This is a genomic window from Pseudoalteromonas sp. OANN1 (genome assembly GCF_024124685.1).
Lineage (GTDB): Bacteria > Pseudomonadota > Gammaproteobacteria > Enterobacterales > Alteromonadaceae > Pseudoalteromonas > Pseudoalteromonas piscicida.
Genome location: NZ_JAMXSE010000004.1, coordinates 57,672 through 266,188, shown reverse-complemented (window position 1 = coordinate 266,188; position 208,517 = coordinate 57,672). Strand labels below are relative to the sequence as shown.

Below are 208,517 nucleotides of genomic sequence, written 5' to 3'. Positions count from 1 at the left end.
ACCTTTGAACCCTCGGCTTTTGCTAGCAACTCAAGCATAGGTTCGCGTTTCATTGGCTTATTAAACTTGAGTTTATTGCCTTTCAGCTGCGCTACTTGGAAAATGTTTTTTGCCAAGTCGATAGCAACTAAATTAGACTGTGTCATGTATGGACTCCTTATTTGGTAAAAGTGTTTTGCAATATCTTTATACCGTACTCTCCCGTTAAGGGGGAGGAGTCCATACATCTCCCACCTAATATTGCTGCACGCTTAACACAAGTTACTCTAATAGCTCAGCAGCACCGCTAGATCGCGACTAAAACTGGTAGATTGTGATTTATCGCGACATCAGATTTTAGAAGGAACGACACACCAAAAAATCGCGGGGTGAACCCGCTCCTAACTAATGTTGATGCGCGTTTAGCGTTAGGGGTAACCGGCTAACACACAAAAACTATTGGTGCTGGCTCACATCCCACAATTGCTTTAACTCTTCTATAATGGCGGGGTCGTCAATGGTAGATGGCACGACAATGTCTTCTCCGTCTACCAGCTGGCGTAGGTTCTTTCTAAGAATTTTACCTGAACGGGTTTTGGGTAAACGCTCAACCACTTTAATGGTTTTAAGACAGGCAATCGCGCCGATTTTTTCGCGGATCAGGCTTCTTATTTCCTCGGCAATGGCCGTTTCAGTGGTGTTTACGCCATCTTTCAGTACCACCATGGCAATAGGCACTTGGCCTTTTAGCTCGTCTTTACCGCCAAACACGGCGCATTCTGCAATTGCATTGTGACCTGCGACGATTTCTTCCATTTCACCGGTTGACAGTCTATGCCCGGCTACGTTTATTACGTCATCGGTGCGGCCCATAATAAACAAATAGCCGTCTCCATCAAAATAGCCGCCGTCACCAGAGAGATAATAACCGGGGTATTGTGATAAGTAACTGCCTTTAAAGCGTGCTGTATTATTCCAAATGGTGGTTAAACAACCAGGGGGAAGTGGCAATTTAACCGCAACAACACCTTGTTGATTGGCTTCACATGGACTGCCGTCCACATCAAGGATCTCAACTTGATAGCCCGGTGTAGGAACTGTGGCACTGCCCGCCTTTGTAGGCATCAATTCAATTCCAACTGGGTTAGATGCAATTGCCCAGCCCGTTTCCGTTTGCCACCAGTGGTCGATCACCGGCAGCTTTGTGGTGGACTGTAGCCAGTCGTAGGTAGCAGGGTCGAGTCGTTCACCAGCTAAAAATAGTGCTTTTAGACTGCTGGTGTTGTAGTTAGCCAAGAGGGCTGCGCTCGGGCCTTCTTTTTTTATGGCACGAAATGCTGTCGGAGCACTAAAAAGTGCAACCACTTGGTATTCTTCGACCACTCGCCAAAACGCCCCTGCATCTGGAGTTTTAATCGGTTTTCCTTCGTATAATACGCTGGTGCAACCATAAATCAGCGGGCCATAAACAATATAAGAATGCCCCACAACCCAGCCAATGTCAGATGCAGCCCAAAACACTTCACCGGGCTCCATGCCGTAAACGGTTTTCATACTGTAGTTTAATGCCACAGCGTGACCACCGTGCTCTCGCACCACTCCTTTGGGTGTGCCTGTGGTGCCGGAGGTATATAAAATATAGAGCGGATGCGTGCTTGGTAACGGCACGGCATCAAAGGATTCTGGCGTATTTTCCACCACCGTCCAGTCTAAGTCTCTTGGCGACGAAATCTGCGCTTGGTACTCCTCACGCTGTAACACAATGCAATGCTCTACTTGATGCTTTGCCAACGAGAGCGCTTCATCCAGCATAGGTTTGTATTCAATGATGCGGTCTATTTCAATTCCGCAAGAAGCGCTGATCACTAGCTTTGGTTTCGCATCATCTATTCTCACCGCAAGCTCATGAGGCGCAAAGCCGCCAAACACAACCGAATGTATAGCCCCCACGCGCGCACAAGCAAGCATAGCAACGACCGCCTCAGGCACCATGGGCATATAAATAACCACCCTATCACCTACACTTACACCAAGCTGATTTAAGCCAGCCGCAAAATGGCTCACTTGAGAGAGCAACTCACGATAGCTAATTGTGCGTTTGGTATTCGTCACCGGCGAGTCATAAATTAGCGCGGCTTGCTCGCCTCGGCCTTGGTGTACATGATGGTCGAGTGCCAAATAACTGGTATTCATCAAGCCATCACTAAACCAATGACTCAGCCCCTCTTGGTCTTGGGTATGTCCGATTTTTGGTGGCGTGTGCCAATCAAGCCGTGCCGCTTCTTTAAGCCAAAATGCCTCTGGGTCTTGGGTAAATGTGTGGTATACCTGTTGATAGGATGTTGTTGTCATATTAAGTTACTCAGTTTCGCTGGAACTTAGTAAAGATAGATAAAAAACCGCCAAGTTTTGATGAGACTTTAGTCTTGCGGGATGATGTGGATCAATGTTGGGGGCGTTAGATATGATTATGTTTGGGTAAGGAGCTGTCTCTAGTACGGGTGTTAATAAGCACTTGTTCTTCTAATTAGATATAAATGTAATCACAGCGTCCTGAACAATAGCCATGAGAATAGATATGACTATTATTCAGAAATCCACTAGGGCCAATACAACCAAATTTACCTACTGCTCGCTTTCAAGCTTTAGCAGCAGCGCTTTGATATCATCTTTTGCGCCAGTAATATGTTTTTTCAAAAAGTCACAGGCCCCTCTGGTATTTTTATCGCGGCATAGCTCTAATAGCTGGCGGTGTTCCTCTGGTGCGGTTTTAATGCCGCCAGCGAGTAGAATGTGCATGCGCACGTAGCGCTCCGAGTTTTTACTGTACACATCCACCAACTCACGGGTTTGTGGGCGCTGTGCTTTGCTGTAGAGTTTACTGTGAAATTCGGCATTAAGCTTACCAGTTGCCAGTTGTGTATCGCCAGCGGCGGTGGCTTCTTCAAGCTCGGCTAAAATGGCTTCGGCTTCTAGCAGATCGCGTGCGGTTAAGTGGTCGATTGAGTGACGTAACAGCTCAGCTTCCAACAATGCGCGTAGATCAAATATTTCATCGATTTGTTCAGCACTTAAGCGCGTGACCGTCGCACCTTTGTGCGCTTCAAAGTTAACTAAGCCTTCGGCTTCTAGTTGCAGGAGTGCTTCTCTAACGGGAATACGGCTTACATTTAACTCATCTGCCAGCGCGGCTTGCCTCAGCGGCTCGCCCGCTTTGATTTCGCCAGTGAGGATTTTTTCACGAATTGCTTCAGCAACTAATTGAGTTCGAGTTTTATGTACAATTGCCATAGTATTTAGTAATTATTGTTTTATGAACTCATTATAAACGTATCTGAGTTCAAATTGCATGTTTGTCGAGTATATAAGTTTGATGTGCGAATTATGTCTGAATAAAAAAGCCCATAGCAGTACTATGGGCTTGGTTTGCTTAACTTTGTATACAAATTGGTCTTACGAATCGTTTGAGCGCTTCTAACCCTACCGATGTTGAACGTACATCGGTTGATGACGGAAACGGCCCGCCATGGTTCATGGTGGCACACACTTCAACGCCCGTTGGCATTTGCCCATAAATCAATCGACCTACGCGGTATTGTAACGCCTCTATGATGTCTTCGGCTTGATGTAAGTCAGAATCAGTGCCATGAATACTGGCGGTGAGCTGCCCATCTAAGTCTGCGATTAAGTCCTCAAGCTGCGCTAAGTCGTCATAGCTCACCACTAAAGCACTTGGCCCAAAGACTTCTTCTTTAAGCCTCTCGTCAGATACAAAACTTTTGCTATCCGTTAGGAACAAGTGGGCGCTTGCGTGAAACGGCTGTGCTTGCTCACCAGCGCTCAACAACGTTACTTGAGGGTGTGCTTTTAGCGCCGTAGTGCTGTTTTGATAAGCTTTTAAAATGCCAGGGGTTAATAAGGTATCGGAAGGTGCTGCGCTAATATTTTGCTTAGCTGTCTCGATAAATGTTTGTGAATGATTGCTTGGCACCAACCAAATACCGGGGCTAGTACAAAATTGACCATTGCCCATAAGTAAAGACTGGACAAATTGTGCACCAAGCTCTGCGCCTTGCGACTGTATTTTTTCAGGTAAGACAATTTGCGGGTTTACGCTGCCAAGCTCACCATAAAGCGGGATAGGTTCATTGCGCTTCGCGATGGTGTCTTGCAATGCCTTTGCAACGTCAAAGGAGCCTGTAAATCCAACCGCTTTGATAGGCTCGGCTTTCACCAGCCAATGCGCGACATCGTATGCTTTCGCTTGCAGCATTGAAAACACCCCGCTTGGCATATCGCACTTGCTTATTGCTGTGGCGATGGCTTTGGTCATTAGCTCACACGTTGCCGGATGTGCTGGGTGACCTTTATATACCACAGGGCAGCCAGCGGCTAACGCAGCTGCGGTATCGCCCCCGAGCGTAGAGAAGGCATACGGGAAGTTTGACGCGCCAAACACCGCAACAACGCCAATAGGAATATGCTTAAGCTGTGTTTTTGGCTTAGGCAGCGGCGTGCGATTTGGGTCCGCTTGCTCTTCCTTTGCAAGGCAAAGCTCAGCTAGGTTATCTCTCAGCGCTGCGGCAAATGCGTTTAATTGGTTTACCGTGCGGCCACGCTCGCCCTCGAGTCTTGGCCTTGGCAGGTTAGTTTCTGCCATTGTGGTAGTTATTAGCTCGTCACCTAAGGCAAGAACTTCTTGCGCTATGGTCTCTAAAAACTCTGCTCGAGCAGTCATCGACGTTTTACGATAAGCCTTAAAAGCCTGCTCTGCTGCATTAACGGCTTCCTCTACTTGTGCTTCACTAGCGTTAAAAAATGGTTGCGTTAACGCTTCATTGGTTTCCGGGCAAAACGCGTAAAACGTTGTTGCCGTTTGTGCGGCTTGCCACGCACCGTTGATGTAGCTCTTTCCTGATAAATTCATTGTTAGCTCCTGTTTTCTTTCAGTCTTAATGGCTAGAGCACCTGAAAACCAAATGCATACGGATCTTCGTCATCTACAGTGATACAATTACTTCCCGTTTGACGTGCCCAACCTTGAATACTTGGCAGAATTGCGGCTTTTCCCGCGACTTCAGTTGTGCCTTCGACCTTACCGATAAATTGGCTGCCTATGATGCTCTCGTGAACAAAAGTATCGCCATCTTTTAGCAGTCCTTTTGCAAACAACTGTGCCATTCGTGCACTTGTGCCGGTACCACAAGGCGACCTATCAATCGCTTTATCGCCATAAAATACCGCGTTGGCCGCATGACTATCTGGATGTTGTGGCTTGCCTGTCCATAACACATGGGAGGCGCCGCACACGGTAGAGTCTTCGGGATGAATAGGGTTTATTTGCGCATTAACTGCCGCGCGCACTTTGGGGCTCCACGCCAGTAATTCGGCGGCGCAACTTTGATCCACACCAGCAAATAGACTTTGAGGCTCAACAATAATGTAAAAGTTACCGCCATAGGCAATATCAACGATGAGCTCCCCTAGCCCATCAACATGGACAGGCACCGCTTGGTAAGCCAAAAATGCCGGCACATTGTAGAGCCTTACCCAAGTCACTTTACCTGCTTTCATCTCATAATAAGCATTCACGCGCCCCGCTGGGGTGTCAAGCTTGAGTACCCCCTGCTCCTTTGGAGTAATAAGGCCGCTTTCAAGGCCAAAAGTGACTGTCCCGATAGTGCCATGCCCACACATAGGCAAGCACCCAGAGGTTTCGATAAATAGGATTGCCACATCCCCATCAGCAGTGGTCGGTGGATATAAAAAGGCACCCGACATCATGTCATGGCCTCTGGGCTCAAACATCAGTGCGCGCCTTATCCAATCGTAGTCACGTAAAAAATGTTGGCGCTTTTCACTCATGCTCTCGCCCAAAAGCGTTGGATGACCGCTTGTGACCAAGCGCACGGGATTGCCACAGGTGTGGCCATCTATACAATAGTAGGTGCCTAAAATCATACGCTTAGTCCAAGTTATATTGGCTTAAGTCAATTCGATTTGCCATCGCTTCATCGTACAAACGACTCACGTAAGCCTTTTGTTCTTGGGTGAGTGGCAATCTTGGAGAACGAGTCACTTCACTACCACGTCCAGCCAAATGTTCTGCATATTTGATGCACTGCACCAGTGTCGGAATAGTATCTAAGCGTAGCAAAGGTAAAAACCAACGCCACAGCGCGCGCGCTTCCTCATAGCGACCTTGTTCAGCAAGCTTATAAATAGCCACTGACTCGCGTGGGAATACATTGGTCAATCCCGAGATCCAACCTGTCGCGCCAAGCATTAGGCTTTCCAGTGCGATATCATCAACACCACCAAATACAACGTAGCGATCGCCAAATGCGCTAAACAGCTCACTAATACGGCGGGTATCTTCCGTCGCCTCTTTTACAGAAACAATATTGGGCTCTTCAGCTAAGGTTTTCATGCCCTCAATAGACACATCGACACCGTAGGTCACCGGATTGTTGTATATCATAATAGGTAATGCTGTGCTTCGCGCTACCTGTTGGTAATGATGAATCGCTTCGCGCTCGGTTGAGCGGTAGACCATCCCCGGCAATACCATTAGTCCATCTATGCCGAGCGCTTCTGCATCCTTGGCAAACTCGACAGCCAGTGCAGTTGTGGTTTCAGCCACACCACTAAGTAGTGGCACTCTATCGCCTACCACTTCTGTTGCGGCTTTTAAAACTTGGCGTTTCTCGTCAGCCGTGAGTGAGCAGTTTTCACCGACGGTGCCTAATACTATGATGCCATGAACCCCTTCGTTAATCAGGTTATCTATCATCTCTTTGGTAGTATCAAAGTTGATGCTTTCATCATCATGGAATTGAGTGGTTACTGCTGGATATACACCCTGCCAATTTACGTTCATGGTTCTCGCCTTTCATTAGGTTGTTTAGTTATTGTGCTTGCCATCATAGGTATATTGTATACAATAATCAATATTCAAAAGAGAGATTTTTTAGCCATCAACTCAAATGACTGGCCTAAACGTCTGTAATCTTATGATTTATAAGTGGTAATTTTTTCTTTTTGGTATTTAAACGAGGCCTGAGTGATGTCTATGTGGAAATACAATTTAGGATGGTGAGGTGAATTGTGGAAAGTAATAATAAAATTGCAGTGATCGGCGCAGGGATCATTGGGATCACCACCGCGCTGCAATTAGCTCAACGAGGCCACGCTGTTACCTTGTTCGATAAAAACCGGCCCGCGGAGGGATGCTCTAAGGGTAACGCTGGGCATTTTGCCACAGAACAGGTATTCCCCATGGCTGATGCAGCTTTACTAACAAAAGTGCCTGCCATGTTAGTCAATCCGGTGGGGCCTTTGCGAATAGAGACCACCTCTTTGCTCAAAAATATTCCTTGGTTTCTACGATTCTTAAAGCAAATGAAAAGTAGCTGTTTCCACAAAGGTACAATCGCACTTAGAAGTTTAAATGAACGCGCACTACCCGCATACCAGCGTTTACTTGGTGATAAATATCATACACTTATATCTAGCAACGGCAGTTTACTGGTATTTGAAAGTGACGAAAGCTCTGCGCGTCAAAGCTATAAAAAATATGCAGAACAAGACATCTCAGTGAGCTTACTTACAGGTGATCAAGCCCGAGAAATGGAGCCGAGCCTATCAAGTACCATTACCTCGGCACTGTATTTTGATAAAGTCGCGCATAGCACAGATCCCTACGCTCTCTGTTTGACGTTATATGAGCAGTTTATGGAGCTAGGGGGAGCATTCCAACAAGGCTCGATCGACAATATTACCCACACAGAGCATGGCTACACACTCAACTCGAATAACCACAAGATGGCCTTTAACAAAGTCGTTGTGGCAACGGGTGCTGCAAGTAAAACGCTCTGTGCGTCTTTAGGTTACTCACTGCCCATGATTGCCGAGCGCGGTTATCACAACATGTTGGCAGTGAATAATACGCTTACACGACCTGTCGCATCAAGTGAGCGAGGGTTTATCATGACGCCCATGTCACCAGGTTTGCGACTGGCCGGAACGGTAGAATTTGCTGCACTGGAGAGTAAACCCAACTACAGCCGTGCTCGCGTATTATTACATCACGCAAGTATTCTATTAAGGCAACCTCTGCCACAACATAGTGAAGCGCTTTGGGTTGGCTGCCGTCCCTCACTCCCAGATTATTTACCTGTCATCGGACAAGCGCCAAATCATCACAACCTGTATTTTGCACTGGGTCATCAGCATTTAGGACTGACCCAAGCCGCAATTTCAAGTGAATGTATCGCAGATCTTATTGACAACAAGCCCAACGACATCGATCTTACTCCCTTTAGTATTGCTCGATTTAATTAGTAATAGCAATTTGCTTGATTAAGAGGTCTATTTGAAGCAAGAAAGTTTTACCGATAGCAAGGCAAAAATTTTGTGATTTAGTTACGCTAAATAAGAAATTTTTAACGCAGTTAGCGTAAAATTTACTCCTTCAAATTGAGCAAGTATCAAGTCAAATTGATATATAGGATCACAAAAATGAAAGGTATTGCATACCAGAGCGCGCAACAGGCGCTAGATAACTTAGAAGATATGACCAAAGGCGTAGCGCCAATTGGCGAAAGCGAGTATTTAGCAAGAATAGAGAAAGCTCAACAATATATGCAGCAGAACAACATTGATGCACTCTATTTAAATGCTGGTACAAATTTAAAATACTTTACTGGTTTGCAGTGGTACGCCAGTGAGCGTTTGGTCGGTGCTATTTTACCCGCCAATGGACAAGTTCAGTTTATCGTCCCATTTTTCGAGATCGGCTCAATCAAGGATTATTGGCTGATTGAAGGTCCTATTCATGCTTGGCAAGAAGAAGAATCTCCTTACCAGCTCGTCGCAAACGTACTTAACACACTCAATATTGATAGCACAGGCACACTCGCCATTGACGAAAGCACTGCGTTTTTTGTTGCTGATGGGATCAGACTCGCGGCACCTGAGCTTTCGCTTATCAATGCAAAGGCAGTAACCGCGCATTGTAGAATGCATAAATCGGCCAATGAAATTGCCCTTATTCAACGTGCAATGGACATGACACTTGCCGTACATAAAGCAACGGCATCTATGCTGTATGAAGGGATCACGACAACCGAAGTTGAAGCCTTTATTAATGAAGCGCACAAAAAAGTGGGGGCGCCGGGCAATTATTTTTGTATTGTGCTATTTGGTGTGGCGTCGTCATTCCCACATGGTGTAAAAAATCCACAAACGCTGAAAAAAGGCGATGTGGTTCTCGTCGACACTGGCTGTAAGTTACACGGCTACCTTAGTGATATTACCCGTACTTATGTTTTTGGCGACCCCAGTGAAAAGCAAAAGTCCGTTTGGCAAATCGAGAAGCAAGCGCAAATTGCAGCATTTAATGCAGCCAAAATTGGTGCGCCCTGTGGCGCTGTTGATAAGGCCGCGAGAGAATATATTGCCAGCAATGGGCTTGGTCCTGATTATCAACTACCAGGTTGCCCGCATCGCACTGGGCATGGCATCGGCTTAGATATCCACGAATGGCCTTATTTAGTCAAAGACAACCCAGAACCGCTTGCAGCCGGAATGTGTTTTTCAAACGAACCTATGCTGGTTATTCCTGATGAATTTGGCATTCGCTTGGAAGACCATTTCTATATGACCGACGAAGGTCCACGTTGGTTTACTGAACCTGCACATAGCATAGAAAATCCTTTTGGGGTTGAATAACCCTAGCGATAGCTACATGGTGAGATGCTCTGATAAGCAATTCACCATTTATCGTGATTGATTTAAGCAGGGGTTAATTGGTATAAACTTAACACCTGCAATTTACTGCGTCACAACTTATGATAGCAACTACTCCTCCACCACCCTATTACGCTGTAATTTTTACCAATATTAAAAATAAAGACGATGAAGGCTATGCGCAAACCGCTTCGCGAATGGTCGAGCTTGCACAGCTACAACCCGGGTTTTTAGGGTTAGAATCTGCGGTTGAAGAGGTTGGGATCACCGTTTCTTATTGGCGCGACCTAGAATCAATCAAAGCATGGAAAGCCAATGCTGAGCATATTGAGGCACAAAAAAACGGCAACAAAAAATGGTATCAAAGCTATACGACTCGTATTGCTAAGGTAGAGCGAGAATACAGTCTTTGAACTAGCGCTTAGTTATAGTCGCTTGTGCTTTGTTTACTCGCGACTTTAATCGTGATAGAACTTGAGGCGTTACGCCCAAATAATTAGCAAGATCATAATTTGCTAAACTATTAACCCAATGCGGACGTTCGTCACGCAAAAAACAATATCTTTGCTCCAGCGTATTAAGTAATAGAAAAGCTTCTTTTGCTTCTTTAAATAGCAACTGCTGTTCTAATAATTTTAATTTAAGTGCACGAAGATTAGCTTGTTCTAATTCGACTAACGGAACGAGTACTATCTTCGCATCATCCAACGCAGAGATTTGATAGAAACTAGGAGATTTTTGGATCCATTCAGCAAATAAAATACAAAGTTCGCCAGCAAAATAAAACTCCTTATGTCTTAGCTCCCCTGTTTCATTTACAACCGATGAGACAAGCTTGCCAGAGTGGATAAAGAAGCCATGACGTTGTACCTGCCCTTGTTGCAATAATATTTCATTACGGCTGCAGCGCTTAGTGTCGAACGTTGGGTTTTGCTTGATAAGTGTTAATAATTCATTTCTTGTGACTTCACAAAGCTGACCGAGTTTATGAAAAGGCATAATCCCCTCATGCAATTGGTATAGCGAGATCAAAAAAGGCTCCTTGAGGAGCCTTTTTAACGTGTGGTATTAACTTACCAACCCGCTTTCTCTTTTAGTGCAGAACCGATTTCTGCAAGAGAGCGAACTGTTTTAACACCCGCTGCTTCAAGTGCTGCGAATTTCTCGTCAGCTGTACCTTTACCGCCTGCGATAATTGCACCAGCGTGACCCATACGCTTACCTGGAGGAGCTGTAACACCTGCGATGTAAGAAACAACAGGCTTAGTTACGTTGTGCTTGATGTACTCAGCCGCTTCTTCTTCAGCTGTACCGCCGATCTCACCGATCATTACGATAGCTTCAGTTTGCGGATCGTTTTGGAACATCTCTAGTACGTCGATGAAGTTAGTGCCTGGGATTGGATCACCACCGATACCAACACAAGTAGATTGACCGAAGCCAGCGTCAGTTGTTTGCTTAACTGCTTCATAAGTCAAAGTACCAGAACGTGACACGATACCTACTTTACCAGGCAAGTGGATATGACCTGGCATGATACCGATCTTAGTTTCACCTGGAGTGATAACACCTGGGCAGTTAGGACCAATCATGCGAACGCCAGTTTCTTCTAGCTTCACTTTAACATCAACCATATCTAGTGTAGGGATGCCTTCAGTGATACATACGATTAGTTCGATACCTGCGCTGATCGCTTCAAGGATAGCGTCTTTACAGAATGCAGCTGGTACGTAGATAACAGATGCAGTTGCACCAGTTGACTCTACCGCTTCACGTACTGTGTTAAATACAGGTAGACCTAGGTGAGTTGTGCCGCCTTTACCAGGAGAAACACCACCAACCATTTGTGTACCGTACTGGATAGCTTGCTCAGAGTGGAAAGTACCCTGACCACCAGTGAAACCTTGACAGATTACTTTAGTATCTTTGTTAATTAGTACAGACATTATTTGCCCTCCGCAGCAGCAACTACTTTCTCAGCAGCGTCAGTTAGTGACTCAGCTGCAATGATGTCAAGGCCAGAGTTAGCTAGTACTTCACGACCAGCTTCAGCGTTAGTACCTTCAAGACGTACAACTACTGGTACGTTTACGCCAACTTCCTTAACCGCACCGATAATACCTTCAGCGATCATGTCACAACGTACGATACCACCGAAGATGTTAACTAGTACTGCTTTAACATTGTCGTCAGAAAGGATGATCTTGAATGCTTCAGATACACGCTCTTTAGTCGCACCACCACCAACGTCTAAGAAGTTAGCTGGCTTGCCGCCGTGTAGGTTTACGATGTCCATAGTACCCATCGCAAGGCCTGCACCGTTAACCATACAACCAACGTTACCGTCTAGTGCTACATAGTTAAGTTCAAAGCTTGCTGCGTGTGCTTCACGAGCGTCTTCTTGTGAAGGATCGTGGAATTCACGGATCTTAGGCTGGCGGAACAATGCGTTGCCGTCTACACCGATTTTGCCGTCTAGGCAGTGTAGGTTACCAGCGTCTGTGATCACTAGAGGGTTGATTTCTAGTAGAGCAAAGTCGTGGTTGATAAACATTTGCGCTAGACCCATGAAGATCTTAGTGAATTGCTTAACTTGAGTTGGGTTCAAACCTAGTTTGAACGCTAGCTCACGACCTTGGTAAGCTTGAGGACCTACTAGTGGGTCGATCTCAGCTTTATGAATTAGTTCAGGCGTTTCTTCTGCAACTTGTTCAATTTCTACACCACCTTCAGTTGATGCCATGAACACGATTTTACGTGAGCCACGGTCAACAACAGCACCTAGGTATAGTTCATTTGCAATATCAGTGCAGCTTTCTACTAAGATTTTAGCAACAGGCTGACCTTTCTCGTCTGTTTGGTAAGTAACTAGGTTTTTACCTAACCAGTTTTCAGCGAATGCGCGGATTTCGTCTTTGCTGTCTGCAAGTTTAACACCGCCAGCTTTACCACGGCCGCCAGCGTGTACTTGACACTTAACAACCCACTTGTCTCCACCGATTTTACCAGCAGCTTCAACTGCTTCTTGAGGTGTATCACAAGCAAAGCCTTCTGATACAGGTAAACCATATTCGGCAAAAAGTTGTTTTGCCTGATACTCATGCAAATTCATGATGCTTTATCCAATTTTTTATACTAAAAAAGCTGAATATTTATGCAAATAGTCAGCTATCCCAAATTGCGCACATAGTATAGATCCCAAGGCTTCTGATGAAAACCCCACTTAGACCAAAGGCGCAAAAAAAAAGCTGTATGCGAGCATACAGCTTATTCTTTAAACAAATATTAAACGTCTAGTAGTAGACGTGTTGGATCTTCAAGCAACTCTTTAATTGTTACTAGGAAACCAACTGACTCTTTACCATCGATTTGACGGTGGTCATAAGATAGTGCTAGGTACATCATAGGTAAAATTTCAACTTTACCGTTTACTGCCATAGGACGCTCTTGGATTTTGTGCATGCCCAAGATTGAAGACTGTGGCAAGTTGATGATAGGCGTAGATAGTAGTGAACCGAATACACCACCATTGGTAATAGTGAAGTTACCGCCAGTCATATCGTCAACAGTTAGTTTGCCATCACGACCTTTGATAGCCAATTCACGAATATTCTTCTCGATTTCAGCAACAGAAAGCTTATCGCAATCACGTAGTACTGGAGTCACTAGACCACGAGGTGTTGATACCGCGATGCTGATGTCAAAGTAGTTGTGGTAAACGATATCGTCACCGTCGATTGACGCGTTAACTTCAGGGAAACGCTTAAGTGCTTCAGTTACCGCTTTCACGTAGAAAGACATGAAACCTAAACGAATACCGTGACGCTTCTCAAATACCTCTTGGTACTGCTTACGAAGGTCCATGATTGGCTTCATGTTTACTTCGTTGAACGTTGTAAGCATTGCTGTTGAGTTTTTCGCTTCTAATAAGCGGTTAGCGATTGTCTTACGTAGACGAGTCATAGGTACACGTTTCTGAGTGCGCTCACCTACCGGGGCAGCTGGTGCAGAAGCTGCAGCCTTAGACTCTGATTTTGCTGGTGCTTTAAGGAAAGCATCCACATCTTCTTTAGTAATGCGACCGCCTTTACCAGAACCTTTGATCTTAGAAGCATCAAGGCCTTTCTCCGCGATAAGACGACGAACAGATGGTGTTAGTACATCTGAGTTTTCGTCAGAAGCAGCAGCTGGTGCTTCTTCTTTCTTCGCACTTGATGATGCAGCTGGTGCGCCACCGGCAACGATTTTACCGATAACTTGATCACCTAGTACTGTCTCACCTTCAGCGTGGATGTGCTCACCCATCACACCGTCTTCAGGTGCAACAACTTCAAGAACCACTTTATCTGTTTCAATATCAACTAGATTCTGGTCGCGGCTAACCGCTTCACCTGGTTGAACGTGCCAAGTTGCGATAGTAGCGTCTGCTACTGACTCAGGAAGTACAGGTACTTTAATGTCCACTTCTTTACCTTCTGCTGCTGGCGCCGATTCTGACGCTGCTGGTTTTTCATTTGATTGAGCAGGCGCTGCTGCTTCATCAGCAGCACCTAGTTGTGCAATAACTTGTTCGCCAAGAACGGTTGCGCCTTCCTCTTCAGAAATTGCAACGATAACACCATCTTCTGGCGCTACAACTTCTAAAACGACCTTATCCGTTTCGATGTCAACTAAGTTTTGATCACGAGTCACTTTATCGCCAACGCTTACATGCCATGTAGCAACCGTTGCATCGGCAACAGACTCAGGAAGAACAGGCACCTTAATTTCGGTTGTCATCTCTTATTCCTTATTTCTTAATTGTTAAAGCGTCAGCAATTAACGCGTTTTGTTCTTTAGTATGTGTAGACATGTATCCACATGCTGGTGCAGCTGAAGCCTTACGGCCTGCATAAGTCAGATTTGCGCCAGCTGGGATAGCTTCCCAGAAATGATGCTGTGAACAGTACCAAGCACCTTGGTTTTGTGGTTCTTCTTGACACCAAACAAAATCTTTTACGTGCTGATAGCGAGCCATGATCTCATCCATCTCTTTGTGAGGGAATGGATATAGCTGTTCAACACGAACGATAGCGACGTTGTTAAGCTCTTGCTTACGACGTTCTTGCAGTAGTTCGTAATAAACCTTACCGCTACAGAACACTACACGCTCAACGTTTTCAGGATTGATATCATCAATCTCATCGATCATGTTATTGAATACGCCTTCAGATAGCTCTTCTAGGCTAGAAACAGCTAATGGATGACGTAATAGCGACTTAGGCGTCATTACAATCAGAGGACGACGCAGCGGACGAACCGATTGACGACGCAGCATTGCGTATACTTGCGCTGGTGTTGACGGCACACATACTTGCATATTGTGGTCAGCACAAAGCTGTAAATAACGCTCTAAACGCGAAGAACTGTGCTCTGGACCTTGACCTTCATAGCCGTGAGGAAGTAGTAGTGTTAGACCACACAAACGGCCCCACTTCTGCTCACCTGAACTTAAGAATTGGTCAAATACGACTTGCGCACCGTTAGCGAAGTCACCAAATTGCGCTTCCCATAATACCAATGACGTTGGCTCTGCTGTCGCGTAACCATATTCGAATGCAAGTACCGCTTCTTCCGATAGTACTGAATCGTACACTTCGAACAAGCCTTGACCTTCACGAATGTTTTGCAGCGGAAGATAAGTAGACGCGTCTTTTTGGTTATGAACTACGGCATGGCGGTGGAAGAATGTACCACGACCAGAATCCTGACCAGTAAGACGAATATCAGTGCCTTCATCAACCAAGGTCGCGTAAGCCAATGTCTCAGCCATACCCCAATCAAGCATTTTCTCACCTTGCGCCATAAGTTTACGATCATCGTAAATCTTTTTAACGCGTGATTGTGCTTTATGAGCCTCTGGGTAGCTCGCAATCTTTTCACCAAGCGCTTTGAGTTTATCTAGCGCAACTTTTGGCTCATACGGCGTGTCCCAATCGTGACCAACATACTTAGACCAATCTGATGAGTGTTTGGTTTCTTTTTGAATTTCTTCTACAACACAAACGCCTTTATCAAGACCATTTCGGTAATCATCAGCAATTTGTTTCGCATCGTCTTCAGAAATCACACCTTCGCGTACAAGTTGATCAGCATACAATTGGCGAGGTACTGGGTGCTTTTTGATCTTCTGATACATCAGCGGTTGCGTTGCATTTGGCTCATCCGCTTCGTTGTGACCGTGACGACGGTAACATACTAAGTCAATCACCACATCACGTTTAAACTTGTTACGGAAATCAAGTGCAACTTGTGTAACAAAAGCAACGGCTTCAGGATCATCTGCGTTCACGTGGAAGATAGGTGCCTGAACCATTTTAGCGATATCAGTACAGTATTCAGTCGAACGAGTGTCTTCGCGTTTTGACGTAGTGAAACCAACTTGGTTATTAACTACGATACGGATCGAACCGCCAACGCCGTATGCACGTGTTTGCGATAAGTTAAACGTTTCTTGAACGACACCTTGACCTGCGATTGCAGAGTCACCATGAATTGTGATTGGTAATGCTTTAGAACCACTTTGGCAATTCAAACGGTCAAGACGAGCACGTACCGACCCCATTACTACTGGGTTTACGATTTCAAGGTGAGATGGGTTAAATGCCAATGCCATATGAACATTGCCGCCCTTCGTACCGAAGTCAGAAGAGAAACCCATGTGGTATTTAACGTCACCAGAACCTGCGTGCTCGCCATATTTACCAGCGAACTCGTCAAATAGTTCTTGTGGGTTTTTACCCAATACGTTCACTAGTACATTTAGACGACCACGGTGGGCCATACCAATTACGGCTTCTTGCTGACCGCTTTCACCTGCACGGTGAATAAGCTCTTTCAGCATAGGCACAAGTGAGTCACCGCCTTCTAGAGAGAAACGCTTAGCGCCTGGGAATTTTGCGCCCAAGTACTTTTCTAAGCCGTCTGCAGCAGTTAGACCCTTGTAGATTCTTAGTTTGGTTTCTTTGTCGAATTGTGGCTTCGAGAAGGACGATTCCAAACGCTGTTGTAACCAACGTTTTTCTTCGGTAGAGGTGATGTGCATGTACTCAGCACCGATAGAGCCACAGTATGTCGCTTTAAGCGCAGCGTACAAGTCTTTGAGTTTCATTGTCTCTTTGCCACAAGCAAAAGAGCCAACGTTAAATTCTTTATCTAAGTCTGCATCGGTTAAATCATGAAAAGCAGGGTCAAGATCGCGAACACGTTCTCTATCCCAAATCCCTAACGGATCTAGGTTTGCGTTCTGATGACCTCTGAAACGGAATGCATTAATTAACTGCAGAACTTTAACTTGCTTGGCATCAGCAGAACCCTCTGCGGAAACCACGACTTCTCTGTGTTTGTTTTTAGCAAGCTCCGCAAATTGCGCTCTTACTTCTGAATGTTTAGTGTCAACATCCACTCCATCAACTTTAGGTAGTTGATCAAACACCTCTCGCCACTCTTCTGGCACTGAAGCTGCATCATCTAGATACGCCTCATATAGATCTTCTACGTACGCAACGTTACCGCCGTACAAATGCGAAGATTCTAGCCATGCCTTCATCACACCTTCGTGCATCTATTAGCCCTTTTATCTAGCGCAGAAACTCAAACGAAAACAAGATGGCAAGCTTTTGCTTGCCATCTTAGCTAGTAGTATGTGTTATACCGAACGGTTTAACAACATTGATTTAATTTGTCCAATTGCCTTAGTTGGATTAAGGCCTTTTGGACATACGCTAACACAGTTCATAATACTGTGACAGCGGAATACGCTGAACGCGTCATCAAGACCAGCAAGACGTTCTTCTGTCGCTGTATCACGGCTATCAGCCAAGAAACGATAAGCATGTAGAAGACCCGCAGGACCGATGAACTTGTCTGGGTTCCACCAGAAAGAAGGACAAGACGTTGAACAACATGCACAAAGAATACACTCGTACAGGCCATCTAGCTTTTCACGTTCTTCAATTGACTGAAGACGCTCTTCACCACCAGTTGGTTTGTCGTTGATCAAGAATGGCTTAACCTTCTCGTATTGCGTATAGAACTGGCTCATGTCAATTACCAAGTCACGGATCACCGGAAGACCTGGTAATGGACGAATGACGATCTTGCCTTTACCACCATTCTGCAAAGCAGAAATTGGAGTAATACATGCAAGGCCGTTTTTACCATTCATATTAATACCGTCAGAACCACATACCCCTTCACGGCATGAACGACGGAAAGATAAAGATGGATCTTGCTCTTTTAACTGCATAAGAGCATCTAATACCATCATGTCACGACCTTCCTCTACTTCTAGAGAATAGTCTTGCATGCGTGGTGCCGCATCTTCATCAGGATTATAACGATAAACAGATAATTCTAAAGTTGCCATCGCTTAGCTCCTAGTATGTACGTGCTTTCGGTGGGAATGCTTCACGAGTCTTAGGCGCGTAGTTAACTTCACGCTTACTCATAGACTCAGACTCTGGGTTGTAAATCGAGTGACACAACCAGTTTTCATCATCACGCTCTGGGTAGTCGAAGCGAGAGTGTGCACCACGACTTTCCGTACGGAAGTTCGCAGCAACCGCTGTCGAATACGCTGTTTCCATCAAGTTATCTAACTCTAGACACTCAATACGTTGCGTGTTGAATTCAGCAGACTTATCGTCAAGACGTGCGTACTGTAGACGCTCACGAATTTCTTTAAGTTCTTTAAGACCTCCAGCCATTGCATCACCTTCACGGAATACCGAGAAGTTAAGCTGCATACAACGTTGTAGATCTTTCTTGATTTGTACAGGATCTTCGCCCTGACCTTTCGCAGAAGTTTCCCAACGATTAGTACGCGCAAGTGCTGCGTCTACGTTATCGTTGCTTGCTTCTTTGGCGATTTCAGCATCTTTCAAGTAAGTACCAAGGAAGTTACCCGCCGCACGACCGAATACGACAAGGTCAAGCAGTGAGTTACCACCTAGACGGTTTGCACCGTGTACAGATACACACGCAATCTCACCTACTGCAAATAGACCTTCAACGATCTTTTCATTACCTTGACCGTCTACGTTTAGCACTTGACCGTTTACGTTAGTTGGTACACCACCCATCATGTAGTGACAAGTTGGGATTACTGGAATTGGCTCTTCTGCTGGGTCTACGTGTGCGAATGTCTTCGCTAGATCACAAACGCCAGGAAGACGTAAGTTAAGTGTCTCAGCACCTAGGTGGTCAAGCTTCAGCTTGATGTGCGGACCCCAAGGACCATCACAGCCACGACCTTCACGGATCTCAGTCATCATTGAACGTGCAACAACGTCACGTGACGCTAGGTCTTTCGCGTTTGGCGCATAACGCTCCATGAAGCGCTCGCCATCTTTATTAAGAAGGTAACCACCTTCACCACGACAACCTTCCGTTACTAGTACACCCGCACCTGCGATACCTGTCGGGTGGAACTGCCACATTTCCATGTCTTGCATTGAAATGCCAGCGCGTACCGCCATACCAACGCCGTCACCCGTGTTGATGTGCGCGTTCGTTGTTGATGCGAAAATACGACCCGCACCACCAGTTGCAAGGACAACTGCTTTTGATTTGAAATAAGTGATTTCACCTGACTCGATGTCGATTGCGGTGACACCCACTACATCGCCATTGTCATTTTTTACTAGGTCTAGTGCATACCACTCAGAGAAAACGTTTGTTTTGTTTTTAACGTTTTGCTGATATAGGCAGTGTAGCAACGCGTGACCAGTACGGTCCGCTGCGGCTGCTGTACGTGCAGCTTGCTCGCCACCAAAGTTTTTCGACTGACCACCGAAAGGACGCTGATATACGCGACCGTTCTCAAAACGAGAAAAAGGTAGACCCATGTTCTCAAGTTCAGTGATAGCTTCTGGACCTGTTTTACACATGTACTCGATAGCGTCTTGGTCACCGATGTAATCAGAACCTTTAACCGTATCGTACATGTGCCATTCCCAGTTGTCCTCGTGAGAGTTACCTAGCGCAACGGTGATACCGCCTTGTGCTGATACTGTATGAGAACGAGTTGGGAAAACTTTTGAAATAAGAGCACAAGTTTTGCCTGATTCCGAGATAGCAAGTGCCGCGCGCATACCCGCACCGCCTGCACCGACTACAACTGCGTCAAATTCACGTACGTTATATTTCACTTAAACACCCCACAGAACAAACAGACCAATAGCTACGTAAGCTAAAGCCATAAGGTTTAATACAAAGCCAAGAATAGTGCGAGTTGTTGAGTTCTTAACGTAGTCAGTTAGAACCTGCCACAAACCGATGCGTGTATGTACCATGATGCATACTAGTGTGATCATCGTTGCTGCTTTGACAGCTAAGTTTGAGAACAACCCTGACCAAGCTTCATAAGTCAGTTCAGGAGTAATTAGAAGATAGCCTACGATGAATACCGCGTAAGCTAGGATAATTAACGCAGTTGTACGTAGTGACACGTAGTCTTGTACGCCATCACGCTTTAGAGTCGCTTGATTTAAGACCATATCCATACTCCAGCCAAAATTGCTACGATAACCCAAAGTGCTAGTGCAATCTTCGCGCTATTGTTGCCTGATTCTAATTCTTCCCAATGTCCCATATCCTGGATCATGTGACGGATACCACCGATGATGTGGTAAGACAATACAGTTAGGGTGCCCCACGCGATGAATTTCGCGATAAAGCCAGACATCAGTTCTTTTACAAACTCGAAGCCTTCAGGAGAAGAAAGGGATTCAGACCAAGCCCAAATCACAAAGGTCAAAGCGAAGAAGAAAGCGACACCGGTGACACGGTGAAGAATCGACGCTTTAGCCGTTGGCGGCATAGATATAGTCGTAAGATCTAGATTTACAGGTCTTTGCTTTTTCACAGTTACTTGCCCATCTTTGCCCACAAAGGAGCTCATCTACTTGTTTTTATGAAACCCACCTACATATTGCAAATGTAAGTGGCACACTCTAGATAAACCAATTAGGACACCAAAAAGTTCACTCGAGTGTAAAAATTGATGTAAAAATAGGTTTACCCACAGACGATACGGTATAAAACCGTTGACAGTATATAAGGCTATGCGCCCTTTTACAATTCTTGTTTAGATAGAGACGCTTGCGAATTAGCGAATGGTCTAATATTTAATCGTCGTAGAATATTTATTATACATTTATGCATAAATCACAGAAAAATTGACTTTTAACCTAGGTTATAAGTTAGAATGATCTGAATTTGCTTAACATTAGTATCACAACATAACAATCAGAATATTGTTATTAAATAGGAGACAAATAGATGGCAGATAAAAAAGCCACAGTCCATATTGATGGTCACGATCCGATTGAGTTACCAATTTACGAAGGTACAGCTGGACAAGACGTAGTTGACGTTCGTTCTTTAGGTGCTCACGGCCTATTTACGTATGACCCAGGATTTATGTCGACTGCCTCTTGTGACTCGTCTATCACTTACATTGACGGTGCCAAAGGTGTACTGCTTCACCGCGGTTATCCAATTGAGCAACTTGCTGAAAATTCTAACTATATTGAACTTTGCTACCTACTATTAAATGGTGAATTACCAAGCGAAGAGCAACTAGCTGAGTTCTCAGATGAGATCACTCGCAACACAATGATGCACGAGAAAATTGCAGCGTTTTTCCAAGGCTTCCGTGTCGATGCACACCCTATGGCAATGCTATGTGGTGTAGTTGGAGCGTTATCTTCGTTCTACCACTCAGATTTGGATATTTCTGATGAAGATCAGCGCATGCGTTGTGCAATCAAATTAGTAGCTAAGCTACCAACAATTGCTGCAATGGCGTACAAGTATAATGTTGGCCAACCGTTCGTATACCCACGTAATGACTTGAGCTACGCAGAAAACTTCCTTCACATGATGTTCTCTGTGCCAGCTGAAGACTATAACGTTAGCCCAGTACTTGCTAAAGCAATGGATCGTATTTTCATGCTTCACGCAGATCACGAGCAAAACGCGTCAACTTCAACAGTTCGTCTTGCTGGCTCTTCAGGTGCAAACCCTTACGCGTGTATCGCGGCAGGTATTGCATCACTTTGGGGTCCTGCACACGGTGGCGCAAACGAAGCATGTTTGACTATGCTTGAAGAAATCGGCTCTGTTGATCGTATTGACGAGTATGTTGCAAAAGCAAAAGACAAGAACGATCCGTTCCGTCTAATGGGCTTTGGACACCGCGTTTATAAGAACTTTGACCCACGTGCGACAGTAATGCGTCAAACGTGTCACGAGGTGCTTAAAGAGCTAAACATTCAAGATCCACTGCTTGACGTTGCAATGAAACTTGAACAGATCGCCCTAGAAGACCCTTACTTCATCGAGAAGAAACTATACCCGAATGTAGACTTCTATTCTGGTATCATTCTTAAAGCAATCGGTATTCCAACAAGCATGTTTACGGTTATCTTCGCGATGTCTCGTACTGTGGGCTGGATTTCACACTGGAACGAAATGCTTTCTCAACCAGGACACAAAATTGGTCGTCCGCGTCAGCTTTACAAAGGCTACACGTCTCGCGACTACAAAACACAAAACGACAGATAATCTCGTTATTGTGTTTGAAAAGGCCGCTTAATGCGGCCTTTTTTGTTTTAATATCGCCGCGTATTCGTTAGAATCGCGCTGCTCAATTAACTCAGGTACGTTATGACTGACATCCAATCTCTGCGCAACGACTTTCCAATTTTGAACAAACAACTCGATGGGCAGCCGCTTTGCTATCTTGACTCTGCTGCAACTGCGCAAAAACCGAACAAAGTCATCGATGTCATAAAAACTTTTTATCAAAATGAGAATTCAAACGTACATAGAGGTTTACACACGCTTAGTGAAAACGCCACGGTTCGCTACGAAAGTGCCCGAGAAACAATTGCCAATTTTTTAAATGTAGAAACACGAGAAATCGTATGGACCAGCGGCGCAACTGAATCACTCAACTTGTTGGCTCATGGCCTGAGTGCACGCTTCAATTCAGACAGCGTCATTGCCATCAGTCCCTTTGAACATCACGCTAACATAGTGCCTTGGCAAGAAGCTTGTCAGCGTACCGGCGCAACTTTACTGGTGTTACCTATGTTAGACGGCGTCCTCGATGAGCAAGGCGCTATTGCGCTGTTAAAGCAGCATAAACCTGATGTGTTAGCCATGGGCCATGTTTCAAACGCACTTGGGAATATTCATCCAGTTGAGTCGCTCATTTCAGTTTGCAACGCCTTAGGTACCATCACGGTTATCGACGGCGCACAGTCTTTACTGCATTTGAGACCTGATCTGAAGGCACTGGATTGCGACTTTTATGTTTTTTCAGCTCATAAAGCGCTTGGACCAACAGGTGTCGGTGGACTTTATGGTAAATACCAGCAACTAAATGCGCTCCCCGTATACAAAACCGGCGGCGAAATGATAAAAGAAGTGAACTTCGAGCGTTCCAGCTATAGAGAGGCACCTGGCAAGTTTGAGCCCGGCACTCCCAATATTTCTGGCGTTATCGGATTTGCCGCAGCGATAGATTATGTAAACGAGATTGATCCCAGTGCACTTCAACGATACGAGCAAGCGCTCTACCACTCCCTTTTAGAGAAGCTAAGACAGATTAAAGGCATCACGGTTTATGGCGATACACAAAACAATGTTGGCGTCGTCAGTTTTAACTATAAAAACGAACACCACTACGATCTTGCCACACTACTCAATACATACGGCGTAGCAGTGAGAAGCGGACACCATTGTACTCAGCCGCTAATGAAAATGCTCAAGGTTAATGGGACTGTACGTGCAAGTTTGGCTTTTTATAATAACCAAGGCGATATTGAGCATTTTATTAATGCGTTAAATGCCACAATAGATTTATTAGATTAAACTTATGAATATTGAACATATCACAAAAAAATTATCCGAAAGTCACGGCTGGCAAGCCAAATACCGTGAAATTATGCTGCTAGGAAAACAACTTCCTGAGCTTCCTGATGCACTGAAAGTCGACTCAGCGTTAGTGTCTGGCTGTGATAGTAAAGTGTGGCTCTATGTTGACTTAGATGAAAGTGCGCAGCAACTCGTACTTATTGCCGACTCAGATACGCGTATTGTTAAAGGCTTACTTGCAATCATCATTGCAGCGTACGCAGGTAAAACGCCAGAGCAAGCAAGCCAGTTTAATGCTTATGAACTATTCGAGTCGCTTGGATTAATTGCTCACCTAAGCCCTTCTAGAGGTAATGGTATCCGTGCGATTGTTGAACAGATCCAAGTGCAGGCGGAGATATTAAAATAAAGTGATATAAGGTGCTCAAACGAGCACACTTATTCACTGCTTTTGCTTTGTTTATCTAGGTACTTACGTATTGCTTTGGACGCCGCAAAAAAACCAAAACTCCCGGTTACCATAGTGGCAGAGCCAAACCCTGTGGCGCAGTCCATATTTTTCCCGCCTTCAGCTTGTTGCTTTGCTTTGCACACGGTGCCGTCGGTACTTGGGTAAACTAGTTGCTCTGTGGAATACACGCAATCCACGCCAAATTTACGTTTTGGATTATCACTAAAGTTATATTGTTTTCTGAGAATATAGCGTACTTTTGCCAGCAGCGGATCATGGGTCGTCTTTGCCACATCCCCATACTGGATCTGGCTCGGATCGGTTTGACCACCTGCACCACCTGTAGTGATCACCGGTATTTTATTTCGCTTACAATGCGCGATTAGCGCCGCTTTCTCTTTAACCGCGTCGATACAGTCAATAACATAATCAAAGCCCTGAATGTAGTTTCTAATGTTATCTAACATCAAAAAATCATCGAGCAGGGTAACTTCACAATCAGGGTTAATCGCAAGACAGCGATCTCGCATTGCCTCAATTTTTTGCATCCCGATACTTTCGCTATGAGCATGTAACTGGCGGTTAATGTTGGTTACACAAATATCGTCCATATCGATAAGCGTTATTTTACCTATACCCGTTCTCACTAGCGCTTCTACAGCCCAACTGCCAACGCCACCAATACCAATGACACAAAAGTGTGCTTTACTTAATGCTTCCAACTCGGCGCTACCGTATAACCGACCAATACCGCCAAATCTTAGTTCTCTTCTATTCGAATCCGTCATGTTACCACTCTAATTGACTTGGATTTTGCCAACTTGCAAAGATTTCATGTGCCAATAAATGGCCAAATGCACCATCACCTTCAGGCGCCGCTTGATAGTGTTGATGGTTACCTTGCCACTCAAATTCAAGGCAAAATGCGTGAAGATACGTTCTATCTGCAGGCTCTCCACTATAGGCTAAATCGCCTAAAATTGGCGCACCGATGCTTTTTAGTGCCACCCGAATTTGGTGTGTTTTGCCGCTAAACGGTTTAACGATACAAGCGCGTAGGTTGGTCGCAACAGAGCATGAATAAAATCGAGTTACTGCAGGGTTTAGCTTAGTTTTAACCAGTTTATAGGTGCCTCTACGCGACTTCGCCATATCACCTTTTATCCAGCCTTGCTTTTTCTTCGGTTTAGCACTAACTAACGCCAGGTAAAATTTGTCTATTTTCCGAGCGGAAAACAGGCTCGTCAGCTGCTTTGCAGCCTCGCTAGACTTGGCTAAAAGGATGAGTCCCGATGTGACTTTATCGAGGCGGTGAACCGCAAATAAGGGATAGCCTAGTTGCTCCGTCAGTAAGGCGACAAAACCTGCACCGTCCTCACTATGGAAGCTCGTACCTTGTGGTTTGTATGCAACCACATAGTCTATCTCGTCCGCAATGAGCTTAAACTTTTCCATTCAGTATCTCTTGAACCCGTGCCAAATCTTCGGGAGTATCCACTCCAGCATGCACCGGCTTAGCCGCTTTAGCGACCTTAATTGTGTATCCATGATACAACACACGTAGCTGCTCTAGTGACTCTTGCACCTCTAGCGGTGAAACACTTAGCGATAAATAGGTTTGAATAAAGCCCGCACGATATGCATATATGCCAACATGACGTTTAAAATGGCTCACTGGAATGCTATTTTTGTCGAGCGTTAACATACTGTCACGCTGAAACGGAATAGACGAGCGAGAGAAATACAGTGCGTTGTCTTGAATATCAGACACCACTTTCACCGCATTCGGATTTAACACCTCTTCTACATCTTCCACATCAACGCACAAAGTCGCCATCGGTGCATCAGAATGATGCAGTAGTGCTGCCACTTGTGCGATGTTATCAGGCTCTAGCAGTGGCTCATCACCTTGTACATTGACCACCAAGGTTTGTTCGTTCAGTCCCAGTTGTTCAACAACTTCGGCGAGTCGCTCAGTACCAGATTGATGATCTTCACGAGTCATGAGCACATTATCAGTGAAGTTTTGCGCTGCCTCAAATACCGCACTGTGATCGGTAGCAATATAAACCGCTGCAGCGCCAGATTGAATAGCCTGTTCGTAAACACGCTGGATCATTGGTTTACCGCCGATATCAGCAAGTGGTTTACCAGGCAGCCGGCTTGAAGCATAACGCGCCGGAATAACGACTACGAATTCCACTGCTCAACCTCATCGCTGCTCAGTTCGCGCGCTTCGTTTTCCAATAACACAGGAATATCATCTTTAATTGGATACGCTAGCTTCGCTGCAGTGCTAATTAACTCTTTGTTTTCTTTGTCATATCTTAATTTTCCTTTACATACTGGGCAGGCAATTATTTCTAGTAATTTGGTATCAAAGGCCATGATAAATCTCTTTCTTTTTAAGTAAATTTAATACCGCTTTTTCAAGCGCTGATGTAGGTTTGGCATCTACTTTGAGGTAATACCAATTATCTTTTGCAAATGTGCGACACTTTACAGCATCTTTCTCTGTCATAAAAATAGCGCCGTTTTCAATTTGCGAGAAGTCGGACGCTTGATATGGATGATGATCCGCAAAATGTAGACTTTCACTCAGAACAATCCCTCTATCTCGTAGCGTATTTTCAAACCGCGCGGGATTACCGATAGCGCAGACTGAAGCGCCAGCCATTTCAATATTGGATGCTGGACTATCATCTGTAACACGAAAAAAACCAACGGTCTCTAGCGTGTAGGAATAACTCTCGCATCCACCATTGTATACGGCAAGATCGACACTCTGGATACGCTTAGGTAATTCTCTAAGGGGCCCTGCCGGCATCCATAAGCCATTACCAAAGCGTCGCACAGCATCAACAATACAGAATTCAATATCTCGGGCCAATTTATAGTGCTGTAGCCCGTCGTCGCTGACGATGATGTTTACATCGCTATTATCCAATAATTTTTCAATACTGGCTTGTCTGTCAGCACCAATCATCACTGGGCATTTCAATCGTTTGGCGAGTAAACAAGGTTCATCACCGCCCTCTTCCGTTGAGGTCGCTGCAGTGACCAAAAACGGGGTTGAGCTAGGTTTCGCACCGTAGCCTCGACTGATCACCCCAACCTTAAAACCAAGCTTTTCAAGAAAAGGGACTAACCAAAGCACAAATGGCGTTTTGCCATTACCGCCCACACTGATGTTACCGACAATAATAACCGGAACAGGCGAGCGGTACACGGGGCAAAAACCGAGTTGATAAAACCCCTTTCTCACCGAGCTAATAAGTCCGAATAACAGGCTTAACGGAAGCAGTAATAGTGTTAGTAGTCCCGGTTTTTTATACCAACTTTGCTCTATTTTTGATGCCATTTATTGCTCACCAAACTGCATTTTGCAAAGTGCATGATAAACCCCTTCCTGCGCGACTAATTCAGCATGCTTGCCTTGTTCGATTATCTTGCCTTTATCTAGCACATAGATGCAGTCGCAACGCTCGATTGTCGATAACCGATGGGCAATTACTATGGTTGTTTTGTCGGCCATCAGCTCTTCTAACGCTTGTTGGATCAAACGCTCAGATTCTGTGTCTAATGCTGATGTTGCTTCATCTAAAATAAGGATAGGTGCATCTTTTACAATAGCACGCGCGATGGCGATACGTTGTCGTTGTCCGCCAGAAAGCATCACGCCATTTTCACCAACAACAGTATTTAGGCCCTCAGGAAGATCTTTAACAAATTCCCAAACATGGGCTTGTTTTACGACTTTTTCTAACGCTTCTTGCGATAACGGTTGCTTTAGCGAGTACATAATATTATTTGCAATGGTGTCATTAAACAACACCACTTGCTGCGACACGATAGAAAACTGCGCGCGTAGATCTGCAAGCTGGTAGTCATTTATATTCGTGCCATCTAACTCAATACTGCCCGCTTCAATATCATAGTAACGTGGTAATAGATTAGAAATAGTTGATTTTCCTGAGCCACTTCTACCTACCAATGCAATACTCTGCCCGGCTTTGATTTCAAGGTTTAATGACTCAATCACCGGATCGTTTTTAGAAGGATAAGTAAAGGTTAAGTCTTTGACTTGTAGGTTACCTTGAGCACGAGATAAAGACTGAGTGCCAGTGTCCTTTTCTTTTTCAAGATCAATCACCGCAAACACACTTTTCGCCGCAGAGATCCCGCGTTGCAGGTCACTATTTACATTGGCAAGTTGTTTTAAAGGACGCAGCATCATCATCATAGAGGTGATCAAAGTGACAAAGGTGCCCGATGAAATTTTATCTACCATAGAAGGCATCGCGACAATCGCGAGTATCACCGCCATTGCGCTCGCCGCTATGATTTGGATGATAGATACGCTCAGCGCTTTAGTCGCATCCATTTTTACGCGTTGCTGACGATTATGATTATTAACTTTAGCAAAGTGAGAGATAGTTTTATCTTGACCACCAAAGCCATGGATGACTTTATGACCCGCCATCATTTGCTCAGAGCTTTTCGTCACTTCTCCCATCGCATCTTGAATATTCTTGGAGATTTTCTTAAAACGCTTAGACACCACAGTAACTATCACCGCCACGATTGGTACCACAACTAAGAAAATGAGTGATAGCTGCCAACTTGCATAAAACATCGTGATAAGTAAGAAAAACACAAATGCACCTTCACGGATCAGCACTTGAAGCGCCTTAGTGACGGCTTGCTGTACCTGCTCTGTATCAAAAGTGATTTTTGATATCAATTCTCCATTAGAATGTTGATCATGAAATGAAACTGGTAGATACAACATATGTTCAAATAGTTGCTGTCGCAAAGCACGCACAACCTGAGACCCAACATAAGACAAGCAATATGATGCCATATAGTTAAAGATACCGCGTCCGATAACTAACGCGATAACAACAAAGGGAGCCAATTTTAATACATCGCGATTGCCTGCAGTGAGGCCCTCATCGATAAACGGATCCATTAACGCAACGAACGAAGCGTCCATCGCAGCGTACCCTATCATGCCAATTACTGAAAATATGGCCGCGAGTTTAAAGTCTTTTACATAGCTAAATAATCTAGCGTAAATCTGCTTGTCGGTTGGTTGCATTGCCAGCCTCTACTTTTCTATATGGCATTATTGTAACTTTCAAATCGTTAAAACTGAATGGATTATCTGAGAAACCAGTAATTTTCCACTTCCCGAGCTCGTTCGACGGTAATTTCTTGAGCATAAATTGAGATCTTTATATGGCCATCTAAGGCGGTATCCAATAGTGTGCTCCCTACTCTTTGGTATCTTTCAATCACTTTCTCATTGGGAATTTTCCAAGGCGAGTAAAAGGCACGAGAAAATATCGCAATATCCGGGTCAACAGCTTGAATAAACTGCTCGCTTGAAGAGCTGCCACTGCCATGGTGTGGAACCAGTAAAATGTCGGCTTTGAGTGCTTCTTTTTCTAGAGTAAGTAACTTAGCTTCAATGACTTTCTCAATATCTCCTGGTAATAAAAGCGTAAACTGTCCATCAGAGATACGAACCACACAAGAATTATTGTTGTCATTGTTCGACATTTCTTGAGGCCAGATCACAGATACGTCTAGTCCTTGAAATTGATGTTTTCCGAGCTCACAGCTATCAGCAGCACTGGCTGGGTGAAAGCGCTGCAAGGATTTCCCCCCGTCATAGGTAATAAGGTCGTCAACACCACCATTATGGTCACCATCGTTATGGCTAATGATGGTATCTTGTAGCGTAATTCGATTATTCAAAAGATAGGGTTTTATCACAAACTCAAACATCGAAAAATAGCCAAAATACTTGGCCCCCACATCATAGAGCAGCCCTTTGTTATTACGAGAAACTAACACTGCCGTTCCGTGACCGACATCAAAGACATCGATTTGCCATAGCGGAGAAACCCGAAACTGATATTGAACAAAGAAAAACAATATGGGTAATAAACCAAAATAATTTCTGAACAAAAGCAGCAGCAAAACACTTAAGTAGCTGGTTATGAGAAACACGGACGAAACGCTGGGTATATCTACCCAACTTACTGGAGAGTTTTGCAACAGCTCAAATAGAACCAGTAGTCCATTATCAACTAAATGAAGTGGAAATTGCCAACCAATAGCGTGCAGCGCAGTAACATGAAGCAGGAGTAGCGGAAATACCACAACAGAAATCAACGGGATCACCATGATGTTCGCAACCAATGAAATGATACTCGCACCTGAAAAAAAATACAGATTAAGCGGTAATAAGCAAATAAATAACGCAAACTGCAACTTGATTAAGGCAAGCAGCTTTGCACCTAAACCTCGGCCGACTTTTGTCACTAATGTTACGATTATCGCAACCGCAAAAAAGGAATAATATAAACCAGGGTTGAGTAGTGAAAATGGATCTACCATCAAGACGATTGCCAACGCAACCGTTAGCACCTGAAGCGCTTTAAGTCGCACAGCAAAGAGGTAACAAGCAACCCACACCATTGCCATGATCAAAGCTCGAGTCGCCGATACGCTATAGCCACAAAGAACGACATAACCAAAACACAACAGTAACGCAAAAACTAAACACCACTGATGCAAGTTGGCTGCCTGGGAGATTATTACCGGGATACAATGCAGCACGACTTTTATTAGCAAAAATGCGATGGCAAATACCATCCCGATATGAAGCCCTGAAATCGCTAACAGATGGCTCAAGCCAAGACTTCTAAATTGTGTTTTGTTTTCGAAATCGACTTTGCTTGTATCGCCGGTTAACAAAATATAATACAGCCAAGCATATCTGAGTCCATTGAGCTTTGTATCTATGAATAAGCGGTAATTATCTCGCCACGTAGTGTCCTTCACTACCGAATTGATTGTTTTGATACTGCCCTTGAAATACATATGCTTTCTAAACGCGTGCAATTCAGCGTTAAAAAGTCCGATATTAACTCGGCTACGATAACGCTTAAGTTTTACCGTAAATTCAATGTGGTCACCGACACGCAACATAGGCGTTAATGAATCACGATAAAGCTTTGCGTTAACGGTACACCAACGCGCAAACTGATAGCCATCAACTTGCTCTAGCTGTACCGTTAACGCTTCACCAATCACAGAATTATCAACCTCAATAACTTTACCCGAAGCAGTAACAAGTTGCGATTGCCACATATCTGGTATTTTTAGTTGATAAAAAACAAAGTAATGACTTAGAACAATAGAAATCCCTAAAATAAATCCTGCCAATATAGGACAAAAAAGCTTAGAATAGCGGCCCATGAAGTAGAGGAATATGCTTATTGCGGCTAATCGCCAATTGTCGAGAAGAAATACCGCACTGAAGCAACCCAGAATTATTCCAAAACATATCAGAATCCAAGTAGATGGCAGCTGCAAATGGCGAAAAAAACGATTCAACGCTTTTTACCTGATCATAATAAAATCAAACAACAGAAATCATTAAAAATCTTTGGTAAGTTACTGCATGATGCCAACCTCTGGCATTTAAACCGGCGCTCAGCTCGTGGCGCATTCTCGGTGGGGTTATTTTTCGCATTCATCCCTGTTCCTTTTCAGATGGTACTGGCAGCAGCACTTGCGATTCCATTTCGCGTCAACTTGCCTTTGTCTATTGCACTCGTGTGGATCACCAATCCACTCACGATGCCGCCGATATTTTATTGCTCATACTTAGTTGGTGTATTTGCGCTTGGTCAAGAACAACAACCATTCCATTTTGAGGCGAGTTGGGAATGGCTTGCACAAAGCCTAACAACGATTGGGCCTGCATTTATCGTCGGCTCTTTGATCTGCGCAACACTTGCCGCCATTATCGGCTTTTTCGGTATCGACTACCTATGGCGACGTTCAGTGAATAAAGCGTGGCAAAGCCGCGGCCAAGGCTAATACCAGTATAGTTAAGATTTGTACCGGTTGAGTTAAATATCGAATTGAATTTGCGAATATTTCTTTTCAAACACAAAAAAAGCCCTTCAGGGCTTTTTTATCGTCTAAATTGTACTTTAGGCTTTACGACGTCTTCTCAGCGCCACTAGTGGTAACGCGAGTAAACTAAGCCAAGACCAGCTTGCAGATTGACGCTCATATGTTTCTGCTTCAGGTGGTGTACAGTTTTCTGGTTCACCAGAAATTGGCGTAAGTAGAACAGGTAAGCTTACCGACTCATACTCAGTCTCGCCCTTACTGTCCTTCTCAATTTCACCTAACGTATTGCGTCTTTCAACCGTTTTGGTCGCAATCGCATAGATCTTGTTGTCATCAGTGATCTTCACAGCTTCTGCAATAGTGTATGGGAAAGAATCATTCTTACAAGGAAGAAGTGAGTTTATATTAACGAGTTTTTCTGCACCAATTTCATATAAAAACGCTTCGCGACGACGGTTAGAACCACTCTTTTCTGTAACACCTTGGCCTACAACAAAGCCATTATTGTTAATATCTGTGATTGCTGTCGCCGACCCCTCGAAGTATGCAGGCATTTCTTTGAACTCTGCGGTATTCGCATTAAAATAAAAACCTGTTGAGTCATAATCTCTTGAGCCACCAGTAAAACGTCCAAACACACCAACAATCGTGCCATTGTCGTTCACATCTACCGCTTGACTATATTCGATAAAGCTCTCAACCTCTTTAATGCGTTTAATTTCATTGTTAGTAAAGTACACAGCTTGTTCGTAAGGTAGAAGATCATCGTTACTTTGACGACGTGCACGAGAATAACCAACTGTTAATCCCGTCCCATTAGTTGCCACAGCCATGCTTGAATAGGCTCGTTCATCATCTTCATCTGGTGTAAAACCAAGTCCTAGTTCGGTTGCACTAACTAAGTTAAAATCATTATCAAATGTCCACTTGTAGGCTCTAGTATGATATGGCGAGGTCAACCTTTGAATACACACATCGACTGGCTCATCTACACCATCACAACTGTCTTCTATATTTTCTGTGGCTCTTTGCGATAACGAAGTCGAACTTTGTCCCACAACAATATAGCCGCCATCAGCAGTTTGTTTGATATCAGTGGCAAGAGAAAGACCGCCGTATTCTGTAAAGGCAGGCTCTAACCTAATTTTCTCTCCAGCTGGTGTAACTAAAATACCTTTATTTCGCCAATCACGTACAAAATAAGTTTCTTCTTCTGTTTCACCCTCGGGAGTAAAAGTTATCTTTTTAAAAGGTGCAGAACCCCAGCCCACTATTGTCCCGTCTTCTGCGATGCTTGTAAGATAGTTAGTGACAGAGCGCGTTAGTCCTTCGTAATCAGGAGATTGCTCGTCAAATACCACAAACTCTTCTGCGGTATTGTTGTTATATGTCAAAGAAATTGCTCTTTCAATTCTTTGATACTCTTGGCTAACTACTCTACTTGAATTCATAACATAAGACAGCATAAAAGCGTGAGCTTGAGCATTCGTATTAGCTGCATCATTATTTTGAATATCTTCAAGTGTGAAGGTGATTTCTTCTTCGATCAGCTCGTACTGCTTTTTTGTACTGTCGTAATAATTTTTGAGTGTTGAATCATCGAAGTCGATATACGACACATCAATCTTTACACCAAATAAATTGGAAGCGTGACCAATCACATCCCCAGCTTCGTTGGCATCCGACACGTAGCTATACTTACTATTATCATGTCTTGGTAATTCAGTTAACTGATAGGTGGCAGCGGCCGCCTGTTGTGAAAGGGCTACGGCGACACTCGCGGCTAAAAGTTTAAATTTCATTTTAATCCTTACTGCTGATTCTGTAATGCTTCTAGTTCTTCCCAGCGTTCAAACGCGGCTTCCAGCTTCGACTCTAGCTCAGTCAAATGGTTCAATGCCTTGTGGGTCGTTTCTTGATCTTGTTTAAAGAAGTCTGGATCGCTGACCAGTGCTTGTTGTTTGTTCACTGCCTCTTCAAGTTCCTCTACTTTACTGGGCAACGACTCTAATTCAAGTTTTAATTTGTAACTCAGCTTATTTGAACGAGCAGGCGCAGCTGTCTTTTTAGTCTCGGCTTGTTGCTGCTTTTCTTGGTGAACCTTTTGTGCTTCTTTCTTTTGCTGCTCTCGTCTTTGCTGATACAGCTCAAAGTCACTATAGCCGCCAACAATTTCTGTCACCAGACCTTCGCCCTCAAACGCCCAAACACTACCACAGGTATTATCGATAAACTCTCGGTCGTGGCTGACGACCAGCACGGTGCCTTGGTATTGGTTTAAGATTTCTTCAAGTAACTCAAGCGTCTCAATATCCAAGTCATTGGTCGGCTCGTCCAGCACAATAATATTTGAAGGCTTAAGGAAGAGCTTTGCTAGCAATAAGCGGTTTTTTTCACCGCCTGATAATGCCTTTACAGGGGTTCGAGCTCTTGCAGGCGGAAATAAAAAGTCTTGCAGATAGCCAAGCACATGACGCGAGCGACCGCCCATCATCACTTCTTGCTTACCTTCTGCGACATTATCCTGCACGGTAGCTTCTTCATCCAATTTTTCACGGTATTGGTCGAAGTACGCAACTTCCAGATTCACGCCTTGTTTTACACTGCCTGCGTCAGGTTTAATATCACCAAAAAGCATTTTTAACAGCGTAGTTTTACCCGCGCCATTTGGACCGACCAAGCCAATACGGTCGCCACGCATCACCAGCGTTGAAAAGTCCTTCACAATACATTTTTCTTGGAATGCTTTGTCTAAATGTTTCGCTTCAAAGACCAGCTTACCGGAACGATCCGCCGTCTCGATGTTAAAGTCTGTCTTACCTTGTTGCTCGATGCGTTGCTTGCGCTCAACACGAAGCGCTTTTAGTGCTCGCACACGACCTTCGTTACGGGTTCTACGGGCCTTGATCCCCTGCCTTATCCAAGTTTCTTCTTCGGCAAGCTTTTTATCAAACAAGGCATTCTGTTGCTCTTCCACTTTTAAATCATGGGCTTTTTGTTCTAGATATTGCGCATAATCTCCAGGGTATGAAACCAACTTGCCACGGTCTAAATCTAAAATTCGAGTCGCCATTGCGCGTATAAAGGCACGGTCGTGAGAGATAAACACGATCCCCCCTTTAAACTCTTTTAGGAATTGCTCAAGCCAGATAACACTTTGCATATCAAGGTGGTTAGTCGGCTCGTCGAGTAACAGTAAGTCTGGGTCGCTCACCAACGCTTTGGCCAGCGCGACTTTGCGTAGCCAGCCACCGGAAAGCTCTTCTAGGCGCATATTCGCATCTAATTGCAACTGGCTTAGCACTTGCTTGATCCTTGACTCAAAGCGCCACGCATCTTCGCTTTCCAATCGCTGAGTCAGGCGCTCAAGCGAGGTCATCAGTTTATCTGACTGGCTGGTTTGTAGTTTTTCACTGACTTCATGAAATTCAATGAGCAGCTCAGCGACATCAGGCAAACCGTTCGCAACATAATCAAAGACTGACCCATTTGCGCCCTTTGGTGGGTCTTGTTCTAGCCTTGAAACTTTTAATCCACCAACACGGTTGATTTCACCATCATCAAGTTGAACTTGATCATCAAGCACTTTCAGTAACGTTGATTTACCGGCACCGTTTCGGCCCACAATACAAACGCGCTCGCCTGATTCAATAACGGCATCAGCTTGGTCAAGTATAGGGTGTGAACCAAAAGCCAGTTGGGCTTTAGCAATTCGAATGAGATCCATATTATTCTATAAATTCTTGTAGTTGTTGTTGAGTAAAAGGCCAGCCAAGTTCCTGACCTGTCTCGCCTTTTTTAATCACTGGAATTCTATATTGATATTCCGTCATCGTCTCTTCACTATCGACGATATCAACGAGTTCAATTTCGGCTTCAGGCAAAAATTGAATTAACATCGCCAATGCTTCTTCACAAAGATGACAACCATCGGTGTGGAATAAGGTACATTTAATCATGACGGACCAACCAGCTGTTGTGAATTTGCTTGTTACGTTTAAAGTCCAAAGACAAGGTTTGCGATGAGTATTCTTCAGCAGTTAGGCCAAGTGCCGCAAGTCCCATTTCATCGATTTTAAAACCGCGTTTGTTGTTAGAAAACAGCAGTACACCATTCGGTGCTAATATTTTCTTTACCCAACCAAATAGTTTTAAATGATCTCTTTGCACGTCAAATGCGTCAGACATACGTTTAGAGTTAGAGAATGTTGGTGGGTCTAAGAAAATGAGATCATATTGACCAACGGCTCTTTCAAGCCATTTTAAGCAATCCGCTTGCTCAAATCTGAAACGTGGATTCTTCAAACCATTTAGCTCAAAGTTTTCTTCAGCCCATTTTAGATAGGTCTTTGACATATCTACTGTGGTAACAGACTTAGCACCGCCAACTGCGGCGTGCACCGAAGCACTACCTGTGTATGCAAATAGATTTAACACGCGTTTATCTTTCGAATGTTGCTGAATAAACTTGCGGGCTAAACGGTGGTCAAGGAATAAACCAGTATCTAGATAATCAAATAGGTTAACCTTAAACTTAGCACCGTACTCTTCTACTACCTCAGTGCGGTTTTGCTTGTCTAGAGCCTTATATTGCTCTTGGCCTTTTTGGCGTTTTCTTACTTTTACCGCGATGTTTAGCGGGTCGATATTCAGCTGCTCGGCGGTAAGTGTGATCACATCTTGCAAACGTTTTTGCGCAACGCTATCGTCAATTTCTTTTGGCGCTTTGTATTCAAAGATGACTGCATTGTCGTTATATACATCAACCGCAACATTGTACTCAGGAATATCCGCGTCATAAACACGATACGCGTTGACGTCTTCTTTTTTCAGCCAAGATTTTAAGCCTTGCAGGTTTTTCTTCAAACGGTTGCCAAACGCAGTCGAGCCTTCAAAATTAAGACCGCTGCTCTGTTTATTTTGCTGTACCTGCATTTCATTCATTTCATACAAGTTAAGCAGCACGTCGAGCGGGCCATTTTTGAATTTATAAGACTTTTTACGCGCTAGTTTTAGCACTTTTAACAGGCTTTCTTCACTTGCAAGTAACGCCAAATTCCAGTCTTTATAGTGCTTTTTAAAGGCGATCCCCATATTGCGATAGAGCGTAATAATTTCGGCCATACCACCTAGACGTTCACCATAAGGCAAGTTACTCAGCACAGTGCCGGGACGTTTAGCAGCAAGGCTAAGCTGATTGGCGTCTTCAAACTTAAACTTAATATGTGACTCAACGCCTGCGCGCTTGGCATTACGCTCAGCGATTGACAACACACGTTCATCGATATCACTACCGATCAGCCACAAGCTCTTTTGCTCTGGTTGTACATTTAATTGTGCTTTAAGCTCGGTGAACTTACTTTCACGAAAACTCGGCAGGCGCTTAAAGGCAAAATCTTTATTAAGATTAGTAGGTAAACCAAGCGCCATAGAAGCCGCTTCAATCAATAGCGTGCCAGAACCACAGCAGGGGTCAAAAAGCGGCTTATTAGTATCTTCAAGCCAGCCGCTACGTTTAACAAGCGCTGCCGCTAAATGTTCACGAATTGGTGCTTTACCTTGTTTGTCACGATAGCCTCTATCAGATAAGCGAGGTCCCGAGAAATCGATATATAGCGCACAGCCTTGCTTAGATAATTTCGCTATGATGCGAATATCCGGTGTCTGTTTGTCAACATCTGGACGTTGCTCAAACAAGTCGTTGAAGTAGTCAACGATCCCATCCTTAACAACCAGACCAGAGAATTGCGTATTTTTAAGCGCATTATTCGTACCATTAAACTCTACTGCAAAGGTCTGCTTTGGGCTAAACCAATCTTGCCATGCCTGAAAACGAACAAACTTGTAGAGAGAATCTTTGTCATTCACTTCTGGTTTGTCATCGATAAGCAACATCACGCGCGTTGCAAATCGTGTCATCATACAGAACTTTTGTACGTCTAGATTAGCGCCTGTGAACTTAACTGAACCAACGGTTTGCTTGTTTATTTCAAAACCAAACTCGGTTAATTCTTCAACCAGTAACTGCTCTACACCAATAGATGTCAATGCGATAAATTGCAATTTGAATACCCTTAAATTTCAACTGGGCGCAGTATAACACACAAGTTATCGTTAGTTATTAGTTGAGCTTGGTTGTATGAGGATAAATTACGTTAAAAATTTAGCAAGTTCAGAAAATTTAACTTATCTAGCGCGCTTATGTTCGAGTTCCTGCTTTGGTAATTTTGCAGTAAGTTATGGAGCTCCCCTTTTTCAAACCACACGCCACCACAGCACCCGCACTCACTAAAACTAGCTTCAAAGAGCGTATAGTCTTTAAGTGTATGACCATCATCAGGGCATAATTGTAAAACGTCACGCTCAACCAACGACCGCTTTGCAATAAAATCGGTATAACTAAAGTGATAAGTATGTTTAATGGAATCAATAAATTTGCGCGGCAACCAAATGGCACCGCATGACTGACATTGATAACCGCAATGTCCTTCAGCGTCGGCATAAATTAGTTTTAACGTTTTATCGCAAAGGCAGTGCATTTCGTTCCCTTAAACTGCAAACAACACAAATTAGGTACAGGTTAATACAGGAAATAATTGCTGGTCAATAAAACGATGGGATGAACTTGGCTATGCGCTTTGATGAACTCGGTGTGTTAACACAAGAGGCGCTAACCGATCGTTCAGTACTTTTATCGCTTGAAATTGTTCAAGCTCTATTCCCTCATCAAGAATAAATTGCTCGTTCAGGCTTAAACAAAGACTTGATTGACCATCATGCTCGATAATTAGAAACTCGCCGCTGCTTAACTTGGAATTTAAACACACAACCGCCTCACTCACAGGTTCACCACCAAAATATGGCTTAAAAAACCAGCTTTTTGCTTGCATCGGTTGTAAGTGAAATTTTGCTGCTGTTGCATTTAAAGCGATTTGGCAGCATCTAGGCTCGTTCCAAACACCAAAACCGCATAGGTAGGAAAATACACTCTGATAAAATTCAGCTTCGCTGAGACTAAAATTGGGATTAGCGGTTGAGTCTTCAGTAAGGTGGCGCAACCGAAAAGGCGTGCAAAGCTGAAGCTCGTCACCCAAATCAATTAACAACCTGTTCCTTTCTGTGCAGCGGATCCATTGCCACTCTTTTGAAGCTTGCAAAACTTCTCTCCCACCAACCAATTAGCTCAACTAGTAAGTGGGAGTATAACGCGAAAAACGCAATGATGAAATTTTTTATAATAACGTTTTGTTTTGGATCATTTGGTTATATGACCGATCCTTATAAGGACGAAACGATCTTTTTAACAAGTGCAGGCCCTTCATAAATAAAGCCTGTGTAGACTTGTACTAAATCTGCACCAGCTGAAAATTTCTCTTTTGCAGATTCCGCACTGTCAATACCACCTACACCGATGATTGGTAGCTTACCGTCGGTAATACGCTTCAATTCGCTGACAACATGCGTCGATTTTTCACGAACAGGTCTACCAGACAAACCACCTGCTTCATTACCGTACTCTAGGTTTTCTACCGCATCTCGGGCTAATGTTGTGTTAGTTGCAATAACACCATCAATACGATTATTAACTAACGATTCTGCGATCTGGGTTAACTGAACGCCATCGACATCTGGTGCAATCTTTACCAACATAGGCACTGACTTATTATGCTTGGCGATCAGATCCATCTGTTCATTTTTCAGGCTTTGCAATAGATCATCTAGCGCTTCGCCATATTGTAGATCTCTAAGGCCCGGTGTATTTGGTGAAGAGATATTCACGGTGATATATGAGGCATGCTCAAATACTTTTCTCATACAGTGAATGTAGTCATCTTTACCTTGTTCATTCGGTGTATCTTTATTTTTACCAATGTTGATCCCAAGGATCCCATCGTATTTTGCTGCTTTTACATTGTTGACTAGGTAATCGACGCCCTTGTTATTGAACCCCATGCGATTAATAATCGCATTTGCTTCAGGTAGACGAAAGATCCTAGGCCTGTCGTTGCCCGCTTGTGGTCTCGGCGTGACAGTTCCCACTTCAATGAAACCAAAACCCATTTGCGCAAATGCTTCGATACACTCAGCATTTTTATCAAGACCGGCGGCCAACCCTACTGGATTTTTAAACTCTAAACCTAGAAAATTAACAGGTTTGTCTTGAACTGATTGAGACCATGCAAGGCTCATTGGCGTATTCGCAAAGCGGCGCAGGTTGCTTAGGGCAAAATCGTGTGCCCACTCCGCATCTTTATTAAACATAAAACGACGCGCAAGATCGTAAAACATGGTAGCTCCTCAGTATTGGTAACGTAATCGACTTAGCTAAAATTACCCGAGCGTAACTTTAGCTAAATGGATTATGCCAATGGCATTAGACAAAAAAATACCCCAGTCAAAGCTGGGGTATTGTAGCGATTTCTAGATTATTTGGAAGTATCGCAGTTGTGGCTTAGTAACATTAGCTCACGAAGTGCAACTGAGAACTTAGCAAAGTCATGACTCTGCGACGTCTTAAACTCGGTTAGCATTTGCTGCCAACGGTGTAGTAAGCCTGCTTGCTTATCCATCCACTGTTCAATCTGTTCATTGATATCATTGTCATCACCAGCAAAGCTGTTTAACACAACCTCTGACAATGAACGCTGTTGCCAATCCAGCTCTTCACGATATGAAGCTCGAGCAAGCGCCTGCCAATGGTTTGCAACAGGTTGAGCCGTGATTTGGTCAAGGAACCAATGTAGACCCATGTTTGCACCAAGCGTGAAGTAAGTATTAGACACAACACCGATCTTACGACCTGAGCTATGTGCAACTTCCGCTAAGTCCATGACCGAGAACAAGCTTGAAAGTGACACGATACGCAGTGCAATCTCAGCTGGTACACCTTGAGATTCAAGGTCACGTGCTTTATCAACGATCTGCTCGCTTTCATTTGCAACCATGTAGTTGTGTAGATTTGCACTTAAATCTTTAAATGTAGGTGCAAAGAACGCGATGGTTTGCTCGATAGTTTGAGACTTGTCACGATGACGCAAGAACCAACGCGTTGCACGGCGAACCGTACGACGTAATTGATATAGCATTTCCGTTTGAACTGCCGCTGGGATCTTATTATCAAGCGCAGAAATCGCTGACCACGTTTCCTTCATTTCAAAGATTGCACTTGCAATTGAGTAGCAAACCGCAATTTCTGCATCCGTTGCACCTGTCTCTTCGTGCATACGAACCATGAAGTTTAGACCCATATCGTTAACGATATTGTTTGCAAGTTTCGTTGCAATGATCTCTTTACGTAGCGGGTGATTATCCATCGCAGCATTGAAACGCTCGCGCAGCGGTGCTGGGAACGAGTTCACTAACAACTGACGGTAGTATGGATTTTCTGAGATCTCATCAACAACTAATGTCTCTTTTAATACCATCTTAGAGTAAGAAACCAATACAGATAGCTCAGGACGCGTTAGGTCTTTACCTGCCGCCGCACGCTCTGCTAGCTCTTCATCAGTTGGTAAGAATTCGATTGCACGATTTAGCTTGCCGTCTTTTTCAAGTGCATGGATAAAGCGTACTTTCTCTTTCAGCGTCGCTGGACCTTTAGACTTAGTAACCGAAAGCGTGTGCGTTTGACGGTAACAATCTTTCAGTACCAATTCTGATACTTCATCAGTCATTGAATACAGTAATTCGTTACGCTGCTTATTCGTCAATTCACCTTCAGCAACTAGGCCGTTAAGTAGGATCTTGATATTAACTTCATTATCCGAACAGGCAACACCACCTACGTTGTCGATAAAGTCAGTGTTGATACGACCGCCGTTTGAAGCGAATTCGATACGACCTAGCTGAGTAGCACCTAAGTTACCACCTTCACCAAAGATCTTAGCACCAAGCTCACCACCGTTGATACGTAGTGCGTCGTTTGCACGGTCGCCCACTTCAGCGTCAGTTTCAGATTTAGACTTGATGTAAGTACCGATACCACCATTCCACAGTAAATCAACTGGCATCTTCAACAATGCTTTGATCAACTCGTTTGGTGTCATGCTCGATTTCTTAGTGCCTATCATCTTCTTCATTTCAGCGCTTAGCGTAATTGCTTTCGCTGCACGAGAGAAAATACCACCGCCCTCAGAAATTAGATCCTTATTATAATCTTCCCAGCTTGAACGTGGCAGATTAAATAGACGCTCACGCTCTACATACGAGCTTGCCGCATCTGGGTTTGGATCGATAAAGATGTGCATGTGGTTGAATGCCGCTTGTAAACGAATGTGCTTAGATAGCAGCATCCCGTTACCAAATACGTCACCACCCATGTCACCGATACCAACCGCTGTGAAATCAGTTGTTTGACAGTCAACGTCCATTTCACGGAAGTGACGCTTAACCGATTCCCAACCGCCTTTAGCAGTAATACCCATCTTCTTGTGGTCGTAACCAACTGAACCACCTGACGCGAAAGCGTCACCAAGCCAGAAGTTATAAGACTCAGCGATACCATTTGCGATATCAGAGAAAGTCGCAGTCCCTTTGTCCGCTGCAACAACTAGGTATGGGTCGTCTTCGTCGTGACGTACAACATCCACTGGTGGCACAATGTCACCATGTACGATGTTATCTGTGATGTCTAGTAGACCACGGATGAAGATCTTGTAACACTCTTGGCCTTCTTTGAAGAACGCTTCACGTTCAGTTGGAAGTTGTTTACAAACAAAACCACCTTTAGAACCTACAGGTACGATAACCGTATTCTTAACCTGCTGTGCTTTAACCAGGCCAAGTACTTCTGTACGGAAATCTTCACGACGGTCTGACCAACGTAGACCACCACGAGCCACTTTACCACCACGTAGGTGAACACCTTCTACGCGTGGAGAGTAAACGAAGATTTCAAACGCTGGTAATGGCAATGGCATATCTGGCACTGCGCTTGGCTGGATCTTGAATGACGTGTACGACTTATTCGTGCCATCAGCTTCTTTTTGATAGAAGTTAGTACGCAGCGTTGCATTGATCATATCAACGTACAAACGAATGATACGGTCATCATCTAAGTTCGCTACATTTTCAAGCTCTAAGTAGATAGCATCAACAACCTTCTGAAGCGCCTTTTCAGTGGCAACTTTCTTCGGTGCAAACTTCTTCACGAATAGATCAACGATCATCGCTGCAATGTGCGGGTAACGGTCAAATGTATTCTCGATGTAAGACTGCGAGAACGTCACACCAATTTGGCGCATGTATTTAGCATATGCGCGTAAGATAGATGCTTCACGACCAGTTAGACCACCTAATAACACCAGGCGGTTGAAACCATCGTTTTCTAGACGGTTATTCCACACATTGGTCAATGCCGCACGGAAACGTGCTGATACTTTGTCAAAATCAGTGATCCCTTTGCTGTCGATAAGCATAGAGAAATCCATGATCCAGTTTACTTGACCGTCAGTCGTCTTCACCGCGTATGGTGTTTCACCAATAACACGCAGGCCAAAGTTCTCAAGCATTGGCATCACGTCTGATAAGTGAATAGGCTCTGCTTTATGGAACAAGCTCAAACGAACAAGCTGTGACGTTGCTTCTTCTTGAGGTCTGTAGAACAGCATCTCAAGTTTGTTGTCATCGTTTAGTTGTTCTAGCTTCTCAATGTCTACGACTGCTGCGCTTGGCAATACTTGGTCTTTGTAAGCAGACTGGAAGGCATTCGTGTATTTACGGTTTAACTCGTTACCACGAGACTCACCCGTTCTTTCAAGAAGTGCAGATTGTAACTTGTCTTCCCAAGTACGAGCGGCTTCTACCAAGTTATTTTCGATTTCTTTCACGTTGTAATCTATGTTGTTGTCATCAACACGCACGATATAATGCGTACGCGCAAGTGTTGATTCAGAGAAAAAGGTGGTGAACTCTACTTTGTCGCTAGACTTAAATGCACGGCCTAGCAGTTGTTGAGTTTCACGGCGTAACGCTGTGTTGTATCGCTCTCTTGGCACATAAACCATACAAGAGAAGAAACGACCATACACATCCTTACGCACAAATAGGCGACACATGTCACGTTCTTGAGTTTGTAGAACGCCCATTGCCACTTCAAGTAGCTCGCTTTCGCGTGCCTGTACTAACTCATCACGAGGGTAGGTTTCAAGAATATTGAGTACCGCCTTGTATGCATGTGTGCCTTTAGCAAAGTCACATTGCTCCATGATACGGTTAATTTTACTCTTAAGTACCGGAACATCTACCGCACTGTTGTTGTAGAAGCTAGAAGAGAACAAACCAATGAAACGGTCTTCACCAATCACGTTACCTTCATCATCAAAACGCTTGATACCAACATAGTCAATATATGCTGGTCTATGAACGCGTGAAAGTGAGTTTGTCTTGGTTAAGATCAACAAGTTGTTACTGCGTGCTTCTTTGCGCGCAACTTCAGGCAGTTCAGACAATAAACGGCTGTGATCGTCACCTGAGTTTTTCATTAGTCCGAGACTTGTGCCTTCAACTGGCTTCAGTTCATAGTCACCTTGAACTGGAGTCAAATCATATTGGCGGTAGCCCATAAAGGTAAAGTTGTCGCTAACCAGCCAGTCTAAAAACTCGACCGCTTCAGCGACTTCTTCTTTTGAACAACTATAATGACGGGTCGGCAGCTCTTTACTTACGCTCACCAATTTATCGCGAATTGGTAGCCAATCAGCAACCGCAACAGAAACATCATTTAAGACAGATTCAAGCTCAGCTGTAAAATCAGCGATCACCGAATCATCTGTTTGCCTGTCGATTTCGATAAAGAATACGGTCTTAGTAGACGTAGATTCTTGTTCTGCTTTTAAGTTAGAAACCGCGGTGATTGCACCAGCATCATTTCTTTGTAACTTAAGTGGAGAATGAAGTAATAGGTGAGAGACTATGTTTTTGCGATTCATCGCCATGCGCACTGAATCAACCAAAAACGGCATATCTTTAGCGATTATCTCGACAATCGTATGCGATGATTGCCATCCATCCTTTGCAACCTCAGGATTAAAAACGCGAATGACGGCATCGTCAGACTTGTTTTTATCAAGGGCATTCCAAAGGCTCAATGCTGCGCCGTATAAGTCACTGTCGTTACGATGTGCCAAATCCTCTTTAGACATATTGCTGTACAAGGTTTTGGCAAACGTTTCGACAAGTGACACTTTGTCAGCATGGACTTTTTTATGGATAAGCTTGCAGACGTTATCTAGGATAACAGAAGCTGTGCCTTCATTTTGTGTCATTATGTGTTCCTTAATCTATACCACCTTTGAACGGTAGATTATTTGTACAGCCATTTATTAGCGTGGAGTCAGGTAAATTCTAACCTTTCTGACGCTAATAAACAGCCTTTTTGACGAAAACATTTCAAGCTTTTCAGCTGTTTGCTCATCTATTCACAAAAAATAGATATAAATCGCCAATACCAAATAAAAAGGAGCACAATTATTCACATTATTTTTTCTGGTCAGACCAGATAAGCGTTCCAATTGCCGGTAAAAGCAGCACAGCACCCAGCATATTTACCAAGAACATGAAGGTTAAAAGGATACCCATATCAACCTGGAACTTAAGCGCAGAGAAAATCCATGTGCTTACGCCAATCGCCAATGTGATACCAGTAAACAGTACCGCACTGCCTCGTTCAGCAAGCGCATTTCGATAGGCAACCGACAACGGCATACCTTGCTTAAGCTGTCCCATCATAGAGGATAGAATATAAATGCCGTAATCGACACCTATTCCCACACCCAAAGCAATTACCGGTAGCGTCGATACCGTTAAACCGATTTCAAGCTGCACCATAAGCGCCTGTGCCAGCGTTGATACCACATATAAAGGTAGTACCACTGCGATAGTCGCTCGCACGCTCCTAAAGCTCGCTAGGCACAACAGAATCACCGCACCGTACACGTAGATCATCATAGGAACCTGTGCCTCGGAAACGGATTCATTTGTTGCCGCCATCACACCGATTGGACCTGATGCTAATTTAAAGGCAACATCATCGGTTCCCTCTTCTTCTGAGAACGCTTTGATCTTCGCAATCACATGGTCGATAGATTCGGCCTTATGATCTGCCATAAAGATGATAATAGGCATCACCGAACAATCACCGTTAAGTAGCCCTGAGCTTGTCTCAACTCGAGAGGTAGCTTGAACTAGAGAAGCGGTATTTCTTGGTAACGTCTGCCACTTTAAGTTACCTTCGTTGTACCCAGCATTAACCGCTTGTGCAACGGAGCTTAAAGAAACAGCCGATTGTACACTCGGTAAGTTTTCTACTCGCCATTGGAAGCGACTAATACGCTCCATTGTATCGTGCTCAGTACAAGCCGCAGGTGTCGCTTCTACAATGACCTTTAAGATATCAGAAGAAATGGCATAACGGTCTGAGATAAGGAAAGTGTCTTGGTTGTATCTGGCATCTTCATGTAGCGCCGGTGCACCAGCATGTAAATCACCAATACGCATTTTTTCAGATTGCCAGTAGCCAAATGCAAATAGTACTGCACTGATAAGTAAAATCACTCTGGCCACTTTTTTGTCTGTGGTTTTCACCAAGGCCTCTCGCATTGCTTCAAACATACCATGGCTGGCATTTTTACCATCACCAAGTCGCTTAATATTTGCAGACTCAAAGAACGATGCCATTACAGGAAGCAGTACCAAGTTGGTAAAGATAATAACCGCAACCCCTAAACTGGCAGTAATAGCAAGTTCACGAATAATACCGATGTCGATTGCCAGTAAAGTTAAGAAGCCAACGGTGTCCGAAAGTAGAGCAATGCCACCTGGGATAAGTAATGCTTTAAAGCTCGCTTCAGCAGCCACTTTGCAGCTTACCCCTTCCGCTACTTTTTTACCTATCGCGTTGATCATTTGCACACCGTGACTCACGCCAATAGCGAAGACTAAGAAAGGCACCAAAATAGACATGGGATCAACACCAAAACCCAAAGTACTGAGTAAGCCCATCTGCCAAATCACAGCAATAAATGAGCAAACAATAGGAAGCAGCGTAAGCTTAAAGCTCTTACAAAACATCCAAACCATAATAAAAGTAAAAGCAATTGCTAACGCAAAGAAAAGCACTACACCTTTTGCACCATCAGCAATGTCACCGGCCATTTTCGCAAAGCCAATAATATGTATGCTCACGTTATCAGTGCTAAGAGGCGCTCGGATCTCAGATTCTAGTTTTTGCGCAAAGGCTAAGGTATCAAGCTTTTCTTGAGTTTGCGGATCGGTTTCCATTAACTGGGCGGTTACCATGGCACAAGAATAATCGCTTGCAACCATACGACCCACAACTTTTGCTTTCTCGATGTTCTGCTTTACAACCGCTAGGCCTTGTTCAGTAGGTTGGAAATTAGCGGGAATAATAGGTCCACCGGCAAAGCCGTCCTCTACCACCTCAACGAATCTCGCACTGGGTGCAAAGATTGAATTCACCAGTGGACGATTAACACCAGGGATAAAATAAAGTTGATCATGCACAGCCTTTAGCTGAGTGAAAAATGGCTCATTAAAGATGTCACCATCTTTATCACAAACAGAAATAAGAATACTATTTGCACCACCAAACTGTTTTTCGTGCTTCAAGTACACTTTCATGTATTCATGATTTAGTGGAATATTTTTGTTAAATGAGGCATCGAGCTGAATTTGTGTGGCTTTGAAACCCAAAAATATCGTCGTCAGTACGAAAAAAGACACGACGGTAATACGGTGCCTAAAGATGGCGTATACCAATTGATTTAAAAACGCTTGCATTAGTTTTTCACCTCTACCTCAGCAATCCCCTGCTCCGTCGCTAGAATTAGCTGATTCTTTTTAACCACGCCTGCTAAAATAGAGTGGCCGTTTTTTAGTTGTTTTGAGGTTAGCTTACCTGCTATCAACGTGAATATTACACCGCTGTTAGCAAACATATAGGTCACATTATCTTTGTGGGCAATACTATTTATTGTCGCCGTTTTTTGAGTATCAAGCTGCACTACTTGCTGTGCATTGCCAATAAATGCGTTGCCCCTAAGGCCTGCAACAATAAGTTGGTTATCTGATGTTTGATCAACAGCAAAAAATGAACCACGATAAAAAGGCTCAAATTTTTGCCATGTTTTTCCTAAGTCATCACTTTGTGCCACAAGTCCCATTTCACCGGCAAGATACATCATGCCTTCGGCGATTAACAGGCGATTAAAATGGGGAAGAATAAATGCCGTTTCTTGTTCGTATGCCGCGGGGTCTTGCTCTTTTAAATCGGCTAAGTAGTCGACATCATCGGGGTGAACAAATTCACTGATAAAACGTTTTGTCCAAGACTCACCACCATCAGTGGTCTCAAAAAACATGCCATAAGCGCCCACAGCAAAGCCGTGTTGTTGGTCAATAAACTCAATATCAAGACAAGGCTTTTCCAATGTTGGTAGATATTGTTTTAGCGCCCATGTTTTACCACCGTCTGTGGTTTTGATTATGCTGGCGTCGTGGCCACAAGCCCAACCAATATCTTTACCTTTGAATGTCACAGAGGTTAACAGTGATTGAATTGGCACCTCTGCCTGCGTCCAGTTTTGCCCTTCTTGTTTAATAATTATTGTGCCGTGTTTACCTACCGCAATTAACGCATCACCGTTATCTGTAATATCTGTGAAAAGCGTTTGCTCTGGGTGAGCGACCATCAGGGCTGATTCTGCTGAGATCTGATCACTACTTTCGGCTACTGCTACATGCGCCATAGTTAAAATCGAGGCTGCTACTAACTTCTTCATCATGAGAAAACACTCGAGTTGTGAGAGGAAAGGAGGAAGAAGGCTGAAGCGAGGTTGCTTCAGCCTGATAATATTTGATTAACGGCGACCCTCACGGCGCAAAGCACCCTGAGTAAACTCGTTATCGTTGAAAGACTGACTGAAGTCGTACATGTCTTCTTCGTTATCTAACCCAATCGCAAGGTAGCGACGAGAGTTTAGATCATGATAGACATCCAACGTACTCCAATGTGTCGGCACTTCGTAGTAATTAAGACCATGTGCCATCGCAACGCGATACATCTGGTCACGGTTATCATAGATATCCGTTACGTGGATTTGCCAGCTATCTTCATCAATATAGAACACACGCTTTTTGTAAATATGGCGAGTACCTTCTTTCAGGTTAGCTTCAACTACCCATACGCGGTGCTTTTCATATCGTACATGCTCTGGGTTAATATGACCGGCCATCAAGATATCATCATACTTCAGCTTGTCGCTATGTAGTTTGTAACTGTTGTAAGGGATATACATCTCTTTTTTGCCAACAAGTTTCCAATCATAACGGTTTGGAGAGCCGTTAAACATATCAAAGTCATCTGTTGTACGTAAGCTATCTGACGCAGTTCCTGGTGCATCATATGCAACGTTTGGCGCACGTCTTACACGACGCTGGCCTGCGTTATAGGTCCAAGCCTGACGAGGTGTCAAAATTTGGTCCATGGTTTCATGTACAAGCAATGCAGTTCCAGCAAGACGTGCAGGTTCTGTCACTTGCTGCTTAAACTTAAACAGGATATTTGACTCTTGCAACGCTTCAGGGGTTGCGTCTGTTGCAGAGTACTTAACCAATAGTTGCTCATCGAAACCGATAATGTTGTAAGCCCCTGACTCCGTAGGCATCGCTTGACCGCCGAAACGTGCAATCGACAAGCCACGGAAACGCAATAGGTGGTTCCAGATAGCTTCTAAGCCATCTTTTGGCACCGGAAACGGAATACCGATAGCAGTATTTTTAATGCCGTTACCACCTTCGATCAGCTCTGCTGTAGATGCGTATTTCTTTGTCGCATCATACACAAACTGCGGATAAGACGCGCTGCGTCTAGTTGGGTAGATGTTCATTTTGAACGTTTCTGGATACGTTTCAAATAACGCAATTTGACCAGGACTTAACAATGACTTGTATTTATCTAAATTTGATTTATCAATCGTGAACAATACTTTGTCATCAGCAAATGGATCTGGATGGTGCATGCCCACTTCATAACCAGCTGGAGGCGCAGTGATCCCACCATTCCACGCAGGAATACTGCCATCAGCATTACCCGCTTTCTCTGCACCGATAGGCGTCAAGTCTTTACCTAAACGTGCAACTTCGTCAGCGCTCATCTTCGCCATAGCGCTACTGGCAGACAGCATTGTAATTATTGTTGCTGCGATAAATGTAGGTTTTCTAAACATATCGAAAGCCCTTAAATTGAATACTTAATGTTGAATGAGATGAAATCACGGTCCGCAAAGGTATTCGTCTTACCACCACCCCAAAACGTGTTATAGCCAAAATCAAATGACCACGAATTTAGGTAGTTAAAGTTAAGATTAATGCCTAGCGATTTACGATCCTCAATGAACAAGAACATAGGATCCGGGGTGATACCGTTTACATCGTGTGAGAACACTACGCGTGGAGAAAAATTCACACCACTGAATAGGTTGTTATACTCACCCTTAGCAATAAGGCGATAGCCCCATGCAGAAGCCGATGGGAATGGGTTGGTCTCTGGACCGTTTGAAACCGCTTGGTGGATAAGATTGTAATCTCGGCCAGAAAGCCCCTCAATCGTGCCACTTCGGCCAGTACCTGAAACATTCAAACGAAGCTCATCATACTCTGGCATGTCTTTAATGGTAACAGCACCGACTTCACCAACCACTGCCCAGCTATCTGCGCCTAGCGATGGTCCGAACAAATGTGTTGCAGTAAACTGTGCTTGAATAGTGTCTCGCAAAATATAACCTTGCGCGACTTCACCAGGACCCACATAAGCGATATCGTCACCTTGACTAAGCTGAGATAAACCAGCCAAATCATCACGCAGACCCGCAGCAGCCAACTGCTCAACCATACCTGCGTAAAGTAGTTCAACGTCATCTATCTGCAGTGGTTCATCTTGTCTATATGCCACTTCACCAGCAAATGCGGTTTCACCAATCGCAGTATTAAAACTTAAGCCATACAGTTTGATGTCTTCTGGGTAGGTAATTTGCGCTTGAGTAAAGGCATTTAGGTTAGTGACATTGTCTGCAGTAATTTGATTTTGTGCGATGTAAGCTAAATCCGCCATTATCGCTTGCTGTGTAAAATTAGATGCTTTACCAGAAATCAAAGGTCTACGGCTGTGGTAATTAATGTAATACAAACCAAATTCAGTGTCGTTTAGCTCTGGAGAGAAAATACCTAAGCGTAAACCGTACTGACCACCATCATCAGGTTCGCTCTTACCGTTATTCCCTTTTCCTTTAAGCGCCACTTTAGTCGGATAAGCCATATACATGGACGCTGCAGCGCTGCCAACAGCTTGTGCTGTTGGTACTACGCCTTGAGCAACCAATGCGGCCGTTGCATCAGCATATAAGCTGTTTAACGCATCCGTTAGGTGATACAGATCGATATCAGGGTTTGAGGTAAAACCAAGTTGTACATTTTGCATATAACCATTTTCAGATGCAAAATCATTGGTTGAGAAGTAACTACCCGTTGCTGGCAACCTTGTTTCATGCCATTGATATTGGTAGAAGCCCTCTAGGTTTACATTCTCAGATAACACCACCGACGCCCAAAGCATACCTACAGGGATAAAGGCTTCTTTTACTTCAGAGCCTGGGGCTTTCAAACGGTCAATATCCACCGGGTTGACGTTAATACCATGGGAAATAAGTGTACTTTCACCCCAGTTAACTACTTGCTGACCTAAACGCACAGAAAGCGGGTTTTTACCATCATTCAGGTCAAAATCCGCCCATACAAACGCATCTAGTAAACGTAAATCAGAACAGACTTGTTTTCTGGTATCATCGTCTTCACATGGGTCAACTTTTTTGCCTGAAACAGGGTTGCTATATGCAAAATCACCATCTTCCATCGCAAAGTCATAGAAATACATGAAACGAGTGAATAAACCATAGTTATCTTTGGTAATCGCTAAATCATGGGTACCTTTTAACAGCTGAGAGAAAGTATCTCCAGAGTCAAAATTTAGGTTACCGGCATCACCATTATTTGAATAGGCACCCTGTTGCGACCAGATTTGTGACGAAGAATAGAGCGTATTGCCAGTGGTTGCTTTATAACCTGTCCAGTCGAACTGTGGATGATTACTTTTACCGATGAAATCAAAGTTACGCTCTTCAACGCGAATGCTTTGACCATAAGAAAAAGTTGAGTCGAAGGTAATTTCGAAATCACCAACCTCAAAACTTGCCGCGTGTACTGACGTGGCGGCAGCTCCCATTACAGCCGCACTAAGACCGAGCATGATTTTGTTTTTCACAAAGAGCGATCTTTTTATCATTATTTCTCCCCCTTTTGGCGGGTCATGTCTAGAGCTTAAGCTCTTAGAGTTATTGTTTTTTGTTGTCTAAACGATAGAAGCGAAACCGCGAAAATACAAATACTGCTCAACTAAATCAACGCTTTTTCGCCTCTAGGGGCGTATTTTACTCTTGGTAAGACGTCCTACCAGATAATTTATAACACGTATTTCAAGCTTATAACAAACTCATTTAACAAAAATAAAATATGTTTTGCAGTTCTACTTCGATTAAGTGACTTTTTCTAACGATAGAAACTTATTGCTATCATCCAAGATAAGACGGAACCTCCCCCTGATCCCAATTGATGAAATAAAGGGGCGAATACGCTCTGCGGGGAAACGAATACTCTTCCCCCCATCTTCAATCACTTGCACTGAAGTATAGTGACCGTAGTAGTAACCGAGGCACTTGTCATAGCTCAAATCCATGTAAAAGAAGTACTCTTTCATCTACTGCGCTAGCGCCTTTTCTACCTTCTCATATAAGTCGTCGCTTAAGCCTTCTAAGTTAGCCAAACGACTCAACTGCGCGCGCATCAGCTGTTGGCGCGTTTCATCGTAACGCTTCCATGACATGAACGGCGTGATCATACGAGACGCGTTTTGTGGATTGATGCTGTTTAGCTCCACTAATAGGTCTCCCAATAACGCATAGCCCATACCGTCTGTACGATGGAATTGGGCGGGGTTAGTTCTTGCGAAGCTTCCTATCAATGCACGAACACGGTTGGGATTGCCCTTGTCAAAGCAAGGATGCGTATAAAGCGTATTTATATTCGATATCACCTCGTCATTAGATAAACTTGCACTTAACGCAAACCATTTATCCATGACTAGGCTATCGTGACGCCATTGGCTATCGAATTGACTGAACAAACTTTCCATCTTTGTATGCTGCGCGGCGACAGCTGCTTTTAGTGATGCTAGCTTAGTGGTCATATTGCTTGATGAAAATTGATTATCTAGCGCGCTGTCCACACTATCAGAGTCTGTTTTCGCTAAGTAATAAAGTGCTTTATTTTTAAAGGCTCTGATCGCGACATCCTTTGCTTCTAATGAGCCTGAGTCTTGCAAAGACAAATAAGCGTGTTCAAACACCGATTGCAGTGATTGCGCAATTTGCATTTCAAATGCGTCGGAAATTGAAACGAGCTTGTCTACTGGGATAATTTCAAATTGACTAGCTAGCGTATCAAACGTTGGTAAAGTCAATAACTCAGCCAATAGCGCAAGGTCTCCATCTAATGTTTCCACCAATGCGGACAACGCGCTGAGGAGTTTTGGATCCAGTTTGAAATCGCCAGACGTAACCGCTCGTTTAACTTCAATCATAAAGATTTGCTGCATTGCTTCCCAGCGAGCGTAATCACTGCGCGCAAAACGCAATATGTGTAGTAACTCATCAATGGAATAACTGTACTCCATAAGTACAGGTGCTGAGAAATCTTCTAGCAATACAGGAACCGGTTTACTTATAACTTGCTCAAATTCAAACCGCTGTTCAAATTCAGTAATATCTAACGCCCGTTGTATTTCACCGTGCTTTGTTAGCAACGGGATGCTTTCACCTTGCTCATCCAAAAGCTCTAGCTTAAAAGGAATATGCAGTGGCGCTTTTACGGGGTCGCAATCGGCATGGCTTTGGCTCACCGTAATTGCGTATGTTTGTGCCTGTTCGTCATACTCTGTAGCCACTTTTACTCTTGGCGTGCCGAATTGCTCATACCATAGTTTAAATTGCGTTAAATCAACACCAGAAGCATCCATCATTGCATTAACGAAATCATCGCACGTCACAGCTTGTCCATCGTGACGCTCAAAGTAAAGCTTCATCCCTTTTTGGAAGTTTGCTTCCCCCAATAAGGTATGCATCATACGGATCACTTCAGCGCCTTTATTATAAACAGTAACGGTATAGAAATTATTCATTTCAATAACTTGCTGTGGCCTTATTGGGTGTGCCATTGGCCCTGCATCTTCCGCAAACTGATGTGTACGCATCGCCATTACTGCATCGATACGGTTTAGGCCTCGAGAACCTAGATCACTGCTAAACTCCTGATCTCTAAATACAGTTAGGCCTTCTTTTAAACTAAGCTGAAACCAATCTCGACAAGTAACCCGGTTCCCAGTCCAATTATGGAAGTATTCATGTCCAACTATCGATTCAATGGTGTGAAAGTCTCGGTCTGTCGCAGTCTCTTGGCTTGCCAACACACAGGCACTATTAAAAATATTTAGTCCCTTGTTTTCCATTGCCCCCATATTGAAAAAATCAACCGCAACAATCATGTATATATCGAGATCGTATTCCAAATCAAACCTTGACTCATCCCACTCCATGGCCTTTTTTAGTGACGTCATAGCATGGGGAGCTTTATGTAAATTGCCTTTATCGACAAATAGCGCCAACTTCACTTCTCTACCCGATTTAGTGAGATAGTTGTCTTCTAATACGTCAAAGTCGCCGGCAACCAAGGCAAACAAGTAGCTCGGTTTTTTGTGCGGATCGTGCCATTTTGCAAAATGTCTGCCGTCACTTAAGCTCCCTTCTTCAACTTTATTGCCATTTGATAATAAGTAACGATACTTTGACTCACCGATAATCGTCACCGTATAAGTCGTCAGTACATCAGGTCTATCCATAAAGTAGGTGATTTTTCTAAAACCTTCCGCTTCACATTGCGTGCAGTAAGCGCCATCAGAGAGGTATAAACCTTCAAGTGAGGTGTTTGTTTGCGGCGAAATTTTAGTGACAATTTTAAGCTCAAAGGCCTTTGGCAAGTTAGAAAGAATCAATTCAGAGTCAGATTTTTCAAGGCTTTGCCACTCTTCACCATTTACCTGACAAGATGCTAACTCTAAGTCGACACCATCTAATATTAATTGTGTCGCATCGCTCACAGCGACAAACTGACTTACGGCAGTCACAATGGTATTTCTTGGGCTTAACTCAAAGGTCAAGCAAAGCGTATCAACGGTATGGCTTGGTGCAAGGTAATCTTTAAGAAATTTGGCTTGTGGTTTTTGAGTCATATATAGTCCTTACAAAAACGCCCCAAAAAGGGGCGAGTGATAAAACAAATTTGCTATCGCCAATGCTAAGGATAGGCGTTTAATTTCTATTTGACCTGTTGGAAAAGGCCTGATCAAGATTGCAAATGCGCTATTTTACGCTTGCCCTGCTTTCTCATTCGGTTCTTCCGCGTTTACCGTTGGCGGCGTAATTTTAAGGATCTTGATACCAAGATACGCGTAGATAACCGCCAGCACAGGATTGATCAAGTTAAAGAATGCGTACATGGCATAATCAAACGGATTGATCAGTAGTACACTTTGCATATATGCACCACAGGTGTTCCAAGGGATCAGTGGACTGGTGATTGTGCCACCGTCTTCCAGCGTGCGAGAGAGGTTTACACTCTTCAAACCGCGCTTTTTATATTCTTCTTTGAACATACGACCAGGAACAACAATCGCGATGTACTGATCCGCGGCAACTAGATTTGTACCAATACAAGTTGCAATAGTCGAGGCAATTAGTGAGCCCGTGCTTTTTGCAATTTTAAGAATGCTGCGTACGAAGACATCAAGTAAACCAGTTTTTTCCATAATGGCGCCAAACATCAATGCCGTCATCACCAGCCAAGTTGTCGTTAGCATTGATGACATGCCACCGCCACTTAACAAGTCGTCCATTTTTGCATCGCCTGTTTGCAACGCAAAACCATCAAAGAAAGTCGCCCACACCAGTTTCACATAGCCCACTAACTCACCTTGGCTAGCATCAATTTGACTTGCAATAAGATCACCTTGGAACAGCACTGCCCATATCGCCCCCATCACCGCGCCGATTGAAATCGCCGGAAAAGCAGGCATCTTCTTGATAGCAAGCCCAAGCAGCACCAGCAAAGGAACTAGCATTAACAGGTTAATGTTGAAATTAGTCTGAAGTATCGAAACAATTTCATCTATTCGCCCCGCCTCGCTTGACGCTTCAGCATTAAAGCCCATGACAATAAATATAATAAGTGCGATTACAAAGCTAGGTACAGTGGTCCAAAGCATGTGCTGAATATGATCAAATAAATCACTACCAGCGACTGCAGGCGCTAAGTTTGTGGTTTCAGACAATGGGCTTAACTTATCACCAAAATAAGCACCTGAAATAACTGCACCCGCTGTCACGACTTGATCTAAGCCAAGCCCCGTCGCCACACCTAATAGCGCCACACCTATTGTTGCGGCCGTCGTCCATGAGCTACCTATACTCATCGCCACAATCCCACAAATCAAACAACTCGCGGCATAAAACCAACTTGGATTGATAATTTGTAGTCCGTAATAAATCAGTGTTGGGACCGTGCCAGACAGCAGCCAAGTACCTATTAAGGCACCTACCATCAATAAAATGATAATGGCGCCAAGAGAGATAGTTATCCCCTTTATCATCGCTTCTTCAAGCGTCTTCCACGTAAAACCGTTTTTTAGGCCGACAAGCGCCGCTGTGAATGTTGCAAAAAGCAAGGCTATTTGGTTTGGACCTGATGATGAACTGTCACCATAGAGGTACACCGCAGCACCAAGCAAAGCGACCAACAAAGTGATCGGAATAAGAGCGTCAATAAATGACGGCTGTTTTTGTTGTTTCAAAAGGAATACTCCTACGCACGACGACCCATGCTTATAATTATTTTATTTGCAGTATACCGTTTTGAGCCGTTTTGAGTAGCTAGGTTGCCAGTGGTCGAGCCACGCACCATTCTCAAAAAGCCTCAAAAGAGTATCAGCTTAGAAAATCTGGCAGATGATAACAAAATTTGTAAAGTAAAAGTAAGTGTAAAAGGCATAATAAAAGGCGCTTGAAGCGCCTTTTATTATTTATTAACTTCGTTTTTGGCTATCCGCCCGTATGAAATTAGGTCCTGCGTGATAAGCGCAGCCTCTTCAAGGTAAGGGTCTAACTCCGAAATAACCTCTGGTGCATCATCCAAATCTTTAACCGGCTCTAAACCGAGACGTTTCAACCTTTCATTAGTGCGTTTTAATACCAGATCATCGCGTTCTTCACGCTCCTTGATACGCTCGGCTTCAACTAATGAAATCGCCTTATCATCTTTGCGCGCTTTGTATTCTTCAATATCTTTATAAATATATTCGAATTCTGGCTCTACTTTTACTCGCTCATCATGGCGCTTACTCAAGTATTGAATAGTTGGCGACAAGTTATCTAGACTCGCATATTTTGCACGAACAATACTATCCCAAGGCAGTGCATTATCTTCTTGGCTCTCTCCCCACTCTTCAGGATTGATTGCCGACGGTAGCAAGATATCAGGGATCACGCCTTTATGTTGTGTACTGCCACCATCAATACGGTAAAACTTCGCAATAGTGTAGGTTACACTTCCCAAAGGATTTTCGAATAAATCGTAGTTTTTACCGAGGCCACGATGTTGTTGCACGGTGCCTTTACCAAAGGTTTGCTCACCAATCACCACTGCTCGACCATAATCCTGCATCGCGGCAGCAAAAATCTCAGATGCCGACGCACTGTAGCGGTCAACTAAAACGGTCAAAGGTCCATCGTAGAAGGTAATGCCATCTCTATCTTGTTGACTTTCAACACGGTTATAAGCGGTATGGATCTGAACAACTGGACCTTGGTCAAAGAATAAACCGGATAGCTGGGTCGCTTCGTAAAGCGAGCCACCACCATTTTGGCGAAGGTCAATGATAACCCCATCTACTTTGGCTTCTTTAAGTTTGGCGATTTCAGTTTTTACATCTTGAGAAAGATTATTGTAAAAACTCGGGATTTCTATCACGCCTATTTTGCTTTGTAGCTCAGAATATTTGGCTTCAAAGACAGAAGACTTAACTGCGCGGTCTTCCAATTTTACTTTGTCACGAACAATTTCAACGACTTTGGGCGTACCGTGACTATCAGTACCTTTAAGGTATTGAAGTCGAACCTTGGTTCCCTTAGGGCCTTTGATGAGATCGACCACATCATCTAAACGCCAGCCGATAACGTCTACAAATTCTTTATCATCTTGTGCTACGCCGATGATTTTGTCGTCCGGCTTAAGCTTTTCGGTTTTGTCCGCAGGGCCGCCTGGAACTAAACTCCGGATCACAGTGTAATCTTCATCGTAACTTAATACCGCACCAATACCTTCCAGCTCTAAGTCCATATCCATTTTGAACTGTTCAGCTCGGCGTGGCGAGAGATAGGAAGTGTGCGCTTCAATACTACGTGCGAACGCATTCATGATTACTTGAAATGCATCTTCACTGTTCGTTTGAACTAGGCGTTTTTGCGCGTTTTTGTAGCGCTTGGTAAGGACTTCTTTGGTCTCTTCCCAATTTTTGCCAGTCAATTTTAAGCGCAACGCATCAGATTTAACGCGCTGGCGCCAATATTCGTCAAGTTCGCTTGTCGCGGTTGCATAACTTTGCTCTTCTCTATCAAAAATGAACTCATCTTTTTTGTCAAAGTTCATTTCTTTGTCGAGTAAGCCAATGGCAAAATCATAGCGCTCAAAGCGACGCTTCATGCTTAGATTAAACATATCATAAGCAAAACCCAGTTTTCCTGAGATCAATGCATCATCAAATTGCTTACGATATTGTTGAAAACTATCGATATCCGACTGTAGAAGCAAAGACTTATTAAAGTCGATGGCTTCTACGTACCTATCGAAAATTTTATCCGATAAGCTGTCATCAAAACTGAAGCGTTTGTAGTGTTGTCGAGTAAATAGGTTAGTCACTCGTTTACTAGCCGTTGTGTGTTGCGCTTCAGGTTTAAGAACCGGCAAGTCCTTAATAGTGACTGTGCTTGTTGAGGCTAAAGTAACACTCGATACGAACGCGGCGACTAGGGAAATGAGTGGTAACTTTTTACTCATATACAACTCCTTACTGGATATATAGGCTATCTGCTTTAGTTTTAACTTGCATTCCTGTTACAAGCTCTACGTGCACTTCATCATTTTTGACTTCAGTGATAGTAGCGTTTACAAGCGCTTGACCAAGTTTAACTTTAACTTTGTTATTAACCTTGACCTGTTCAGCCGGTAAAGGTTCAACTTTACCACTGCGCTTTGGTTTAACTTCAGCAGGTTTATTACTCATTTTAGGGCGTTTTTGGTCTTGACGATCCCTAGAGTGAGGTTTCTTTTTGTAAGATTTTGTTTCGCCATCGCGATTGTTTGGACGCTGTGGCTTTTTACGCTTAGCCATTTTTGCACGGCTCTCGGCCAATGCTTTTTCTGCGTGTTCAACGTGCTCTTGTTCAACCTTTTCTGCTTGATTGCCGTCTAGGTCTACACGAAACTCGTTCTTCGTGACTGCTTCGAGATAACGCCAGTTTGAAGTGTATTTACGAAGTGCTTGACGAACTTGAGTTTTACTGACTTTGTCAGACCCCTCAATACGCTCAGCGATATCTTTGAAAATACCAACCTTTAATGGCTTAATCCCTTCCTTTTGCTTGAAGCAGTTAGGAAATTCTGAAAATAAGAAGTCTAATACTTCATTTGTGTCTTTTAGCTTGTTTGTGGTTTCCATTTTTAAACCTATTAATTACATCTGCTCATCGAGCGACGAGTTTATATAGTGTGTAACCCAGTCAATTAGCTCTTCTATATCTGCTTCAAGAAGCGCTAAATCACCGCGAAGATGTTCCCAAATACCTTCTATGAGCCTATCTATTGTGTCACAGTCTAAATCTTCGGGAAGCAAATCCCATGCGTGATGAATAAGTTCATTTAAGCGTTCTGCAACAACTTCTTCTTCGCCTTCCCAATCACCAACATCGGCGTAGGAAAACAAATAATCTTGTACCTGAAGCATATCTTTCATTAAAGCGTTTCCTCAAACGCTTTAACTAACGCTTCTAATCCGATCTTATCCTGCTCGTCAAATCTTGCCAGACTAGGACTGTCAATGTCTAGCACGGCAATCACTTTATTATCTTTAAAAACAGGGATCACAATTTCTGAATTTGATGCTGCATCGCAAGCAATGTGGCCAGCAAACGCATGAACATCCTCAACCAATTGCGTTTCACAAGTTGCAGCAGCTGTACCACACACCCCTTTACCAACAGGAATTCGAATGCAGGCAGGGTTGCCTTGGAATGGCCCAAGAACCAACTCTTCAGCGCTATCCATAAGATAAAAGCCTGCCCAGTTGATATCTTCAAGAGTTGTAAATAAAAGCGCACTCAAGTTTGCCATATTGGCAATCACATTGTGTTCACCACTGATTAGCCCTTGAGCTTGTTTAACTAAAGTCTGATAAAAGTCTTGCTTTTGCATTACCATCAAATTCACGAATTGAACGACAAAAGCTAAAGGTACTCTTTCGGAGAAATAATTAAAACCTTTTCGACTGAAAAAGTATTAATTATCTGTAAAACTGACACTGCTCGGTTAATTATCACTCAGTTTTACGATGACCTGCCCGTAAACCAAACAAGAATAGCCCCGCGGCGAGCATTGACATTAAGGCGTTAACAATAAAACCGACACCCGATTGTGCAGCGAAAAGATAGCTAAATACCGCACCACCAAGTAAGCCTAGTGTTAACAAACCACCATATTGCACCTTGTTGTACCTAAACATAAGGATATATCCGGGAACAACGAATAGACACATTGCAAGACCAACGATGTATGCGTTAGAAATTGCGCTGAGTAGTAAGTTAAAGAACATCTCACTGCGACCGAGTGTAAAGCTGTAGTAAATCCCAAGCACACCGCCCACAATTAACGGTGATAATAAAGAGAACCCAACCCCTTTGCCAACTTGTTTCATATTCAACACTCTCTACACTTATTATTCATTCAACACTATTGAGTATTGTGCAAGCAGTGCCTCGGCACTAGCCGACTTTGGTCTAATAGGTATTTTTATCGAGAGTATATCGGTGAAATCGCAAGATGGGAGATTTCTGATATCAGAAACAAAAAAGCCCTCAAATATGAGGGCTTTAAATGTGGCGGAGAGATAGGGATTTGAACCCTAGATACGCTATTAACGTATGCCGGTTTTCAAGACCGGTGCTTTCAACCACTCAGCCATCTCTCCAAAACCTATAATCCACGCTTTCAAGCATGAATCTAAAATAAGTGGCGGAGAGATAGGGATTTGAACCCTAGATACGCTATTAACGTATGCCGGTTTTCAAGACCGGTGCTTTCAACCACTCAGCCATCTCTCCGCAGCGGGGCGAATAATAGAGAATCCCCATGCGCTTGTGAAGCTTTTTTTTCAATTATTTGATCGTTTGCGTAAAATTTGGCTCAATCGTCTAAGAACCAGCCAAAATTATGCGTGTTTTTGATATTTCAGCGAACTTTTGAAAATATTCAAAGTCTTACGTATTGAGTAACAATTACCGTAGAGACCCAATTAACGACAGATATTGATCCAGAAATCATTGCCCCAACATATAACAATTGATACTCTTATCTCAGTTATTTTTGGGATCAGCATGTTTTATTAAGGAGCTTGAATCATGGCATTCAATCATTCATACAACACTGCAAAACCTGTCATGTCGACAATGGAAACAAACAAAGTGTTGAAAAACACTTACTTCCTATTGGCAATGACTTTAGCGTTCAGTGCAGTAACAGCCGCAATTTCAATGACAATGGCATTACCAGCGTTTACCGGTATTGTTTGTTCATTAGTTGCATTTGGTTTGCTATTTGTTATCGGTAAAAAAGCAAACTCATCTTCTGCTATCGGTCTTGTATTCTTATTTACTGGTATTTTAGGTTTCGGCCTTGGGCCTATGCTTAATCACTATGCTGCACTACCAAATGGTGGCATGTTGATAGCACAAGCTCTTGGCACAACAGCGTTAATTTTCTTCGGTTTATCAGCTTATGCACTAACCACGAAAAAAGACTTTTCGTTTATGGGCGGCTTTTTAACGGTTGGTTTAATCGTCGTTATTATCTCAAGCCTAGTAAACTTGTTCATTGGATCGAGCATCGCGTTTATGGCAATTAATGCGGCAGTCGTGTTATTAATGTCTGGCTTTATCCTTTATGATACAAGCCGAATTATCAACGGCGGCGAGACAAACTACGTGCTTGCAACTGTGAGCTTGTATTTAAGTATTTATAACTTATTTACCAGTATCCTTGCCCTTTTAGGCGCGTCGGATGACTAACTCAGAATTTCTGATAAAATAAGCCCCATTACGGGGCTTTTTTATGAGTAAAATTTGAGTCAAATAGCCATATCAGTGCACTTTGGCGTAGCTGCACAGTCAAAGTTAACTATACTAGAACGGTATGTCGATGCCGCTATTAAAAGTGACCATCAAATCGCGTGTATCTTTCTATACCAAGATGGTGTTTATCACGCTAGTCAAAATATCGTACACGCTTCCGACGAATTGCAAGTCAACGCGATTTGGCAACGCATCAAAGATAAAGGGATCCCTCTGTTGCTGTGTGTCACCGCTGCGGAAAAGCGCGGCGTTAGCATCGAAGACGTTAGCCCTTTCACCGTTGCAGGCCTTGCGGAGTTTGCCATGATCTCGAGTAAGTCTGATAAGTGGATGCAGTTTAAATGAGTAAAAACGTGTTAATTATTTCTCAAACCAGTCCATTTGACCAAAATAGCCTGAAAGAAGCGCTCGATGTCGCACTAATCTATGCAGCGATTGATCAACAAGTAAGTTGGCTTTTTACCGGTTCTGCTGTGCTATCGCTCCAGAAAACCCTCAATGCTCCACTACTGGGTTTAAAAGATATGTTTAAGCAATTAAAAACTCTGGAAATTTATGATGTCGAGCGGGTTTATGCCTGTCAGTCAGCGATGGAGGAGTTTAACATATCGCCACACTCCCTTGCAGTTGCTACTGAAATCAAAAATCAACATGAAATCCTTGCGTTAATCAAACAACATGACTTTGTGGTGACACTATGAGTACGCTACATATTATTTCTAGTATTGAAGCATGCGATCAGCTGCAGTTTGTATCCCATCAAGACACAATTTTATTGTGTAATGATGGCTGCTTTGGGCAAACGCGTATCTCAGCTGGAGATGCAAATGTGGTGATGCTGCAAACCTGCGCCAGTGCCAGAAGCATTGTCCCAGAAGCCGGAGTAAAGCTTATTTCTGACAAAGATTGGGTTGAGCTGACCATTACTATGAACAATTCAATTACTTGGTAATCATCATGCTAGAATTTAACAACCAAACTATCGAGACAGATAAACAAGGCTATTTGCTAGATCATACTCAATGGACTAAAGATTTAGCACCACTTCTAGCCGCGGAAGAAAACATTGAGCTTTCAGATTCACATTGGGAAGTCATTGAGTTTGTGAGAAATTTTTATCTCGAATACAACACCAGCCCTGCGATCCGCATGCTGGTAAAGGCAATGGCTAAAGCACTAGGCGAGGATAAAGGTAATAGCATCTATTTATATAAGTTATTTCCAAAAGGCCCAGCCAAACAAGCAACAAAAATAGCAGGATTGCCAAAACCCGCCAAGTGTATTTAACCTGAACTTCGGATAATTAATGCCTTTCTAGCAGCCAGTTTTAGCGCTAACTGCGTTGAATTCACTTCCAATAGCCAGCTTATTGGTGCGTAAATTCGTCTTGCCTACTAGGATGTAGGTACCTGGGCGGTAGCAGGACGCGAGAGCGGAGTTATCCCTAAAACTCTCTGGCTAGATAAGGAAATAATTTCATTAAGTTTAAGAACAATTAGTTAGCTCATTCCTTACCCAAATCTCAGGTTATTTAGGACGGGACAAACCGAATTAAAAAAGGCCTCAAATGAGGCCCTAATTTAAAAACATTACTTCGTATACGCTCTAGGCATATCAGAATCTGTCGTATATCTGTCTCTTAGCTTATCGTGGCGTGATTCAGTAGACACTTCCTCACCATTGATCCAGATTTTATCGATTGTGGTGCTGAATTCGAAAGGATCCGCACTCCACATTACGATGTCTGCACGTTTACCAGCTTCAATTACACCGCCATCAATACCCAGTGCTTTCGCAGGGTTAGCGGTAACCGCCTTAAGTGCGCCTTCATGACTCATGCCATTTGCTACAGCAATACCCGCATCAAAGCGTAGCTGGTAGACGTTATGACTACCGTCACCACCAATTGACAGGATGACATTGACACCCGCTTTTTCAAGCTTACCTGCGTTATCTAGACTTGCATGCATTGAGTCAAAGCTAGCTGGTAGGTTTGATACTGCACTCAAAATAACAGGTACTTTCGCCTCAGCTAATTGCTCAGCAACCACTACCGCATCATCTGCCCCCTGAAGAATCAGATCTAAACCAAACTTTTCTTTTAGCTTAATCGCTTCAAGAATATCCGACGCTCTTGAAAGCGTCGCAATCACAGGCATATCACCCGCAAGCACTTGAGTTAACACTTGTTCTTCTGAACTTGGTTTTCCCTCGTCTTTTTTGTCTTTCTTAGCAAGCTTTTCTTGCTGTGCTTCAAGCTTTTTAACAACGTTATCTAACGCTTTTGCACGAGACCCTTTGCTTTTGGCACCCAGGTGAATAATTAACGCTGTTTGCTTGTCGGTCACACTGTTAAATTCACCAGATAAGTCAACAACAAAACCAAGCCCTGCAAACTCACTTTTACCACCCCAAGGTGCGACAAAGTTTTGCGTTACACCGCCTTTTCTTGCATAGGCAATTAAGCTACTACGTGGATTAAATGCGGTGCTTGCGTCAAAGTCTACGCCGGCATCGTCATCACCAGCATCACGAGAAGCAGCAACAGCACCAACTTCAACTAAACCAAGTTGGTTCATTGAGCCGATAAAGCCTGGAGTGACAACCTTACCGCTGGCGTCAATCGTTACATCAGCAGTGACGTTATCTGGGTTAATCGCTTTTATTTTACCGTTCTCGATAACTAAGGTCGCGCCTTCAAGCACGCCAGCATCTGTCGCGGTATGGATCGTTGCATTAGTAATTGCAGTAACATTGGCAAAAGCAACAGAGTGAGCTAGCAGTGCGCTAGTGATCATGGTTAATTTCATGGTTTTCATCTCATCAACTCCTTACTTTTGACCTAACATAAAATCACTAACCGCTTGATATTTTTCATCGTGACGATCATAGACTTTACCACCATCTACAAAGACCTGCTCTGCACGAGAGTAGACGCTGAACGGGTTGGTGTTCCAAATTACTACATCGGCTTGTTTACCTTGCTCTAGCGATCCAGTTTTATCCTGAATGCCTAACGACTTAGCAGCGTTCGAGGTGATCCACTTAATTGCATGCTGCTCGTTAATGTTAAAGCCAGACTGGTTAGCCGTGTTCATCACTTTTGCGGCTTCATGATTCAAGCGTTGGATTGTGGTATCTGAATCCGAGTGAACAATTGCACATGAGTTTTTCACTGCATCAACAATTGCAACGTTTTCCTGAACCATATCATAGGCTTCCATCTTAAAGCCCCACCAATCTGGCCAAAGCGCAGCACAGTTACCGTTTTCACCTAATAGATCTGCAATCTTGTATGCTTCAATTCCGTGGTGGAACGTCCCTGCGTGATAACCAAACTCTTTAGACAAGTCGATCATCATTGCCATTTCTTCCGCTTTATAACAATGGTTATGGATCAAGATTTCACCATCTAGCACACCACGAAGCGTATCGAACTTGATATCACGTTTTGGGGCATCCGGATTCAATCCAGCAGCATACTCGGCTTCGTATTGTTCCCACGCGCGCCTATATTCACCAGCTTCAATCCAAGCTTCACGGTATCCTGCCATGTTACCCATACGAGTATAAGGGGCGACACCTTTGGAGCCATATACACGCTTTGGATTCTCACCACATGCCATTTTTAACCCATATGGCGCTTCTGGGAATTTCATTGCTTGCATCGTTGGTGCCGGTACATTCTTTAAGGTAACACCACGACCACCAAATAGGTTTGCAGAGCCAGGTAAGATTTGTAGCGTGGTGATCCCACCTTCTCTAGCTCGGTTAAAGCCCGGGTCTTGCGGCCATACAGAATGCTCTACCCATACCTGAGAAGTATTAGGGTTAATCATTTCATTGCCATCGCTGTGCGATTCTACACTTGGGCTGGGGTAAGCCCCTAAATGAGAATGTACATCGATAATGCCAGGTGTTACCCATTTACCTTCAGCATCAATGGTAATATCTGCCGTGACAGATAGGTCTTTACCAACTTGCTTGATTTTACCATCAACAATAAAGACATCACCTTGTTCTATCTTTTCACCCGTTCCGGTAAGAACGGTAGCATTAGTGATTAGGGTTGATTGAGAAGGTACAGGCTTGTAAGTACTTGGGTACGGGTTTTTCTCTATGGTAACTTTTTCTTTTTGTGGGCCGTTATCCTGACAGCCCATCAAAGCTGCGGCAATGCCAGCTACGACTATGGAGGGAGCAAATTTATACATTTTTGTCATCTCTATTGTTTTTTTGTGACTTTAACTCATGCCATCGCACTTTACGCAATTATGAGTTTTAGTGACAAGTAATTACGACGAACGTCCGGACATTATAACGCATGTTGTCATCAGTGAGTAATTTCGAAAAGCCTTAGTTGCCACAACGGAATGTAAATGAGCGTCAATATTGACACGTTTTGACACATCAAGAGTCATAAGTAACAAAGAGGAAGTAAATCTAAGAATGAAGTGTTAAATTATCGATAATGGTATTTTATAGTGAAAAAAGTTTTTGCTATTTGTATCTTTAGAAACAAAATAATTTATTACTTTACCGATAGATAGAAAGCCTGCACACATTTGACATACTCTATTACATTCGGAATTACTTGATTTACAGCATTCTGCGGCAACTTTAGTAATACTAAGAACGTGTCCTAGAGATAGCCAAGGAGCTAACCATGAAACTGTTCAATTTAGTATGTGCAACCTCGCTTCTGATCGCAGGTACCGCATCTGCTGCAGACTTTGTTGCTGCGGATAATAGTAAAGCGACTAAAGTTTGTATGTCGGTAGTCAAAGACAATAAGATTCACTTGTTCCACACCATTAAAGAGAACCACCTAAAAAAACGTGTTGTAGAAGAAAAACTACATTGCAATGATATGCCAGTCGGCAAATTTGCAGCAACCTACGGGTTTAATAAAGCTGCTGACTTCCTTGGTGTAGACAATAAAGTAGAAACCAGTATTAAAGACATCGCTAAACTAGATAAAAAGACCATTTTTGTCTCAGGATCTAAGTAGTCATGTCGACATGTTTGTAAACAAGAAAGCAAGGCGTAGCAATCCCTGACTGCGCCTTTTTCTCAGCTTAGCTACACAACTGTAGCCAATAACCCAAATAGACCACCAAAGACGCCTCCCCACACAACTAACCAACCCAAGTGAGTCTTAATCATATTTTGTACAATCTCCTTTACCATTTTCGGCGTTAGTTCATTGAGTCGATCATCCACCGCTTTTTCAATGGTTTGATGTAAATCATCACCGAGTAGACCGTTACTGAGCGACTCACTAATTGCAGCATCAAACTCAGGCTGTTCACTGAGCTCAACTATTGCTAATCGCATTTTCTCAATAAATGGCTCTCGCAGCGGTTGTACAGCTTCAGTCCCACCAAACATCTGCAGCATCGCACCAAATTGCGACGCTTCAATGACACTTAACAAACGGTCAAACGCTGGATTTAAATCGACTTTATTGGCTATCGGCGCCAAGTCAAACTTTGGATGCTCCTTGCCGAGAAATTTTTCTAGTTTTTCTCTACTAAAGAACTCGCTCAAAATGAGCTCTCGAATCGACGCTTTAAACGATTCGAACTTAAGCGTAATAATCCCTGAACCATAGAGGAAAGGCACTTTCTCAAATAACATATGTACCGCTAACCAATTCGTCAGTGCACCAGATAATGCAAACAATCCAACCGAAAACATCACGTCGTTTTCTAGTGCGAAGCCAGTACCTGTTAGCAGTACCGCGAGTAAATTGGTGATGATATTTTTATTCAATGTACTTCCCTTGGATAAAATGACAGACGCGATATTTTATTTTTTTTAGAAAAAGGCCTCAAGTATTTGTGATCTTGAGAATTTCAACCATATTTTAGAGTAAGTGAATATGTTGGATCTAACTTATGTGGAACAAAGTCAACCAACAAATCTCAGAATCTCTCCATGACGCTTTTGAGTTTACTTCAAAACAAACCTTAAAAAGTTATGGGTCTAAAAAACTTTATAAGATTGCAGACGATACCCATCAATTTTTGGTCAAAGTAGCCCCAATTCAGGCTTTAGAGCGATTTGAATGTGAAGCATCTAATCGTGAAAAGCTCATTCGCGACTCTGATTTCCTCGTGGCCGATACAATTACCCTAGGTACGAGTGTTGAGTTCTGCTTTATTGTGCTGGAATGGTTAGAACTAGATCATCGCAATGAAAACTGGCTTGAGTGCGGTCAAAGCCTTGCTAAAATGCACCAACGTCATGAACAGGAAATGTACGGCCTAGAAGAAGATAATTATATTCATGAGCTGCCGCAACCAAATCAATGGCACAAAAAATGGGAAGTTTTTTTTGCTGAGGAAAGAATCGGTTGGCAACTGCAACTGCTTGCTGAAAAAGGGATTATCCTCACTGATATTGATACATTTGTGGAGCAGCTTAAGCCACTCCTTCCGCACCAAGTTCAACCGTCCTTGGTTCACGGTAATTTTTGGCATGGTAACATTGGCTTTAGCCATCAAAAACCCGTGCTATTTTCCCCAGCTTGCTATTATGGTGATAGAGAAGTTGATATTGCGATGGCTTCGTTATTCGCTCCGCTACCAGATGACTTCTATCGTGGTTACGAGTCTATCTATCCACTTGCAGAAAATGCACCTGAGCGATCAGACATTTATCGCTTATATCCTCTTTTAGTGCAAGCAAACTTGTTTGCTGGCAAGTACATACGGGACGCGGCTGAACAAGTGCAAGCCCTGCTCAAATAACTGCCATATTTTCGTCACAATGCGCTATAGTTAAAGGGTATTTAGTTTGGCCAATTCAGGTGGAGGGCCAATGAAAAGCCTATATCAACAACGTATTGAATGTCCTCATTGTGGACATCATATTTTTGTCAATCTTGATACAAGTGAAGGCGATCAGGACTACTACGAAGACTGTGCTGCTTGTTGCAATCCAATACACCTAAATATGCACTTAGACCAACTGCACAATAAGCTTGAGCTTAGGGTTGATAGCGACGACGAACAAGTGTTTTAACCAAAGAAGAAGTACTATATAAAGGGCAGCTCATTTGCGAGCTGCTTATCATGTTGGCGCAACCTCAGCCTGTACTTTTTGTATCTCAGGATAGACGTAAAGGGTATTACTCGGGCAAAGTACTAGCTGTGCTTCAATAAAGTTTGCTTCTTCATGTAGTTTTCCACGGTATTAATAATCGTGTAGGTTTGTTGGTCAACCTCTATATTTACAGTATCTCCCACGCACATCGTACCTAAATTGGTAAGTGCCAGCGTTTCAGGTATTAGGTGTAACCAAAATCCTGCATGATCAAGCTCCCCCACTGTCAGACTCGCACCGTTTATCGCGATAAAGCCTTTATACATAACATATTTATGCCAGGCTTCTGGCAAGGCTATATGCATCCTACAGTTGCCTTCGTTGCGATGTATTTCACTGATCTTCGCGCTTGTTTGAATATGGCCTGAAATTATATGTCCGCCGAGTTCTGTCCCAAACGTCATTGAGCGTTCAAAGTTAACTTGCGACCCTCTTTGTACTTCACCTAGATTAGTGAGTCTCAATGTTTCATCAATCACATCAAAGCAAACTTGCCCTACCACATCATTTTCTGGCTGTTCGAAGTGCACCACCGTTAGGCAGCATCCATTAATTGCAATGCTCGCCCCCAAGGTCAGCTTATCGAGGTATTCAGCACCAACAGAAATAACTAATTTTAAAATATTATCGACCTGCTTCGCCGACACCACCGTCGCTTTTGTTTGAACAATTCCTGTAAACATATCTACCCTCTTAATTTATCCTTGAGATTGTAGCGAAATCGCACTAAGAGATGTACTTAATTTGTATAGAATATCCAACTAGATAAAAATAGTTGCGACTGCTAGCCGCAAAATTTTGCTAAAAACAAAGCACTAAAATAAACTAACGCTTTTACGCCTTAAGTAGTATCTCACCATGAATTTTTCAACTTGGGAAGCCAGACGCTTGCTTCAACTTGCGATCCCCGTTTTTCTCGCTCAAGTTACGTTAGTCTTAATGACCGTCGTTGATACGATGATGGCAGGTCAAGTCAGTGCTGAGGACTTAGCTGCTCTTTCTATTGCTACGGGAGTTTGGAACCCTTTGATTTTTAGTTTACAAGGGATCTTACTTGCACTTACGAGTATTGTTGCACATTGCCATGGTGCTAATGACACTGCTGGGATCAAACGATTTTTCCAGCAAAGCTTGTATCTTGCTTTAGCGCTTTTTACCGTTGGTTTGGTTTTAGCGAACTTTACTTCTATGGTTTTTTCAAATATCGGGGCAAGTGAGAATGTTCAGACCCTCGCTCAAGGCTATATTGATTTTGTAAAATGGGGTCTATTGGGCTTTTTGATCTTTACGGTATACCGCAATGTCACCGAAGGGGTTGGCCAAACAAAGCCTGCTTTTTACATCAGTATTGTTGGTCTTTGTATCAATGTCGTTGCTAACTATATTTTCATCTATGGTAAGTTTGGCGCGCCAGCGCTTGGTAGTGCGGGCTGTGGCCTCGCTACATCTATCGTGCTTTGGTCAATGGCAATTGCACAGTGGGTGTATAGCTTGAAGAGTAAACACATAGATGGAAAGGCCCTCATCAGCGGTTTTACCAAGCCAAGTCTATCTATGATGAAATATGTTGCTGCACTTGGCTTTCCAATTGCATTGGCAACCTTCTTTGAAGTTACGCTATTTGCTTGTATTCCTTTATTTATTGCAGATCTAGGTCCTATTTCCGTATCTGGTCACCAAATTGCTGCCAGCGTCACTACTATGCTGTTTATGATGCCATTGAGTTTGTCGATGGCTATTGCAATACGGATCGGTAATCTAACTGGACAAGGAGCCTTAGACCAACTTAAACTTTCAGTAAATACCGCGTTTCTTTTGGCTACCTTAATTGCACTATTTGTCGCACTCATTACGTATATAGGAAGAGATCAGATTGTTTGGCTCTATACAAACAATACTGAAGTAGCCGCTCTTGCAACCAGCATTATGGTGCTGGCTTGTTTGTATCAATTACCCGATGCATTACAAGTCTCAGCAAATGGTGTGTTAAGGGGACTCAAATATACTAAACCAATATCTTGGGTTACCTTTGTATCATATTGGCTAATTGGGTTTTCATTAGGCTATGTATTAGCAAAGACCGATTTAATAACGCCTGCAATGGGTCCTCAAGGCTTTTGGATTGGTATTATTATTGGCTTGAGTACGGCGGCAGTATTATTGGTGACATGCGTAAACAAACGGGTGAAATTTGAGATTAATCAAGCGAATAGCTAGTACGCTATTACTTTTTACTTTGGCCGGCTGCAGCAAGCAGCCGAGCGATATTGCTGTTGAATATCAACAACGTTTGGCGAGCGCAACTGACATAGAGGTGGTACTCCCAGCACCACTTTACAATCCGGAGGTACAAAAAGTACCATTGCCGACAAGTGAGCTAACTATCTCTATGTTAGACATCGCGACCGCTGGACACTGCAAAGTCACAAATCTCATCGCTGCGCACAATAATCAATTAGGGAAAGTAAGTTACCCAAGCGAGCGCTTGAAATATAGCATCTTATTTATTCAGCAAGCGCCTCACTGCATTCAGCACCCAAAAACGAGCGATGAGCTGAAACAAACGTTAACTCAAGCCGCACAGGAAAAGAAACAGCAGCTTTCACGTTACTTGCTTCATATGATGACATTTGAAAGAGAGTTGGCAAGTTTGAGCTTGTTAATCGCTGAAGAAGTACCACTGGAGCTGCCAGCAGCCCACAGCAACATGCTAGAGGCAGTTAACGAGCTCGCAGAGCTGGCAATAAACATGAATACGCCAGAAAATCTCAACCCTGCCACACTCACACCCGCTTTAAAGGTGCTTTCTCAGCGATTTATCTCATCTTTAGTGACGAGCGTTCGTAAACAGACTCAACTGAATAATGCGACTACAAGCCAATTACAAAAACTTAGGCTAAGAGATGACATTTGCAAAAGTGGCAAAAATAAAAAGCAGGCACAGATCATAAACAATATCTTCAACAAATATTATTTATCCGTTCTTCAGCCTTATCAGGCGATGCTCTCTCTTTCTATGGAAGAGTTGATCACGGCCTGGCAACCTATCCACCTGTTGTATCAAAATAATAACCTTGCCGATCCGCTCACGCTTCAACAACACTTGGATAACCTTAAAGATTCTGCGAAAGCACACGTAAAATGGTGGCAAAAATTTTACGAGCTGTGTGAAATCCCTCCAGTATGAACAAAAAAAAGGCAAACAATCAAAAAATTACTGAAAGCCGCTTGATCCGTTAGCTGAGTCACTATATATTACAACGCGTTGACAGGCACAGACCTGAAAACAATTAATAAGAAAATGTTATTGTACGACCGTAGCTCAGTTGGTTAGAGCACTACCTTGACATGGTAGGGGTCGGTGGTTCGAATCCACTCGGTCGTACCAAATCTTATAATACAACCGTAGCTCAGTTGGTTAGAGCACTACCTTGACATGGTAGGGGTCGGTGGTTCGAATCCACTCGGTTGTACCAACCTTAGATCTAATTCAAATAAAGAAAAAGCACTACCTACTCTCTATAACCCGCGCCAAGAGTCGATAATTCGGATCCACTCGGTTGTACCCCGTCAAAAGTTATCTATACCTAGAAGTAACACCTTTCGCTATTTCTTATCAGCCAAGAAAAAAGTTGAGAATTCAAATGTTAGTGCTTTTAATGGGGTCTACTGTGAACTTCTTTGTCATTCCTTGACTCGCTGGAGATACAAGGCGGTAACCCAGTTTTTCATAAAAAGCAGGCTCGTCCGCAGTCATTGAAACATAAGAGCCCGGCAAAACATTTGCTGCTAAGTAACCATCAATATATTCCATTACTGTACGCCCTAATCCCTGCCCCTGATAAAGTGGATTGACGGCAACATCGACAACTTCAAAATTGCAACCTCCGTCTCCAACCACCCGGCCCATTGCCACAAGTTGTTCGTTATGTCGAATTGCAACCCCATATAATGAGTTAGGCAGTCCCCTTGTGGCTGCTTCTAGAGATTTTGCAGATAATCCAGCGGCTATTCGCAAATCACAATATTCCTCTGGGCAAGGTACTTTCTCTTCAATTTTGAACGTCAAAATATTCACTCCTCGAATCACTAAGAAGTGATAGAATAGCAACTGTATAAATAAACAGTCAACTAACTCTAACTATCACCTTCCCGAGATTCTGGTTGTGTTCGAGAATATCGTGGGCTTGCTCAATTTCACCCCAATATAACTCCTTATATATTGGTATCTTCATCGTCTGATCCGACAGGTCCGAGCCAAACTCATTCAGAAAATCTTTCACTAATTCCTTTTTATAGCTCAAGGAGCGATTTCTTAACGTACTTCCATGCAAGTTAAATCTTTTCGCGAGTAACTTGGCAAAGTCTAGCTCTGTATATCTTCCGCCTAGCATTGCGAGCATCACACAGTGACAATCCATTGCTGCAACTCTTAGGTTCGCTCTGAGGTATTCACCGCCAACTGGATCAAGAATGACATTTGCTTTCAAACCAAGTTTTTTCATTTCTTCAGCAAAGTCACTGTCTAAATAATTAATCGTGTGATCTGCACCCAGAGACTTTGCGTACTCGGCCTTTTCCTTGCTACTTTGGGTAGTAATGACCGTTGCACCAAGCCTTTTTGCAATCCTTATGGCAGCACTGCCAACACCCGAAGCGCCACCATGGCATAGTAAAATCCCATTAGAATTTAGCTGCCCTGTTCGTACAATCGCATCATAGGCCGTAAGATATACTTCAGCTAAGCCTGCCGCATAGCTCAACGACAAGCCTTCGGTTAACGGCATGAGTAATTCACTTTGTGCAACCACGTACTCAGCATAGCCACCGCCAGAGGTTAAACAGAACACTTGATCACCAAGTAAATGTTCAAGCTCAGGAGACGCTACTTGAACTATCGTTCCAGACACTTCCAGACCCAAAATCTCACTATCGCCTTCTGGCGCAGGATATTTCCCCTGTTTTTGCAAAATGTCTGCTCTATTAACCCCAAATGCATGCACTTTGATTAGCACTTGCTTTGCACTCAATGCTGGTGTTTCGGTATATTGGATTTGAAGCTGAGAAGATGCGTGACTGATATAACGCATCTTCTTTGGGATCACTGAACTTTTTTCCATACTTCCTTCTCGACAAACTTACCATCTTCATACAGTTCATGATGCCATAAATTACCATCAATCTTGTAGCTGAATGACATCGTTCGACCGAGTAAAGTAGTAACATTTCCATATTCATAGGTTTCGATAAATCTATCTCCCTCTATTTTGTAACTCCCCCCACCAGCGTATTTAAACTTTCCTTCGCTTTGCGTAATGTAGCTGTGGTGAGCCTCAGTAATTAACTTTATCGACGTCAAGCTCGGCGCTTTCGCTGATACAATGCCATCTGTGGTGGCATATTTTCCCTCAACAAACTCCCAAGTACCTAAAAGTGGGTTTGCCAAAGCAACAGGACTCAATAACAATAAACTAAGTGCGGTGACTTTCATCTTATTTCCTTTTAACGTTGTTTTATTCAGTTTTACATAATCATCCAACGAGGTCAGTTGAGATAATCTCAATATCAAGAATGAAATGATGCGTTCTCAGGTCTATTTACGAAGTAACCTTTGTAGAGAAAATAATGAAATTATTAATGCTAATACTGTCGTTCAATTTAATTGTCGCTACACAGGCAACCGAAATTGAAATCGAATATAAGGGCTGGATAAATAGCAGTGATCGACAACATGTAGAAACTTGGCTAGAACGCGGTGTTGAAGCAACAGAGTCTTCCTTGGGAGCACTGCAACAGCAAACACTTCCATTTATTATTGAACCGAGCTTATTCGCATCTGAGCCAATGCCATGGGGCACGGTTCAGCGTGGCAAACCCGATGCTATTCTACTCCAAATCAAACGATTTACCTCAAGCCGAGTGCTGATTAAAGATTGGACCTTGTACCATGAAATTGCTCACCTTTATCATCCTTTGCTTGACCACACAGATTTCTGGCTTGCAGAAGGACTTGCTACCTATTTACAAAATGTCATTATGCTAGAGAACGATATTTTTAATGTTGGAGAGTTTCGTACAAGATTAATCTCAGGGCTCAGCCGAGGCGCAAAAAATACGCTAATGAATAAAGGGGCACTTAAAAGAGTGAGCGAACATATGTGGTCATTAAACGCGCAACAAAGAGTCTATTGGAGTGGAGTTGCATTCTTTATAGAAGCAGAAATTGCACTACAGGATATGGGCAACAAGAATACTATCAGAACGCTTATTTCCTCATTTCAGCAGTGCTGTAAAGGCAGTGTAATATCGGGAGACAGAAACAGTGGACGTTTATTTATTGCAAGCCTAGATAAACTATCCAAAACTACCATATTTTCCAATCTATATGCTAACTATAAGCAGCGGAAGGATTTCCCTAACTTAAGTAAGACTCAAATCTATAGTCTGCAGCCATTAAGATAAAGTGTTTTATAGCATCCTTGAACGACCACTCTATCCGCTATAAATATTTATAAGGCGTAGAAAACTAAGCTTGTTTGGTTTGCTGCTTTTCTGACTCAATAGCGGCTGTCATTGCGCCAAGTAATTCAGTTAGCTGCACTTCCACACACTCGAGTTGCTTATTCTTCAGCTTAACATCCAACTCGTTTGCGATTTTATGAATATCAATACAATCAAACATCGCAGCAGTGCCTTTAATCGCGTGAACTGTTTTTGCTAACGCATCGTAATCCTGATACTTAGCTTGATTCTTGATCTGAATGATTTGCTCATGCAGCCCAGAAATATACTGTTGCTTTAACTGATAAAACTCGGCTTCAGGCAGATCAACTTCCTCATCGACTTGGATATCCAAATAATAGGCTATTTTTTGACTGAATACGACTCTATCGATAGGTTTTGCGAGATGATCACTAAATCCAAGTTTTAAATAACGCTCAATTTCATGCTGCATGGTGTTGGCAGTTAATGCAATCACAGGTGTGCTACAGCCAGTGGCCTGAATAAAGCTAAACGCCTGCTCACCATCCATTACCGGCATTTGAATATCCATTAATATCAAATCGAAATCACCATCTAGTACCGCCTGTACCGCTAGCTGACCATTTTCAACCGCCGTCACAGATAAGCCCATACGCTCTAAAATACGCTTAATAAGCTTACTATTGTCTGTGTTATCTTCAGCTAATAACACTTCACCTTTAAGCTCTTGATTTATTTCATCAGGTATTGTGCCTTGTTCACGAACATCGCCAATTTGAGCGAGACTTTGCACCCACTTTGTTTTCTCGGTGGTATATAGGCCAACAGTAAGAGTAAAGGCAGTACCTGAACCTACCTCACTTTCTACCGAAATATCACCATCTAACTTCCTCGCTAAGCTTTTGGAAATATTTAGTCCAAGCCCTGTCCCACCATATTTCCTTGATGTGGAAGAGTCGGCTTGATAAAACGCACTGAATAATTCTTTTTGCTCATCCGCTGTCATTCCTATCCCGGTATCTCGTACCGTGATCATAAGGCGCTCGTTTTGACACGCCACATCAATCGAGATTTTACCAACCGTCGTGAACTTCATTGCGTTAGATGTGAGATTTAGTAATATCTGCCGCAATCGAGTGGGATCAATAACCACAAAATCAGGCAGTGGAAAGTGATAATTCAATGCAAACTCAAGCCCTTTATCTCTAATTTGCTTACCCAATAACGAATCGACATGCGCAATTGCTTGAAAAAGGTTTGACTCCACCAACTCAACTTCTAGTTTATTAGCCTCAATTTTAGACATATCCAAAATGTCATTAATTAGTCCAAGTACATGGCGCGAGTTTTGTAAAATAACGGAGATTGCGTGATTACGCTCATGCGGCTTAATATCTCCGAGCATAATGCCATCGGCATAACCAATAATTGACGTCATTGGTGTTCTTATTTCATGGCTCATGTTCGCCAAAAATCGACTTTTTGCCTCACTAGCATCTCTAAGCTCTGAGGCCACCTGCTCTAACTCATAAGTACGTTTTAACACCTTTGCTTCAAGGTTTTTGTTTAGTTCTATATTTTCTTCACTGGTAATTCTAAATTTGTCCGCAACCGCGAAAGCCAACAGTAATGCATCAAGCGCAGTACCTATTAAACCGTAAAGATATAAGTTACTCGACGATTCTGGCAGCAAACTTAAGTTAGTTAAATTGCCCACCATATTGGGGATCGCCATTGCGATATATGCCATCACAAAATAGCGAGCTGGCTTAAAGCCCTCAACCCAGCGCTTAATACCGACAAATAGTCCGAAACAGAGCGCTAATCCCGTTACCAATGTTGCCCAAATAAAGCCAAAACCTGGGAAAAGAATACAAAACGGTAGTCCAAGCGCTGCTATCACTCCGAGCCAGATAGAAATCGACACATAGTTTGGATGAACATCCTTGAGTTTTAAAAGATGGATATAAAATAACGCGTTGGTTAATGGCGCAAGCGCAAAACCTAACCAATGTAAGTTTGCAGAGTAAAACCCGAATAGCTCGTCGGGAATATGAAAGAAATGGCTCCACGCAAATACCCACACGCAAGTAAATAATGCGTAATAAAAATGAGTGATATCTTTAGAGCCGATGTAGATTAATAAGTTATAAAGCCCAAGAACAATGCCTACACCAAAACAAAGCGTCATGATAAGGTTTTCATAGACCACCTCCTGCTGAAAGTCTCTCAGAGGCTCAATGGTCAACTTTACCGGGGTGTAAAAGAAATCACTCTCGAAGAGCGTAACGATATAATAATCTTGGTTTGGTTCTAACGTGACTTGGTTACCATAATGAAATGCAAATTCATTTTCGACCTTGCCCCCTGAAAAAACTCGCAAGACCGTCTCTGGTGTATATATCCTCGACTCAATTTTGCTCAATACCGTATTGTATGGATAGAGCACAAATTCATTCAACGGCGTCTCATTTCTGACTTTAGTCACCAAGAAATAACGACCAGAAAACAGCGCTCTCTTCTTTAGTGGCGCATGAATAGATTCCCATGCACTCAACTCATCCCAGCTTTGAGGAAACCTTGTACTGGAACTTGCCTCATAAGCCTTTCCAACGTGATGTAAATTTTGATATTGCCAAGGCTGCGTCAATTTCAACACAGTCTGATCTGCATAGGCGAAACTAGAAAACAGAATTATGCTGAAAATGATCAGTAATAAACGCATTCTAGCCAGTTACCCTAGTAAAGTTACCTGTGGTTCGGTATTTTATCTGCAAGTTTTCTACCCCCAAGTCAGGTGACTTATCTCTATATAGTGCTCAAACAAAATCAAAAGCGATATGTTACATCCATGCCTATCCTTCTTCCCTCACCTTTAAAGTCTTCCAACATTCCCAAAAAGCTACTTAGGTCAAACTTAAGATGGCTATACTCTTTATCTAAAAGATTTTTACCCCAAATACCTAACTGCCAGTCTCTATACTCCACCTGTAGATTGGCATTCCAAAGCATATAACTGGGCTGCTTAGCATAGAGAGATTCGTTTTGGTCAAAGTAATATTCGCTTTGATAATCAAATGCTATTCTACTTTTTATACTAACTTCATCCCAATTAAATGCATAATTTATTTGTCCAGAGATATTCCATTCGGATGTAAACGGTAAGCGGTTGTCGGTCAATACAACACCAACTGGATCAATAAATTCCTCAAAGTTAGCTTCAGGTATATACCCTATATCCAAGCTTATCTGAGTTTGCTCCGATAGATACCAAGTGTTTTCTATCTCAGCACCATAGATTTTTGACTTACCTACGTTTTCAAGTAACTGATAAGGCGGTGCTCCAGGTACTTCTGAAGCCTGATTCATAAATACCTGTTGGTCTTTATAATCATAGTAAAAAGCGGCCAAATTTGTACGAAGTTTAAGCTCATTAAATAACAGCTTTGCTCCTATTTCATGAGCGATTAATTCTTCGGGGCCATAACTTGCCTGTATCGCGGCATCCTTCGAAATAAGGAAGCCACCGTTATAGCCGCCGCTTTTTACACCATTAGATAAACTATAATAAACGCTTTTATCCGGTTTAACTTTATGGATAACTGACACTTTTCCAGACAAATTACTATCGGATTCTTTTCCCTCAATGTCGTAGGCAGGGACTAAAATGCCAGCGAGGTTATCTCCAAACGGTACATTTAGGTAAGAGAAAGAGTCATAATTCACCTTTTCATCGCTGTACCTTACTCCTACAAGTACATCAGTATGTTCACTGATTTCATATTCATATTGACCAAACAAAGCCATTGATTTTACTTTGATATCATTGTCATAGAAAAAGGTTGCTGCACTTGCCCCATTAGGGGTTCCTCTAAAATCACGTAATAAATCATTGAAATTATCTTGGTAAATACGCTCTTCTAGTTGAAATAAGCCTAGCGTTAGAAAGCCGGTTTCCATACTTTGCTCAAACCTAAGCTCATTCACCAGCTTTTCATTTTTAAGCCCTAACTCACCTTCACATAATGAAAATGGACTTCCATCACAATTAAATCCATGTATCCTATCTAAGCGATTGAAAGCTCCTAGATAAATAAGTTGAGACCGATCATCCAGTGCATACGCGACCTCTGTTGTAACGCCTTTGCTTATACTGTGATGTTTTTGATAATTATTGACCCGCACAGCCCAAAAATCGTCACTGCCAATATTAAAGCCAAGCGCATCAACGCAGTTGCTAGTGCCCGCTTGCGCTGGAGAACATAATGAACCATCCAAAGGGTTTGAGAATAATCCGATATTCCCGACCGGCTGAACCAGTCCATTCCAATGACCATAATCTAATTTCACAAAAACACTGAACTTATCAAACTCGCCAAAATAACTTAGTCGAACATCATTTTGTTCCATATACGCCTCAGGAGCGTCAGGCTGGAGGTTATACGTTGTGTACTCATAGTTATTGTGGCTCGCGGCAAGTCGCACCGCGCTATTTTGATCTAGGCTATAGTTGAGCATCGTACGTGCTCTTGTTAAAGAATCCGAACCGACCCCCACGCTGACAGAAGCAAAATTACCATCTGTTGGGCGCGCCGTGCGCACTAAAATTGCCCCCCCAGTGGTATTTCTACCAAAAAGTGTACCTTGTGGACCTTTCAATACTTCTACTTGCTCAACATCAAACAAGTTAATGATTTGATTATTCGCAGACCCAACAGATATACCATCTAAGTACACCCCAACCGGAGAAGTGTTGGCCGTATTGTAATCGACAAGTCCGACACCTCGAATGCTGACCGCTGGGGGTGTGCCCTCAGCTGCATTTTGACTGATTTTTACATTCGCAACTAAACGACCCAGTTCGGTCGTATCTTTCAGTGCCGCGTCAGTGATGACTTGTCCGGATATGGGCTTAATAGCGATAGCAACATCATTGATAGATTGCTTTCTTTTTTGGGCGTATACCTCAATGACTTCGATTTCTTCTTCGACTTGTGCTGACGTTTCCATCGAAACTACTGAGAGTAATGTTAGTGTTATCGTATTTAACAGCACATTTGGATGTGGCATAGTTTGAATCCCGAGCTATATCATGCAATTGCACTATCAGTATAGCTGAATTAAAAAGACCCCCAAACAAATGAACCCGATTACCTTTTTAAGGTTCAAGTTATCGTTCATAACGCATACAAATTATACCAAAGTGGGATTTAAGCCCTGCAAATTGCAAGGCTTGAAATGTAGTTGAACTACTCAGTCAGTATGACTAACTACTCAACGGTTAAAGGGCTCAAACCCTGATTCTCCACTAATGCTTTGAGGATACCCAGTGATAGCTCTACTCGTTTGCATGCCAGCCATCACAGCAGCTTCAACACAACCTGCGTTGACACCAGTTTTAATCCAATCTCCGGTAATGTAAAGGTTATTGAAGACGCTACCGTCCGTAGGCAGTCGAAATTGACTGCTATCAACAACACTTAACACATAACGCTCACTGGGGTCGACATTCACCCTCCAATACTGAGTGTTGAACCTAACTTCTCCTTCATTATTATCAACATCAAACAATACGTTCCAATCGAAGTCGTTACCATGATAAGCCTCTGGCCACAGTGGCTGCATCTGTAATCTAAGTTTTTGCAATGCGTTTTCTTTTACCTGAGCTTTCATGCGTTCAGGAAACTCATGATCGCTCGGAGGTGGATAATCTGCGCAGGTAAAAGCACTACAAAAGTAGGCAATGTTCTTGGGCTGTGTATTTGGCCAATCTTCAAACTCAAGTAAATTAGACATCGCAGCCCAAGTATCAAAGGGTTGAGAAAATGCGCTTAATATTGGTGGCTCATTACTGCCAGAAGGGTCGTGAAAACCCAGTTCATTGTCAGTTTTAGTGAGCCACAACTGTAAAGCTTGAGTCGCAACAGTTTTGACCTTTTCGGCTTGCAACTTTAAGTTGTTATCTTTAGCCAATAATTGCTGACAAAGTGGCTCAAGACCTGCCACTGAGATCCCAAAAATCACTAAATCAAAATCAGTACCTTTATTTAGTGTTTTTCTCGGTAACCTCTGTCCAAATGCTTGTTGGTAAACCGTCTCCCAATTAGACCAGTAAGACTCTAGGTTAATCTCATGTTCTTTAAGTAGTGCCACTTGCTGCGGGTCAATTTGTTGCCACAGTGGAAAGCTTGGCCAACATGGCAAGTCTTTCACTAATTCCAGAGGCTCGTAACATTGCGTCTCTTTTAGTTTAACCTGCTGAATTAATTTAATACTATCAACATAATGACCATCATCATTCTGTGCACAGTGTAGCGACTCGACCTGATGAAAAAACGCAAACTTAACGCCTCGATGTTTGAGCAGCTCATAGATAGGAGAGAAAATAATATCTCCCATCCCCGCTTGCATTTTCCACATCACACCGCCGCGATAACACAGCACAATCCGAAGCATAGCCAAAGCCGCAACTCCCGCTTCGACATTCGGCTTTTTAAAATCACCGTCCTCATAGCCAAAAACGAGGTCATAAAAGCCGCGGACAGGCGCAGACTCCACAGACAGCGATTCATTTGCGCCATTGCGCTTGAGCCACTGTTTAAAATCGTACCGATCAAGATAGCCAAAACCTCGTGAATAGACTTTATCACGGAGCATGCCTATGGTCATCGCAACACCTAAATCTATACATATATACAGACGTCTAATGATAGGGTTGTCATCAATTAAGTCGTTTACTTCAGACTGCAACCAGCGCCTAATTTTTCGAACCATATACCAAACAACTAAGTGATCTTTCTTATTTTCTAAACGATGATCAGCTTCACGCACCGTTAAAAAATTACTGAGTTGCGTTATTAACAGCTTTGGTGTGGATACAACCTCTTGAACATGGTTCTCTGCGTCATCAAATAAGGTCTTGGCTTTTTCTTCTACGCTATCAAAAAAGCTTTTAACTTCCTGCCCCAAGTGAGCAAGCAGCGTTTTATCTCTGTCTTTTTTAGTTTTGAGTTGTGTGGATTTGTGCGTTTTCTCAACTTCACATTCCAAATCATCAACCCACTTGTGTAGCCAAGCCGCAAGTAATTTTAAAATCTGCCAAAAATGTAAATCGAGTGTGCCATTAGCTGGGTTACCTGGGATCTCAGGAAAATCTACTGACCAAGTTTGCCACTGCTGGTCGATATATTCTTGTAAGACGACCAAACTATGCGGTTTTAGTGCTTGTTGCCAAGTGTGAATGGGGATATCACTTGAACGCTCAAGCTTATTATAAACTGTCTCAATTGCCCTAAAAGAATTGACATAGGCACCAAACCAAACGTGGAGACCATGCTCCTCTATACGTTCGCCGTATTCAGCATTACGACCACTCGCCCCTTTGCCTCCCAAACGCCAGCCTTGCTGATAAACGGTAATATCGTAGCGCTCTTGCCAATCTTCTTGTTCAGTCATGTATACCGCAGCTGTCATCGCCGAAACGCCGCCGCCAAGTATTGCTACTTTTTGTTTACTCATAAACCTTCCTTTTTCAAACGTGTTGACGAGCAACACCTAAAGCCACATAGGAAGACAACTAAACATGCAAATATCGCTTTAGTAAAAAATCGTGTTTGTTATGCCACAAATACACTAACGATGGAGGTTAGCCATACTCTGAGCACTGGAAACAATTTCTTCCACACCTGCCTGATCGAAGTCCATTTTCACAAAGTAAGGTAGTTTGACCTCGCTTTTGCCTAATGGAATGCCAAACATTTTATCGAGTGGAAACGCATCTATTCGTTGTAGATTCAGGCTTAAGTCATCTTTGATAAAACCAATTTTGTGGATTTTCTTCACCTCAGAAGGGGAATGTACCACTGCCGAATATACAGACTTCTCGGCATAGCCATCTGGGAACTGCTTAAATAATATTTGATCCATTTGTGGGTGGGTAAAACCCGATAAGAACTGCTTAAGAAATTGGCTATCGACGTTTAAATCAGACACTGAATCTTTGAAAAGCTCAGCAATTTCTTCACCCACTTCCAACACTTCTTTTAGCCATGACTCCCCGTCATCCTCAGGTTCAATGGATAACAATTCATGCCATGCCATTTTCACGTTGGGATCAAATTCCTTAAAGGTCTCCAGAGAGAGGGAAAAGTTCAGTGGATCGCCAAAGTTATCAGGCATTTCGTAGCGACATAAATATTTGTTGTAGCCCCATATTTCTCGACCATTTATCAGTGCGTTAATGTTGTTGACAGAGATAAACGCAGGATACCAATACAGATGCTCTGCTTTTAACGTTTCGAGATTGACTTGCAGAATTGGCAACCAGACGATGACATCGGTTTCTTGCATATATCCATAGTTACTAAATGGCGGCACTTTTGACGCGATATTTTCAATATCTGTAAATGTCAATAAGCACCAATCGGTTAGGGCCCTGAATACAAATTCACTACTAGAAACCGAATTAAGCGTTTTATCAACATAGGTTTGGATTGTTGATTTTTTTCCTTTGACAAAAAAGCCATACATTTGTGCATTTAGCATTCTGCATGGAGGTTTGGCGATCGGATTACTATAAAAATGTTGATAATCAGGCAACTCGGGATACATCTCTCACTCCTTAAAGTATGATAAGTTAGTGTTCAGTGTAGTTCGCTCAAGCCGCTTTTGCGTATGTCGTTATGAAAACTCCGCCTCTCGTTGCACAACCTCGATATAGTTACGTGCCTCTCGCTGGCAAAAATACTGATAATGCGAGTATGCGTACTCATCATAGTTACCCGAAAGCATGTTCATAAAACCGTGTAAATATCGCGTCCGGACACAATCCAGCCCTTTTTTATCTTTTAACTGTTCTATAACGGGCTCAACGTCAAAATGAGATTCAACTTGAGCAAAGAAGATAGACACATCGCAACTAGGCTTAATATTCAGATGGTTACGTATTTGGCTAGGATAAAATGCAATAAGCTGCTCAACAGAGTGAGAGGCACCTTGTTCAGACAATGCAACCCACGCAGCAGCTCCACCTGCACTAAACCCAATAATAAGTTTTGGTTTGTATTCAGAAATCGCTGCTGATACTTTGTCAGCATATAAACGATGACCACATTGCGCCAAAAACAAATCATAACAATCCGACTCAGAGACACTGTTTGGTTCTTCTATAAATGGTGAAAGCACCTGCACGTCACTTCCAAGCGATTTAGCAAAACGATCAATATGATCCGTATAACCGAAAATATCGGTAACGATTAATATAGCCATCGGTTTTCCTTATTAATAATTTATAGTTATTGGCTTGTATGACTTTCCTTACCATGCGGCCTTATCTACTTATATTTGGGTTAACGCGCTGCAATCAAACTCTATATTCAATCGCTTGACTGAGCTTTAATTAGCACACTTTTACCCAAAACTAAAACCTCTTTTAAAGCTAGCATACCGCCAACCTCTGTAAACATTAAATACAAATTAAATAAACATTAATTTAATCATCAATATCGCAATCAATGCTAAGCTTATTGTAAGTTCAGCAAGAGTGACCCAATTTGATCAAAATCATCTTACTCCTCTTCATTGCCTTTCAATCCAGTTTTGTATTTGCAAAACAAATCACTTGGATTGCTATAGACTTCGCGCCTTATTATATCCTTTCTGACGATTTGGAGGGGCAAGGACGGGACGAGTTATTGATAAAACTCATCCAACAACAGATGCCCGAATACGCCTTCAATTATAAAGTGTTCCCCGCATCGAGGGCGATACATGAGCTCTCTAATTTCAACAACCAATATTGTATGATCTCCCTCTATAAAACACCCGAGCGGCAAAGACATATCGCTTTTAGTGATGAGTATTCTACCATTGGATTGTCAACCTCTGCCGCACTAAGGAAAGATGTCGCACAGTCGCTTGGCATTAGCAACAGCGCAATTGATTTGGAAAAGCTCGTAACTGAGCATGGGCTAACCGTAGGTGTGGCGGCAAATCGTTCGTTTGGTCATGAAATTGATGCGTTATTGGCGAGTTTGCCTACCAAGCAAGTGCTTATAAGACCAGGAAGAGATACGTTAGAGAGTTTGACTATCATGCTACTCAAAAAAAGAGTCGACGTGATACTCGGATACCCAAGCGAACACCACTACCACAAATTGCATGTTGATAAGCAAGATGAATTGACACAAGTCAGATTGAGTATCGCCTCGCAGATAACTGCTGGATATGCAGGCTGTAATAACAATGCGATTGGTAAGGAACAGATAGCAGTAATTAGCGAAGCGTTAAAGCAAGCCCACAAAAACGAGCAGTTCAGATTAGCTATGGCTCGTTGGTTACCAGAGCAATTTCAACCACAGCTAGCTAGTATTTTTAAAAACTAACTTTCTAAAACTGATATTGCGTTTGAAAAGTGGACCCCTCCTAGAATATAAAGCGCAGCACCACGTATGTAGAAACACGTGGTGCTAGTAGAGATTACTAACGAATACCTTCCAAGTGCAAACCGATGGTAACGTGCGTTGATGCCGGACCTAGATCATAATCAATGTCATAATCAGCAAGTTTTAACTGGGTTTCGCCTTCAAAGCCAACTCGGTATCCACCCCAAGGATCTTTACCTTCGCCCACTTTTTGAATATCAAACTCGATATTCTTTGTTACCCCATTGAGTGTAAAGCTTCCTTTTACCTTCGCATTTGTATCATCGCTAAAAGTAATCGAGTTACTCTTAAAAGTCGCCTTAGGATTTGCTTTAACGTTTAAGAAATCATTACCGCGCAAATGCTTATCACGCTCTGCATGGTTCGAATCAACAGAAGCAGTATCGATCACTACATTGATTTTTGATGCATTTGGATTTTTTGCATCATAGCTGAAGTCGCCTTCGAAGCTATTAAATCGACCATGCAACCAGCTGTATCCTAAATGTTTAATTTTAAAGTTTACAAAGGCATGTGCACCTTTAGTATCAATTACATAATCCGCGGCATTTACTCCGGCCGATAAGGTCATAGCCGCCATGCTTAATGCAATGATTGTTTTTTTCATGTTTTAATCCTCAACTTTTGTGGCGTTTGGTACCTTGAGCATGCGAACTAAGGTACGATCTCTATTAATAAAGTGGTGTTTTAGCGCTCCCACAATGTGTAGCGCTACTAATCCAATGAGCCCCCAAGCAATGTAAAAATGCACAGTGCCTGCAATATCACTTTGTTCTTCAAACAGCTCTCCAATACCCGGAACAGAAAACCAGTTAAATACCTCGATTGCTCTGCCATCCGAGGTAGAGATTAAGTAACCTGTGACAAACAGCCCAAACAAGCCAAGATACAAAACGACGTGAACGACATGCGCTATTATGTTTTGCAATCTATCCATGGGAGTTGCTTCGCTTTCGGGTCTCACTTTAGGGTTAGTGAACTTCCAAATCAGCCTAAGTACTATCAAAGCTGCCAACAGTATTCCGATGCTTTTGTGAATGTGTAAGCCATCACGGTAGAAAGGATCGTAATAACTGAGTTCAACCATGTACAATCCAAGGCCAAACATACCAAATACCACAAGCGCACTGAGCCAGTGAAAGATGATGGCTAACAACCCATAGTTTTGTGATGTATTTTTAAACATAATATTCAGCTAATAAAACTCATTCTCAATAAGAGTAAGCTTATACGCTAAAAGTTCAGAGAGAAAGCCATAAATTTAGCGTCAGGTTGTGCATATATGCACACAAAAAAGGCGCTTCATAATACAAGCGCCTTGAGTCGGGGGGAGTGTAAACTAATTTTTATAGAAGTAGCTGTCCTTGGTGATGCTAATCTTGGCATCTTGCTGCGACTCAATCGTGAATTGGATTGGAGTCCGCTTACCTTTTAGCTCATAGCCATCAGCGGTCACCGTAACAGGAATTAATGCCATGTCGCCGCCAGCGATATGCGTTGTGATTGGGGCTGTTAATTTCGCATTTGGTAGCCCCTTTAAGCTCACGGTGTAAGTTAAATCATGCTGTGTTTTGTTTATCACACTTAAGGTGTATGGGTTCTCGACTAACCCCTCATAGTTAACACGATAAAGCGCATTACGGTCGCGAATAACAGAGGCTTCTATTGGTGTACGATTGAATGCCCAAATCACCATTGTGACTACTATCAATACAGTAATAGCACCATAGCCTACTATTTTTAACCTAAATGGATTCGACTTTTTGCCTGCTTGTTGATGCTCACTTTGATACTTAATCAAATCTGGCTGATAGCCGAATTTATTCATCGTTTCGTTACACGCATCGATACATAAACCACAGTTAATACATTCGTATTGCAGGCCATTACGAATATCAATACCAGCTGGGCAAACTTCAACACATAAATTACAGTCTACACAGTCGCCGAGCCCCAGCTGTTTTGGATCTTCTTTGCGTTTGCGACGACCTCTATTTTCACCGCGCTCACTATCATAGGTGACAACCAATGTATCTTTGTCAAACATGACCGATTGGAAACGAGAATATGGACAAGCCACAGTACACATTTTTTCTCGCAGAAAGCCCGCGTTTCCATAGGTACAAAGTGCGAATAAAAATACCCAGAAGGAAGTCAGGCCAGTCCACTCAAGCGTAAACATGTCTAGATACAACTCTTTTGCAGGTATAAAATAGGCCATAAATGAAGTGGCAGTAAACACCGAAATTATCAACCAAATAGCGTGTTTAGCCGTTTTCTTAGCGACTTTTTTGCTATCCCAGTTTGATTTGTCCAACTTTATTCGTTGGTTGCGAGTCCCCTCCACTCGGTGCTCAACCCAAGTGAACATAAGCATCCAAATTGTTTGTGGGCAAGTATAACCACACCACACGCGACCCAGCCAAGTTGTGACAAAGAATAAAGCAAAGGCACCCACCATAAAAATCCAGGCGAGAATCATAAAGTCTTGAGGGAGAAAGGTGGCACCAAATATCCTAAATTGCTGCTTACCAAAATCAAGCAAGATGGCCTGCTGCCCGTTGTACGGGATCCAAGGAATGAGAACGAAAGTTAACATTAAAAACCAGCCAAGGTTTCTTCTTATTTTTTGGAAAAAACCTTTTTGCTCTCTGACGTAAATAGGCCCTTCTTGTTTGTAGGGCTTAATGATCATGTCTTCTTCTTTGATATCAAACTTCATGTTATTTGCTACATTGATAATACACGGGTTTGACATTGCAACTTTCAGACCAATCTGAAAGTTTATAACGCTTTGATTTTTATTGTATTTATTTTTATTACATCCCCAAACTCGCGAAATATCACGAACAGGCGCGAAATATCACGAAAGTTTGGCAATTTTTAGTTTTTTCATTTTCGACCTCAGCGTACTTTCGGGTAATCCTAACTTATCAGCTGCCCCATTGCTGCCAGCGATCTTCCAGTTACTTATTTCTAGCACTCTTAATATGTGCTCAGCTTCCGCTTGCGCTAAAGTCAGTTCACCGTTTTCAGATTTATGCTGCTCAGTAGCGTTAAATGCTTGAGATATATCAAGTAAACGACCTTTAGATAATATCGCTTCGCGCTCCAACACGTTTTGGAGTTCTCGAATATTGCCAGGCCAATCATAACGCTGTAGCGCATGGATAGCCTTTTTTGAGATCCCGCGTAGTTGCTTACCCAGCTTTTTGTTGAGCTGCACGATGAGGTTGTTGGCCAATACGGGTATATCCTCTATACGCTCTCGTAGTGCAGGCACTCGAATAGGAAAAACGTTTAAACGATAATATAAATCCATTCTAAACCCTCCCTCCTCGACCATTTTCCATAAATCTCTGTTGGTCGCCGCGACTATCCGTATATCTACTTGGATCGACTTACTTCCCCCTACACGTTCAAACTCTCGCTCTTGTAATACACGTAATAACTTGCTTTGCGCTTCTAGCGGTAGCTCGCCAATTTCATCTAAAAATATGGTTCCTTTATCCGCCAACTCAAAACGTCCTTTACGTCTTTCATTCGCTCCAGTAAATGCACCTTTTTCATGTCCAAACAATTCAGATTCGATCAAAGTTGATGAAAAAGCAGCGCAATTTACTTTAACGAAAGGTTGCGATGAACGCTCACTAAGGCGGTGCAGATTTCTGGCAACAAGCTCTTTACCCGTGCCATTTTCCCCTAAAACCAATACCGTACTGTCGGTCTGGCTAACCAGCTCTAGCTGCGCTAACATGGCCTGAAATATTGCGCTACTGCCCACCAAACCCGAGTCTTGCCAATTTTCATTTAATGTTTCTAGCAGGTAGGCATTTTCATCTTTAAGTTGCTCAGTAAGTACTTGAACTTTATTCAGCGCCTCTCTTAGGGCATTTTCAGTTTTGTGCTGTTGCGACACATCGCGAAATATCGCGACTGCACCGATAATTTGCTGATCTTTGAAAATTGGCGTAGAGGTATATTCCACAGGAAAACAGCTCCCATCTTTCCGCCAGAACACCTCATTGGTTACCTGTCGTGTTTTACCATCAAACATTGTTTTGTAGATGTTACATTCATCAGCAGGATACTCACTCCCATCTGCATGACTATGATGATGGTACTGATGTATTTTTTTCCCCAAAAGCTCATCACTTTGCCACCCAGTCATACGCTCTGCGGCCGGGTTTACAAAAACAGCGTTGCCAGAAAGATCAAAACCATAGATCCCCTCTCCAACCGCATTCAATAATAATTTAGGGTCCGCCAAAAAGTGTTTGATAATAGACATAGCAATCCTCGCGATATTTCGCGAAGATTATATAACCATAGCCTTTTACTGTCAGCCATGAGTTTTACTTAATAATCACCATAGTCACAACAAACATGCATTTTTCACTCATGAAAGTGTAAAATGAGAGAAAGCTTATAACTTGAGTAACTGCGTGGACAAATCAACTTATATTCCCAGCGCGTTTCTAGACGACATAAAAACCTACTTACCAGACCACCTTAGCATCGAAGACTTTATAGATAAGTGCCAGTCTCCTTTACGCCGAGCAGTCAGAGTCAATACCCTAAAAATGTCTATCACGGAATTCTTAGCCTACTGCGAAAAAAGTGATTGGCAGGCAGAACCGATCCCTTGGTGTGAAGAAGGGTTTTGGATAGCAAGAAGTGAACAAGAAGAAGCTAATCTTGCTATCGGCAACACAGATATCCATTTAAGTGGCTGCATCTATGTCCAAGAAGCAAGTTCCATGTTGCCGCCAACAGCATTGAAATCGACTATCAGCAGCGGTGATATTAATTTGGATATGGCGTCAGCACCAGGGTCGAAAACTTCGCAACTCGCAGCTTATATGGATGGACGTGGCGTACTAATCGCTAATGAGCTATCTTCATCTCGACTCAAAGCGCTTGCAGCAAATATGAAACGTATGGGCATACGAAATGTTGCATTATCTCATTTTGACGGCTGTATCTTTGGCGATTATATGCATGAATGTTTTGATAACATCTTGCTTGATGCACCATGTTCTGGAGAAGGCACAGTTAGAAAGGACCCAAATGCCCTTAAAAACTGGTCAATAGAGTCTAATGTTGAAATTGCACAAGTGCAGAAGCAACTGATAGACAGCGCATTTCAAGCCTTAAAGCCAGGTGGTACCTTAGTGTATTCAACTTGCACATTAACACCATTGGAAAATCAGCAAGTATGCCAACACCTCATTGATAATTATCCTCAAGCAGTAGCAGTCGAAAACCTGTCGACCTTATTTGAGGGTGCTGAAAAAGCAACAACGTCCGAAGGATACTTGCATGTGTGGCCTCAGCTATATGATAGCGAAGGGTTTTTCATTGCTCGATTTAAGAAGTTACACTCTGTTGCCGTTAAAAATCCAAAGCAGAAAAAAGGCGCTTTCCCTTTTGAGGAACTAGACAAGAAAACCACTCAACTATTGTTATCCGTACTAAAAAAACAGTTTGGTATTACCCAACTTGACGGTAAGTTGATGCAGCGCGATAAAGAGGTGTGGTTATTTCCTGACAACTTTGAAGCAATCCAAGATAAGATCAAATATTCTCGCATAGGGATTTTAATCGGTACTACCCATAAAAACGGGGTAAGATTAGAGCATGAGTTTGCCACTACTTTCGGTCACTTAGCGTCTAAAAACACTTTAGCACTAACAAAAGAGCAAGCAAAAGATTACTTTAATGGCAAAGATATACGCCTAGATGAAGTTACCAAACTAACGGGAGAGGTGATCCTCACGCTATGTGGCAGTGCCATCGGGTTAGGAAAATGGCAAAAGAATAAAGTTAAAAACAGTTTGCCTCGGGATTTAATTAAAGACGGCCTGTTGATAACTTGGGTATAACCTGAATATACCCTTTTGATATTTTTAAGACCAATTATGAATATAAAGAACAACTCTTTGTTTTATATAAACTTAATAAATCATTCATTTATTTGTAAAAAGAATGAAAGGTTAACTAAACTTAACAGTACTTTCTACTTCTCCCTACAGTCTTAGAAGGTGTTTTTAGTTAGCGCACGGCTCAATCTTGAGCCTTTCCCTAGGCCCAGAACTTAGCAGGTAAGTTTCTGGGCGTTTTTTTATCAGTTAACCAGAGGCTAGTTAGGTCAACATTTCGAGTTCTGTGATGATCTGCATCGCTGCTTCATTACTGTCACCGCACACATCTTCCATGGCCTTAAATTGCAAACACACCTGTGGGCGCTCTGGCTGGTTAAACAGTTTACACAGATTATTTTCATCTAGTTGAATACACCGCTCCCCCGCAGGTTTACCATTTGGCATACCGGGAATGGGTGTTGAAATACTTGGTGCTATACAACAAGCGCCACAACCAAGCCTACAATCCATTCTGTTTCTCGCAATTTTGACAATAAGTGGTGCATTTTATCGAAAAATCGACTACACGTAAAAGCATCAATCGCTTTTAAGAATGTAACGATAAATTTAGGTACGCAAAGCTTTGTTACATATTCAGTCTGGATTTAAACACCTCGACATAACTATTCGCGTATTCTTAAGCTTATCGATGATCTAGAGCCGTTAATCTGGGTCATTAAAAATCATTCAACAGGAAGGATTTTAACGTGGCTAGTAAAAAACAAATAATTCTACCAATTGCCGTTCTTGCGGTGGGAGTTGCAGCGGCTGTTGCCATGTCTGCAATGAAACAACCTCCAGAAGAGAAGAAAGAAGAAATAGTACATCCTCTCGTACAGGTTCAACCTATTCATATTGACCAAGTTAAGCTTAACGTATCGTCATACGGTATCGTGATGCCAAAATACAGTACTGAGCTTGTTGCTCAGGTCAGTGGTCAAGTTATTTCATTGTCTGACAAGTTTGTCAAAGGTGGCTTTGTCAAAGAAGGCGACGTGCTTGCTCGCATCGACCCGAATGACTATGAAGCGTCGCTGATTGAAGCCGAAGCGGCTTTAGCACAAGCCAGCTCAGCGTTAGAAATAGAACAAGCTCAGGTGCAAGTAGCAAAAGCAGAATGGCAAAGGATTAAAGCAAACGCTAACGAAAAAATACCTTCCGAGCTCTATTTAAGAAAACCTCAGCTCGCTGAAAAGTTAGCAAGCTTTAAAGCTGCTCAGGCTGCAGTGAAAAGAGCGAACCGAAATTTGGAGCGTACTTACATCAAAGCGCCTTACGATGCGATTATAGAGTCTCGTACCGTAAGCCTTGGTAGTGTAGTCAATCCCGGTAATGGCTTTGGTAAACTCAATGCGACATCTGTTGCAGAAGTACGCCTCCCTGTTGCCGATAATGAATTGAAATACCTACCGCAACAAGGTGTTGGCACCGATGTCGTGATCACAGCAGAAGTCGCTGGTCAACCGATGAGTTGGAAAGGCGAGATCGTCCGCAGTGAAGGCGTTATCGATAACAAAAGTCGCATGACCTACCTTGTTGCTCAAGTCGAACAGCCTTATCACAACAACGCAAAACCACTACGTTTTGGCGCTTATATCAATGCTGATATTCAAGGTTTGTTAGTGCAAAATGCCACTATGCTTCCTCATCACTTAGTGAAAGAAGGTCGCGTTGCAACATTGGATGATGATAACAAGCTGAGCTACAAAAAGGTCAATATTATTAGAGAGTACAATGGCATGGTCGTCATTGATAACGGCGTTGAGTCAGGCCAACAGCTCATTACTTCAGCACTGGACTACCCTTCCGAAGGGATGCAACTACGTACAGATGACACTCCTTCGCAAAGCGCTAACACCCAGTTAGCGCTCAAAGAGGAGTAAGGTTTATGCATAGTCAAAGTACAGAAAAAGGCTTAATTGCTTGGTTTGCGCGTAACCCCGTTGCAGCAAACTTATTGATGATATTTATTATTGTTGGCGGCTTGCTTACAGCGTTTTCGATCCGCAAGCAAATGTTTCCGCAATATATAAGTAACTGGATAAGTGTTCAAGCAGTGTATCCGGGCGCGGCACCTCAAGAAGTCGAGGAAGGGATCACGATTAAGATCGAGGAATCCATGGAGGGTCTAGAAGGGATCAAGCGCTTGATCACCTACTCTAACCGTGGTAATTCGCAAACTTGGATAGAAGTAGACGAGCAGTACAACACTAAAGAAGTACTCGACGAAATAAAAATGCAAGTAGACTCCGTCTCAACTTTCCCATCAGGGATGGAGCGTCCTATTGTACGTCACGAAAAAGAAAACCAAGAAGTAATGTGGTTGTCACTCAATGGCGACTTGAGTCCCCATGATCTTAAAGAGCTTGGTAATCGCATTCATGAAGAAATGCTGTCGTTACCCGGCGTTAACCTTGTACGCTTTGATGGTGGTCTGAACTACGAAATCTCTATTGAGATAAGCCCTGATAAAATGCGCGAGTACGGCCTAAGTTTTAGAGCAATTTCGGATGCGGTAAAGAGCTTCTCAGCGAACATGTCTGCTGGCCAAATTCGCTCCGAAAATGGCTATATTTCAATGCGAGTTGAAAACCAAGCCTATCGCGGTGATGAGTTTAGAAAACTCCCCTTACTAACGCTGCCAGACGGCGCACAGGTTAGCTTAGGCGATGTCGCCACCATTAACGATGGCTTTGAAGAAGGACTGCAATACTCTAAATACAATGGTAAGAACTCACTGGTGTATGAAGTTAGCGCGTCAAAAGACCAAGACATCACCAAAGTTGCAGATATCATTAAGAACTATCTTGAGGCCAAGAAAGGCTCACTGCCACAAGGCGTAGAACTTGAACCTTTTATTGACTTGACCTATTACCTTAATGGCCGCCTTAACATGATGCTAGAAAATATGGCGTTAGGTGGCGTATTAGTTATGTTGATGCTCGCCCTATTTTTACGTGTGCGTTTAGCATTTTGGGTAATGATGGGGTTGCCAGTTAGCTTCTTAGGTGCATTTTTAATGATGCCAATGGGCTATTTAGACGTAACGATTAACTTAGCCTCACTGTTTGCCTTTATTTTGGTGTTGGGGATTGTCGTTGATGACGCGATAGTCGTCGGTGAATCCGCCCATGCTGAAATAGAAAAACATGGTCATAGCCTCGATAATGTCGTTCGTGGCGTAAAACGTGTTGCTATACCTGCCACTTTTGGTGTGCTTACTACCGTTGCTGCTTTCTTGCCGCAAACATTAGCAACCGGCCCAACGGCAGCATTTTCTAAAGCAATTGGTGGCGTAATAATTCTTTGCTTACTATTCTCTTTGGTTGAATCTAAGCTGGTTTTACCTGCGCATTTAGCAGCGATGAAAGACAAACCAAGCAACCCTAAAAATCCGTTCCACCGCCTCAGAGAAAAAATGGATAGCGGCCTTCAATCTTTCATTGAAAACACGTACCGCCCATTTATTGTGCGCTGTATTCACTACCGCTATACCGTTATTGTTGGCTTTTTAACCATTTTAATTGTCAGCGCAGGGATGTTTGCTGGTGGCTTAGTGAAGTTTGTTGCTAACCCAAAAATCCCACATGATTTTCCACGTATCTCGATTGATATGAACTTATCCTCGTCAGAAAACGCGACGCTTGAGTCAATTCAAAAAGTCGAGCAAATGGTACTAAATGTCGACAAAGAAATTGAGGCTGAGTATGGCAAGAAAATGATCCGTGATTACATGGTGAATATGAACGGCCGCACTAGCGCAAATATCATGGTGATCTTGGTTGAACCAGATGCGCGCCCAATCGATACCTTTGCACTCAGCGCCCGCTGGCGTGATGCAATGCCTGCACTACCAGGTGTTAAATCGCTAAACATTCAAGATAGCATCATGAATGGTGGTCGTGATGACGGAGATATTAGCTTTAGATTAGAAGGTAAACACAAAGAAGAGCTCCGCGAAGTCGCACAGAAACTAAAAGACAAGCTAGCAACTATTGAAGGTGTTGGTGATATCAACGACTCTATGCAATCAGCAACCGATGAAGTGCAGCTTGAGCTTAAACCATTAGCGTACAGCCTTGGACTGACGTTGGCAGATGTTGCATCCCAAGTAAACTTCAGTTATTACGGCCTTGAAGCACAGCGTATTTTACGTGATGGTGAAGAGATCAAAGTAATGATCCGTTACCCTAAAGAACACCGTGATGCCATTAGTGACATTCAGGATGTGCGTATCTTAACGCCTCAAGGCGCAGAAGTGCCGTTGGTAGAAGTGGCTGATGTGAAATTGGTTGATGGTGTTAACCGAATTCGCCGCGAAAATGCCAAACGCACTATTAATGTTTGGGCATCAGTTGATACAGAAATCGCACAACCATTTGAGATAGCAAAACAGGTTCGTGACGAATACCTTCCTAGTCTATTAAAGAACTATCCTGGCGTTCAAAGTGCAGTAGCGGGTCGCGTACAAGAAGAAATGGACAGTGTTGCGGAGCAAATTCGTGACTTTGCCCTGTCATTAATGATTATCTTCGCACTACTGGCAATTCCACTACGTTCTTATTCTCAGCCTGTCATCATTATGTCTGTGATCCCATTTGGTGTGGTCGGCGCGGTATTCGGTCATATGATATTAGGAATGACAATGAGTAGTTTGTCTTTCTTCGGTATTATTGCCGTGGCTGGGGTTGTGGTGAACGACTCTTTGGTTATGGTTGATTTTGTCAATAAAGCACGCGAAGAAGGCATAGATTTAAAAGCCGCAGCCGTCGAGGCGGGATGTAAACGCTTTAGAGCAATCTTGCTCACTTCGTTGACCACCTTTATCGGACTTGTACCAATCATTATGGAAACGAGCCTGCAAGCTAAAATTGTTATTCCAATGGCAGTATCGCTTGCATTTGGTGTGTTGTTTGCCACGGTGATCACCCTTGTACTTATCCCTTGTCAATATGTGGCACTTGAAGATGTTAAACGCGTTGGTCGCAAATGGTTTAAAGGGAAAGACTCGGCTGATAGCCAACAATCGACACCGGAGCTACATTCTAATACTCACTAAGTAACAAATTACTAGCCCACAAAAAAGCTCGGAAATTTCCGAGCTTTTTTATTTTTTAATACAGATGTTACTGACTGTAATGCGCAAAAAAGCGCTTTACTCTATCCATTGCAGGCTGTAAATCATCTTTATGTGGTAAAAACACTAATCTAAAATGATCCGCACTGGGCCAGTTAAAAGCGCGTCCGTGGACAAGTAGAATTTTTTCTTCTTTGAGCAAGTCCAGCACCATGCGCTCATCATTCTTAATATTAAACCGCTTTACATCCACTTTTGGAAACGCATAAAGCGCGCCCTTTGGCTTTACACAGCTTATCCCTTCGATATCGTTTAAACCTTTAAACGCAATATCACGCTGCTCATACAAACGCCCACCCGGTTCAATGAGTTGGTCGATGGATTGTATGCCTCCGAGCGCTTGTTGAATGGCAAACTGTGCAGGAACATTAGCGCATAATCGCATAGACGCAAGCATTTCCAAGCCTGTGATCAAATCCCGCATCACTGAATGCTTACCACTGATCACCATCCAGCCCATGCGGATCCCGGCTGCACGATAGGTTTTTGCTAAGCCGTTAAACGTGATAACTGGGATATCATCGCAAAGACTCGCAATTGAAAAATGCTCTGCATCATCATATAAAATCTTTTCGTAGATCTCATCACTCAGTATTAATAGCTTGTGTTCTCTGGCAACGTTAATTAATGCTTCGAGCAATGCTTTGTCATATACAGCACCGGTCGGATTATTTGGGTTGATCAGCACCAATGCCTTTGTGCGACTCGTGATTTTACGCTTGATATCTTCGATATCTGGAAACCAGTCTTGCTCTTCATCACAAAGGTAATGCACTGGATTACCGCCTGATAATTTAACAGCGGCAGTCCATAGCGGATAATCCGGTGCGGGGATCAACACTTCGTCACCATCATTGAGTAAGGCTTGTGCGGTCATTTGGATCAATTCACTGACGCCATTGCCAATGAAGATGTTATCGACACTAATATTAGGAAAACTTTTTTGCTGATAATATTGATACACGGCAACTCGGGCAGAATACAATCCTTTTGAGTCGCAATAGCCCTGTGCAGAATATAAGTTTTTTATGATGTCTCGGTGCATATCTTCTGGCATATCAAAGCCAAATGCCGCCGGATTGCCAATATTTAATTTGAGGACTTTCATGCCCTCGTCTTCCATTTTTCTTGCTTGATCCAATACCGGACCACGAATATCGTAACTCACCCCGTTGAGCTTATTACTTTTTGTTATTTGTAGCATCTATAACCCCCCTCATTTTGCTCAAGCATATATCACAATGCCGTCTAAATTCTATGCTTGTGATAACTTTTTATGCTTCAAAAAAGCAACTTACAAAGTGAAGTGATTAGAGTGGGATAAATAAGCGCAATTTTAAATAAAAAAGGCCGTATAAACGACCTCATTTCCGCTCATTGGCTGATGCTGGATTTAAGATTGAGCACTCAGCCACTGCTGCAGTTTCGCTTTTGAACCTGCAACTTGTGCTGCAAGCTCTTCAATAGAGTCATCAACAATATCCTGCTCCCCTTGAATAAGGGCATGCTCTATCGTCTTTGCCAAATCGCTCAAACTAGCGGCCCCAAACTGGGCAGCGTTAGATTTCAAACTGTGAGCATGACGAATGGCAGCTTCTTGATCCTGATTCAAATTCAGCATCAACTCCGATTCTAACCGCTCGAATTCAGAACAACAAAAATGAACCGTATCTTCGAATTGCTCGCCCAGCAACATTTGCATGTTCTCTAGGGCACCTTCATCTATTACGATGCTCATAATTTTCCTTAAATTTAATATTCTATTACTTATGCTAGCCAAATCTGGTTTCTTGTGCAAAGTAAATGCGGGCAAGATATGATAAAATATGACTTATATTAAGAAACACCTCGTTAAACATGAAACGTAATACCTGTCCAGTCTGTCAGTTTCCCACAAAAACTTGCGTATGCTCCTATATTGGTAACGTGATACCAAATGCGACTCAAGTTATTATCATGCAGCATCCGAGCGAAGTAAAAGTAGCCAAGAATACTGCAAAGCTCCTCGCCTTGCAGTTAGGCAGTTTTGCGCTGTATGTTGGAGAAAATACCACTGACTTTGAAGAGTTGATTAACTTCTGCAACGAAAACCATGTTGCACTGCTCTACCCAAACAGCCACGCTAAGGCCTTAACTACAGAGTATAATCACGCTCAAAAGCTTGATGCCATCATCTTATTGGACGGGACTTGGAAGAAAGCTACTAAGCTTTATAACCTCAATCCGTGGCTAAGCCAGTTACCCAGTTTTCAGTTCGATTCGGTCAATGCAAGTGAATATACTATTCGTAAATCTAAACATGAATACAGTTTATCAACACTTGAAGCGGCAGCTCAATTTCTCGAGATTGTAGATCGATGCGAAACTTCGGTTCTCTACAAACTTCAAGCAGGCATGGTGAAAGAACAGATGAAGCGAATGCCTGATGATGTTAAGGCTCGGTATTAAAGGAAGAAAATGCCAAGCTCGAGACTACAGCGCGGATACACTCGCCGAGGACCCGATTATCGATTCGGCGATCAAGTTGATTTCAGTGAAATCAAACAGACCTTTGGCTTTAAAACCATGACCATTGGTCATTGGGTTACGCCCGAAGAAACCCGTTTATCCGCCAATTTCATTTATGATGCCCTCGCAGATCTAGCCCAAATATTACAAGTACCGCCACAGGTCATCGGCCTTCGGGGAACACTTAATTTTGCTTTTGGTACAGGCGGTCAACAAGGTGTTCAAGCGCATTACGCAGCAAAAACGAGAACACTCGCCTTGGCAAAAAATGCCGGTGGTGGCGCACTTGCCCACGAATGGTGGCATGCATTTGATCACTATATTTGCCAGCATTTAATAACACAGCCAAAAAAGCCTTTTGCATCATCAGCTTGGTTACTTTCTACCGAAATAGTATTACACCCACTGAACAATGCTTTAGCAACGTTTTTTGCGCATACCTTTTTAGATGAACAACATCAAAAACCAAATCGGTATTTTCATACCGCCAAGATTGCTGATAGCGCAAACAAACAGATTTATTACGCACTACCCGAGGAGCTAACAGCTCGGATGTTCGAGGCCATTATTGCCTACCACAGCGATATATCAAATTCATTTTTGGCCGCGGGAATTAAAGGTTCAGAGCAAGAAAAACTGGGGATTTACCCAAAGCGCAAACAGAGAGAACGATGCGCTGAGCCCATTTTTCACTACTTCAGCGAACTAGGAAAGATTTTATATCGCCGGCATAGGTGACTTTACCGAGCCAACTCTTAAACTCCGTGAACGGCAACGGACGTGAAATAAAATAGCCCTGTGCAAAGTCGCAGCCATAGGCCTGCAAACGAATGTAGCTATTGATATCCTCAACCCCTTCAGCCACCACCCTTGAGCCTAAACTGTGCGCCATATCACACGTCGCTTTACATATTGTTTGGTTGCTCTTGGATGTCTCGATATCCATCACAAAACTTTTATCAATTTTAAGTTCATCAAATCCAAGTTTACTCAAATATGCAAGTGACGAATATCCAGTACCAAAATCATCAATCGCCACCTTTACGCCGATTGAACGATAATCATCTAACACCCCTTTAAGCTCTGCTTCTTTTCCTATCGTTACAGATTCTGTGATCTCTATCATTATTTGAGAAGGTGCGAGTGATAATTCATTAATAAGCGTAATAAGCTGTACCGACAACTCTCTTCTACTCAAGTCACGACCAGATACGTTGATTGAAATAACGTGCTCAGGCAATAACTTGGTTATCTCAGCTTGATAATGAAGCGCATGCTCAATCACCCATTCGGTGATCTCATAAATTTGCCCTGAAGACTCCGCAATCGGAATAAATTCATCAGGTGGAATGTAACCAAGTTCAGGGTGAAGCCAGCGCAGTAGCACTTCCGAGCCAAATACCCTGCCAGTCCTGAGGTCTACCTGCGGCTGAAAGAATAAACTGAACTGTTCATGCTCTATCGCACTTTTCAGAAACGAGGTGAGCTTTAATTGTCGCTCAGTCGAAATAGAGCTTTCAACATCAAATAGATGCCAACGTTGGCCATTGTGTGACTTAGTATTAAGAGCCTGCAGAGCGCGCTGGATAAGCTTCTCAGTGGATTTTGCATGCATTGGATAATTCGCTACCCCAACCTCTAGACTATCGACAATCTGCGTGTCTTTATAGCCAACCCCTTCTTCGAATACAGCAGATAAAATACATACATATTGCTCAACTTGACTGACTTCAATTTTACCATCAAGTACGATGGCAAACACTTGGTCTTCTAGGCGATAAATAGGTGTGTTTCCTTTATTTGCAACGGCAGCGCTACCATAAGTATTGATTTGCTCAGAGACCTCTTTGAATAACTTATTGATGTGCTGATTTGCAAAGGTTAAGCCAAAACTCAGTCTTATTGATGGCAGGATCAGTGGTTTAAAAAGCAACAATGTATGCGCTTTATTTTGCTCCTCAAGCTTAGCGAGCGAACCAAACAGGGCGAATTTATTGGGCAGTGCCGTCTCTTTATCAAACTCAGCATAATGAATATACATACGCCGCTTTTCTGCATCATGCCAAACCACAAATAGTAGTAAGAACATTAAATGTAGGCTGATCAACACATGGTTTACGATTGATATTTGCTCACTTGGTTGGATTAATTGACTTCCAGCAAAACCAATTAATACCGCCACCATGGGAGACCAAATTGCGCAGCAAAAATAGACTTCTTTACGACTGTCTTTATCTTGGCTGACCAAAATCATCGTACTTAATACAATTGCACCAATAACCATTATGGACTGAAGTGCAAACGGTAAATTCACTTTCGCAAACGCCACAACGACACCGCTGAGTAAATAGATATAAGCAGTCGTCTTGATGGTTAGCTTAATCTTTCTATCAAGCCTATTTTTAGTAAGAAAATGATGAAAAAACAAAAGGCTGAAGCCGAGTGCAAAACACACAAAGCTGCCACTGTAATGTAAAAAATGAATGCTATTTTGGTAGCTGAAAAAGATATCAGCGAGTCCTTTATGGGTGACGTAAAGGCAGGCTAATGACAGCAAATAGCCACCAACCGAAAGCAGGCTTGCGCGTTTCGAAATAATACCGGTACTGAGCATAAAAATACTCAATAAAAACATTACCCCTAGAAACAACCCGGTTAAAAATAGATGAGCATTAGTATCTTCTATATAAACTTCATAAGGTTCAATACTCACTCTAGACAAGGAAACATAGGGTGATTGAACCTTTACAATGATCGGCTCAATATAGCTATTAGCATCAATCACCAAATGGGGCGAAAAATGGGATAACGATGTATGATTGTTACTTTCGGGGATTTGAGTTAGTTTTCCAATAGGGTCCGTGGTAAAAAACTCAACACTACCCATGGATGGACGTGCAACTGTTAGCACTTGGTCTGACGCCTCATCGCGTACAAGGTTTGTGATTCGAAGCCAAACCGCAACGCCCTTTGGAATAATTACCGTTTCTTGCGATACACTAAATTGGGCCTCGGAAAAGTCACCATAGCCTACTGAAATTAAAGGTCTTGCTTCTATAGTTTCTGCGGCCAGCTGCGTTTCAGCAGTAGCCAACATCGCAAAGATGCAACACACAATTATTGTAAACATCAGTGTGGCATACCTAGCAGCGCTAAGCCACATACCCATTCTCCTTGAGTCACTTTGACGGTGATTTATCAGCCTATTCGTTATGCAAAAAACCAAGCGTTAACGTTCAAGAAAAACACCAACTCGAATACATTGGCTATGAGCTTCTCTTTGCAAACCAGGAAGCAACGTCATTCGCGCACTAATACCTATTTCACTTTGTCTACTGCTACCATGTGCATGGCGCTTTCGCCGACAACATAAAAAACGCATTACAATAAGTATGGTTTGGATCAAAGCAAATGCAAAAATATTATTGAATTTAAATCGTTATGGCTATTTGATGGGAAATCAAAAATGTAAAGATGGCATGCCGTTTAGATAAGCTGAGGGACTAGTCTAAACTCGGAATAACAACTTGTTTTCTAGTCGTTGTTATTCCCAAGGTCAGCGTCAGATTTGCTACACAAATCCTCTCGCCTACCTATTCAATTAACTGTCGTCACTAATACGCGAAGCAACCGCACTATTTTGATCCTTATATTTGGCGTCTTTACGCTCGTTATAAGGGAATTGCGCAGCACTTGTCATCGTTTCAAAGCTCATCGCACCTATTTTCATGTTTGGCCTAAGTGCCAAAGGCAACTTACCTGAGTTATAGAACTCTAATACGATGTTTCCAGACCAACCGGGATCAATACGATGCGCAGTAACATGAACCATTAAACCTAGCCTAGCCAGCGACGAGCGGCCATCTAACCAACCAACAAGGTCGGCTGGTAGCGTTACTTTTTCATACGTCATTGCCAGCGCCAGCTCACCAGGGTGCAAGAAAAACGCTTGGCCATCTTCTAACACAATTTCGTCACTCATGATGGATTCCATCGCGGCATTGATCTGATCTTTAGGACCACTGAGATCAACGTAAGGCGCGGCATGGTCCTGAAACACTCTAAACTTGTTACCCAGTCTTAAATCCACGGTAACGCCCGAAATCATATCTGGCTTAGGTGTAGGTTCGATGATTATGCGTTGTTGTTCAATCGCTTCTCGAATATGGGTATCCGATAATCTCATTCTTAATCTTCCGTCATCACAATCTCAACACCCGATGTTGAGTCTGATTGGTAATATAACATACTGGTAACCAGTTGGGCACAATCAACATAGTGATCTGCTATACCATGATTGTCAGTCTTACTTTCTGAATTAGGCTCACGGACTGTGGCAATGATATCTTCGCCCTGCTCCGTTGCTGTTCTGATCTGTTCGTTGAGCGGTACTTCCGCTAGCAAAGGCACACCATAGCGACTCGCCAACGTGGTGCCACCAGAGTGACCAAAAATATGGTTGCGGCTACCGCATTGCTCACAATTGAAGTAACTCATATTTTCGACCAAACCTAAAATGGGGAGCTGCACTTTTTCAAACATCGCGATGCCCTTCTGTGCATCTGCAAGCGCCAAGGTCTGCGGTGTGGTGACAATCACCGCACCACTGGCAGGCACTTTTTGCGTCATGGTAAGTTGGATATCTCCTGTGCCTGGTGGCATATCAACAATCAGATAATCCAGCTCGCCCCAATCCGTTTCATTTAACAATTGAGTAAGCGCTTGAGAAGCCATTGGTCCTCGCCAAACAGTGGCGTCCTCTGCTGGGACCAAAAAGCCAATAGACATGGCTTTAATGCCCGACTTTTCAATTGGTAGTAAGGTTTTATCATCTTTCGCCTGAGGTTTTTCATCCTCAAGAGCCAATAAGCTAGGTAGTGAAGGGCCATAAATATCAGCGTCTAGCACACCGACTTTCGCGCCTTGAGCACGTAGCGCATACGCCAGATTAATCGCAGTGGTAGACTTACCCACCCCGCCCTTACCTGAGGCAACAAGAATAATATGTTTAATAGCTTTAAATTTCGGTCTGCCGACAACGACGACTTTCGATGTCACCTCAACGGGCTTGCCTAAGTGTTGCTGTAGATAATTAGCAACATCTTGGTCGCATTGGATGGCAAATGGAAAATTAATTTGTACTTGAATTTGCGCCTTTGATTCTTGTGTTTTGATCACCCAATTTGCATCAATGCCCACTGGTAATGCAGCACTACGATAGCCATTTAAAAGCTCAATGATTGCCTGTTTGGTGTTTTTTCCCTTGGCAAACCATTTTTCCAGTCCAAACATACAAATTAAACTCCTCTGGGTGATGAAAATAGCCACGGAATTATGTAACATTCAACTCATTAAAACCAGTCAATTCGCGGTTCATGGTCTGAACGAAGGTGAGTCACTAAGCACACTTGTCCATTCAAGTGTTAACTCGGTGAATAATCAACCAATTCAACACCATCACTTAGAAAGATCGCGCTAAATTCATGGAATCGTTATGACGAAGAGAAAAATTCTCATTACCAGTGCATTACCATACGCAAATGGCCCCACACACTTAGGCCACTTGCTGGAATATATTCAAACCGATATTTGGGCTCGCTTCCAAAAGTTACAAGGCCATGAAGCCTATTATGTATGTGCAGACGATGCGCACGGCACGCCAATCATGCTAAATGCACAAAAGCAAGGTATCACGCCTGAAGAAATGGTTAAGCAGGTGGGTATTGAGCGTCAGCGTGACTTTGCAGACTTCAATATCGAGTTTGATAACTATCACAGCACACACAGTGACGAAAACCGTGAACTAAGCGAGCTAATCTACACTCGTTTAGACGAAAAAGGCCATATCAAAAAGCGCACGATTTCACAGTTATTTGATCCAGAGAAAGGCATTTTCCTACCAGATCGTTTTGTTACTGGCACTTGCCCGACTTGTAAGTCTGAAGATCAAAATGGCGACAGCTGTGATGCTTGCGGTGCAACCTACAGCCCAACAGAATTGATTGAGCCAAAATCAGTGATGTCTGGTGCGACACCCATCTTGAAAGATTCAGAGCATTACTTCTTTGACTTACCGGCATTCGAAGACATGCTAAAAACATGGCTACGCTCAGGTAGTCTGCAATCTGAAATGGCGAACAAGTTAGACGAATGGTTTGCAGACGGCTTACAGCAGTGGGATATCAGCCGCGACGCCCCCTATTTTGGTTTTGAAATCCCAGGCGCGCCTGGCAAGTATTTCTATGTTTGGTTGGATGCACCAATCGGTTACATGGCAAGCTTCAAAAACCTTTGCGAGAAACAAAGCCTAAACTTTGACGAGTTTTGGGGTGAAGGCTCCGACACCGAGCTTTACCACTTTATCGGTAAAGACATCATCTACTTCCACAGCCTGTTTTGGCCTGCAATGCTAGATGGCGCTAACTTCCGCAAACCAAATAACGTATTCGCTCACGGCTTTGTCACCGTGAATGGCGCTAAGATGTCTAAGTCAAAAGGCACTTTTGTAAAGGCTCGTACCTATCTTGAGCATTTAGATCCTGAGTATCTACGTTATTACTACGCAGCTAAACTAAACAGCGGCGTTACGGATTTAGACCTCAACCTAGAAGATTTTGCAGCACGCGTAAACTCAGATTTAGTAGGTAAAGTGGTAAACATCGCGAGTCGCTGCGCAGGCTTTATTACTAAGAAATTTGACGGCAAGCTAAGCGGCTCTGTCATGGACGAAGCGCTACTAACTAGCTTTGTTGCTGCAAAGGATTCAATCGCGACACATTTTGAAAACCGCGAATACAGCCGCGCAGTGCGTGAGATCATGACCCTTGCTGACAAAGCAAACCAGTTTATTGATGCCGAAGCGCCTTGGGTGCTTGCAAAGAATGAAGAGACGCTTGAGCGTGCACATCAAGTGTGCTCTATGGGTCTTAACCTATTCCGCGTATTACTGACTTATTTAAAGCCAATCCTTCCAGGTATGGCGAAAAATGTTGAAGCTTTCTTAAATACCGAGCTTACTTGGGAAAGCGTTGACAACGCCCTTGTTAATCATGAAATCAATAAGTTTAAGGCACTAATGCAGCGTGTTGAACTTGATAAAGTGAATGCGATGATCGAGTCTTCGAAAGAAAGTCTTGAAAAGAAAGTGGGTGGTCAATCTGTAGCAGCAGATCCGAATAGCCCGCTTGCCAAAGAGCCAATCGCTGCGGAAATCGAATTCGATGATTTTGCCAAAGTTGATCTGCGTGTCGCAAAAATTGCCAACGCAGAGCATGTTGAAGGTGCAGACAAACTGCTTAAACTTACGCTTGATTTAGGTAGTGAAACGCGCCAAGTGTTTGCAGGCATCAAGTCAGCTTATGCACCTGAAGATCTTATCGGCAAGTTAACAGTAATGGTTGCAAACCTAAAACCTCGCAAGATGCGTTTTGGTATGTCAGAAGGCATGGTGTTGGCTGCAGGCCCAGGTGGTAAAGAAATTTACATCTTAAATCCAGACGAGGGCTCACAGCCTGGCATGCGAGTGATGTAATCACCCTATTACTTGTATACAAATAAAGGCAGGCTTCTATCTAGAAGCCTGCCTTTATTTTTGCTCAGATCAAACCTTCGCGCCAAATTTCATTATCGAAAATTAACCAAGCCGCGACCAGATACAAACAGCCGCCGTAAAACCGATTCAACCATTTATTATAATTTGGGTCATTCGACACTCGCGCCAACAAATCACCAGCTTTAATCCACACCAAATGCACCGAAATGTTGAGTATCGCAAGCCATAACACCAGAATTAAATTGCCCAACGCGCCGAAGGTATCATTTGCTTACCCACTAAAAAGCGTAAACATAATAAAGATTAATACCCATCCTTTGCGATTCAATATTTACACAACTAGGGCCTGTTGACCTTTGCTGTTTGATTTTCGTTCTCCTGAGTGTGTTTTGATCGCGACGCTCGACTTGCCGCCTAGTAATCTAAGCAAAAGTTGAGCAACAATGAACAAAGCGCACTCAGGGGAACCCAAAGGGCAGCGCTTGATTGGCATTTCTACTGTGTTATCGCCTAACTTACATAGAATAACTATGCTACGCAGGCTCTACCTTGTACAAATACCAATCAAACTGCTGCAAAAACAAACTTGAAAGATCAACAGGCCCTAATCTAATCGCTTTTTAAAGCGCATCGTCGCAATCATAAAGCCAATCACACTAAAGGCGACCAAACAGAGTAAATCAAAATACAAATCGCTAAAGTGCGCGCCTCGAAGAACTACAGCTCGGATCGACCTTACATAATGTGTGGCAGGTAAGATCTCTGCAAGGTATTGCGCCGCTCTTGGCATCGCGGCAAATGGGAACATAAACCCTGATAGCAATATTGCAGGCAGTAACACAAAGACCGTCATTTGCATTGCTTGCAATTGGTTTTTGGCTTTAGTGGAGATCAGCAGTCCCAAGGTAAGGCTCGCGGTGATAAACAACAACGTCACGATAAGTAGACTTGGCATATCAAAATTGAGCGGTACATCAAATAGCCAATGTCCTAAAAATAGTATTATCGCCATTTGAATAAAGCCAACAAGAATGTAAGGTAGAATTTTACCTAACATTAGTTCGGTTGGCCGAACCGGTGTGGTGATAAGAAATTCCATATTACCCTGCTCACGCTCTCTAACCAGCGCTGATGAGGTAAATAGGATCATCGTCATCGTTAATATAATAGCAATCAAACCGGGAATAATATTAACCGACGAGCGTTTCTCTGGGTTAAAGTAATTTTGCAGCGCAAAAGCTGGATCTGGCAGTGCAGGCATAGGTAACCTTTTGATGCTAATAGGCAACTTACTGAGCCCTGCCACGGCACCACTTAATAACGGATCGGAACCATCAATCAACCACTGCGCAACGCTATGTTGCGCTGTACTATTACCCACTTTATAGCCACTTAGTTGATAATCACGATTGAGCTGCCGACGCACAAAATCAGCAGGAATAATCAACACGGTATTCACCTTTCCTCTGGTAATGGCCTGCTCAGCCGCCGCAATTGAATCGTAATAGCCGATAAAGTCAACAACTTGAGTATTGGCTGCGGTTTGGATCAACTGTCTGGATTGATAAGTCTGACTAAAATCAACAATACCTGCGGAAACATGTCTCACATCAGTATTAATTGCATAACCAAATAGCAACAGCTGCGCCAATGGCAACATCACAATCATCGCAAAGGTAATACGGTCGCGTGCCAGCTGCATAAACTCTTTACTGACGATGGCATTTAACCTACGCAAGCTCAGCATAGCCCCTCCCTGTGCTCGTTACAAACACATCCTCGAGGTTAGCGCGAGTGAAATCCACTTCGTAACCACCTCCAGATTCAGCTCGCAATAATGCCAGAGGTTGTGATTCTTTTTTGTTTATCAACACCCTAAGGCGAGCACCTATTTGGGAGACGGAAATCACACTCGGTAATGAAGCTAAACGTGTTTTTAATGCCGCGACGTCGTCACCCACAACTTCGCACACCGAAACCTTTAACTGTTCCATCAGCGCGATGGGACTATCATCCGCACGCTTTACACCTTGCTCTAAGATAGCAAGCCGGTGACAACGCTCTGCCTCGTCCATATAATGGGTAGACACTAAAATGGTCGTGCCCTGCGCACTTAAACTAAATAACTGCTCCCAAAATGCGCGTCGATTTTCGGGGTCAACCGCTGACGTCGGTTCATCTAAAAAGAGCAACTCTGGTTTATGAATAACTGCGGCAGCAAGTGCAAGGCGCTGTTTTTGTCCACCACTCAACGCACCGGACTGCACCGATTTTTTATCTTCTAATTGGTATTCCTGTAGCAGCTCAGCCACTCTATGCTTAACATCATTGCGTGATAAGCCATAAATTTTCGCCACAAACTCGAGATTCTCCAGCACACTTAGCGACTCATATAGGGAGAATTTTTGCGTCATGTAGCCTAATCGATTACGCAAGCTTTCACCATGTGCCTGGACATCCTTTCCCATAATACTGACATGACCTGTGGTTGGTGTTAACAGTCCAGTCAACATCCGGATTGTGGTTGATTTTCCGCAGCCATTTGGCCCTAGAAAACCGTAGATTTCCCCCTGTTTTACGGTAAGACCTAGGTCAGAAACTGCCCAATAGTTGTTAAATTTCTTACCCAAACCTTCACTTTGGATCACGATTTCCTTAGTCATTTTGCAGTTCCACCCATACCGGCGTGCCTGAAGGGACAGTCACTTTATCAGTGAGCACCACTTCCACCACATACATCAAACGTGCTCTTTCCTCTTGTGAAAGTGCAAAATAAGGCGTGAAGCTCGCGCTTTGGCTAATGTAGCTGACGGCGCCTTGTAGACTTTTATCACTGCCATCGAAATGCACGTTTAGCACACTTCCCAAAGAGACTTTAGCAAGCTGGGTTTGCGGTAGATAAAGCCGTGCGAATGTTTTGTCGTCAGCAGCCAGCAAAATAATCGGTGCACCTTTAACCGGACGCTCACCAACAAGCCAAGGTAAATCTTCGACAATGCCGGAAGTGGGTGCTTTAAGGGTAAGCTCAGCGAGCTGTTTGTTGGCAATAATTAGCTGTGTTTGTGCTTCTGCAATTGCGATTTTTGCTTGCTCAATTGTCTCCTCTCTCGTACCATTTTCAAGCTCATTCAGACGTTCTTGGGCCTCTTGCAAAATACCAAGTGTCGACTCAACATTGGCAGAGGCGGTATCCACCCTATCTTGAGAGGTCAACTTGTCTTTGATTAACTGCCTCTGTCGAACAAGTTGCCGCTGAGCTTCTTCCCAAGCGGCTTGGGCTGCATGCACCCTTGCTTTGGCTTGTTTGACTTGCTCAACTCGGGTGCCTGAGAGTAACAATCGATATTGCGCTTGCAAGCGCGCGATTTGCTGTTCAATGGCATTAACCTGTTGTTGCTGCACCACGTCATCGATTTTCGCCAGTGGCTGTCCTTTTACCACTTTATCGCCGCGCTCTACCAGCAACTCAACTAATAACTCTCCGGTTGGGCTGCTGATCTGCACCTGAGGTCGTTCGATAATGCCGAAGATTTTACGCTCGGGTTTAGAGCAACCAACCAAAAGCGTCAGTAACACAAAACTAATGATGTAAAACGGTGTTTTCATGATGTTTTCCGTTCAATATGCTGGGATAGAAACACGTTAAAAATAGCTTGCTGATGTTTGCCAAGGGTGCGCCACAGCTCAGTATCCGAGTTTTCGATACCAAGTAGCGGCTGCATCACTGGTGGCACCAAAAAAGGAAATGCCGACAAGCCAAGGCAGGTTAAAAGTAACCATTCAGCTCGAATGGGCTCTACAGGCGAAAGCGTTTGAAAGGTCGAATTTAAGGTACTGACACCGTTCTCTACATGCTCAAAGAAAATCTTTTTTATGATTTCATGCTCTTTAGAGTGTGTATCATGTAGTGCCATAAAAATGATCTTAGGTAGCGTTGGGTATTGGCTCATCACCTGAAAGTAGCGCTCTATAAACTGAGTTAAAATGAGCGGTGAGAGTTCGCGTAACTGTGATTTTTTAATCCCTTCAAGCAAGCTCAGTAGAGGTGCTGCAACTTCGCGAAATACCGCTTCAAACAGTCCCGCTTTATCGCCGAAGTAGTACTTAATCAAAGCAATGTTAACCTCTGCAAGGTCCGCAATTGCTCTGGTCGTGACTCGATTATATCCGCGGTTAATAAACAAACATTTACCAGCGGTGATTAGCTTTTCTCTCGGGGTAACAGCGGCTTCCGTTAGCTTATTTGTCATGTTTCAGCTCCATTAATCACTTGATTAATATACTAGGACAAATGCGCAAGCTTCACGACAGCTTTCGTTAATCAAAAAAGAGGAAATGATTAATCACTAATCTACATCAAGCTTTCATTGGTTATCTGACCTTTTCGTGGACAGGCACACAAATTGAGTAAATTATGACGTGATTACAAGTCCATTATCGTGGATAGTCACTTAATAGTTGATATTCAAATAGCGAAGTAAACACAGCAAAAAGCCGAATTTCATCGGCTTTTGAAATGCTAAAAATTGCTTCACTTAGCCAGAGAGTTTTGGCGATAACTCTGCTCTCGTGCCCTTCTATCACGCTGGTACCTAGCTCCTGTAGGCAAGGCGCATTTACACACCAATAGCTGGGCAGTTAGCGCTAAAACTGGTTGCTAGAAAGGCATTAATTATCTGAAGTTCAGATTAACTTAGTGCAGTTTCATTTTTGGCCGTACCACTCTTAGCACCTTTTCGCTTATCCATAGTGCAAAGGTTTTTGCGATACCATGAATTGCGCGCTGATGCATTCTATACAGTGAGATATACATGAATCGCGCTATCTTGCCTTCAATAAAAAAGCTATTGCTGGTTAGGTTTCCCATTAAACTACCAACGGTGCTGTAACGAGATAAATTCACTAAAGAGCCGTGGTCACTATAGATAAACTCTTGTAAAGGTAGATTTTTTAGTGTCGCGATTAGATTTTTCTCTACACATTGCGCCATTTGATGGGCCGACTGAGCACGCGGCGGCACTTGAGTGCTATCCGCTTGGGTAAACGCGCAGCAATCACCGATGACATAAATATGCTCATCTACACTGCTTTGTAAGTATTGATTTACCTTAATTTGATTATTGCGAGTAAGCTCAAACAGCCCAATCTCTTTAATAAAGTCAGGTGCTTTTACCCCCGCAGCCCACACCTTGATGTCTGCCTTTAGCTGTTCATCTTCTTTAGTAATAAAACTGTCTTCGGTTGCCTGCTTTACTTGGGTGCCTTCTCGCACCGTGACACCTAGCTTCACAAGCTCCCGTTTAGCTGAATTAGCAATACGCTCAGGTAGTGCTGGTAATATTCGAGGACCTGCTTCTATTAAATCAATACGAAGGCGTTTGGCCGTCATTTTACTCAGCCCGTACATTTTCAACATGTCTGATACATGATACAGCTCGGCAGAAAGCTCAACGCCAGTAGCACCACCACCAACAATGCCAATGGTTAACGAGTGCTTTGGATCGTCGTCTTGGTGTAAGCGTGTAAAGTTATCGAGGAGTGCATGCTGAAATCGCTCAGCTTGCTGATTTGAATCGAGAAAGAAGCAATGATCCTTGACCCCAGGCGTATTAAAATCATTGCTAATACTACCAATGGCAAGCACTAAATAATCATAGCTGACTTGTCGCTCTGGGAGGATACGATGACCGAGTTCATCTCTTAGCTCGCTCAGCGTGATGGTGTTATTGCTTGAGTCTACGTGGCTAAAACTGCCGAGTTGAAATTGATAATAATGCTTTGCTGCATGAGCAGAATAAACCACTCCATCTAAGTCAGCGTCAATAGACCCTGTCGCGACTTCATGAAGCAGCGGTTTCCAAATATGGCTGCGATTTTTATCAATTAATAAGATTTCTGCTTGGCGTTTTTTTCCGAGTTTATGTCCTAATTGTGTTGCCAGCTCTAAGCCACCAGCACCACCACCGACTATCACGATTTTAGGAAGTTGCGTATTCATCATGTTGCCCTTAAAAGTATAATACTTAAGTACTCTAGGGTCTTCGAAAAGCACTTAGGTATTTCAAATCCATCATGAAATACCTTGTCTGGCAACGCCTTCAATTATGCGCTTTTTTAGTCCATTTGTCAGTAATACTTAGTCACTACATAGTGCTAGTCGTTATATAGCGTTGACTCGCAAACCTCACTTTTTCCATGACATTCCACGCCCGAAGCTCCCCTCCTTAAACTGTATCGAACAATAAATTAAACACTGTAAGACCTTGTAATAGAAATGAAGCAATAATATAAATATATTATTAACAATAAACACAACTGGCAACAATAATGATGTATCAATAACATAACGACAAGGATCTGAATAATGACTACACCCAACCTAGGTAGAATTGCGGTAAATAAAACAACGTTACTAATGCTGAGAAAAAAAAGCCCTAAGTAGAGAGAAGCTTGCTGAAAACTGTACAAACCAACGCTTCCCAGTATCGGTTTCCACAATAAAACGAGCAGAATCTGGTAATCGAGTACTCTGCAGAACTATTCAAAATTTAGCAAAGTATTTCCAAGTCAGTATTGATACATTAATCGATCAAGCAGAATCTCCTTTATGGCTATATAGCTATTTGTTAAAAGACGAGCCCACTCCATTATATGGAAGAGAATGGGAGCTTAATCAATTACATATCATTTTTAGTAGAGCGGTGGCGTTACCTTGCGCTCAAACCATCTTACTACAAGGTATGACAGGAATAGGTAAAAGCGCGTTACTCAATGCCTTTATTTGCCACTTAAAAAGAGCGGAGAAAAACTACCTCCTATTTAGCACCAACTCCTGTTTAAATCACAACAGTCCTCACTTTTTTGTTGCCAATTTTGTTCGCTCATTATTGCTTGTTAAGGCACATACTGAAGTAGAGATAGGCCATCAAATAGACCTCGTTTCTAGCACACCGCTGAGCGCAATTCGTATGCGTCAATGGGCGGACTTGTCTTTAAGCCTTGCGCACACGCAGACGCTTCGTCAATTTTCAGACGAGCGCTTAAGGTTGGTTGATAAAACGGTTGTCAGTGATCTACTGGAATATCTCAATCACAAAAAAGTGCAAGCGATCTTGATAGACGATGCACACACTCTAAGCGAGCAAAGCCGATACTTTTTGAGCATACTTACGCAAGTCCAATGTCATTTTGGTATTTTGTTTCTCCTGTCTGCCCAGAAAAAAAATGCTTTTACTCATCCTCCCAAATGGCTCTCCTCTGCACATATTATCTATCTAAAGCCACTAGATATCAGTTCGATGCAGCAATTAGCACATCACACATTATTGAGCCGAGATATGCTTCCGTGCAAACATCAACATAGAACCGCTATTGCCTTAAAGCGGGCATGTGGTAACCCATTATTTTTAATTCAACTACTTTGTGTCACCCATCCCCAATCAGAACTTCCTGAAACCCTACAGCAACTCACTCAACACTACCTCAACTCGATGCCATGTGAAGTTGTAAATACCCTTAAGTTTGCAGCGCGAATTGGACAACACTTCGATACGAAACAACTTCACCAATTTAATGAACATAAAAAAATCCGTGCTCCCTTGTGTGTGTTACACAAAATGTTGAGCAGTGGATTGATAACCCAAGACGCTGAACACTACAGTTTTGTGCACCCTCTCGTATGGGAATCTCTGAGAAGTCACGCAAACGACTTAGAACTGGATTGGTATAAACACCATCAATCTAATACACAAAACCAAGTGACCCGTATCTGAGCCAATATCTGAGTCGAAATATCCATATCGTTTCCTTAGCCCCATAACATGCCATTCAAATGAACCTCGAATGTGCATGTTTTCTGCAACATGAGAAATAAGGAAACACCATGTCCACACTCGTAAAACTAACACCGTCAGCACAACCTTGGATTGGCAGTAGTGATGTACTTTTCAAACTAAAGCAGCAAATTCAGCATTTAGCACAATGTGATTTACCCATACATATTGTTGGTCAACCCGGTTCTGGGAAACATTTAGCCGCTTGCCATATTCATGAGCTGAGTAAATCGCATTCTGAAGATATGATTGTATCGTGTGTAAACCATTGGCAAGGTCAATGCGCAGCAACCCTATTAGAAGAGCTTGTCAACCGAGCTCAAAGCGGTACCATTTACCTCAAAAATGTCGACGCACTGACCCAAGTGCAGGCCGAGTCAATCAAAGACTACTGGCTCACCCTTTCCCCGCAGTCTCCCGCGCCACGATTAATCACCTCAACTAGCGCGGAAAAACAAACCTCTGCAGACACACACATGCAGTCCAACTCCTTTTTGAGTTGGTTGCATTATCATTGTCTTGAGCTACCCATACCTCCTCTTTACAACCGTAAAGAAGACATCATTGCCCTAATAAACCACTACAAACATACTTGTAAACATCTCGCCAAACTGCAATTTCAAGGACCTGCGCTAGAAGTCTTAACCAGTTATGATTGGCCACATAACGTAAAACAGCTCAAACGTTGTTTAGACAAACTGACGTTCTTATGTGAGCAACCAGAAATCACTAAACAGACTCTGTTGACTCTATTCCCCGCAATGGAAAATAAACCTTCACCAACTACGGGTAATCTTATCCCACTAAAACAAGCTGAATGCGATTTTACCCAAGCTATGCAAACACTGATATCCTGCGATGATGAGCACAGTTACACCCCTTCAGATAGTCGTGAGGGGGTCGACTTTACTCCGTTATCACCGCTTAGGCCTGTCAACAAACCTCATCCTGCTTTAGCAAGAGCGCTGCAATATATTGATGACAATTTTAAGAAGCCACTGAGCCTAAGCGAGGTTGCCAATTATGCGTGCGTCAGCCCTTCTCATCTCTCGTTCTTATTCAAACGTTATGTTGGACAGTCATTTAAACAAACTTTGCTACGAATAAGGATCAAGACAGCAATGACGCTTTTGCGTGAAGACCCTTATAGTCAAGTGACTGAAGTATGTGACGATGTCGGCTTCTCCGATCTGAGCTTTTTTGTTAGAAAGTTTAAGTCCGTCGTTGGCGTCAGTCCTGGTGCCTACCGAGATCACCGTACAAAACACTGAATAACGGTACAACCGTATGCTGAATGCACCTCTCGTGTTCAGCACTTAGTTAGCTGTAGCAACGGTTAGAATATTTCTTAGTGACCAGATTCAATTTTTGGTATTTCACCTCTGGTGATTCAGATAAATCTACCAAGTAGTTCCTGAGTTATACCAACAATTATGCGAAGTACTGCCAATTCTAACCCTACTGCGTTTTCTATACTAACCTCAGTGTTTAGGAGCTCCATCTAGCTTGTTAGACCTAAGCACCACTCATATTTTTTTTCGTCAAACTTAAAGCTAAAAAGGTGGAATTATGGCATTTCCAACAGCAGTAAACGATCAAATTACCGACTCAGTCACTCAGGCAAACGTAAAGGTATTAGGCGACGCTCCAGCGATGTCTATGGGTAACTTATTTCAAGCTACCTCTCAGGCATTAGCTAACGCGGCACACAATGCGACATCAGCTCAACAACAAGCTGCAATGACAGCGCAAGCGGCAACAACGATGGGGGTGACTACTTTATACTCTATTGACACCGCAACCACAGGTATTGCAACAAAAAGTATTCTTCAACCTCAGAAACAGCCGGTTGCTGGATTAGGTTAATTCTCGGCTCCCCGATACTTGTTCAACATCGCGCACAGCAGCGACTCAACGAAGACGCTTATCTGGGAATGTGAGATACCTACAAACACAGCTAACGATATTTAGGCTGAACTTGTTAACGACAATAAGGATAACACTATGGCTTTTCCAACCGCTGTAAATAGTCAAATTACAGACTCTGTTACACAAGCCAATGTACAGGTGCTAGGCGATGCGCCTTCTATCGCTATGGGAAACCTCTTTCAGGCAACTTCTCAGGCATTGGCGAACGCGGCTCACAACGCAACGGCCGCACAACAACAGGCAAATATTACTGCGCAAGCAGTAACAACAATGGGCGTAAATTTACTTTACTCCATTGACACTGCAACGACTGGCATCGCGACAAGTAAGATTTTTGCATAACGTACTCGGTTCAGTCACAAACTAACGGGCTTTAACGCCTAGATATTTAATACTTTAAAAGGAAGATAGTTATGGCATTTCCAACAGCTGTAAACAGTCAGATCACTGACTCAGTCTCACAAGTGAATACGAAAGTACTCGGTGACGCACCTGCTGTAGCAACTGGTAACTTTATGATTGCTACAAGCCAAGCACTCTCAAACGCTGCACACAATGCAACAACTGGACAGCAAAATAACAATGTGACAGCTCAAGCCGCATTGGTGCAAGGCGTAGATACCCTAATGAGTATCAATACGGCAACTACGGCGGAAGGCATCACTAAAGTCTACCGTTAAGTGCTAAGTCGTACTGATGGATCCAACATCAGTACGACTTTACTCACAAAGACTTAAGTGCTGCTCAATTGGAGAAATACCATGTTACCCCTTGTCGAAGCACACACTTTTTCGCTCGGTGTAGCCGCCATCACGATGGGAAACTCTATCTCTTTATTGATGGAGAACGCCGTGCAGAACGAAGCTCGAGGTCAGATGATATCCAGTGCAAGTGTAGCACAGTGCTGTGCACTCATTATCAGCTCTGGCGTAGCTTCCGTTAAACCAGGATAAGAAAGGAATTAGCAAAATGAGTACAGTAAACGACCAAATCTCTGATTCAGTGAATCAAGTTAATACCCTATTGACGGGCTCTGCTCCAATGCAATCTATGGGCATGCTCAATATTGCAGCAACCGAAACTATGGGGATGTCGATGTATAACGCCGTCACAGCACAGCAAAACGCGCAAACTTCGGCCTCTGCTGCTGCGGCAGCGAGCTGTGCAAAAATGCTACAGCAGTCACCGCCTAAACCAGAAAAGCCCAAAGCGCCTGAAGAACAACTGGATCTAAGCAAAATTGAAGAGGTAGTACAAAAACTCCTGCATCAATACCTCGACCCTGATAGCAAAAAAAGCACCTAGAGGTAAACCCAACATAACTTAAATTAACTGAGGCAAAGCATATGAATGAGTTAACAAATGTCGGGCCATCAACACAAGCGACGCTTGATATCATCAAAAATGCCAGCTTAAGCGGCGAGCTAAATAAACTCTCTGGTGCCGGTAAGGCTTATCAGTCAGTTTCTCAATCAACGGCAATTGCAATTCAAGATGCAACCGACAACCTAAGAAATATCAATACCATGGCGACTACCGCAATGGGGGTTGCGATTTCACAAATGCTGGCGACTGGTAAGGTCGAAGAATACAACAGTATCATCGAAGCGGCTAACAAGATGGTTGAAAACGGTACGAAAAACTTTGGCGATGTCGGTAGTTCTGCCAGTGATCTACTCAATAACTTTCCAAGTGGTGGAAGCTAATGGGGGCTCACGTCACTGACGCTAGCACGGGAGGCAAGCATGACGATCGTAGTGAATAACATAGAAATTGAGCAGTTGGCGCAATTTTCCGACAAAACGCAAACCTTGATCCAATTTTTAAATCAGGGAAAAGAGAGTGTCAACGCCCTCATACAACAGAGCGAGATAATGCGCTTTTCGTCAGAAGCGCAATTTATCGAGCAGCTTTACTTGGGATTGATGAATTCAACGTTGATCTACTTACATCATATTCCCATTTCAATCGATGTGAAAAAACTACTCGAGTTGACTACTAATGATCTCAGAGACCTCGCGACCTTGAGCAATCGAGACTCTGAAAAAGGCAAAGCAATTTTAGCTGATCTATTAACCAAATATCATCTGTTAGATAGTACGATTCTGAACAAAATTGCACTATTTTATCGCCGTTATAACTTGAGTTACCATGCTCTGGGTTGGAGCGCCTCATTTAAGGATCAACTCAACTTATACCATGTTATTTGTTATTGTGAGCGTTGCTATGAACTATCAAATCAAACCGTTATCCCAGCTTGCCAATGGGCAACTCAGCAGGCACAAAATCTAAGTGAATTTGCTCGATATTTATGTATTTACCTTGAGTGGAAAAAGCGCTCACTAAGTCCTATTAGTGCGCTAAATGACGCAATTACTAACCTCTCTCCGGTGGTTAATGCCAACTTAGATTCTCCTGTGGTCACCTACGAACTTCAAGCTATTGATCTACACAATGCGATTAAGCAATGGCATGAAAGTGGAAAATATCTGGGCTTTAGCAGTTTCAGCGCAGGCTTGCTTAATATCGTGCTTAACATAGACCTAGGTAAGGGCGATTTAGTGCAAGCTGCAAATGACTATCTTGAAACGCTTCAACATACGCTAATCAACTCATTAGCGAAAGACAGCTATATCTGTCAGGCCGGCCAGTGCCGGCACTATTTATATGACCTATATCACAGCGAAGCGTTGCTTGATGTTGATAGCCAAGGGTGTCTGAGTGTGCAAAATCACTGGCCGCTGGTTGCATAATAAGAGGACTGAACAATGAATACCAAAAATCAAAAGGTTACAGCGCTTGGTGAACTCTCTCAAGCCGTTATGCCGAAACAAATGAATAGCATTTTAGCCGACATTGATACCATGCTTAACCGCGCACAACACACTATAGATATGTCATTACAGCAATCTTCACAGCTAATTGAACAGTCTCGTCAACATCTCGCCAGCATTCATAATGCGCTCGAGAGTGAGACTCAAATAAACCAATCTGACGCTCACGAAACGCCCTACCAAGATACATTACTGCAAGCGCAAGTAACACAATTAGAGGACCAGCAAGCACAGATAGAGCAAGTATATACGGAGCAGGAAGTCGCAGCTCGCCAAAGTGCTGAGGCCGCACAACAAGCGATGGAAGAAACGCTAAAAAACATGGAAAAGCAGCTAATGCATCAAAATCAAGTCTTTCAACATGATGTAATGCAGCGCAGTGCTGACACGCAAGGCGAATAAAACAAGTTGCAGGGAGCCTGACCACAATGATCCAGATAGATTGTAAACCTATAGCCTGGTTACCAGACGAAGACGTAAAAATTGCAGCAGCAAATAAACAGATGCAAGCACTCATGGCGCGCCTGGTAGACGCACCTAAATATCATACGCTGACAATTGAAGATAGAAAGCAGCTAGTAAGCGAGGGCTACGCTCCTGACTTAGTAGATAACCTCGTATTTATCACGCTCAGGCTGACAGGCTTAACAGAAGACTTGGTTAATGTGGGGTTTAACTATGCCGCTTTTGATACAGCGCTATTTGCATCCGATCATTTGAAAGCTCACTTGCAACAACTCAGTAATGGCTGCTGTGCCTATTGCGAAAGCTATTTATTAGCGACAAACTCCGGCGAAGTTGGCCACTTCAGGCCTGTTGAGTTACTGGAAAGACCGGTTTCAACACATTTAGACGTAGTGGCGACCTGCTCGCCGTACTTTTCATTGGCATATGATCAAAACAACCTACTTTTTGTCTGTAATGCTTGTCACGAGCAATATAAAGGTGGTCAATTTCCACTTGTTGGCGAACGTGCGCCACTGATTAATATCGACCAAGAGCAGCCCTTACTAGTCTGCCCTTACCTAGAAGACCCAAGACAATTTGTCCGCTTTGACCCTCAATCAGGTCGAGCCTATGCCTTTGATGTTTTGTCTACTTTTTTGATGGACAGCAAATCTATCAGTCAAAATGAAGCCGAGCAGCTTGTTTGGTCACAGCCCGAATTACTTCAAGAGTCACACGACTTGATGGAATCGCCTGCGTTTACGAGATGGCTTCAGTCATTAGACAAGGATAGCGCAATACAATTAACCAAAGGTCAAACTACGATTGAAATACTTGGTTTAAACCGCCCAGAGCTGGTTATTTCACGTCTGAACGCAATTGGCCAATTACATTTTGCTTATGAACGCTTTAAGTTAAGTAAAAATGACGATTTGCCAGCCTTTATTGACTCGCTCCCGCTTTTGCAATACCGAAGTTTGGCTATAGATGCACTACACACTTGGTATAATCAACAGAGTCCTCAAGCAACCGCAGACAATACCACGACTCCTCAAAACCAGCCATCCAGTTTGCCATTTCCAAACTGGTTTCGAGCGTCATTACGCTATTGCGTGGAAGAGTCTAACCTTGCGGATAACCACAAACGAAACTTAGTTTTCCTTTCCGCCAACGATAGACTCTACGGTCAAAAGGCCAAAGAAAGATGTGTATTTCTGCCAGTAAACTGGAAACAGGACAAGCATAAGCTCATCAAAGTGCGCTCCCAACGCAATATTTGGGAAACTTCTTTATCTGAACTAGCTGACTCGCGGCCGCTAGAGCTCATCAATTTGTTTACTCATAACGATGTTTGGGTTGAAGGCCCATTCGAAGCACTGCACAGTGCATAAACTAACCATTAGTAAGGATATTCCATCATGACCACTCAAAATGAACAATCGGTTCTCAGTGCAGAACAACAAGCAATGCAAGCAGTATCACAAGCTGATGTCGCCACGGCAGCTCAGTCCACAGGCCATGCTACGGCAACGCCTTCTGAGGCTGAAAATGTCGCTAACAACGCCGTCGTCGCAGCAGATCAGAGTGTCTATCAGCAAGCGTTTGATGCACCTGCCACCTCAACCCCAGATGAAGCAGAGCAACAAGCAACCCGAGCAGTTGAAGCTACTGAATAAATGTCACAAATACCCGGCTCAGTCGGGTATTTTTCATGAATACCTCCTTTCAGTTTGCAGTAACCTTACGAATAAATACCAACGACTCCAGACTTTTTACCAATCGTTACCGCTATACCATGCCTATAGTAAAAGTATCCAGCAAGCACGAAACAACACGATGACATTTTATCAACTCACGACCAAACAGCGCCACATTACCGGAACGGTAAGGCAGAACCCCGCACGTCAGCGAGGAGCAAAAAACGTTCCTCTTCAGAGCTGCGCTTTACCAATACGCCTCAGACGTGGCATGGAAAAACTATCTGGTGTTAATTTGGCCAATGTGCGAGTGCACTACAACTCGTCAAAACCTTCGCAAGTACAAGCTCATGCATATGCTCAGGGTAAGGATATTTACTTGGCCCCAGGTCAAGAGAAACACCTTCCCCACGAGCTTGGTCATGTTGTTCAACAAGCGCTGGGGATAGTAAAGCCCACCACAGAGGTAAATGGCATAGCTGTAAATGACGACCCAACTCTGGAGCAGCAAGCAACGGACTGGGGAAAATTGGCATTATATTTAGGTGAGCAGATGAAAAAATGTAGGGACGATTTTCCGGTAAACATAAAAGTCAGCTCCCTTTCACTCCCAATTTAAAGTAAGGGATTAAAATTGACCTAAACCTATTTATTAAATTAGTGGGTTTATTTTAAATTCCATACTGAAAATAGGTAATTCGGCAAAACTCATTTTCAGAAAATCAGCTGTTATCTGGATTGAAAATTACCTCTCACAATCACAAATGAGAATCGGAGAAATTAGGCTCATGTATGCACAATTGAAAAAATCAAAAGGGCATAACGGTATATTAGATTGCAATTATACCGCCACAGAAAATAGTTCGTTAAAAAAGAGTAAGGAGAATTTAGATGCTAAAGCAGCTGCAGTGATCCAAAAAGTGGGGCTCTATGATTATCTCACTGGTAATCTAACTGAAGATGAGAAAGATGGGCTATATCTCCGTCGCTCAAGTTATAATCCGCTGAATTGGATAGCTCAAAACAAGAACGAAAACTTTGAACAAAATAATCAAGCTTATCACTCTACTTCTGTGCATGGTGCTCAAAACTCGCTACAAAATATCAGAAATAGACATTACGCAAATCCCGGAGGCCCCAGAGGTATGAGTGCAATGATGAACACTCTCACAGGTGCCGTAGGAAATATTAGAAGACAGCAACATAGCAGTCGCTTTGCATCCTCTAGCTGGGAAGCTCATGTAAGAAATGAAGCTAGAGAACAATTCAATACTGCAGCAAATGCAGTTGGTCTTAATGTAGTTTGGAATGATACCCCTCCTCCGTTTCGAGCTGTGATACCAGGTCTTAGCAGCTCAATGTTCTTCATTACCTACTCGAATCCAATCACTGGTAACTACGAAGTTGGCGTGACCTCCAATAGGCCAAACATTGGCGCTGAAAGGCGCTCTCAAGTAACAAATGTTGCTAAGGTAACAATTAACTATTATCAATTACCAGGAAATCGAGTATCTGCATGGATAGGTCAAATGTTCCCAGTCCCAATAGCCACTCGTGCAGATAACACCGGTCCGGTACAAGTTGCAAACTTCCACGGAACGGCTTGGAGCCTATCAGATCTTAGTCCAATAAATGATTGAGTAAAAAGGTCATTTTCAACATCACAGACAGTCGAAAAGGTTGGCGAACACTAGTTAACCTTTTCGACGCTCAGATCGATTCGCCTAGCGTTTTCTAAAACGCTATGTCTAACGGCTTATCATCCAAATATGATCCATTACTGTAGCTGGACTAAGATAATAGTCTGCCAGTAATATTTCTCTCTTATTTTAGTACTCTCATATATAAGGAACAATGATGTCTAAAACCATTACCTACTATAATTCAGGTGCTATTCCTTTGGCCAATGCCGGTGAGCTTCCTTACGATGTAGTAAACTTGGCGTTTTTATCTTCGGCTTCAAACAATCCGTTTAAGCTAATTTTAAGCGGTGCAATTGCTGCTACAGAGACCAGCTTCACAGCCCATACGGTAGAATCGATACAAACCATGCAGCAAAATGGGCAAAGAGTATTGATCTCATTTGGTGGTGGCGATATGGATCACAACGTATATTACTCGTTATCTCAAGATCCAGACAGGCTGGCTGATTCCTTGGCGGACTTTGTTAAAAATAACCATCTGGACGGCATTGATATCGATTATGAAGATAGTGCTGCATTTATCGCGAATGCAAGTTATGACGGCGTACAGTTTCTCGTATCATTAACACGGTCTCTGAGAAAACAACTGCCCTCACCCCGCTACTGTATTTCCCACGCCCCGCAACCTCCTTACCTAGAGCATGGTGGTTACATGGCAGGTTATCTTAAAATAGTCGAACAAGTTGGAGAGGATATTGACTGGTTAAACGTTCAGTTTTACAACAATCCACCTTGGAGCGCATGCCCAGATCAAATCGTTAGTTCCTATATGGACTATATCAAGCTACCGAATATGTCTGCGAAGAAAATTATTGCAGGATTCCCAGTGACAGCACACGACGCAGGCTCTGGATACATGCCGGCAGGGACTATTATTCAAGCGGTTATTGACCCCATTCAAAACACCACTGAGCTAGGTGGTATTATGAACTGGCAGTTTTCAAGTGACGCAAATGGCGATTGGATTAAAACCATCAAAAATGCACTTAAAAACTGAATCTTGCTTCTATTCTTTGGTCGCCTTTGTCGGCCTTTCTTCCTACATTTACCTCAATAAAAGCGATAAAGTAAAATATACCAACCGAAAAATAACTTTTACCAAGTTGGTAAAACCAGCCTCTCTTATAGTTAATTCAACCAATTTATCTATTTGGTTGCTTTCACCCTGAATTAATTAAACGCATTAAGTGAGACGAGATTATGAACGCCAAAAAACCTTTAGGTTCAAAAGACGATCCAAGTTATGTCAGAGTAACGAATATGCCAGATCCTAATCTGGCCTACTCCAGTGTTGCCCACCCAGGTGCAAAAGGCTTTATTTATAACGGTACCATGAAGCCAAGTGTCGCAGACAAATATAAAGGCGAAGGTTATAGCTTTTGTATGCGCAACCTTAACACACAAGACAATGAGTGGGATGTTGCGCTAACGGCTCAAGAAACCGACAGAATAACCGGCACCAATGAAAAGCACGGATACGCGCTGGCATTGATGCCGATGTTTATCCTCAATGTGTCTTCTATCAATAACACCAATAACAATCCTCTTGATATAGCTAACAACGTTCTTGACCTGTTAAATAGCGCCTCCATTCCTATCGGTACGACAGTCTGGCTACAGCTAAAAGACAATGACAATGGTGCTAAATCTGACCAAATACAAGAAATTGAACACTATATATTTCAATCAGGTTATTCAATAGGTATTTTAGGCGATGAGGTGCAGCTACAGCAGCAAACTAACGGCCGTGTACTTGAATCAACTTATACTCCATTTGAAGAATCAAATAGTGGCACCACAATACGCACAATTATGATTGGCGAAAACTCAGGTACTTACCCAATTTACTGGGCACTTCAATGATCTTTATGTAAAGACTGAGCAGGATAGGCAACTCGCCTGCTCTTTTACGTAACCAACCACCTCTTAAATAAAAGAACCTGCAGCAATTAGTCTGTTATACCAACATAATCCCTAAAGTTGCCAATCAGATTCGCAGCCGCACAAACTACACTGTGGAACGCTTATTTAAAAAATAAGGAAGTAAAATGTGGCAATCTAACTTTGAGCCTTTAGCTCAAACTCCTTCCAAAGCGGCTTTAAATGCCAAAGACTTAGAACAAGAGTGCGACTGGCTGCAGCGTGCTATTCAATATCGTGTGTCACATTACTTTGGACAGTCACTCGATAATACTGAGCAAGAATTTCCACTGCCACCTACGCTAGATAACTCAGGCTCTGAATTTGCGGACTTTATTACCCGCAGCAAGCCAAACCTGATTGAAAGATTATTAATTATTCTAGCATTTGTTCCGGTTATCAATGCCCCTTTACTCGACATTTTCCTGTCAATCAACGAACAAACAAACCGCCCTTTTAGTGAGTTTGGTATACAAGAATCTCAAGGGCTGATATTCACAACGGGGATCACAGCGGCATTCATTCTTGACGGAAATAATCTCAACACGGAGTTTGATGTCCTTCAAACGATCCATTCAAGCCAATTATTTAACCTTATGATGGACAGTCATCGAGAATCTGAGGGTATATCACGATTAAACATCCCCTTGGTTCTTAAACCCGAGTTTATACAAATGTTCACGACTGCAGAGCCATACCGGCCAGAAACAAGTCATCAGTTTCCTGCAACCCAAGTAAACACAGTACTTGAATGGGATGATGTAAAGCTACCAGATACCACTCGTCATCAGCTAAACGAAATTATTACTTGGGTTCAATATGGCAAGACACTACAAACGCAATGGAAAATTGGTAAACAACTCCGCCCCGGTTACCGAGCACTGTTTTACGGCCCTCCCGGAACAGGAAAAACCCTAACGGCGAGCGTACTTGGAAAAATACTAGATAAATTAGTCTATAAAGTCGATTTATCGCTGATCACCTCAAAGTATATTGGAGAAACAGAGAAAAACCTTGAACAGCTGTTTAGCCTTGCAGAGCATCGTGACTGGATCCTTTTCTTTGACGAAGCGGACGCGCTTTTCACTAAGCGCTTAAAAACCAGCTCTTCTAACGATCAGTTTGCTAATCAAAATGTCGCCTATCTGCTGCAGCGTATTGAAAGCTTTAGCGGTGTGGTGATCTTAGCGTCAAACTATAAAGATAATATCGACGACGCGTTTTTTCGCCGATTTGAATCGATTGTCCAGTTTCAGGCACCAAAGGCTGCACAGCGACTAGAAATTTGGCAAAGCGGACTTTGCCACCAATCTCGCCTATCAAGCAATATATGTTTAAACAAACTTGCAGAGCAATATCCACTGAGTGGAGCCGATATTATCAATGTATTACGCTTTGTATCATTAAGATTACTCAGCGAAGCACGCACAGAAATAACCATGACGGATATACGTGAGGGCATAAGTCGACTTTCTAACCACCAAACTCAACTTAGGTGGTGATCTCATCACACTCACACCTTTACTTTTTCATAGACTGGTTAAACTCACAATTTGCAAACATCATAACTTCTACCAAGTTGGTAAAAGCGGCCCGCGATATAGTTAAAAATGCCAACTCAGTTGGAAATGTCAATTTATGCCCACTTTATCAATACGGTTTAGTCAGCAGGTGACTTAGCTAAGAGGCAAGTTCGCAGTGAATCAAAAGCTGACAACGAGTAAAGCATTCCTTAGCTGATAAACGGGTTGTAATTTAAACCTGTTTGATGGACAGGCATAGCTAATGACTAACCCCATTGCGAGAAAAGTATGGAGCTCTCATGATGGGGTTATTTTTACACCGTCAGTACTCCCTTAGCTCAGTTGTACAGCCGCAATGCGTAAAAACCACCAAACACTGTTAAATATTACGCATTTTAAAGTCGTCCAATCTACCATAAAAACAATTAGTTAAACCAAAACATCTGTGACGGAGCGGGCTACATTATCCTTTAGTTATTAACGCTAAAAAGCAACTAACCATTAAGGAAAAAATCATGGCATTTCCAACTTCTGTAAACGACCAAATCACTGACTCAGTCACCCAAGCAAACGTAAAAGTACTAGGTGATGCTCCAGCAATGTCAATGGGTAACTTGTTCCAAGCAACTTCACAAGCGCTTGCAAACGCAGCTCATAATGCAACCACAGCTCAGCAGCAGATGGCTGTTACAGCTCAAGCTGCCACCACTATGGGTGTTACAACCCTCTATTCGATAGACACCGCAACTACAGGTATTGCAACGAAGAAGATCCTTGCAAGTAGTTAACACCAAAGTGAAGTGCTGTGCTCCATCAGCACTTCTTCATCAAAAAAGAGAATAATATGAGCGAATTACACCCTGAGGTCACCTCAGCAGATCCCGCAATTTGCAGTTCTGAAAACGCTGAAACACAAGATAGCAAAACTTGTGACTCAGACACTCTTGGCATAGCCCCGGTAGAGGCAAACGATGCTAGGCTACCGAGCGTCCCGCAAGACCTTGACTCATCCGAGCAAATGCAAACGCAGGAAATTCAGCATCCTACTTCCGTGCAATGCGCTGCTTTTGACTACATTTATGCAGTGGGGCAAGTAGAAATAGTCTTTCCTAATGAGGGAATAAAAAAGCAATTTTTACAAGCCGCAATGGAGCTCGCAGTCGATGAAAGAGCCTATTACGAAGTTTTCACTAATAAATCATTGCCGATTGGCGATCCTAACAGAGACAAATATCTTTATCTTGCCGAGCAAGTTTCTTGGATTTTAGTCATTCAAAAACAGCTGAGTTACCACTTAACTCCCGCGACAAAAGTCGAGTTAGAAGAGCTAATTGAAGCGCTACAGCCACCTAAAGATACACTGGAGCTAGTGTATACCTGCGTCATTGGCCATTCTTCTAATAACCACGACTCCAATTTAGCTGAGATAGTTTGTCATCAGGTATATCATCAAACATTGTCAGAGCTGCATAATACAATTCAAAAAATTTCCAGTGCGGAAACCAATGCCATTCAAGATGTGATAAAAGCACTAGAAGTCGAACCAAATGCTGGCCGCGATGACTTTGATAGAGCTAAGAATTTTGTTGCATTTCGCTATCCAGATATCTACTTACAAACCCATAAAATGCGTCTTGGGTCTGCAACCGTGCCAAGTGCTTCTCTAACCGACATCACGTTTTCCCAATTTGACGCAGTGTCTGAACATAAGATTGTTGATATTACGCTAACCTATAAAGAAAACGCTTCTGCTAAACATCATTATTACTTTTGTCGTATCGACGTGAGTGGCTTGTATCCTTTTATCAATACAGAAATACAACAATTCCTCCCGCTGCTGAATACGATACCACTGGATTAATGCAAAGGAAGGATATAAATGAAGACCTCAATACACAATGATAAAACAGTGCCAATACAGTTTGCGCCTCATGACAATCATGATACATCTATTTATGCAATTGGTGTTATTCAACCAAGCTTTCCGACCTTAAACCTCGAAAAGCAATATGAAGCTGCTGCGTTGTCTATAAAGGCCAATCCCGAAGAGTTTTATAAAGTGTTCAACTATCGTGTAACCATGGACAGTCAACCTCAGTTGAGTTACAGGCCATTTTTATATTTAGCGCAACAAGCAACATGGGTTCTTACCATAAACCTGGTAGACACTTATATCCTTGAGCCAGATACACCGACACAACTGAATGCACTGATCAATACAACAGAACAACAAAATACTTATGTGGTTATTGGCGAGCTAACAGGCGAACATGCCGCACAGCACTACGATGACATTGCTTTGCCAACCGCCACGGTAAAGCATCTAGTTGCCGTTACCGATATCAAAGTCCCAATACTCAAAGATGGTAAACCAGCCAACCAACAGCTTGAGCTGCCAGCACTTAAACCCACTATCGGGTTAACTAAGAAAGACAGAGCCAGTAACTATTTTTTGAGTCACTTCTATCAAATCGTCGTTGATAGCAACCAACACTTATTGATTGATGATATTCAAGCTATCCAATTACAACACATACACTCTGAACCAATGCGCCACGTTGTTGAGTTCATTCTGTGTAGTGCAGATCGTAGCCGCTATGCCTGTAATATCGACGTAACCAACCACTATCCTTTTGTTTCATCCAGACTAGCGCCATTTGCGAAAAGTATTTAGGGAGGCTTCATGAACCAATCATTATCTACTCAACAAAATTTGCCACTTAGTCAGAGGTTGGCCAACGATGAAACAAACTCAGAACCTTCAACCGTATCCTCAAACTTTGTCTATGCCGTTGGTGTGATAAATGCCCAATTTCCGACCCTTAATCTAGAAAAAGAGCTATATCAAAATAGCTTAATGGGCAATCAAGAAACACAGCTTCCCATGTTGGAGAACGTCAATGATGACATTGCGCTACAAAGGCTCAACAGGAATAAACAACTTAATCACGAGCTGTTTAAAGGCTTAAGTTTAGGTAAAAATCGTTACATAGCGCGCAGCATGAAATGGGTCTTGGATAATCGCTACATTGAGCAACTTTATACTTTACTCATTCCAACAGATGAACTGCTAACTCAATGTATTACTGCACTAGATCGAACAACAAATGGTGAAACCGGACAAGTGGTAATTATCGGCGAAATGCACTCACCAAACACAGTACTAGTTAGTGCAATCATTCCAGTGATGGTACTGCCATTTGGTGAGGTGCTGCACGGCGTCAAGGCAAATAACGATCAGTTTCAAAACCTTGTTACTGAAATAACTTCGCTCAATATATCTAGAGGTAATAGTGACGCAATGCGCGCGTTAAACTATGTACTATATAACAACCCTACGATATACCAACAGTCATTTCACCTTTACTACCAAAGCCGCCAAGATGGTCCTAATCCCAATGGTTATCAGCTGATCAATGTTGACGTCAATGTTAGCAACAGTGGAGATAGAGTTGCTGCAGATGTTATTTTTGTCTATCAAGGGATTAATACTGGCGCGATGCAGTTTTGGCGCAGTCGAGTAGATGTCACTGGTGAATATCCATTTGCCGTGTCGAATTGGGAACAATATTTACCAAGCAACCACAGTTAACACGATAAAAAATGTAGTCTGTCTCAAAACGTTGCCTGTCCACTTATTTTTATTATGATTACAACGATATATTGCAAAGCTACGCAGTTCTTTGCATAAGAACTGCGCGGAACGTTTGGCTATTGCTTTTCTACTTTGCCATCTTTCATCACAAAGATGACGTTTTCCATCACACTAATGTCTTTTAGTGGGTTACCTTTAACCGCGATTATATCAGCAAGTTTTCCCGCCTCAAGTGAGCCCAATTGTGTATTTTGCTTGAGTAACGTCGCTGAGTTAATAGTGGCAGCCTGTAAGGCTTGTAGCTCAGTCATGCCAAATTTCACCATGCGGCTAAACTGCTTACCATTGTCACCGTGAGGATAAACACCAGCGTCAGAGCCAAACACCATATTCACGCCTGCTTTTACCGCTTTTGTAAAACTAGCACGCTGAGTTGCACCCACCTTACGTTCTTTATCCAAGCTTTCAGGCAAAATACCTGCCTTTTCGCCCTCGCCAAGGATATATTCCGTATTGTAGATGTCCATAGAGAAGTACGTGCCTTTGTCTTTGGCTAGCTGAATGGCTTCATCATCAACAAAACTTACATGCTCTACCGAATTCACACCTGCTTTAATTGCAGACTTGATACCATCCGTGCCGTGCGCGTGGGCAGCAACCGTTAAACCGCGTAAGTGTGCTTCGGTCACAATCGCCGTCATTTCCTCTTGGGAATATTGCTGAGCCCCCACTTTAGTGCCTTTAGATAGTACGCCACCCGTTGCACAGAACTTGATTAAGTTAGCGCCATATTTAATATTTTCACGTACCTTTTGCCTTACTGCCCAAGGTCCATCAGCCACCCCTTCTGAAAATACTTTATGCTCATGGGTTAGGAGGTTGTTGTCACAATGGCCGCCAGTGATCCCAAGTGAAGGACCTGCTGCGTTTACACGTGGGCCTGATACGTCACCATCAATAATGGCATCGCGCAGCGCGATGTCAGCATAGCCAGCAGCACCGAGGTTACGAACAGACGTAAAGCCCGCATCTAGTGTGCGCTTAGCGTTTCTAACACCAGTAATTGCCGCACGAGGTGCAGTGCGTTGCAACCTTTTGTAGCCATGAACATGTGCGTCTGAAGTTAGGTGAACATGCATATCAAATAGACCGGGTAATAATGTGTGGCCACTTAGGTCTATCACCTCTGCACCTTTTGGATAGGCTTTACGATTTGATTTTCCGACTGAGATAATTTTATTATCTTCAACGACCACAGTTGCAGGTGAGATAAGCTTGCCTGACACCACATCAATCGCAGAGTCAGCGTTTAAAACATACGTTTGCGCGTACACACTGCTGGAAACAAAGAGTGCCGTGCTCATCCATATTTTTTTATTCATGTTACTTCCTCATTTTTTGCTTGAGTGTAGAAAGAATATGACTTGCAAACAAACTGATCGCGACCAATAACTGTTCCCATTTCAAAAAACTATGTTTTTCTGTCTATTATCACTTTGTTAAACCAGAATAATGCAATGGCGGTTATAAGTGCGATAGCGGCAAATAGCCCCCACATTAACTCTGGTGCCGCCATTTCTTGCACCAACACTTTATAGCTCCAACCAGATAAAAATCCAGCAAACAAGAAGCCCAGCGCCATAGAAACAAAGTAGTATCCCATATACAACGCAGCTTGAGACTGAGGCGCGATACTCGCAACATACTCTTGGCTTTTAGGAGAGGCAAGCATTTCACCAAGCGCGATAAGCAATATGACAGTGACAATGAGCTGACCGCTTAACCAGTCGCTATCGCTAAGTAATGCGATAAACGCAACCGCCATCACCAGTAAGCCAGTGACTAACACATAAAATGGTCTAAATCGCTGACAGAGAAAGCTCACCAAAATTTGTGCGATCACAATCGCTGCAAAGTCTAAATTAATAAGATACTCAGGATTAATTTGACGATATTGTACGAGTTGTTCAGCAAGGGCTTGCGCTTGCTGCTGGGAAAGTGCCTGTCCATTATCGTGAAGCGCATTTAGCGTTTGCATTATCAACTGTATTTGCTCATGTGGGACATTCACTTTGAGGTGAACCCATTCAAGCCTAGTGGTTTCAATAGGTACCGCGCCGCTTTCCTTAAGCTCGTTGAACAGCGTAAAAATGGCAGCAGTTAACTTATCAATATCAACGTGCGCTAAAAACGCGACGCCAGAATCGCCAAACCACGCCAATATATCTCGGGTATCTGCATAATCACGGCTATACACAGGTAAAGTATAAAACAGCTGATTATAAACAGTCCAAAAGCCTGCAAGGATCAGTAAATATAACGCAAATGGCAAGTTACTTACCTTCATTGGTTGTTGCCACCATGCTTTATTTGGCGCTCGATTTATAAGCACTCTGTCCCACACCCAGTTAGCTGCTAGCCATATTGCAATCCAAGTAAACGCTTGACTGTAGTTAGCAAACCCGACTCCTGCTGACATCAAGAGCGCCAGTGCGACAAACAGCGTAAGTGCTAAACGAGTATTACCCAGCACCGACTGTGCGGTTTTTAATACTTGAGTAAAAGATTGCTTGGTTTTAGGTAATGTTTGCGGGTCTTTGTAAAATAACATCAAGGGAATAAAGTTTATGGCAATCCAAACTGCCGACATCATAAATACCGCATCCCAGCTAATGGCGCGCATATACCCCGCAACCAATGGACCTAAGAATCCACCAATATTCACCATGGTATAAAAGATCCCAAATCCAAGGCCACGATTACCATCGTTTGTACTGTGGCTTACGGTGCCAACGACCACAGGTTTAAAGCAAGCAGCACCCAGCGCAACAAAGCTCAGCGCAGCAAAAAACGGCCAAAAACTCTGTGCCTGTCCCAATAAATAATAGCTTGGCGTCATGATCAAAAATGCAAAAAAGAACATCCTTTTATACCCGACGCGATCTCCTAGCGCACCAGTTACAACAGGCAAAAGATATAAAAAGAAGGGAATAATCCCCTGTACGGCGCCACGCTCTATATCAGTAAAGCCAATACCGCCTTGCGACTTCGGTGTTGTCATATAAATTGATGATACGGCGAAGAAGCCATACCAAGCGAGCCGCTCAAATATTTCCATGATATTCGCAATGTAAAAAGTTCGACCAAACCCAGAAGACGACTTTGACCAATTTGCCTCATTGAGATCTGGTTCACCCCACTGCTGCTGATTTTGCATAATGACAATACCTGTTATCTTTGTTATTTTATATTGCATACAATATACACAAATAACAACGAGAGAAAAGTATCATGTCATTATTTTATCTATTCCATACCTTTTATTGGCGAATACCCTCTATCCAAAAGCCCCGGCTAGTATTTGCTCCTCTAATTGCAATACTTGCGTTACTCAGCGGATGTAAAACTACGCGAAGCGATATTATCGCTATACCAAGCCCCGCTGATATGCGCTCGGAAGTAAGCGTTAATGGCCGAGTCAGCACGTTGAAACACATCGATATCCAACATATTGGTAAACAAATTCCGCTCACTTATAGCGATGGAAAAATAGCTAACTCGAGGGGATATGACTGGTGGGTGAGTAAACATTTCGCGTTAAAAAGTGACTTGCCTGAGGACAAAGTAAAACTCTATTTAGAATTACTAGAAATGTCTTATCCTCACTATGTTGAATTGTTTGGTATGGCGCCCGCTGCGATTGATAAAAAGAGAATTGCTGTCGTTTATGGCAGTTCACGCCAACGCACAAAAGAAGCCATGCTGGACGATGGCTTTTTGCGAGGCGTACATAAAACGGCTGGCGGCGAAACCATGTTTTATAACCGTGCAGGGTACAACTTTCCGAGTCATCGCCAGCATCACCAGCGCTACATCGTGATCCATGAAACCATGCATGCGTTTCATATGGCTCTGAACGGTCACTCAACTTGGGCACCTAATTGGATCACTGAGGGGATGGCTGATTCCATTGCAAGCCACGTATATGATCCAAATAAAAAGCAGTTAACTGTGATGGTTTTCGACCGTGCTCCAATGAACTATCTGCACTTGGGTTTACAGCAGTATCACCAAAATGGAAAGCCATCTTTCGAAGCAATCAACGATGATCCATCACTCAAACGCGGACTAAACTTTTTTATCGTGCATTTTTTATTGAGCGATCCTGAGCGATATCAATATTTTAAACGCTTTATCGGCAAATTAATGGACGCAAACCCTCACTCTGAAAACACCTTGCCAACTGCCAATGCACTCTTAAAACAGACCTTCCCCAATTGGCCCCAGCTTGAACAGCAGTTTGCAGCGTTTGTGAGCTCTGCCACGCCAAGTTTTTATATTGTCGATGGGCCTTGGGAGCAAAACGGTGCTGCATATTGGCTCAGAAATACCGAAAGCAAAGCACTTAATCGTCTCGACATTCATCCAAAATTTTCTTCTACACATGCCGTGATGGATTTTCCCGCACCAGATAAAACACCTCTAATCAACTCACTTAATGAGAATAGTGTTGCAGCACTAATCGACTTCGAGCCAGAGCAGATTAAACGTGGGGAAATTGGCGTTGCGTTAATCGCTGACTTAACAAGCCAAAGCTTAGATGCGCGTCTTGGACGCGCTAAAGTTGAAGAAGTTGACTTTAGTAAAGACAACTTACTGCAATTTACCCTTCAAGAAGGAGTAAAGTTAACGATCTCAAGCAATCAAGCATTGTTCCCCGCACAGTCTATCGCACTGCTGCCGCAATTACGCATGGATATCAAGCAGTATCATCAACTTGCGCTCACGCTTTCAAAGCAGGACGATGTGCTAGTTATTAAAATGAAAACACAACAGCATGAGCAACTGGCTAGATTACAATTGAACCAAATCGACATTTCAGCGCTTAGCTTGCAAAAAATCAGTCTTCTTGGCCGAAATAATAATCATAGAATAGCACCCTACTTTGCCGCGCATGATTACTTGATCACGAATGAACAAACCGCTAATCCCTGGCACTTTAAAGGCGCATCATTACTGCGTAGAGCCTTTAACACCTGTGTGAAATATAGCGCTCAGTTAAATGACTGTATGACCCCACTTCGCGAAATATTTAGCAAACAGAAATCAAGGACAGTCACTGAAACTGAGAATAAAATCCTCAATCACTTGATGCAAAGTTGGCAATCAACACTTGGCGACGATGCGCTCTTTACGCTAAGTGGTATCAACACCCAAAGCTATTTTTCTGATGGAATGCACTATCTTTACGTCAACAACCCCAGTAAGCATGCTGTTGCGCTAAGTTACGGTAACTACAAAAAAATTCTAGCTTCAGGTGAACATCGTGTTCTATTGCCAAAGCATACTTTTCAGAACTTAGTGATTAGTTGGAACGGACTAACACAACAAAAGCCTCTTCTAACGTCAGAGAAACCTTTTGATGGGGTAAAAATGGAAGTCACTGTTCGTGACAATATTACCATCACGCTAACCGGTCCCTATTCAGGTGCATCGAGTGGTATATTACGCGTCGATTTTACTCCATTTCAATCATTTCAAAATGAAGGTTCACTTTGGCAGCAGCCTGTTACTTTCTTACCTTATCAAACACAAGTAATTGAAGTAGATAAGTTACAAGGATTGAAAAATGGATTACTTGAGATCACGGGTGAGTTTGACGTTGATGGTGAACCGATTAGGCTGGTTAAAATAATCAATTTGTAGAAACAATTAATTGGAAGTCTGAAAAGCCAAATAAAGTAGGGCTGTTAGTGTTAGGTCTTATCCATTGTCCTCACACTAACAGCTATAAAGATCTGATTTATGCGAACATAAGTTAACTAAAGTGGATGTCCTTCAAAGTGCGTTTTACAAATGGTGCTTTAGCTTTTCCATACTCATCTTGAGAAGCTATACCTTGCGCTATTACTAATTGCTTCTGAGTTTCATACTCCGCACGCGCGTCAGGATTACTGAGCATATAAGCTTTAAACTTTTCTTGCTTTATATGTTCTTCACTCCCTTTTTCAATGGCATGAGCATGCACTTGAAACAACTCACCTTGATACATCACCGCGATGTCTTTTCTCGGACGAGTATCAGGAAATGGATTATCGCTGTGCTGATCTTTAAAGCCTAAATTTTTAAGATGTTCAACAGCTTGTGTTAATTTCCCGGGTTTGTATAACACAGAGATATCTATAATCCCTTTGCCAGCAACCTTAAAAGAGCTTGAACCAAAGTGTAGAAATTCAAGTTCAGGGTGTGCTAATGCCACCATCACTTCTTCTGCCACTTCAACAAATATTTCACGCCATGGATTAAAGCTAGCTGGGACTAATTGGTAAGGGACGAATTCAATTTTTGACATGCCTGTCCTTTTAAATTTTTATATAAAATAGTTAGAACCAATAAACTGGGTAATGCCATTTGGGGTTGCGCGACATATTGTTCACAGACAGCGCGACCAATAGCATCAGCAGAGCCCCCACCAACACGGGATAAAATGCATACATATATCCCAAGTTATGAACAGACTCACCACCAATAATGGCGATTAACGCGGTCGCTCCACCGGGTGGATGCAAGGTTCGAGTAAAGTGCATCACAACAATTGAGAGCGATACCGCAAGCGGTGCTGCAAACAGACTCTCTTCTCCAAGCAAAATAAAAATGCTGACGCCGAGTAAAGCTGAAAAGAAATGCCCGCCCAGTAAATTCCTCGGTTGAGAGAACTCTGCCATAGGAGCGCCATAGAGTATAACGGCAGTTGCACCAAAAGAGCCAATGAGCAATGCGCTGCCAACACCATATGGTAAAGCGAGGTTAGAAATCACCGTAATCAACAAGATCCCCACCATTGCACCAACCCATGACCAAAGGATTTTCTTAAGCGGTTTTCTCGGAGGACACACACCTTTGGAGGCCATTCTTTTAAAGTAAACTTTCATGCTTCCTAACAATCTTCGAGATTTATCAATGTCATTTTGCCAACGTTTGTATCGCGTGTACCGCCCGCTTAGCATCATTTACGGGTACGAAAATATGATCATGATAGAAGCCCGCAATTACATTCGCGCTAATATCTGCACCTTTTAGCGCATTGGAAAATGCAGCAGTTAACCCTACGGCTTCTAAGCTCGAATGCACTTGCAAAGTAATTTTATTCATCACACAGCTGTAATCCAATCCATGCTCGTCTGCCATTTGCTTGGTGACTACCAGCGTTAACCCCTCGCGCTCCAAAAAGGTCGCAATTGGACTGAAAATTACGCACTCAGCAAGGCTTTTTTGCACTGTACAAAATACATAAGGTGTATCATCAAGCGTCGGGGAAATGTCTTTTAATAATTGCGATAAATCGCTAATACCCGTCACAAGTTACCTCCCGATGTTGTTGATAAATCGCGACTAGGCTCAAATGCATCGTAACGAGGAAGCGGCGCATCTAAGTCGTCCCAATTGGCTTTTGAAGAGACAAAATTATGTGATATTGGCCGCTCTTTGATATCCGAGTCCAAAATGCCAAGTCTTAACCTCACCCGCTTTGGATCGCTTTCGTTCGAACTAAAAATTGGACTTGCACAATGTTTGCAAAAATGACGCTTTCTTCCAGGTTTAAACTCGAAGATGTTTAGTGCCTCTTCACCACTTAGAATCACAAAATCACTCCATTGTACAAAGCCATTGGTCGCATAAGCCGTGCCTGTAGACTTGCGACACAAAGAGCAATGGCAGTGAATGATATCGCCGATTGGTCCACGGATCTCAACTCGAACCGCTTTACACAAACAACTCGCCTTGTAAGCCATACTTACCCCTTTGTGTTTCTGGTGATCCAAGTATCCAATTGATTGGCGAAATTTTGCTTATCAGCTTGAGACAAAGGTGGTGGCCCTTGAGTTTGTACGCCGCTGGCACGCATCGTGTCCATAAAGTCACGAATATTTAAGCGAGATTTTATGTTTTCTTTCGTCAGTAATTCACCGCGCGTATTAAGTGCAGTGCACTTTTTCTCAATGACTTCGTCTGCCAGTGGAATATCGCCGGTAATAACCAAATCACCCTCATTAACGCGCTTCACGATTTCGTTATCCGCAATATCAAATCCCTTTGGGACTTGAAGCTTTTGAATAAAAGGAGACGGAGGCGTTTTTAGATATTGATTTGCAACCAATGTAACCGTGGTAGAAGTACGCACTGCAGCGCGAAACAGCATTTCTTTTATTACCACGGGGCAGGCATCGGCATCTACCCATATTTGTTTTGCCATAACAACTCTTTTAAATTTAAACTGGCTAGAGAATACTAAATTTAGGGATTAGGTTCACGCCTAAAATGAAACTCATATTCATCATCATCAAACTGCACAAGTCCCAACTTCTCGTATAAACGCTTCGCGGGATTCGCTTTAAGCACCGTCAATACCCAAGGCAACGTTGAGTTGGTTTCTATCAAGCTTTTAATGACTTGTGCACCGAGCCCCTTTCCTTGTTGGTGGGGCTCTATTTGCAGCTGAAAGAGGTAATAGTCATGTTCACGTTGCTTAAACTTAGCCAAGCCAACACATTTTTCATTTATATAAATCAAATGTGAGCTTGAGTATTCGTATAATACTCGGGCTTTATGTTCAGCCTCAGTCAAAAACAGTCCTGCATTTTCTAAGTGAGGCACCATGGTCGCTTTACGCAGTGCCAATAGGTAATCAAAGTCACTTTCTTTTGCCTGTATGAAGTGAATCTTATTCGTCCTCAATTTCGAATATTCCTTTTGCGTAAAGTACACCAAACCCAGATACGATGACATTTGTATCTGTCACTTCACAGAATAGCTCACCGCCACGTTTTGAAGCCTGATGTGCATAAAGTTTCTGTTTGTTTAGCGCCTTTGCCCAGTATGGCGCTAACCCGGCATGAATTGAACCGGTAACCGGATCTTCATCGCCCCCGTTGGCGGGCCAAAAGTAGCGCGACACAAAATCAACGTCATCGCCTTTTGCTGTTACCACAACATCAAAAGGCGCAAGGGTTTTCAGTTTATCGCTGTCGTACTCACAGCTGCGTACTTGCTGCTCAGTCTCAACAATCACAAAATACGCTTGGCGATTTTTAAGTACCCGCGTCGGTGTTACGTTAAGCCCTTCCAGCAGTGCATCGGGGGCTTCAGTTAACTCAGGGGCTAAGTTCGGAAATTCCATCACAATGCGACCATCAGCCACTTGCTTAACAGCGAGTGTCCCGACTTCTTGGGTTTGAAATTTTATCTCTCCTGACTTTCCCTTGTGATTAAAAAGCACATACGCCGCGGCAAGCGTGGCATGACCACAAAAGTCAATTTCAGTAATTGGAGAAAACCACCGGATCTCATAATGATTGTTACCAATTGGCTTCAAAAAGGCGGTTTCGGAAAGGTTATTTTCGATGGCTATCTGCTGCATTAAGCCGTCGCTAAGCCAATTTTCAAGCTCAACGATTGCAGCGTTGTTACCACCGAAACGTTTACGCGTAAATGCGTCAACCACAAAATACTCAACTTGCATCTTTTACTCCTTTCAGAAACACCTAAAAACACAGTATAATTTACTGTAATTAGAAGCGAATACAACTTAAATAAACGTGTATTGAGGTTGATCTGTGTGGCCATGATACACGTAATTAAAATGAGTAGAACCAAGTCGAGGCTTATATGTTTACAGATGCTACCTTATCAATTTTATGTTTATATTCATTAGCAATGTTTGTCACTAGCCTGCTAATGATAGCGACAGCCCCTAAAACTGATGATGAGAAACGCAAACAAACCATCACTGAGTACACTATGTTTGCACTTGCATCTGTTGCCGTATTTTTTGTGTCGTTTTACACGCTGTAACTGCCAGTTGGGTCATCTCGGTTGATGGCCCATGATCATGTCCTTTGGGCCTACTTTCCACTTTCAACCATTGCTTTTATCTTTAACGCCTTTTCGAAGTGGTCTAGTTCGTGAGTTTGTATCCACCAAGTTGCCGCTTCCATAAGTAATGCAGGGTCCGTGTTTTTATTGGCAAAAAAAGCGTAAAATGATACGCCAACGTTATCCCCTTTTTGTGCGATTTTTTATCACATACTTCTATTATCTTGCTTCTTAGTGCCGCGCGCATTTTTCGTTAAATCCATACATCATGATCTCCGGTAAGTGTATCACCAACATCATCGGTATTCACCACTCCACGCGGCTCTCCCCCTTAGGGTTGACTATCATTTCATCGGTGCACAAGATTAATCTTCTTCACAAGCTTCCCTCTCCCTTAGGTCTAGTTCGGTGAAACTATTTCTAAACGTAAAGGCATAAGCCGAATCTCCAAAGCGACGCAGGTAATCAAGCCTTTCTTTGGCCTCATCCAGTGTCGGGATATGGCCTTCTTCAACCCACCACAACACGTAGGTTTCCTGTTCAGCGCGGTGAAACCATTCCTTTTTTCGAGCCAAAAATTCCTTATGTGCGGTTTTAAACATAAAATCTTTGAGCGCTTGCTCCGACTGCCATACAGACATGTTGACGATAATATTTGGATCATCAAACGCCTTAATCTCTGTTGCATTACCGGTTTCATCTTTTAAGCGCCAAATAAAGCCAGGGCTTTGCTCTGCGAGTAAATTAATGCGGTCTAAACTTTCTACAAAGTATTGAATTTCTGGCGCATCCATTTGGTATTTAGCGGTGGCTATATTGAGTTGTGCTAATTGCATCGACGGCTTTTCCTTGTGGTGAGTTGCTACATTCTCCCAAACTTCACAATCATACTACTGTTTACTCGCCGCCAAGTTAAGACAAAAATTAACCAAATAGAGATTTTTTCACCTTCTACATTTCGGGGAATGGATGCATATTAATGTATTGCACTATACGAGGTGTGTTTGCTGTATTCGCGCTGCCACCATGGGGTAAAAACTGGTGCCAAATCACCATATCTCCGGCATTGGCTGCAATTGCTTTGGAACCTAGTTGATGTAAGTACTCGGTGTTTGGTATACATGGATCCCATGGAGCCGTTGCAAGCCATGACTCTAGCTTTGTATGAAATCCTGGTACAATAGTTGTTGCACCCTGTTTTTCTTCAGTGTCTGATAGATACAAAATCCCTTGCGTGCCAAACTTGAGTTGCTTAGAGAAATCTAAATCCCAATGTAGATCAGGACCTTGAAAGCTAGATTGCGCAGTTTCAGGCGGGTTGAACCCACACTGATCGGCTGAAACTATCAGTTGTTCGCTTTGCCATAACTGGCTAAAGGCCTTATGAATTCTCATTGAATTCCGATTGTCTTCCAGTGCTTTATGTTGTACCAAATGCACCATACTGCGACTCATTTTTTCTTGGTTAACCTTATACCAAGTCTTTGGGTCTGCTAACTCAATCTCCAAATAGTCTTGGATGGCATTTCTCGCATTGGCACAGCCTTCAGCACTCACTGCATTCTTAACGATGACATAGCCGTTGTCCTGCCAGCATTTCAGGTCGTCCTCAGTGAGTACATCCGGCATATTCTGAACAGCAGCTATTTTTTCTTGATAACTGTCGGGGCAAGGCATCTGGCAGGTGACATGTTTTAGCAGTGCTATTTTTTCACTACTTGGCTGAGCAATTGTTACAATTGCATCAATAAAACTATCGTAATCGTGTGCATATTGAAACTGTAACTGATGTGCTTGAGATAAACTTAGGCCAAGTATGTCAAAAGTCGTTTTATATAATTCGAACTCGACAGATTCTCCTAGCTGCTGTCTATCTGTGACAGTGTTGTTGGCTTGAAGCCAGATTTTTTTGAGTATGGATAAATGATAAAGCGCTAAAGCAAGATTTACATCGCACATTATTTTACAACCATCCTTTAAAGTAGAGTTGTGTGTTCCCTCCTTAAAATTTTATTACAAAGACGTTTTTTTTCAATTTTTACCGCTTACACCTCATTACACTATACGTATCACTAAACATGAGGATTCAGAAATGAAAAGAGCAGACTACTTCAATCGGGCACCTGAGCTTATTCAACACTTATTGGGACAAGAGGAATTATTAAAACAGCAAGCCCACGCAACTTTTGGAATCACAATCTGGGAGCTTGTTAAACTTAGAGCATCACAAATCAATCAATGCGCTTTTTGTATTGCAATGCACACTAAACAGGCACTAGAGTATGGTGAAACCACTAATCGAATTATTGGATTAAGTGCATGGCAAGACATGCCGTTGTACACCAATAAAGAAAAACTGGCATTAGCGCTTTGTGAAAAGCTGACAAACGCACAAGTGATTGATGATGCTTTTTATCAAACACTCAATGTAGAATTTGATGATAGAGAATTGACCACGTTAACTATCGCTATTAATGCCATCAACAGCTGGAATCGGATCGTGAAAATGTTTAAGCCAAATGTAGAGTTCAATGAGCACAGAACTAACGCTTGAATTAATAAACCCAACAGGTGAAATCGCTAACTATGTGCAAGCTATCTGGTTTGCACAATCACATAAGCGCGGAGAAACTTGGCTTCCAAGCGACGGGGCAACTGGATTTATTTTCCCTCTTCGTGGACTCGTTAGCTTCAATGACAATCCGCTCACAGCCCCCTTTTATCTGCAACCAATTGCCATTCAGTCTAGCAAAGTCAACTATTCTGAACAGGCATGTTTTTTCGGGATCCGCTTTAAACCCGCGGGACTGGCATTTCTGAAAACGCTGCAACACCCTATAGCAAATCCCAATAATATATTGCCCTTGTTGAACACGCTGCAAACTAGTGCCAACCTGACAGCATTACTTCGACTTCTAGAGCCGATATTGAATATGCCAATTCCTCGACAGAATTCTATCCTACATACCCAAATACTCCTTGAGCATATTGTTTCAATGACCTCTTTAGAGCAAGCATATGCTCAAACTCCCATCGGAAAACGGCAATTAGAGAGACAAGTTAAAACACATTGTGGGATCACCCCTAAACATTTAGCTCGCATTTATAGAGTTCGATTGGCTAAACAAAAACTGAGAGAAACGCCTGACATTAACATCGCTCAACTCGCACTAGATTGCGGCTACGCTGATCAATCTCATCTTATTCGCGAGTTTAAAACTATCTTTCAGATCACACCGGCAAAATACACAAAGCAACTAAAAGCTGCAAACATCAATTAGTGAGGTTTTCCCCACCACCTGACTCGTTAAAGTAGCGGCTAATCCTGTCGCGATAACATGATTGACTCTTGATAGCGCCAACGCTAAGCGTTCAGTGCTATACGGTTTGAGCAAATAATTAACACAAATAATGACTGAATACGTTCATGGTACGCATTTAACGTCGAAAAGCACTCTGAATATTGCTGAATGGTCGCTTTTCAATACTAAATGGTTATCTGTATTAGTCCACACTTTTACATCCAGTAAAAGTGCTAAAAAATAGATTAACTTGCTTTAAACCGTAAACACTTGAGGCTGCTTTGCTCATCAATGTCTTTAAATTCAGGTGGGTTTTGCAAACGTTCAACAAACGTAAGCGCTGGTGCCTCTCTGGTCATTTCATCAATGAGGAATTGGCTTGAAACATCAGGAGAATTCACACACGCCAACACTTGGGCATTTGGCGTAAGTAACTCAGGAAGCTTTCTTAAAATTCGTTGATAGTCTTTGGTCAGTGCAAAGCTGCCTTTTTGAAAGCTTGGCGGATCAATTACGATTAGGTCGTACGGCCCATATTTACGTACTTTTCCCCAAGATTTAAACAAATCATGGCCTAAAAAAGACACCTTGCTGAGGTCGTGTTCATTGAGTTGGTGGTTGACTCGGCCTTGCTTGAGCGCCGCTTTTGCCATATCCAGATTCACAACATGGGCAGCTCCGCCCGCAATTGCCGCAACAGAAAACCCACAAGTATAAGAAAACAGATTAAGTACCCGAGCCCCCGCAGACTGAGCTTTAACAAACTCACGACCCAAACGCATATCTAAAAACAGTCCCATGTTCTGCTTTACGCCGAGCTTTAAGCCATATTTAAGTCCATTTTCTTCAACGATAGGCATAGCAGTTAATTCACCATACAAAACCTCGAGATCTGAGTCAGGCAAATAACGATGCTGTAGTAAAATAGCAGAGAGTTTTCCGTTAAACGCTTCGGTCTCCACAAGTGATAATAATGCCTGCTTTAACGACGCTATCAAGTCAACGTCGTGCTCCTTGAATAAAGAGACTAAGAGCTGACCTTGTAACCAATCTACTGTGATTTGTTCAAGCCCTTCATAGCAACGACCACGTCCATGAAATAGACGCCTTAGCTCGTTTGGTACGGCTTGGGTTTGCAAATGATTAAGGAGGGTCGATACAGGGTTTATTGCTGTCATGTCGGTGTCTGGTTATGCGTAAAGTTCGGCATTTTACTTGTTACTTCATAGCAAAAGCAAATGCCTAAGGTCTGCTTATCTTTCACGTTTATTTTTTGCAGCACAGAAAACCGGTCCTATGGACGCCACAACATCGTTGTTGCCCCGCTAAAACCGATTAACCAATTGAGATAAGAAAAATCTTCGTGATGGGAGGCAACAAAGCCCATTCTCATATAAAGCTTTTTTGCTTGAGGGTTAGAGTCAATGACATCAAGTCGTAAAGCGTGAAACCCGCTTTGTTTGGTATAGCGCTGCAGTGCCACTAAAAGCGCAGTACCAACACCTTGTCCTCTAACCGATTCTGCAACAGCAATGCCGTCCATCACCACTTCATTGGGCGCAGGCTTTCGCTCAAATAGGGTAAACACCGCTGCGGCTTTAACCCCGCCTAGCAAGCCTAATTCGTCAATGAGTCCAGTAAAGCCCATATTCGATGTAAAACCGCTTTTGCCATATTGAAAGCCCGCAACCCCCACTAACTTACCGTTTGCAAAGGCAGCAAAAGAGTATTCTGAGATGAAGCTCTTCGCGATAATAGTGATCAGCTTATTGCGATCCGGCACTGCGGCTTTGAATTTGCTACCAAACGCATCAACATAAAGCTCAGCAGCCGCTTGCGCATGCTCAATGTCCCATCCTTGTGTTATTTCTATTTCCATACCTTACCTCAAGCTAACGTATAGACATCAATTTTAGGTCAAAGTTAGCTTAGGTATGAAGTTCGAATTTGTAAAAAATTCGAGTCGATTATGCATGTAACTTAATTGTTAGTTTGCGCCATACACGTTCAACGGGACCCACCTTAAAGAATCGCCCGTAAATCACATTTAATAGCAGCTGCACTGCCATAATAACAAGCCATAAGAGCAAGAGCTCACTGCGACTTAGCGTATTATGTAATCCAAAGCCATAAAATATCACCACCAATAACAGTGACTGTCCAATGTAATTGCTCAGCGCAAATCGACCCACTTGATTTATCGCCTCAAGGGGTTTGAACCGATGCAACCAACGGTTATATAGTAAAGATAACAAAACCAAGTAAACAATCGCTTGCAGCTCCCGGTTAAGTACAATGATCATTTGTTTAGCGTAAGATAACACTGGGATATGTGAACTTTGTAGCCAATGAAAATAGCGAGCTTGAGTGGCATAACATGACACCGCAATCAAGCAAAGCAGTGCCACTACCGCAAATGGGCTAAGTTTAGTCTTTGAGAACAATCCCCATTGAAACAGCTGCGAGCCTATCAGCATCATCATTAGCGTGGACCAAAAAATACTTGAATAAAACAGCTTACCTTTGTGGACTTGCGGGCTGTCAAAGTTTTCCTGCCAATACTCAGTTAAGCTTGGCGTTTCTTCCAAAGTACGATGGATGGGTGTCCGTGGTTCGGTTTTATTCTGCCACCGATTAATCGCTTTTTGCTGGTCTCGTGTGCGAGACGCTTCGTCCACATTGAGTGCTGCTTGGTAAGCATCGTATTGGGCGATGGTGCGCTCTGCTCTGCCAAAACCTGCAACTAACATAAACGCCAAACAAATTACTATGCTGACTTTGATGGCCCGGGTGCCAAGTAATATGACGGTGGTGGCAATCATTCCTATCACGGCATAGTGATAAAGAATGTCGCCACTCCAAATACAATAAGCATGAACAAGGCCGAGTATAAATAAAGCCACTAGCCTAGCCGCACTTAATTTAATAGCAAATTCAAATGGCTGTTTTTGAAGAATAATGGTGAGACCTGCGCCAAATAACATCGCCAGCAGTCCGTAAAATTTGCCCTGAGCAAATACATAAACCCAGTACCTTACCTCACTGTCTATATCCGTCATAAAGCCATATTGGTAACTGCCCCATGGATTGGGATAGGCAAAGCTTTCGATGTTGATAAGTAAAATACATAGGATTGCTACCCCGCGAATAAAGTCGAGGCTGTTAATGCGATTTCTTTCAGGACTAGTCATCTGAGTTACCCATGCGGCCCGACTGTCCATCATGGTGAGCAAGCTTTGTGTTTTCGCTATCGAGCAGTGTGGTAATTTGTGCAACCTGCGCGCTAAATTCATCAAATTGCGTGTCACTTAGCTTGGTGTTTTTTGGTTGTTTTAGGGTGAGTGGATTGATGGCTTTTCCGTCTTTATGCACCTCATAATGTAAGTGACGCGCCTGCGACAGGCCGGTATTACCAAGATAACCAATCACATCGCCTTGCTTTACTCGCGTCCCAGCCTTGAGACCGTTCGCAAAGCCATTTAAGTGAGCATAAAGTGTTTGATAGCCTTTACCGTGGTCTAACACTATACGATTACCAAAGCTGCCGCCCCACCCAGCTTTGAGTACTTTTCCAGAACCCGCAGCCATAATGGGCGTACCAACAGGCGCACCAAAATCGATCCCTTTGTGCATTCGGTTATAGCCCAACACTGGGTGATGACGTTTACCGAAGTTTGACGATAATCGAGCACCGTTAAGCGGCGTTTTCATTAAAAAACTTTGCGCGAGGGTACCATCTGAGTGGTAAAAAGCGGTCGTTCCACCATTATCAGTAAACCGGTATAAGCGGTATTTTTCTTTTCCTGAAAGTAGCGCAACATGTTGTAATTCTATAGGTTTGGAGATTTGCTTGAGTAACTTTTCGGCTGCCACAAGCTGCTGTTCTTGAAATACAAAATCAATTTGATCGCCGGCATATACTTCTCTTTGAAAATCGACAAGGTGAGATAAGGCCACAATACTTTGATTGATAATGTCGTTAGGCACCCCGATTTTGCTGGCGTCCACAAAAAAGCTAGAATCTATGCTTGTCGATAAACGCTTTGTTTGCGTGACGGTTTCAAGTTCACTTAGCGATGCATGCCACTGCTCATCCACTCTTTTAATCTCAATAACCTGTGCAAATGTATATTCAAAGCGGATCTGCTGTACTTGTCCGTCTACAAGCTCTGCTTCTATTAACTGTCCAGCCTTGAGCTTAGTCAGTGATGTCCACGTACTCACGGCTTGTTCCACCAGCCAACTATCGCGATCACTGAATGCAAACTCACTTAAAAGATTCGCTAAACTCTCACCCGATTTAAGTTCAAGTAAACGAATATCTTGAACTGGCTTTAGCTCCTGGGTGATTTGGGCCGCGACTGAGTCTTCAGCGGATCCATTATGTACAACAGCTTGCTCTTGATCTGCTTGCGCCGACACAAAGGTGTTCTCTTGCGCTTTATTGACCGAATGAGTCTGCTCGGGTTGTTTCGAGCAGCCAAAAGTTGCCATCATTGCAATGGCGATAGAAAGCTTTTTAATCATGTTAATTTTCCAATAAGGTAAGCGGATCAATGCGCGTGTTGTTATGTAGAGCTTCTAGATGTAGATGTGGACCAGTGACTCGACCGGTTTCACCTATGGTACCGATCACTTCTCCTTGTGATACTTGCTCACCCACCTCAACATCAATGCTATCAAGATGTGCGTAGAGACTTTGATAACCATTGTCATGATGGATCAACACCACTTTACCGTAATTCTCAGGCAAGGTTTTATCATCGGCAATCGTGACCGTACCGCTGGCAACCGCCATCGCAGGTTCACCAACGCCGCCAGCTAAATCCAGCCCTTGATGTGCTTTATTGTGACGAAAATTCGATACATGCCCAAACCTTGATGTTATTTCAGGGGTGGCGACCGGGTATGTCCATGTTTTACTGACCATCGCCGTTCCCATTGTCCATTGAATATTGCCATAGGCTAAACCTGAACTAAGCAACACAAAAAACCCTATCAACACAAGGTTACTAGGCTTCTTTTTAGATTTAAGAATAACGCTAAAACGCTTTTTATAGTCATCTAAAGTCAATGAGTTAGATGCAAAATTTGCTGTCATATTCATCGTTTTCGGCTGCGCAGCAGCTCGTTTTAAAGAGTTCATTAATGCTTTGCTATAAGCCAAAGGCTCAAGGCTGTGCTTCGCTATCGTCACCTCATCACAGCAATATTCCATCGCTCGAATAAAGCCCAGTTCCATTTTTGCAATGAACGGGTTAAACCAAGCAAGCGTCGCGAGTATTCGCCAAATTACGACGGCAATGTGATCGCCCTTATCTATGTGGGTTAACTCATGCAGAATAAGTGCTTGCTGCTCTGCCTCTGGTAGCGTGTCAAATTCCACCGGCAAATACACTTTAGGTTGCCACAGTCCGAACACAAAAGGAGAGCAAGTAATTGGCAATTGATAGCAACTCCGTGCACCGAGCTTTATTTTTGAGGCGGTGCTACAGAGGCGTTTTACTCGCCAATACTGTCGCCCAAGTACCAAAAGATGAGCGATTAGCCCAACGCAATAGACCAGAAATACAGCCATAAGCGTCAGGTTTAGCCAGTCAGACGCAACTTGAGTGCGCTTCGTCATTGCCAGCAGCGGCTCTGCAAATTGTTGTAAATTGGCATTAAACAATACGGCTGGAATGGCGTTGTGTTGCTCCATGTGTTCAAGTGGGATCCAAGGCACAAAAGTCACTGCCAGCACGCCCCACCAAAGTCCTTTATTCTGTACATACCGAGCGGAAAATTTCACACCTAGTGCGTACGTTAAGCCACTAAGCGCCACCCACAGCAAGACCGAAAGTAATATTAGTTCCATACCTTACTCTTTATCACCTTGCGTCTTAGCTAACTCATCTAACATGGCTTCTAATTCATCTAATTCATCCGCTGCAATTAACTTACTATCTGAAAACATAGCGATTGGCAGAGGCTCATCCAACTCCATAATTTGCTTTGCAAACTCTTGGGCATAAAGTGCGAGAGTCGGTACCTTAGCAAGGACAGCTGAATATATTTTTTTATTGCCTTGCATTTGCTCGGCGAGATAACCCTTTTCACACATTCTCTCAAGAGTTTTTCGAGTTGATGAGTAGCTCCAGCTGAGCTTTGATCCTATTTCTGTGTGGATTTCTTTACCCGTTCTTGGCTGTTCACGCCAAAGGATTTTTAAAACGATTAGTTCGGTTGAGTTAGGTTTCATTATTTTTCTCACAACTGCGACATATGTCACACATTAACAAACAAAAAAGTGCGACACAAGTCGCACATTATGCTTTTTTAATTTTCACCACGAAAAATGGCGACATTATCAACAGCACTTATACTTCAAGTTGATATGTAAAAAATGAGTTATCTGTAGTGCTAGAGCTAATTAATATTCGCCATAAATTATGGCTGCTAATTGTGTTTCCCATCATTGCGCTTGCCTTACTGCTTGGATATGCTTTTAACCGTTACGCTCACCTTGAGTCAGAAGTAGAATCTCTATACGCCGATCGTGTTGTGCCGCTTATTCAAATAAAAAAAGTATCAGATCACGGTGCGATTCAGATTGTCGACATACTTCATAAGTATCGTGCAGGGCTGGTCTCCAAAGACGAGGTGTTGATGCAAATAGCAGATGCTACTCGGGTCATGAACGACGCCTGGCAAAGCTATCTAAACACATATTTGGTGACGGCGGAGCAAGTCAAAGTTGAACTCATTGAGTTCCAACTGCAGGCCGTATTTACGCATATTGCCACGCTCCAAAGCGCGATAAATCAAGGGACATTTTTAGCGATTCCACAAAATCAGTTTGTTACTGCACTCTATGAAAAGTTCGATCCGTTAACTTCGTCACTACAAGCTCTCACCGAGGTACAAAATGACGTCGCACTCAGTATTGTGGAGCAAACCGAGCAACAATTTAGCCAACTAAAGTTGTTGCTCATTATTTTTTCTGTGATTGTATTGGTGAGCTTAATCGCCGTTGGCTTAGCTTTATATCGCTCTATTCAACATCCAATCAATCATATTCGCTCGCAAATCAATCACATTATTGAGAGCTCGAGTCTCGAAAAACGTATCGACATTGATAACCACAATGAACTGACTGATGTTAGCCTTGCCATCAATCAGCTCCTTAGCCACATTCATGTGATCCACCAGCAACTGGTAGAGGCGGAAAAATTATCGAGCCTAGGTAGTTTAGTTTCGGGATTGGCTCACGAGGTAAATACCCCACTTGGCGTCTCGATTACCGCAGTGTCATCCTGCCAAGAGCAAGTGGATGTGATGGAAACCGGCATGAAAACTCAGCGTTTGTCGCACGCTGAGTTTTTAGAAATTATGGCAGCATTGGATTCTGGGTTGTCTATCGCAGAGCGAAATCTCGGCAAAACGGCAAAGCTAGTACAAGAGTTCAAGAATATCTCTGCAGAGCAAGAAACTGACGTCGAGCAACTTGTCGACCTAGAAGCAGTTATTCGCGATTATTGCGAACAAACGGCACGTTTCCAGTTAAAGATGCGCGTTGAATTTAGCGCAACAGGAAAACTGGAACAACTGGTCAAAATCAACGTTAAGGCGCTACAGCAAATCTTGTTGCAGCTGCTTGAGAATGCCCGAGTGCATGGTTTTAGTAATGATAGCGACACCCAACCATTTGCTGCTGTTCGTTTAGAGATCACTGACAATAAAATATTTATTCGGGTCAAAGACGAAGGCGTCGGTATGAGTAATGAGGTCCTAAACCGGATCTTCGAGCCGTTTTACACCACAGCTCGCCAACATGGTCATGCCGGGCTTGGACTTTCCGTCACCTATAATCTCGTCAAAAAACATTTAGAAGGTGACTTAAAAGTTAATTCCAAAGCCGGAAATGGCACCACTTTTACCATCTTGTTGGCGAACAAAACGTTGGCACAAACCGCCTAACCAACTTGTGGTCTAATAGCATACTTAACGAGTGACAAAGCCTCCATTAACAAACAAAGTTTGCCCAGTCGTCCAGCGTGATTGCTCCGACGCAAGATAAAGCACCGCAGGGGTAATATCGTCTACTTGCCCTAGTCGGTTCATTACACTTGCAGACTGCAAATAATTAACGGTTTGCTCGTTTTCTTCGCCATGGAAAAAGTCAGTGTCAATTGGACCTGGTGCGATGGTATTGACGGTCACCCCTCGATGTCCGATTTCCTTTGCCAGCGCACGAGTGAAATGCTCAAGTGGTGCTTTAGAGCCAGCATAGAGCGCATAATTTCCTGTAAATGCTGCCAACAGCGAAGTGCCCATATTAATGATCCGACCGTTATCACGAATATGTTTTGCGGCTTCTTGCATCACAAAAAATGCCCCTTTACAGTTGATCCCAAATAGCCTGTCAAAATCTTCCTCACTATATTCAACAAACGTTTTTTTGCTGATTGTACCGGCATTATTGATAACGATATCTACGCCGCCAAACTCACTAATAATATGCTCAAATATATTCATTACCTGCGCTTTATTGCTGACATCTCCGTGTACTAGCGTCGTCCTAACACCCAGCGCTTCAACTTCCTTCTGGGTTTCAAGTGCTTGTGGTTTAGAATGCGCACTATGATAGTGAATGACAAGATCAGCGCCTTGCTTTGCCAGCGCAATAGCAAAATCCTTCCCCATATTTTTGGCTGACCCAGTGATAAACACAACCTTACCTGTTAACTGCTTAGACATACCTATTTCTCCTACTTGAAATATTCTATCGACTTTTAGTGTAGCTAGGTGAAAGGGATACAGGTATAGTGATTTTAGTCATTTACTAATTGCATTTTTTACATCCGCTATGAAATCGATTACTGAAGAAGATTTGTTTGTTCTTACCGTTGAATCTGGCAGCCTCAAATCTGCGGCTGAAGTGATAGGTACCGATCCCTCCTCGGTAAGCCGAAAGCTCGCAAACTTAGAAAGTCGATTAGGAGTAAAACTTTTACAGCGCTCCACTAAGCAAACGGCTGCAACTGAGGTTGGGCTTGAGTACTATAAAGGCGTAAAGCAATTACTAGATGAAAAAAGGGAATTAGAAGAGTCGATTTCAGGCACCTCAGCAGTGCCTTCTGGGACATTAAGGGTTGCAGCTCCACACGACTTCGCTGAGCGCTTCATTGCTCCTGTGGTACAAACCATGATAACCACCTATCCAGACCTCAATATCGAGTTACTGCTCGGCAGTCATTTTGAAGATCTCAAGGCTAAACAAATCGATATTGCCATTAGGATTGGCAAACTGGATGATTCCTCCTTGATTTGCCGACAACTAGGCCATGTACCACGGGTCTTGATGGCCTCTAAATCGTATATTGAACGCATGGGACAACCACAACGCTTTAGCGATTTAAGCAAACTGGACTTTATCTTTTACAATAAACCTAAGCTTGGTGATCAGCTCATTCTCGGTAAAGGCCTGCACCGTGAAGCCGTTGCGGTAAGTGGTAAACTCATCGCCAACAGTGTTGCAGTGCTAAAAAATTGGGTAAACGCTGGCCTTGGTGTGCATTACGGGCCGCTATGGGCATTTAAAGATGAATTAGCTATGGGCAGTTGTGTACAGCTACTACCTGAACTACACGATGAAAGTTATCCTATTCACGCACTGTACTTGTCGAAGCAATATACTCCCGCAAAGGTACGGGAGTTTGTTGAGCTATTGACTTCAACCTATCAGCAATACCGCTTCGATTGAATCAAACTAACCAATTTCAAACGAAGTTACCCCGAACACTCGCGTTAATGGCAAATCTGGGCGTTCAGCGGTGTACATTCTCGCGGTTTCAAAAGAAAGCGACATCTTGTACTTTTGTGCAAGCGCAACAGCAGCTGCATTTACTTCTGGCACATCCAAATAAATGGCCTCAGTTGCTGATACCTTGGACCTAAGCGCTAAGAAGAGTGTCTCTGCAAGTTCTGCGTTATCAGCATAAAGAGGTCCTATTTTATAGCCGACGTGACAAGGGCGGATCACACCAATGGCTACAAGAGTGTCATCCTGTTTAATGCCTAAAGCGTGGCAGTTTGGCTGGTTAATCCAAGCATCAACAAAGGCTACTCTTTTTGCTGGGAAAAACGCTCTGTCGTACGCAATGACCTCTTCTATCGGTAATCTTTCAAGTGCCACTAAGTTTGTACAATCTAGCGCTTCGCCACCGCCCATTCCTTCGTAGCGAATATTGCGATAGGCGAGCTTAAAACCCGATTTTTTGTAATTCTCTTGCTGAGCGACCACTCCATCCAATGCGACGTTACAACCAGCTAAATATCGAAGTCCTGCTTGCCAAATCTGCATCCCATAACCCTGACCTCGATATTCTGGTTTAACAATATAAAAGCCTAAAAAACCAAATGAATCATCGTACTTAACCACCGAAATCGAAGCGATAGGTTCATCGCCTAGATAGCCAATTAAAAAGCCATTTGGATCGGCTTGATAGTAGCACTGTGCGTCGCTAAGCCCAGGGTTCCACCCTTCTTGCAGGGCCCACTTTGCAGCAATTTCTAATTCAGTTAGATCCATTACTTTTATTTTAAATGTTCTATTTTCCATGGCGTATCTACTTTTCTCACCTGATGTAGTTTGTATTATAGCGGACAATCCAGCACTGCAATGGCCCTATCATAGGCATGATAAGCCACAAATTTGGAGAAAATATAAAGAAAATATAAAGGACAGGCACGCTAACGCCCGAATAGTTATCACACTGATTGATTTTCCACACACATCGCTATATCGTGTGCACCAAATATAATCCTAACGTATTAATTACCAAAAAAATAAACCATAAAAAGGAGTTGTTTTATGGCCCTCTACATTAAAGATTCGGCGCTCGCATGCCCTGCAACAAAAGTGTTACAAGCGACTGATTTTTATAAGCCATTCCCGAGTAGCCAAGAAGTCGCGTTTAATGACACTCAGCTATTACCAATAGGACTACTTGCCTGTTCAAAATTAGACGTAAACAGCGATGATAATGTACTTATCGCATTACCGATTTCTATGGAGATTTTTGATGGCGACCTTCCTTATATCTCGTACTCACTGACAGACAATGGGTGGCAAGTTGACGCTCACAATGTTGACAACCTAAGTGAAGAGAAGGAGGATTTTGAAGACTATAGCGAATACTATCAGCAAGCAGCCAGCTTCTACGCCAAACATCAACGACTTAACTACTCTTTTGACGCAAACGATGAAAGCGTTCCGCTCTTTGAATTCGGTGGCCAACCCATACTCGGTTGCAATTGGGACGCCTATTTGTGGGATGAAGAAGGTGATGATGAAACGCGCTATTTTGACGCTATGGATGAGCAAAGTGGCGAGAACTACAGCCACTACTCCACTCGTGAAATTGGCTTTTTTGATGAAGAGCATGACGTAGATTTTGCGTACCTTGGCACCTTCTGCTTCTCCACTTATTTTGAGGGCGGTGGTGAAGGGATTGTTTTTTATAGTGCTAAGCACAAGAGAGTATTGGTTATCGCCGAGTTTTCTTAAGTTCAATTAAACTCTCTCAAGGCACGATAACGGAAGTCGCCGTGCCTTTTCATCCTCTGTTGGGTCGGGTCAACAACGACCCTAAGCAAACTTTAAGTGAACCGATACACCCGTTTCACTACTTTCAATCATCACCTCTACAGAAAACTTCTCACAAAGACGCTTTACTAGCGATAAGCCAATGCCTGTACCTAAACTATTAGGACCCCGCATGCCAGACTCAAAGGCTTGCTCGTTTACCGTAAAGATCTCTGGTAACCCTTGACCATTATCTGCAATCGTTAGTGTATTATCTCTGTAACGAATATGAATTTGCTCGCCTTGGCTATGATGTACAGCGTTCTGTAACAGGTTTTGCACTACCAATCTTAGCTCCTGCGCGGCCATAGGAACAAATACATTGCCGGGTAAGTCAATACTTAGGACTTTATGCTCAAACAGCGCTTGATTATTAATAATGCAGGCTTCAATCACGGATTGTAGATTAGTCTGCTCCGGTGTATTTGCTTTTTCCCGGGCAAGGGCAAGTAACGCTTCTAGTGTTAGCTGCATCTGCTGATCAGACTCCGCTATCCTTGCCACCAGCTCTTGCTGTTTACTGTTTAACTCAGTGTGGTTGAGTAAACTGACCGCCCCTTGGGAAATGGTGACAGGTGTTCTCAATTCATGGGAAATATCTCTGGTAAATTGGCGTTCACGCTCAACGAATGCTCGAATGCGAGCAAGGGCCGATTCTAGCGTTTGTGCAAATTTACCAATTTCATTTTGCGAAAACTGAGATGCAAAATTGGTCGGGAGGTTTTCAACGGGACTCGCCTCTACAATAGCCATAAGCTCATCCAAAGGTTTAAGTAGTTTTTTTGCCAGCTTTACCGTACCGAGCGCTAACAATAACGCGATTACTAATCCAATCACCAATAAGGTCAGTGAAAAACCAAGCATTAAGCCTCGAAGTTCGCGCACCACAAGATGGCCGCTTACTTCAGCAAGCAATAAACCTTGTCCACGGTCATCCTTGTTTAGAAAGGCGATATGATAATGTTTACCCGCCTCAGCGCTAAACTCTTTACGGTTTGGTTCCTCAGCGAGTAGCGTTCTTACCACCGCGGGTAAAGTGTCGGTTGTAGGATGAAATGTGACGAAGTCAAAATGTGCTTTTGGTGTCTCGTTATTGACGATTTGAAGCGCTATCTGCTTTCTTTCATCCTCTAAAATTTGATAAAAAAAACTGTCTTCTATGATGTAGCTAAAAAGCAAAGTGATCAGTGAAAATAATACACTGAGCAACACGACGATAGAGACAAAATAAGTGATGATGCGGTTTCTTAGTTGTTTTGTTTTCATTTTTCTCAGTTGCAATTTCAGCTATAAATCCAGCACTAAGCCAACGCTGTGAATGGTTTTAATAATGGCAGTTGGAAATGGCTTATCTACCGCTTTACGTAATTGGTAGATGTGTGACCGTAAAGAGTCCGAGTCAGTGCCCTCCTCGCCCCAAATACGCTCAACGAGCTCACTCTTTGATACCGCTCGAGGGTAACTTTCCATCAAAATTTTAAGAATATTGAACAATATGGGCGGTAGCACGAGTACAGTTTCACCTCGTGTTACCGTTTGATTTTGATAGTTGAGCGTAACCTGTTTATCTGCGTTCCCTACACTGAGTGTTCTTGCAGCAGGTGTGGGATTTAATCGGCAAGTTAATGCGCTGACTCGAGCAGCTAGCTCCTCTAGCGAGAAAGGTTTGGTGAGATAATCATCCGCACCCTGCGCAAATCCTGCTAATTTATCGTCCAAGGTATCTCGAGCTGTTAACATGATGATGGGAATATGCCTGTCGGCTTGAAGCCTTAATCGCTGACAGACCTCAAGCCCTTCAATATCTGGCAGCATAATATCCAAAACTATACAGTCAAAATATTGCGTTAATGCAAGCTCACAACCCTGCTCTCCCGTATAAGCAAAGTCCAGATTATGTCCCTGCATATCAAAGTAATCGGCTATATTACTTGCAATCGCGGGGTTGTCTTCAATCACTAAAATATTGAGTTGTGAGCTTGTTTTCATTAATACCAGCCTTGTAGTTTTTTGTAGTAGCCTTCAGGCAAGAGATGCTCACCTTCTACGACCACGTGATGTTTTTTAACACTCGCAATGGCCTCGAATAATGCTTCATTTTCACGCTCGCTGGCGTATTCATCGTCATCCGCCGAGACCAACCACACCTTAGGAGAGTCAACGGCAGTCGCAAAGTTTTTAATCGCCACTCGAGCCACCGCGTTAGTCAGGTAAGGCGGCACAATTGATAACACATTATCTACTCGTTTATCCAGTGCAGCTAAAATTAAACTGATTTGACCTCCCATGCTGTATCCTGCAACGCTGATTTGGTTTTGATCAAATTGCGGTTGGGTTGCAATCCAATCAAGCAGAACCCTGTGATCCTTTACCGAATCAATAACCATGTTTTCGTAGGGCTCACGCTTACCCCACCAATCTAAATCATGCATAACTTCAATAATATTATGATCAAGATTTTTACGCTTACCATGATTTCTTGAATCAATGGCAATCACAGCATACCCGTTTGCTAGCGCCATTTTGGTTAGTTCATCCGTTTGCTCGTATGTGTCACGTCCTTTAAAGCTCTCTTGTATCCAGCGTACATCACTTCGACCCATACCGTGGACACCCACCATAACGGGCATTGGTTTAGTCGCGTCGTAATTACTTGGGTAGAGAATATGCCCATTGACTTTATCACCATCAAACGTTTTGTACTCAAGCGAAAAGTGATTAGCTTTTAATGGCGATAGCTTTACCTCCACCGCTTTTTGCTCATAGCTATATATTTGCGTTAATTCCTCTGTAGTAACGCTATATGGCTTTAATCCAAATACTGCGTACCAAACAGCGGCAACGCCTGCGATAATTCCAGTCACTACTAACATTGCTTTTCTCCAGTTTTGCTTAACCATAAACTTTCTCTTTTAGTGCAATCAGATTCTCTGCCGTACCATGCTTTTTAAGCGCTGCTTCTAATGTGGATTTTGCACCAGACATATCATTTAGTTTGAGCTGTGCATTTATTAGTGCTTCGTACAGCATGGGGTGATCGATATCTGCAAGGGTTAATTCCATCAACTCAACGGCCACGGCAAGTTGATAAGCAGTTTGCGCATGCTGCGCTTGATATAAACCAGAGATCCCGAGCAACATAGGATCAAACGATGACTTATCCGCTAAGTAACGCGCCTTCGCTTTGCTGCTATCTGAAAAGAACTCTTCTACCAACAAAATACTTTCATCGTCTTTGAATCGCGGTAACTCGCTTACCGTCAGACCTAGTGCCGCAACCATCGCTTTAGCAGTATCTACCGTAGAAAAAGGGTTTTGTCCTGTGATCAAATGGCCGTCAATACTTACCTGATTCAACATCAACCCGTCTTGCACAAACGATGCTCCACGCTCAATGAGTTTATCTTCAAGTAGGAATGGAAACTGTTTGGTCCACTTTTTACCAAACGCTGCTTCTTCTTCGTTAGTAAAGCCATTTACTCGCTTGCCAGCAATTAAATACTCTCCATTTTCAAGCTTTACATCCACCAATGCCGCAGGACCATGACAAACCGCACCAATCACGCCGTTGTTAACGTAGATATCACGAATAATTGCCTGTAACGGCTTGGAGTCATGCAAGTCGAACATTGGGCCTTTGCCCCCAACCACAAATACAGAATCGTATTGCGAGGGCTCTAACTCACTCAGTCTTTTAGTGTTTTTAAGCTGCGCCATCGCAGTCGTATCGTTACTGTATGCTTGATTGTAGGGTTTGTTCTTATCGAACTTATCGGCCAGTGGTTCACCGCCCTTTGGCGAGGCTAACGTGACTTTTATGCCATTTTGTTTGAACACGGCATACGCTTTACTGAGCTCGTCAAATTCAAATCCAGGTTTGCTTAAAGAGCCATCAGCCCCCATTTCGCCATAACTACTGAGCACCATGAGCACATGAGGTGTATTTTTATCTTGCGCAACCGCATTAATTGAAGTTGCTGATAAGGCAGCAACGAGAGATAAGGTTAATAGTGATTTGTTCATCATCCTGTCCTCGGGCCTGTTGACCCTTGTGTTGTTTTGTTACAGACACTTTATGCGGACAGGTGTGAAATGGATGTGAAGTCAATTCACATGATTTAAAAAGCCAAAAACAGTTAATTATGATGTTAAAGGCTTTGGAAATTTTGCTCTTACGTCGTCGATTAAACGCTTGCGTGAGCTACGTTCACGCTCATGAGGCGCAAATAAGGCACTGGCCTCATCCAATAAATCAACCACTTGGTGAAGGTTGGTTAGTTCATCTGGACTCAAATGTTCATCTCGTGCTAAATACTCATTGATGATAACGATAGCGGCTTCTTTATTTGCAATATCTTCAGGTAAACCCGTTTTAGTACAAAGTCCGTAAATACCGCCAAGGAAGTGTTGCCATTCACTTTCTAAGTGGGCGTCTATGTTTTGATCCAGTTTTGCATCTCGCGGATTAAAGCCTTGCGCTTTTAATCTATGCAGTTGGTTTTTATAACGTTTACTAAAGAGTGCAAAGGCTTGTGCTTCATCCGTAACTTGCGAAACAGCACCAAGCCACACTAAAGCGCCTTGCGGATAAAATTCTAGGCAGCTTTCATCACTGTGCTCGCCAAAGAATGAGTCACATTCGAGCTTTAATGCTAACTTATAGGCGGCTTTTGGCATCAAACGTTTTTCAATTAACGTAGCCAATTCAAGGTGGGATAACTGCGACTCGCGCAGCAAAGTCTCTTTAGTAATAAAATGCGTCTGCAGATAATTGAGTAGTTCCATTAATTATTCCTTTGCATTTGTTAACTTTATTTTTGCCCTAAGCGCAGTCGCGATGATAATCAAGCCAAGTAAGTTGATGTTTACGGCTATGGTTTCTAGGTTCAACTGAACTGTTAATAGCAGCCCTGATGAAAATTGGATTAGCGTATCATCAACGACTACGCCAATGGACATGAGCGCGCCGAGCACCGCAGCCCAACTTAAGGCCCTGAGTTGCTTTTGATATAACTTAAACGCGACCACCAAGCATAAAAAGCTTGCTGTAAAGTCGAGGATTAACGTCAATTCCGGATGGTTAAATACACCCAGTACTGACAATACCACCCCTGCAAAGCCGGCTGCAGCTACTAAGAAAGTCGTGATTTTTGAACTGATTATGTGATGAGAGAACATTGCTTTATTATTGTTAGTTGGGTTAGCAGCAGTATAACCGCTAACCCTTTGCGTAAAAAATATTATTGTACCTTTTTCACCATTTCTTCAATATATTTGATGGCAATAAATGGATCTGTTTCATCAAACAGGTGAGATGCATATTTCATGGTAATGGGCGTAACATTATCGCCAATTTCTTGCAGCTTTATTTGGGAGTCTTTTGAAGTTTGAGTATAAACATCAACATCGGCATAACTCATACCAGTAGAGCGGATAGTCACATAAGGGATCCCACGTGACAGTATAGTAACTGGCATTTTCTGGTTGATTTTGTACATCTCTGTATGGGCAGAAGCTTCTTCAAAATCTTCTAGTGAATGAGTATCTCGCTCCCAGTTAATGATCCATTCCATTATCTTCCATGCTTCTTTGGACATCTTACTTTTCATATCGTGATACCAAGACTCATGAGCGATATCGATAAGCACCATACCTTTTACTTTTTCAGGGTTTCGGTTGGCATAGGCTCTTGCAACAAAACCACCAAAAGAGTGAGGTACAAGTACCAAATTATCCATTTTAGTGGCTTGAGTGAATGCCTCAAGCTCTTGTGTAAGCTCCAACATAGTACGCACTCGTGGCTTTGCAAAAGTGCTTTTTCCGGTGCCCGCTCTATCATAAAAACATAAGCGATAGCCTTTTGGATTTATGTTATGAATGGTGTTTTTGTAGGTTTCATGAGCATCAAGGCCCATTCCAGCAAGTAAAAGTGCCGTTGTTTCGCCCTCTCCTTTACAAGCATAAGCAAGTTTATTGCCGTTTATTTCCACATATTGATAATCGTGTTCATGAACTGATTGGTTGGCGCTGGCCACTGAACTATAAGCGACGAGTCCGAGTACTGCTGATGTTATTGTTTTCATTGTCCTTTCTCATTTTTAAGTTTTCCCAATAACATACTAATTAGTCTACTCGATAAACGCAACAAAGTTTCAGAAATTTCTGAAACTTTATTAACTCAACGTATAAATGAAATAAGCTACATAAACAAGATACCACCTTCTCGACAACTAAGCTTAAGGTCTAAAATAAGCAAAGGCACACAGAGCAAAGCGACATAAATAATATTGATTGTCATCGATGCAAATCTTGCGCTTTGATGGAATGTTAGCTTAAAAAACCACGAGAGTAGAATTTACTACTCCTTGTTTACACTCACTTAATTCACGTTATAGCGCAACTAAACTAAGGGAAAGATTTGTCACTCTTGACGAGCAAAATAACTCATTAGACTGAGACTTTCTATTTGTGTCTAATGCGCGAAAATTAATTAACCTGAACTCGGGATAAAAAGTTAGTTAACCAACTAAAATATCCATGCTCAAAAGCGTAATATCGCTCTGGCCAGATGTTATTTCTTAATACAAGGCAAATTTGTGCGTCAATAGCTGGCCTATTGCAAACAAATTTAACGCTGTAGTAAGGGATAACAGCTGCCAGAGAATAAGTTGTTATGCTGAGTTCAGGTTAATTCTACCTATCACTCAGTGAGTAGCCGCCATTGATGGCGCACTGCAGGCTGAACTCTAACTTACGTTAAGGAACTTGAATGACCAAATTTACCTCTTCTGAGCAAGCACGTGAATGCTACAACGTGCGCCACTGGAGCCAAGGCTTCTTTGGTATTAATGATCAGGGAGAGGTTACAGCGATGCCGAACCAACATCAGCCACAGCACGCCGTAACTCTGACAAACATTGCACAACAAATTAAATCTGAGGGTTATACCCTACCTGCGCTAGTGCGTTTTCCACAAATTCTAGAACAGCGTGTACATAATATTGTTGGTGCGTTTAATCAGGCGATTACTGATTACAGCTACCCAGAAGACTATTTATTGGTTTACCCAATTAAAGTAAACCAACAAAAAGAAGTCATTGAGGGGCTTATTGCAAGCCAAGCAGCCAGCGATAAAAAACAGCTTGGCTTAGAGGCTGGCAGTAAAGCTGAATTACTTACTGTATTGGCGCTTAGTGAAAAAACCAGCGCAGTGATCGTGTGTAACGGCTACAAAGACAGAGAATACGTCCGTCTTGCGCTTATCGGTGAAAAATTAGGTCATCAAGTTTATATCGTTTTAGAAAAGCGTTCTGAGCTCGACATCGTGATGGCAGAAGCCAAAGCACTAAACGTTAAACCACGTTTAGGGTTACGCGTACGTTTGGCATCGCAAGGTAAAGGTAAATGGCAAGCAAGCGGCGGCGAAAAGTCCAAATTTGGTCTGTCTGCATCGCAAGTTCTTACGGTTGTTAACCAATTAAAGCAAGCTGACATGCTAGACGCGCTGCAACTGGTGCACTTTCACTTAGGCTCGCAAATGGCCAACATTCGTGACGTGCGCGTTGGTGTGGGTGAAGCCGCTAGATTCTACTGCGAGTTACGCCGTTTAGGTGCAAACCTGTTGAATTTAGACGTAGGTGGCGGACTTGCAGTGGATTACGACGGTACGCGTAGTCAATCGTCCAACTCGATGAACTACAGCTTAGCTGAATATGCAAACAACATCGTTTACACAGTAGGCGATACCTGTAAGCAATACAATCAGCCAATGCCAAAGATCATCTCTGAGTCGGGTCGTGCGTTAACGGCGCATCACGCGGTATTAATCACCGATGTGATTGGCACAGAGAGCTATCAAGTAGAAGAGATAACTGCACCGGTAAGTGACGCCCCAAGACTACTGCACAATATGTGGACGTCTTGGCAGGCGCTCAACGAGCAGAGTGATGACCGCGCGTTGATTGAAATTTTTCATGATACGCAGGGCGATTTGGCAGAAGTACACAGCCAATTTGCAATGGGCCTATTAAGCCTTGAGCAAAGAGCATGGGCGGAGCAAGTAAACCTGCGTGTATGTTATGAGCTAAACAGGCGTATGGACAACAAAAATCGTTTCCATCGCCCAATTATTGACGAACTCAGTGCTAAGCTTGCGGATAAATTCTTTGTGAATTTCTCGCTATTTCAATCTTTGCCAGACGCTTGGGGTATTGAACAGGTATTCCCTGTACTGCCACTCAGCGGGTTAACAGAAGCACCAAAGCGCCGCGCGGTATTGCTGGATATTACCTGTGATTCTGACGGTACAGTGGAGCATTATGTGGATGGTCAAGGTATTGAAGCCACGCTACCAGTACCAGAGTTTTGCAAAGATAAACCCTATTTATTGGGATTTTTCTTGGTGGGAGCATACCAAGAGATTTTAGGTGACATGCACAACCTATTTGGCGACACCCACACCGTTGTAGCCACATTAGATGACCAAGGCGAATTATCGCTTGGTAATGTGGATGCGGGTGACACCGTTGCCGATATGATGCGTTATGTACACCTTGATGTTGAACAGTTTAAGCGTAATTTTGCCAACCTAGTTGAAAGCAAACTACCGCTTGAAGAACGAGCTACCTGCCTAGCAGAGCTTGAAACCGGCCTTGACGGCTATACTTATTTGGAAGATTTTTAACCCATGAGCCACTTATTCGATCACACCGATCATTCTCTGTACTCCAACGGCATGACGTTTTTACGTCAGCCAATGGTACGCAATATCACAGATATTGATGCAGACGTTGTGGTACTTGGCTTGCCATTTGACTTGGCAACCTCTGGACGCCCAGGCGCACGCTTGGGTCCAGATGCAATCCGTCGCGCATCCGTGCATTTAGCTTGGGAAAGCAAAAAATATCCTTGGTCATTTGCATTGTGGGACAAAATTAAACTAGAGGACGCTGGCGATTTCACTTACCCAGTTGGCGATCCTGAGTATTTTACTGCGCAGCTCGAGCTAGCTGCTCTGCAAATTTTGCAGCAAGGCAAAACGCTATTAAGCCTAGGCGGTGATCACTTTGTGACCCTGCCACTGCTGCGTGCTCACCAGCAAATTCACGGCAAAATGGCGCTCGTACATTTTGATGCGCACACAGATACATACAGCCAAGGTTCACGCTATGACCACGGGACTATGTTCTATCATGCTCCCATTGAAGGCTTAATAAGCCCAGAGCATTCAATGCAAATTGGCATTAGAACCGAGTACACAGAGCAAGGTCACGAGTTTGGCGTGATTGACGCTATGGCAGCAAACGACTTAAGCGCTGAAGAAATAGCAGCACAAATCAAAGCACGCGTCGGCGATTTGCCGGTGTACTTAACCTTTGATATCGACTGTCTAGACCCAGCATTCGCACCAGGCACCGGCACCCCAGTGTGCGGCGGTCTAACCAGCGACAAAGTGCTGAAAATTTTACGCGCACTGCAAGGGATAAACATGATAGGCATGGACGTAGTAGAAGTTTCCCCTTCCTACGACCAAAGCGAGCTCACCGCAATCGCCGCCGCCACCATTGCACACGAACTACTGCATCTGTGGGCTGTAAAGCATAAATAACCGGATGCAGGTTTGGACTAAGCCACCTTAACAAGGTGGCTTTTTTGTTTGGGGTTTGTGTTAGTGATTATGGGTGTAATTTCAAAGCTGAACAACAATAACACATCGAGTAACGATGCATAGCACCCTGCGCTTTGGCTTATTAAGTCATTCCACACAAATCTGCAGCTACTTGAGCTAGTATCTCGGACCTATTGCTAATAAATTGCTGATAGTTGTCGTCAAATAAAGCATTTGGACAGTAATGAGATTGTATAATTTGGTTAATATTACCTGTCATTTTGACTCGATAAACACTGGGCTTATCACCCCCTAATTCACGATTATCAGCACGTGATATAAAGCAAAAATTTGCTAAACAATTTTCACTATATATGTCTTGAGCACTATCTCTAAGAAAAGCTTTTGGCATAAGGTGGTGGAATTCCTTTCTGTTGCAATCTCTAAGCTTTGCTTCTAGATCAATTGGCGATCCATTGATAAAATTAATTGGGGTATTTTTTGATAACATTAGAATAAAGGTTTTTGTCATAACGGAGTTCATGACAAATTTTTCGTGCTTAAATGTATCTGATGAAATCTGAGGATTTAGATTAGATAAAGTATTTTCAATACCTTCCTTTAATTTTTTTATTTCGTCTATATCAACACCCAGATTCCGCATGGTACCATGACTATATCTCTTAATGAATGAACACCTCCAGAACCACAATACTAGTTTCTCTCTCTGGGCGTTGGAGTAATTAAACTCTCTATTTCCATCAATTGAAAAGAATACAGAAAGGGGAACTAAAATATACTTATATGGTAAGAGATCTATCGAATGCACATTGAGTTCTGTTTTAAGAAAATCCAACGCACCTTTGATTCCATTTACGACTTCACTAAATCTAGCCCTAACATCCGCTCCATTCAATAATACTAAACTTTCTGGTTTGCAGGAATTTGTAAGAACAGCTGCCGTACATCTAAGAAGCAAGCTTATATCATTAGACAATTCGGAAAAACCATATCCCTCAAGCTCTTCAATTAGATCTTCAAACTGGCCCTGTAATTGAAAATCCTCACTCCATGTCCATGCAGAGAGTAGTTGAAGAGTGTCCAAAGGGATACCTTGCCTATTTATCCGCTCAAATATAATTGCAACCTTATCTTTTTCATCAGTTCTAAATGACTGAACGGGGATTTTAGCTTCTTTGAATGTAGCCTGCACTCTATCAATTTTTTCTGCGAGCGAATCGTTCATATTTCTTGTTAGACGACGGTATTCAGCAGTGTCGAAGAAGCTATTTAGTGGAAAGTGCTTTTCTTGATCAACTTCATCTTCATTTAATGCCAAAAATTGGCTTTCCTGAACATCATCTGGCAGGGAAAAATCAAAATATATATCTTTCCAGTTATCATCCTGTTGATGATAAAGTTCTGTTTGAAACACCCCAAATATAGAAGTAACCCTCTGTTGCCCATCCAGTACATAATCAATAGGGAAATCTTCTTGGGGTTCCGGCAGTTCAAACGGACCTAGTTTTCTCTCAGTTCTCAACGGTTCGTTCGTGCGCCAAAACAATAAGGAACCGAACGGATATCCTTTATAAATACTATCAATAAGAAACGCGACCCGATCAGGATCCCAAACAAACCCTCTTTGAAAAGCGGGAATTCTAATCTGCCCTCTGTAAACTGAATCCAGAATTTCTCTGATTGAGTAATTTTCCATAATTTTTTCCTAACTTTCTAACTATAAGTTTGTTGCTTAGGTGTAATGACTCACAAAGTATTAACCTCCGCCTTTGCGGGTTAGCTAAAAGCCAGAGCCATATTAATCTTCAAAATAACTATACGGAAACGCTATTCAGCTAAAAACACATGTCATTACTTGTGAATACAACAAGCCAAACCAAGCTTGCCGTGCGCGTAGAGAGCACATCAAAGCGCATACAATTTATCGAAGAACTTCTCAGTACCATCAATGAAATGAGAGACCTTTTTTAGTGGTTCAAAATAAAAATAGTCCTCTATTTCATAGTCTCTATATTCTGAACTGCTGCTTGATAAATCAATATTGGATAAACGTTTATAATCATCTACAAACTTCTTATCGAGCAACCCGCTGTTATGTGCGTATAAATGCCTAAATAACATCGTTTCTTGCATAATTTTAAGCTGAGGTATTTGAAATAGTTCTACTTGAAATTCACTCTCTATCTTCGTTAATATTCCTTGGTTATGCCAAGGAAAAACTTGTTGAAATATATTTTGCTTGCTGTTTATATGATCTTTTAATTCCTTTCTAGATGAAAACCCTTTTCGGCTTTGATAATAATCCTTTAAACACATTTCAATCGTTGTTCCAAGACGAACTATTGTTGTCATGTCGTAGAATTTATCGCCATATGTTGCCTGCCACATATCAAAATATGTGTCATGATTACCAGCTATTTCCTTGATTTCTTCATCAAATTGAATGGCTTTTAATGTTTGTTCTATCTTGCGACGAATAAAGTATTCTGATTCTCTTATTCTTTTAAAGTGGTTTTTATATGACAACTTGATTTCCTTTATGCTTAACACCTTAGTATTCACGCAAGCGCAGCATGCATAATCGCAAATTGAATTGGATAGCTCCTGCACTCCCTATCCAGCAGTGTGGATTGACCTTGATATGGGTGACTTTTGTGTTTGTCCGTTTATTATCTAAAGCGGTACAACGCGACTCAATCCCTGCCTGAACAAAGTATTTATATACATTATTAAACCCACATTTTTCTAATTTGGCAAGGTGCTGTGATTCTGTCATAACTTGTTGTATTCAGCCTGTTGATAAGCTTTAGCTGGTAGATTAAATAAGATAAGAAGATAGCGCAAAAGAAAAGCCACTCCCTACATCACGCAAACGCCTCAAGCGACACCATCCCCCCTCCATCACACCCGAAAAGCATAAGCTGATATGCAATGTGCCGACAGGATGTCGGCCAAGTCTTGTCTGGTACAGGGACGTGCCTTACAAGACGGTTGCACTATATCGGCTTAGGATTTGAGGATTAAGTGTGATGTCGGGGCGACGTTTTCTTGGTTCGCTCGATCGCGTCGTTTCAAAAGAATGAACGAGAAGCGCATGAATGCGCTTTGATATTAACCAAGGATGGCTCTACTCATTAGTCAACTCGAACTGGTCACCCGCAAACTCATCATCAACAATAGCTCGAACAAATAACTTCTCGGCAGGTGAACCGCCTACAAGACTGTTTACACCCTCACTCAAATTGCGTTAACCACTCTTTTAAAACACTATTTAACAAGGTTTGCTGCTCTTTACTCATTCCTTCAACCAATTGGGCTTGAATGTCGATATGCGGTTCAATCAGCTTTTCAATCAGGCCGAGGCCTTCGGCTGTCAATTCAACAGTTACACTGCGGCGGTCTTCTTTACAATGCTCACGTTTGATAAGGCCTTTTGCCGCTAGTTTATCTAAACGATTGGTCATCGCGCCAGAGGTGAGTAGCATGGTTTTAAATAGCTCTGATGGGGTTAAGCGAAATGGCTTGCCGCTGCGGCGCAAGGTAGCTAACACATCAAATGCACCCAAATTTAACCCGTATTGCTTGTGCAGCTTTTCAACTTCGGCTTCCATATGTTTAGCTATGCGCACTAAGCGACCCATTATCGCCATGGGCGTTGTTTCTAACTGTGGTTTTTCACGAGCCCATTGCTCTTGTACTCTATCAATCGCATCCATCAATATTTGCCCCGACAACAAACTTTATAAAGAAATATCTTAACATAAAGATACTTTACAAAAAGTGTTTTTAGTAATACCTTACCGCAAAGTATCTCAATGTAAAGATAGTTAATGTGAATATACTCCTCGCGATGATCCCTGCATTTTTATGGGGTACCACATATGCGGTGACACAATACACCCTTGCGGACTGGCCGCCTCTTTTACTTGGCGCTATTAGAGCGCTGCCGGCTGGGCTTATTTTGCTGGCAGTTAAGCCGAGTTTGCCAAAAAAAGCAGACTGGAAAATACTATGCGGCCTTGGGGCGATTAATATCGCGGCCTTTTTTAGCATGATCTTCGTGATGTCGTTAACGCTACCATCTGCCATATCGAGCGTGGGCATGGTGTCTGTGCCGGTATTCGCCATGATTTATCATTGGTTAGTCAACAAACAGCGTCCAGGATTGGTGCAAGCGTTATGCGGCGCGGCGCTTATTGTGTTGGCCTGGTTGCTATTTGATCCGAGTTCACTGAATTTAAACCCTCTTGGTATAGCGGCAATACTTGCGGCAATAACCTGTATCGTGATCGGCAGCTCAATCACTAAGTCTCTTGGTGATCGCATGCATTGGTGGACGGTGTTAACTTGGCAGCTCATTATTGGTGGCGTTATTCTCACCCTCGCATCAACCGTTCACGGTGTAATCGCACCAGCTAAGTATATTGCGGCTTTTTACAATTTCTCGACAACCAATCTCAGCGGCATATTATGGGTTGTGCTCCTGAATACCGCGCTGGGTTATAGCTTGTACGTGTGGTTACTACAGCGTATGTCTGTGGTGGACTTTACCTTTGGTGGTATTGCAAATCCGATAGCGGGTATTTTGACGGGGTTGGTGCTACTGGGCGAGACGTTCACGCCGCTTCAATATAGTTTGATGGTTGGCATGATTGTAATGCCGCTATTACCGCAAATTATCGTCACTACCCTACGAAGCAGAGCAGTGCCTCCTAAGTGTGAGGTAAACTAATCAGTTGAGCGCATAGCAACTATGCGCTCACTCATTTAAATAGACGAAATTAAAGTGTGAGTCGATAGATATATAGCGACTCGTCACTTGCTACGCCCAGATCATTGACACAGGACTCAACAAACTGGCCGCCTATTTTTTCAATGATCCGCTGGCTCGCAATATTTGACTGTAAACATTGAAACTCCACAGCTTTAATATCACTTACCTCTCGAAGCTTGGCAATAACCTGTTCAAGCACTAGACCGATTAAGCCATGACCTCTTGCCTTTTCGCCAAGCCAATAGCCGATCTCAGCGGTTTGCGTTTGCGCGTCCATATATTTGATCCCAAACACACCACAAAACTCGCAATTAAATTCAATAGCAGACCAAAGTCCGCCAACTTGGTTGTTTATACGTGTGTCGATATATCGCTCTGCATCAGCCTCGGTATGTAATGTCGCAACCCACGGCAACACGTTTTGTAAACTTGCTCGACTACTTTGTACGCAATCAAATAATGGCTTTGCATGCGTCAAAGCAAGGTTTTGTAGTTTGAGATTGGCAGAAATATCTAGTTGCACGGGATGTTCAGCTCCATTTACTCACCTCTATTCAAATACAGGTCTAAAGAAGCTGCGTTCATAGCTGATTATGCAACCGGTATCTTCTGCAAATTTAATTGCAGCCTGACACTGTGCATCTTGAAACGATTCATTGCGATACGTTTCATAGGCCGCCAAACTGGGAAAGGTGAATAATGCCAAGGCAATATTACTTGCACCTTCCGATGGTAAAAAGTAGCCATTATGCTGCCCACCAAAACGATTGACGAGTGGGATCCACATTTTGGCATATTCCTCAAAGTCAGCAATTTTTGCCGGATCAACAACATATTTTAAGTAACAAGTAACCATACAACCTTTCCTTTTTGTTAAAAACACCAGTTTCACTTTGCTCTACACACCGTTAGACAGTGTGCGAGATTACTGTAAGCGTTAATAACATGAAGTTAAAGTGATATGGGACTATCTGTCTCGATTAAATGCTCAAACACCTGTTTTGAACTCAGCGCAAAGCTACTGACAGTAACTGACACACACAGAGAGTATCGTAGCTGCAACTTTTTAAAAAATGATGGAATTACATGATGGTCACCGTTGATTCTTTGGTGTTATATGTAAGCGATATCAAGCTTAGCGAAGCGTTTTATAGACAGCTATTCCAATGTGAGGCAGCGCAACTTTCTCCAACTTTTGTTTCTATGAAGTGTGCAAACAACATCTCCATTGCACTTAAACAAAACACAGCCCTTACACCACCAAGTCGCATTACCGGGGGCGGTACTGAAATCTCTATTGTACAACCAAGCCAAGAGGCGTTTTTTGCTTTATACGATACATGGAAGTTACTAGATATTAAGTTTGCTCAGGTCCCGCAAGCTGAGGTATATGGCGCTAGTTTTGTCGTATTAGACCCAGATAAACATCGTATTCGCGTGTTTGTCGGAAATGAATAAATTTGGCAAAAGCAGCTAGTGCTTCAAGGTGTAACTTGTCTTAACAAACCCATAATAACACGCAGCTTACCCTCCAAATAATATCACCCAACTTCTTACTTGCATGGCGGCAATAAAATAGTAAAACATGTCCCAATGCCCTCTTCACTCTCAACCAATAACTCTCCACCATGCTCTTTGATTATATCGTAGCTAATGGAGAGCCCAAGTCCTGTGCCTTTACCGACAGGCTTAGTAGTAAAAAAGGGGTCAAATATCTTATCAATGATCTCCTTGGGGATCCCTACGCCACTGTCTTGTACACTGATCGCAACACTGCCATTTTCCAAATGCGTTGTTACCTTAATCTCTCCTTCACTCTCCAACGCCTGCGCTGCATTGATGAGTAAGTTTGTCATTACTTGAATTAGCTTGCCTTGGTTCCCCAGCACTTGAGGGACTTCACCTAACTGAGTTATCACGTTAGCATGATACTTGAGCTTACTCTCCACCAGATTTAACGTTGTCTTTATGCAGGCATTAATATCGCAAGGTTGCAATTGAATAGTATCTGCTCTTGAAAACTGCTTGAGATCGTTCACAATCGCAGAAACTCTTTGCAGCCCAGTCATCGACTCATCAATAAGCTCTGTACAATCGCTATTAATAAAAGCAAAGTCTTTGTCTTGAACAAATTGATTGAACGCATTACGTTCGCCGGGTTCAAGTCCGAGCTGAACCGCACGCTTTGCAAGTTCGGCATAATCGCCATGATAGTGACGCATCACATCAAGGTTACTCATCACAAAACCGAGCGGATTATTTATTTCATGGGCAACTCCGGCGGCCAATTGACCCACAGACGCCATTTTTTCTGAGTGAACAAGTTGTTGTTGCGCGGCTTCAAGCTCTCTGTTGGTGGCCTCAAGCTGCTGATTTTTCTGATTCAGCTTTTCAGTTCTCTGTGCCACCAGTTCTTCTAAGTGTTTATTTAGCTCAATCAAATCATGTTTATATCGTTCTCGACGCTCATGCTCTTCGGCTAAAGTTTGTGATAGTTCATCAAACGCTAAAGACAGTTCTTGTAACTCATCTTTACTCTGTATTGGTTTCCATTTGAAATCAAATACGCCTTTTTTGACATTACGAGCGATAAATTTAGCTTGGCTCTTCAAGATATACAGATTGGTTGTGAGATATATACCGAGAAAATAAGAGAAAATAGCAACTAACGCCATTTCAAACAGCGCGATAGAAACCGTCCAGCGTTTTACTTCAGACATCGTTCGATTTATCGTACCAATATCTATGCCTATCTGAATAGTGCCAAATAGTGTCCCTCCTTCAACAATATCAGCATGAATATCAAAAATACCGTCCGTGACTTTCGCAACTAACGTATCATCTTCAAATGTGCGCGTTTTAAAGCGCTCGTTTCCTGCAAAGGAAAGTGTTTGGCTTTCACCATCGATCACTTTAACGTAAAGGATATCTGGGTTGCTTAATAACTCATTGGTAAAAGCATCCAGCGTGGCTAAATCGTACGACAACACAGCATCTTTGGTCGCGCTCGCAAACAAACGTGCAGTCGTGGTTGCGCGTTTATTCATGGCGTCATTTGCGGACTCCATCATAAAATCAATCACCACAAATATGAGCGCACTCAACAGCACCGCTTCAATAATAGCGGTGCCAATCATGGTTTTGAGTCTTAACGATAGCCTTTTCATTCAGTCGTGGCGCTTCTTAATAATCCGAGTACTATTTGCCAACCAAGGTTTCTAATTCTAATGCTTTTACGTCTTGCCAGTCCTCGTTCGACGCTGCCATAATGCCTTTGAAATTCACCGCTTCGAGTAGCCTGATTCCATCTTCACTCAGTTCAAGAGAGGTCAACGCCGCTACTAATCTTTGCCTTGCATCTTCTGGCATTGCTCTTTTTACAGCAAATGCATGTGGTGTATAACCTTTTGTCGTCCAGAGAATGTCGAGTTGTGATTTAATTTTAGGATCGGCGTTGTTGAAAGTACGCATGACACCGCCCCCCGCTTTGACAAATCCTCTCGACACGTTGAGATAAACGGAGTCATGGGAAGATACATATCTTGGCGTAAATTCAATACCTTGCTTCGCCAATTCACCTCGGGGCAAAATGCTCGCAGCGAATGCAGCAGGAGCCGGAAAAGCAAGTGTCTCTCCTCGCAACTGCAATAAGTCAGTAATACCCGCTCCCTTTTTAACCACGATGATCCCTTTTATCATTTTATCTCTTTGCTTGGCGATAGCTTGATAACCTGCCCGCTCATTAAATACAACAAAGTGATAGGGATTCATGTATGCCACATCATACTCTTGCTGCAGCACCCTGGCTTCAAAGGTTGGTATATCTTTAGCGGTTTTAAATGTGTAGTTATCTCCGGTTTTATCACTGAGATAATCGAGAATAGGCTGCCAATTTTTGGCTAACTTATTTGCAGACTGCTGCGGCACAAAGGCGAAGGTATAATCACCACTCAAACATAAAGCGGGAAACAAAATGAGACTCATCAGCAGGATTTTTATCATCACATCACCACCTAGCAATAAACACTTTTCGAATAAGGACTTAAGTTCCACAAAAGTATAGATCAATATTAAAAAACGGCTTATTTACTCATTGATAAAAGTGCCTGTCCTTTATCTTATGTCCTTATCTTTGTTGGCCTTGATATTTTGTAACGCGCTTGCCAGCCAAATGGTAAACTGGTGAAAAATCGCCGAACTCTTGCGATAAGTCGTTTGCCTGAGCCAATAGCCATAGCCTGAAAATTCCTCCATTGCTGAGCTTTTACTTAACCACCCCTGTCTAACTGCAGACTCTGCTAATACATCGCTCAATAGTGCCAGCCCTTGCCCGGCCACAGCCGCCTGCAAGACAAAGTGTTCTTGCTCAAAATAACGCAAGTCATAATGACTTTCGTCAATGTGCGCTTGCCAAGGAATATTTTCAAGCCCCGTTTCGTCTTGCCAATGGGTGAGAAATAGTACAGGTTTACCGTGGTCTGGCACCCGATAGTTTGGACTAGCATAAAGCCCTATTTTCTCGGTAATAAGATGAGTTTCATTGGAATTCGGAACCGCTTTGCCATAACGCAGGGCGATATCAATATGCTTCTCTTTATTTAAATCAATGAGCTGATCGCTCGCGCATATTGTGACGGTTTGGTTTGGAAAAGCGCGATTAATGGCAGCCATATTAGGAGCAAGCCAAAGTGCAGCAAATGAATTACAGCATGAAATAAGCAAATCATTCTTTTGCTCAGTAAACTCAATAAACGCATTATCAAGCATATTGAGTGAATCAATACACACCTTTGCCAGTGCCTGTCCTTGTAATGTTAATTGCACTGCTCGCGTTTTTCGCTCAAAAAGCTGAACCCTTAACTGTGATTCCAGTGACTTTATCTGATGTGACACTGCCGTAGGCGTAACATTAAGTACTCGCGCCGCATCTTTAAAACTTAAGTAGTGCGCGGCAACCGCAAAGGTTTTTATATTATTCAAAGACGGTAAATGTGTGAACATAACAAACCTATAAGTTAGTATATCTCATCTATAAGTGGATTCTTCTCAGTTGTCACATTGCTTACGTAAGCACAGAATAAAACACAGGACATAACTGGAGAAAAGCCATGAAAAACATTTTATATATAAGTAGTAGCGCAAGAAAGTATAGTGAGACAAGTTCGCAACATCAGTCAATTAGTCGGATGTTAGGTGAGCAATTTTTGACAAAATTTAGCAGCTGCATACATGAAGTGGAAATCACCCATCGCGACCTCTCCGTGAAACAACCTGCATTCATCGATGAAGCATTTATAGCGGCTGCATTTGCAAAAGGAGTGTTGAGCGAAGAGCAACGCTTAGTACTCGCTGAGTCTGACGAAATTATCAAAGAAGTGACCAATGCCGATATTATCGTGATCGCAAGCCCTATGTATAACTACGGCATGCCTGCAGTGCTAAAGGCTTGGTTTGATCTGGCGATCCGAGTAAATAAAACCTTCAGCTTTGATTTAGCACGAGGTGATAAACCACTGGAGCCAATTTTATCGGGTAAAACTCTCGTATTACTGGCATCTTGGGGAGAATTTGCATTTAAAAAAGGTGAGTCACAATATCATTTGAATCACCTAAGTAGCCATATCGAGCAGTTGGCTCCATATTTAGGTGCTGAAACGTTTTATGAAATAGCATCTGAGTATCAAGAGTTTGGCGACGACAGGCATAAGCGCTCAAAACAACGTGCTATTGATGATGTGCACAAACTAGCACAAATACTTAGCGCTAAGTAAGAGCACAAGTGAGCGTATTGCGCTCTCTTTACTCTCATGCAGCTTACTGTTTATAGTGGTAAGTGATCTGACTTTGTAGATGTTTAGGTTCAATATGAATAGGACGATAAAGCTGGATAGTGCCAACAATCTTTGCACCATCACTAATTGTAAGCGTTGGTATGTCTTTCTCAAGCTTAGAAGCAAGATATCCTGCCTGACGATAAATCACATCACCTAAGATAGTAGCGCCGCTAGCAATTGTAATATCTCCGCTCGCGTTGATGACATTTCCTTCAATTAGCACCGACTCACCAACCTCAATATTACCATTGGTAACTTGAATGCTCCCATACACGCGCGCTTTTTCCATCAGCATAATGTTGCCATTCTCAACATTAACCGACTGTGCTTCACTATACTTATCAAGCTGAATATTACCGTTAGTCACTTCTGCAGATTTAACTTTGGCCCCTTCAGCTAGCGTAATATTGCCATTTTGTAGGGATAAGTTCCCAGCTTTTTGACCACTTGCCACATCAATATTTCCAGCAAAATGGCTTAAGTCTTCACCATGAGTGGCGTTGAGGTTACCCACAGAGCATCCGACTAAGTTTAAAGTAAACGCAAGCGCGAGTGGATATTGGTAAAGTTTGTTGGTCATTATTTTTCTTCTTATTATTGGTTACTAGAGCAAAGTATTAAGACAAAGTGGTGTAACTACCTAGAGCCACTAAGCAGATTTCACTTAACTTTAGCATTCAAACCGAGCTCAAGATGTTAGAGGCGGATAGAGTTTACATCGATAGAAGCCTACTCAGAGTATCCTGAGTAGGCTCAAAGTGCATGGCTAAGCGTTCAAAACCGCAAGTAGCCTGCCTTTTGACGTCGCTAAATCAGCTTTGTCAGCCTCAGCTAGATAACTGATAAGGTAAGTCTCAAGACTACTTTCTTCACCTTGCAGTTTTGCATCTAGCATCGCAACTTGCTCAGACATTCTCTCGCTTTGCAATGCTTCCGGTGATGACTGATTCGTCAAAATCTCAAGTCTCAATAGCAACTGGGCGGCGTTTAGCGAGGTTTTATTATTACCTTGCCAAGAGCTAGGAATATCACCGTCAGTGTCTACCGCTTCCACCAGTTCATTGAACTTTTCACGACGTTGTGAAGAAAATAGATCATCTAATTTCGACTTCACTTGTGACAGTAAACGATTCTTTTCTTGCTTCAGTCCTGGCACTACAATAAACGTATTGAGTTCGTCACGAATGGCAGCCAGTTCATTTTGAGTGACCGCTTCAATGACCTTGTTGTCGAACTCTGCTAGCAACTGACGCTGTTCGGCTTCCTGCGACTTTTCCTGTGCTTTTTGCTCGGCATATTGTGCACTGCGTTTTTCAAACACTGCGTCATTATGGGCACGAAATGCTTTCCACAAAGTATGCTCTTGCTTGGCACCAGCAAAACCAATTTGCTGCCACTGTTTTTGCAATGATTTCAGCAAGTCACAAGCTGCTGCTAAATCTTCAGCCTCTAACTGCTGCTGTGCAGTTTCAACTAGCTTAGCCTTTTCAACAGCGTTGGCTTGATGGAAGGCTTTAAGTTTCTCGTAAACCGCTTGATGGTGCTCACGGTAAATCGAATTCAGCTTTTGATAGACTTTGGCATCAACATTGCCAGCGTTTTTCCACACTTTGGCTAGGCGATTAAATTGTGCTTCCACTTCCCGCCAATCAATACCCTCGTTATCCAAAGTACTAACAAGTGCTTTCACTTCTTCAATCACCGCTTCACGCGCTATTTTTGCCTGCTCACGCTGTACTTCTTGCTCCGCAAAGTAAGCGCGACAAGGTACAAACAATAATTCAATTTTTTCATCAAATTGAGCTGCTTGTGCCTTTTCCTGTTCCGTTTCAACATGACCAAGTTCGTTCCAACGTGTTCTAAGCAATTTTACTTCCTCAGCACGCTTAACTGGATCAACTGACTCCTCAGCCAGTTTGATATCAAGCTCCGTAAGCAATTCTTCACGTTTAGGTGTAGCTGCATACTTTTGCCAATCTTTAAGATCTTTTAATGCTTGAGACAAGCTTTCATGCTGGTTTTCAAGCTGCTTTTTGTAGCTTGGCGTAAGCAACTCAAACTGCTCAATAAAGCCATTAAAAACACCAAATGCCACGTTAAATCGACCCTGATCAATTAATCGTTGAACATCGCGTGCTTTCTTCTTCGCGATTTTGAGTGCTTTTTCTTGCTCATTTTTCAGCGGCTCGATAGCTGTCATAAACGCTTGGCTTGCATCTGATAGCTCAGCTTTTGCTGATTTATGCAATACCTTAGGCAGTGAATCTAACGCTTTACGCACTGTAACATAGCGGTCTTTTTGTGCTTGCACTTGGGTATCAAGCGCTTCTAATGAGGTTGGTACTTCAACTGCCTTCAACTCTGCTAAGGCATTATTGAAGGTTTCACTTGCAGCAATAAGTGCCGGTAAATCGGCAAGATCACGCTCAATATTTTGCAGTTTTCTGGTGAACTCGCCAAGCGCTTCAACAGTAACATATTGCGGTGCAGACACTTTGCCTTTTAATACTTCACAACGCTGAACCAATGCATCGTGTGGGGCTAAGTCTAGTGTTTTACATGCAACTTCGACCGATTTTTCAATGGCCTCAAGTTCAGCAGTTAACTCAGCAACCTCTAAGGCTTCATTTTGCTTTTGCATTAACTCAGCTTGCTGCGCTTGATGTTTAACTTGTAACTCATTGAGATGACGGCTTAATTTATCTGCTACTTGTTGATACTTTGCATCTAGTGCAGTTACCGTTTCAGTATCTAACCACTTAAGCTCAATGCTTTGCCACTGTGCAAATAACTGCTGTGCTTGCGCGTTCACAGTTTCATAGTTTTGCTTATCTCTTAGCGCGTTTAACTTGGCAAGCACAACTCGCGTTTGCTCAGCAACTTGAGTAGGCATTTCTTTTGCTAATCGCTGCTGCTCCAGTGATCCACTAAGAGAAGTCAGCGCTTCACCTTTAGCTGCTTTTAGGACACTTTTTTCAAGTGAATGCTGTGCAATCAGTTCCAGCATAGCGATCTGAAGTGCTTCATCACCTTCTTTGAAGGATTTTTCGATCAACGTGGCATTCGCAAGGCGCTTAAGCAGTTTAACTTTGTTCGTTAAATCGGTTTCAATTAACGCAACTTTCTCAAGCGTTTTAGCTGGCGCATAGCGTTCAATGTATTCTTCACGAATGTTGCTCTGCAGTGTGGTGTCTTGATTAATGACCGCACTCGAAATTTTCTGCTCAGCAAGCTCTTTTAACTCGCTATCTTGCTTATAAACTTTCCACCAAAGGCCAAGGTCATTTACCTTAGTAAGTACCTTTTTTCTGATCTGCGCAGACTCGTCCTCAAGTGCTAGCGTATGTAGTAAAGTTGCGTCTTTGCTTAAGTCTAACTTGTCCACTGCTTGTGAGCGAACGTCAACCTTTGGGTGTTTCCATTTCGGTGTAAAAAGGTGTTTAAAGATCATTTTCACTGAACCTAGCTATTTCATTGTCGGCTTTGAATTCTTGTTGTAATTCGCGTTTGGATTTTTGCACCATTTCACCTTTTTCGTTGATGGTGAACTGCTCATTGGACTTAGCTACTTTTGCTTGATATAGCATAACCAACTGCACGGTTTGCTCTTTTTGCGCATCACTTAGTGGCGTACCATCAGGCCACTTTCCGGTTGACGCACCGTATTGCAAACGCTCGAATACTTCAGGGGTAATATTTTGAACTAAGCTATCTACATTCATTACTACTTTTTCTTTTTCAAAATAACGAGGATGACTCGATTAATTAAGTACCAAACCGCACCAATGCCTATAGCGCTTTTGCTTGCGATCATTTCAAACGAGTTAGGATCAGGCTGCTGCCAATAGATATATAAGAATCCACCTAGTACTAGGATCAGTGCAATAAACGAGTAATTCATTACAGATTGCTGACGTTTTACACGATTTCTAGAGGCCGCTCTCTCTCTGTCTTCTTGAGAAAAGTCTGCTAAATTGGTTTCACAATGCGGGCAGGACTTATGTTTGGAGGAAATAGATTTACCGCAGCTTGGGCACTGTGCTATTGCCATCGTGTTACTTCTCCATAATACAAAAAAGGGCACCTGTGAGGCGCCCTATTCTACTACCTTTGCGAACTCTTGTCCTTACATGACAAGATAATTTTAATTAAAATTCGCTCACTGTTTGTGTTCTTTGTTGAAATCTTCCCAGTATTCTTTAACCGAAGATTTCATTTCTTTTCTGAGTAGTAAAATACCAAATAAGTTAGGTAACGTCATCACTACGATGGCCACGGCAGCCAACTTCCACACTAGTGTCGTATCAGCGAACGACGCCCAGAAGAAGCCTGCAACATAGAATACGCGATACGGCATGACCGAACGACTACCCAGAAGATAAATCATCGCGCGGTCGCCATAGTATGACCATGCAATTGCCGTAGAAAACGCGAATAACAACAAACCAATCGAAACGATGTATTTACCATTTTCGCCCAAATAACCTCGGGTAAATGCTTTGGTTGTTAGCTCTGCCGAATGCACTAAAGAGTAACCAATCACGCTGATGCTATTGTCTGTTGGCAAGCCGTCTTTCACTTCGACGGTACCCGTGTACTTGTGACGCTCAGTAATACCAAAACGTACTTGCTCACCAATAGAACGCGAGTGGATCACGGTAAAGTTTTCCGTTACCGCTTTACCCTGTACAACTTCAATCTCACCATTGAAAGGTTTGACAGTATGCTCTTTTTTACCATTCAAGTAGGCGTACAATGCATCTCGGTCTTGTTGATTCGATTCGTCATATTTACCGTCTAAGATAACCATAGACGAGCGCTCGAAATGGGTTTCGAACTTTTCGGTCCACACACCCGATGACAAAATAACCAATCCCGTCAAGGTACAGATAATGATTGTGTCAATAAACGGTTCAAGAATGGAAACCATACCTTCAGACACTGGTTCATCGGCTTTTGCCGAGGCGTGCGCGATTGGTGCTGAACCTTGACCCGCTTCGTTAGAAAACAGACCTCGGTTCACCCCACGGTTAAATGCATAAGCAAAAGAAGCCCCTAAGAAACCACCCGCTGCCGCAGAACCCGTGAAAGCATCTGTAAATACAGAAAGGAAAGAAGGAACGATATTCTCAACGTTGTAGAAGATAACGGCAAAAGAACCAAGAATATAAATCGCAGCCATTAATGGCACGACGCGAGAAGTGATAGCAGCAATGCGCTTGATACCACCAAGTATTACAAGCGCAAGCAAAACTGAAAGCACAGCACCGGTTGCCATCGGTGCAAAACCAAAGGTCGCTTCCATGCCTTGAGCAATGTTGTTGATCTGCGGCAAGCTACCTGTACCAAATGAGCTAATCACAGTAGCAATTGCAAATAATACCGCTAACCATTTCATGTTTAGGCGACGATCCATATAGTACATTGGACCACCGGCCATGGTGCCATCATCTGTTTGTACACGGTATTTATGCGATAGTGTGACTTCCACAAACTTGGTTGTCATACCAAAAAAGGCAGTCATCCACATCCAAAATAATGCTGCTGGCCCACCGATTGAAATTGCCAGCGCCACCCCACCAATATTACCAGTACCAACTGTGCCAGAAAGTGCCGTTGCGAGTGCTTGGAAGTGTGTGGTATCGCCTTCTAGGCCTTTTTTATCATATTTACCAGTAACGACTTTACACGCATGTTTGAAATATCTGATCTGTGGAAATTTCAAGTAGATTGTAAAAAACAAACCTACCCCTAACAGAACATACGGGAACCAAGGTGAACCACCTAACATTCCATCTAAGCTATCTAATAAGCTGCCTAACGCATCCACGAATATTCCCCTTTATTGTTGTTATTACACCCTGTTGAGGTGTTCTACCTTATTTTTTAATATTAATTTGCTTTAAATATTATTTTGTTGTTCTTTTAAACGCACAAAAATAAACGGGTAATCAATATGGTGATTACCCGTCTTTAAGCTTATCTTAAGTCATCAACCACATTTAAGATTGCAGCTAAGGTGTCTTGACCAAACTGATATGAACGTCGGTCTGACCAACCGAAGTAAGGATCTGGCAAATTTGCATTGTCCTTAAACGGCATTTCAACGGTATAAGCCAACGCTTTGAACGCTTCACCGACAGCACACGAAGCAACGGTGAGGTTTGCTTCACCCGGTGCATCTTTATCGTAACCAAATTCATCTTGGAACTCAGGTGTGATAGTTAACAGTGCCGCCTTGAAAGAGTCTTCCAAACGCTGTAGACGCTCATCATAGCTCGGAATACCTTCACTACCCGCAACGAAGTTATACGGTAGTGCTTCATCACCATGAATATCGAGGTACATATCCAGCCCAGTTTCATGCATTTTATTTAATACATAATAAACTTCAGGTGAGTTCTCAAGTGTTGGCGTTTGCCATTCACGGTTAAGGTTAACGCCTTTTGCATTTGTACGCAGATGACCACGAACGCTGCCGTCCGGATTCATATTTGGCACGACATAAAATACCGCTTTCGATAACAGTGCAGCGGCATGTGGATCTTCGTCATCCAATAGTTTGTGAAGTAGACCTTCAACAAACCATTCTGCCATCGTTTCACCAGGGTGCTGGCGCGCCGTGATCCAAATCTTTTTCTTCTCATCTGACGGCTCACCAATAGTGAGTAAGCTCATATCACGGCCATCAAGCGTTTGACCTAGCGTCTCTACAACGCACGCATCATGGGCTTGAGCCCAGTAGACTAGGTCTAAATGGCGCTCATAACTATAAGGCGCAAAATAAGCAAAGTAGGTGTGAGCACATTCAGGCTCAAAATCGATAGTTAATGTACCATTCTCATAACGGGTTGGCACACGGAACCAGGTTTGACGATCGTAAGATGCAACCGCATGATAATCATCCCAACCTTCTGGGTAGGCTGAGTTTAATAGTTGATTGATATGAATTTTGTGCTCTAAAAAAGGCGTAGACTCTAGTCTAAAGTGAAACCATTGAAAAAAGTCAGACTCATTGTCTTTATTGATTTCTAGTTGAATATCTGCAGGTGATTCTGCTTTTACCACCTTGATATTACCACTATCGAAATTACTCGTAATGCGCATAGGTTTCCCTAAATAAGTTAAAAACTGCTGTGTAAATACACTGTTACCATACTCAACTATGCTTCAGTCGAGAATTATATTAAACCTCAAAGAGAGGTAATACTGTGCCTGCCTTTGCACAAAGTTGAGGTGTAACTTTTTGTTAGCTAATTGTAGCTGACCTATCTTAGCAAGCCTACCACAACGAACTTGTTTCAAAAACTAAAAAAGCCAGCTGGTGCTGGCTTTTTATCGTAAATTTCGTATTAGCGAGGTAGGCTCGGGAATTTTACTTCCGCCATGTCTTGCATTACACGTACAACCTGACAGCTGTAACCAAACTCATTATCGTACCATACGTAAAGTACTACACGGTCGCCATCAACGATGGTTGCTTTTGAGTCAACCACACCTGCATAACGGCTACCCACAAGGTCAGTAGACACGATCTCTGTTGATGCAGTGTAGTCAATCTGGTCACGTAGTTCAGAGTAAAGTGAAGACTCACGAAGGAATTCATTTAGCTCTTCAGCAGTTGTTTCTTTACCTAGATTTAGGTTAAGAATTGCCATTGATACGTTTGGTGTTGGTACACGGATTGCGTTACCAGTTAGTTTACCAGCAAGCTCAGGCAGTGCCTTAGCAACCGCTTTCGCAGCACCAGTTGAAGTAATAACCATGTTCAATGCTGCACTACGACCACGACGCTCAGCTTTGTGGTAGTTGTCGATCAAGTTTTGGTCATTGGTGTAAGAGTGAACTGTTTCAACATGACCGTTTTTAATACCAAACTTGTCGTTAAGTGCTTTTAATACCGGTGTGATTGCGTTAGTTGTACAGCTTGCTGCAGACACAATCTTGTCTTCAGACTGAATGTCTGAGTTGTTAACACCATAAACGATGTTTTTGATGTCGCCTTTAGCTGGTGCTGTAAGTAATACTTTAGACGCACCAATTGACTTAAGGTGTTTACCTAAGCCATCTTCGTCTTTCCAAACACCTGTATTATCTACGATAAGTGCGTTTTCAATACCGTATTTTGTGTAATCCACTTCTTCAGGTGAGTTTGCGTAGATAACTTGAATGTAGTTACCGTTTGCTTTAATCGCACCTTTTTCATGGTCTACTGTGATTGAACCATTGAAAGGACCATGAATTGAGTCACGGCGCAATAAACTTGCACGTTTCTCAAGATCACCATCGCGGCCACCGCGAACAACGATTGCACGTAGGCGTAAATCAGCGTGAGAGCCGCCACGTTCGATAAGTAGGCGTGCTAATAAACGGCCGATGCGACCAAAACCATAAAGAACGACGTCACGAGGTTCTGGACGTGCACCTTGGTTTAGTAATTCTGCAAGTTCTGCATTTAAAAACTCTTCGATTGAGCGGCCTTCACCTGCATTTTTATAAATGTAGGCATAAGCTAGCTTACCAAGGTCAACACGACCTGGTGCCAATTCCATTTTGCTGATCACTTCTAAGAATGGAAAGCTTTCACGAAGACGTAGTTTGCGCTCTTCAAAGCGTGCTACTGTTTTGTGTGCTTTGATAACATCAATGGTGCTTGCGCTCACAAGAGGACGACCGTATACAGAGATTTCAACGCCTTTGTTACGGTATAGACGACCGATTAGGGGTTGCATGCTTTCTGCATAATCTTGACGCTCTTGCCAGCTGTTTTGATATTCTTGCTCGTGAGATAAGGTCATTTTTTCTGCCTAATAAACAATTTTCTTTGAACGGATAGCCCGAATGGGCACGGCTATTCTAATTTAAACTGCCGTGATTCTCCACTGTTACCGAACAATTCATTGCGTTAAACTAGTAAACTATTAGCTCTACCCTGTTTATTCGGGCGTAACCCCCTATAATTATAAAAAATCATTGAGGTCAAACTATGGCGTTTAAAAAGTCGCTAGTTTTTGCAGCGTTACTACTTGCTGGTTGCGACGACACCCTAACCTTGAACCAAGTGTGTAGCGAAACGCCTGGTTTTTGTGAAGACTTAAATAAAGACAGTCACTGTAAAGACGAACGTGCGTCGCTAATCTACGCGCGCTATCACGAATACAAGTCACCGACGGACGAAAACAAATATGACTTGTTGCAGAATTTAGAAAGCTACAACCAATGTGTTTCTCGCGCTGCCAAAATTGAGCACATCAAGTTAAAAGAAAAAACCACTTCACGAGTGGAAGGTCATCTCACTGCATTAAAAGAAATGACACGTATTTATAATGAAACAAAAGGCAGTAACCACCCAGGCTTACTTTATTATCATTGGTCTCGTAACAGTGATCGCACAGCAATGAACAAGCTACTGAACATGCAGGATGACCCTAGAGTTCAAAACGATCCTGAAATTCAGCTTTTCCTCGCAGAGTTTTACGCCAAAGTAGATGACGATAAAACCGTCGATATTCTCTACCGCGTATTAGAGCTAAACAAGAGAGGCCATACCCCTAACCCAGAAGTCTATTCATCTTTAGTCAGTATTTTCTACAAACACGAAAAGTATAAGCACGCATATACTTTTGCTAGAGTAGCTCAACTTTCTGGGGTTGAAGATATCGATATTATTCCAGTGACAAACCAACTGGCTGCAATGGGAAAAGATTTAGCCAACTTAGATTCATTGGCGCAACGAACTTACGAGAGCATTCAAGCTGGGGAGTTTGTTTCCCCACGTGATTTCTGAGCCTTGTTATAAAAATCAAAACGGGAAGCCTATGCTTCCCGTTTTTGAGAATAAATGATCACTACTTTGCCAGTGCTACGTTAATAAATACCGCGGTCATTAAGATTGGGCAAACAAATCTAACGTACTGAGCAAACCAGTAATGTGCACCACGAGATTCTAAGTGGAGCTGATTACCGCGCTTCCAAACCCAGCCAACAGTAATAAAGTAGAACAGTCCCATCAATGGTAGCTGATATTGCGTGAATAGACTGATCACCAATTCGAACAACCAATCAAAGTTTAGAATAATCGTGCTCGATGCTAATAAGATAACTAGCGTAACCAACCAAGTCGCTTGTTTACGTTTAAAGCCATGGTTTTCAACCAAGAAAGATACCGGAATTTCTGTTGAAGAAATGGTAGAAGTTACCGACGCAATCGACATAAGCACAAAGAAAGTCAGGCTAACCAATAATCCCATTTCCCCCATATTGGCAAATAGCTCGGGTAAAATGGCAAAAATCAAACGGCCTTCACCGATTAATTTGCCGTCTTGAAATACTTGAACACCATTTTGCTGCGCAACGAATATTGCAGGGATAATAAGTAAACCGGCCAAAAATGCGACACTGGTGTCTAGCATTGCAACACTAAACGTAAGCTTAGGTAGATTTTCATTCGGTTTTAAGTACGAGCCATAAATCATCATGCAGCCCACACCCAACGACAACGAAAAGAACGCCTGCCCCATCGCCGCGATGATCAAATCAGGATCGCTAATTTTTGAAAAGTCTGGAACTAAATACGTTCTAAACCCCTCTGCTGCGCCGTCTAACGTCGCCATATAGCCAATAAGGCAAAGCAGTAATACCAGTAACAACGGCATAAGTCTGCGCGACCAAGCTTCTATACCTGATTTTACGCCTTTGAGAATAATGCTCGCAGTCAAAATTAGCATCAGTGGCGTAAAGATAAAGTTTCTCAGCATCGAGTCACCGCTAAGAAACTGGTGTGCGGTATCTAATTCAGCCATTTGCGCAAGAGGAGCAAGTGCATGAGACAGCATCCATCCAGCCACAATGGAGTAAAAGCTGAGCATCACGATAGCACCAGCAAGGCCGATATACCCCGCCGCGGCTCCTATTTTCGGATTACCTTCACGCCAAGCAGTCTTAAGTGCTTTAACTGGGTTTGCTTGTGCCTGATGGCCTAAGTACAATTCTGTGTAAAGTGCAGGTAATGCGAGTAAGAAAATTACCGCAAAATAAACCAGTAAAAATGCACCGCCACCGTGGTTTGCGGCTTGTGTGGGAAATCCCCAAATGTTACCAAGTCCAACAGCCGCACCAGCTGCTGCTAACACAAAGCCAAGTCGGCTTTGAAATCCATCGCGCGTATGAGCCATGTCTGTAATCAATCATTATTTTTGTAGACGGCCGATTATACGTACTTCCGCTGAAAATGCGAGAGGTTCTAGCCGTGCCTCAGAAACTCGAGTTGGGCGTCTCTAGAAAGTCCATTTCTTCTTCTGTTGAATCGCGATTGAGTATTTCATTTCGATGGGGATATCGGCCAAATCTATCGATAATTTTTTTATGCGCGACTTCAAAATCATAATTAGGCAGGTCGCGAAAATAATGGTCTGCTGCACGATGGATGATGCGACTTTCGCTATGCATCATAGGTAGGTATAAAAACATCAATTCAGTATCGTTGAGCTGGCGGTGATAGCCCTTTTCGATGGCGTGTTGGGTGAGGCTTAGCGCCAAAGGATCACTGGCAAACGCCTCTGGAGTGTCTCTGAATATATTGCGTGAAAACTGATCTAAGATAATGATTTCGCACAGCGCGCCAAGTGGTGTTGCTCTCCAGCTCGAAAGCTCACCTTGGTGCGCCATTTGGTGCAAGATACCGAAGCGATTTTTTATTATGCGATCAAAGTCCGCAGACTTCTTCCACCAATCTGATTCAGTGCATTCAACAAACCAGAATTCGTAGACGTCTTTATAATTCATGATGGCACTCCTAGGGAAAAACAAACTTGATGGTCAGCAGACCCTAACCGTTATAAACAAAGTGCCACCCATCACTCAATAATGCAACTTTTTTATTAGTTCCGAATGGGCAATAAATTCACTTATGCAACCTCTAGTAATTTAGCATGAATTGACTGCACGACCTGATCTGACTCCTGCTGCTCAACTAAAAAGCACAGATTGTGCTTGCTCGCACCATGGCAAATTAGTCGAATATTAAACTCTGACAACACATCCATCAGGTTAAGTTGGCACTTCTTCAACTGGATCTCAGAACCTATCATGGCCACCAAAGTAAGATTATTTTCAACGGTCACATGACAAAACTCGCCAAGTTCATCCAAACAAGCTTGTTCTAACTCTGGTCGAGAAGCATTCGGCGCGTTATCTAGCGTAAGCGCGACACTAATTTCCGAAGTCGTTACCAAGTCAACCGATATATTGTAATTACTTAAAATGGTGAAGATACGAGCCAAAAAGCCGCTAGCAAGGAGCATTTCAGGGCTCTTTAGCGTCAATAGTATTTGGTTTTTGCGTTGTGTCACTGCACGAATGCCTGCTTGCGCCGTTTTCTCTTTTTCAATCCAAGTGCCACCCGCTTGCGGATCACGACTTGAACCAACAAATACTGAAATACCTTTACGACTCGCTGGCAATATAGTTGCGGGATGTAGCACCTTAGCACCAAATGTCGCCATTTCTGCCGCTTCATCAAAACTCAAACGAGGAATTGGTCTAGCCTTTACACACAAACGCGGATCGGTACTGAAAATACCAACGACATCGGTCCAAATATGCACACTTGACGCGTCAATTGCCTCAGCTAACAATGCAGCACTATAGTCAGAACCACCACGACCAAGCGTAGTCGTCTGGCCGTATTGGTCACTACCAATAAACCCTTGTGTCACCTGTACTGTGTCGCCAAGTAGCGCGACCAAATTAGTTTGCGCAGCTTCAAGCGTAGCTGCGACATTTGGATTCGCTTTACCAAATTGATTATCTGTTTTAAGCACTTTACGTACATCAAAGCGCGACGCCTGAACCTGGTTATTACGTAATATTTGGGTAAACAAATAAGAAGAAAAACGTTCGCCAAAGCTCAGCATTTCATCGCATTGCTGTCTGCTAAGTGCAGGTAAACTCGCAAGGCTTTCAAATTCACTGAACGTTTGCTTGTAACCCTCAGCAAGATCAGCATCCAAAGACACTTGGTCGATAATCGCTTGCTGTATGTTTTCAACCGCTGCAACAACTGCTTTGCGCCCGGCTTCATCTTCCTTTTGTTGGGTTAGCGTTACAAGGTGATTGGTTACGCCAGCACATGCACTAACAACGACCACTCGAACATTTGGGTTGTCACGAACAATGTGAGCACAACGAGACATAGCTTCAAAGTCAGCGACACTGGTACCGCCAAATTTGGCTACAACATACTGCGAATTCATTTTCTCTCCTCTCGACTGTTGGCACAGTCAAATTTTATAAGGAGAACTCGGCATGGGATTTCTAGAAAGACGAACGCTTGAAATGACCTTTGCCAGAAGCTCTCCACCAATACGGTGACAGTTCCGAGGATTCAGCCTCGTAAACCGAAGAATCGTTGCGACGAGCAACTTTTCTCCTCGGCGAATACTTCCCTCACTAGTGATCATTGGTCTCGTCACCTCACACTAACTACCTAAGCATCGCGCCTCTTCTGTTTATTTTGCCTTTGTTAATCTGAATAAAAGCAAAATAAAAGCCCGCAATAAATGCGGGCGATGTAAGAAAATTATCTTTTAGCCGTCTAGGTGTCAAGTTATTTATGAAAAACTTATCCCAAAGCGGTAAAAAATTAAATCCATTGATCTTAAATAAGCTGACCCGCGAAATACGCGCCACTATATCCAATGGTATATGCGATAAGCAGGTAGATACTCATTTTAAGATAGCTTGAGAAGGTTAAAGCTTTAACCTTACTCATTGCAATGATCCCCGCTGCAGAGCCAATAATGAGCATAGAGCCACCAACGCCAGTCGCATAAGTAAAGGTTAGCCATTGCGCTGGAGTCATCGTAATGTCTGCTTTTAATAGCGCAGCCGTCAAAGGCACGTTATCTACCGCCGCACTCATTAAACCGACCAAGTAGTTTGCGTATTCCGGCGCAAGATGCAGATATAAATCGGTAAACTTAGACAATACACCGACTTCTTTCAACGCACCAACTAATAACAGCACACCCACAAAGAACAATAAAGTGTCGTATTCAATTTCACGGATATAGTCGATGATTTTCTTATTTACGTCCTTCTTGCGCATCAAGAATTGCGCCATTAAGAACATCAAAGACAAGCCAAATAAGAAGGTTAACATCGGCGGTACATGGTATTGCACGCTTAAGAATAACGTGGCAAAAATGGTTGATAAGAAGATGAGCGCAATGGTGATATCGGTCTTTTCAATTCTGCGTAATTCAGCCTTTTCAAAGGTGATCTTATCATTCATGCCGATTGACAGCATCGCAGCTAAGATAAATACGCTAAAAATAGAGGGAGCGATTAGTAAAAGCAGATCAGGGATAGTCACTTTATCGGCTAGAAATATCATCAAGGTGGTTACATCACCGGTGATCAATGATACCCCACCGGAGTTAACACTAAAGATGATTAACGTCGCATATCTAATTAGCTTTTTCGGGTCTAATTTCAAAGACATGACTACAGCTAATGAAATAAGCGTCGCGGTGATGTTATCCGATATTGACGAAAATACGAATGCAAACGCACCGACCAAAAACATTAGCTTGCGTTCGCTAATATGGGTTGGCATGATCCGGTGAACAATATTTTGGATAAACCCTTTTGAGTTCAAGTAGGCAACAAATGTCATTGCAGCCATTAAGAACAGCCAAAGTGTCGCGATTTCCAAAATGTTATGGTCTAGCTCAATTTGTACAATTTCTGGGCTTTGACCATGAATTGGAGAGATAAAGGCGATAATCCAACATAAAGTACCAAAAAAAAGCGTTGTTTTGGCCTTGTTTACGTGAATAATATCTTCTATAACGATGAGTATAAAAGCGATGGCGATCAGGGTTAGAATAATGGGCGTGACCATAATGCGTAAACAACCTGTAATTAAATGTAACAAGGGGTGGGTTCGTTTTCGCGGCGGATTCTAGCACCATCACAGTCCCCATGCTACGTACGATAAACATTTTGTGACAAATTGATGAAGTAGTGATGTAACTTAACTACTACACACTGGAAAGTTATGATCCCAGCAAAAAAATTATTAAATACGATAAATGAACACTGGAGCGTACTCGAGCTACTTTTTAAACGATTTAAGCTCGCAGATTTCAGTCTAAAAGATGTACAAAACATCCTAAAACAGAAAAACCCTAGCTGGTCGAGTGAACGAATTTATAAAGAAACCAATCGATTACTCCAACAAGAAATTATTATCCCTTTAGCTAAATCTTCACAGTTAGAAATCAACCGTGCAATCGCTGACTTCGCCAGCTTTCTTTTACAAGAAGAGAGCCTTGGTTTAGCAGAAGAGATCACTGTGCTGGTAAAAGACTTAGAAAGATTAGGTAATCGCATCGCACAAGCTGGTGAAGAGGCTGACTACTCTGAGCTACGCCGTTTTAGCCGCATTATGGACGAACGCGTTCGTAAAATTGTTAAGCTGTTCGAACATAACGAAAGCGCTATCATGAACTTGGTTGAACAAGCCAAATCTGACACCTCAACGCTTTCTCTTGGCATGAGATATAAAGCCGTATTGGAAGCTTTTGACGAATATATCGAACCGATGCTGGAAATGGTCGATATTCATGGCCCTTTCCAACGCTGCTTTGATCAAATAGAGCTTCAGGTCAGTGAGCAAATTGACGAGATTGAACAATTAGGCCGTGGCGCTGCAGACAAACGTATGCTGGAGCAGCTCAGAACACGTATTTTAGATATGCACCTCATTGGTAGAGAAAGTTTAAGCCGCAGTGCCGATCTCCTAATGCCGTTAAGAGAAGAGCTACGCCGCAATACACTCATTACACGCCAAGCCTCCAAAGTCCTTGGACAAATTAGAAAGCGCGGCGTTGACCGCTTACTCTCACCAGTTCAACCAGAATTTGTGTCAGACATTCAACGTTTTAACCTCGGACAAAAGCGTCACATGGTCGCTTATATGGCAAGTCTCGTTGAGTTTGAGCATGAAGAATATCAGCTGCCCGATCACGATGATGTGCCAGCTTATCAAAGTCCTAACATTCCAGATTACAACTCGGTAAAAACGAGATTTCAACAAACCGGTAAAAAGCGCCAGGCACTATTGGGCTTTTTAAGCGATAGCTACCCTGATCTTGAAGCAGACGAAATGCTGTTTCTTTATCAAAAGCTGATCAACGAATCTGACTTGGCACTTAGCCAAGAACAACAAAAGAGCAAGATCACTATCGCATCGCATACCTTCTCTTTATATCCATTTAGTGCCAAAGCAAAACAAGATTAGCATTATGACGACAATTAACTTAGACATGCTCAATGAACTCCAAGCCATTAATAAAAAACTGGTGAGCGGGTATCATATCAGTGAGCAAGACACTACCCTTTGGCAAGAATTAGATCAGCAAATTGATAGCTATCAAGCGCTATTTTCAGCCTTAGGCCATGATTTACAGCACGATGCCCGTGGCTTTTATTATTTGGCAAGCGATGAAAGCACGCCAAATATGGGGAAAATTTCCCGTGCGATTGCCCTAACCATTTATATTTTGATTGAACACTATGCCAACCAAGGTAAAGATCCGCTTCGCGTACTATTTGATGAAAGCTGCGATCTAGAGCTAATGCAAACCATAGTGCAGCTCAATAAGCATCTTTTTGACCAGCTAGAGATTTTTTCTGGCTCAGATCTCAGAAAAGACGTGTTTTTACGTATGGTGAGACTGGGTCTAGCCCGTGAGGTTGAGCAAGGCTTTATGCTACTTGCACCGATTTATCGCTACATTGACGCGCTAATGGAAGTAAACGAAGAACAATATGATATTGAGGACGAGCTATGAGCGAGCAGTTGTACGGCTTAAGTAAACTAGCATTATTAAACACCGCCGGATACGCTAAGTGTGTCATTCCTCTGGATAAAAGCGCGTCTATCTGCGCTCCAAATAACACTGGTAAAAGCTCGGTGATCAATGCGCTGCAATTTCCACTTATCAACGATTTAAGACTGACTGAATGGGATGGTCACGATTTAGAAGAAACGCGTAAGTTTTACTTCTCTTCTGATCAATCCTATATTTTGCTGGAAGCCAACCTCCCCCACGGCGATGTGGTCATTGGCGTTGCGGGGCTGGGTAAAATCGCCGGTTACGCGCACCAGTTTTTTTGCTATCAAGGCAAACTGAATCTTGATGATTACACCCAAGGTAAAAGTATCATCAAGTACACTAAGCTCTTTAATCACTTACAGGAAAAACAACTTAAGCCTGTAGAGCTAAAAGCACAAGAACTTAATGCCCTACTCACAGGTGGCGCCACACCATTTGATGGTGATATCAACCTGAAGATGATCCCACTGAATAATGTCCAAGATGCGCCTGTATACAAAGAAATATTCCGTCGTATTCTGAATCTGCATAAACTCGGCGCGCAAGACGTAAAACGCTTTATGCTCAAGGTGTTCGAACGCCATATGTCGAACTCGAAAGTCGACTTTTATGAAGTCTGGCGTCGCGCTTTTGATAAGGTCAACCGTGCGCGCCGTGAGCTGAATGCGCTGGAGTCGATGCAAGAGCCAATTTCAGCCCTTGAGAAAATGCTTGGAAATGAGGCGGTATTAAAAGGTAAATTAGCGGCTTACGCCCCGAAACTCGATTTAGCTTTGGTTGAATATGATAACTATCACAACGAGCAAATTGCAGAGCTGGCAACACAGCTAGAAGACATAGAAGCCGAAAAGCGCGAATTTGAGTCTAAGCAGCAGCTGTACGTCCAACAGTCTCGTGATATCGAGCGTAAGCAAACCCAAATCGAGCAATGGTTTACCGACTTCCACGCGTTAAAACGTGAATTTGAACTAACTAATCATGCAACGCTTAAAACCAATTTAACACTGTTAAAAAAGGAATATGAGCAGCTTTCCTTCTCTATTAATAGTGCACAGGGGCAAAGTCTCCATACCCTTGATTTTCGCATCAACGAAACACAAAAGCAGATTAAGAGTTTAAAACTGCAACTCAAGAACCTTGAGTTCAACCTGTTTACTCGTATGCGTGAAGATCTTTCTTTAAAAGAAGTGGAAGAGATCTCGCGGATCTTGAATCCAGATTTGTTATCGTTTTCAACCACCTCTCAAGGTGAAATTGATATCACTGACGAAGATGCCTTTGGCGCATTTTTGGAGTCGCTGTCTAAGTCAGTTCAAGGTGGTGAGCTTAAGGTGCCTGGCGCTACCGTTAAGTTGAAAAAACTAAGTCCCGTGCAAATGCAAAGTGGTGAGAACAAAGCCCAACTGCAAGCACAGCTGGAGTCATTACAACAATCACTTAGCGACTTAAAGCAACAGCGTGAAGTAGCCGCAAACGTCGCTGAAAAGCAAAAAGAGCGTGATGCGCTTTATGATGAACTCATGGCTACCGAAGCGGCCATGAAGCGCTTTGAGCAATATCAAACTATGTTGCAATCTGTTGATGCTCAACAAGCACTAAAAGAGCAACTGGAGATGGAACGAGAGCAAGTTGATGAATATTTGCATGATATTCAACGTAATGCTGGTTCGATTTCAGACCGCCGCTCTATCATTAAAAGCAAGCAAGACTTATTGGTGCGCCAAGCCGACCGCCTAAAGCAAGTGAAGTCAGAACGTATCGACCACACACTAGACCTATACTCGGGTAAGCTGGCACCGTACGAAATCGAAATTAACCTAGATTTTGATAACCTCTCTGAAGTGATCCACCAGTTTAATAAAGATTGTAATGAGCTTAGAAACTTAGACGTTAATGTGCGTAATACCTACTTGCATATCTACAATGCTGGGATCACTAAGTTTGAAAACGAGTCAGACGTTACTATTAAGTACCAAAAGCTGATCAGTGCGTATCATAACTTAGATAACGAACGAGATGCCGTCGATAAACAAGCGCGAGTGGCGCTCACCGAAGTGGCCGCAACCATTAAAGGACTGCGTCAAGACTTAGACCGCTTACGCCGAGAGATGAACAGTTTTAACAAAGGCATAAGCCAGCATCGTATCTCTAACTTGCAGGCATTCAAAATCAATGTCATCCCTCGTAAGATGCTAGTTGATAGCATAGATACCATTATTAGCACTTCAGATTTATATGAAAAAGGCGAAAGTTTAGACCTACTCAGCGAGCAGCCTAGCTCAGAGAAATCTGTTAATGAGGCGAAAGATCACATCATCAAACTAGCAAGTGACAAAGCGGGATTGACGTTAACCGATCTCTTTGATATTCGCTTTGAAGTGGTCAACCGCGCAGGTGACACTGAGCACTTTGATAAAATTGACTCAGCCGGTTCAAACGGTACGCGGATCACCATCAAGCTTTTATGTGGCATGCTATTTATTCGCTATCTGCTATCTGATCAAGAGCAAGCAATGTATCGTATCCCAATTTACATCGATGAAGCCGCGGATATCGACCCACAAAACCAAAAGGCTATTATCGAAACCGCACTAAGCTTTGGGTTTGTGCCAATTTTTGCATCGGTGAAACCACAGATCAGCTGTGACTACTTGGTGCCGATCCGTAGTGTTGCACAAGGTAGCCAAAACTGGGTGGATGAAAAAGACTGGATAGAAGTGGAACATTAATCCCAAGTTAATGTCTTAGACACAATTATTAAAGGATGCTTGTCTCTACCATTTAACGCCTTAACACGTTAAGGTAGAGCAAACATCCGACTAAGGAGTAAAGACACATGTTTAAGAATATTGTTATCGCCACTTTGGTGCTGATGTTAGCGGCCTGCGCCAAAACCCCTGATTGGGATTATGATAAGTCTGTACAATTCGCTAACTATAAAACCTATACTTGGTCACCCGAAGCGGACCTAAAAAATAATGGTCGTGAATACCAAGTCAATGACTTAATGGAAAAGCGGATCCGCAGTGCAATTCAAAACGAAATGAGCAAACAAGGCTTCACCTTCACCGATCCGCAATCGGCTGACTTACTGGTTAACTATCACGCATCAGTTGATACAAAAATTGAATCTGACTCGCTTCACACCACTTATGGTGCGCGTTGGAATTACTGGGGTATTGGCTGGCAAACACAGACCACAACACGTGAATATGAAGTGGGCACGCTTGTACTCGATATGATAGACAAAGCGTCTAACCAGCTAGTTTGGCGCGGAGCAAAAGAAGGTCGCTTACGTAGCAACCAATCACCAGACCAAAGAACAGCGTCAATTAACAAAACCATTTCGGAGTTGCTGGCTAACTTCCCACCACAGCCACAACACTAAGCGAAAACCGGATCAAGCCTTGGCTTGATCCGAATTCTTCATCTTTATTTTGAAGGTGAACAGTCTTAAGATGCATAAGCCTTAACTTTATCTGTCAAGCTTGATTGTTAGGGCTTAAGCAAATGTAAGTGCCAAACTCAGCTGTCCAACAGCAATTTCATATCTTAAATCCAATTGCGATAACGGATGCTCACTCAACTTGTATTGGGACAAAAACAATTTAGAACCGAATGTCGACCCAGTGCCAATAGCCGCCGTTAAGAACGATTTTATGCCTCATCTTAAGGCAAACTAACTTTCCTAATGCGCTAATGACTAGCTTCTTTAAAAGAAAGCTGATGGGCTATATAGAACTAGTTATCCCAATATCATCCACGATGATAGATACATCTCGCTTCGGTGCAAAAATCAAGACAAGCTCTAATTCGCTTTCGGCACTGATTGTCTTATTCAATTCAATAGGGAGCGTAAAGGTTTGCAATACTGGCTCTGTCGGCGCATATTTCATATCACCTTTTTCCAATTCAGAGAAGTCAGAAATTAATAAAGGGGAGACACTGCCAGATACGCCAATACTTTTTTTAAATACTACACCAGACTTATCAAGTAGCTCTACCCTCGTATCAGATAACAAATTGTATGCTCCACACCCTTCGCTTTCTCCTGAATCAGCGCGAGCCAGTGAGAAACTTAGGTAGGATTTTCCTTTGTGATTTTTATGTAACAACTCAGCTTCTGAAAGCTTAATGCTCAACCGTGTTTCAACTTGTTTCTTAAGTTGAACCTTTAATACATTATTAGAAGTTTTAGTTCCGTTTCTTAGGCGCTCTGAGTCTATATTGATTGGCACTTCTGTTAACGTTTTATCGGATAGGACTTTAACGGTACTTTCCTTTTTAGCTACATTTTCAAAATCTTCTATAACTTTGAAATCAGATGCCATATGGCGACTGATATAAATATCGTCAGGAAGACCAAACTCACCAGCCACAGGTTGTCTAAAAATTTTTCGATACTCTTTTGCGTTCGCCAATGTAGCTTCCAAAAAAGCAGAAACATACACTTTAGTTAAATTCTCCTGTTGTTTGGGTGTTAATAGCTTAGAATAAAAATCTTTGCTGCTTCCCCAATGGAAATCATCAGACATATCTTGATTAAAGTTTATATGGTTAGCACGATAGATATAAATGGACTGCTTTAAGTAGTTTTTATCATCATCGAAGTGAGTTCGATGCCATTGTTGGCTACCAAGAAACTGATAAACATCCGCATCATGACCTCCTTGTAACACTAAATAGTTAACATTTTTCAGGATGTTTCTACCATCAGCATGTTGATATTGCCCGTCCATTGGGGCTAAAGCGACAATGGATTTAATGTTAAAACCAAACTCTGTTGATTCACTACTATTTGGTAAGGTCTTCCATTGATTAAATGATGCAGCTAAAGCAACAGCCTCCCCTCCTCTAGACATCCCTATTAAAGCGATATTCTCTAAATCTATTTTGTTATAAAAAGTGTGACCTTGCTCAGCATTCCATTTTTGCAGCAGCTTAATATGTTCAAGTAGTATCCAACCACGGGCACCATTTTCTCCCAATAAATCATTCAAATAAGTTTGATTTACTTGCACAACAAAGTGACCTCGGCTGGCGAGCAATTCACCTAGATAATCAAACCCCGGGGCAGAATTTCCATGGACTAATAATACTAACGGTAGTGGTTGGGCTCCCAACGGAAGCCAAACTTTAGCCTCCAAAGGTAAATTACTACTTTTAAATTTGTGGTAGGCATTGTCCTCATATCCTTGGTTACGAGAATAGTCGGAAAGAAAGCTAGGTAAGCTCACATTTGGAGCAATTACATCAGGTTTTGATATAGCAAATAAAAATGGTCGTTCGCCATAGTTCATCACTGTGTATTTATGTTCGCCCTGTTCGGCAGGATTAGGTAAACCCGTAAACGGGCTATTTGGCTGACTATAACTCTCAATAACACAATCTAAAACATCTGAAGCTAATGTCGAAAATGAGGTGGTAACTATGGATAAAATGGTACAAAAGTACGAAAAACGAGTAAGCATCAAAATTGTCCCTAATGTCAAAATTTAGCACGTGGTATTGTATAGCAAATCGATCTTGCTATTAAAAAATACAATTTTTTATAATTATGCTCCTTGAGACGCAAGTAACTCAATAAAGGTTTAAATCAGTTGTTAAAAGGATAAAACAAGTGACACCCACCACTACTAGCACCACTACTCGCATCCAAGCTGAGGAAGTAAAGTAAAAAAGTATAAAAATACTTTAATCGCTAGGTACAAAAACGTTATTAGATAGGCCAATTCTTGTCGCCCAAGCATATCTCTACACCAAAACTGAGTTATCACGCACGACAAAGCGATGTAAATACGGAAGTAAGAAATTCTAAAATTGAGGGATAAAACAAGTGACACCCACCACTACTAGAAAATAAAACAAGTGACACCCACCACTACTAGCATCCAAGCTGAGGAAGTAAAGTAAAAAAGTATAAAAATACTTTAATCGCTAGGTACAAAAACGTTATTAGATAGGCCAATTCTTGTCGCCCAAGCATATCTCTACACCAAAACTGAGTTATCACGCACGACAAGGCGATGTAAATACGGAAGTAAGAAATTCTAAAATTGAGAATGTGAGTTTTGCTAAGCCAGCAAGCGCTCGCAGTTTGTCAGATTCGTCCGCCGTCGTTTTTGCAGTGTTTCACAGTAAGCGGTTATTGTCCGCTCTCGACCAACTGCACCGTGAAATACCCGTGAAAATTGCGTGGTGAGTTTTATCCAGTTCTCCGGTTCGATATTTAGTCGAGTAAGAATGGGTTGTGACTCAAAGATATAGCCTCGCTTGTCGGCGCGAATACATTGGCCTGTGAGTTCAACCAACTCAATATAGGATTTGAGCTCAAAAGGCAGTCCTTTCGGCATATGTTTTCTTGGGCTGCCAGCAAAGCGTAGTAGGCTTTTTGGCTGTTTACCTAATTTCGCATGGTCAATTCGCTTTTTGATGCTGGTGTAGTCTGAGGTTTCAGGCGTTGCGGCGATTTTGGCTCTAATAGGGTTTAGGTCTACATATGCCAAACAAGCAGCCAGTGCTGCCTCGTCCAGTAATGCTTGGGATTTGAATCGTCCTTCCCAAAATCGGCCTCTACAATTATCTTCTTTATTTGCTCTACGGGCGATATCTTCGTTGAGTACTCGCATAAACCAGCTAATATCGGCTAGTCTTTCCCTGTACTTATCAACCAGCTCATTGAGTATCAATTGCTCCGACTCATTGAGAGGCTCACCTTCAGTAAATTTACGGCTTATCCAATTACCTTTAAATAACTTGTGCCATCGTATCACAATCGCTTTATCCGACAGACGCTTAGCCTTTTTATCATCAACATATAAAACTATGTGAGTGTGATTACTCATCACGGCATAAGCACAGACATCAATACAAAACACAGAGCCCAACATCAAGAGCTTTTCTTCAACCCAATCATGGCGGTACTCGTATGATTTGCCAGTAAGTTTATCTTCACCGCACAGAAAGGCGCGCCTTACGCAACGGGAGATACAGTGATAGTATTTGGTGTCAGTTAAACTGATTTGTTTTTTACGGGCAGTAGCCATAGTTTGTTTTCCTCAATCCTTTGAGTGCAGAATTAAAGCGTAGGCGGTATCTTAGGAAGGTGTAAATTAGTGGTGGGTGTCAGCGATTTGTTTTGTGGGTGTCAGCGATTTGTTTTCGTGGTGGGTGTCAGCGATTTGTTTTCTCTTACCGGTTAGATAAATCAGCGCAAACGATGCTACCAAAATCGAAGCGAGGGCAAAGCCGTCCACAACACACTCAGATAATGGTCAAAACTCGTTCGCTACCTAGATGACAGACATCTAAAGATAGACTATGGTCGTGCAGAGCATGCTATCAAACCGTTCGTCATAGGCCGAAAGAACTCTACAAATGGTGCGGAAAGCGAAATACCGTGCACTTGCTCTCTTGGCAAGTCACCTTGGCTTTTTGGTTTAGAATAGCCATTTTTCGTTTTTAACTCATTAATTATCTTTGCTTCCACCAAGTAGATATCCACATTGGAATTCTCGTTATCCATCCCCCGATTAAACAATATGTATTTACCATCCGAAGTAACCGTAGCGTAAGCATCCCATTTGTCTGAATTTACCTTGTCCCCCATGTTGATAGCACGTCCCCAACTGCCATCTTGTTGTTTAAAACTGATGTGCCGAATCCCTCCGGGAGCTAGCACAAGTGGTTTTGGAGCGTTGCGCTGTGCTTAAACCAACACACAACGCAACAGTTAAATAAGTTTGTAGTTAGTTTTAAGATTTATTTTCGCATTTTATCGTCTCTTCCCCAAGACGATAGGCATTATTTGCCAACACATAAGTTCCCGAAATAATAGCAGTAGTAGGAACGAGTATCGGCGTTAATATAATTCCACTCACGGAATAATACGTATTGGTTTCATCTGCAACATCGACTATTTTTAGGGTTTTTCTATCCGATGAAATCTCACACTTGTTGATGTGGGCAGTATCCTTAACGGGCATTACCACACAAGCACTGAGTGAGACTATCGGTAACATAATCAATAAACTTAATTTCATCACTTTTCCTTGAATTTGGGTTGTAATATTCTTGTGACGTAAGTCTTAAATATTACCTTCCTCAATAGATTCCCTGTACTTACGTTTAAAGTACTTCAAACTGGCATTGATCTCTTTAATTTCCATTCTTGATTCCACCGCTAAATCTCTCATTTCTTTGACTCGTTTTGAAATAAGGTAAATAAAGAGGGGAATTGGTATACACAAAAAAATAAAACCGATGTAAACAAGCGCACTTATGACGCTGATACTACTCCACATTACTTCCATCATATAATTCTCCTTGAAACTTCCTATGTATTATTTTATGTAAAGCTGGCAAAAATACGTAAATAAAGTTACTCCTTTCAACGCCATAAAACTAGCTTTATATGATCTGTGTCTACAGATTTTGGACAATTATGAAATGGAAGTATTAGGTAATGGCACTACTTGGGTCAAGGTGATGAAAAACATGCGACCTTCAAAATGGTATAAATAAGTCCGAGGTACCTCATTTAAAAAGAAGCACCCCATACCAATAAATCGAACCGAAATTTTAAGATTTACCGAGGTTTTGTTCGTAGACCTTAAGTGCGTGTTCTAAATCTTCTATCAAGTCTTCTACGTCTTCAAGACCGATGTGAAGGCGGATCACGGGGCCAAGTGTCCAACCTGTGGTTGATCGCAAATGCTCCATGGTTTTATTGGCTGTAACTAAACTTTCATAGCCGCCCCATGAGAAACCCATTTTAAAATGGGATAAGGCATCTAAGAAACGGTTAATCGCCTTTTGGCTACCTTCTTTCATTACGATTGAAAACAAACCATTACTGCCATCAAAGTCGCGCTTGAAGAATTCATGACCAGGACAAGTCTCAAAAGCGGGATGTCTAACGTGATCTACGAGAGGATGCGCTTCGAGCCATTTCGCCACTGTCATTGCCGACTGCTCGTGCTGTTTTAACCTCGCTGGCATAGTACGTAACCCACGTAGTGCTAAATAAGCATCATCTGCAGAGGTACATTGACCAAGTAAATACGAGTGCTCTCTAAGCTCAGGCCAATAACGCTCATTTGCAACGGCAACCCCCATCATGACATCCGAATGCCCAACAATATACTTGGTTGCCGCTTGAATGCTGATATCAACACCATGATCGAGCGGACGAAACTGCCAGCCATTGCCCCACGTATTATCAAGCATAGTGATAACGCCACGGCGCTTTGCAACTTCAACCATCGCTGGCACATCTTGAACTTCCATAGTGATTGAACCTGGAGACTCTAAGAACAACACTTTGGTATTGTCTTGAATTAACGCGTCAATACCTGCGCCAACCATAGGGTCATAATAAGTGGTTTCGATACCATAGCCTTTTAACAGCTTATCGCACAAATCTCTGGTTGGCTCATACGCAGTATCCACCATCAGCAAGTGATCGCCTGCTTTTAAAAATGACAGTAGTGACTGTGCGATAGCAGCAGCACCAGACGGATACAAAGCGCAACCTGCACCATTTTCAAGCTCAGTAATGGCATCTTGCAAGGCGAAATGGGTATTGGTACCACGGCGGCCGTAAAACAGTGTGCGATGTCCACGGCCTTTTATCGCTTCTTGCATTTCGGCAACGCTCTCAAAAACTACAGTAGAGGCGCGCTGAACAACTGGGTTTACTACCCCTTTGGTATATTCTGCTTTTCTTCCAGCAGCAACGATTTTAGTATGCTTTTTCATAATTACTCTTCTGATTGTGCACGCCAGTATTCAACTAAATATCTGGAAATAGAGTCTTCTCTGGTGAGTTTATAGCCGGGCTTTGTATCACCCCACTCTGAAAATGTATTAAGCTCCGCCCGTGAAAACCATTTAGCTTGCTCAAGCTCATCTTGCTCAACAAAAATCTCTGTGGTTTTTGCCTTCGCGATAAATCCAAGCATAAGTGAAGACGGGAACGGCCAAGGCTGTGAGGCAATATAAGTGGCGTCGTATGCTTCAACACCCGCCTCTTCCATCACTTCCCTTATCACGGCTTGCTCTAGCGACTCGCCGGGGTCAACAAATCCAGCCAGCGTCGAAAATACACCTTCTGGCCAAACAGCCTGACGGCCCAACAAACAGCGTTCAACGCCATCAGGGAAAACATGAGTGACAAGCATGATAACGGCTGGATCTGTACGTGGAAACGTCATATGGCGACATTCAGGGTTAACACAACGTCTTGCATGGCCTGCTTCAACCATTTTATTGGGTTGCCCACAACGTCCGCAAAAACAATGGGTTTTATGCCAGTAACATAATCCTCGTGCAAGCACACCAATTGAGCCCTGTTGCTTTGGTAAGTTACGACCCACTTGGCGCATATCGATGAATTCTGACTCGGAGTCAATAAAAGAAAGCTTGTCTCGTTGTTTGGAGACATCAAGCGCAAAATAGCTGTGCGCTTCGTCACGACCTAAGAATATCGCGTCTTGGAGCGCTAAATCAGCGACTTCTGTGCGAGAAAGATAATGTAATTCATTATCTAGGGCACGCACTAGATTAGCGTCGTCTTGAATTAATAACCAGCGACTATTGTCACCCATTTGAGATAATAACCAGTTTTGATCTTTTCTTTCGTTAGACGCTCTGTCTAACGTCATTTGAGTGTAATACAGCAAGCCCCTATTCCTTCGTGTTCTGGAACATTTTATCCACCTCGGCGAGACCTTAAAACTACCATAGCACAAAGGTACAGGCAAAAAAAAAGCCCATAAATGGGCTTTTGAAAACTACAGTGTGATTTCACACTACAGAGAGGCAAGATAGTCCAGCAACTTTTGATTTTCGTTTTCAATATGCTTATAGAATTCAATATCTTTTAGCTTAGATGCCGCAGCTTCATCGATGACGATTACAGCATCACGATGCATTTGTAGTGCCGAAGCTGGACACGCCGCAGTCAACGGGCCTTCCACCATAGCAACAACGGCATCAGCTTTATTTTCACCAGTCGCTAATAACACGACTTTTTTAGCATCTAAAATCGTGCCAATACCCATAGTGATTGACAAGTGAGGTTGGTACTCATCAGCTTTAAAAAAACGAGCATTATCATCAATCGTCGCTTTCGTTAGGGTTTTAACCCGAGTGCGTGACGTTAAGCCAGAAGATGGCTCGTTAAAGCCAATATGGCCATTTCTGCCAATGCCTAACAGTTGTACATCTATACCACCAGCAGATTTAATACGCGCTTCATACTCGCCGCACGCCGTAATTGGATTTTTTGCATCACCCGGCGGTACGTGCGTGTTACTTTTATCAATGTTGATATGGTCAAACAGCTGCTGCTGCATAAAGTAACGATAACTTTGTGGGTGCGAGCCATCTAAACCTAAATATTCATCTAGGTTAAAGCTGGTAACTTCAGCAAAACTGATATCGTTCGCTTGGTTACGCTTAATTAATTCTTGATACAAAGCAACCGGTGTTGAACCCGTCGCTAATCCCAACACAGAGTTAGCTTTACGCTTTAATTGCGTTGTAAAAATGTCTGCACCATATGCTGCCACTTCGGCAGCGTCTTTTAAAATGACTACTTGCATACGATTAACCAAATGTTGAGATGATTAGAATAAAATGGGATCTGAGCCTTGCCTCGCGTGCAATCAAAGCAAGGTCAGATCGAACCTAATTGGGATACACAACATTAGGTTATTACCATTATGACAACGCTGTCATTATTATCAGAAATAATTCGCTTGTAAAGCAAAAGTGAAAAAAAATATGGATATTTTTTACTCTATGCAATCGAAAGGTGTTAAAAAGCCCACAACGGTGGGCTTTTTGAAAGGAGGCTTGCGAATATTATACACTTACAAAAATACGGCGTTTATACATCCAATGCAGCACTAAAAGCTGTACCGCCAGTAGCGCAAAAACAGCAATTAATGGTTGCCACGCAGTTGGCACAGCGGCAATCACGCCACCGAATACGCTTTTACTAATAAAGGTCCAATTCACTAAGCTTGACGCCAAATAAATGATAATGGAATTGGCTCCTATAATAACAAATGAATACGCCCAACGTTGAAAGCTGAGTACATCTACTATCGCGTAAAATACCGCAAGTAGAATTGCGCTCCAGCCGACGGTTACTAGCACAAATGAGCTTGTCCACAATTCTTTATTAACTGGAAATTGCATGTCCCAAAGCCAACCTAGTGCTAGGACAAGTACACCGGAGCCTGCCAAAATACCAACGGTTTTCCACTCTCCTTGCGTTTGGGCATTGGCAATCGCACGACCAGCAAATACACCTGCGATAGCATTTACAATGGCAGGTAAGCTTGACAGCACACCTTCTGGGTCAACCGGACGGTTTTGATAACTGATCCCAGGTAGTAAATACGTATCAATGAACGCATTCCAACTACCAACACCATTTGCACTTAAGTCACCCGCTTGCCCACCAGGAACCGGGATAAAGCAAAGCAGTAACCAATAAAATAACAATATGCCTACACCCACATGGGCCAAGGTTCGCAAACTCGTATGCCAAACCAGTAAAGCACAAAAGAACCAAGCAAACGCGATGCGACCTAATACACTGGCGTAGCGAATACCGTCAGGATCCATTGGGATCCCAGTTCCCCAACCATGGTTGTATAACACGCCAAAAGCACACAGTAACAAAAGGCGCTTCAGTGCTTTGAGATAAAACGGTTTACGTTCATTAAAGGGCAGATGGTCGATACGTTTAGGCGACAAGCCCATCGCCACACCCGATAAAAAGATAAACAGTGGAAAGATAAGATCGTAAAAAGTAAAACCATGCCAAGGACTGTGCAGCGTGTGCGCTTCAAAAGCCTTCCACCCTTGCCATCCGGTCAATACAAACAGTGCCGCAAAAATAGACTGGCCACCTAAGATCCAGAACATATCCATGCCGCGTAAGGCATCTAAAGACGCAAGTCGCTTTGGCTTATTATTCGTTGTCATTGTTATTTATCCGCGTGAAAACATTAACTATGGATCGCTCAATCAAGCAAATCCATTTGCCTCAAGGTTAGTTTTGATGCGCGTTGCAATCATGACTCTATCATTACGCACACGACAATAACTTCCTGAGTTGTCGATCCACCCATGCTTAACCAAATACTAGGACCTGTTGACCTTTCAAGTTTGTTTTTGCAGCAGTTTGATTGCCATTTATACTAGGCAGAGCCTGCGTAGCATAGTTATTCTATGTAAGTCAGGCGATAACACAGTAGAAATGCCAATCAAGCGCAGCCCTTCGGGTTCACCTGAGTGCGCTTTGTTCATTGTTGCTCAACTTTTGCCTAGATTACTAGGCGGCAAGTCGAGCGTCGCGACCAAAACACACTCAGAAGAACAAAAATCAAACAGAAAAGGTCAACAGGCCCTAACTAAGCTTAAAAAACAAAGCCCCGCGGTACTGCTGCGGGGTTTTATCAGGGAAACTTAAGCGGCCGTTTCCGTCCACTATTCAATTGTAAATCAGTTATAACAACTGACCACCAATATAGGTTTGCTTCACAATCAAATCGCTATCGAGCACCACGAAATCAGCATCAGCCCCCGATCTTAGATGCCCCTTTTGAGACAGGCCAAGATATTGCGCAGGGTACAAAGAAGCCATGCGTAAACTCTCCGCTAGACTCACGTTAAGCGTATTAACGGTGTTCCGCACCGCACTTGCCATATCCAATACACTGCCAGCAAGCTCACCAGTCGTTGAATTTAACCGATCACCGGTACGAATAACTTTTCTGCCATCAAAAAAGTCAAACTCCGTATCATCAGTCCCAACCGGAGGCATGGCATCCGTCACTAGCATCATTTTGCCGCGCTGCTTAGTACGAATCGCAAGCTGCGCCGACAATGGATGAACGTGGTGGCCATCAACAATCAAACCACACCAACTATTGTCATTCCAAAGCGCCGCGCCGACAACGCCCGGCTCACGGGAAGTAAACGCAGACATTGCATTAAATAGGTGCGTAAAGCCATCCACGCCAACGTTTAGTGCGGCGCTGGCGGTGTCATAGTCCGCGTTTGAATGACCGATACACACTTTAACACCCAATGAAATCAAGCGCTCTATATCGCTAAGCGGCACAGTTTCAGGTGCTAAAGTCACCATTTTGATGCCTAAATCTTGACGCGCGTATACCGCAAACTCTTGCTCTGAGATTGGCCTGATGAACTTTTCGCTATGCGTACCCTTTTTAGGATGAGATAAGTGTGGGCCCTCAAAATGGATCCCAAGCACTCCGGGCTGATTAGTAGCAATCGCTTCTGCTGTTGCATCTGCCGCTTGTTGCATTACTTCAATTTTGTCAGTGATAAGGGTTGGCATTAATCCCGTTGAACCAAATTGGCCATGTGCTTTAACCATAGTCGCCAAGCATGCCGTCGATTGCTCGGCGTTAAAAAATGCACCGCCACCACCATTAACTTGTACGTCAATAAAACCTGGTGCAACTAGTCCCGATAACTTAGATACATTGGTCGCTTGCGACTCGTAGATATAACCAATTTGGCCGTTGTTTACTTCGAAGTAAACGTCTTTTCTAAAACTTTCACCATCAAAAAATTCTGGAGCAAAATAACATTGAGTCGTCATTAGTTCGCCTTTTTTAATTCTTGACCTGCACTTTGAATTGCAAAGTAAATTGCCCCCATTTCAGGAGGTTGTTTCGGTAATTGGACTTGCTTTGCAACTTCTGGGTCGAGCCAAGGTTGTAGCGGCTCTGATAATCCGCCAATCATAGAGAGTCTAGGCGGGTTTAGTTCAAGTAAACGCTTCGCTAAACGACTAATGTATTCCGCACCAGACTTTACGATAGAAAGGGCAATTTCATCATTTAGTTTTGCTTGCTCTAACACATAACGAGCCAGCTTTGCATACCCACTAGACGGCTGCCCCGCCATTTGTTCTGCAATACCCATTGCCCCTTTCGCACTGAAGTGCTCTAGCAATACTTGGCTCAATGACGTTTTTTCACCAAGACCATCAAGATCGAGTAACGCTGCTTTTACTGCCTCTAATCCCATCCATGCGCCACTGCCCATATCGCCTTGAGCAAAGCCATGACCACCATAGTTCACTGTTTTACCATCAACCAAGGCAAAACCACAGGAGCCGGTGCCCGTAATAATCACGGCACCATCGCTACCTTCATGAGCACCAATACACGCGGTGTGTAAGTCTGTGGTAAGGAACATTTGTTT

Annotated in this window: 187 protein-coding genes, 4 tRNA genes, 2 pseudogenes and 1 riboswitch (1 of these 194 only partly in view); of the genes and pseudogenes, 66 read left to right on the top strand and 127 right to left on the bottom strand. The window is 42.9% G+C overall.

Going from position 1 to position 208,517, the window contains the following annotated elements:
• Nucleotides 1-435 precede the first annotated feature (435 nt).
• From NH462_RS05980 to NH462_RS05960, 5 genes are all read right to left on the bottom strand, one after another.
• Nucleotides 436-2,331 (bottom strand): acetate--CoA ligase, encoded by a 1,896-nt coding sequence (locus NH462_RS05980; RefSeq protein WP_253104825.1) that lies wholly within the window; start codon nucleotides 2,329-2,331, stop codon nucleotides 436-438.
• 273 nt (nucleotides 2,332-2,604) lie between these two features.
• On the bottom strand, nucleotides 2,605-3,270 hold the full coding sequence (locus tag NH462_RS05975) for a GntR family transcriptional regulator (protein WP_253104822.1): 666 nt from the start codon (nucleotides 3,268-3,270) through the stop codon (nucleotides 2,605-2,607).
• A 139-nt stretch (nucleotides 3,271-3,409) separates the two neighbouring features.
• The gene (locus tag NH462_RS05970) at nucleotides 3,410-4,906 is read right to left on the bottom strand and encodes an aldehyde dehydrogenase (NADP(+)) (RefSeq protein ID WP_253104819.1); all 1,497 of its coding nucleotides are present in this window, start codon (nucleotides 4,904-4,906) and stop codon (nucleotides 3,410-3,412) included.
• 32 nt (nucleotides 4,907-4,938) lie between these two features.
• Nucleotides 4,939-5,940, bottom strand: a complete 1,002-nt coding sequence (locus NH462_RS05965; RefSeq protein ID WP_239982346.1) for a 4-hydroxyproline epimerase — start codon at nucleotides 5,938-5,940, stop codon at nucleotides 4,939-4,941.
• 4 nt (nucleotides 5,941-5,944) lie between these two features.
• Nucleotides 5,945-6,859 carry a dihydrodipicolinate synthase family protein gene (locus tag NH462_RS05960; RefSeq protein WP_017217280.1) on the bottom strand — a complete coding sequence of 305 codons (915 nt, stop codon included), beginning with the start codon at nucleotides 6,857-6,859 and terminating at the stop codon, nucleotides 5,945-5,947.
• A 227-nt stretch (nucleotides 6,860-7,086) separates the two neighbouring features.
• Here NH462_RS05960 and NH462_RS05955 point away from each other — a divergent pair, with 227 nt between their 5' ends.
• The 3 genes from NH462_RS05955 to NH462_RS05945 all read left to right on the top strand — a co-directional run bounded on the left by NH462_RS05955 (nucleotide 7,087) and on the right by NH462_RS05945 (nucleotide 10,142).
• Entirely contained in the window at nucleotides 7,087-8,322 is a 1,236-nt protein-coding gene (locus NH462_RS05955) for an FAD-dependent oxidoreductase (RefSeq protein WP_253104815.1), read from the top strand.
• Between the two features lie 177 nt (nucleotides 8,323-8,499).
• Complete coding sequence (locus tag NH462_RS05950) at nucleotides 8,500-9,711, top strand: Xaa-Pro peptidase family protein (RefSeq protein ID WP_010371441.1); 1,212 nt, start codon at nucleotides 8,500-8,502, stop codon at nucleotides 9,709-9,711.
• A 119-nt stretch (nucleotides 9,712-9,830) separates the two neighbouring features.
• On the top strand, nucleotides 9,831-10,142 hold the full coding sequence (locus tag NH462_RS05945; protein ID WP_253104811.1) for an antibiotic biosynthesis monooxygenase: 312 nt from the start codon (nucleotides 9,831-9,833) through the stop codon (nucleotides 10,140-10,142).
• A 1-nt stretch (nucleotide 10,143) separates the two neighbouring features.
• On the opposite strand, the gene NH462_RS05940 is transcribed toward NH462_RS05945, so the two are convergent.
• The 9 genes from NH462_RS05940 to sdhC form a co-directional block, all read right to left on the bottom strand.
• A complete protein-coding gene (locus NH462_RS05940) occupies nucleotides 10,144-10,761 on the bottom strand; it encodes a Crp/Fnr family transcriptional regulator (protein ID WP_253104808.1) in 618 nt (205 codons plus the stop codon).
• A 41-nt stretch (nucleotides 10,762-10,802) separates the two neighbouring features.
• The gene (sucD, locus tag NH462_RS05935) at nucleotides 10,803-11,675 is read right to left on the bottom strand and encodes a succinate--CoA ligase subunit alpha (protein WP_010371451.1); all 873 of its coding nucleotides are present in this window, start codon (nucleotides 11,673-11,675) and stop codon (nucleotides 10,803-10,805) included.
• On the bottom strand, nucleotides 11,675-12,841 hold the full coding sequence (gene sucC / locus NH462_RS05930) for an ADP-forming succinate--CoA ligase subunit beta (RefSeq protein ID WP_010371452.1): 1,167 nt from the start codon (nucleotides 12,839-12,841) through the stop codon (nucleotides 11,675-11,677). The genes sucD and sucC overlap by 1 nt, the downstream gene beginning before the upstream one ends.
• 173 nt (nucleotides 12,842-13,014) lie before the next feature.
• Nucleotides 13,015-14,508, bottom strand: coding sequence for a 2-oxoglutarate dehydrogenase complex dihydrolipoyllysine-residue succinyltransferase (odhB, locus tag NH462_RS05925; protein WP_010371456.1), 1,494 nt, complete (start codon nucleotides 14,506-14,508; stop codon nucleotides 13,015-13,017).
• A gap of 10 nt (nucleotides 14,509-14,518) precedes the next feature.
• The gene (sucA, locus tag NH462_RS05920; protein WP_010371459.1) at nucleotides 14,519-17,332 is read right to left on the bottom strand and encodes a 2-oxoglutarate dehydrogenase E1 component; all 2,814 of its coding nucleotides are present in this window, start codon (nucleotides 17,330-17,332) and stop codon (nucleotides 14,519-14,521) included.
• A gap of 84 nt (nucleotides 17,333-17,416) precedes the next feature.
• The gene (locus NH462_RS05915) at nucleotides 17,417-18,136 is read right to left on the bottom strand and encodes a succinate dehydrogenase iron-sulfur subunit (RefSeq protein ID WP_010371461.1); all 720 of its coding nucleotides are present in this window, start codon (nucleotides 18,134-18,136) and stop codon (nucleotides 17,417-17,419) included.
• Between the two features lie 10 nt (nucleotides 18,137-18,146).
• Complete coding sequence (gene sdhA, locus NH462_RS05910) at nucleotides 18,147-19,919, bottom strand: succinate dehydrogenase flavoprotein subunit (RefSeq protein ID WP_253104805.1); 1,773 nt, start codon at nucleotides 19,917-19,919, stop codon at nucleotides 18,147-18,149.
• Nucleotides 19,920-20,267: a succinate dehydrogenase, hydrophobic membrane anchor protein gene (gene sdhD, locus NH462_RS05905; protein ID WP_010371467.1), complete on the bottom strand. Its 348-nt coding sequence runs from the start codon at nucleotides 20,265-20,267 to the stop codon at nucleotides 19,920-19,922. It abuts the gene before it with no gap.
• A complete protein-coding gene (sdhC, locus tag NH462_RS05900) occupies nucleotides 20,258-20,635 on the bottom strand; it encodes a succinate dehydrogenase, cytochrome b556 subunit (protein WP_125252744.1) in 378 nt (125 codons plus the stop codon). Before sdhC ends, sdhD begins: the two co-directional genes overlap by 10 nt.
• A gap of 416 nt (nucleotides 20,636-21,051) precedes the next feature.
• Between sdhC and NH462_RS05895 the strand changes: the two genes are divergently transcribed.
• From NH462_RS05895 to NH462_RS05885, 3 genes are all read left to right on the top strand, one after another.
• Nucleotides 21,052-22,338, top strand: a complete 1,287-nt coding sequence (locus NH462_RS05895; RefSeq protein WP_010371472.1) for a citrate synthase — start codon at nucleotides 21,052-21,054, stop codon at nucleotides 22,336-22,338.
• Nucleotides 22,339-22,440: 102 nt separating this feature from the next.
• A complete protein-coding gene (locus NH462_RS05890) occupies nucleotides 22,441-23,652 on the top strand; it encodes a cysteine desulfurase (RefSeq protein WP_253104802.1) in 1,212 nt (403 codons plus the stop codon).
• Nucleotides 23,653-23,656: 4 nt separating this feature from the next.
• Nucleotides 23,657-24,064 (top strand): SufE family protein, encoded by a 408-nt coding sequence (locus tag NH462_RS05885; protein WP_239420742.1) that lies wholly within the window; start codon nucleotides 23,657-23,659, stop codon nucleotides 24,062-24,064.
• Nucleotides 24,065-24,093: 29 nt separating this feature from the next.
• Here the strand turns inward: NH462_RS05885 and tcdA are convergent, their stop codons facing one another.
• The 7 genes from tcdA to NH462_RS05850 all read right to left on the bottom strand — a co-directional run bounded on the left by tcdA (nucleotide 24,094) and on the right by NH462_RS05850 (nucleotide 31,495).
• Entirely contained in the window at nucleotides 24,094-24,894 is an 801-nt protein-coding gene (gene tcdA, locus NH462_RS05880) for a tRNA cyclic N6-threonylcarbamoyladenosine(37) synthase TcdA (protein WP_253104799.1), read from the bottom strand.
• 1 nt (nucleotide 24,895) lies between these two features.
• Complete coding sequence (locus tag NH462_RS05875; RefSeq protein WP_253104796.1) at nucleotides 24,896-25,561, bottom strand: TIGR01621 family pseudouridine synthase; 666 nt, start codon at nucleotides 25,559-25,561, stop codon at nucleotides 24,896-24,898.
• Entirely contained in the window at nucleotides 25,548-26,309 is a 762-nt protein-coding gene (gene kdsB, locus NH462_RS05870; RefSeq protein ID WP_253104793.1) for a 3-deoxy-manno-octulosonate cytidylyltransferase, read from the bottom strand. Before kdsB ends, NH462_RS05875 begins: the two co-directional genes overlap by 14 nt.
• Nucleotides 26,297-26,494 carry a Trm112 family protein gene (locus NH462_RS05865; protein ID WP_010371492.1) on the bottom strand — a complete coding sequence of 66 codons (198 nt, stop codon included), beginning with the start codon at nucleotides 26,492-26,494 and terminating at the stop codon, nucleotides 26,297-26,299. The genes kdsB and NH462_RS05865 overlap by 13 nt, the downstream gene beginning before the upstream one ends.
• Nucleotides 26,484-27,467, bottom strand: a complete 984-nt coding sequence (lpxK, locus tag NH462_RS05860) for a tetraacyldisaccharide 4'-kinase (RefSeq protein ID WP_253104790.1) — start codon at nucleotides 27,465-27,467, stop codon at nucleotides 26,484-26,486. The genes NH462_RS05865 and lpxK overlap by 11 nt, the downstream gene beginning before the upstream one ends.
• On the bottom strand, nucleotides 27,468-29,207 hold the full coding sequence (gene msbA, locus NH462_RS05855) for a lipid A export permease/ATP-binding protein MsbA (protein WP_010371498.1): 1,740 nt from the start codon (nucleotides 29,205-29,207) through the stop codon (nucleotides 27,468-27,470). It abuts the gene before it with no gap.
• Nucleotides 29,208-29,269: 62 nt separating this feature from the next.
• Nucleotides 29,270-31,495, bottom strand: a complete 2,226-nt coding sequence (locus NH462_RS05850) for a DNA internalization-related competence protein ComEC/Rec2 (RefSeq protein WP_253104836.1) — start codon at nucleotides 31,493-31,495, stop codon at nucleotides 29,270-29,272.
• Here NH462_RS05850 and NH462_RS05845 point away from each other — a divergent pair, their 5' ends adjacent.
• Nucleotides 31,496-32,005 (top strand): DUF2062 domain-containing protein, encoded by a 510-nt coding sequence (locus NH462_RS05845; protein ID WP_010371507.1) that lies wholly within the window; start codon nucleotides 31,496-31,498, stop codon nucleotides 32,003-32,005.
• 116 nt (nucleotides 32,006-32,121) lie between these two features.
• Here the strand turns inward: NH462_RS05845 and NH462_RS05840 are convergent, their stop codons facing one another.
• The 22 genes from NH462_RS05840 to NH462_RS05735 all read right to left on the bottom strand — a co-directional run bounded on the left by NH462_RS05840 (nucleotide 32,122) and on the right by NH462_RS05735 (nucleotide 61,653).
• Nucleotides 32,122-33,846, bottom strand: coding sequence for a DUF3466 family protein (locus tag NH462_RS05840; RefSeq protein ID WP_253104787.1), 1,725 nt, complete (start codon nucleotides 33,844-33,846; stop codon nucleotides 32,122-32,124).
• Nucleotides 33,847-33,854: 8 nt separating this feature from the next.
• Nucleotides 33,855-35,771, bottom strand: a complete 1,917-nt coding sequence (locus NH462_RS05835) for an ABC transporter ATP-binding protein (RefSeq protein WP_045962525.1) — start codon at nucleotides 35,769-35,771, stop codon at nucleotides 33,855-33,857.
• Nucleotide 35,772: 1 nt separating this feature from the next.
• Entirely contained in the window at nucleotides 35,773-36,003 is a 231-nt protein-coding gene (locus tag NH462_RS05830) for a glutaredoxin family protein (RefSeq protein WP_010371514.1), read from the bottom strand.
• Nucleotides 35,996-38,107 carry a bifunctional 23S rRNA (guanine(2069)-N(7))-methyltransferase RlmK/23S rRNA (guanine(2445)-N(2))-methyltransferase RlmL gene (rlmKL, locus tag NH462_RS05825; RefSeq protein ID WP_253104784.1) on the bottom strand — a complete coding sequence of 704 codons (2,112 nt, stop codon included), beginning with the start codon at nucleotides 38,105-38,107 and terminating at the stop codon, nucleotides 35,996-35,998. Before rlmKL ends, NH462_RS05830 begins: the two co-directional genes overlap by 8 nt.
• A 92-nt stretch (nucleotides 38,108-38,199) precedes the next feature.
• Complete coding sequence (locus tag NH462_RS05820; RefSeq protein WP_253104781.1) at nucleotides 38,200-38,583, bottom strand: zf-TFIIB domain-containing protein; 384 nt, start codon at nucleotides 38,581-38,583, stop codon at nucleotides 38,200-38,202.
• Nucleotides 38,584-38,673: 90 nt separating this feature from the next.
• Nucleotides 38,674-39,201, bottom strand: coding sequence for a cell division protein ZapC domain-containing protein (locus NH462_RS05815; RefSeq protein ID WP_211859760.1), 528 nt, complete (start codon nucleotides 39,199-39,201; stop codon nucleotides 38,674-38,676).
• A gap of 121 nt (nucleotides 39,202-39,322) precedes the next feature.
• Entirely contained in the window at nucleotides 39,323-40,333 is a 1,011-nt protein-coding gene (gene pyrD, locus NH462_RS05810) for a quinone-dependent dihydroorotate dehydrogenase (protein WP_253104779.1), read from the bottom strand.
• A 137-nt stretch (nucleotides 40,334-40,470) separates the two neighbouring features.
• Nucleotides 40,471-45,309, bottom strand: a complete 4,839-nt coding sequence (locus tag NH462_RS05805; RefSeq protein WP_017218694.1) for an NAD-glutamate dehydrogenase — start codon at nucleotides 45,307-45,309, stop codon at nucleotides 40,471-40,473.
• Between the two features lie 211 nt (nucleotides 45,310-45,520).
• The gene (locus NH462_RS05800; protein WP_017218693.1) at nucleotides 45,521-47,842 is read right to left on the bottom strand and encodes an MMPL family transporter; all 2,322 of its coding nucleotides are present in this window, start codon (nucleotides 47,840-47,842) and stop codon (nucleotides 45,521-45,523) included.
• Entirely contained in the window at nucleotides 47,842-48,843 is a 1,002-nt protein-coding gene (locus tag NH462_RS05795) for a YCF48-related protein (protein ID WP_253104833.1), read from the bottom strand. The genes NH462_RS05800 and NH462_RS05795 overlap by 1 nt, the downstream gene beginning before the upstream one ends.
• A 78-nt stretch (nucleotides 48,844-48,921) precedes the next feature.
• Nucleotides 48,922-50,289 (bottom strand): DUF1329 domain-containing protein, encoded by a 1,368-nt coding sequence (locus NH462_RS05790; protein ID WP_017218691.1) that lies wholly within the window; start codon nucleotides 50,287-50,289, stop codon nucleotides 48,922-48,924.
• A gap of 11 nt (nucleotides 50,290-50,300) precedes the next feature.
• Nucleotides 50,301-52,400, bottom strand: coding sequence for a DUF1302 domain-containing protein (locus NH462_RS05785; protein ID WP_253104776.1), 2,100 nt, complete (start codon nucleotides 52,398-52,400; stop codon nucleotides 50,301-50,303).
• Nucleotides 52,401-52,649: 249 nt separating this feature from the next.
• Complete coding sequence (locus NH462_RS05780) at nucleotides 52,650-52,871, bottom strand: DUF2835 domain-containing protein (protein WP_010604628.1); 222 nt, start codon at nucleotides 52,869-52,871, stop codon at nucleotides 52,650-52,652.
• Complete coding sequence (gene pepN, locus NH462_RS05775; RefSeq protein ID WP_253104773.1) at nucleotides 52,872-55,457, bottom strand: aminopeptidase N; 2,586 nt, start codon at nucleotides 55,455-55,457, stop codon at nucleotides 52,872-52,874.
• Between the two features lie 135 nt (nucleotides 55,458-55,592).
• Complete coding sequence (nhaC, locus tag NH462_RS05770; protein WP_010371552.1) at nucleotides 55,593-57,074, bottom strand: Na+/H+ antiporter NhaC; 1,482 nt, start codon at nucleotides 57,072-57,074, stop codon at nucleotides 55,593-55,595.
• 224 nt (nucleotides 57,075-57,298) lie between these two features.
• The gene (prc, locus tag NH462_RS05765) at nucleotides 57,299-59,335 is read right to left on the bottom strand and encodes a carboxy terminal-processing peptidase (RefSeq protein ID WP_253104770.1); all 2,037 of its coding nucleotides are present in this window, start codon (nucleotides 59,333-59,335) and stop codon (nucleotides 57,299-57,301) included.
• 10 nt (nucleotides 59,336-59,345) lie between these two features.
• Nucleotides 59,346-59,996: an RNA chaperone ProQ gene (proQ, locus tag NH462_RS05760; RefSeq protein WP_010604625.1), complete on the bottom strand. Its 651-nt coding sequence runs from the start codon at nucleotides 59,994-59,996 to the stop codon at nucleotides 59,346-59,348.
• A 15-nt stretch (nucleotides 59,997-60,011) separates the two neighbouring features.
• A complete protein-coding gene (locus NH462_RS05755; RefSeq protein ID WP_010371557.1) occupies nucleotides 60,012-60,290 on the bottom strand; it encodes a hypothetical protein in 279 nt (92 codons plus the stop codon).
• The gene (locus tag NH462_RS05750) at nucleotides 60,290-60,748 is read right to left on the bottom strand and encodes a GAF domain-containing protein (RefSeq protein WP_010371559.1); all 459 of its coding nucleotides are present in this window, start codon (nucleotides 60,746-60,748) and stop codon (nucleotides 60,290-60,292) included. Before NH462_RS05750 ends, NH462_RS05755 begins: the two co-directional genes overlap by 1 nt.
• A gap of 121 nt (nucleotides 60,749-60,869) precedes the next feature.
• Nucleotides 60,870-61,247 (bottom strand): hypothetical protein, encoded by a 378-nt coding sequence (locus NH462_RS05745; RefSeq protein ID WP_010371562.1) that lies wholly within the window; start codon nucleotides 61,245-61,247, stop codon nucleotides 60,870-60,872.
• 182 nt (nucleotides 61,248-61,429) lie between these two features.
• Nucleotides 61,430-61,520 (bottom strand) — tRNA-Ser (locus NH462_RS05740).
• A gap of 42 nt (nucleotides 61,521-61,562) precedes the next feature.
• Nucleotides 61,563-61,653 (bottom strand) — tRNA-Ser (locus NH462_RS05735).
• 297 nt (nucleotides 61,654-61,950) lie between these two features.
• Here NH462_RS05735 and NH462_RS05730 point away from each other — a divergent pair.
• From NH462_RS05730 to NH462_RS05710, 5 genes are read left to right on the top strand one after another with little or no spacing between them, the layout of a single operon-like run.
• Nucleotides 61,951-62,616 carry a Bax inhibitor-1/YccA family protein gene (locus tag NH462_RS05730; RefSeq protein ID WP_010604622.1) on the top strand — a complete coding sequence of 222 codons (666 nt, stop codon included), beginning with the start codon at nucleotides 61,951-61,953 and terminating at the stop codon, nucleotides 62,614-62,616.
• A gap of 54 nt (nucleotides 62,617-62,670) precedes the next feature.
• Nucleotides 62,671-63,024 (top strand): sulfurtransferase complex subunit TusD, encoded by a 354-nt coding sequence (gene tusD, locus NH462_RS05725; protein WP_019647356.1) that lies wholly within the window; start codon nucleotides 62,671-62,673, stop codon nucleotides 63,022-63,024.
• A complete protein-coding gene (locus tag NH462_RS05720) occupies nucleotides 63,021-63,380 on the top strand; it encodes a DsrE family protein (protein ID WP_010371570.1) in 360 nt (119 codons plus the stop codon). Before tusD ends, NH462_RS05720 begins: the two co-directional genes overlap by 4 nt.
• Nucleotides 63,377-63,631, top strand: a complete 255-nt coding sequence (locus NH462_RS05715; RefSeq protein WP_010371573.1) for a hypothetical protein — start codon at nucleotides 63,377-63,379, stop codon at nucleotides 63,629-63,631. Before NH462_RS05720 ends, NH462_RS05715 begins: the two co-directional genes overlap by 4 nt.
• A gap of 5 nt (nucleotides 63,632-63,636) precedes the next feature.
• Nucleotides 63,637-63,966: a TusE/DsrC/DsvC family sulfur relay protein gene (locus NH462_RS05710; protein WP_010371575.1), complete on the top strand. Its 330-nt coding sequence runs from the start codon at nucleotides 63,637-63,639 to the stop codon at nucleotides 63,964-63,966.
• Between the two features lie 302 nt (nucleotides 63,967-64,268).
• On the opposite strand, the gene NH462_RS05705 is transcribed toward NH462_RS05710, so the two are convergent.
• Both NH462_RS05705 and NH462_RS05700 read right to left on the bottom strand, forming a co-directional pair.
• Nucleotides 64,269-65,498 carry an amidohydrolase family protein gene (locus NH462_RS05705; RefSeq protein WP_253104766.1) on the bottom strand — a complete coding sequence of 410 codons (1,230 nt, stop codon included), beginning with the start codon at nucleotides 65,496-65,498 and terminating at the stop codon, nucleotides 64,269-64,271.
• Between the two features lie 12 nt (nucleotides 65,499-65,510).
• Nucleotides 65,511-66,893 carry an amidohydrolase gene (locus NH462_RS05700; RefSeq protein WP_253104764.1) on the bottom strand — a complete coding sequence of 461 codons (1,383 nt, stop codon included), beginning with the start codon at nucleotides 66,891-66,893 and terminating at the stop codon, nucleotides 65,511-65,513.
• A gap of 452 nt (nucleotides 66,894-67,345) precedes the next feature.
• On the opposite strand from NH462_RS05700, the gene NH462_RS05695 reads away from it, so the two are divergent.
• Nucleotides 67,346-67,690, top strand: coding sequence for a DUF3718 domain-containing protein (locus NH462_RS05695; protein ID WP_253104761.1), 345 nt, complete (start codon nucleotides 67,346-67,348; stop codon nucleotides 67,688-67,690).
• Between the two features lie 71 nt (nucleotides 67,691-67,761).
• Here the strand turns inward: NH462_RS05695 and NH462_RS05690 are convergent, their stop codons facing one another.
• Entirely contained in the window at nucleotides 67,762-68,454 is a 693-nt protein-coding gene (locus NH462_RS05690; protein ID WP_253104758.1) for a DUF445 domain-containing protein, read from the bottom strand.
• A 125-nt stretch (nucleotides 68,455-68,579) separates the two neighbouring features.
• On the opposite strand from NH462_RS05690, the gene NH462_RS05685 reads away from it, so the two are divergent.
• Both NH462_RS05685 and NH462_RS05680 read left to right on the top strand, forming a co-directional pair.
• On the top strand, nucleotides 68,580-69,434 hold the full coding sequence (locus NH462_RS05685; RefSeq protein WP_253104755.1) for a fructosamine kinase family protein: 855 nt from the start codon (nucleotides 68,580-68,582) through the stop codon (nucleotides 69,432-69,434).
• Nucleotides 69,435-69,504: 70 nt separating this feature from the next.
• Nucleotides 69,505-69,708 carry a CPXCG motif-containing cysteine-rich protein gene (locus NH462_RS05680; RefSeq protein WP_010371584.1) on the top strand — a complete coding sequence of 68 codons (204 nt, stop codon included), beginning with the start codon at nucleotides 69,505-69,507 and terminating at the stop codon, nucleotides 69,706-69,708.
• A 122-nt stretch (nucleotides 69,709-69,830) separates the two neighbouring features.
• Here the strand turns inward: NH462_RS05680 and NH462_RS05675 are convergent, their stop codons facing one another.
• Nucleotides 69,831-70,472, bottom strand: coding sequence for a riboflavin synthase subunit alpha (locus NH462_RS05675; RefSeq protein ID WP_253104752.1), 642 nt, complete (start codon nucleotides 70,470-70,472; stop codon nucleotides 69,831-69,833).
• Between the two features lie 175 nt (nucleotides 70,473-70,647).
• On the opposite strand from NH462_RS05675, the gene NH462_RS05670 reads away from it, so the two are divergent.
• The 4 genes from NH462_RS05670 (at nucleotide 70,648) to NH462_RS05655 (ending at nucleotide 73,265) form a co-directional block, all read left to right on the top strand.
• On the top strand, nucleotides 70,648-72,006 hold the full coding sequence (locus NH462_RS05670; protein WP_010371587.1) for an MATE family efflux transporter: 1,359 nt from the start codon (nucleotides 70,648-70,650) through the stop codon (nucleotides 72,004-72,006).
• Nucleotides 71,981-72,976, top strand: a complete 996-nt coding sequence (locus NH462_RS05665) for a DUF3080 family protein (RefSeq protein ID WP_253104749.1) — start codon at nucleotides 71,981-71,983, stop codon at nucleotides 72,974-72,976. The genes NH462_RS05670 and NH462_RS05665 overlap by 26 nt, the downstream gene beginning before the upstream one ends.
• Nucleotides 72,977-73,100: 124 nt before the next feature.
• Nucleotides 73,101-73,177 (top strand) — tRNA-Val (locus tag NH462_RS05660).
• Nucleotides 73,178-73,188: 11 nt separating this feature from the next.
• Nucleotides 73,189-73,265 (top strand) — tRNA-Val (locus NH462_RS05655).
• A 164-nt stretch (nucleotides 73,266-73,429) separates the two neighbouring features.
• Here NH462_RS05655 and NH462_RS05650 read toward each other — a convergent pair.
• From NH462_RS05650 to NH462_RS05640, 3 genes are read right to left on the bottom strand one after another with little or no spacing between them, the layout of a single operon-like run.
• Complete coding sequence (locus NH462_RS05650) at nucleotides 73,430-73,858, bottom strand: GNAT family N-acetyltransferase (RefSeq protein ID WP_253104747.1); 429 nt, start codon at nucleotides 73,856-73,858, stop codon at nucleotides 73,430-73,432.
• Between the two features lie 58 nt (nucleotides 73,859-73,916).
• On the bottom strand, nucleotides 73,917-74,909 hold the full coding sequence (locus tag NH462_RS05645) for an NAD(P)H-quinone oxidoreductase (RefSeq protein WP_010371593.1): 993 nt from the start codon (nucleotides 74,907-74,909) through the stop codon (nucleotides 73,917-73,919).
• Nucleotides 74,891-75,280: a hypothetical protein gene (locus NH462_RS05640; RefSeq protein WP_010371595.1), complete on the bottom strand. Its 390-nt coding sequence runs from the start codon at nucleotides 75,278-75,280 to the stop codon at nucleotides 74,891-74,893. Before NH462_RS05640 ends, NH462_RS05645 begins: the two co-directional genes overlap by 19 nt.
• A 134-nt stretch (nucleotides 75,281-75,414) precedes the next feature.
• On the opposite strand from NH462_RS05640, the gene NH462_RS05635 reads away from it, so the two are divergent.
• Nucleotides 75,415-76,251: a hypothetical protein gene (locus NH462_RS05635; RefSeq protein WP_253104745.1), complete on the top strand. Its 837-nt coding sequence runs from the start codon at nucleotides 75,415-75,417 to the stop codon at nucleotides 76,249-76,251.
• Nucleotides 76,252-76,315: 64 nt separating this feature from the next.
• On the opposite strand, the gene NH462_RS05630 is transcribed toward NH462_RS05635, so the two are convergent.
• The 5 genes from NH462_RS05630 to NH462_RS05610 form a co-directional block, all read right to left on the bottom strand.
• Nucleotides 76,316-78,997, bottom strand: a complete 2,682-nt coding sequence (locus tag NH462_RS05630) for an ATP-binding protein (RefSeq protein ID WP_010371600.1) — start codon at nucleotides 78,995-78,997, stop codon at nucleotides 76,316-76,318.
• A 104-nt stretch (nucleotides 78,998-79,101) separates the two neighbouring features.
• Nucleotides 79,102-81,342, bottom strand: a complete 2,241-nt coding sequence (locus NH462_RS05625) for a TonB-dependent receptor (RefSeq protein WP_253104742.1) — start codon at nucleotides 81,340-81,342, stop codon at nucleotides 79,102-79,104.
• A 204-nt stretch (nucleotides 81,343-81,546) separates the two neighbouring features.
• A complete protein-coding gene (locus NH462_RS05620) occupies nucleotides 81,547-83,790 on the bottom strand; it encodes an NAD(P)-binding protein (protein WP_253104739.1) in 2,244 nt (747 codons plus the stop codon).
• A gap of 114 nt (nucleotides 83,791-83,904) precedes the next feature.
• A complete protein-coding gene (locus tag NH462_RS05615) occupies nucleotides 83,905-84,882 on the bottom strand; it encodes an acetoacetate decarboxylase family protein (RefSeq protein ID WP_253104736.1) in 978 nt (325 codons plus the stop codon).
• 69 nt (nucleotides 84,883-84,951) lie between these two features.
• Nucleotides 84,952-85,539, bottom strand: coding sequence for a dienelactone hydrolase family protein (locus NH462_RS05610; RefSeq protein WP_010371605.1), 588 nt, complete (start codon nucleotides 85,537-85,539; stop codon nucleotides 84,952-84,954).
• A gap of 284 nt (nucleotides 85,540-85,823) precedes the next feature.
• On the opposite strand from NH462_RS05610, the gene NH462_RS05605 reads away from it, so the two are divergent.
• Nucleotides 85,824-86,654 (top strand): TIGR02285 family protein, encoded by an 831-nt coding sequence (locus NH462_RS05605; protein ID WP_253104733.1) that lies wholly within the window; start codon nucleotides 85,824-85,826, stop codon nucleotides 86,652-86,654.
• Between the two features lie 97 nt (nucleotides 86,655-86,751).
• Here the strand turns inward: NH462_RS05605 and NH462_RS05600 are convergent, their stop codons facing one another.
• The 4 genes from NH462_RS05600 to NH462_RS05585 all read right to left on the bottom strand — a co-directional run bounded on the left by NH462_RS05600 (nucleotide 86,752) and on the right by NH462_RS05585 (nucleotide 91,005).
• Nucleotides 86,752-87,321, bottom strand: coding sequence for a YceI family protein (locus tag NH462_RS05600; RefSeq protein ID WP_253104730.1), 570 nt, complete (start codon nucleotides 87,319-87,321; stop codon nucleotides 86,752-86,754).
• A 3-nt stretch (nucleotides 87,322-87,324) separates the two neighbouring features.
• The gene (locus NH462_RS05595) at nucleotides 87,325-87,900 is read right to left on the bottom strand and encodes a cytochrome b (protein ID WP_253104727.1); all 576 of its coding nucleotides are present in this window, start codon (nucleotides 87,898-87,900) and stop codon (nucleotides 87,325-87,327) included.
• A 153-nt stretch (nucleotides 87,901-88,053) separates the two neighbouring features.
• Nucleotides 88,054-89,436, bottom strand: coding sequence for a cytochrome c oxidase accessory protein CcoG (gene ccoG / locus NH462_RS05590; protein ID WP_253104724.1), 1,383 nt, complete (start codon nucleotides 89,434-89,436; stop codon nucleotides 88,054-88,056).
• 141 nt (nucleotides 89,437-89,577) lie between these two features.
• Nucleotides 89,578-91,005 (bottom strand): sigma 54-interacting transcriptional regulator, encoded by a 1,428-nt coding sequence (locus NH462_RS05585; RefSeq protein WP_253104722.1) that lies wholly within the window; start codon nucleotides 91,003-91,005, stop codon nucleotides 89,578-89,580.
• 154 nt (nucleotides 91,006-91,159) lie between these two features.
• Here NH462_RS05585 and rsmF point away from each other — a divergent pair, with 154 nt between their 5' ends.
• Nucleotides 91,160-92,599 (top strand): 16S rRNA (cytosine(1407)-C(5))-methyltransferase RsmF, encoded by a 1,440-nt coding sequence (rsmF, locus tag NH462_RS05580; protein ID WP_253104719.1) that lies wholly within the window; start codon nucleotides 91,160-91,162, stop codon nucleotides 92,597-92,599.
• A gap of 261 nt (nucleotides 92,600-92,860) precedes the next feature.
• Here the strand turns inward: rsmF and NH462_RS05575 are convergent, their stop codons facing one another.
• Nucleotides 92,861-93,109: a YkgJ family cysteine cluster protein gene (locus NH462_RS05575; protein ID WP_010371625.1), complete on the bottom strand. Its 249-nt coding sequence runs from the start codon at nucleotides 93,107-93,109 to the stop codon at nucleotides 92,861-92,863.
• Between the two features lie 236 nt (nucleotides 93,110-93,345).
• Between NH462_RS05575 and NH462_RS05570 the strand changes: the two genes are divergently transcribed.
• Both NH462_RS05570 and NH462_RS05565 read left to right on the top strand, forming a co-directional pair.
• Entirely contained in the window at nucleotides 93,346-94,521 is a 1,176-nt protein-coding gene (locus NH462_RS05570; protein ID WP_253104716.1) for an efflux RND transporter periplasmic adaptor subunit, read from the top strand.
• A 5-nt stretch (nucleotides 94,522-94,526) separates the two neighbouring features.
• On the top strand, nucleotides 94,527-97,697 hold the full coding sequence (locus NH462_RS05565; protein WP_253104713.1) for an efflux RND transporter permease subunit: 3,171 nt from the start codon (nucleotides 94,527-94,529) through the stop codon (nucleotides 97,695-97,697).
• Between the two features lie 67 nt (nucleotides 97,698-97,764).
• Here NH462_RS05565 and NH462_RS05560 read toward each other — a convergent pair whose 3' ends face one another.
• Both NH462_RS05560 and NH462_RS05555 read right to left on the bottom strand, forming a co-directional pair.
• A complete protein-coding gene (locus NH462_RS05560) occupies nucleotides 97,765-98,979 on the bottom strand; it encodes a pyridoxal phosphate-dependent aminotransferase (RefSeq protein WP_069019047.1) in 1,215 nt (404 codons plus the stop codon).
• Nucleotides 98,980-99,168: 189 nt separating this feature from the next.
• Nucleotides 99,169-99,513, bottom strand: a complete 345-nt coding sequence (locus NH462_RS05555) for an Hpt domain-containing protein (protein WP_017218655.1) — start codon at nucleotides 99,511-99,513, stop codon at nucleotides 99,169-99,171.
• 119 nt (nucleotides 99,514-99,632) lie between these two features.
• Here NH462_RS05555 and NH462_RS05550 point away from each other — a divergent pair, with 119 nt between their 5' ends.
• Nucleotides 99,633-100,223, top strand: a complete 591-nt coding sequence (locus NH462_RS05550; protein WP_253104710.1) for a tRNA-uridine aminocarboxypropyltransferase — start codon at nucleotides 99,633-99,635, stop codon at nucleotides 100,221-100,223.
• A 9-nt stretch (nucleotides 100,224-100,232) separates the two neighbouring features.
• Nucleotides 100,233-101,021: a CLCA_X family protein gene (locus NH462_RS05545; RefSeq protein WP_253104707.1), complete on the top strand. Its 789-nt coding sequence runs from the start codon at nucleotides 100,233-100,235 to the stop codon at nucleotides 101,019-101,021.
• Here NH462_RS05545 and NH462_RS05540 read toward each other — a convergent pair.
• The 3 genes from NH462_RS05540 to apbC all read right to left on the bottom strand — a co-directional run bounded on the left by NH462_RS05540 (nucleotide 100,981) and on the right by apbC (nucleotide 105,575).
• Nucleotides 100,981-103,446: an EAL domain-containing protein gene (locus NH462_RS05540; RefSeq protein WP_010371645.1), complete on the bottom strand. Its 2,466-nt coding sequence runs from the start codon at nucleotides 103,444-103,446 to the stop codon at nucleotides 100,981-100,983. The two genes, NH462_RS05545 and NH462_RS05540, sit on opposite strands and share 41 nt — an antisense overlap.
• A 438-nt stretch (nucleotides 103,447-103,884) precedes the next feature.
• On the bottom strand, nucleotides 103,885-104,469 hold the full coding sequence (gene dcd / locus NH462_RS05535; protein ID WP_010371648.1) for a dCTP deaminase: 585 nt from the start codon (nucleotides 104,467-104,469) through the stop codon (nucleotides 103,885-103,887).
• 2 nt (nucleotides 104,470-104,471) lie between these two features.
• Nucleotides 104,472-105,575, bottom strand: a complete 1,104-nt coding sequence (gene apbC, locus NH462_RS05530; RefSeq protein ID WP_253104704.1) for an iron-sulfur cluster carrier protein ApbC — start codon at nucleotides 105,573-105,575, stop codon at nucleotides 104,472-104,474.
• 202 nt (nucleotides 105,576-105,777) lie between these two features.
• On the opposite strand from apbC, the gene metG reads away from it, so the two are divergent.
• Entirely contained in the window at nucleotides 105,778-107,814 is a 2,037-nt protein-coding gene (gene metG, locus NH462_RS05525; RefSeq protein ID WP_253104700.1) for a methionine--tRNA ligase, read from the top strand.
• Nucleotides 107,815-108,439: 625 nt separating this feature from the next.
• On the opposite strand, the gene NH462_RS05520 is transcribed toward metG, so the two are convergent.
• The 5 genes from NH462_RS05520 to NH462_RS05500 all read right to left on the bottom strand — a co-directional run bounded on the left by NH462_RS05520 (nucleotide 108,440) and on the right by NH462_RS05500 (nucleotide 113,833).
• The gene (locus NH462_RS05520; protein ID WP_253104698.1) at nucleotides 108,440-109,582 is read right to left on the bottom strand and encodes an ABC transporter permease; all 1,143 of its coding nucleotides are present in this window, start codon (nucleotides 109,580-109,582) and stop codon (nucleotides 108,440-108,442) included.
• Nucleotides 109,566-110,498: an ABC transporter ATP-binding protein gene (locus tag NH462_RS05515; RefSeq protein WP_253104696.1), complete on the bottom strand. Its 933-nt coding sequence runs from the start codon at nucleotides 110,496-110,498 to the stop codon at nucleotides 109,566-109,568. The genes NH462_RS05520 and NH462_RS05515 overlap by 17 nt, the downstream gene beginning before the upstream one ends.
• On the bottom strand, nucleotides 110,491-111,441 hold the full coding sequence (locus tag NH462_RS05510; protein WP_010371665.1) for an HlyD family efflux transporter periplasmic adaptor subunit: 951 nt from the start codon (nucleotides 111,439-111,441) through the stop codon (nucleotides 110,491-110,493). The genes NH462_RS05515 and NH462_RS05510 overlap by 8 nt, the downstream gene beginning before the upstream one ends.
• Nucleotides 111,438-112,085: a TetR/AcrR family transcriptional regulator gene (locus tag NH462_RS05505; RefSeq protein ID WP_253104693.1), complete on the bottom strand. Its 648-nt coding sequence runs from the start codon at nucleotides 112,083-112,085 to the stop codon at nucleotides 111,438-111,440. Before NH462_RS05505 ends, NH462_RS05510 begins: the two co-directional genes overlap by 4 nt.
• A 443-nt stretch (nucleotides 112,086-112,528) precedes the next feature.
• A complete protein-coding gene (locus NH462_RS05500; protein WP_253104690.1) occupies nucleotides 112,529-113,833 on the bottom strand; it encodes an NAD(P)/FAD-dependent oxidoreductase in 1,305 nt (434 codons plus the stop codon).
• Between the two features lie 625 nt (nucleotides 113,834-114,458).
• Here NH462_RS05500 and NH462_RS05495 point away from each other — a divergent pair.
• The 21 genes from NH462_RS05495 (at nucleotide 114,459) to NH462_RS05395 (ending at nucleotide 131,312) form a co-directional block, all read left to right on the top strand.
• Nucleotides 114,459-115,607, top strand: a complete 1,149-nt coding sequence (locus NH462_RS05495) for an ATP-binding protein (RefSeq protein WP_290442366.1) — start codon at nucleotides 114,459-114,461, stop codon at nucleotides 115,605-115,607.
• 110 nt (nucleotides 115,608-115,717) lie between these two features.
• A complete protein-coding gene (locus NH462_RS05490; RefSeq protein ID WP_253104685.1) occupies nucleotides 115,718-116,938 on the top strand; it encodes an AraC family transcriptional regulator in 1,221 nt (406 codons plus the stop codon).
• Nucleotides 116,939-117,236: 298 nt separating this feature from the next.
• Entirely contained in the window at nucleotides 117,237-117,533 is a 297-nt protein-coding gene (locus NH462_RS05485) for a RebB family R body protein (protein WP_010371676.1), read from the top strand.
• Nucleotides 117,534-117,671: 138 nt separating this feature from the next.
• Entirely contained in the window at nucleotides 117,672-117,938 is a 267-nt protein-coding gene (locus tag NH462_RS05480) for a RebB family R body protein (RefSeq protein WP_010371679.1), read from the top strand.
• 71 nt (nucleotides 117,939-118,009) lie between these two features.
• The gene (locus NH462_RS05475; RefSeq protein ID WP_010371682.1) at nucleotides 118,010-118,276 is read left to right on the top strand and encodes a RebB family R body protein; all 267 of its coding nucleotides are present in this window, start codon (nucleotides 118,010-118,012) and stop codon (nucleotides 118,274-118,276) included.
• An 81-nt stretch (nucleotides 118,277-118,357) separates the two neighbouring features.
• Nucleotides 118,358-118,549 (top strand): RebB family R body protein, encoded by a 192-nt coding sequence (locus tag NH462_RS05470; RefSeq protein ID WP_010371687.1) that lies wholly within the window; start codon nucleotides 118,358-118,360, stop codon nucleotides 118,547-118,549.
• A gap of 16 nt (nucleotides 118,550-118,565) precedes the next feature.
• Nucleotides 118,566-118,901, top strand: coding sequence for a RebB family R body protein (locus NH462_RS05465; protein WP_010371690.1), 336 nt, complete (start codon nucleotides 118,566-118,568; stop codon nucleotides 118,899-118,901).
• Nucleotides 118,902-118,942: 41 nt separating this feature from the next.
• Entirely contained in the window at nucleotides 118,943-119,302 is a 360-nt protein-coding gene (locus tag NH462_RS05460) for a hypothetical protein (protein WP_017218642.1), read from the top strand.
• A gap of 39 nt (nucleotides 119,303-119,341) precedes the next feature.
• Nucleotides 119,342-120,349 carry a hypothetical protein gene (locus NH462_RS05455; protein ID WP_253104682.1) on the top strand — a complete coding sequence of 336 codons (1,008 nt, stop codon included), beginning with the start codon at nucleotides 119,342-119,344 and terminating at the stop codon, nucleotides 120,347-120,349.
• Between the two features lie 15 nt (nucleotides 120,350-120,364).
• On the top strand, nucleotides 120,365-120,832 hold the full coding sequence (locus tag NH462_RS05450) for a hypothetical protein (RefSeq protein ID WP_010371699.1): 468 nt from the start codon (nucleotides 120,365-120,367) through the stop codon (nucleotides 120,830-120,832).
• Between the two features lie 26 nt (nucleotides 120,833-120,858).
• Nucleotides 120,859-122,268, top strand: a complete 1,410-nt coding sequence (locus NH462_RS05445) for a hypothetical protein (protein WP_253104679.1) — start codon at nucleotides 120,859-120,861, stop codon at nucleotides 122,266-122,268.
• Nucleotides 122,269-122,295: 27 nt separating this feature from the next.
• Nucleotides 122,296-122,553 (top strand): hypothetical protein, encoded by a 258-nt coding sequence (locus NH462_RS05440; RefSeq protein ID WP_253104676.1) that lies wholly within the window; start codon nucleotides 122,296-122,298, stop codon nucleotides 122,551-122,553.
• A 160-nt stretch (nucleotides 122,554-122,713) separates the two neighbouring features.
• Entirely contained in the window at nucleotides 122,714-123,193 is a 480-nt protein-coding gene (locus NH462_RS05435) for a DUF4157 domain-containing protein (protein WP_245008245.1), read from the top strand.
• 169 nt (nucleotides 123,194-123,362) lie between these two features.
• On the top strand, nucleotides 123,363-124,214 hold the full coding sequence (locus NH462_RS05430) for a hypothetical protein (protein WP_253104674.1): 852 nt from the start codon (nucleotides 123,363-123,365) through the stop codon (nucleotides 124,212-124,214).
• Between the two features lie 217 nt (nucleotides 124,215-124,431).
• On the top strand, nucleotides 124,432-125,274 hold the full coding sequence (locus NH462_RS05425; RefSeq protein ID WP_253104671.1) for a glycosyl hydrolase family 18 protein: 843 nt from the start codon (nucleotides 124,432-124,434) through the stop codon (nucleotides 125,272-125,274).
• A 203-nt stretch (nucleotides 125,275-125,477) separates the two neighbouring features.
• Nucleotides 125,478-126,140: a hypothetical protein gene (locus tag NH462_RS05420; RefSeq protein ID WP_253104668.1), complete on the top strand. Its 663-nt coding sequence runs from the start codon at nucleotides 125,478-125,480 to the stop codon at nucleotides 126,138-126,140.
• A gap of 185 nt (nucleotides 126,141-126,325) precedes the next feature.
• Nucleotides 126,326-127,699: an ATP-binding protein gene (locus NH462_RS05415; protein ID WP_010371712.1), complete on the top strand. Its 1,374-nt coding sequence runs from the start codon at nucleotides 126,326-126,328 to the stop codon at nucleotides 127,697-127,699.
• A gap of 536 nt (nucleotides 127,700-128,235) precedes the next feature.
• Nucleotides 128,236-128,508 carry a RebB family R body protein gene (locus tag NH462_RS05410; protein WP_010371716.1) on the top strand — a complete coding sequence of 91 codons (273 nt, stop codon included), beginning with the start codon at nucleotides 128,236-128,238 and terminating at the stop codon, nucleotides 128,506-128,508.
• A gap of 56 nt (nucleotides 128,509-128,564) precedes the next feature.
• Nucleotides 128,565-129,581 carry a hypothetical protein gene (locus NH462_RS05405; protein WP_253104665.1) on the top strand — a complete coding sequence of 339 codons (1,017 nt, stop codon included), beginning with the start codon at nucleotides 128,565-128,567 and terminating at the stop codon, nucleotides 129,579-129,581.
• Nucleotides 129,582-129,599: 18 nt separating this feature from the next.
• On the top strand, nucleotides 129,600-130,394 hold the full coding sequence (locus NH462_RS05400) for a hypothetical protein (RefSeq protein ID WP_253104662.1): 795 nt from the start codon (nucleotides 129,600-129,602) through the stop codon (nucleotides 130,392-130,394).
• A gap of 9 nt (nucleotides 130,395-130,403) precedes the next feature.
• Nucleotides 130,404-131,312: a hypothetical protein gene (locus NH462_RS05395; protein WP_253104659.1), complete on the top strand. Its 909-nt coding sequence runs from the start codon at nucleotides 130,404-130,406 to the stop codon at nucleotides 131,310-131,312.
• 119 nt (nucleotides 131,313-131,431) lie between these two features.
• Here NH462_RS05395 and NH462_RS05390 read toward each other — a convergent pair whose 3' ends face one another.
• Both NH462_RS05390 and NH462_RS05385 read right to left on the bottom strand, forming a co-directional pair.
• Complete coding sequence (locus tag NH462_RS05390; RefSeq protein ID WP_222243193.1) at nucleotides 131,432-132,697, bottom strand: amidohydrolase family protein; 1,266 nt, start codon at nucleotides 132,695-132,697, stop codon at nucleotides 131,432-131,434.
• A gap of 89 nt (nucleotides 132,698-132,786) precedes the next feature.
• On the bottom strand, nucleotides 132,787-134,532 hold the full coding sequence (locus NH462_RS05385) for an MFS transporter (RefSeq protein ID WP_253104656.1): 1,746 nt from the start codon (nucleotides 134,530-134,532) through the stop codon (nucleotides 132,787-132,789).
• Nucleotides 134,533-134,606: 74 nt separating this feature from the next.
• On the opposite strand from NH462_RS05385, the gene NH462_RS05380 reads away from it, so the two are divergent.
• Nucleotides 134,607-137,021 carry a hypothetical protein gene (locus NH462_RS05380; protein WP_253104653.1) on the top strand — a complete coding sequence of 805 codons (2,415 nt, stop codon included), beginning with the start codon at nucleotides 134,607-134,609 and terminating at the stop codon, nucleotides 137,019-137,021.
• 112 nt (nucleotides 137,022-137,133) lie between these two features.
• On the opposite strand, the gene NH462_RS05375 is transcribed toward NH462_RS05380, so the two are convergent.
• From NH462_RS05375 to NH462_RS05345, 7 genes are read right to left on the bottom strand one after another with little or no spacing between them, the layout of a single operon-like run.
• The gene (locus tag NH462_RS05375; protein WP_010371739.1) at nucleotides 137,134-137,667 is read right to left on the bottom strand and encodes a GrpB family protein; all 534 of its coding nucleotides are present in this window, start codon (nucleotides 137,665-137,667) and stop codon (nucleotides 137,134-137,136) included.
• Between the two features lie 31 nt (nucleotides 137,668-137,698).
• Entirely contained in the window at nucleotides 137,699-138,247 is a 549-nt protein-coding gene (locus tag NH462_RS05370) for an HPP family protein (RefSeq protein WP_253104651.1), read from the bottom strand.
• Nucleotides 138,248-138,278: 31 nt separating this feature from the next.
• Entirely contained in the window at nucleotides 138,279-138,674 is a 396-nt protein-coding gene (locus tag NH462_RS05365; protein WP_253104648.1) for an ACT domain-containing protein, read from the bottom strand.
• Nucleotides 138,671-139,108 carry a GFA family protein gene (locus NH462_RS05360; protein WP_253104645.1) on the bottom strand — a complete coding sequence of 146 codons (438 nt, stop codon included), beginning with the start codon at nucleotides 139,106-139,108 and terminating at the stop codon, nucleotides 138,671-138,673. The genes NH462_RS05365 and NH462_RS05360 overlap by 4 nt, the downstream gene beginning before the upstream one ends.
• A gap of 2 nt (nucleotides 139,109-139,110) precedes the next feature.
• Nucleotides 139,111-139,569, bottom strand: a complete 459-nt coding sequence (locus NH462_RS05355) for a YaiI/YqxD family protein (RefSeq protein WP_010371749.1) — start codon at nucleotides 139,567-139,569, stop codon at nucleotides 139,111-139,113.
• A 41-nt stretch (nucleotides 139,570-139,610) separates the two neighbouring features.
• Nucleotides 139,611-140,051 (bottom strand): GNAT family N-acetyltransferase, encoded by a 441-nt coding sequence (locus NH462_RS05350; RefSeq protein ID WP_253104642.1) that lies wholly within the window; start codon nucleotides 140,049-140,051, stop codon nucleotides 139,611-139,613.
• Nucleotides 140,038-140,835 carry a PhzF family phenazine biosynthesis protein gene (locus NH462_RS05345; RefSeq protein ID WP_253104639.1) on the bottom strand — a complete coding sequence of 266 codons (798 nt, stop codon included), beginning with the start codon at nucleotides 140,833-140,835 and terminating at the stop codon, nucleotides 140,038-140,040. The genes NH462_RS05350 and NH462_RS05345 overlap by 14 nt, the downstream gene beginning before the upstream one ends.
• A gap of 146 nt (nucleotides 140,836-140,981) precedes the next feature.
• On the opposite strand from NH462_RS05345, the gene NH462_RS05340 reads away from it, so the two are divergent.
• Complete coding sequence (locus tag NH462_RS05340; protein ID WP_010604566.1) at nucleotides 140,982-141,167, top strand: hypothetical protein; 186 nt, start codon at nucleotides 140,982-140,984, stop codon at nucleotides 141,165-141,167.
• 50 nt (nucleotides 141,168-141,217) lie between these two features.
• On the opposite strand, the pseudogene NH462_RS05335 reads toward NH462_RS05340, so the two are convergent.
• The 3 genes and pseudogenes from NH462_RS05335 to NH462_RS05325 all read right to left on the bottom strand — a co-directional run bounded on the left by NH462_RS05335 (nucleotide 141,218) and on the right by NH462_RS05325 (nucleotide 143,147).
• Nucleotides 141,218-141,435 (bottom strand): annotated as a pseudogene (locus tag NH462_RS05335) (DUF6500 family protein).
• A 118-nt stretch (nucleotides 141,436-141,553) separates the two neighbouring features.
• Nucleotides 141,554-142,024: a DUF3291 domain-containing protein gene (locus NH462_RS05330; protein ID WP_010371763.1), complete on the bottom strand. Its 471-nt coding sequence runs from the start codon at nucleotides 142,022-142,024 to the stop codon at nucleotides 141,554-141,556.
• Between the two features lie 115 nt (nucleotides 142,025-142,139).
• Entirely contained in the window at nucleotides 142,140-143,147 is a 1,008-nt protein-coding gene (locus NH462_RS05325; protein ID WP_253104636.1) for a phytanoyl-CoA dioxygenase family protein, read from the bottom strand.
• A gap of 133 nt (nucleotides 143,148-143,280) precedes the next feature.
• Between NH462_RS05325 and NH462_RS05320 the strand changes: the two genes are divergently transcribed.
• Nucleotides 143,281-143,742 carry a carboxymuconolactone decarboxylase family protein gene (locus NH462_RS05320; protein ID WP_253104634.1) on the top strand — a complete coding sequence of 154 codons (462 nt, stop codon included), beginning with the start codon at nucleotides 143,281-143,283 and terminating at the stop codon, nucleotides 143,740-143,742.
• A complete protein-coding gene (locus tag NH462_RS05315; RefSeq protein ID WP_253104632.1) occupies nucleotides 143,720-144,469 on the top strand; it encodes a helix-turn-helix domain-containing protein in 750 nt (249 codons plus the stop codon). The genes NH462_RS05320 and NH462_RS05315 overlap by 23 nt, the downstream gene beginning before the upstream one ends.
• 266 nt (nucleotides 144,470-144,735) lie before the next feature.
• On the opposite strand, the gene NH462_RS05310 is transcribed toward NH462_RS05315, so the two are convergent.
• From NH462_RS05310 to NH462_RS05285, 6 genes are all read right to left on the bottom strand, one after another.
• Nucleotides 144,736-145,668, bottom strand: a complete 933-nt coding sequence (locus NH462_RS05310) for a class I SAM-dependent methyltransferase (RefSeq protein WP_010371782.1) — start codon at nucleotides 145,666-145,668, stop codon at nucleotides 144,736-144,738.
• A 116-nt stretch (nucleotides 145,669-145,784) separates the two neighbouring features.
• Complete coding sequence (locus NH462_RS05305) at nucleotides 145,785-146,369, bottom strand: GNAT family N-acetyltransferase (RefSeq protein ID WP_253104629.1); 585 nt, start codon at nucleotides 146,367-146,369, stop codon at nucleotides 145,785-145,787.
• An 88-nt stretch (nucleotides 146,370-146,457) separates the two neighbouring features.
• Nucleotides 146,458-147,681, bottom strand: coding sequence for a DUF418 domain-containing protein (locus NH462_RS05300; protein WP_253104626.1), 1,224 nt, complete (start codon nucleotides 147,679-147,681; stop codon nucleotides 146,458-146,460).
• The gene (locus NH462_RS05295) at nucleotides 147,674-149,017 is read right to left on the bottom strand and encodes a peptidoglycan DD-metalloendopeptidase family protein (protein WP_253104623.1); all 1,344 of its coding nucleotides are present in this window, start codon (nucleotides 149,015-149,017) and stop codon (nucleotides 147,674-147,676) included. Before NH462_RS05295 ends, NH462_RS05300 begins: the two co-directional genes overlap by 8 nt.
• A gap of 1 nt (nucleotide 149,018) precedes the next feature.
• A complete protein-coding gene (locus tag NH462_RS05290; protein WP_253104620.1) occupies nucleotides 149,019-150,347 on the bottom strand; it encodes a M23/M56 family metallopeptidase in 1,329 nt (442 codons plus the stop codon).
• Between the two features lie 3 nt (nucleotides 150,348-150,350).
• Nucleotides 150,351-150,731, bottom strand: a complete 381-nt coding sequence (locus tag NH462_RS05285; RefSeq protein WP_010371797.1) for a BlaI/MecI/CopY family transcriptional regulator — start codon at nucleotides 150,729-150,731, stop codon at nucleotides 150,351-150,353.
• A gap of 158 nt (nucleotides 150,732-150,889) precedes the next feature.
• Here NH462_RS05285 and NH462_RS23000 point away from each other — a divergent pair, with 158 nt between their 5' ends.
• Complete coding sequence (locus tag NH462_RS23000; protein WP_253104617.1) at nucleotides 150,890-152,449, top strand: ATP-binding protein; 1,560 nt, start codon at nucleotides 150,890-150,892, stop codon at nucleotides 152,447-152,449.
• Nucleotides 152,450-152,473: 24 nt separating this feature from the next.
• Here the strand turns inward: NH462_RS23000 and NH462_RS05275 are convergent, their stop codons facing one another.
• The gene (locus NH462_RS05275; protein ID WP_253104614.1) at nucleotides 152,474-153,229 is read right to left on the bottom strand and encodes an SDR family oxidoreductase; all 756 of its coding nucleotides are present in this window, start codon (nucleotides 153,227-153,229) and stop codon (nucleotides 152,474-152,476) included.
• Between the two features lie 109 nt (nucleotides 153,230-153,338).
• Here NH462_RS05275 and NH462_RS05270 point away from each other — a divergent pair, with 109 nt between their 5' ends.
• Nucleotides 153,339-154,235 (top strand): LysR family transcriptional regulator, encoded by an 897-nt coding sequence (locus NH462_RS05270; protein WP_253104611.1) that lies wholly within the window; start codon nucleotides 153,339-153,341, stop codon nucleotides 154,233-154,235.
• 6 nt (nucleotides 154,236-154,241) lie between these two features.
• Here NH462_RS05270 and NH462_RS05265 read toward each other — a convergent pair whose 3' ends face one another.
• A complete protein-coding gene (locus tag NH462_RS05265; RefSeq protein WP_253104608.1) occupies nucleotides 154,242-155,093 on the bottom strand; it encodes a GNAT family N-acetyltransferase in 852 nt (283 codons plus the stop codon).
• Nucleotides 155,094-155,345: 252 nt separating this feature from the next.
• Here NH462_RS05265 and NH462_RS05260 point away from each other — a divergent pair, with 252 nt between their 5' ends.
• Nucleotides 155,346-156,041 carry a hypothetical protein gene (locus NH462_RS05260; protein WP_253104606.1) on the top strand — a complete coding sequence of 232 codons (696 nt, stop codon included), beginning with the start codon at nucleotides 155,346-155,348 and terminating at the stop codon, nucleotides 156,039-156,041.
• Between the two features lie 81 nt (nucleotides 156,042-156,122).
• Here NH462_RS05260 and NH462_RS05255 read toward each other — a convergent pair whose 3' ends face one another.
• The 7 genes from NH462_RS05255 to NH462_RS05225 all read right to left on the bottom strand — a co-directional run bounded on the left by NH462_RS05255 (nucleotide 156,123) and on the right by NH462_RS05225 (nucleotide 162,202).
• Nucleotides 156,123-157,385 (bottom strand): HAMP domain-containing sensor histidine kinase, encoded by a 1,263-nt coding sequence (locus tag NH462_RS05255; RefSeq protein ID WP_253104603.1) that lies wholly within the window; start codon nucleotides 157,383-157,385, stop codon nucleotides 156,123-156,125.
• A 21-nt stretch (nucleotides 157,386-157,406) separates the two neighbouring features.
• On the bottom strand, nucleotides 157,407-158,108 hold the full coding sequence (locus NH462_RS05250) for a response regulator transcription factor (RefSeq protein ID WP_253104600.1): 702 nt from the start codon (nucleotides 158,106-158,108) through the stop codon (nucleotides 157,407-157,409).
• Nucleotides 158,108-159,019: an alpha/beta fold hydrolase gene (locus tag NH462_RS05245; protein ID WP_253104598.1), complete on the bottom strand. Its 912-nt coding sequence runs from the start codon at nucleotides 159,017-159,019 to the stop codon at nucleotides 158,108-158,110. Before NH462_RS05245 ends, NH462_RS05250 begins: the two co-directional genes overlap by 1 nt.
• On the bottom strand, nucleotides 159,012-160,142 hold the full coding sequence (locus tag NH462_RS05240; protein ID WP_253104596.1) for a type 1 glutamine amidotransferase domain-containing protein: 1,131 nt from the start codon (nucleotides 160,140-160,142) through the stop codon (nucleotides 159,012-159,014). Before NH462_RS05240 ends, NH462_RS05245 begins: the two co-directional genes overlap by 8 nt.
• Nucleotides 160,143-160,259: 117 nt before the next feature.
• A complete protein-coding gene (locus NH462_RS05235) occupies nucleotides 160,260-160,904 on the bottom strand; it encodes a DUF6058 family natural product biosynthesis protein (protein WP_253104593.1) in 645 nt (214 codons plus the stop codon).
• Between the two features lie 3 nt (nucleotides 160,905-160,907).
• The gene (locus NH462_RS05230) at nucleotides 160,908-161,297 is read right to left on the bottom strand and encodes a hypothetical protein (protein ID WP_010371828.1); all 390 of its coding nucleotides are present in this window, start codon (nucleotides 161,295-161,297) and stop codon (nucleotides 160,908-160,910) included.
• A gap of 62 nt (nucleotides 161,298-161,359) precedes the next feature.
• Nucleotides 161,360-162,202: an alpha/beta hydrolase gene (locus tag NH462_RS05225; RefSeq protein ID WP_239420802.1), complete on the bottom strand. Its 843-nt coding sequence runs from the start codon at nucleotides 162,200-162,202 to the stop codon at nucleotides 161,360-161,362.
• Nucleotides 162,203-162,888: 686 nt separating this feature from the next.
• On the opposite strand from NH462_RS05225, the gene speA reads away from it, so the two are divergent.
• Both speA and speB read left to right on the top strand, forming a co-directional pair.
• A complete protein-coding gene (gene speA, locus NH462_RS05220) occupies nucleotides 162,889-164,802 on the top strand; it encodes a biosynthetic arginine decarboxylase (protein WP_010371835.1) in 1,914 nt (637 codons plus the stop codon).
• Nucleotides 164,803-164,805: 3 nt separating this feature from the next.
• Nucleotides 164,806-165,726, top strand: a complete 921-nt coding sequence (gene speB, locus NH462_RS05215; protein ID WP_010371838.1) for an agmatinase — start codon at nucleotides 164,806-164,808, stop codon at nucleotides 165,724-165,726.
• A gap of 142 nt (nucleotides 165,727-165,868) precedes the next feature.
• On the opposite strand, the gene NH462_RS05210 is transcribed toward speB, so the two are convergent.
• From NH462_RS05210 to NH462_RS05200, 3 genes are all read right to left on the bottom strand, one after another.
• On the bottom strand, nucleotides 165,869-167,443 hold the full coding sequence (locus NH462_RS05210; protein ID WP_102056641.1) for a DUF262 domain-containing protein: 1,575 nt from the start codon (nucleotides 167,441-167,443) through the stop codon (nucleotides 165,869-165,871).
• Between the two features lie 209 nt (nucleotides 167,444-167,652).
• Nucleotides 167,653-168,273, bottom strand: coding sequence for a hypothetical protein (locus NH462_RS05205; RefSeq protein WP_102056640.1), 621 nt, complete (start codon nucleotides 168,271-168,273; stop codon nucleotides 167,653-167,655).
• A gap of 707 nt (nucleotides 168,274-168,980) precedes the next feature.
• A complete protein-coding gene (locus tag NH462_RS05200) occupies nucleotides 168,981-169,463 on the bottom strand; it encodes a MarR family transcriptional regulator (RefSeq protein ID WP_253104590.1) in 483 nt (160 codons plus the stop codon).
• Between the two features lie 116 nt (nucleotides 169,464-169,579).
• On the opposite strand from NH462_RS05200, the gene NH462_RS05195 reads away from it, so the two are divergent.
• Complete coding sequence (locus tag NH462_RS05195; RefSeq protein ID WP_253104587.1) at nucleotides 169,580-170,479, top strand: EamA family transporter; 900 nt, start codon at nucleotides 169,580-169,582, stop codon at nucleotides 170,477-170,479.
• A 49-nt stretch (nucleotides 170,480-170,528) separates the two neighbouring features.
• Here NH462_RS05195 and NH462_RS05190 read toward each other — a convergent pair whose 3' ends face one another.
• Nucleotides 170,529-171,044 (bottom strand): GNAT family N-acetyltransferase, encoded by a 516-nt coding sequence (locus NH462_RS05190; RefSeq protein WP_253104585.1) that lies wholly within the window; start codon nucleotides 171,042-171,044, stop codon nucleotides 170,529-170,531.
• Nucleotides 171,045-171,071: 27 nt separating this feature from the next.
• On the bottom strand, nucleotides 171,072-171,377 hold the full coding sequence (locus NH462_RS05185; protein WP_010604531.1) for an NIPSNAP family protein: 306 nt from the start codon (nucleotides 171,375-171,377) through the stop codon (nucleotides 171,072-171,074).
• Between the two features lie 230 nt (nucleotides 171,378-171,607).
• Here NH462_RS05185 and NH462_RS05180 point away from each other — a divergent pair, with 230 nt between their 5' ends.
• Nucleotides 171,608-171,979: a VOC family protein gene (locus NH462_RS05180; RefSeq protein ID WP_253104582.1), complete on the top strand. Its 372-nt coding sequence runs from the start codon at nucleotides 171,608-171,610 to the stop codon at nucleotides 171,977-171,979.
• 95 nt (nucleotides 171,980-172,074) lie between these two features.
• Here the strand turns inward: NH462_RS05180 and NH462_RS05175 are convergent, their stop codons facing one another.
• The 3 genes from NH462_RS05175 to NH462_RS05165 form a co-directional block, all read right to left on the bottom strand.
• Nucleotides 172,075-173,688: an ATP-binding protein gene (locus NH462_RS05175; RefSeq protein ID WP_253104579.1), complete on the bottom strand. Its 1,614-nt coding sequence runs from the start codon at nucleotides 173,686-173,688 to the stop codon at nucleotides 172,075-172,077.
• A gap of 31 nt (nucleotides 173,689-173,719) precedes the next feature.
• On the bottom strand, nucleotides 173,720-174,523 hold the full coding sequence (locus NH462_RS05170; protein WP_253104831.1) for a PhnD/SsuA/transferrin family substrate-binding protein: 804 nt from the start codon (nucleotides 174,521-174,523) through the stop codon (nucleotides 173,720-173,722).
• Between the two features lie 111 nt (nucleotides 174,524-174,634).
• Nucleotides 174,635-175,522, bottom strand: coding sequence for a LysR family transcriptional regulator (locus NH462_RS05165; protein ID WP_010371872.1), 888 nt, complete (start codon nucleotides 175,520-175,522; stop codon nucleotides 174,635-174,637).
• A gap of 107 nt (nucleotides 175,523-175,629) precedes the next feature.
• On the opposite strand from NH462_RS05165, the gene NH462_RS05160 reads away from it, so the two are divergent.
• Nucleotides 175,630-176,292 carry an NAD(P)H-dependent oxidoreductase gene (locus NH462_RS05160; RefSeq protein ID WP_193521800.1) on the top strand — a complete coding sequence of 221 codons (663 nt, stop codon included), beginning with the start codon at nucleotides 175,630-175,632 and terminating at the stop codon, nucleotides 176,290-176,292.
• 43 nt (nucleotides 176,293-176,335) lie between these two features.
• On the opposite strand, the gene NH462_RS05155 is transcribed toward NH462_RS05160, so the two are convergent.
• The 7 genes from NH462_RS05155 to NH462_RS05125 form a co-directional block, all read right to left on the bottom strand.
• Nucleotides 176,336-176,935 (bottom strand): polymer-forming cytoskeletal protein, encoded by a 600-nt coding sequence (locus tag NH462_RS05155; protein ID WP_253104576.1) that lies wholly within the window; start codon nucleotides 176,933-176,935, stop codon nucleotides 176,336-176,338.
• A gap of 186 nt (nucleotides 176,936-177,121) precedes the next feature.
• Nucleotides 177,122-179,806, bottom strand: a complete 2,685-nt coding sequence (locus NH462_RS05150; protein WP_253104573.1) for a DUF349 domain-containing protein — start codon at nucleotides 179,804-179,806, stop codon at nucleotides 177,122-177,124.
• Nucleotides 179,796-180,077, bottom strand: coding sequence for a DUF1315 family protein (locus NH462_RS05145; protein WP_010371878.1), 282 nt, complete (start codon nucleotides 180,075-180,077; stop codon nucleotides 179,796-179,798). Before NH462_RS05145 ends, NH462_RS05150 begins: the two co-directional genes overlap by 11 nt.
• Nucleotides 180,078-180,079: 2 nt before the next feature.
• The gene (locus tag NH462_RS05140) at nucleotides 180,080-180,406 is read right to left on the bottom strand and encodes a hypothetical protein (protein WP_017219280.1); all 327 of its coding nucleotides are present in this window, start codon (nucleotides 180,404-180,406) and stop codon (nucleotides 180,080-180,082) included.
• Between the two features lie 108 nt (nucleotides 180,407-180,514).
• Entirely contained in the window at nucleotides 180,515-182,185 is a 1,671-nt protein-coding gene (locus NH462_RS05135) for an AGCS family amino acid carrier protein (RefSeq protein WP_017219279.1), read from the bottom strand.
• Between the two features lie 149 nt (nucleotides 182,186-182,334).
• Nucleotides 182,335-183,462, bottom strand: a complete 1,128-nt coding sequence (locus NH462_RS05130) for a M14-type cytosolic carboxypeptidase (protein WP_253104571.1) — start codon at nucleotides 183,460-183,462, stop codon at nucleotides 182,335-182,337.
• A gap of 245 nt (nucleotides 183,463-183,707) precedes the next feature.
• Nucleotides 183,708-185,153 (bottom strand): glyceraldehyde-3-phosphate dehydrogenase, encoded by a 1,446-nt coding sequence (locus NH462_RS05125; RefSeq protein ID WP_017219277.1) that lies wholly within the window; start codon nucleotides 185,151-185,153, stop codon nucleotides 183,708-183,710.
• A 188-nt stretch (nucleotides 185,154-185,341) separates the two neighbouring features.
• On the opposite strand from NH462_RS05125, the gene NH462_RS05120 reads away from it, so the two are divergent.
• Nucleotides 185,342-186,142 (top strand): DUF2989 domain-containing protein, encoded by an 801-nt coding sequence (locus tag NH462_RS05120; protein WP_253104568.1) that lies wholly within the window; start codon nucleotides 185,342-185,344, stop codon nucleotides 186,140-186,142.
• Nucleotides 186,143-186,203: 61 nt separating this feature from the next.
• Here NH462_RS05120 and NH462_RS05115 read toward each other — a convergent pair whose 3' ends face one another.
• The 4 genes from NH462_RS05115 to nhaD form a co-directional block, all read right to left on the bottom strand.
• On the bottom strand, nucleotides 186,204-187,529 hold the full coding sequence (locus tag NH462_RS05115; RefSeq protein WP_253104566.1) for a sodium-dependent transporter: 1,326 nt from the start codon (nucleotides 187,527-187,529) through the stop codon (nucleotides 186,204-186,206).
• A gap of 79 nt (nucleotides 187,530-187,608) precedes the next feature.
• The gene (locus NH462_RS05110) at nucleotides 187,609-188,139 is read right to left on the bottom strand and encodes a DUF924 family protein (protein ID WP_010604514.1); all 531 of its coding nucleotides are present in this window, start codon (nucleotides 188,137-188,139) and stop codon (nucleotides 187,609-187,611) included.
• A gap of 122 nt (nucleotides 188,140-188,261) precedes the next feature.
• Nucleotides 188,262-189,608: a lysine-sensitive aspartokinase 3 gene (gene lysC / locus NH462_RS05105; protein WP_253104563.1), complete on the bottom strand. Its 1,347-nt coding sequence runs from the start codon at nucleotides 189,606-189,608 to the stop codon at nucleotides 188,262-188,264.
• A gap of 88 nt (nucleotides 189,609-189,696) precedes the next feature.
• A riboswitch (Lysine riboswitch) is annotated at nucleotides 189,697-189,867 on the bottom strand.
• Between the two features lie 145 nt (nucleotides 189,868-190,012).
• The gene (gene nhaD / locus NH462_RS05100) at nucleotides 190,013-191,260 is read right to left on the bottom strand and encodes a sodium:proton antiporter NhaD (protein WP_010371900.1); all 1,248 of its coding nucleotides are present in this window, start codon (nucleotides 191,258-191,260) and stop codon (nucleotides 190,013-190,015) included.
• A 156-nt stretch (nucleotides 191,261-191,416) separates the two neighbouring features.
• Between nhaD and NH462_RS05095 the strand changes: the two genes are divergently transcribed.
• The 4 genes from NH462_RS05095 to NH462_RS05080 all read left to right on the top strand — a co-directional run bounded on the left by NH462_RS05095 (nucleotide 191,417) and on the right by NH462_RS05080 (nucleotide 196,647).
• Entirely contained in the window at nucleotides 191,417-192,661 is a 1,245-nt protein-coding gene (locus NH462_RS05095; RefSeq protein ID WP_010604512.1) for a hypothetical protein, read from the top strand.
• A gap of 4 nt (nucleotides 192,662-192,665) precedes the next feature.
• A complete protein-coding gene (locus NH462_RS05090) occupies nucleotides 192,666-193,214 on the top strand; it encodes a hypothetical protein (RefSeq protein WP_010371906.1) in 549 nt (182 codons plus the stop codon).
• Complete coding sequence (locus tag NH462_RS05085) at nucleotides 193,211-195,988, top strand: ATPase (RefSeq protein WP_253104560.1); 2,778 nt, start codon at nucleotides 193,211-193,213, stop codon at nucleotides 195,986-195,988. The genes NH462_RS05090 and NH462_RS05085 overlap by 4 nt, the downstream gene beginning before the upstream one ends.
• A gap of 107 nt (nucleotides 195,989-196,095) precedes the next feature.
• Nucleotides 196,096-196,647, top strand: coding sequence for a DUF4136 domain-containing protein (locus NH462_RS05080; RefSeq protein ID WP_253104557.1), 552 nt, complete (start codon nucleotides 196,096-196,098; stop codon nucleotides 196,645-196,647).
• 343 nt (nucleotides 196,648-196,990) lie between these two features.
• Here NH462_RS05080 and NH462_RS05075 read toward each other — a convergent pair whose 3' ends face one another.
• A complete protein-coding gene (locus tag NH462_RS05075) occupies nucleotides 196,991-198,730 on the bottom strand; it encodes a hypothetical protein (protein ID WP_253104555.1) in 1,740 nt (579 codons plus the stop codon).
• A 603-nt stretch (nucleotides 198,731-199,333) separates the two neighbouring features.
• A complete protein-coding gene (locus tag NH462_RS05070) occupies nucleotides 199,334-200,305 on the bottom strand; it encodes a transposase (RefSeq protein WP_253104552.1) in 972 nt (323 codons plus the stop codon).
• A 195-nt stretch (nucleotides 200,306-200,500) separates the two neighbouring features.
• Between NH462_RS05070 and NH462_RS05065 the strand changes: the two are divergent.
• Nucleotides 200,501-200,650: pseudogene (locus NH462_RS05065) on the top strand (transposase); the annotation flags it as partial.
• On the opposite strand, the gene NH462_RS05060 reads toward NH462_RS05065, so the two are convergent.
• The 9 genes from NH462_RS05060 to nagK all read right to left on the bottom strand — a co-directional run.
• Nucleotides 200,578-200,940 (bottom strand): hypothetical protein, encoded by a 363-nt coding sequence (locus NH462_RS05060; RefSeq protein WP_253104550.1) that lies wholly within the window; start codon nucleotides 200,938-200,940, stop codon nucleotides 200,578-200,580. The pseudogene NH462_RS05065 and the gene NH462_RS05060 sit on opposite strands and share 73 nt — an antisense overlap.
• A gap of 73 nt (nucleotides 200,941-201,013) precedes the next feature.
• Nucleotides 201,014-201,301: a hypothetical protein gene (locus NH462_RS05055; protein WP_010378050.1), complete on the bottom strand. Its 288-nt coding sequence runs from the start codon at nucleotides 201,299-201,301 to the stop codon at nucleotides 201,014-201,016.
• A 45-nt stretch (nucleotides 201,302-201,346) separates the two neighbouring features.
• Nucleotides 201,347-201,574 carry a hypothetical protein gene (locus tag NH462_RS05050; protein WP_010378049.1) on the bottom strand — a complete coding sequence of 76 codons (228 nt, stop codon included), beginning with the start codon at nucleotides 201,572-201,574 and terminating at the stop codon, nucleotides 201,347-201,349.
• A 265-nt stretch (nucleotides 201,575-201,839) separates the two neighbouring features.
• A complete protein-coding gene (locus NH462_RS05045; protein ID WP_039495559.1) occupies nucleotides 201,840-203,018 on the bottom strand; it encodes a cystathionine beta-lyase in 1,179 nt (392 codons plus the stop codon).
• A 2-nt stretch (nucleotides 203,019-203,020) separates the two neighbouring features.
• Nucleotides 203,021-203,923 (bottom strand): NAD(+) diphosphatase, encoded by a 903-nt coding sequence (gene nudC / locus NH462_RS05040; protein ID WP_253104828.1) that lies wholly within the window; start codon nucleotides 203,921-203,923, stop codon nucleotides 203,021-203,023.
• A 147-nt stretch (nucleotides 203,924-204,070) separates the two neighbouring features.
• Nucleotides 204,071-204,865: a glucosamine-6-phosphate deaminase gene (nagB, locus tag NH462_RS05035; protein ID WP_010378045.1), complete on the bottom strand. Its 795-nt coding sequence runs from the start codon at nucleotides 204,863-204,865 to the stop codon at nucleotides 204,071-204,073.
• Nucleotides 204,866-205,127: 262 nt separating this feature from the next.
• Nucleotides 205,128-206,261 carry a transmembrane glucosamine N-acetyltransferase NagX gene (gene nagX, locus NH462_RS05030; protein ID WP_010378044.1) on the bottom strand — a complete coding sequence of 378 codons (1,134 nt, stop codon included), beginning with the start codon at nucleotides 206,259-206,261 and terminating at the stop codon, nucleotides 205,128-205,130.
• Nucleotides 206,262-206,784: 523 nt separating this feature from the next.
• Nucleotides 206,785-207,909 (bottom strand): N-acetylglucosamine-6-phosphate deacetylase, encoded by a 1,125-nt coding sequence (nagA, locus tag NH462_RS05025; RefSeq protein WP_253104546.1) that lies wholly within the window; start codon nucleotides 207,907-207,909, stop codon nucleotides 206,785-206,787.
• On the bottom strand, nucleotides 207,909-208,517 hold the 3' portion of the coding sequence (gene nagK / locus NH462_RS05020) for an N-acetylglucosamine kinase (RefSeq protein ID WP_010378041.1). Its footprint extends 303 nt past the window's final position; 609 of the gene's 912 nt are visible here — the last part of the coding sequence; its start codon lies beyond the right edge, outside the window; its stop codon occupies nucleotides 207,909-207,911. Before nagK ends, nagA begins: the two co-directional genes overlap by 1 nt.

Excerpts from the sequence above, each read along its gene's own strand:
- NH462_RS05965 (WP_239982346.1), bottom strand. The coding sequence starts at position 5,940 with ATGATTTTAGGCACCTACTATTGTATAGATGGCCACACCTGTGGCAAT.
- NH462_RS05090 (WP_010371906.1), top strand. The coding sequence starts at position 192,666 with ATGACGACAATTAACTTAGACATGCTCAATGAACTCCAAGCCATTAAT.
- NH462_RS05440 (WP_253104676.1), top strand. The coding sequence starts at position 122,296 with ATGACCACTCAAAATGAACAATCGGTTCTCAGTGCAGAACAACAAGCA.
- NH462_RS05085 (WP_253104560.1), top strand. The coding sequence starts at position 193,211 with ATGAGCGAGCAGTTGTACGGCTTAAGTAAACTAGCATTATTAAACACC.
- NH462_RS05485 (WP_010371676.1), top strand. The coding sequence starts at position 117,237 with ATGGCATTTCCAACAGCAGTAAACGATCAAATTACCGACTCAGTCACT.
- NH462_RS05800 (WP_017218693.1), bottom strand. The coding sequence starts at position 47,842 with ATGCAAGCGTTTTTAAATCAATTGGTATACGCCATCTTTAGGCACCGT.
- lysC (WP_253104563.1), bottom strand. The coding sequence starts at position 189,608 with ATGAATTCGCAGTATGTTGTAGCCAAATTTGGCGGTACCAGTGTCGCT.
- NH462_RS05450 (WP_010371699.1), top strand. The coding sequence starts at position 120,365 with ATGAATACCAAAAATCAAAAGGTTACAGCGCTTGGTGAACTCTCTCAA.
- apbC (WP_253104704.1), bottom strand. The coding sequence starts at position 105,575 with ATGTTTGGACTGGAAAAATGGTTTGCCAAGGGAAAAAACACCAAACAG.
- NH462_RS05370 (WP_253104651.1), bottom strand. The coding sequence starts at position 138,247 with ATGAAAGTTTACTTTAAAAGAATGGCCTCCAAAGGTGTGTGTCCTCCG.
- NH462_RS05435 (WP_245008245.1), top strand. The coding sequence starts at position 122,714 with ATGACATTTTATCAACTCACGACCAAACAGCGCCACATTACCGGAACG.
- speB (WP_010371838.1), top strand. The coding sequence starts at position 164,806 with ATGAGCCACTTATTCGATCACACCGATCATTCTCTGTACTCCAACGGC.
- msbA (WP_010371498.1), bottom strand. The coding sequence starts at position 29,207 with ATGCAACCAACCGACAAGCAGATTTACGCTAGATTATTTAGCTATGTA.
- NH462_RS05285 (WP_010371797.1), bottom strand. The coding sequence starts at position 150,731 with ATGAAACCTAACTCAACCGAACTAATCGTTTTAAAAATCCTTTGGCGT.
- NH462_RS05895 (WP_010371472.1), top strand. The coding sequence starts at position 21,052 with ATGGCAGATAAAAAAGCCACAGTCCATATTGATGGTCACGATCCGATT.
- NH462_RS05260 (WP_253104606.1), top strand. The coding sequence starts at position 155,346 with ATGGCCCTCTACATTAAAGATTCGGCGCTCGCATGCCCTGCAACAAAA.
- NH462_RS05380 (WP_253104653.1), top strand. The coding sequence starts at position 134,607 with ATGTCATTATTTTATCTATTCCATACCTTTTATTGGCGAATACCCTCT.
- NH462_RS05185 (WP_010604531.1), bottom strand. The coding sequence starts at position 171,377 with ATGGTTACTTGTTACTTAAAATATGTTGTTGATCCGGCAAAAATTGCT.
- NH462_RS05585 (WP_253104722.1), bottom strand. The coding sequence starts at position 91,005 with ATGTCTATTATCAAACACTTTTTGGCGGACCCTAAATTATTATTGAAT.
- NH462_RS05375 (WP_010371739.1), bottom strand. The coding sequence starts at position 137,667 with ATGTCAAAAATTGAATTCGTCCCTTACCAATTAGTCCCAGCTAGCTTT.
- NH462_RS05470 (WP_010371687.1), top strand. The coding sequence starts at position 118,358 with ATGTTACCCCTTGTCGAAGCACACACTTTTTCGCTCGGTGTAGCCGCC.
- NH462_RS05050 (WP_010378049.1), bottom strand. The coding sequence starts at position 201,574 with ATGATGGAAGTAATGTGGAGTAGTATCAGCGTCATAAGTGCGCTTGTT.
- ccoG (WP_253104724.1), bottom strand. The coding sequence starts at position 89,436 with ATGAAGTTTGATATCAAAGAAGAAGACATGATCATTAAGCCCTACAAA.
- NH462_RS05840 (WP_253104787.1), bottom strand. The coding sequence starts at position 33,846 with ATGAAATTTAAACTTTTAGCCGCGAGTGTCGCCGTAGCCCTTTCACAA.
- NH462_RS05410 (WP_010371716.1), top strand. The coding sequence starts at position 128,236 with ATGGCATTTCCAACTTCTGTAAACGACCAAATCACTGACTCAGTCACC.
- NH462_RS05480 (WP_010371679.1), top strand. The coding sequence starts at position 117,672 with ATGGCTTTTCCAACCGCTGTAAATAGTCAAATTACAGACTCTGTTACA.
- NH462_RS05540 (WP_010371645.1), bottom strand. The coding sequence starts at position 103,446 with ATGTGGCTTAGCGCTGCTAGGTATGCCACACTGATGTTTACAATAATT.
- NH462_RS05510 (WP_010371665.1), bottom strand. The coding sequence starts at position 111,441 with ATGAAAACACCGTTTTACATCATTAGTTTTGTGTTACTGACGCTTTTG.
- NH462_RS05155 (WP_253104576.1), bottom strand. The coding sequence starts at position 176,935 with ATGACCAACAAACTTTACCAATATCCACTCGCGCTTGCGTTTACTTTA.
- speA (WP_010371835.1), top strand. The coding sequence starts at position 162,889 with ATGACCAAATTTACCTCTTCTGAGCAAGCACGTGAATGCTACAACGTG.
- NH462_RS05295 (WP_253104623.1), bottom strand. The coding sequence starts at position 149,017 with ATGATTAAAAAGCTTTCTATCGCCATTGCAATGATGGCAACTTTTGGC.
- NH462_RS05240 (WP_253104596.1), bottom strand. The coding sequence starts at position 160,142 with ATGAACAAATCACTATTAACCTTATCTCTCGTTGCTGCCTTATCAGCA.
- NH462_RS05695 (WP_253104761.1), top strand. The coding sequence starts at position 67,346 with ATGAAACTGTTCAATTTAGTATGTGCAACCTCGCTTCTGATCGCAGGT.
- NH462_RS05345 (WP_253104639.1), bottom strand. The coding sequence starts at position 140,835 with ATGCAAGTTGAGTATTTTGTGGTTGACGCATTTACGCGTAAACGTTTC.
- NH462_RS05645 (WP_010371593.1), bottom strand. The coding sequence starts at position 74,909 with ATGGAAAAAAGTTCAGTGATCCCAAAGAAGATGCGTTATATCAGTCAC.
- NH462_RS05290 (WP_253104620.1), bottom strand. The coding sequence starts at position 150,347 with ATGGAACTAATATTACTTTCGGTCTTGCTGTGGGTGGCGCTTAGTGGC.
- NH462_RS05125 (WP_017219277.1), bottom strand. The coding sequence starts at position 185,153 with ATGACCTTATCTCACGAGCAAGAATATCAAAACAGCTGGCAAGAGCGT.
- NH462_RS05445 (WP_253104679.1), top strand. The coding sequence starts at position 120,859 with ATGATCCAGATAGATTGTAAACCTATAGCCTGGTTACCAGACGAAGAC.
- NH462_RS05095 (WP_010604512.1), top strand. The coding sequence starts at position 191,417 with ATGATCCCAGCAAAAAAATTATTAAATACGATAAATGAACACTGGAGC.
- NH462_RS05225 (WP_239420802.1), bottom strand. The coding sequence starts at position 162,202 with ATGAAAACAATAACATCAGCAGTACTCGGACTCGTCGCTTATAGTTCA.
- pepN (WP_253104773.1), bottom strand. The coding sequence starts at position 55,457 with ATGACTCAAAAACCACAAGCCAAATTTCTTAAAGATTACCTTGCACCA.
- NH462_RS05405 (WP_253104665.1), top strand. The coding sequence starts at position 128,565 with ATGAGCGAATTACACCCTGAGGTCACCTCAGCAGATCCCGCAATTTGC.
- sdhD (WP_010371467.1), bottom strand. The coding sequence starts at position 20,267 with ATGGTCTTAAATCAAGCGACTCTAAAGCGTGATGGCGTACAAGACTAC.
- NH462_RS05915 (WP_010371461.1), bottom strand. The coding sequence starts at position 18,136 with ATGGCAACTTTAGAATTATCTGTTTATCGTTATAATCCTGATGAAGAT.
- NH462_RS05730 (WP_010604622.1), top strand. The coding sequence starts at position 61,951 with ATGGCATTCAATCATTCATACAACACTGCAAAACCTGTCATGTCGACA.
- nagA (WP_253104546.1), bottom strand. The coding sequence starts at position 207,909 with ATGACGACTCAATGTTATTTTGCTCCAGAATTTTTTGATGGTGAAAGT.
- NH462_RS05680 (WP_010371584.1), top strand. The coding sequence starts at position 69,505 with ATGAAAAGCCTATATCAACAACGTATTGAATGTCCTCATTGTGGACAT.
- NH462_RS05320 (WP_253104634.1), top strand. The coding sequence starts at position 143,281 with ATGAAAAGAGCAGACTACTTCAATCGGGCACCTGAGCTTATTCAACAC.
- NH462_RS05210 (WP_102056641.1), bottom strand. The coding sequence starts at position 167,443 with ATGGAAAATTACTCAATCAGAGAAATTCTGGATTCAGTTTACAGAGGG.
- NH462_RS05555 (WP_017218655.1), bottom strand. The coding sequence starts at position 99,513 with ATGAGCATCGTAATAGATGAAGGTGCCCTAGAGAACATGCAAATGTTG.
- NH462_RS05845 (WP_010371507.1), top strand. The coding sequence starts at position 31,496 with ATGGCGAAAAAAACGATTCAACGCTTTTTACCTGATCATAATAAAATC.
- prc (WP_253104770.1), bottom strand. The coding sequence starts at position 59,335 with ATGAGTAAAAAGTTACCACTCATTTCCCTAGTCGCCGCGTTCGTATCG.
- NH462_RS05315 (WP_253104632.1), top strand. The coding sequence starts at position 143,720 with ATGAGCACAGAACTAACGCTTGAATTAATAAACCCAACAGGTGAAATC.
- sucD (WP_010371451.1), bottom strand. The coding sequence starts at position 11,675 with ATGTCTGTACTAATTAACAAAGATACTAAAGTAATCTGTCAAGGTTTC.
- NH462_RS05600 (WP_253104730.1), bottom strand. The coding sequence starts at position 87,321 with ATGAAAAAAACAATCATTGCATTAAGCATGGCGGCTATGACCTTATCG.
- sucC (WP_010371452.1), bottom strand. The coding sequence starts at position 12,841 with ATGAATTTGCATGAGTATCAGGCAAAACAACTTTTTGCCGAATATGGT.
- NH462_RS05960 (WP_017217280.1), bottom strand. The coding sequence starts at position 6,859 with ATGAACGTAAATTGGCAGGGTGTATATCCAGCAGTAACCACTCAATTC.
- NH462_RS05465 (WP_010371690.1), top strand. The coding sequence starts at position 118,566 with ATGAGTACAGTAAACGACCAAATCTCTGATTCAGTGAATCAAGTTAAT.
- nagX (WP_010378044.1), bottom strand. The coding sequence starts at position 206,261 with ATGACAACGAATAATAAGCCAAAGCGACTTGCGTCTTTAGATGCCTTA.
- NH462_RS05685 (WP_253104755.1), top strand. The coding sequence starts at position 68,580 with ATGTGGAACAAAGTCAACCAACAAATCTCAGAATCTCTCCATGACGCT.
- NH462_RS05110 (WP_010604514.1), bottom strand. The coding sequence starts at position 188,139 with ATGAATTATAAAGACGTCTACGAATTCTGGTTTGTTGAATGCACTGAA.
- NH462_RS05610 (WP_010371605.1), bottom strand. The coding sequence starts at position 85,539 with ATGGCTATATTAATCGTTACCGATATTTTCGGTTATACGGATCATATT.
- NH462_RS05700 (WP_253104764.1), bottom strand. The coding sequence starts at position 66,893 with ATGTATAAATTTGCTCCCTCCATAGTCGTAGCTGGCATTGCCGCAGCT.
- NH462_RS05325 (WP_253104636.1), bottom strand. The coding sequence starts at position 143,147 with ATGTGCGATGTAAATCTTGCTTTAGCGCTTTATCATTTATCCATACTC.
- NH462_RS05385 (WP_253104656.1), bottom strand. The coding sequence starts at position 134,532 with ATGCAAAATCAGCAGCAGTGGGGTGAACCAGATCTCAATGAGGCAAAT.
- NH462_RS05630 (WP_010371600.1), bottom strand. The coding sequence starts at position 78,997 with ATGCGTTTATTACTGATCATTTTCAGCATAATTCTGTTTTCTAGTTTC.
- metG (WP_253104700.1), top strand. The coding sequence starts at position 105,778 with ATGACGAAGAGAAAAATTCTCATTACCAGTGCATTACCATACGCAAAT.
- NH462_RS05885 (WP_239420742.1), top strand. The coding sequence starts at position 23,657 with ATGAATATTGAACATATCACAAAAAAATTATCCGAAAGTCACGGCTGG.
- NH462_RS05505 (WP_253104693.1), bottom strand. The coding sequence starts at position 112,085 with ATGACAAATAAGCTAACGGAAGCCGCTGTTACCCCGAGAGAAAAGCTA.
- NH462_RS05340 (WP_010604566.1), top strand. The coding sequence starts at position 140,982 with ATGTTTACAGATGCTACCTTATCAATTTTATGTTTATATTCATTAGCA.
- NH462_RS05705 (WP_253104766.1), bottom strand. The coding sequence starts at position 65,498 with ATGAAAACCATGAAATTAACCATGATCACTAGCGCACTGCTAGCTCAC.
- NH462_RS05545 (WP_253104707.1), top strand. The coding sequence starts at position 100,233 with ATGCCAAGCTCGAGACTACAGCGCGGATACACTCGCCGAGGACCCGAT.
- NH462_RS05980 (WP_253104825.1), bottom strand. The coding sequence starts at position 2,331 with ATGACAACAACATCCTATCAACAGGTATACCACACATTTACCCAAGAC.
- NH462_RS05835 (WP_045962525.1), bottom strand. The coding sequence starts at position 35,771 with ATGGATCTCATTCGAATTGCTAAAGCCCAACTGGCTTTTGGTTCACAC.
- NH462_RS05180 (WP_253104582.1), top strand. The coding sequence starts at position 171,608 with ATGATGGTCACCGTTGATTCTTTGGTGTTATATGTAAGCGATATCAAG.
- NH462_RS05175 (WP_253104579.1), bottom strand. The coding sequence starts at position 173,688 with ATGAAAAGGCTATCGTTAAGACTCAAAACCATGATTGGCACCGCTATT.
- nudC (WP_253104828.1), bottom strand. The coding sequence starts at position 203,923 with ATGACGTTAGACAGAGCGTCTAACGAAAGAAAAGATCAAAACTGGTTA.
- NH462_RS05235 (WP_253104593.1), bottom strand. The coding sequence starts at position 160,904 with ATGGAACTACTCAATTATCTGCAGACGCATTTTATTACTAAAGAGACT.
- NH462_RS05490 (WP_253104685.1), top strand. The coding sequence starts at position 115,718 with ATGTCCACACTCGTAAAACTAACACCGTCAGCACAACCTTGGATTGGC.
- NH462_RS05750 (WP_010371559.1), bottom strand. The coding sequence starts at position 60,748 with ATGCAAAAGCAAGACTTTTATCAGACTTTAGTTAAACAAGCTCAAGGG.
- NH462_RS05820 (WP_253104781.1), bottom strand. The coding sequence starts at position 38,583 with ATGCACTGCCTTTGCGATAAAACGTTAAAACTAATTTATGCCGACGCT.
- NH462_RS05310 (WP_010371782.1), bottom strand. The coding sequence starts at position 145,668 with ATGACAGCAATAAACCCTGTATCGACCCTCCTTAATCATTTGCAAACC.
- NH462_RS05790 (WP_017218691.1), bottom strand. The coding sequence starts at position 50,289 with ATGTTTAGAAAACCTACATTTATCGCAGCAACAATAATTACAATGCTG.
- NH462_RS05275 (WP_253104614.1), bottom strand. The coding sequence starts at position 153,229 with ATGTCTAAGCAGTTAACAGGTAAGGTTGTGTTTATCACTGGGTCAGCC.
- NH462_RS05625 (WP_253104742.1), bottom strand. The coding sequence starts at position 81,342 with ATGCCACATCCAAATGTGCTGTTAAATACGATAACACTAACATTACTC.
- NH462_RS05675 (WP_253104752.1), bottom strand. The coding sequence starts at position 70,472 with ATGTTTACAGGAATTGTTCAAACAAAAGCGACGGTGGTGTCGGCGAAG.
- NH462_RS05975 (WP_253104822.1), bottom strand. The coding sequence starts at position 3,270 with ATGGCAATTGTACATAAAACTCGAACTCAATTAGTTGCTGAAGCAATT.
- NH462_RS05360 (WP_253104645.1), bottom strand. The coding sequence starts at position 139,108 with ATGGCTTACAAGGCGAGTTGTTTGTGTAAAGCGGTTCGAGTTGAGATC.
- NH462_RS05075 (WP_253104555.1), bottom strand. The coding sequence starts at position 198,730 with ATGCTTACTCGTTTTTCGTACTTTTGTACCATTTTATCCATAGTTACC.
- NH462_RS05520 (WP_253104698.1), bottom strand. The coding sequence starts at position 109,582 with ATGCTGAGCTTGCGTAGGTTAAATGCCATCGTCAGTAAAGAGTTTATG.
- NH462_RS05455 (WP_253104682.1), top strand. The coding sequence starts at position 119,342 with ATGACGATCGTAGTGAATAACATAGAAATTGAGCAGTTGGCGCAATTT.
- NH462_RS05355 (WP_010371749.1), bottom strand. The coding sequence starts at position 139,569 with ATGGCAAAACAAATATGGGTAGATGCCGATGCCTGCCCCGTGGTAATA.
- NH462_RS05865 (WP_010371492.1), bottom strand. The coding sequence starts at position 26,494 with ATGGCCTTTGATACCAAATTACTAGAAATAATTGCCTGCCCAGTATGT.
- NH462_RS05330 (WP_010371763.1), bottom strand. The coding sequence starts at position 142,024 with ATGCAATTAGCACAACTCAATATAGCCACCGCTAAATACCAAATGGAT.
- NH462_RS05305 (WP_253104629.1), bottom strand. The coding sequence starts at position 146,369 with ATGGAAATAGAAATAACACAAGGATGGGACATTGAGCATGCGCAAGCG.
- NH462_RS05430 (WP_253104674.1), top strand. The coding sequence starts at position 123,363 with ATGTATGCACAATTGAAAAAATCAAAAGGGCATAACGGTATATTAGAT.
- NH462_RS05720 (WP_010371570.1), top strand. The coding sequence starts at position 63,021 with ATGAGTAAAAACGTGTTAATTATTTCTCAAACCAGTCCATTTGACCAA.
- NH462_RS05635 (WP_253104745.1), top strand. The coding sequence starts at position 75,415 with ATGAAATTATTAATGCTAATACTGTCGTTCAATTTAATTGTCGCTACA.
- NH462_RS05745 (WP_010371562.1), bottom strand. The coding sequence starts at position 61,247 with ATGAAACAAGTTGGCAAAGGGGTTGGGTTCTCTTTATTATCACCGTTA.
- NH462_RS05425 (WP_253104671.1), top strand. The coding sequence starts at position 124,432 with ATGTCTAAAACCATTACCTACTATAATTCAGGTGCTATTCCTTTGGCC.
- NH462_RS05200 (WP_253104590.1), bottom strand. The coding sequence starts at position 169,463 with ATGGATGCGATTGATAGAGTACAAGAGCAATGGGCTCGTGAAAAACCA.
- NH462_RS05055 (WP_010378050.1), bottom strand. The coding sequence starts at position 201,301 with ATGAAATTAAGTTTATTGATTATGTTACCGATAGTCTCACTCAGTGCT.
- NH462_RS05160 (WP_193521800.1), top strand. The coding sequence starts at position 175,630 with ATGAAAAACATTTTATATATAAGTAGTAGCGCAAGAAAGTATAGTGAG.
- NH462_RS05150 (WP_253104573.1), bottom strand. The coding sequence starts at position 179,806 with ATGATCTTTAAACACCTTTTTACACCGAAATGGAAACACCCAAAGGTT.
- NH462_RS05255 (WP_253104603.1), bottom strand. The coding sequence starts at position 157,385 with ATGAAAACAAAACAACTAAGAAACCGCATCATCACTTATTTTGTCTCT.
- NH462_RS05245 (WP_253104598.1), bottom strand. The coding sequence starts at position 159,019 with ATGGTTAAGCAAAACTGGAGAAAAGCAATGTTAGTAGTGACTGGAATT.
- NH462_RS05830 (WP_010371514.1), bottom strand. The coding sequence starts at position 36,003 with ATGATTAAATGTACCTTATTCCACACCGATGGTTGTCATCTTTGTGAA.
- NH462_RS05710 (WP_010371575.1), top strand. The coding sequence starts at position 63,637 with ATGCTAGAATTTAACAACCAAACTATCGAGACAGATAAACAAGGCTAT.
- NH462_RS05560 (WP_069019047.1), bottom strand. The coding sequence starts at position 98,979 with ATGCTACAAATAACAAAAAGTAATAAGCTCAACGGGGTGAGTTACGAT.
- NH462_RS05615 (WP_253104736.1), bottom strand. The coding sequence starts at position 84,882 with ATGTATCCCGAGTTGCCTGATTATCAACATTTTTATAGTAATCCGATC.
- NH462_RS05785 (WP_253104776.1), bottom strand. The coding sequence starts at position 52,400 with ATGATAAAAAGATCGCTCTTTGTGAAAAACAAAATCATGCTCGGTCTT.
- NH462_RS05805 (WP_017218694.1), bottom strand. The coding sequence starts at position 45,309 with ATGACACAAAATGAAGGCACAGCTTCTGTTATCCTAGATAACGTCTGC.
- odhB (WP_010371456.1), bottom strand. The coding sequence starts at position 14,508 with ATGACAACCGAAATTAAGGTGCCTGTTCTTCCTGAGTCTGTTGCCGAT.
- sucA (WP_010371459.1), bottom strand. The coding sequence starts at position 17,332 with ATGCACGAAGGTGTGATGAAGGCATGGCTAGAATCTTCGCATTTGTAC.
- NH462_RS05415 (WP_010371712.1), top strand. The coding sequence starts at position 126,326 with ATGTGGCAATCTAACTTTGAGCCTTTAGCTCAAACTCCTTCCAAAGCG.
- NH462_RS05420 (WP_253104668.1), top strand. The coding sequence starts at position 125,478 with ATGAACGCCAAAAAACCTTTAGGTTCAAAAGACGATCCAAGTTATGTC.
- proQ (WP_010604625.1), bottom strand. The coding sequence starts at position 59,996 with ATGGAAACCACAAACAAGCTAAAAGACACAAATGAAGTATTAGACTTC.
- NH462_RS05500 (WP_253104690.1), bottom strand. The coding sequence starts at position 113,833 with ATGAATACGCAACTTCCTAAAATCGTGATAGTCGGTGGTGGTGCTGGT.
- NH462_RS05970 (WP_253104819.1), bottom strand. The coding sequence starts at position 4,906 with ATGAATTTATCAGGAAAGAGCTACATCAACGGTGCGTGGCAAGCCGCA.
- NH462_RS05130 (WP_253104571.1), bottom strand. The coding sequence starts at position 183,462 with ATGCGCATTACGAGTAATTTCGATAGTGGTAATATCAAGGTGGTAAAA.
- NH462_RS05515 (WP_253104696.1), bottom strand. The coding sequence starts at position 110,498 with ATGACTAAGGAAATCGTGATCCAAAGTGAAGGTTTGGGTAAGAAATTT.
- tcdA (WP_253104799.1), bottom strand. The coding sequence starts at position 24,894 with ATGACGGATTCGAATAGAAGAGAACTAAGATTTGGCGGTATTGGTCGG.
- NH462_RS05170 (WP_253104831.1), bottom strand. The coding sequence starts at position 174,523 with ATGATAAAAATCCTGCTGATGAGTCTCATTTTGTTTCCCGCTTTATGT.
- NH462_RS05230 (WP_010371828.1), bottom strand. The coding sequence starts at position 161,297 with ATGTTCTCTCATCACATAATCAGTTCAAAAATCACGACTTTCTTAGTA.
- NH462_RS05550 (WP_253104710.1), top strand. The coding sequence starts at position 99,633 with ATGAAACGTAATACCTGTCCAGTCTGTCAGTTTCCCACAAAAACTTGC.
- dcd (WP_010371648.1), bottom strand. The coding sequence starts at position 104,469 with ATGAGATTATCGGATACCCATATTCGAGAAGCGATTGAACAACAACGC.
- lpxK (WP_253104790.1), bottom strand. The coding sequence starts at position 27,467 with ATGGCATCAAAAATAGAGCAAAGTTGGTATAAAAAACCGGGACTACTA.
- NH462_RS05390 (WP_222243193.1), bottom strand. The coding sequence starts at position 132,697 with ATGAATAAAAAAATATGGATGAGCACGGCACTCTTTGTTTCCAGCAGT.
- NH462_RS05400 (WP_253104662.1), top strand. The coding sequence starts at position 129,600 with ATGAAGACCTCAATACACAATGATAAAACAGTGCCAATACAGTTTGCG.
- nhaD (WP_010371900.1), bottom strand. The coding sequence starts at position 191,260 with ATGGTCACGCCCATTATTCTAACCCTGATCGCCATCGCTTTTATACTC.
- NH462_RS05575 (WP_010371625.1), bottom strand. The coding sequence starts at position 93,109 with ATGGATTGTAGGCTTGGTTGTGGCGCTTGTTGTATAGCACCAAGTATT.
- NH462_RS05120 (WP_253104568.1), top strand. The coding sequence starts at position 185,342 with ATGGCGTTTAAAAAGTCGCTAGTTTTTGCAGCGTTACTACTTGCTGGT.
- NH462_RS05715 (WP_010371573.1), top strand. The coding sequence starts at position 63,377 with ATGAGTACGCTACATATTATTTCTAGTATTGAAGCATGCGATCAGCTG.
- NH462_RS05045 (WP_039495559.1), bottom strand. The coding sequence starts at position 203,018 with ATGAAAAAGCATACTAAAATCGTTGCTGCTGGAAGAAAAGCAGAATAT.
- NH462_RS05115 (WP_253104566.1), bottom strand. The coding sequence starts at position 187,529 with ATGGCTCATACGCGCGATGGATTTCAAAGCCGACTTGGCTTTGTGTTA.
- NH462_RS05670 (WP_010371587.1), top strand. The coding sequence starts at position 70,648 with ATGAATTTTTCAACTTGGGAAGCCAGACGCTTGCTTCAACTTGCGATC.
- NH462_RS05300 (WP_253104626.1), bottom strand. The coding sequence starts at position 147,681 with ATGACTAGTCCTGAAAGAAATCGCATTAACAGCCTCGACTTTATTCGC.
- nagB (WP_010378045.1), bottom strand. The coding sequence starts at position 204,865 with ATGCAAGTAGTCATTTTAAAAGACGCTGCCGAAGTGGCAGCATATGGT.
- pyrD (WP_253104779.1), bottom strand. The coding sequence starts at position 40,333 with ATGTTTTACGATCTTGCGCGTCGTTTTATGTTTAATAAAGATGCGGAG.
- NH462_RS05080 (WP_253104557.1), top strand. The coding sequence starts at position 196,096 with ATGTTTAAGAATATTGTTATCGCCACTTTGGTGCTGATGTTAGCGGCC.
- NH462_RS05395 (WP_253104659.1), top strand. The coding sequence starts at position 130,404 with ATGAACCAATCATTATCTACTCAACAAAATTTGCCACTTAGTCAGAGG.
- NH462_RS05945 (WP_253104811.1), top strand. The coding sequence starts at position 9,831 with ATGATAGCAACTACTCCTCCACCACCCTATTACGCTGTAATTTTTACC.
- NH462_RS05460 (WP_017218642.1), top strand. The coding sequence starts at position 118,943 with ATGAATGAGTTAACAAATGTCGGGCCATCAACACAAGCGACGCTTGAT.
- NH462_RS05950 (WP_010371441.1), top strand. The coding sequence starts at position 8,500 with ATGAAAGGTATTGCATACCAGAGCGCGCAACAGGCGCTAGATAACTTA.
- NH462_RS05875 (WP_253104796.1), bottom strand. The coding sequence starts at position 25,561 with ATGGAAAAGTTTAAGCTCATTGCGGACGAGATAGACTATGTGGTTGCA.
- NH462_RS05145 (WP_010371878.1), bottom strand. The coding sequence starts at position 180,077 with ATGAATGTAGATAGCTTAGTTCAAAATATTACCCCTGAAGTATTCGAG.
- NH462_RS05565 (WP_253104713.1), top strand. The coding sequence starts at position 94,527 with ATGCATAGTCAAAGTACAGAAAAAGGCTTAATTGCTTGGTTTGCGCGT.
- NH462_RS05265 (WP_253104608.1), bottom strand. The coding sequence starts at position 155,093 with ATGGAAAATAGAACATTTAAAATAAAAGTAATGGATCTAACTGAATTA.
- NH462_RS05165 (WP_010371872.1), bottom strand. The coding sequence starts at position 175,522 with ATGTTCACACATTTACCGTCTTTGAATAATATAAAAACCTTTGCGGTT.
- NH462_RS05070 (WP_253104552.1), bottom strand. The coding sequence starts at position 200,305 with ATGGCTACTGCCCGTAAAAAACAAATCAGTTTAACTGACACCAAATAC.
- NH462_RS05270 (WP_253104611.1), top strand. The coding sequence starts at position 153,339 with ATGAAATCGATTACTGAAGAAGATTTGTTTGTTCTTACCGTTGAATCT.
- NH462_RS05755 (WP_010371557.1), bottom strand. The coding sequence starts at position 60,290 with ATGAAAGATATGCTTCAGGTACAAGATTATTTGTTTTCCTACGCCGAT.
- NH462_RS05780 (WP_010604628.1), bottom strand. The coding sequence starts at position 52,871 with ATGAAAGAGTACTTCTTTTACATGGATTTGAGCTATGACAAGTGCCTC.
- NH462_RS05595 (WP_253104727.1), bottom strand. The coding sequence starts at position 87,900 with ATGTTTAAAAATACATCACAAAACTATGGGTTGTTAGCCATCATCTTT.
- NH462_RS05795 (WP_253104833.1), bottom strand. The coding sequence starts at position 48,843 with ATGAAGAAGTTAGTAGCAGCCTCGATTTTAACTATGGCGCATGTAGCA.
- NH462_RS05890 (WP_253104802.1), top strand. The coding sequence starts at position 22,441 with ATGACTGACATCCAATCTCTGCGCAACGACTTTCCAATTTTGAACAAA.
- NH462_RS05475 (WP_010371682.1), top strand. The coding sequence starts at position 118,010 with ATGGCATTTCCAACAGCTGTAAACAGTCAGATCACTGACTCAGTCTCA.
- NH462_RS05640 (WP_010371595.1), bottom strand. The coding sequence starts at position 75,280 with ATGAAAGTCACCGCACTTAGTTTATTGTTATTGAGTCCTGTTGCTTTG.
- NH462_RS05250 (WP_253104600.1), bottom strand. The coding sequence starts at position 158,108 with ATGAAAACAAGCTCACAACTCAATATTTTAGTGATTGAAGACAACCCC.
- NH462_RS05140 (WP_017219280.1), bottom strand. The coding sequence starts at position 180,406 with ATGGCAATAGCACAGTGCCCAAGCTGCGGTAAATCTATTTCCTCCAAA.
- NH462_RS05620 (WP_253104739.1), bottom strand. The coding sequence starts at position 83,790 with ATGAGTAAACAAAAAGTAGCAATACTTGGCGGCGGCGTTTCGGCGATG.